Below are 181,524 nucleotides of genomic sequence, written 5' to 3'. Positions count from 1 at the left end.
AAGAGAGAAAAGGAGAGGGGAGAGCGACGGGACTCGAATCGAGAAAGGGGCTGGGGGAGGTGGGGCCGGGGGGGGGTGGGGTTTTTAAAAAGCCCCCGCCGGCAACGAACCAATCCCGCCCCCCCCGCCGCCGTCGTGTGTGCGGCCCGGGTCAGCCCGCCGCCGGCACCTGCGTGCCGAGCAGGGCGGGGAGGCGGGTCGTGCGCGGCTTCGCAGGGACCTCGGCGACGGCTCGGGGCAGGGCCTGCTCCACGCCGTGGACCACGGAGAGGTGACGGTCGGCTCGGCTGAAGGCCGTGTAGACCCAGGGGCGGCTCAGGGCCTGGGCCGCGTCGCCGGGGAGGACCACGACCACCGCGGGCCACCGGGCGCCCGCCGCCTGGTGTGCGGTCAGGGCCCAGCCGTGCCGCACGGACTGCTCCACCCGCTCCTTCGGTACGACGACGGCCTCGCCCTCGCAGGACATGTGCAGTCCCTCGGCGTCGGCCTTCACCACCCGACCCGGCACCGTACGGCCCGGCGCGGGGGAGTAGGCCACGTGGTCACCGGGGTCGAAGCCGCCGAAGCGGCCGGGGCCGGGATTGAGCCGCTCCTTGAGGGCGGCGTTGAGCGCGCGCGTGCCGGCCGCGCCGCCGTGGCCCGGCGTGATCACCCGGGTCTCCTCGGCGGGAACGCCGAACGCGCGGGGCACCGAGTCCGCGACGAGCTGCACGGTGCGGTGCACTGCCTCGCCCGCGTCCCGCACCGGCACGATCACGACCTCCTTGCCGGGCGCCTCGACCTGGTTGAGCTCGCCGATGCCGATACCGGACACCAACTCGCCCAGCGGGCCGGGATCAGGCTGCCGAGAGGCGATCTGCGGGCAGCCGCGCGCCGCCAGCAGGTCGGCGAACACCCGCCCGGGCCCCGCCGACCACAGCACCGCGGGATCTCCGGCCAGCACCAGCCGGGCCCCGTCCGGCAACGACTCCGTGAGCAGGGCGGCCGTCTCGACATCCACCTGCGGTGCGTCCAGCACGACGAGAAGATCGAGGTCGAACGCACCGTCCGCGTCACGGCCGGGCCCTTCGGCACCGGAGAGCAGACCGGCCACGGTGGCGACGCCGGGTGCGTCGGCTCCGCTCAGCCGTGCGGCGAAGCGACTCCGCCCGATCGGGCTGTGGGTGGCCGCCCAGGCCCGCAGCCCGAGGGCACGCGCCGCGTGCAGCAGCGCGGCCGGTTCGGCCAGGGAGGCCTCCCCGCCGGTGTGGAGGACCAGGCCATGGCTCGCCACCGCGCGGACCAGGTCGGCGGCGGAGCCCGCGTCGGCCGCGGCCCGCTCCCAGTCCTCGGCCGAACCGTCCTGCTTGGGCGCCGAGTTGATCAGACGGGCGAGCCCGTCGGCGAGGCTCTCCTCCGCGAGGGCGTACCGCTCCAGACCGACGAGGACACGGACCGGCCGCTCCTCGTCCCCCTCCTCGGCATCGTCGCCGGGCCGGGCCGGGGCGCCGGGCGCGTCCAGGGCGTCCTGGAAGGCCAGCGCCTCGCCCTCGGCCAGGGTGTTCTGCACGGCCGCATCGGCGTCCGGCACGCCCCGCTGGTTCAACGCGGCGGTGAGCGCCGCCAGTTCCAGGGCCGTGTGTCCGGCCAGTGCCGCCTGTTCCAGCAGCCAGACGGTGACCGCCCGGCCGCGCCGCTCGTCGTCGGGTCCGCACTCCGCGCCGAGCAGCGCCCGCGCGAACCCGTCGGCCTGCTCCGGCCGTACCCCGCCGATCCGCAGCAACTGCCAGGGGTCCGCCCGCAGTTGGTCGTCCGCGCCCTCGCCGAGGACCGCGGCGGCCTGCGGGGCGAGTGCCTCCGGTGCGCCGCCGTCGGCCAGCACGAGCCGCACGGATTCGACGGCCTCCGGCGCCGGAGCCGCGGCCCCGCCGGCCGCCACCGGCCGCGGCGGGCGCACCGGCTCCGGGGCGGGGCGGCGCGGTGGCTCCGGCTCGCTGAAGACGGTGGCTGCCGGCTTCGCGCCGGTCTCCACGGCCCGTACGGCGGCGAGCAGATCGGCCGCCTTCCCGCTGAGCTTGGCCCCGCTCTCCACGGGCCCCTGCCGCTCGGCCTTGCGCCGCTCGATCCGCTCCCGCTCGATCCGCTGAGCGGCGATCTCGGCCTCTGCCTCCGACAACTGCGCCCCGTCGCCGTCGTCGCCGTCCTTGGCCGCGGAGTCCTGGACGGCAGCTTCCCCCCCGCCGCCGTCAGCCTCGTCACCGTCCGCCTCGACGGCAGGGCTTGCGCCTTCGCCTTCCGCGCCCTGGTGATCCGACCGCGAATCCGCGGCCTCGACCCCGGCAGGCCGCTCCCCGGCACCTCCGGCGCCCGCCCCCGGCGCGGCCTGGGTCGGCCCCGGCTCGGTGTTCCCCGTGGTCTCGGGCGGCTCCGTGCTCACAGCGTGCTCCAGTCGTGATCGGGATAGCGGTGCACGGGCGCCGACACATCGTCGAGCGCCCGGCAGATCTCGTCAGGAAGACTAAGGGCCTCCACTGACAATGCCGCCGTGAGCTGCTGCGCGTTGCGCGGGCCGATGACGGGCGCGGCCACCCCGGGCCGGTCGCGGACCCAGGCGAGGGCGACCTGCAGCGGGGTCACGGCCAGCCCGTCGGCGGCCGTCTGCACGGCGTCCACGATGCGGCTCGCCGTGTCGTCGAGGTACGGCGCGACGAAGGGCGCCAGATGCTCCGAGGCGCCGCGTGAGTCGGGCGGTGTGGCGTTGCGGTACTTGCCGGTCAGGACGCCCCGGCCGAGCGGGGAGGAGGGGAGCATGCCGATGCCCAGGTCCAGCGCGGCCGGCAGCACCTCGCGCTCCACGCCCCGCTGCAGCAGGGAGTACTCCAGCTGTGTGCTCGCCAGCCGGGTGCGTATGCCCGGCGCCGCGAGCTGCCATGTCCCCGCCTTGGCGAGCTGCCAGCCGCAGAAGTTCGAGACGCCGGCATAGCGGGCGCGCCCGCTGCTGACGGCCAGGTCGAGGGCCTGGAGGGTCTCCTCCAGCGGGGTGTACGGATCGAAGGCGTGGATGTGCCAGACGTCGACGTACTCCGTGCCGAGCCGGGCCAGTGAGGCGTCCAGCGCGGCGAGCAGATGGCCGCGCGAGCCGTCGAAGCGGCGGTCCGGGTCGGGAACGCTGCCCGCCTTCGTCGAGATGACCAGGTCCTGGCGCGGGACGAGCCCCTCCATGAGCCGCCCGAGCAGGTACTCGGCCTCCCCGTCGCCGTACACGTCGGCCGTGTCGACGAGGGTGCCGCCCGCCTCCCAGAAGGTTTTCAAGAGGTCGGCCGCATCGTGCTCGTCGGTGTCCCTGCCCCAGGTGAGGGTGCCGAGTCCGATCCGGGACACGCGCAGGCCGGTGCGGCCGAGATGCCTCTGCTCCATGAACGCCGAGATTACTGGCCAGAACCTGCCATGTGGGGGCCTGTGGATAACCAGTTTTCCGGACGGTGACCGGGGATACCGACGGCCGTGCCACCGCCTGTGGGGCGACGCCCGCCACACTGGCCTCCCCGCGGGACGTCCCCCGCGCTAAGGTCGGGCCCACAAGGGACGTTACTGATCGGTAAGGGGATCGGCCATGCAGCTCGGGATCAACCTCGGCTACTGGGGTGCCGGAATGGACGCGGACAACCTCGCCGTCGCGCAGGAGGCAGACCGGCTGGGGTACGCCGTGTGCTGGGCCGCCGAGGCGTACGGCTCGGACGCGGCCACCGTGCTGAGCTGGGTCGCCGCCCAGACCGAGCGCATCGACGTCGGCTCCGCCATCTTCCAGATCCCGGCCCGTCAGCCGGCGATGACCGCGATGACGGCCGCGACCCTGGACTCGCTCTCCGGCGGCCGCTTCCGGCTCGGCCTCGGCGTCTCCGGGCCGCAGGTCTCCGAGGGCTGGTACGGCGTCAAGTTCGACAAGCCGCTGGCACGCACGCGTGAGTACGTCGAGATCGTCCGCAAGGCCATGACGCGCGAGCGCCTGTCGTACGAGGGTCAGCACTGGACGCTGCCGCTGCCCGGCGGCCCCGGCAAGCCGATCAAGCTGACCGTGCACCCCCAGCGCGAGCACATCCCGCTCTACATCGCCGCCATCGGCCCGAAGAACCTCGAGCAGACCGGTGAGATCGCCGACGGCGCCCTGCTGATCTTCCCCTCCGCCGAGCACCTGGAGGACACGACGATCAAGTACCTGCGCGCCGGGCGCGAGAAGGCCGGCAAGACCCTCGACGGGTTCGACGTCTGCCCGACCCTGCCGCTCGCCGTGGGCGACGACAAGGACGTGGCCACGCTGGCCGACACCTTCCGCCCCTACACCGCGCTGTACGTCGGCGGCATGGGCAGCCCCAAGCAGAACTTCTACAACCAGCTCGCCCAGCGCATGGGGTACGAGAAGGAAGCCGCCGAGATCCAGACCAAGTACCTCTCCGGCGACAAGCAGGGCGCCGCGGCCGCCGTACCGCACGACCTGATCGACAGGACCACGCTGCTCGGCTCCGTCGACCGCATCGCGGACCGGATGAAGGCCTACGCGGCGGCCGGGGTCACGACCCTGTCGCTGGCTCCCGCGGGCTTCACGCTCGACGAGCGGCTCGCCTCGCTCCGCGCCGGTACCGAGGCCCTGGAGCGCGCCGGGCTCGCGTGACGCCCGGCATCAGCGGCCGACCGTAGGGCCTGGCAAGTTCAGCGGCCGTGGTGGGGGCTCGGGGGTCTTCCCCGCCACGGCCGTCATGCAGAACAACGCGCGCGTGTCCACGCGGTTACGCCCGCGTCGTGACCCCGATCGTCATTCTTTTGGCGGAGTTGTCCGACACAGCTGTTGCAGCACCTCTCTTACCGCATTTGACTCGTTCTTTGCGGAATCCTGCGGCGTCCTGCAGAGAGGTGCCCCACGATGCTTTCGGCCAAGAGTCTGTTCCAGGAGATCATCGACAACGACGAGTCCTTCCGCCTGTTCTGCTCCATCGCGGCCAGCGGCGAGACCCAGGGCGGCTGGGAGAACGCGCGCATCGCCGCGCTCGTCCCGGAGAGCCAGCGCGCCCTCGCGCCCAAGATCACCCGGCACGGGGCGGACGAGGACAAGCACGGGCGGATCTTCAACGCCCTGATGAAGAAGCGCGGCCTCGAACCCGTCCCCGTCCCGCCCGAGACCGACTACACGATGCTGCTGGAGCAGCACGGCATCGGTCTCGCCCACGAGAAGCTCAAGTCCGAGCAACCGCTCACGGTCGAGGACATCGTCGTCTACCTGTCGCACAGCCGGGTCACCGAGCAGCGGGCCGCCGACCAGATGGTGATGCTCAGGAGGTACTTCGCCGACCACCCGGACGTCGGCAAGGCGGTGCGGATGATCTCCAACGACGAGGACAATCACCTCGCGTACACCCATGAGGAACTGCTGCGCTTCGCGGCAGCGGGGCGCGGCCGGCTGATTCAGCGGACGCTGCGCGAGTGCGCGCTCGCCGAGATCCGGGTCTACCGGGACGTCAGCCTCGCGGTCATGGACCACATGGGGCGCATCCTCGGCTGGCCCCGCCCCAAGGCGGCCGTGCTCGCCGCGGGCATCCACGCCATGTACGTCTGGGAGCGGATCGCGGGCTGGCGGCGCATGGTGTCCCTGAGGATGCCGGAACGACGTGACGCCCTCGGCGGACCCGCCACGTCCGCGCCCGAGTTCGCCTGACCGCATCCGGTCCCTACAGCCAGCCCCGGCGTTTGAACAGCCGGTACAGCAGCACCTCGAGGGCGGCCATGGCCGCGATCAGCGCCGGATACGACCACCGCCAGGTCAGCTCCGGCATGTGCTCGAAGTTCATGCCGTAGATCCCCGCGATCATCGTGGGGACCGCGGCCATGGCCGCCCACGCGGAGATCTTCCGCATGTCGTCGTTCTGCCGGACGCTCGTCTGCGCGAGGTGCGCCGACAGGACGTCGGAGACGAGGCGGTCGAGGCCCTCGACCGCCTCGTTCACGCGCGTGAGGTGGTCGCTGACGTCGCGGAAGAAGGGCTGCGCCTTGTCGTGCACGAAGGGCACACGCGAGCTGAGCAGACCCGTGTCGGCGAGCCGCTCCAGGGGCTGCGCGAGCGGGCCGGTGGCCCTGCGGAACTCCAGGACCTGCCGCTTGAAGGTGTAGATCCGGGACGCCGTGTGCCGTGAGCCCCCGCGGGCCGGCGAGAACACCTCCGCCTCCAGCTCGTCCAGGTCCGTGCCCAACTCGTCCGCCACGTCCACGTAGTGGTCGACCACGGCGTCGGCGATCGTGTACAGCACCGCCGTGGGACCGTGCCGGAGCATCTCCGGCTCGTGCTCCAGGCGGCTTCGTACCGCCGCCAGCGGGGCCTCCTCGCCGTGCCGGACGGTCACCACGAACGAGTCGCCGATGAAGACCATCACCTCGCCGGAGGTGACGACGTCGCTGTCCGGGTCGTAGCCGACCGGCTTGAGGACCACGAACAGCGAGTCGTCGTACACCTCCAGCTTGGGACGCTGATGAGCGTTCAGCGCGTCCTCCACGGCCAGCGGATGCAGCCCGAACTCCTCGGTGACCTTGTCGAACTCCTTCTCCGTGGGTTCGTACAGGCCGATCCAGACGAAGGCGTCGTCCTGGAGGCGGCACAGATCCAGGGCGTCGGAGATGTCACCCGGCCCCGGTATCCGGCGCCCGTCCCGGTAGATGGCGCAGTCGACGATCACGGAGCGTATTCTCCCGTCCTCCGGCCACGAACGCACCCCGTCGTGCGCCTACCCTGGGCGGCATGCCCACGCTGATCCTGGTCCGGCACGGACGTTCCACCGCCAACACCGAGGGACTGCTCGCCGGGTGGACGCCCGGCGTCGCCCTCGACGAGCGCGGGGCCGAGCAGGCCGCCGCACTGCCCGGACGGCTCGCCGCTCTGCCGCTGTCCGAGGTCGTCACGAGCCCTCTCCAGCGCTGTCAGGAGACGATGCGCCCGCTCCTCGAAGCCCGGCCCGGACTCACCGCGCACACCGACGAGCGGATCGGGGAGTGCCACTACGGCGACTGGTCCGGCCGCAAGCTCGCCGAGCTCAAGGACGAGCCGCTGATGGAGGTCGTCCAGGCACACCCGTCTGCGGCCGCGTTCCCCGGCGGGGAGTCGATGCGGGCCATGCAGACCCGGGCCGCCGAGGCCGTACGTGAGTGGAACGCGCGCGTGGAGCGCGATCACGGCGGTGACGCCGTGTACCTGATGTGCTCGCACGGCGACATCATCAAGTCCCTTGTCGCGGACGCACTGGGTCTTCATCTCGACCTCTTCCAGAGGATTTCCGTTGAACCGTGTTCCATCACCGCGATCCGCTACACACGCCTGAGGCCGTTTCTCGTACGCCTCGGGGACACCGGTGATTTCGCGTCCCTCGCCCCGCGCGAGGAGCCGCCGGCCGGTGACGCGACGGTCGGGGGCGGCGCGGGCGCACCGTGATCGTTCGGCGCAGTAGGGTGAAGCGGTCGAAGCAGCGTCGTACCCACGATTCCGTCGACCCACGATTCGCCGTACTCACGATTCCAATGGAGACAGGACGTGTCCCGTCAGGTGTTCCTCTACGACCCCCCGGACCGCTTCGTGGCCGGTACGGTCGGGCTGCCCGGGCGCCGTACGTTCTTCCTCCAGGCCACCGCAGGCTCCCGGGTGACCAGCGTGGCCCTGGAGAAGACCCAGGTCGCCGCCCTCGCCGAGCGCATGGACGAGCTGCTCGACGAGGTCGTACGGCGTAGCGGAGGCAGCGCCTCCGTCCCTGCCATGGCGCCCTCCGAGATCGCCGACACCGAGCCGCTGGGCACCCCCATCGACGAGGAGTTCCGCGTCGGCACCATGGCCCTTGCCTGGGACGGCGAGGAGCAGCGGATGATCGTCGAGGCGCAGGCCCTGGTGGAGCTCGACGCCGACTCCGAGGAGGACCTCGCCGAGGCCGAGGAGCGGCTGCTTCAGGACGAGGAGAACGGGCCCCCGATGCTGCGGGTCCGGCTCACCGGCGCGCAGGCGCGAGCCTTCGCCAAGCGTGCCCTGGACGTCGTCAACGCGGGGCGGCCGCCGTGTCCGTTGTGCAGCCTCCCGCTCGACCCGGAAGGACACGTATGTCCGCGCCAGAACGGATACCGCCGCGGAGCGTGACCTCGGTGGAGCTGCTCACCGAGGGTGAGCTGACCGTGCGCGGCCGGATCCGCGAGGCGTCCAACGCGGCGCTGTTCTGCACGGTCGCGTACGAGGGGCGGGAGGCGTCCTGCGTGTACAAGCCGGTCGCCGGTGAGCGGCCGCTGTGGGACTTCCCCGACGGGACGCTCGCGCAGCGCGAGGTCGCCGCGTACGAGATCTCCGAGGTGACCGGCTGGGGTCTCGTACCGCCCACCGTGCTGCGGGACGGGCCGTACGGCGAGGGCATGGTCCAGCTCTGGATCGAGGCCGCGCCCGAGGCCGAGCTGCTCGCCCTGGTCGACGGCGAGGAGCCCGAGCCCGGCTGGAAGGCCATCGGGTTCGCCGAGGTCGGCGAGGGAAGGACCGCGCTGCTGGTGCACGCCGACGACGAGCGGCTGCGGCGCATGGCCGTCCTGGACGCCGTGATCAACAACGCCGACCGCAAGGGCGGGCACCTGCTGCCCACCGAGGGCGGCCGGCTGTATGGCATCGACCACGGCGTCACGTTCAACGTCGAGAACAAGCTGCGGACCCTGCTGTGGGGCTGGGCGGGGGAGCCGCTGACCGGGGAGGCCGTCGAGGTGCTCGGCTCCCTGCGCAAGGGGCTGGCGGCGGGCGGCGAGCCGGCCGTACGCCTGGCCGGCCTGATCACGGCCGCCGAGGTGGAGGCCACGCGCGCCCGTGTCGAGGCGCTGCTGACGTCCGGGAAGCATCCGGAGCCGAGCGGGGAGTGGCCGGCCATTCCCTGGCCGCCCGTGTAGGAAGCCACTCCGGAGGTGTCGTGCGCAGCACAGCGGCCGGCATCGCGCAAGAACGCATCACCGGCCATCCGGCCTGGTCCGGTTCGTGTACGGAACATCCGTCCGGTTAGGCTCATGACATGTATGCCTGGCCCGCTTCTGAGGTCCCCGCCCTGCCCGGTGAGGGCCGCGACCTGAGGATCCACGACACCGCGACCGGGGGCCTGGTCAGCCTCGACCCCGGTCCCGTCGCCCGTATCTACGTCTGCGGCATCACGCCGTACGACGCCACCCACCTGGGACACGCGGCGACCTACAACGCGTTCGACCTCGTGCAGCGCGTGTGGCTCGACACCAAGCGCCAGGTTCACTACGTCCAGAACGTCACCGACATCGACGATCCGCTCCTGGAGCGCGCCGAGCGTGACGACATCGACTGGGCCGCCCTCGCCGAGAAGGAGACGGCCCTCTTCCGCGAGGACATGACCGCCCTGCGCATGCTGCCCCCGCAGCACTACATCGGCGCGGTCGAGGCGATACCCGGCATCGTGCCGCTCGTGGAGCGGCTGCGGGACGCGGGTGCCGCGTACGAACTCGACGGCGACATCTACTTCTCCGTCGAGTCCGACCCGAACTTCGGCAAGGTGTCCCGCCTCGACGCCGCCGCCATGCGGCTGCTGTCCGCCGAGCGCGGTGGCGACCCGGACCGTCCGGGCAAGAAGAACCCGCTCGACCCGATGCTGTGGATGGCCGCACGCCCGGGCGAGCCCCACTGGGACGGCGGTTCGCTCGGACGCGGCCGGCCCGGCTGGCACATCGAGTGCGTCGCCATCGCCCTCGACCACCTCGGCATGGGCTTCGACGTCCAGGGCGGTGGCTCCGACCTCGCCTTCCCGCACCACGAGATGGGCGCCTCGCACGCCCAGGTGCTCACCGGCGAGTTCCCCATGGCCAAGGCCTATGTCCACGCCGGCATGGTCGCGCTGCACGGCGAGAAGATGTCCAAGTCCAAGGGCAATCTCGTCTTCGTCTCCCGGCTGCGCCGCGACGGCGTCGACCCCGCCGCCATCCGGCTCGCCCTCCTCGCCCACCACTACCGGGCCGACTGGGAGTGGACCGACCGGGTGCTGGAGGACGCCGTGGCCCGCCTCGACCGCTGGCGCGCGGCGGTGTCCCGGCCCGACGGACCACCCGCCGAGGCGCTCGTCGAGGAGATCCGCGAGGCCCTGGCGAACGACCTGGACGCCCCGGCCGCGCTCGCCGCGGTCGACCGCTGGGCCGCCGCGCAGGAGGAGAGCGGCGGCACGGACGAGGGCGCCCCCGGCGTCGTATCGCGCGCTGTGGACGCGCTGTTGGGCGTGGCTCTCTAGGCGTACCCCGGGACAACCGCGGACACGAGAGGGGCGCTTCCTCCCCACGGGTGGAAGCGCCCCGACGCGTTTGTTCCAGGTGGCCGTCAGATGTTCAGGTGGCCGTCAGAGTCGCTGGATCCGGACGCTGCGCAGCACACTCGGCGACTGGGTGTCCCAGATGCCGATCACCTGGTGGCCGAACGCGAAGGCCTGCTGGATCTGCTGGTGGATCTGCGGGTTCGGGTTGTTCAGGACCCGGAACTGGTTGTTGATGCGCAGGAAGATCTGATGCGGCTGCCCCTGCAACGGGTGGACGATGTCGATGAAGCCGTTCGCCACACCGGAGGCCAGAGCCTGCGCCTGGACCTGCTGGACGACCTGCTGCACCGCCGCCAGCGCGACCTGCTGCAATTGCTGCTGCATCTGCTGCTCGGCCTGCTGTGCCTGCTGGTCCTGCTGCGGGTTCTGCTGCTGGCCCAACTGCTGGCCGCCGAACTGCTGCTGGCCCAGCTGGTGCTGCCCGAACTGCTGGCCGAGCTGCTGGAGCAGCTGCTGGTAGGGCTGTTGCTGGCCGAGCTGCTGGAGCTGCTCCAGCGAACCGCTCATGCCCATGCCGGACGGCTGCTGCTGGCCGTGGCCCTGCTGCTGTCCGTACGGCTGCTGCTGGTACGGCGACGTGCTCGGGAACTGCTGGCCCTGCTGTTGTCCCATGTGACTCATCTGCGGGGTGGTGCTCATACGGGTGTCACCTTCCCTTGATGTGATGGGCTGCGTCAGCCGGTGATCACCAGGCCGACGATCTCGTCGTCCGAGAACCACACTCGGACATCGGGCCGTCCCCCCGCGAAGGCGGTGTGGACCGCCTGGCGGATCTCCGGGGACGGGTGGTTGAGGTTCCGCCACTGGCCGGCCACGAACAGCCGGAGCCGGGGCGGGAGTTCACGCGGATACGGCAGCAGCTCGTCCCAGTACCGCTCGGCCCGGCCGGAGCCGACCGCCTGCGGCACCAGATGGGTGACGGCCGCCTTGATGTCGGGCCGGTTGCCGATCCGCTGGGAGGCGGGCCGGCCCGGCGCGTCCTGCTGCGGGGAACCCGTCGCCCGCAGCACGGCGCGCGCACGCTCGGGGGACATCGGCGGCTGGCCGGCCACCTTGAGCATGCCCTGCAGCGAGGCCAGCGCGCCGACCACGACCGGGGAGGCGGACGACGTCCCCGAGAACGTGTCGGTGTACCAGGCGATCTCCTCGGGCCCGCCCTGCAGATCGCCGGGCCGGTCCCAGGAGCCGCCGGTCGTCGTCACCTCGCGCCCCCAGCCCTGCGCGTCCACCCGGGCGCCGTAGTTGGAGAACGCCAGCCGTGAGCGGTCGGGGCCGTGGTCGCGGCCGTGCGTGCCGGGCGGCGGGGCGCCCGCACCGACCAGCACGGCGCCGGAGGACGGGTTGGAGGGGTTGAACGGGTTGCGCCACACCTCGGGGAATCCGTCCGGGCGGCGCTCGTAGACGGCGTCGTCGAGGGACTCGGCGCCGTTGCCCGCGGCGGCGACCACGAGGACGCCCTTGGCGGTGGCGTGGCGGACGGCGGCGAAGTCGTCCGGCCACCATTCGAGAGCGACGTAGCCGCGCTGGTCGTCGCGTTCGGCGTACTCGAACCGAGGACCCGGGCGGTGGAGTTCGATCAGCAGGATGTCGCCGGGGGCCAGCCGGTCGGCCGCCGCGTGGATCGCGCCCGCCGTGCCGATGCCCTGGAAGGAAGCGGCCGCGGTCACCGTGTCCGGCACGATGCCGGTCACGCCGCGTTCGCCCCGGTCACCGCCGATCACACCGAGCACGGCGGTGCCGTGGTTGCGCCAGGCGAGGTCGGTCAGCGGGGTGCCGACGACGACGCCGGCCAGTTTGGCGGCCAGGTCCTCGTGGCCGAGCTGCCAGGAGCCCTCCACGTCGATCACGGTGACGCCCTGACCCGTGCCGCCGGGCCGCTGCCAGGCCCAGTGCGCGTCGACGCCCTCGGGCGCGGGCCGCAGATACCCCTGCCGGCCGCTGAAGTCGGGCGTGACCGGCGCGCCCTCCTTCAGGCGCCCGCTCTCCTCCCCGATCCGGCCGAGGGAGGCGGGCACCGCGCCCGGCTTCACATACGCCGTGTCGATGCCCGGCAACGCGGCGATGCGGGCGCGCAGTTCCTCGGCTCGGCTTTCCCCGCCGCGTACCCGGTAGAACAGCGCGAGATCGGGCACGTCCTGCGCGCCGGTGTCCTGCTGCAGCCGTTCCTCGCTGCCGAACAGGGGCTGAAGTGCCAGCTGTTCGTCGGTGAGGAACATGTTGAGAGCCGAGACGTCGGCGCCCGCCACCGACCGCACGCCCTCGGCCCGGGCTCGCAGCCGGGCCTCGGGCCGGGCGACGACGATCAGTTCCTGCTCGGCTCCTCGATAGGTGAATCCCGCTCCGTCGGGCCCCGGCCCGGACGCCCCCGGGCCCTGCGCCGGCTGTGCCTGGTCGGTCATCGTCTGCCGCTCCCTTCGGTCCTGCGGGTGGCAAGTGCGGGTGGTGCGGCGCGCCTTCGGGGGACAACCAAGCACTCGCGGAGCGTTCCGTCCAGACCGCTTTCGCCAACTCGGTTTGGAAACAAGTTGAATTGGGCAACGTGTGCATTCCGGCTGGAAACAGCTGTCACGCGGCAATCGGGTCAGATGTGTCCAGTCGCTGTCGAGAGGCTGTCTACGGCTGCGGGGGCGGTCGGCGTGTGGTGGGGTGGAGGAGTCAGTTGACCGTTGGACCAGCCGACGGCCGGTCCTGTCCGCGGAAGGACGCATCGTGGCCCCCGAGCACCGCTCCTTCGCACCTCATCCCACCCGCCGCACCCTCCTCACGGCCGCCGCCGCCACCGCCGGTGCCGTACTCGTCGGGTCCGCCGGCACCCCCGCCACGGCGGCCGGAAAGACCCGGCCCACCGTGATCAACCTCCCGAACGGCTTCCGCCCGGAGGGCATCACCATCGGCGGGGGACCGTACGCCTACCTGGGCTCCCTCGGCGACGGCTCGATCCTCCGCGCCGACCTGCGCACCGGCGAGGGTTCCGTCATCGCGGCCGGGCCGGGCACGCCCTCGGTCGGCCTCAAACTCGATCACCGGGGACGCCTGTTCGTCGCCGGACGCGGCCAGGGCGCCCGCGTCGTGGACGCCCGCAGCGGCAGGATCCTCGCCTCGTACGTCCTCACAACGGCGACCCCGACCTTCGCCAACGACGTGTTCCTGACCTCGCGCACGGCCTGGTTCACCGACTCCTACCAGCCCGCGCTGTACGCCCTGCCGCTCGGCCGGCGCGGCGAACTGCCGGACGCGGACGAGGTCGTGACGCTTCCCCTCAGCGGTGCCTGGAGCCAGGTCCCCGGCGAGGTCGTCAACGCCAACGGCATCACCGGCACCCCCGACGGCTCCGCGCTCCTGGTGGTGCAGTCCGGGGTCGGCGGTCTGCACCACGTCAACCCGCGCACCGGCGTCACCGAACTGGTCGACCTCGGCGACGCGGCCCCGCTCACCAACGGCGACGGGCTGCTGCTGACCGGGCGGACGCTTTACGTCGTCCAGAACCGGCAGAACGCCATCGACGTGTTCAGGCTCGCCGCCGACGGCCGCAGCGGCGTCTTGCGGCGCCGGATCACCGACCCGCTCTTCGACGTGCCGACCACGGTGGCGGCGTACCAAGGCCGCCTCTACCTGCCCAACGCGCGCTTCACCACGACGCCGACACCGGAGACGACGTACGACGTGATCTCCGTGCCGGCATGATCTCCGTGCCGGTGTGATTTGCATGCCGGCATGATCTCCGTGCCGACACGACGAGCTCCGTCCCCGTGAGGCGAGCGAGGGCGGTGCGCCCGGCGCACCGCCCTCGTCCTCACTCCTCCGACGACTCGTCGTCGTCCGTGCCGCTCGGCCTGGGAGGCTTCGGCGGCTTCGTCCGGCCGCCGGGGTTGTCCTTCAGGAAGGGCCCGGTCTCCCCGCCGTCCGCCGTGGCGTGCCCGCCCGCCGACGGGCTGCCGCCGTCCCGTCTGCGCAGATACCGCTCGAACTCGCGGGCGATCGCCTCACCCGACGCCTCCGGCAGCTCCGCCGTGTCCCGGGCCTCCTCCAGTGACTGCACATACTCCGCGACCTCGCTGTCCTCGGCGGCCAGCTGGTCCACGCCGACCTGCCAGGCGCGCGCGTCCTCGGGCAGCTCGCCCAGCGGGATGCGAACGTCGATCAGGTCCTCGAGCCGGTTGAGCAGGGCCAGCGTCGCCTTCGGGTTGGGCGGCTGCGAGACGTAGTGCGGTACGGCGGCCCACAATGACACCGCGGGTACGCCGGCGTGCGTGCACGCCTCCTGGAGGACGCCGACGATGCCCGTCGGGCCCTCGTACTTGGTCTCCTCCAGGTCCATGCGGCGGGCCAGGTCCGGGTCGGACGTGGTCCCGCTGATCGGGACCGGACGCGTGTGCGGGGTGTCGCCGAGCAGGGCGCCCAGGATGACCACCAGCTCCACGCCCAGCTCGTGGGCGAAGCCGAGGAGCTCGTTGCAGAACGAGCGCCAGCGCATGGATGGCTCGATACCTCGGACGAGGACGAGATCACGCGGCTTCTCGCCGCTGATGCGGACCACCGACAACCTTGTCGTGGGCCACGTGATCTTGCGCACTCCGTCGTCCATCCACACCGTGGGGCGGTTGACCTGGAAGTCGTAGTAGTCCTCGGCGTCCAGCGCCGCGAACACTTCGCCCTTCCACTCCTTGTCCAGATGCGCGACCGCGGTGGAGGCGGCGTCGCCGGCATCGTTCCAGCCCTCGAACGCGGCCACCATGACCGGGTCGATCAGCTCGGGAACCCCCTCGAGCTCGATCACCCAGTGCCTCCTTCCGACGTGCCCTCGCCTGACGACCCAACCTTACGGCGTGCGACGGGGGCGCCCGCAGCCCCCTTGCATGGGGGAGTGAACGGATCACTGCCCCGTTCACCACCCCGGAACACCCCGCAGTCATCCGAGCTGTGTCCTGGCCGTCGGGTGCGGTTGACGGTCCCGTCACCCACTCGTGTGGCAGCGGCCGCAACCGGCTCCCGGCGTGGCCGACCTGCGGAACTCTTCGTCGGGTGAGCGGAGTTGCCCCCAGGTCGCGCGTACGGCGCGCCGGGATCGTCTACCTGGCCCTGTTCGCCGCGGGCACGCTGGGGGCACTGCTGATCGCTCCGCGTGTCGAGGACCCGGCGGCCGTGGTCGCGGCGCTGCTGCCGACGGGGGCCGGTGCCTATCTGGCGTGGAGCGCGTATCGGGCGGACCGCGCCGAGGCGGCGTCCGCGGCGACGGACCCCGCAGTGGTCGCCGACCGGCTCGCAGTCGCCGTACGGCGGCAGTGGGAGGCGGAGGCGCGGGCGCGGCGGCTGGCGGACCCGTATCCGCTGCCGGTGTCCTGGCGGGGCGCCGACGCCGACCTGGCCGAGGTGACGGCGGGGCCGGCGGGCCGCGACGGGGAGATCGGCGCGGTCTTCGCGGACCGCGTCCCCGGCCGGCGACTGCTGGTGCTGGGGGCGCCGGGGTCGGGGAAGACGCTGTTGCTGGTACGGCTGCTGCTCGCGCTGATCGAGGACCGGACGGCGGGCGATCCGGTCCCCGTGCTCTTCCCCCTGGCCTCCTGGGACCCGACGGCCGTGGATCTGCGGGCCTGGATGGAACGCAAGCTGGTGCAGGACCACGCCGAGCTGGGAGCGGCGGCGCCGGGGGAGTACGGGGAGACGACCCTCGCCGGGATGTTGCTGGAGCGGCGGCAGGTGCTTCCGGTGCTGGACGGGTTCGACGAACTGCCCCCCGAGATGGGCGGGTTGGCGCTGCACCTGATCGCCGAGGCATTGCCGTACGGCTGCGGTCTGGTGCTGTCCAGCCGTCCGGCCGAGTACCGGGCGGCGCTTCGGCCCCGGACGGGGGTGCCCGCGCGGCTGACGGGGATGGCGGGGATTCACCTCGAACCGCTGGTCGCCGACGACGTGGCCGACTATCTCCTGCGCGGCGCGGGTGGCCATGGTGCGCCGGCGGCGACGCGGTGGGCACCGGTGGTGGCGGTGCTGGGGACGGACGCGCCGGTGGCGCGGGCGCTCGGCAGTCCGCTGATGGTGTCGCTGGCCAGGACCGTGTACAACCCCCGGCCGGGGGAGGTCGAGGGCGAACTGCCGGATCCCGCCGAGCTGTTGCGGTGCCCTGCGCGCGGGGCGGTGGAGAGCCATCTGCTCGATGCCTTCGTCGATGCCGCGTACCGGCCGCGCCGGGAGCGCCCGTGTCCGTGGACCCCCGGCCAGGCCCGGCACGCGCTGCGGTTCCTGGCACGGCACATGGAGCGGGGCGCGGACGGGGCGGCCGAGGTGGCGTGGTGGAAGCTGGGCCAGGCCGTACCGGGCGCCCTGCCTCAGGTACTGGCCGGTGTGCTGCTGGGCGTCCTGGGCTGGCTGGTCGAAGGGGCGATCATGGAGGTGATCCAGCTGTTCGCACCGCAGGTGCCGTCGCCGACCCGGTGGGAGGAGCGGGGCGGACTCGGGGTGGTGGCGGCCGGGATCTGCGGCGGGCTCGCGGGCGGCCTCGCGGCGGGCATGGCCATCACGCTGCTGTGCGTGGCGGCGGTCGCCCCCGACGTACCCGCCGCGCTCGTCCTGCACCGCCTGGCCGACGGTGGTTCGCTGGCGCTCGTCGGAGTGATCATCTCCGGATTCGCCTTCGGCAGCAGGGCCGCCGTACGGCGGCCCGCCGACTGGGACTGGCGGCTCCCGGCGACGGGATGCGCGGCCGCGATCTGCTACGCACTCTGCTTCGGCAACGCCTGCGGAACCGTCAGCGCCCTGTTCTACGGCCTGATGGCGGCGGCCGTCGGCAGGGACGGCGTCGGTGCGGATCCCGCCTGCCCCGTGGCCCGGGTGCGCTGGCACTGGAGCCCGCGGGGCGTGAGCCGGGGGCTGCTGGGCGGGCTGCTGCTGGGCGGCAGCATCCTGATCGAGGGCCTCCTCGCGGACGTCCTCTCGGGCGGGGAGGCCCGGATGTACATCGCGCCCGCCGATCCCGTTGCGGCGGGCTGGGCGGCACTGCAGGTGGGCGCGGTGTTCGCGGTGGCCTGTCTGCTGGTGAACGGCCTGCGGACGGTGCCCGTCGACCTCGGCGTCTGCGTCGAGGGCCGCGCCCTCCTGGCCAACGACCGGCGCACGCTCGGCACCTGTGTGCTGACGTCGGCGGTGCTCGGCGCCGTGGTGATCGGCACCCAGGGCTGGTGCGCCACCGTCTGGGGCTCGACGGGCGTGTGGGGCGGGGCCGCCACGGAGGGCCGGCACTGGGCCTACGCCGTCGGGCTGGTCCCCTCGCTGCTGACCGGGCTGGCCATCGGCATCCGCCAGTCGGCCTGGAGCCGGTACGCGGTGGCCCGCGGCTACCTCGCCCTGCGCGCGAAGGTGCCCTTCGACCTCATGACCTTCCTGGCCGACGCCCACGAGCATCACGGCGTGCTCCGCCGCACCGGCGCCGTCTACCAGTTCCGCCATATCGAGTTGCAGCACCGCCTGGCCGGCCCGGACCTCAGCCCCGGACCTCAGCCCTGACCCCCGCACCGACTCACAGAGTGGAGCGCAGCCACTGCTCCACGCTCGCGATGTGCACCGTCGCCCACGACCGGGCCGCCTCCGCGTCGCGGTCCCGCAACGCCTCCAGGATCGCTCGGTGTTCGTGCAGGGTCCGGCTCACCGCGTCCTCCTGGGTGAGGCCGCGCCAGATGCGCGCTCGCGTGGTGGGCCCGGACAGGCCGTCCAGCAGCGAGCACAGGACCGAGTTGCCCGAGCTCTGCACGATGCCCCGGTGGAACTCCAGGTCGCAGGCGACCAGCTCCTCCACCGACGGGTCGTTGCCGAGCTTGTCCAACTGGTTCGTCAGCGCGCCCAGTTGCTGCTCGCTGATCCGCGACGCGGCCATCGCCGTGGCGGCCGGCTCCAGGATGCGGCGCACGGCGAGGAACTCCAGCACCGTGTCGTCGCGGTGGAAGTCGACGACGAAGCTCAGCGCCTCCAGCAGCAGTTGCGGATCCAGGCTCGTGACGTACGTGCCGTCGCCCTGCCGTACGTCCAGGATGCGGATCAGCGACAGGGCGCGCACGGCCTCCCGCAGCGAGTTGCGGGACAGCCCGAGTTCCGCGGCCAGTTCGCTCTCCTTGGGGAGCCGGTCGCCGGGGCGGAGCGCGCCGGAGACGATCATGCCCTTGATCTTCTCGATCGCCTCGTCGGTGACTGCCATGGCCGGCCTCCTGCCGTTCAGGATGTCGTGCAAGACATCCGATGTCTGACGCCATTATGCGGGGTCGGCCGAGAGGGCGACCTATACTCCGGATCCATGGCCGACGCAGCGACCTCACCGGACTCCGACCTGGTCAGCGCCCTGCGGGCGTTGTCGAATCCGGTGCGCCTGCAGTTGCTGCTGTGGCTGCGTGAGCCCGAGCGGCACTTCCCCATGGACAAGGCCATCGCCGATCCCGGCGAGGTCGGGGTGTGCGTGAGCCACATCCAGGCCAAGGCGGGGCTGGCCCAGTCGACGGTGTCGGCGTATCTGGCGGAGTTGCAGCGGGCCGGGCTGGTGCGGGCGACACGAGTGGGGAAGTGGACCCACTACCGGCGCGACGAGGGCCGCATCGCCGGGCTGGTCGCCCAACTCGGGGAGACCCTCTAGTCGTTGGCGCGTCTCGCGCCGGGCGTGGCGTGTCTGTTGCGTCTCATATCGAGAATCTGCGATATTTCGATCCATGATGAATCTGGGAACGTTCGGCATCTACACCTTCGACTTCGAGCACCAGCCGGCCACACAGGTACGCGACTCGGCCCAGGAGCTGCAGGAACGGGGATGGCGGACCCTGTGGGTCCCGGAAGTCGGCGGTCGCGAGGCACTCACCCACGCCGGCCTCCTGCTCGCCGCCACCGAGCGGTTGCACGTCGTCAACGGCATCGCCCAGATCTGGTCCCGCGAGGCCCGGGCGACGTACGGCGCGAGCGCGCTGCTGGCCGACGCCTACCCGGACCGCCATGTGCTGGGCCTGGGCTTCGGCGGGCTCAAGAGGCCGGGCGTCAAACCGCTGGGGGCGATGGCCGCCTACCTCGACGAGCTGGACGCCCTCGCCAAGGAGTCACCCGTCCCCGCCCCGCAGACCCCGGTACGGCGCGTCCTGGCCGCGTACGGCCCCAAGATGCTCGCCCTGGCCCGGGACCGTTCCCTCGGCGCGCACACCTACCACGTCAACACCGCCCACACCGCCGCCGCGAGGGAGATCCTCGGCCCGGACGCCTTTCTCGGCGTCGAGCACCCGGTCCTCCTCGAGCCGGACCCCGCCCGGGCGCGCGCGACGGCACGCGAGCATCTGGGGCCGTACCTCAACACCCCGTACAACCTGGCCAAGTTCCGCAGGCTGGGCTACTCGGACGAGGAGATCGAGCACGGCGGCAGCGACCGCCTCGTGGACGAGCTGGTGTTCTGGGGGGACGTGGACACGGTGACCGACAAGCTCCGGGCCCATGTGGCGGCGGGAGCCGATCATGTCGCCGTCCAGGTGATCGGCATCGAGACGGGCCGATCCGCGTCGGGCCACTGGAGGCGGCTCGGCGAGGCGCTGCTTGCCTGAGAGACGGAACCCGAACGATGGAACCCGAGAGACGGAACCCGAAAGACGAAAGGGGCGGCTCCGTCGGCATGGAGCCGCCCCTTCCGGTGGTGGCCGGCCCCGGTGCGGAAGGGGCCGCCCTCGTGCGATCCGGCCTGGTCAGGGGAGTGGCCGGACCTGGCGCCGTGGGAGGCTCATCCGGCGAAACCCTCCCTCGGCGCGTGCGAGGTCATTTCTTGTCGAGCAGGTCCTGCACCTTCGCCCGGACGTCGTCCGTCGCCAGACCCCGGATCGTCAGCGTCGTACGGCGGCGCAGCACGTCGTCCTGCGTCTCGGCCCACTCGTGGTCGCGGGCGTAGACGACCTGGGCCCAGATCTCCGGGGCGTCGGGGTGGACGCGCTCGCCGAGCTCCGGGTTCTCGTTGGCGATACGGGCGATGTCGAAGGCAAGCGAACCGTAGTGGGTGGCCAGGTGCTTGGCGGTGTCGGCCGCCATGCGCGGACCCGGCGCCGGGCGGTCGGTGAGCAGACGGTGGGCGACCGCGCGCGGGTTGGCGATGCCCGGCAGGGGCAGCTTCTTCGGCAGCGAGGCGATCGGCTCGAAGTCGTCGCCCAGCGGGTGGCCCGGCAGCGCCTCCAGCTTCTTCATGATCGTGCGGCCGATGTGCCGGAAGGTGGTCCACTTGCCGCCCGCGACGGACAGCATGCCGCCCGTGCCCTCGGTCACGACCGTCTCGCGCTTGGCCTTCGCCGTGTCACCGGGGCCGCCCGGCAGTACGCGCAGACCCGCGAAGGAGTAGGTGATGAGGTCGCGGTCCAGCTGCTGGTCCCGGATGGAGAACGCGGCCTCGTCCAGGATCTGGGCTATGTCCTTCTCGGTGACCGCGACGTCCGCCGGGTCGCCCTCGAACTCCTCGTCCGTGGTGCCCAGCAGGAGCATGTCCTCCCAGGGCAGGGCGAAGGTGATGCGGTACTTGTCGATCGGGGTCGCGAGCGCAGCCTTCCAGGGCGCGGTCCGCTTCAGGACCAGATGCGCGCCCTTCGACAGACGGATCGACGGCGCGGCATTGGGGTCCTCCATCTTGCGCAGGTGGTCGACCCACGGGCCGGTCGCGTTCAGCACGAGGCGGGCGTTGACGCCGAACTCGTCACCGGTCGTGCGGTCCTTCAGGTCCGCGCCGGTCACCCGGCCCTTGGTGAAGCGCAGGCCGGTGACCTCGGCGTGGTTGAGTACGACCGCGCCCGCCTCGACGGCACCGCGGACCGTCATCAGCGCCATGCGCGCGTCGTTCATCTGGTCGTCGCCGTACACGGCCACGGCCTTGAGGTTGTCGGTGCGCAGCTCGGGCACGTCCTGCGCCGCCTTCGCGGGGGAGAGGAGGTGTCCGACGCCGTCACCGAACGCGGAGAGCGCGGAGTAGGCGAAGACGCCCGCCCCGAGCTTCGCGGCGCCGTGCGGCCCGCCCTTGTACACGGGGAGGTAGAACGTGAGCGGGTTCGCCAGGTGGGGGGCCACCTGGCGGGAGACCGCACGGCGCTCGAAGTGGTTCTCCGCCACCAGCTTCACCGCGCCGGTCTGCAGGTAGCGCAGACCGCCGTGGAGCAGCTTGGAGGAGGCGGAGGAGGTGGCGCCGGCGAAGTCGCCGGCGTCGACCAGAGCCACCCTGAGGCCGGACTGCGCGGCGTGCCAGGCGGTGGAGATGCCGAGGATGCCGCCGCCGATCACGAGAAGGTCGTACGACGCCTTGGCGAGCTGCTCCCGGGTCTCGGCGCGGCTCGGGTTGGAGCCGGAGGCCGGGTGCGTACCGAGGGCAGGCACGGACTGCAGGGTGGTCTGACTGGTCATTTCGGGTTCTTACTCCTCATCAGAGTTCGAGAGCTGGCGAGTGCTGCTCTCAGCTCTCGTCGTCCTCGATCCAGCCCATGGTCCGCTCGACGGCCTTGAGCCAGTTCTTGTACTCACGGTCGCGGGTCTCCGCGTCCATGTGGGGGGTCCACTCGGCGGCCCGGCGCCAGTTGGCACGCAGTTCGTCGGTGCCGGACCAGAAGCCGACGGCGAGACCGGCGGCGTAGGCGGCGCCGAGGCAGGTGGTCTCGGCGACCATCGGGCGCACCACGGGTGCGTCCAGTACGTCCGAGAGGGTCTGCATCAGCAGGTTGTTGGAGGTCATGCCGCCGTCGACCTTCAGGGCCACCAGCTCGTCGCCGGAGTCCTTGACCATGGCGTCGGCGATCTCCCGCGTCTGCCACGCGGTCGCCTCCAGGACGGCACGCGCGAGGTGCGCCTTGGTGACGTACCGGGTCAGGCCGGCGATCACACCGCGGGCGTCGGAGCGCCAGTGCGGGGCGAACAGGCCGGAGAAGGCCGGTACGAAGTAGGCGCCGCCGTTGTCCTCGACCGAGAGCGCGAGCGTCTCGATCTCGGCGGCGGTGGAGATCAGGCCCATCTGGTCGCGCATCCACTGCACCAGCGACCCGGTGACGGCGATCGAGCCCTCCAGGGCATACACCGTCGGCTCGTCGCCGATCTTGTAGCCGACCGTGGTCAGCAGGCCCGCGTACGAGTTGATGATCTTGTCACCGGTGTTCATCACCATGAAGGTGCCGGTGCCGTACGTCGACTTGACCTCGCCCTCGGAGAAACAGGTCTGGCCGAACAGGGCCGCCTGCTGGTCGCCGAGCGCGGAGGCGACGGGGATACCGCCGAGCAGGTCGCCCAGCTTGCCGCCGGTGACCTCGCCGTAGACCTCGGCGGAGGACCGGATCTCCGGCAGGATCTGCAGCGGTACGCCGATGGACTCGGCGATCTTCTCGTCCCACTCCATGGTGTGCAGGTTCATCAGCATGGTGCGGGAGGCATTGGTGACGTCGGTGACGTGCTTGCCGCCGTCGGCACCACCGGTCAGGTTCCAGATGACCCAGGTGTCCATGGTGCCGAAGAGGATGTCGCCGGCCTCGGCGCGCTCCTTGAGGCCCTCGACGTTGTCCAGCAGCCAGCGGGCCTTGGGACCGGCGAAGTAGGAGGCGAGGGGCAGACCGGTCTCGCGGCGGAAGCGGTCCTGGCCGACGTTGCGGCCGAGCTCCTTGCAGAGCCCGTCGGTGCGGGTGTCCTGCCAGACGATGGCGTTGTGGACGGGCTCACCGGTGTTCTTGTCCCACAGCACGGTGGTCTCGCGCTGGTTGGTGATGCCGATGGCCTTGATGTCGTCGCGGGTGATGCCGGCCTTCTGGATGGCTCCGGCGACGACCTCCTGGACGTTGGTCCAGATCTCGTTGGCGTTGTGCTCGACCCAGCCCGGCTTCGGGAAGATCTGCTCGTGCTCCTTCTGGTCGACGGAGACGATCCGGCCGTCGCGGTCGAAGACGATGCAGCGGGACGAGGTGGTGCCCTGGTCGATGGCGGCGATGAAGGGCCCGGCGGTGTGGGCGTCGGTCACTGTGTGCTCCTGGAAGTTCCGTGGTTATGGGGCTTTACGTACGGCGCGTGCTGAGAGTTTCGGTGCTTCTCACTCAAATGGGTGAAGCTCGTACTCCTAAGCAAAAGCGACGTTGTATATGCCTGCCGCGATGGCGCCGCCGATCAGCGGACCGACCACCGGGATCCAGGCGTAGCCCCAGTCGGAACCGCCCTTGTTGGGCAGGGGCAGAAGGGCGTGGACGATACGCGGACCGAGGTCACGGGCCGGGTTGATCGCGTAGCCGGTCGGGCCGCCGAGCGACAGACCGATCGAGACGACCACGAGCGCGGTGATCAGGGCGCCCAGGGTGCCGAGGCCCTTGCCGCTGTCGTTCAGGCCCTGCGTGAGGACCGCGAGCACCAGCACGACGGTGCCGATGATCTCCGTGGCGAGGTTCTGCACCGCGTTCCGGATCTCGGGACCGGTGGAGAAGATGCCCAGGACCGGGCCGGCGCCCTTCTCCTGGGCCTCGACGGCCTTGGCCGACGTGGCCTGCGCACCCGGACCGCCGACGATCTCCTTGTCGGTGAGGTGGGCGTGGAACTGGCCGTAGTAGGCGACCCACACCAGCGCCGCACCGATCATGGCGCCGAGCAGCTGTCCGGCGAAGTACGTCGGAACGTTGCTCCAGTCGCTGTCCTTGATCGCGAGCGCGACGGTCACGGCCGGGTTCAGGTGGGCGCCGGACAGCGGCGCCGAGGTGTACACCGCCGTGAGTACTGCGAAGCCCCACCCGAAGGTGATGGCGAGCCAGCCGGCGTTGCGGGCCTTGGAGGCCTTCAGCGTCACAGCGGCGCAGACGCCGCCGCCGAGCAGGATGAGTATGGCGGTACCGATGGTCTCGCCGATGAAGATGTCGGAGCTGGACACCCGCGACTCCTTTGTCCTTCGTCCAGGGGAAGCCGAACCTCCGGGTCCCTCCGGTGGTTCGCGCCGCCCTCGGGTGAGAGCGGCGCCGGCCCTTGGCGTTGTCACACTCTAGCGCGTATTGCCGGTAGGTGTTCGACAATGCCGACCGATGGACGGGAGCTTGCCCCGGCGTCACACATGCGTCAAGGGTCGCGTCGTCGAATGTGCGATCGTTGTCGCTTGTGTTGATTTGTCGACACCAGTGACGGCAGTGCCGGGGAATGGCGAAGCACCGGAACGTCCTACGACGTCCCGGCGCCCACTCCTCGCCCCGTTCGGCTTCTCAGAACCGCCCTGCGCCCAGGTCCCGCGACACCGCGCGGGCGCAGTCCCGCACCGCCGCGACCAGCTCCGGGCGCAGCTCGCCGTCGCGGCACAGCCGCTCCACGGCGCCCGTGATGCCGACCGAGCCGACCGGCATGCGGCGCCGGTCGTGGATGCAGGCGGCGACGGAGGCGACGCCCTCCCAGGTCTCCTCGACGTCGGCCGCGTAGCCACGCGCGCGTGTCATGTCGAGGATGTGCTCGAAGGCGTCCAGCTCGCACACGGTGCGGTCCGTGAAGGCCTTGCGGTCGGCCTCGATGGCCTCGCTGTGCGCGACCGGGTCGTACGCCGACAGGACCTTGCCCAGGGCCGTGGAGTGCAGCGGCTGCATGGCGCCGATCTCCAGCACCTGCCGGCTGTCGTCGGGGCGGAAGACGTGGTGGACGATCAGCACGCCCTGCTGGTGCAGCACGCCCAGGTAGACGCTCTCCCCGCTGGAGCGGGCCAGGTCGTCCGTCCACACCAGGGCGCGGGCCCGCAGCTCGTGCACGTCCAGATAGGTGGTGCCCAGGCGCAGCAGCTCGGCGCCCAGCTGATAGCGCCCCGACGCGTCGTCCTGCTCGACGAAGCCCTCCTGCTGGAGGGTGCGCAGAATCCCGTGGGCGGTGCCCTTGGCGAGGCCCAGCGACGAGGCGATGTCGGACAGGCCGAGGCGCCGCTCACCGCCCGCGAGGAGCCGCAGCATCGCGGCCGCCCGTTCGAGCGACTGGATGTTCCGTGCCATCGCCGTGCTGCCTCCGTCCCCTTCGAGCGTCGACCGTGCGACGTCGCTGCCGCCGTTCGGCAATGTCGAACACTACCGGTCGATGCCGACCTCCCGCTAATGGTCGGCGGTTATCGGTCCACCGGTGTTGCCTCGCGCGTGGCCGAAGATCGACCCTGCCGTCATCCTCGTCCCGCCTCGTGGACCGCCTGACCGTTCGACGGCGGTCCCGGCTACGCTGGCGGCGTGCGCCCACTGCGGACGGATCCGTAAAGGGCGCAAAGCCGACAGCCGTCGCACTCCAGGGAGCCCTTACATGGCCTCGTTGCCACCGACCCCTTCCGCCGACAGCCGGACCCGTGTGTCCGCGCTCCGCGAGGCGCTCGCCACCCGAGTGGTGGTCGCCGACGGAGCGATGGGCACCATGTTGCAGGCCCAGGAGCCCACACTCGAGGACTTCGAGAATCTTGAGGGCTGCAACGAGATCCTCAACCTGACCCGCCCGGACATCGTCCGCTCCGTCCACGAGGAGTACTTCGGCGCGGGCGTGGACTGCGTCGAGACGAACACGTTCGGCGCCAACCACTCGGCCATGGCCGAATACGACATCGCCGACCGGGTGTACGAGCTGTCCGAGGCGGGCGCCCGTATCGCCCGCGAGACAGCCGACGAGTTCGGCGCCCGGGACGGCCGCCAGCGGTGGGTGCTCGGCTCGATCGGACCCGGCACGAAGCTGCCGACTCTCGGCCACATCGGCTACGGCACGCTGCGCGACGGCTTCCAGGCGAACGCCGAGGGCCTGCTCGCCGGCGGCGCGGACGCCCTGATCGTGGAGACCACGCAGGACCTCCTGCAGACGAAGTCGTCGATCCTGGGCGCCCGCCGCGCCATGGAGGCGACCGGCGCCGAGGTGCCGCTGCTGGTCTCCATGGCCTTCGAGACCACGGGCACCATGCTGCTCGGCTCCGAGATCGGCGCCGCGCTGACCGCGCTGGAGCCCCTCGGCATCGACATGATCGGCCTGAACTGTTCGACCGGCCCGGCCGAGATGAGCGAGCACCTGCGCTACCTCGCCCGGCACTCCCGCACGCCGCTGCTGTGCATGCCGAACGCCGGCCTGCCGATCCTCACCAAGGACGGCGCCCACTTCCCGCTCGACCCGGAGGGCCTGGCCGACGCCCAGGAGACCTTCGTACGGGACTACGGCCTGAACCTCATCGGCGGCTGCTGCGGCACGACCCCCGAGCACCTCAGGCAGCTCGTCGAGCGGGTCCGGGAGGCCACACCCGTGGAGCGCAGGCCGCAGCCCGAGCCCGGTGCGGCCTCTCTGTACCAGACGGTGCCGTTCCGGCAGGACACCTCCTACCTGGCCATCGGCGAGCGCACCAACGCCAACGGCTCGAAGAAGTTCCGCGAGGCCATGCTGGCCGCGCGCTGGGACGACTGTGTGGAGATGGCCCGCGATCAGATCCGCGAGGGCGCCCACATGCTCGACCTGTGCGTCGACTACGTGGGCCGGGACGGCGTGGCCGACATGGAGGAGCTGGCCGGCCGCTTCGCCACCGCCTCCACGCTGCCGATCGTCCTGGACTCGACCGAGGTCGACGTCATCCAGGCCGGTCTGGAGAAGCTCGGCGGGCGCGCGGTCATCAACTCCGTCAACTACGAGGACGGTGACGGCCCCGAGTCCCGCTTCGCGAAGGTCACCGAACTCGCCCGCGAGCACGGCGCCGCGCTGATCGCGCTGACCATCGACGAGGAGGGCCAGGCCCGCACCCCCGAGAAGAAGGTCGAGATCGCCGAGCGGCTGATCGAGGACCTGACGACGAACTGGGGCATCCTCGAGTCCGACATCCTCATCGACACCCTGACCTTCACCATCTGCACCGGTCAGGAGGAGTCCCGCAAGGACGGCATCGCCACCATCGAGGCGATCCGCGAGCTCAAGCGGCTCCACCCGGATGTCCAGACCACCCTCGGCCTGTCGAACATCTCCTTCGGCCTGAACCCGGCCGCCCGCATCCTGCTCAACTCGGTCTTCCTCGACGAGTGCGTCAAGGCGGGCCTGGACTCGGCGATCGTGCACGCGTCGAAGATCCTGCCGATCGCCCGCTTCTCCGAGGAAGAGGTCCAGACCGCCCTCGACCTCATCCACGACCGCCGCGCCGAGGGCTACGACCCGCTGCAGAAGCTCATGGCCCTGTTCGAGGGCGCCACCGCCAAGTCCCTGAAGGCCGGCAAGGCCGAGGAACTCGCCGCCCTCCCGCTGGAGGAGCGCCTCAAGCGCCGCATCATCGACGGCGAGAAGAACGGCCTGGAAGCCGACCTCGACGACGCCCTCCAGGCCCGCTCCGCCCTCGACATCGTCAACGAGACGCTCCTGGACGGCATGAAGGTCGTCGGCGAGCTGTTCGGCTCCGGCCAGATGCAGCTGCCGTTCGTGCTCCAGTCCGCCGAGGTGATGAAGTCCGCCGTCGCCTACCTCGAACCGCACATGGAGAAGACGGACGCCGACGGCAAGGGCACCATCGTGCTGGCCACTGTCCGCGGCGATGTCCACGACATCGGCAAGAACCTGGTGGACATCATCCTGTCCAACAACGGCTACAACGTGGTCAACCTGGGCATCAAGCAGCCCGTCTCCGCGATCCTGGAAGCCGCCGAGGAGCACCGGGCCGACGTCATCGGCATGTCCGGGCTGCTGGTGAAGTCAACAGTGATCATGAAGGAGAACCTGGAAGAGCTCAACCAGCGCGGTCTCGCGGCCGACTACCCGGTCATCCTCGGCGGCGCGGCCCTCACGCGCGCGTACGTCGAGCAGGACCTGCACGAGATCTACGAGGGCGAAGTCCGCTACGCCCGCGACGCCTTCGAGGGCCTGCGCCTGATGGACGCCCTCATCGGCGTCAAGCGGGGCGTGCCCGGCGTGCAGCTGCCCGAGCTCAAGCAGCGCCGGGTCAAGAGCGCCACCGCGACGGCCGTTCTGGACGAGCGCCCCGAGGAAGGGCACGTCCGCTCCGACGTCGCCGTCGACAACCCCCTGCCCGAGCCGCCGTTCTGGGGCACCCGCGTCATCAAGGGCATCCAGCTCAAGGAGTACGCGTCCTGGCTCGACGAGGGCGCCCTCTTCAAGGGCCAGTGGGGCCTTAAGGAGACCCGCAGCGGCGACGGACCGTCGTACCAGGAACTCGTCGAGACCGAGGGCCGCCCGCGGCTGCGCGGCCTGCTCGACAAGCTCCAGACGGAGAACCTCCTGGAAGCCGCCGTGGTCTACGGCTACTTCCCGTGCGTCTCCAAGGACGACGACCTGATCCTGCTGGACGAGCACGGCAACGAACGCACCCGGTTCACCTTCCCGCGCCAGCGCCGCGGCCGCCGGCTGTGCCTCGCGGACTTCTTCCGCCCGCAGGAGTCGGGCGAGACGGACGTCGTGGGCCTCCAGGTCGTCACCGTGGGCTCGCGGATCGGTGAGGAGACGGCCCGGATGTTCGAGGCCAACGCCTACCGGGACTACCTCGAACTGCACGGCCTGTCCGTGCAGTTGGCGGAGGCACTCGCCGAGTACTGGCACGCGCGCGTGCGTTCCGAGCTGGGCTTCGCCGGTGAGGACCCGGCCGAGATCGAGGACATGTTCGCGCTGAAGTACCGGGGCGCCCGCTTCTCCCTCGGCTACGGCGCCTGCCCCAACCTGGAGGACCGGGCCAAGATCGCCGACCTGCTCCAGCCGGAGCGCATCGGCGTCCACCTGTCCGAGGAGTTCCAGCTGCACCCCGAGCAGTCCACGGACGCGATCGTCATCCACCACCCCGAGGCGAAGTACTTCAACGCACGCTGAGGCGACGCCCGGCCCGATTCCGGGCGGGTAACAGGTGTGCCCCGAGGCACACAGGTCAAACCAGGCGCTTCGTCCGCGCAGGTCGTACACTGGACGGTCCACCGCAGGCCGGTTCCCTCCGTGGGAACCGGCCTGATCGTCCCTTCAAGGAGGTACGTGGATGACCAGCACGGTCCCCGCACCAGTAACCCGTACGGCCGACGGCTCGGCCCTGCAGGCAGTCCTCCTCGACATGGACGGAACCCTGGTGGACACCGAGGGCTTCTGGTGGGACGTCGAGGTCGAGGTCTTCGCGAGCCTGGGCCACACCCTCGACGACACCTGGCGCCATGTCGTGGTCGGCGGCCCGATGAGCCGCAGCGCCGGATTCCTGATCGAGGCCACCGGCGCCGACATCGCTCTCGCCGAGCTCACGCTGCTGCTGAACCAGGGCTTCGAGGACCGTATCGACCGCGCGCTGCCGCTGATGCCGGGCGCGGCCCGGCTGCTGGGCGAGCTGGCCGCGTACGAGATCCCGACGGCCCTGGTCTCCGCCTCGCACCGGCGCATCATCGACCGGGTGCTCACCTCGCTCGGCCCCCAGCACTTCGCGCTGACCGTCGCCGGCGACGAGGTGGAGCGCACCAAGCCGCACCCGGACCCGTACCTGTTCGCCGCGGCCGGACTGGGCGCCGATCCCGCCCGGTGCGCGGTCGTCGAGGACACCGCGACCGGCGTCGCAGCGGCGGAGGCCGCCGGCTGTCATGTCGTGGCCGTGCCGTCGGTTGCGCCGATCAGTCCGGCCGCCCGGCGCACCGTGGTGACCTCGCTGGAAGAGGTCGATCTGGCATTTCTGCGCGGCCTGATCACCGTCTGACGACGACTGACAACGTCCGACAACTGAATTAGGGCCGGTGTTCACCCAGCGTGCAACATCGATAGCGCCGGAATTCCGCAAGGGAATTCGAGTGGCGCCGGATGGCTGAATTCCGGTGCGCGCCAAGACCGTTCCGTTTGTGACGTTTGCCACTGCCCACGGGGTCGACAGGTGACTCGCCGTGTGCCGTGCCCCCTGCGTCGAGGGTTTGGGGCGCACCCTTGTGTCCCGATTGATGGACCGGTGCACGAATCCTTCCGGTCCAAGGTTTCCGGTGCGTCCGCGACCGGCTCCACAGCGTGATGGGGCCTCAACTCCGGTCGCGGCGAACCCTCCTGCGGGCGCGGACTAACCTCATCGCGAGAACATCGAACTCACCCCGTGATCCGCCGCGACACCCCTGCATGCCGGGTACACGGAGTCGACAGCTGGAGAAACCCGAGCATGAACCGCAAGACTTTGGTGCTGCCGGCCGTCATCGGCCTGCTTGTGCCGGTTCTCGCCGCCTGTGGTGGAACCGACAGCGGCAGCGACAGCGGCGACGCGATCGTCGTCGGCACCACGGACGCGTTCACTGCCTCGAAGGACGCTCCCGCACCGCTCGATCCGGCCTACGCCTACGACGTCGGCACCTGGAACATCCTGCGCCAGACCGTGCAGACCCTGATGATCCAGCCGCGCGGCGAGGGCGAACCGGTGCCGGAGGCCGCCCAGACCTGCGGCTTCACCGACAGCGGCAACGAGCGCTACGCGTGCACCCTGCGCAAGGACCTGAAGTTCTCGAACGGCGACCCGGTCACCGCGGACGACGTGAAGTACTCCATCGACCGCGCCCGCGCCCTCAAGGCCGACAGCGGCGTCTTCGCGCTGCTGTCCACCATCGACACCGTCGAGACCCAGGGCGACCGCGAGGTCATCTTCCACCTCAAGACCGCCGACGCCACCTTCCCGTTCAAGCTGTCCACCCCGGTCGCGGGCATCGTCGACCCGGACATCTACGCCAAGGACAAGCTGCGCGACGGCTTCGAGCTCGACGGCTCCGGCCCGTACACCCTCCAGGCCGAGGTCAAGAACGACGAGCTGGTCTCCGCCGTGTTCACCAAGAACCCCGACTACAAGGGGAGTCTGACGGTGAACAACGACAAGGTCGAGCTGCGCAACTTCGCGGACGCCGACGAGATGGGCACCGCCCTCGACAAGGGCGACATCGACCTGATGACCCGCACCATGTCGCCCGAGCAGATCCAGAAGCTGTCGGCCGACTCCGACGACACCGTCGACCTCGTCGACATGTCGGGCCTGGAAATCCGCTACCTGGCCTTCAACACCAACGACGCATCGGTCCGCACGAAGGCCGTCCGCCAGGCCATGGCACAGGTCATCGACCGCGGCGAACTCGTCTCCAAGGTCTACGGCTCCCAGGCCGAACCGCTCTACTCGCTGGTCCCCGCCAGCATCACGGGCCATTCCAACGCGTTCTTCAACAAGTACGGCGACCCGAGCACCGCCAAGGCCAAGTCCATGCTGGAGAAGGCCGGCGTCACCACCCCTGTGAAGCTCACGCTGCACTACACCACCGACCACTACGGCTCGGCCACGAAGAAGGAGTTCGAGCTGCTGAAGAAGCAGCTCAACGGCAGCGGCCTGTTCGACGTCGACATCAAGGGCGCCCCCTGGGCGACGTTCCGCCCGGCCGAGCAGAAGGGCGAGTACGAGGTCTACGGCATGGGCTGGTTCCCGGACTTCCCGGACGCCGACAACTACCTCGCGCCGTTCCTCGACAAGGACAACTTCCTCGGCTCGCCCTACGCCAACAGCACGATCCGCAACACTCTCATCCCGGAGTCCCGCCGCGTCGCCGACCGGCTGTCGGCCTCCGGCAGCCTGACGGACATTCAGGACATCGTCGCCGATGACGTGCCCGTGCTGCCGCTGTGGCAGGGCAAGCAGTTCGTCGCCGCCGGCGACGACGTCACGGGCACGGCGTACGTGCTCAACTCCTCCTCGACCCTTCAGCTGTGGGAGCTCGGCCGTGGCGTGAGCGGCTGACCTCACCCGTGCCCGGCGGCCACGACCAGGGCGCCGGCTCGGCCCGGGATCCAGGACGGGTGCCCGGGTACCTCACAACCGACGACAAGGCACTTGTAAGTGAACATGCGCAACCAGTGGCCGGTCCTGCCCGTCGTGGCAGGGCTGGCCTCCGGCCTGCTGACCGGCTGTGGAACCGAGACCGCGGGCACCGGGGGGACCGGTACCTCGGTGGTCATGGGAATGTCGGACGACGTTCTCGCCACCGACCCCGCCTCCGGCTACGACCCCGGCTCCTGGCTGTTGTTCAACAACGTCTTCCAGTCGCTGCTCAGCTTCCCCAAGGGCGCCACCGAACCGCAGCCCGAGGCCGCCGAGCAGTGCGCCTTCTCCGACACGCAGACGACGGTCTACAGGTGCACGCTCAAGGACGATCTGAAGTTCAGCAACGGTGACGCGCTCACTTCGGAGGACGTCAAGTTCTCCTTCGACCGCATGCTGAAGATCAACGACCCCGACGGCCCCGCCGTCATGTTCCCCACGCTCGACAAGGTCGAGACGCCGGACGACAAGACGGTCGTCTTCCAGCTCAACACCCCCGACGCCACGTTCCCGAGCAAGATAGCCTCCGGCGCCGGCTCCATCGTCGACCAGGAGCAGTACGACGCGAGCGGCCTGCGCAAGGACGACCAGGCGGTCGGCTCCGGCCCGTACAAGCTCGACAAGTTCGACGACGACGAGGCCGTCTTCTCCGTCAACGAGAGCTACAAGGGCACCGCCGAGGTCCAGAACGACGGCGTGACCCTGAAGTTCTTCCACGGCGACCAGGACGCCCTGAAGAAGGCCCTGAGCGCCAACGAGGTCGACATCGCCTACCGCGGCCTCACCGCGGGCGGCATCGCCGACGTCGAGAAGTCCGGCGGCGACTCCGGTGTGGAGGTCGTCGAGGGCAGCAGCGCCGAGGTCCAGCACCTGGTCTTCAACATGGACGACCCGGTCGCCGGCAAGCTCGGCGTCCGCAAGGCCATAGCCTCCCTCATCGACCGTGACGCCCTCATCAAGGACGTCTACCAGGGCACGGCCACCCCGCTGTACTCGATCATCCCGGCCGGTATCAGCGGCCACAACACGGCCTTCTTCGACACCTACGGCGCCCGCCCCTCCAAGGCTAAGGCCGCCGCGGCCCTGCAGGACGAGGGCATCGACGGCAAGGTCAAGCTGACTCTCTGGTCCACCCCGTCGCGCTACGGCCCGGCCACCGACCAGGAGTTGAAGACGATCGCTGAGCAGCTCAACGACAGCGGCCTGTTCGACGCCGATGTGCAGTCCGTCGCGTTCGACCAGTACGAGAGGGACATCGCCGACGGCAAGTACGGCGTGTACGTGAAGGGCTGGATCCCGGACTACCCGGACGCCGACAGCTTCACGGCTCCCTTCTTCGGCAAGGGCAACGTGCTGAGCAACAACTACAGCAACGACACCATCACCGGCACGCTCATCCCGCGCACCGCCGCCGAGAGCGACCGCGCCGCGACGGACGACGAGTTCAACCGGCTCCAGGACATCGTGGCCGAGGAAGTCCCCGTCCTTCCGGTCTGGCAGGCCAAGCAGTACGCGGTCGTCCGCGACAACGTCTACGGCCTGGAGTACTGCCTCGACGCCTCCACCGTGTTCCGCTTCTGGGAGCTGAGCAAGGGCTGACGGAGGACGAAGTACGCAGAGGGCGCCCCTTCTCAGGAAGGGGCGCCCTCTGCGTCGTCGGGCAGTCGTGCCGTGCAGGCTCCTACTGGGCGCCCGGACGCACCAGCCCGCTCTCGTACGCGTACACCGCGGCCTGCACCCGGTCCCGCAGCCCCAGCTTGGTCAGGACGTGACCCACGTGCGTCTTGACCGTGGTCTCGCTGACGAAGAGGTCGGCGGCGATCTCGGCGTTGGACAGGCCCCGCGCCACCAGCTTCAGCACCTCCACCTCGCGCTCGGTCAGCGTGTGCAGGGTGTCCGGAACCGGCTCGTCGCCCGACGGCAGATGCGTGGCGTACTTGTCGAGCAGCCGGCGCGTGATGCTCGGCGCGAGCATCGCCTCGCCGCCTGCGACCACCCGGATCGCCTGCACCAGCTCGTTGGCCGGGGCGTCCTTCAGCAGGAAGCCGCTGGCTCCCGCCTTGAGCGCCTCCACCACGTACTCGTCGAGATCGAACGTGGTCAGCACCAGCACCTTCGCCGGGCCGTCCCGCCCGGGACCGGTGATCTGCCGGGTCGCCTCGACCCCGTCCATGCGAGGCATGCGGATGTCCATCAGAACCACGTCGGGCTGCAGGGCCCGCACCTGATCGAGAGCTTGCAGGCCGTCACCGGCCTCGCCCACGACCGCGATGTCCTGCTCCGCCTCCAGAATCATCCGGAAGCCGGTACGCAGCAGGGGCTGGTCGTCGACCAGTAGGACGCGGATGGCCACGTGAGTCTCCTTCGCCTAGTCCGGCCCCATTCTGCCCTGCGCACCGCCGCCGGACTCGCCCGCCCTGACCGGCAGCGGATACGGCGGGGGAGTGCCGCCGAATTCCGGGCAGTGGGCCTGGTGATCGCACCACCCGCACAGCTTCGTCTGCCTCGGACGCCAGTCACCCGTCTCGGTCGCCGTCCGGATCGCCTCCCACAGCGCCAGCAGCTTGCGCTCCACCCGCTCCAGGTCGGCGAGGACGGGGTCGTACGTCAGCACGTCACCACTGCCGAGATAGACGAGCTGGAGCCGGCGAGGGATCACGTTCTTCAGCCGCCACACGACCAGGGCGTAGAACTTCATCTGGAACAGCGCGCCCTCGGCATACTCGGGCCGGGGTGCCTTGCCCGTCTTGTAGTCGACGATCCGCACCTCGCCCGTCGGCGCCACGTCGACGCGATCGATGATGCCGCGCAGCCGCAGCCCCGAGTCCAGCTCGGCCTCGATGAACAGCTCCCGCTCGGCGGGCTCCAGCCGGGTCGGATCCTCCAGACCGAACCACCGCTCCACGAGCCGCTCCGCCTCACCCAGCCAGGTCGCCAGCCGCTCGCCCTCGGGATCGTCCGCGAACAGCTCCAGGACCTCCGGCCTGCTCTCCCGCAGCCGGTCCCACTGGCCCGGGATGAGGGACTTGGCGCGCGGCGCGGTCCGCTCGGCGGCCGGGGCGTCGAAGAGGCGCTCCAGCACCGCGTGCACCAGCGTGCCCCTGGTCGCCGCCGCGCTCGGCTTCTCGGGCAGCCGGTCGATCACACGGAACCGGTAGAGCAGCGGGCACTGCATGAAGTCACTGGCACGGGAAGGGGAGAGCGAGGCCGGCGCTATCGCCGGGCGCACGGCCGTGCCGCCCGCTGCGGCCGCGCTCTCACCCGCGTCGACCGCCGTCGCCGTGCTGTCCGTCCCCACCGGGTACTCGTCCGTCACCGGTTCTGCCACCGGCGCGGTGTCACTGCCGCAGTCCGCCGCGGCACCCTCCGTGCTCGTCTCCATGACCACAGACCTTACGGCCCACCACTGACAGTGACCCAGCCCCGGCCGTTACGGCTGCGGCGGACGGGGAAACAGAGGGGGTGCCGGGGCGAAACGCGTTGCGACGGCCGCATACCATCGACCCGAGACCCATCCGCCCGGCAGGCGCGGACGACGCTTCGAACGAGGGGACACCGTGGACGAGAGCGGCGGGAGCGGGCAGCCGCGGTCCGGCACCGACGAGTCGACCGAGCGCCGACCGGACCGTGAGGCCCCGGCCACCGGACCCGCGCGCCCCGATCCGGCCCCGTCCGACGAGCAGCCCAAGGACGACGCGAGCGCCGCCGGCGACAACGGCGACACGACGCCCGGCCCCGCGACACCGACCTCGTCCGGGTCCCGGGAGGAAGCCGACCCCGCCCCCGGCGACGCCACCGACCCGCGCACGCCTGACCGTCGCGACGCCGAGAGCCCGTTCACGCAGGCCTCCCACGGCGACCGGCACCCCGACACCCACCCCGACCGCACCCTCGCCCACTCCGGCACCACCAAGGGCCGTCCGCCGCAGCGCCCCAAGGACCCCCGCGGTGGGCTGCTCATGGGCAGGCCGTTCGGCGTGCCCGTCTACGTCGCCCCCAGCTGGTTCCTGGTCGCCGCGCTGATCACCTGGGTGTTCGGCGGACAGCTCGACCGCGTGCTGCCCGAGCTTGGCGCCGCCCGCTACCTCGTCTCCCTCTTCTTCGCGGTCGCCTTCTACGCCTCCGTCCTCGTCCACGAGCTCGCCCACACCGTCGCCGCGCTCCGCTTCAAGCTGCCCGTGCGCCGTATCCAGCTGCAGTTCTTCGGCGGGGTCTCCGAGATCGAGAAGGAGGCCGAGACGCCAGGTCGGGAGTTCGTGCTGGCCTTCGTCGGACCGCTGCTCTCCCTCGTCCTCTCCGGCGTCTTCTACGGCGCCCTGCAGGCCGTCGAGCCCGGTACGGTCCCCGGCGTCCTGCTGGCCGGCCTGATGATCTCCAACCTCATCGTGGCCGCCTTCAACCTGCTCCCCGGCCTGCCCCTCGACGGTGGCCGCATGCTCCGCGCGGTCGTCTGGAAGATCACCGGCAGGCCGATGACCGGCACCGTCGCCGCCGCCTGGGTCGGCCGCGCCCTCGCCGTCTCCGTCCTGGTCGGGCTCCCGTGGCTCACCCAGTCCGGTGCGCTCGGCTCCGACGCCGTGGACAACGTCGGCATGGACACCGTCATGGACGCCCTGCTGGCCGCCATCCTCGCCGCGATCATCTGGACCGGCGCCGGCAACAGCCTGCGCATGGCCCGCCTGCGCGAGCACCTCCCCGACCTGCGCGCCCGCACCCTCACCCGCCGCGCCGTCCCCGTCGAGACGAACACACCCCTGTCCGAGGCGCTGCGCCGCGCCAACGACGCCGGAGCCCGCGCCCTGGTCGTCGTCGACGCCGACGGCAACCCGCTCTCCCTCGTACGCGAGGCCGCCATCGTCGGCGTCCCCGAACACCGTCGCCCCTGGGTCGCCGTCAGCGGCCTCGCCCAGGACCTGACCGACGGCATGCGTGTCTCCGCCGAACTCGCCGGAGAGGAACTCCTCGACGCCCTCCGGGCCACCCCCGCCACCGAGTACCTGGTCGTCGAGGAGACCGGCGAGATCTACGGCGTGCTGTCGGCGGCGGATGTCGAGCGCGCCTTCGTGAAGGCGATGGCCCGCCCGAGCTGAGCACCGCTCTCCTCAAGCGGCGCTTCCCAATTCCCGGTGGTCGGCGGCCCCCCGAAACGCCGGTAGGCTGTTCACATGTCCGAACCGACCGGTGCCGCCCGCAGGCGCGGGCCCTTCAAGGTCGGGGACCAGGTTCAGCTGACCGACCCCAAGGGCCGCCACTACACGTTCACGCTCGAGGCCGGGAAGAACTTCCACACCCACAAGGGTTCCTTCCCGCACGACGAACTGATCGGTGCTCCCGAGGGCAGCGTTGTCCGCACCACCGGGAACGTCGCCTACCTCGCGCTGCGCCCCCTGCTCCCCGACTACGTCCTGTCCATGCCCCGCGGCGCCGCCGTGGTCTACCCGAAGGACGCGGGGCAGATCCTCGCCTTCGCCGACATCTTCCCCGGCGCACGCGTCGTGGAGGCCGGCGTCGGCTCCGGCTCGCTCAGCAGCTTCCTGCTGCGCGCCATCGGCGACCAGGGCATGCTGCACTCCTACGAGCGCCGCGAGGACTTCGCCGAGATCGCGCAGGCGAACGTGGAGCGCTACTTCGGGGGCCCGCACCCCGCCTGGCAGCTCACCGTGGGCGACCTCCAGGACAACCTGTCGGACACGGACGTCGACCGCGTCATCCTCGACATGCTCGCCCCCTGGGAGTGCCTGGAGGCCGTCTCCAAGGCGCTCGTCCCTGGCGGCATCCTCTGCTGCTACGTCGCCACGACCACCCAGCTCGCCCGGACCGTCGAGTCCATCCGCGAGATCGGCTGCTTCAACGAGCCGACCTCGTGGGAGACGATGATCCGCAACTGGCACGTCGAGGGCCTGGCCGTCCGCCCGGACCACCGGATGATCGGCCACACCGGCTTCCTGCTCACCGCCCGCCGCCTCGCCGACGGAGTCGAGCCGCCCATGCGCCGCCGCCGTCCCGCCAAGGGCGCCTACGGCGAGGACTACGAGGGCCCCAACGCCGACGGAGGCAACCGCCGCTGAGGCGGCCCTGTGCCGCGATCAACGTACAAGCGCTGTGGTCGAGTTCCCGGAACGCCCCTGGAACTCGACCACAGCGCCTTTCTGTTGACGCAAAAGCCCACAAACCCACAAGCCGACAAATTCACGAGACGACAAACGGCTGGTCCGAACGCCGCACGACACCCGCACGCCCCCCACGCGCTCCCAACCATCACACCGGCACGGGAACTCCACACCCCGCCGTTCCCCCGTACTGTGACGTGTGGCACCATGCTGGCCACCCCCACCGGCACAGCCCTCACAGGAGACGCTCCTAGTGCAGCAATCCGCCGTCCCGGAACTGGCACACACTCATACCCGCCCGATCCACTGGCTCGCCACCGCCACAGCGCTCGCCGGTGTCGTCGCCCTGTCCTCGGTCCTGCAGCCCAACTCGGCGACAGCGGCCCAGACGGCCGGCCCGGATGCGAAGAACGCCCCAGCGGCCGTCGCGCCGCCGGATCCCGCGAGCGTGGAGTTCCCCCTGGAATGCGGACCGGTGAAGGCGGTCGTGGTCAAGAAGGCCGGCGGGGACCTGGACGGCGACGGCAGCCCCGAGACCGTGGCCGTCGTGCACTGCGACGCCCCCATGGGCACACCGCCCGACGGCGTCTACGTCCTCACCCGCGGCACCGAGGCGGCCACGCCCCGCGTCGTCGCCACCCTGGTGAAGCCGAAGGACAGCATCACCGTCACCGACCTCGCCGTCCGTGACGGAGCCGTCGTCGCCGACCTGCTCGGCTACTCGTCCGACGACGTGCCGCGCTGCTGCCCCGACGTGAAGGACAGCGCGAAGTGGCAGTGGAAGAACGGCTCGTTCGTCCGCTCGACACCCGCCGGTGCCCACAGCGTCTGACCCACTCCACCGGCCCGTGTGAGAAATCAGACAGTCGTAACAGCCCGTATACGCAAGGTCACTCGGCGTCCGGACCGAAGACTTCGACCTTGTCTGAAACGCGACGCACATGGATGCAGTCGCCCGGACATTCCTTCGCCGAGTCCACCACGTCCGTGAGAAGCGGCAGCGGCACGGGCGTTGTGGCCCCCTGGGCCTGCAACAGCTCGTCGTCCGAGCCCTTCACGTAGGCCAGACCGTCGATGTCCAGCTCGAAGACCTCGGGCGCATACTGGGCACAGATGCCGTCACCGGTACAGAGATCCTGGTCGATCCAGACCTCCAGCGCCTGATCCTCGACCCCGGCCGTCTGTTCCACGCTCATCTCTCCTACCGTTCCTTACGTCGAGCCGGACGGGAATCCGGCCAGCTCTGAAGGGTGTTGAACGCTTCGAGCCTACCTGCGGCGGCTTTCCAATCATGTTCGGTGGGTATTCCCCTGGCGTGAGGGAGAGCGCAAGGGTGAAGATCGGACACACCCCGACAGTCTTTGTGATCTAGGGGTTTCAATCGACACCCACCCAGGTAGGGTCTGGAAGCGTCCAGCTCCCCTTGGAGGAGGTGAGGACCGTGGCAGCCCACGACGACGACATGAACCGCGGCATCCGCCCGGGACGGGGGTCCGACGACCCGGCCGGGCAGATTGCCTACCTTGAGCAGGAGATCGCCGTCCTGCGACGCAAGCTCGCCGACTCTCCGCGGCACACGAGGATTCTCGAAGAGCGGATCGTCGAGCTGCAGACCAATCTGGCCGGCGTGTCCGCACAGAACGAGCGACTCGCCAACACGCTCCGTGAGGCCCGCGACCAGATCGTGGCCCTCAAGGAGGAAGTCGACCGGCTCGCACAGCCACCGGCCGGCTTCGGTGTCTTCCTGACGCAGAACGAGGACGGCACGGCCGACATCTTCACCGGCGGCCGCAAACTCCGCGTGAACGTCAGCCCGAGCGTCGAACTCGACGACCTCAGGCGCGGCCAGGAAGTAATGCTCAACGAAGCGCTCAACGTGGTCGAGGCCATGGAGTACGAGAGCGTCGGCGACATCGTCACCCTCAAGGAGATCCTCGAGGACGGCGAGCGCGCCCTCGTAGTGGGGCACACCGATGAGGAACGGGTGGTACGGCTCGCCGAGCCGCTGCTGGACGTCACCATCCGCCCCGGCGACGCCCTGCTGCTCGAACCCCGCTCCGGCTACGTCTACGAGGTCGTGCCCAAGAGCGAGGTCGAGGAACTCGTCCTCGAAGAAGTACCGGACATCGGCTACGAGCAGATCGGCGGCCTGGGCAACCAGATCGAAATGATCCGCGACGCGGTCGAGCTCCCGTACCTCTACCCCGACCTGTTCAGGGAGCACGAACTGCGGCCGCCCAAGGGCGTCCTCCTGTACGGGCCCCCCGGATGCGGCAAGACGCTCATCGCCAAGGCCGTCGCCAACTCGCTGGCCAAGAAGGTCGCCGAGGTGACCGGGCAGGCCACCGGCAAGAGCTTCTTCCTCAACATCAAGGGCCCCGAGCTGCTGAACAAGTACGTGGGTGAGACCGAGCGGCAGATCCGCCTCGTCTTCCAGCGTGCACGTGAGAAGGCCAGCGAGGGCACACCCGTCATCGTCTTCTTCGACGAGATGGAATCCCTCTTCCGCACCCGTGGCTCCGGTGTCAGCTCGGACGTGGAGAACACCATCGTCCCCCAGCTGCTCGCCGAGATCGACGGAGTCGAAGGCCTGCAGAACGTGGTCGTGATCGGCGCCTCCAACCGCGAGGACATGATCGACCCCGCCATCCTGCGCCCCGGCCGCCTGGACGTGAAGATCAAGATCGAGCGTCCGGACGCCGAGGCCGCCAAGGACATCTTCGGCAAGTACCTCACCCAGCGCCTGCCGCTCCACACCGAGGACGTCGGTGAGCACAGCGGCGACAAGGCCATGACGGTCCAGAGCATGATCCAGACCGCCGTCGAGCAGATGTACGCCGAATCCGAGGAAAACCGCTTCCTGGAAGTCACCTACGCCAACGGCGACAAGGAAGTCCTCTACTTCAAGGACTTCAATTCCGGCGCCATGATCGAGAACATCGTGGGCCGCGCCAAGAAGATGGCGATCAAGGACTTCCTGGAGCACAACCAGAAGGGGCTCCGCGTCTCCCACCTCCTCCAGGCCTGCGTGGACGAGTTCAAGGAGAACGAGGACCTGCCCAACACCACCAACCCGGACGACTGGGCCCGGATCTCCGGAAAGAAGGGCGAGCGGATCGTCTACATCCGCACCCTCATCACCGGAAAGCAGGGCGCAGACACCGGACGCTCCATCGACACGGTGGCAAACACCGGTCAGTACCTGTAAAAGACAGGGCGGCTGCGGGTGCCCCCACCGGGTACCCGCAGCCGACTGTTTTTCCGGCCACCGCCGGAACAAAGGCGAGCAACGCAATGACGCAAATGATCTCCCCACCAGCGCAAAGGCGTTCTAGGCTCTTCGGTACCGCCGAGTCGCGCAGTGCGGGGACGGGCACCGCACACGCACCGGAGCGCCAGCGGTACTTGAGCGGCGCCCCCGACCGAGGGCGCCGCCGGGCAAGGAGGGCCGCATGACCGTACGGCGAGTAATGGGCATCGAGACGGAGTACGGGATCTCCGTCCCCGGCCACCCCAACGCCAATGCCATGCTCACCTCATCCCAGATCGTCAACGCCTACGCGGCGGCGATGCACCGGGCCCGCCGGGCTCGCTGGGACTTCGAGGAGGAGAACCCGCTGCGGGACGCGCGAGGCTTCGACCTCGCCCGCGAGGCCGCCGACTCCAGCCAGCTCACCGACGAGGACATCGGCCTCGCCAACGTCATCCTCACCAACGGGGCACGGCTCTACGTCGACCACGCGCACCCCGAATACAGCTCCCCCGAGGTGACCAACCCCCGCGACGCCGTCCTGTGGGACAAGGCCGGCGAGCGGATCATGGCCGAGGCGGCCGAGCGGGCCGCCCAGCTGCCCGGCGCCCAGCCCATCCACCTCTACAAGAACAACACCGACAACAAGGGCGCCTCCTACGGCACGCACGAGAACTACCTGATGAAGCGGGAAACCCCCTTCTCCGACATCGTGCGCCACCTGACGCCCTTCTTCGTCTCCCGCCAGGTCTTCGCCGGCGCCGGCCGCGTCGGCATCGGCCAGGACGGCCACGAACACGGCTTCCAGCTCAGCCAGCGAGCGGACTACTTCGAGGTCGAGGTGGGCCTCGAGACGACCCTGAAGCGCCCGATCATCAACACGCGCGACGAACCGCACGCGGACGCGGAGAAATACCGCCGTCTGCACGTGATCATCGGCGACGCGAACCTGTCGGAGATCTCGACATACCTGAAGCTGGGCACCACGGCCCTGGTCCTGTCGATGATCGAGGACAGCTTCATCGCGGTCGACCTGGCCGTCGACCAGCCCGTTCGCACACTGCACCAGGTGTCGCACGACCCGTCCCTCAAACGTCTGATCACGCTCCGTAGCGGCCGCACGCTGACCGCGGTACAGCTCCAGATGGAGTACTACGAGCTCTCCCGCAAATACGTCGAGGAACGCTTCGGCGCCGACGCCGACGAACAGACCAAGGACGTCCTGACCCGCTGGGAGGACACCCTCAACCGCCTGGAGCGGGATCCGATGAGCCTGGCGGGCGAGCTGGACTGGGTCGCCAAGCGAGAGCTCATGGAGGGCTACCGGCGCCGCGACGACCTCGACTGGGACGCCGCGCGGCTCCACCTCGTCGACCTCCAGTACGCCGACGTACGCCCCGAGAAGGGCCTCTACAACCGCCTCGCGGCCCGCGGACGCATGAAGCGCCTCCTGGACGAGAACGAGGTCGAGAGGGCCCGCACGAAGCCGCCGGAGGACACGCGCGCGTACTTCCGCGGGCGCTGCCTGGAGCAGTACGCCGACGACGTCGCCGCGGCCTCCTGGGACTCGGTGATCTTCGACCTGCCCGGCCGCGACTCCCTCCAGCGCGTCCCAACCCTCGAACCGCTTCGCGGAACGCGAAATCACGTCAAGGAGCTCCTGGACCGCTGTCGCACGGCGGAAGACCTGGTCAAGGTCCTCTCGGGCGGCTGAGGGGTACTCGGGCGGTGTCAGCCGGACGTCGGCCGAGCAGGGTGGAAATCCCGGCGTCCGGGAATCATCGAGATGGCCCCCGTACGTTGGAGAAACTGCGGGGCCGATGTCAGACCCGGCTTGTAGGGTCTGATCATCACCGATCGGCAGGAAAGCCGACCTGTCGACCATGTCGGGCGAACTGAGCGGGGTGAGGGATATGGCAACCAAGGACACCGGCGGCGGACAGCAGAAGGCCACGCGTTCCACCGAGGAAGTCGAGGAGCAGACCGCGGAGACGCAGGCTTCGGAGGACCTCAAGGAGCGTCAGGAGAAGCTGAGCGACGACGTCGACTCGGTTCTGGACGAGATCGACGATGTCCTTGAGGAGAACGCGGAGGACTTTGTGCGGTCCTTCGTTCAAAAGGGCGGGCAGTAGACCGCCCTTTCCTTCGATCCGAAGGTAAACGGGGTGGAGTGGTGGACCGCGAGTCGGAGATGAAGCGCTGCGTGCGGTGCGGCGGGTCCAAGCCGCGCGCAGCGCTTCGCGTGACCGGCCGGTTGCCGCTCGGACGAGCTCCGCGCGATCTGTTTCACAGGGCTTGCCGTTCATGTGGATCACCGCCACAAGACGGGTAGGGTCCGTGGCGTACTGTGCTTCAACTGCTTTTCCGGCCTCGGCCTGTTGAGGGAACGGTCCCGAAGCGATGAACCGAGCTGCCGATTACCTGGAAGGAATCGCGTGGAAGCCAACACTCGTAGCACCGGGCGTCTACCAGCTGCCTTCCTGACGCCTGGGTCGTCCTCCTTCATGGACTTTCTCTCCGAGCACCAGCCCGAGATGCTGCCCGGCAACCGCCAACTGCCGCCCACGCAGGGCGTGATCGAGGCGCCGCACGGCACGACCATCGTGGCCGTGACGTTCCCGGGCGGCGTCGTGCTGGCGGGTGACCGGCGGGCGACCATGGGGAATGTGATCGCCCAGCGCGACATCGAGAAGGTGTTCCCGGCCGACGAGTACTCGGCCGTCGGTATCGCCGGCACCGCCGGTCTGGCCGTGGAGATGGTGAAGCTCTTCCAGCTGGAGCTGGAGCACTTCGAGAAGGTCGAGGGCGCCCAGCTGTCGCTGGAGGGCAAGGCGAACCGTCTGTCGACGATGATCCGGTCCAACCTGGGCATGGCCATGCAGGGGCTGGCAGTCGTACCACTCTTCGCGGGGTACGACGTCGACCGGGAGAGGGGGCGGATCTTCTCCTACGACGTGACCGGTGGTCGTTCCGAGGAGCACGGGTTCGCCGCGACCGGCTCCGGTTCGATCTTCGCGCGTGGCGCCATGAAGAAGCTCTTCCGTGATGACCTGAGCGAGGCCGAGGCCACGACCCTCGTGGTGCAGGCCCTGTACGACGCGGCTGACGACGACTCGGCGACCGGTGGTCCCGATGTCGCCCGCCGGATCTACCCGATCGTCACCGTGATCACCGATGACGGATTCCGCCGACTGGGCGATGACGAGTCCTCCGAGATCGCCCGTTCCATCCTGGCGCGGCGTCTGGAGCAGCCCGACGGCCCGCGGGCAGCGCTGCTGTAGCGGCGGCTCGGTCTTAGCAAGGTGATCCTGTGACTTCGACAGAAAGGGACGGATAACCGGTGTCGACGCCGTTCTATGTCTCACCCCAGCAGGCCATGGCCGACCGGGCGGAGTACGCCCGCAAGGGCATCGCCCGTGGCCGCAGCCTCGTCGTGCTGCAGTATGCCGACGGCATCGTGTTCGTCGGCGAGAACCCGTCCCGTGCGCTGCACAAGTTCAGCGAGATCTACGACCGGATCGGCTTCGCGGCCGCCGGCAAGTACAACGAGTACGAGAACCTGCGGATCGGCGGCGTGCGGTATGCCGATCTGCGTGGTTACACCTATGACCGTGATGACGTGACCGCGCGCGGTCTGGCCAACGTCTACGCCCAGACGCTGGGCACGATCTTCTCCTCCGCGGCGGAGAAGCCGTACGAGGTGGAGCTGGTCGTCGCCGAGGTCGGTGAGACGCCCGAGGGTGACCAGATCTACCGGCTGCCGCACGACGGCTCGATCGTGGACGAGCACGGCTCGGTCGCGGTCGGCGGCAATGCCGAGTTGATCAGCAATTACCTGGATCAGCGTCACCAGGACGGCGTGAGTCTCGCCGAGGCGCTGAAGCTGGCGGTCCAGGCCCTGTCCCGTGAGTCGAACGGCACGCAGCGGGAGATTCCCGCGGAGCGGCTCGAGGTCGCGGTGCTGGACCGTACGCGTCCGCAGTCGCGCAAGTTCAAGCGCATCGTCGGCCGTCAGCTGGCCCGGCTGCTGGCGGCCGAGGGTGCGGCCACCGAGGCCGAGAGCGCCGACAACGGGGATGACCCCGAGGAGTCCGAGGACTCCGGCAGTTCCGAGGAGTAGTCCGACCTCACCGAGGAGCAGTTCCGACCTCGATTCGCCCGTACCGTGCCCCGGCCGCCCGCTCGGCCGGGGCACAGGCGTTCACGCGGGCTTCAGAGGGCGCTGGGCGGCGCTGTGGAGCCCCGTACGACGAGCTCGACCGGGATGTCACCCGCCTTGGGCTCACGGCCTTCCAGGACCGCGAGAAGGGCCAGCATGCCGCGTTCCCCGAAGAGCTCGGCGTCCAGGCGGACCGTGGTCAGCTCGGGGTCGATGGCGGTGGCGATGGCGAGGTCGTCGAGCCCGGTCACGGAGATGTCGTCCGGGATGCGCAGGCCCAGGCGGCGCACGGCCTTGTAGGCGCCGGCGGCGAGTTTGTCGTCGTCGCAGACGATGGCCGTGGGGCGGGGGCCCTTGGCGGAGAGGGCGGTCTCGGCGGCGGTGCGGGCGCCCTCGATGGAGATGGGTGCGCGGACGGTGAGAAGCGAAGTGCCGGGCACCTCGCCGACGCGTGCGGCGAGCTCACGTGCCCGTACGTCGAAGGTCCAGGAGGGCACGTCGGCCGCGAGGTGCAGGAAGCGGCGGTGGCCGAGGCGGAGCAGGTGATCGGCGACCTGCCGGACGCCGTCCGTGATGTCGAGGTTCACCGTCGCCGCCCCGAGGCTGCCGTCCGGGTCGCTGTCCAGCATGACCAGGGGCAGCTGGTCGCCGCGGATGGCGGTGAGGGCGTCGGCGGCCATGGAGGAGGCGATGACGCCGTCGAGGGCGGCCTGGGCGGAGGCGAACGGGTCGCGGGCGGGGCCGATGCCTTCGGGGGAGGGGTAGAGGACGACGCCGAAGCCGTGGTGGGCTGCGACGCGGGCGGCGCCGGTGTAGACCCCGGCGAAGAACTCGGTGGTGAGGGCGGGGACGACGAGGAGGACGGTGCGGGTGTGGCCGAGGCGCAGGTTGCGGGCGGCGAGGTTGGGCCGGTATCCGAGTTCGCGGGCGGCCTCGCGGACGCGTTCGGCGGTGGCCTCGGAGACCCGGCCGCGCCACTTCTCGCCGAGGACGAGGGACACCGCGGCCTGCGAGACGCCCGCCGCCTGGGCGACGTCCCGGCTGGTGGGGCGGGTGCTGCCGTGTGCCACCTTCAGCCTGCTCCCTTGCTCCTGGTCGTTCGCCGCGGGGCGCTGCAGCCCTGCGGCTCACTCCGGTTGTCTGGACTCGTGAACAGCGCACATGGTACGTATGACGAAGGACGTTATACGTAAAACTTATCCGGAGGGGCGGCGCTGCTGATGACGGGCGCATACCTGGAGGTCCTCAGGGCGAGGCATGCCGCCCGGCTGCTCGTCGGCACGCTCATAGGCCGGCTGCCGAACGCCGTGGCCGCACTCGCCATCGTGCTGTTCGTGCGCGCGGAGGGCGGCTCGTACAGCATGGCCGGTGGTCTGGCGGCCGTGTACGGGGTCGCCAATGCCGTGGGCCAGCCGCTGCTGGGGCGGCTGGTGGACCTGTGCGGGCAGCCGCGGGTGCAGCTGCCCGCCGCCGTCGCGTCGGCGCTCGCGATGGGCGTGTTCGCCTTCGTGGGCATCAGCCCGCTGCCTCTCGCGTATGCGGCCGTGGCCGCCTCCGGACTGTTCACGCCGCCCTTGGAGGGCGGTCTGCGGGCGCTGTGGTCGTCCGTCCTCCACAAGGAGGGCCAGGTGCACACGGCGTACGCGATGGACGCGGTGGCGCAGGAAGTCATGTTCACCATCGGACCCTTGCTGCTCACGCTGTGCGCCTCGCTGTGGTCGGCGCAGGCGGCGCTGCTGATCCTCAACGTGATCGGGGTGCTGGGCGCCCTGTCGGTGGTCGTGTCGCAGCCCTCGCGCGCGTGGCGTTCGGCGCCGCGTGAGGCGCACTGGCTGGGTGCGCTGCGCTCGGCCGGGCTGCTGGCGCTCCTGGCCGCCTTTCTGTTCGTCGGCGTGGCGATGGGGTCCATCGCGGTCGCGGCCGTGTCGTACGCGGACGACCACGGCGGGGATGTGGTGTACGGCTGGCTGATGGCGGGCCTGGGCCTGGGTGCGCTCATCGGGGGCATGGTGTACGGGGCGCGGCAGTGGGCCGGTGAGCCGGCCCGGCGACTGCGTTGGCTGGTCGCGCTTCTGGCGGTGTGTTACCTGCCGCTCACGCTGATGCCGGGTGTCGCCCCGATGACCCTGCTGGCCGTGCTCGCGGGGGTGTTCCTCGCGCCGTGCATCGCCTGTGCGTTCGTGCTCGTGGACCGGCACGCCCCGCGCGGGACGGTCACCGAGGCGTTCTCCTGGCTTGTGACGACGTTCACCGTGGGTGCGTCGGTGGGAACGGGCCTGGCGGGGCCGGTCGTCGAGGCGGGCGGGGCGCTGTGGGGGTTTGCCGTGCCGGGGGCCGCGGGGGCCGTGTCCTGGCTGGTCCTGTTGGCCACGGGGCGGGTCCTCGCAGCTCCTGCCAGGGGTGCGGTCGTTGCGGCTTCATCGGAAAATGATCCAAACCGTGCTGTCGAACCCCGTTTCAGCTCAGGGGATCGGGCGTAATGTTCAGTCATGGACCGCCGCATTTTCGGGCTGGAGAACGAGTACGGCGTCACGTGCACGTTCAGGGGACAGCGCCGCCTGTCGCCTGACGAGGTGGCGCGGTACCTCTTCCGCCGTGTCGTGTCATGGGGCCGTAGCAGCAATGTCTTTCTGCGAAACGGCGCCCGCCTCTATCTCGACGTGGGCTCACATCCGGAATACGCGACACCCGAATGTGACAACGTGACCGAACTGGTCACCCACGACAAGGCCGGCGAACGCATTCTGGAAGGACTCCTGGTAGACGCGGAACGACGCCTGCACGAGGAGGGAATCGCGGGCGACGTCTACCTCTTCAAGAACAACACCGACTCGGCGGGCAACTCCTATGGCTGCCACGAGAACTATCTCGTCGCACGGCATGGGGAGTTCTCCCGGCTCGCGGACATTCTGATCCCGTTCCTGGTCACCAGGCAGCTTCTGTGCGGCGCCGGCAAGGTGCTGCAGACCCCGCGAGGCGCCGTGTACTGCGTCAGTCAGCGGGCCGAGCACATCTGGGAGGGCGTCTCCTCGGCGACGACCCGCTCCCGGCCCATCATCAACACCCGCGACGAGCCGCACGCGGACGCCGAGCGCTACCGGCGCCTGCATGTCATCGTGGGCGACTCGAACATGTCCGAGACGACCATGCTGCTCAAGGTCGGCGCGACCGACCTGGTGCTGCGCATGATCGAGGCGGGCACGGTGATGCGCGACCTGACCCTGGAGAACCCGATCCGGGCGATCCGCGAGGTCAGCCACGACATCACCGGGCGGCGCAAGGTGCGCCTGGCCAGCGGCCGGGAGGCATCGGCGCTCGAGGTGCAGCGCGAGTACTACGAGAAGGCCGTGGACTTCTGCGAGCGCCGCGGCATTCGTACGGGCACGGTCGAGCAGGTCCTGGAGCTGTGGGGCCGCACGCTGGACGCGATCGAGGCCGAGGACCTCGACCGGATCGGTACCGAGATCGACTGGGTCATGAAGTACAAGCTCATCGAGCGGTACCGGGCCAAGCACAACATGACCATGTCGCATCCGCGGGTCGCGCAGATAGACCTCGCCTACCACGACATCCACCGCCGTCGTGGCCTCTACTACCTCCTGGAGAAGAAGGGTCAAGCAGCCCGTATCTGCAACGACTTGAAGATCTTCGAAGGCAAGTCCGTGCCGCCGCAGACCACTCGGGCCCGGCTGCGCGGCGACTTCATCCGCAGGGCCCAGGAACAGCGCCGTGACTTCACGGTCGACTGGGTCCACCTCAAGCTCAACGACCAGGCGCAGCGCACGGTGCTGTGCAAGGACCCGTTCCGTTCGGTGGACGACCGGGTGGAGAAACTGATCGCCGGCATGTGAGCGGGCCGCGGCCGCCTCGGCTGCGTCCCGTACAGAACGCCCGGTGCCCGGAGGTGGTGACACCTCCGGGCACCGGGCGTTCTCCTCGTCGGCGTGTCGGGTGACGACCGGTGCCGAGCGCATGTTCGTCGTAGAGTGGCGGCCATTGCCCGCCACCCCCGAGCCCAGTGGGACTGATGAACTACAACACGAAACGCCGCGTCGCGGCGCTGCTGGCCGTTCCCGCCCTGTTGTTCACCGCCGCGTGCGGATCGGACGACGACAGCAACGGGGGAGAGACGGCAGGGGTCGCCCAGGTCGACGGCAAGGTCGGGGAGAAGCCCAAGATCTCCGTACCCAAGGAGGGCGACCCGTCCGGGAAGACCGTGGTCGAGACGGTTTCGGAGGGCAGCGGCACCGCGATCAAGGCGTCCGACTTCGTCCGCCTGGACTGGACCGTCGAGAAGTGGGGCGAGGACCAGGAACTGGGCGGCACCTGGGCGGCCACGTCGACGGGTGAGAGCACCCCGCGCAGGCAGTCCGTCGAACAGATCGGCAAGCCGAGCCAGCAGCTGCCCGCGAAGGTCCTCGACGCGGTCAAGGGGAAGAAGCCGGGCAGCCGGGTCCTCGTGCAGGGCACCGCGGGTGATCTGATCGGCGAGTCGCTGAACCCGTCCTCCGGCATCAAGCAGAAGGACGTACTGATCTGGGTGGTCGACGTGGCCGGTGCCGGCACCGTCGACGCCAAGGGCGAGGCCAAGGGCGAGCAGGCGGCCACCGAGGCGGGAATGCCGGAGGTGAAGGCCCCCTCGCAGAAGGCGGCGACCATCACCATCCCCAAGAACACCAAGGCCCCCAAGGACCTCAAGGAGCAGGTGCTGATCAAGGGCGACGGCAAGAAGGTCGAGGCCGGCCAGGGGCTCGTCGCCCAGTACACCGGGGTCAAGTGGGAGGACGGCAAGAAGTTCGACTCCTCCTGGGACCACGGCGGCGCGACCGCCTTCCAGATCGGCACCGGCTCCGTCGTGCCAGGCTGGGACAAGGGCCTCGTCGGCAAGAACGTGGGCGACCGGGTGCTGCTGGTGATCCCGCCCTCCCTCGGCTACGGCTCCAGCCCCAACAGCGAGCTGTCCAAGAACACACTGGTCTTCGTGGTGGATATCCTCGACGTCGTCTGACCGAGGTGTCCTTGAGGTCGTTTCGCGACCCAGGTCACGCAACAAGGAGTGATGAAGTGAGCATCGACAAGCCCGAGATCGACTTCCCGGGCGGCGAGCCCCCGGCGGACCTCGAGATCAAGGACATCTGGGAGGGCGACGGCCCCGTCGCGCAGGCGGGTCAGACCGTCACCGTGCACTACGTGGGTGTCGCCTTCAGCACGGGCGAGGAGTTCGACGCCAGCTGGAACCGCGGCGCGCCGTTCCGCTTCCCGCTGGGTGGCGGCCGCGTCATCAAGGGCTGGGACCAGGGCGTGCAGGGCATGAAGGTCGGCGGCCGTCGCCAGCTGACCATCCCGGCCCACCTCGCCTACGGCAACCAGAGCCCGACCCCGGCGATCCAGCCCGGCGAGACCCTGATCTTCGTCGTCGACCTGCTCGGCGTCTGATCGTCGCGTCCGACCGGCGTACGGCTCGTCGCGTCTGATCGGCGCGCGACCGGACCCGACTACCTGGGGCCCATGCCTGTCCGGGCATGGGCCCTCGGCTTTTGCCGGGCCACCGTGTGGCGGTAGGTTCATCGGTCGTAAGCACCATAGGGAGGCGAAGGGCGTCGATGGCCATTGCCAAGGCCGAGCGGCTCATGAACCTGGCGCTGTGTCTGCTCGGGACGCGGCGGCCGCTGAGCAAGCGCGAGCTGCGTGAGTCCATCGAGGCATACCTCGAAGCCGGCTCCGACGACTCCTTCAACCGAATGTTCGAGCGCGACAAGGACGATCTGCGCGAGCTCGGCCTGGTCATCGAGACCGTGGAGAACCTCGACGGCGAGGTCGGCTATCTCGCCCGCCGCGACAGCAACCGTCTGCCGCCCATCACCCTCGACGCCGAGGAGGCCGCCGCCCTGGGCCTGGCCGCCAAGGTGTGGCAGCAGGTCCGGCTCGCGGGTGCGGCCAGCGGCGCTCTGCAGAAGCTGCGCGCGGCCGGGCTGCCGGAGGATGTCGATCCCTACGAGGCGCACGGCGCCCTGGAGCCCCGTATTCCGGTGCACGAGGCCGCATTCGAGCCGCTGATGCTGGCGTGCCGCGACCGCCGCCCGGTCGTTTTCGACTACCGCAAGGCCACCGCCGCCCGCCCCGAACCCCGGCATGTCGAACCGTGGGCGCTGGAGTGCTGGCGCGGCCACTGGTACCTGGCCGGCTGGGACCGGGACCGTGGCGCCGAGCGCGTCTTCCGGCTGTCCCGCATCACGGGCAAGGTGCGCTCGCGCGGCTCGCGGTTCACCGCGCCGGTCCCCGACGTCGTCACCGTCCGGGAGACCGTCATGAGCTGGGCGGGGGAGACCGCCGACCGCTCCGCGCGGATCCGGCTGCGCACGGACGCCGGGTACCCCCTTCGGGCGAAGGCCACCTCGGTCAGGGAACTCGGGGACGGCTGGGACGAGTTGGAGATTCCGTACGGCCACGGACTGGATGCCTGGCTGGTGGAGTTCGGACCGGACGTGGTGGTCCTGGAGCCCGCGGAGCTGCGGGCCGACGTGGTGGACCGGCTGCGTGCCGTGGCCAAGGGCTGAGGGGGAGCGGAGCGACACAGTGGCAGGCAAACCGGTCAGGCCCGTCAACGCCATCGACCAGACCCGGCGGATGCTCTCGTTGGTGACCTATCTCAGGGAGCGCCCCGGCGCCCGCATCGAGGACGTCGCGCGCGCCTTCGGTATCTCCGAGGACGAGCTGGTCTCGGACCTCGACGTGCTGCCCATGTGCGGCACCAGCTTCCGTGGCGGTGACCTGCTCGACATCGACACCGACGGCGAGCGCATCTGGTGGCACAACCCCGCCGCCCTGGCGGCAGAAGCGGCCGAGCCGCTGCGGCTCGCCGCCGACGAGGCGACCGCGCTGCTGGTGGCGGCCCGTGCCGTGTCCACGCTGCCCGGCCTGCGGGAGAGCGACCGTCAGGCGCTGCTGCGGGCGACCGCCAAGGTGGAGGCCGCGGCCGGGGAGGCGGCCGGCGCCAGCTCGCGGCTGTCGGTGACCTTCGAGTCCGAGGGCGGCGTCTTCGCCGACGTGGACCGTGCGATCTCCGAGCGCCGCCGCCTGTGGATCCGCTACTACTCACCGGCCCGCGACGAGGTCACCGAGCGCGAGATCGACCCGATCCGCCTGGTCAGCGTCGGCCACACCTACGTCGAGGCCTGGTGCCGCCGCTCCGAGGCGCGCCGCACCTTCCGGCTCGACCGGGTCGCCGAGATCAGGATCCTGGACGAGCCGTCCGCGCCGCCCGAGATCGAGCTTCGGGACCTGTCCGAGGGCCTCGTGCAGCCCGCCGCCGAGGACCCGGAGGTCGTGATCGAGGTCGGCCCGGGCGGGCGCTGGGTCGCCGAGTACTACCCGCATGACAGCGCCGATGAGCTTGCCGACGGCGGGCTGCGTATCACTCTGCGCACCCCCGACCCCACGTCGCTGCGGCGCCTCGCACTGCGGCTCGGGCGCGACGGCCGGATCGTCTCACCGGCCGCGCTGGCCGACAGCGCCCGGCACGCGGCCCGCGAGGCGCTGGCGGTGTACGACGGGGTCGAGGTGCGGGGCGAGCACGGGGCGCACCGGGTTCACGACGGACAGTAGGACAGCGCCCCCGAAGACGAGCGACCACGGAGAAGGGGAGCAAGGGCTTTGAGTGACTCGGCGACGTCCGGTGCGGTGGGAATGACGGTGGCGTCCGCGTTCGCCGGGATGAGAAGCGTGACCCCGGTGAAGTTCAAGGCGGGCTGCCCGGACTGCCGGGGCCGCTTCGAGCTCGCCGCGAGCGCGCTGCGCCTCGCCATCGGCGCCAGCAGCCGTACGACGTTCTACTCGTTCACCTGCCCCGAGTGCGGCGCGTCCGTTCGCAAGCCCGCCGGGGAGCGGATCATCGAGCTGCTGACCGGCGGCGGGGTCAGCACCCTGCGGCTGCACTCCACGCTGTAGGACGGTCTAGGCTCGGCGTCATGTTCTGGCCGATGTTCGCGGTAGCTGTGGGTTTCCTGGGTCTCACCGTTCTCGGTGTGCTCGCCGTGCGGGTCTTTCTGGAGGCACAGCGCCTCGGCCGGCAGGTGACGGACTCCGCGCGGCGCATCAGCAGGGCGGCAGAGGACCTGGAGCGGGCGAGCATGAGCGCTGCCCGGGCTGTGGACACGCTCTAGCGCCGCCAAGGATTGGGTGTGAGTCCCTCCCCGCATGCGTTTTGGGCCACTTCGCCCTGTCAACTTGACGTCCCGGACAGGTACGCTGCTGGTCGCGGCCCGGAGAACGAGGCCCGGTCCGCGGACAGGGAGTACGCACGGGGATTGCCTGACGTTTACCCCTGAGCGTTACGATCGCTGTCAACGCGATCGTTCGGACACATGTCCGACCGATCGGACAGCACCCCACCCCAGTAGCCTCGGTGAGAAGGTAAAGACTTATGTTCGGAAGGCTCGGAGCCCCCGAGATCATTCTCATCCTCGTCGTCATCATCCTGCTGTTCGGCGCGAAGAAGCTTCCGGACATGGCGCGCTCGCTCGGCAAGTCCGCGCGCATCCTGAAGAGCGAGGCGAAGGCGATGAAGGACGACGGCAGCAAGTCCGCCGCCCCGGCCGACCCGCCGAACAACGCCGGCGACGACCAGCAGCCCCCGGCTCAGCGCGTGATCCAGGCATCTCCCGGCGACGTGACCAGCTCGCGCCCGGTCAACGAGCCCACGGACACGACCAAGCGCTGACGCAGGGCCGGTGACCTCCGGCCCGCCGCACGAGATGGGAACGTGGGTTGCTGAAGTCTGCCCGCAAAGAGGAGAAGGATCCCGAGGGGCGGATGCCCCTCGCGGAGCACCTCCGTGAGCTCCGCAACCGGCTCGCGAAAGCGCTGCTCGCGATCGTCGTCATCACGATCGTCGCTGCCTTCTTCTATCAGGACATCATCAACTTCTTCACCAAGCCGGTCCTCGAGTCGGTCGGCTGCCCGAAGTCGTTCGAGGAACTGGCCAAGACGTCGCGTGAACAGAACCCGTGCGCGCAGATCACGATCAACGGTCTGCTCGCGCCGTTCACGCTGGCCCTGAAGGTGTCCCTGATGGCCGGCGTCGTGCTGGCCGCACCGGTCTGGTTGTACCAGCTGTGGGGCTTCGTCGCCCCCGGCCTCCACAAGCACGAGCGGAAGTACGCCTACGCGTTCGTCGCCACGGGCTTCCCGCTCTTCCTCGCCGGCGCCTTCTTCGCCTACAAGGTGCTGCCCAAGACCGCCACCGTCCTGATCGAGTTCACGCCGTTCGGCGTCGACAACCTGCTGCCGCTGGACGATCTGCTCGACCTCGTCACGCGCATGGTGATCGTCTTCGGTCTCTCCTTCGAGCTGCCCCTGCTGCTGGTGATGCTCAACTTCACCGGCGCCATCACCGGCAAGCGCATGCTCGGCTGGTGGCGCGGCATGATCATGGGCATCACGGTGTTCGCGGCGATCGCGACCCCGAGCACCGACCCGTTGACGATGATGGCCCTCGCCGGACCGATCTGGATCCTGTACTTCGGCGCCGTCTTCGTCTCCCTGCTCAACGACCGCCGCAGGCGCCGCCGAGAGGCCATGGGCCCCGCCGACGACGAGGCGTCCGACCTCGATCTGACCCCCGAGAGCATCGGCGAGGTCGAGACCGTGTCCGCGAGCCGGGCCCTGCCCGAGCAGGCCACCACCGAGCGGGTCAACGGCTACGACGACGTGACCTGACCGAGGCGGAATTTCGGGAACAGTGCGGCCGGGCGCCTACAGGGCGTGCCCGGCCGCTTCCGCTTTGCAGCCGTGAGCTGCACGGATCGCGGGTTTGTCCGGGGGCGATCCGGATAATGATCGTCCTGTTGTCAGTGGCGCCCGGTACGCTCGAAAGCACGATGACAGAGGACCTCTCACCGGCCGAGCGGTACGCGGCAGCGCGTCAGCGTGCTGCCGAGCAGGCCACGGCGCTCGCCTCATTCCGCGAGATGTACGACTTCGGCCTCGACCCCTTCCAGATCGAGGCGTGCCAGGCGCTCGAAGCGGGGAAGGGCGTGCTGGTGGCCGCGCCCACCGGCTCGGGCAAGACGATCGTGGGCGAGTTCGCCGTCCACCTCGCCCTGTTGCAGGGCAGAAAGTGCTTCTACACCACGCCCATCAAGGCGCTGTCGAACCAGAAGTACGCCGACCTGTGCCGCCGCTATGGCGACGGCATGGTCGGTCTGCTCACCGGCGACAACAGCATCAACTCCGAGGCACCGGTGGTCGTGATGACGACCGAGGTGCTGCGGAACATGCTGTACGCCGGGTCGCAGACCCTCCTCGGCCTCGGCCATGTGGTCATGGACGAGGTGCACTACCTCTCCGACCGCTTCCGCGGTGCCGTATGGGAGGAAGTGATCATTCACCTCCCCGAGTCGGTCACGCTGGTCTCGCTGTCGGCGACCGTGTCCAACGCCGAGGAGTTCGGCGACTGGCTCGACACCGTCCGCGGCGACACCGAGGTGATCGTCTCCGAGCACCGGCCCGTGCCGCTGTTCCAACACGTGCTCGCCGGGCGGCGGATGTACGACCTGTTCGAGGAGGGCGAGGGCCACAAGAAGGCCGTCAACCCCGACCTCACGCGGCTGGCCCGCATGGAGGCGACCAGACCCTCGTACCAGGACCGCAGGCGCGGTCGCGCCATGCGCGAGGCCGACCGGGAGCGGGAGCGCCGACAACGGTCCCGGGTGTGGACGCCGGGCCGCCCGGAGGTCATCGAACGCCTCGACGCCGAGGGGCTGCTGCCCGCCATCACCTTCATCTTCAGCCGCGCCGCCTGCGAGGCCGCCGTCCAGCAGTGCCTGCACGCGGGACTGCGGCTGAACGACGAGGAGGCGCGGGACAGGGTGCGCGCCCTGGTCGAGGAGCGCACCGCCGCCATCCCGACCGAGGATCTGCACGTCCTCGGCTACTACGAATGGCTGGAAGGCCTGGAGCGCGGCATAGCCGCTCACCACGCCGGCATGCTGCCGACCTTCAAGGAGGTCGTCGAGGAACTGTTCGTGCGCGGGCTGGTGAAGGCCGTGTTCGCCACGGAGACCCTGGCGCTGGGCATCAACATGCCTGCCCGGTCGGTGGTGTTGGAGAAGCTCGTCAAGTGGAACGGCGAGCAGCACGCCGACATCACGCCCGGTGAGTACACGCAGCTCACCGGCCGTGCGGGCCGGCGCGGCATCGATGTCGAGGGTCACGCCGTCGTGCTGTGGCAGCGCGGCATGAGCCCCGACCACCTGGCGGGGCTGGCGGGCACCCGCACCTATCCGCTGCGGTCCAGCTTCAAGCCGTCGTACAACATGGCGGTCAACCTCGTCGAGCAGTTCGGGCGGCACCGCTCGCGCGAGCTGCTGGAGACGTCCTTCGCGCAGTTCCAGGCCGATAAGTCGGTCGTCGGGATCTCCCGGCAGGTGCAGCGCAACGAGGAGGGGCTGGAGGGCTACAAGGACTCCATGACCTGCCATCTCGGGGACTTCGAGGAGTACGCGCGCCTGCGCCGCGAACTGAAGGACCGCGAGAACGAGTTGGCCAAGCAGGGTGCGGCGGAGCGCCGCGCGGAGGCCGCCGTCGCCCTGGAGAAACTCAAGCCGGGCGACGTCATCCATGTGCCGACGGGCAAGTACGCCGGTCTCGCGCTGGTGCTGGACCCCGGGCTGCCGGCCGGGCGGTCCAACGGTCACCGCGGCTTCGAGCACCACGACGGCCCGCGCCCGCTGGTCCTGACCGCCGAACGGCAGGTCAAGCGGCTCGCCTCGATGGACTTCCCGGTGCCGGTCGAGGCGTTGGAGCGGATGCGGATCCCGAAGTCCTTCAACCCGCGTTCCCCGCAGTCCCGTCGGGACCTCGCCTCCGCGCTGCGCACCAAGGCCGGGCACATTGCGCCCGAGCGGCAGCGCAAGCGGCGTTCCCAGGCGGCCGACGACCGCGAGATCGAGCGGCTGCGCAAGGCCCTGCGCGCGCACCCCTGCCACGGTTGCAACGACCGTGAGGACCACGCCCGTTGGGCCGAGCGCTACCACCGGCTGCTGCGGGACACCTCGCAGCTGGAGCGCCGTATCGAAGGCCGTACGAACACCATCGCCCGGACCTTCGACCGTATCGTCGCGCTGCTGACCGAGATGGACTATCTGCGCGGCGACGAGGTCACCGAGCACGGCAAGCGGCTCGCGCGGCTGTACGGCGAACTGGACCTGCTGGCCAGCGAGTGCGTCCGCGAGCGGGTGTGGGAAGGGCTCAGTCCGGCCGAACTGGCCGCCTGCGTCTCGGCGTTGGTGTTCGAGTCGAGGGCCGCGGACGACGCCATGGCCCCGAAGCTGCCGTCGGGCAAGGCCAAGGCCGCGCTCGGTGAGATGGTCCGGATCTGGGGGCGGCTGGACGCCCTGGAGGAGGACTTCCGGATCACGCAGTCCGAGGGCGTCGGGCAGCGTGAGCCCGATCTCGGCTTTGCCTGGGCCGCCTACATGTGGGCCAGCGGTAAGGGACTGGACGAGGTGCTGCGTGAGGCGGAGATGCCGGCGGGGGACTTTGTGCGGTGGTGCAAGCAGGTGATCGACGTGCTGGGGCAGATCGCGGCGGCGTCTCCTGCGGAGGGCTCCACTGTGGCCAAGAGCGCGCGCAAGGCTGTGGATGGGCTGCTGCGGGGGGTTGTCGCCTACTCGTCGGTGGGGTGACACGTTCGTCGGGCGGGTGCGGGCGGGCTGTGGCCGGTCGCGCCCACGCGGCGGGGCCGCACAGATGCGGCCCCGAGCCCGTGGGGCATGCACTCAGCGCAGGATGACCAGTTGCTGGGTCGCCCGCGTCATCGCCACATAACGGTCCACCGCTCCCTCGATCCCCTCGCCGAAGCTCTCCGGGTCGACGAGGACGACCAAGTCGAACTCCAGTCCCTTCGACAACTCCGGGGGCAGTGAGCGGACACGGTCCGTCGGCTGGAATGCGGGGGCCCCGATGACACAGGCGGTGCCCTCGCTGTGGGCGGCGAGCCAGGTGTCGAGGATCGAGTCCAGGTCCGAAGCCGAGCCGTGCACGACCGGGGTACCGCCGCTGCGGATGGAGGTCGGCACGTTCGCGTCCGGGAGCGCGGCTCGGATGACGGGCTCGGCCTCCGTCATGATCTCTTCCGGTGTCCGGTAGTTGAGGCTCAGGGAGGCCAGGTCGATCCGGTCGAGGCCGATCCGCTTCAGACGTTCCTGCCACGACTCCGTGAAGCCGTGCCTGGCCTGGGCGCGGTCGCCCACGATGGTGAAGCTTCGGGACGGGCAGCGCAGCAGCAGCATCTGCCACTCCGCGTCGGTGAGTTCCTGGGCCTCGTCCACGACGACGTGTGCGAACGGGCCGGCGAGCAGGTCCGGGTCGGCAGTGGAGACCTCGGACTCGTCGACGAGGCTGACCTGGGCGTCCTCGCCGCGCAGCATCGTCACCAGGCCGATGCCGTCGTCGCCGTCGGCACCGGAGTTGGCCACGGCCTCGATCAGGTTGTCGACGACCTGGGTCATGCGCTCCCGCTGGGCGGCGATGACGGCGTCGTGCCGCCGCTTGCGCCGCGACGCCTCCGGGTCGCCGAGCCGCTGCCGTGCCGCGTCCAGGAAGGGCAGGTCGGACGCCGTCCAGGCCTGGGGGTCCGCGCGCTGCAGCTTCTGCACCTCGTCGCGGCTGAGCCAGGGAGCACACAACCGCAGGTAGGCGGGGACCGACCACAGGTCGGAGACGAGGTCGGCCGCTTCGAGCAGGGGCCAGGCGCGGTTGAAGGCCGTGTGCAGTTCCCTGTTCTGCCTCAGCGACCTGCGGACCAGGTCGGGCGAGACGTGTGCGTCGTCACCGGAGGCGTCGCCCTGGTGCTTGTCCACCAGGATGGTGAGCAGTTCCTCCCAGACCTGGTTGCGCGCGTCGTTGTGCGGAGTGCCGGGTTCAGCCGCCTCGAAGGCCACGGCCCAGTCGGTGGCACTCAGCCAGATGTCGGACCAGTGGGTCGTGACCGTCATGCCCTTCGTGGGCGGCTCCTCGTAGAACCTGACGGCCTTCTCGAGCGCCTTCACCAGCTCCGCGGACGACTTCAGACGGGCCACCTCCGGATCGGCCTCGACGGTTGCCTCGGCTCCCTCGGCGACGAGGTCGCGCAGGATGCAGGTCTGCACGCCCTCCTCTCCGAGGCTGGGGAGGACGTCGGCGACGTAGTCCAGGTACGGCCGGTGCGGACCGACGAACAGCACGCCGCCCCGGCGGTGACCGAGCCGGGGGTCCGAGTACAGGAGGTAGGCGGAGCGGTGCAGGGCGACGACGGTCTTCCCGGTGCCCGGGCCGCCGTCGACGACGAGGGCGCCGCGCGACCCCGCACGGATGATGGCGTCCTGGTCGGCCTGGATGGTGCCGAGCACGTCCCGCATCCGTGGCGATCGGTCGCTGCCGAGGCTGGCGATGAAGGCGGACTGGTCGTCGAGCGAGGCATGGTGACCGGCGAACCCGTCCGGGGTGAACACCTCGTCCCAGTAGTCGCTGATCCGGCCGCGGGTCCAGCGGTACCGGCGGCGGCTCGCCAGGCCCATCGGGTCGCCGTGGGTGGCTCCGAAGAACGGTTCGGCCGCGGGGGAGCGCCAGTCGAGCAGCAGCCGCCGGCCGGTGCTGTCGGTCAGGCCGAGCCGCCCCACGTACACGGGCTCGGAGTCGTCCGCGCCGACCATGTGCCCGAGGCACAGATCCAGGCCGAAGCGGTGCAGGGTGCGCAGGCGGGCGGTGAGCCGGTGGATCTCCGTGTCCCGGTCCATGGCATCCCGGCCCATGCCGCCGGGTGCCCTGCGGGCGGCGTCGAGGCGGCCGGTCAGCTCGGCGATCGTCTCTTCGAGGCATCGCGCGATGGCCGCGAAGTGCTGCTCGTCGGCCGCGATCAGCTTCGGGTCGGCCTTGAGGGAGAGACGGTCGGGAAGATCGAACGCGCTGGTGGTCAGATATGTCATGGCAGTTGCTCCGAATGTGCGGTCGATGGCGACCATCGCGCGGCGAAAGGCGGCGCCTGGGAAGAACACGCGTGCTTCACGCGGACGCGGGCGGCCAGTGTCAGCCGGCCATGTCGAGCAGCAGCTTCGCTGCCACGTCCGCCCCGTCGGTGCGGATCGTCGCCGCGACGGCGGCTGCGCGGGCGCGGGTCTCGGGGGCGAGGGCCGCTTCGAGCGCGGCCGACAGGGACTCCAAGGTCGGCGTCGGACCGTCGTGTGCGGTGCCGATGCCCAGGTCCGCCACGCGGCCGGCCCAGTACGGCTGGTCGGCCAGCTGGGGCACCACGACCTGGGGCGTGCCGGCCCGGGCGGCCGTGGCCGTCGTACCCGCGCCACCGTGGTGCATGACGGCGGCCACCCGGCCGAAGAGCGCCTGATGGTTGGCCTCGCCCACGGCGAAGCAGTCGTCCTGGTCGTCGATCAGGGCGAGGTCGGCCCAGCCACGGGAGACGAGGACGCGGCGGCCCTGCGCGCGAACCGCGTCGATGGCCACCTGGGCGGCGTCCGCCGCGGCATGCATGGGCATGCTGCCGAATCCCACGTACACCGGCGCGGTGCCGGCGTCCAGGAACGCCTCCAGCTCGGCCGGGAGCGGACGGACGTCGGGCAGGACCCACGCACCGGTCTGGACGACGTCGAGGCCCGGCATCTCGTGCAACGGATCCAGGACCGGGTCCGTCGCCACCCACGGGCTGTCGCCGAAGACGTGGTCGCGGACGTCGGCCACCGGCGGCAGACCGTTCGACGCCCGGTTCGTGTTGAGCGCCTCACCGAACAGCTCGTTGATGCTTTGGGCGTCCAGGTCCCACAGCGCCCGGTTGTCGGTCACCTCCGGCGGGAACGGGCGGCCCCGGTACGCCAGCGGCCGGCGGTGCGGCGACGGCAGGGTGAGCTGCTGGAAGATCACGGACACGGAGCGGATGCCCAGCTTCTCGGCCACCGACCGCGCGCCCGCCGCGGCCGGCATCATGCCGGTCGCCACCAGCAGATCGCAGCCCTCGGCCGCCTCGGCGACCGCCTCGAACTGGGCGGCGATCACCTGGGCCGCCCGCTCGGGCATCGACGGCGGCGGCACCGCTTGCGTCAGCTCCCGGGCCGACGGTCCGACCGGCACCATCGCCACCCCGACCTCGGCCAACCGCCGCGCGAAGTCCTCGTCCGGCGGCGCACACACCCGCACCTCGGCGCCGAGTTCCCGCAGGGGCACCGTGAGTGCCGCGAGCGGTTCGACATCTCCGCGCGACCCATAGGTCGACAACAACACACGCACTACGTGACTCCCCGTTTCCGCAGGTCTTGGCCTTAGGCCGGAGATTCTGCGGCAAGAGGGGGGCCTTGCCGCAAGCCCCCCAATGCGTTATAAGTTAATAGTGGCAAGGAGAGCGTGACCTCCTTGCCCTTCGTGTTTTCAGGCGTCGTTCGTGTTCTCAGGTGCGGTCTCCCCTGAGATAGGACCGCCAGCCGCCGTTCGACGTGATGTCCTCGGCGCCCGCCAAGGCACCAGGCTCGCACAGGAACCCCGGGACGTGGCTGCCGTCCGCCAGTTGCACGCGCCCCAGGGCCATCGGCCTGGGCAGGTCGGCGAGGAGCCGGCCGAGCCCCTCCGCCGGGAGCCGCCACACCTCCGCCTCGATCGCCGCCCCGCCCTCGCCGGGGCCGACGCCGTGACCGACATGAACCAGGCCCGGCTTGGGCGGGGACGTGGGCAGCGCGTGCAGCCGGTAGACGGGGGCCGTGGCGATCGTACGGTCGAAACGGGCGCCGAGGGCGAGCACCTGCGAGTTGAGGGGCTGGCCCGTGAGGTGCGCCCCGACCACCGCGAGGCGGACTTCCGGCCGGAGCAGGCCGGCGACCCGGGCCAGCCGGTCGTCCGTGAACGCGGGGCCGAGCAGCATCACGCCGAAGGGCAGGCCGTTCACCTCACCGGCCGGGACGGCGACCGCCGCCAGGTCGAACAGGTTCGTGGAGTTGGTGAAGCGGCCCAGCCGGGCGTTGGCGCCGAGCGGGTCGGCGGCCTCCTCGGCGAGGGTCGGGTGGCCCGGTGCGGTGGGGAGCAACAGGGTGTCGGCGTCGGCGAGTTCGGCCTCGGCGCCGGTGCGCAGGGCGGCGAGCCGGTCCTGGTCGGCGAAGAGCCGGTCGGCCGGGACGTCGCGGGCGCGGGTGATGATGCCGGCGACGGTGGGATCGAGGGCCGTGTCGCCTTCGGCAATCGCCTTGTCGACAAAGTTCCTCACCGCCGTGTAGCGCTCGGCGACGAAGGCGCCCTCGTAGAGCATCGCGGCGTGCACGGACGTCGGCTCGAATCCGTTGCAGGGGTTGTTGATCTGGGGGCAGTTGGAGACCAGGACCAGGACGTCGCGCTCGGCGCGCAGGGTCAGGTACAGCCCGGGTGCCGAGATGCCGTCGACGATGCCGAGGGTGCCGTCCTTCTCGACCGGCACGTTCATGTACCGGTTGATGTTGGAGACGAGGTCGCGCTTGCCGAGGCCGTGCTGGGCGCCCTCGGCGAGGAAGTTGTCCACACAGGCGCGCTGCGACCAGGTGTGGTGGCCGTACCGCAGCGTGTTCGACTCCTTGGAGCAGGCGCCGCCGACCGTGTCGTGGCGGCCGACGTAAACCGGTCGGTCGCCGGGTCGGCAGGCCGCGGGCGGCGCAGCGGCCGGACGGTGGCCTCCCGCCACGCGACGAACTGCTCGCAGCCGCCGCGGAGTTGTTCACCACCCGTGGCTACGCCGCCACCACCACCCGTGCCGTCGCCGAGCGGGCGGGCATGCGACAGGCGTCGATGTACCACTACGTCTCCGGCAAGGAGGAGCTCCTCGCCGAGCTCCTGGAATCCACGGTCACGCCCTCGCTCGCGTACGCCCGCGAGCTTCTCGCCGACGACTCGGCCCCGGCCGAGGACCGGCTGTGGGAGCTGTGCCGCACGGACGTGGAGCTGCTGTGCGGCGGACCGCACAACCTCGGCGGGCTCTACCTGCTGCCCGAGGCGCGCGCCGAGCGGTTCGCCGGCTTCCACGCCGTGCGCGCCGAACTCAAGGACGTCTACCGCCAGTTGCTCGCCGCCACGGCCGCCGGCGGCGCACTCGCCAAGAGCGAGCTGGAGCTGCGTACGGATCTGCTGTTCGGTCTGATCGAGGGCGTCATCCTCGTCCACCGGTCCGATCCGGAGCGCCCGGTATCGGTGTTCGCCGAGGCCACGGCCGATGCGGCGCTGTGCATCGCCGGGATCTGAACCAGCCGCCGACCGGCGACCGGAACCCGATCTTCACCCGTCACGGTGAGTATTCTTCGTACACCCGTACGCCGTGACGCACCGTGTACGAATGTAATCCGAGCGTATAAATGGGCTTGAGGGTACTACCGCCGCGCGCGCCGTTTCAGGTGCTTGCTGAATATGACACGGCGATGATCCGGTCGGACTAAGCTCGCCCGCAGCGCACCGAGTTGAGGTGTAATCGTGCGCTTGTTCCCAAACATGCAGAAGATTCCGACATACCCATGACGTACCCCACTGCAAGCTCCCCCTACACCCACCCGATTCGTTTCAGAGGGCCCACATGGTGAGCGTTCAATCCCCGTCCAGACGCCGTGAACTCCCGTACATGCGCGCACTGTTGCTCCCGGCGATAGTGATGGCCGCGGCGACCGGAGCAGCCGTCGCCGTGGTGGCTGAACCGGCACGGACGGCCGTCGGAGTGAGCGGCGCCGTGGCCATGCTGCTGGTGCTGGCAGCCGTGGCCGAAGCGGTGCGCCGCGGTCGCGCCCTGCGGGATGCGCGAGCCGAGCACGCCCGTCACGCTGCGTACCTGGAGCGGCGTATCGCCTCCCACGACGAGGAGATGAAGCGCCTCGCCACGGAGATCACGCCCGCCGCGATCTACCGTCTGCGTTGCGACCATTCACCCCATGAGGTGATTCGCGACCTCGCCCTGATCGACCCCTCCTACGCGCAACTCCCACCGGCGCAGGTGGAGTTGGTGAAGTCGATGCTCAACATCGTCGACCGCGAGGAAGCCCTGCGCGACTCCGCCCAGCGGTCCTTCGTCAACATCGCCCGCCGCGTCCAGTCGATCGTGCACCAGCAGTCCGAGGAACTCCGGGAGATGGAGGAGGACCACGGCCGCAACCCCGAGGTCTTCGACGACCTGCTGCGCATCGACCACGGCACCATGCTGATCGGCCGCCTCGCCGACTCCATCTCCGTGCTCGGCGGCGGCCGCCCCGGCCGGCAGTGGCCCAACCCCGTCCAGCTCTACAGCGTGCTGCGCGGCGCCATGTCCCGGATCCTGGAGTACCGCCGTATCAAGCTGGACTCCATCGTCGCGGTCAACGTCCGCGGCATCTCCGTCGAGCCGGTCATCCACGCCGCGGCCGAACTCCTCGACAACGCCACCCGCTACTCGCCGCCGCAGACCGAGGTGCACGTCACCGCGACCGAGGTGCAGACCGGCATCGCGATCGAGATCGAGGACGCGGGCGTCAGCCTCAGCGAGGAGGCCCGCGCCCGGGTCGAGAACATGCTGGAGCGCGCCAAGGAGGGCAGCGACCTCCAGGAACTCGGCGAGTCCCCGCGGCTGGGTCTCGCCGTCGTGGGCCGTCTGTGCACGGCGTTCAACATGCAGGTCTCCCTGCGCACTTCCGCGTACGGCGGGGTCCGCGCGGTCCTCATCATCCCGCGCGAGATGCTGACCACCGACCCCGCGCCCGGCTACGCCCACGGCATCGGCGCCGCCGCCGCGCCCGATCTCAGCCCCGGCGCCCTCGAAGGTCCCAAGCGCACCCCCAAGAAGCGGCGGCCCACCAGCCCGAAGATCCCGGCCACGGTCTCCTTGGAGGACGACGTCCCCGTGGTCACCGAGTGGACCGCCAACGGGCTGCCGCAGCGCCGCAGCCGGGTCAAGACCCCGCTCAGCAAGCGGATCGCCGAGCAGGCGGCCATCGAGCAGGCCGAACGGGAGGGCAGGCCGACGATCTGGTCGACGGCCAAGCCGGAACCCGAGCCGGAGCCGGCCGTGGACGAGCCCGCACCCGGTGCGTGGGTCGAGGCGTTCTGGAACGGACTCAAGGACAAGCCCGACCCCTACACACTCCAGCCGCGAACCCAACCGGGCCGACCGGCCCGTGCCGAGGCCGACGACGAGGGGGACCTCAAGTGATCCAGCAGCGCGCCAACTTCGACTGGATGCTCAAGGAGCTCCACGACGGCGTACCGGGCATCGAGATGATCGTGGTGCTCTCCGCCGACGGACTGCGCATCGCCCGCTACGGCGGCGACCCGGACACCGCCGACCGCGTCGCCGCGGCCTGTGCCGGTCTGCAGAGCCTGGCGACCGCCGTCGCCACGGAGATCCCCAACAGCGACGGCAAGATGAAGATGGTCCTCATCGAGATCAACGGCGGCTACTTCTACCTGATGGCCGCCGGTGCCAACGCGTATCTCGCCGTGCTCTCCGACACGTTCGCCGAGCCCGGTCTGATGAGCAACCGCATGTCGGACCTCGTCAGCCGCATCGGGGCCCATCTCACCAGTCCGTCGAGGCGCAACGGGCAGACCGTATGACGCCTCCGCAACGCCAGCGGCGATTTCCCATGGAGCCGTTGCCCCCGCCGCCACCGCCGCCGCGGCCGGGAGTGAAGAAGAACCCGGAACGGCTCTTCGTGGTGGCGGGGAAGGACGGTGCCGAGCGCGCCGAGCTCGACCTGGTCACCTTAATCGTGGCGAGCGCCGTCCCAACGCCCTCCTCCGCGCCCGAGCAGACGGCGCTGCTCCGGCTCTGCACGACCCCTCTGTCAGTGGCCGAACTGTCGGCCTACCTGAATCTGCCGTTCAGCGCGATGACGGTCCTGCTCACCGACATGCTGACGGCCGACCTGGTGACGGCGCGCGCCCCCCTCGTGCGCCAGTCCGTCGCCGACCGGTCCCTTCTCGAAGCGGTGATGCATGGACTTCAAAGGCTCTGACACCATCCCCGGTCCACGGACCGAGGACCAGCTGCCGCACACGGCCGAGGCCGCGGTCAAGATCGTGATCGTGGGCGGCTTCGGGGTCGGCAAGACGACGATGGTCGGCTCTGTCAGCGAGATCAGGCCGCTGACGACCGAGGAGACCATGACGCAGGCCGGTATCGGTGTCGACGACAACTTCGGCTCGGACACCAAGACGGCCACGACGGTGGCGATGGACTTCGGCCGCATCAGCATCACCGACGAACTCGTGCTGTACCTCTTCGGCACCCCCGGCCAGGAGCGCTTCTGGTTCCTGTGGAACGGGCTGTTCGAGGGCGCGCTGGGCGCGGTCGTGCTGATCGACACCCGTCGGCTGGAGGTCAGCTTCGACGTCATAGGGCGTCTCGAGGAGCGCGGCGTGCCGTTCGTCGTCGCCGTCAACTCCTTCCCCGACGGGCCCCGTTACCCGGTCGAGGATCTTCGCGCCGCCCTGGACCTGGACCCGGAGATCCCCATCGTCGAGTGCGACGTACGCCGCCGGGCCTCCAGCCGTGACGTCCTGATGACCCTGATGCGCTTCCTGCACTCGCTCGCCATGTCGGGCGCGCTCAGGTAGACCCGTCCGCCGGATCGATCCCACCCCCGTGCATCCGGCGACCCCTGCAACCCCCTGCATCCGCATCCGCCCTGACTCCCCTGACACCGGATCCACTTCGGAGCGACCCCTGTGATGCCTGAATCCCATTCCACGACCGGTACGCACGACCCCCTGTCCACCCCGCCGCCCGGCTGCCCCGCCCACGGCCTCGGACTCGGCCCCGGCGGACTGCACCGGCTCCACGAGGCGGAGGACCTGAGCGAGCTGTACGAGCAACTGCGCGAGCAGCACGGTGAGGTGGCGCCCGTGCTCCTCCACGACGACGTGCCGATGTGGGTGGTCCTCGGTCACACCGAGAACCTGCACATGGTGCGCACGCCCTCGCAGTTCTGCCGGGACAGCCGCATCTGGAGCCCGCTCCTGGAGGGCCGGGTCAAGCCCGACCACCCGCTGATGCCGCACATCGCCTGGCAGCCGATCTGCTCCCACGCGGAGGGCGACGAACACCTGCGGCTGCGCAGCGCGGTCACCGGCGCCATGTCCACCATCGACCACCGCGGCATGCGCCGGCACATCAACCGCTCCACGCAGCGCCTCGTCAACCGGTTCTGCGAGGAGGGCCGCGCCGACCTGGTCAGCCAGTTCGCCGAGCACCTGCCGATGGCCGTGATGTGCGAGATCCTCGGCATGCCCGACGAGTACAACGACCGAATCGTCGAGGCCGCCCGCGACATGCTCAAGGGCACCGAGACGGCGATCGCCAGCAACGCGTACATCATGGACGCGCTGATGCGGCTCACGGCAAAGCGCAGGGCCCAGCCGGAGGAGGACTTCGCCACCCACCTCATCAACCACCCGGCACGGCTCACCGACGACGAGATCGGCCAGCACCTGCGGGTCGTGCTCATCGCCGCCTACGAGGCCACCACCAACCTCCTCGCCAACGTGCTGCGCGTGGTCCTCACCGACCCGCGGTTCCGCGCCCAGCTCAGCGGCGGCCAGATGACGGTTCCCCAGGCGGTCGAGCAGTCCCTGTGGGACGAACCGCCGTTCAGCACCGTCTTCGCCTACTTCGCCAAGCAGGACACCGAGCTCGGCGGCCAGCGCATCCGCCAGGGCGACGGGCTCCTCTTCGCGCCCGCCCCGGGCAACGTCGACCCGCGGGTACGCCCCGACCTGGCCGCCAACATGATGGGCAACCGTTCCCACCTCGCCTTCGGTGGCGGACCGCACGAGTGCCCCGGCGCGGACATCGGCCGTGCGATCGCCGAAGTCGGCGTCGACGCGCTGCTGATGCGTCTGCCCGACGTCGAACTCGACTGCGACGAGGACGAGTTGGAGTGGCGGCAGTCGATCGCCTCGGCCCACCTGGTGTCGATGCCGGCCCGCTTCGCTCCGAAGCCGCCGCAGGACATCAAGCAGCGGCCCGGTCGCGCCCCGGCCCCGCCCCAGCGCCCGACCTGGCACGTGGGCACCCCGCAGGCGCAGCCGGCCGCCGCCCCGGCAGCCGCGACGATCGCGCCGCAACAGCCCGTACCGACCCCGGAACCGGTCCGCCCGGAGGGCGCCTGGCGGCGCTTCCTGATGTGGTGGCGAGGCTACTGAGCCGACCCGTTACGCGGCTCTTCTGCCGCCCAACCGCCGTACGAGACCCAGGCTTCGAGGGTTCTCGTGCTGCGGAACCGGTGTTCCGTCCCCGTGACCGGGTCGGTGAACTCCAGGGCTCGCGCCAGTAGTTGGAGCGGGCGCCGGAAGTCGTCGGCCGGGACGGGGGCGGTCACCTCCGGGTAGAGCGGGTCGCCGAGGATCGGTACGCCCAGGGCGTTCATATGGACCCGTAGCTGATGCGTCTGCCCGGTGGCGGGCGCCAGCCGGTAGCGGGCCAGCCCGTCGGCCCGGTGCTCGACGGCCTCGACCCGGGTGACGGCGTTCGGCTCGCCCTCGACCTCCTGGGCGGCGAGCACCCCGCGCTCCTTCAGGATGCGGCTGCGCACGGTCCGGGGCAGGGCGAGCGCGGGATCGTACGGCGCCACGGCCTCGTACTCCTTGCGCACCAGCTTGTCCCGGAACAGCGTCTGGTACGCGCCGCGCTCCTCGGGCCGCACCGTGAACAGCACCAGCCCGGCGGTGAGCCGGTCGAGCCGGTGCGCGGCGCCCAGCGCCGGGATGTCCAGCTCCCGGCGCAGCCGCGCCAGCGTGGTCTGGGTGACATGGCCGCCGCGCGGGGTGGTGGCGAGGAAGTGCGGCTTGTCCGCGACGACGATGTGCTCGTCGCGGTACACGACGTCCACCGCGAACGGCACCGGCACCTCTGCGCGCAGCTCCCGGTGGAACCACACGAACATCCCCGGCTCGTACGCCGCGTCCGGCGCCACCGCCCTACCGTCCGCCCCGACGACCTGCCCCGCCTCGAACATCCCCGCCACGACCTCGGGCCGGGCCCCCGCGAGCCGATCCGTCAGATGCTCCCGTACGGTCGCCCACGCCCCGTCGAAGGGCAGGCGCACCCGCACCGCGTCGATTCCGTCGCGCTGCGGCAGGGGAGAGGGCGGGAGCGGGTTACGGCGTCTCATCACGAGCAAGCGTACGGCGCCGGAAAACCCGTTGGACCTGCCCGCGCGGGTTGGCAGGATCCCGCACATGCCCTTCCTGACCAGCCCCGTCCTGCCCGCCGGAACCCTCTCCCGCATCTCGCAGCCCACACTCCGCACCGGTGACGGCCTGCTCCTGCGCCCATGGCGGGCCGACGACGCGCCCGCCGTGCACGCGGCCTTCCAGGACCCTGTGATGCACCAGTGGCACGCGCGGGCCGCCGACTCCGTGGCCGAAGTCAGCGGCTGGATAGCGGAGTGGCGGACGGCGTGGACCGAGGAGCGGGACCCTCAGTGGGCCGTCGTCGACGCGGAGAGCGACCGGCTGCTGGGGCGCGTGGCCCTGCGGGAGATCCACCTCGACGACGGCACGGCCGAGGTCGCGTACTGGACCACCGCCGAGGCGCGCGGCCGGGGCGTCGCGGCACGCGCCACGACCACCCTGGCCCGCTGGGCGCTCGACGACATCGGCTTCCATCGCCTCGAACTGCTGCACGCCGTCCGCAACGAGGCGTCCTGCCGTGTCGCCGGCAAGGCCGGCTTCCTCCTGGAGGGCACCAAGCGCAGCTCCGCCCTGCACAGGGACGGCTGGCACGACATGCATCTGCATGCCCGCGTGCAGGGCGACTGACCGGACGCTCCGCCGCGCCCGGCTATCCGGCCGTTTCTCCAACCGCCGCTTCCCCGACCGCCGCCTCCGGTACGGCCGTCGAGGCCGCGCCGCGCCGGCGGTACGCCCGGGATCCCACTCCGGCGACCACTGTCACGCCCAGGAACAGCACGGTGAAGTACTGGAAGTACCAGTGCCCGCCCGCCGGGTCGTACACCGCCGCCCGCGGCCAGGCCAGGTTGACGGTCATGAAAAGGCCGTACAGGAGCGCGAGGGCGTTGACCGGGACGCCCCAGCGGCCCAGGGGACGCGCTGTTCCGTCCGCATGACGAGGGCATGTCCGGGCCGGGCCCAAGTCCTCACGCCGCCGAGCGCCTCGCGATCCTTGGGGCAGGGCGCTCGCGATCGTCCGGGCACAGCGAAGGGGCGGCACCTTCGAAGGTGCCGCCCCTTGGAGGTACGCAGGCTACGCGGCCGGTGCCGACCCCTCCTGCTCCGCCTCGATCCGCGCGTTCCAGTCCCGCTTGGAGGCCTGCCAGCCGTCCTCGTCGTGGCCGAGCCGCCAGTAGCCGGAGATCGACAGGTCCTCGCGGGACATGCCGCGCTCGACCCGCAACAACTGACGCAGTTCCTTCACGAAGTGCGCCTCGCCGTGCACGAACGCGTGCACCCGGCCCTCGGGGAACTCCAGTGTGCGTACGGCCTCGACCAGCGCCTCGCCGACGGGACGCGAGCCGCGGTGCAGCCAGACGACCTCGACGTCGGAGTCGATCTTCTGCTCCTCCTCGGGCCCGGCGATCTCCACGAAGGCGTACGCCTTGGCGCCGTCGGGCAGCGATTCGAGGGAGCGGGCGATCGCGGGCAGCGCGCTCTCGTCCCCCACGAGCAGATGCCAGTCGGCGTCCGGATCGGGGGCGTAGGCGCCGCCGGGGCCCATGAAACGCACGGTCTCGCCCGGATGGGCGCGCATGGCCCACGGGCCGGCCAGGCCCTCGTCGCCGTGCAGCACGAAGTCCAGCGTCAGCTCACGGTGCTCGGGATCCCACGCCCGCACGGTGTACGTCCGCGTCACCGGCCACTGCTCGCGCGGCAACTCCTCGCGGATGCGCTCCAGATCGAAGGGCTCGGGGTAGTCCACGCCCGTGGGGGAGAACAGCATCTTCACGTAATGGTCGGTGCACGTGTCCGCCGCGAATTCGGCGAGCCCGTCGCCACCCAGCACCACACGCTGCATGTGCGGGGTCAGCCGTTCGGTGCGGATGACCTGCGCGCTGTGGGGCTTCCGCGGCTTGCGGGCAGGGCGTAGTGCCATCGCTGGCCTCCCTCATTCCAAGCTTAGGTTTACCTAAGTTAGCATCTCCCTCAGGCGAATGTCGCTCTGAACGTTCATGAAATGGTGCATGTCGCGCACGCAGGGACCGACTTCCCCGCGCAACGAGCCCCATGCGCACGATCGGGGCACCGTGCGCGCCCTGATGTCCTCACGCCCCCAGGGTCACCAGCAGCCGCTGCAGCGACCCGCCCAGCCCCCACCGCAGCGCCAGCTCGTCCAGCCCCGCCGGATCCCGGGGCGCACGCGGCAGCGTCGTGTCGACGTCGGGCAGCGGGACGTCGGCCGCGACCCGCACGACCGTCGGTGCGACGGCGACATAGGGCCGGGACTCGTGCAGACGCTTGCGCTGCGAGGGGGTGAGCTTCGCCTTCGGGTCGTCGACCGCCGCCATGATCCCGGCCAGGTCGCCGAACTCGGCGAGCAGCTTCGCCGCCGTCTTCTCGCCGATCCCGGGCACACCCGGCAGGCCGTCGCTCGGGTCACCGCGCAGCAGCGCAAGATCGGCATACTCGCGGCCGACCACGCCGTACTTCTCGCGCAGCCACGCCTCGTCGGTGAGCTGGAGGGTGCCCACACCCTTGAGCGGGTACAGCACCCGGATCCCACGGTCGTCGTCCACCAGCTGGTACAGGTCGCGATCGCCCGTGACGATGTCGACCGGGCCCTTCGCCCGCGCGGTGAACGTGCCGATCACGTCGTCCGCCTCGTACCCCTCGACCCCCACACGCGCGATGCCGAGGGCATCCAGGACCTCCTCGATGACCGGCACCTGCGGCGACAGCGTGTCGGGCACCACCTCCTCGTCCGGCCCCGCCTCGCGCTCCTCGGCGACGCGGTGCGCCTTGTAGGAGGGGATCAGATCGACCCGCCACTGGGGCCGCCAGTCGGCGTCCATACAGGCCACCAGCGCGTCCGGGCGGTGGTCCTTGACCAGGCGGTCGATGAAGTCGAGGAGCCCGCGCACGGCGTTCACCGGCGTGCCGTCCGGGGCCTTCACGGAGTCCGGGACGCCGAAGTAGGCGCGGAAGTAGAGCGAGGCGGTGTCGAGGAGCATCAGTCGTCCGGTCACGCCACGCATCATGCCGTACGGCACTGACAGCGGCCCTGATCGAAGCGGCTGTGGCCTGCACCACTTGTGCGTTTGTGTCCGGGGAGGCAGGGCAGGCGCGCTCCCGGAGTGACGTCGCTTGCGTATTCAACTGTTGCGGCCGTCACTCACTTCCTTTGCCGTCGAGACAAGAGGTACACGTGTCATCCAGGCTAGAGGCCGAACAGCTCTACAAGGTGTTCGGCAGACGACCGGACGAGGCCGTAGCGCGGCTCCGCCAGGGAGCCGACCGGGAGGAACTGCGCGCGGACGGCACCACCGCCGCCGTGATCGACGCCTCCTTCACCGTGGAGCCGGGCCAGATCTTCGTCGTCATGGGCCTGTCCGGGTCCGGCAAGTCCACGCTGCTGCGCATGCTCAACGGACTGCTGGAGCCGACCGCGGGGCACGTCCGCTTCGACGGCCAGGACCTGACCGCGATCAGCGACCGTGAGCTGCGCGAGGTCCGTGCGAGGAAGATCAGCATGGTCTTCCAGCACTTCGCGCTCTTCCCGCACCGCAGCGTGCTGGAGAACGCCGCCTACGGCCTGGCCGTGCAGGGCGTGCCCCGCGCCGAGCGCGAAAAGCGCGCCGGCGAGGCGCTGGCCCTGTGCGGTCTGGCCGGGTGGGAGAACTCCTGGCCCGACGAGCTGTCCGGCGGCATGCAGCAGCGCGTGGGCCTCGCCCGCGCGCTCGCCACCGACGCCGACCTGCTCCTGATGGACGAGTCCTTCAGTGCGCTCGACCCGCTGATCCGCCGCGACATGCAGGACCAGCTGCTGGAGCTGCAGCGCTCCCTGAAGAAGACGATCGTCTTCATCACCCACGACCTCAATGAGGCCATGCGCCTGGGCGACCGTATCGCCGTCATGCGCGACGGCCGCATCGTGCAGACCGGCACGGCCGAGGACATCCTGCTGCGCCCGGAGAACGACTACGTCGCCTCCTTCATCCAGGATGTCGACCGGTCCCGCGTGCTCACCGCGAGCGCCCTGATGGACACCACGGTCACCGCCGACACCCCTCTGTGCGCCTGCGAGACCGCGACCGGCGAGACGACCTTCGCGGAGCTGTGCGCCATCAGCGCCCGGCTGTCGCACCGCGTCTCGGTCGTGGACGAGGACAACAAGGTCATAGGCGTCGTGCCGCGGCAGCGGCTGGTCGGCTTCCTCGGCGACGAGAGTGCCGAACCAGCGCCCTGCGACACCCCGGACGGGAAGGTGGCCGCCCGTGCCTAGGCTGAATCTCGGGGACTGGGTCGACTCCGGCGTGGACTGGCTCGTCACCCACATGTCCTGGCTCTTCGACGCCATCAAGGCGGTCGTCGAGGGCATGTACGACGCCGTCAACGCCGTCCTGACCGCGCCCGAACCCCTGCTCCTCGCGGGCATCCTCGCCGTGCTGGCCTGGTGGCTGCGCGGCCTGGTCCCGGGCGTCCTGGCCTTCGCCGGCTTCGCACTGGTCGACTCGCTCGAACTGTGGGACCGGGCCATGTCGACGCTGGCCCTGGTGCTGGTCGCGACGGTGATCGCCCTGGTGATCTCGATCCCGCTGGGCATCTGGGCGGCCCGCTCCAAGGCGGTCAGCGCGGCCGTACGGCCCGTCCTGGACCTGCTCCAGACCATGCCGTCGATGGTGCTGCTGATCCCGGCCATCCTGTTCTTCGGCCTGGGCACCGCCGCCGGCGTCATCGCCACCCTGATCTTCGCGCTCGCGCCCGGCGTCCGCATGACCGAGCTCGGCATCCGCCAAGTCGACGCGGAACTGGTCGAGGCCGCCGAGGCGTTCGGTACGGCACCGCGCGACACCCTGCTGCGGGTCCAGCTGCCGCTCGCCCTGCCCACCATCATGGCGGGCATCAACCAGGTGATCATGCTGAGCCTGTCGATGGTCGTCATCGCCGGCATGGTCGGCACCGGCGGCCTCGGCGGCGCGGTCAACGAGGCCATCGGCCAGCTCGACATCGGCTTCGGCTTCGAGGCGGGCGTCGGCATCGTCGTCCTCGCCATCTACCTGGACCGCATCACCGGCGCGCTCGGTGCCCAGATCTCCCCGCTCGGCCGCCGTGCCGCCGCCAAGGCCCGCGCCACGGGCGGCGTCAAGGTCTGGAACCACCGGCCCCGCCCGGTCGTAGCCGTCGCCGGCGTGGCCGTCCTGGCTCTCGTCGCGGGCGGCCTGGGCGTCTTCGGCCCCTCCGCGGGCACCGCCGAGGCCTCCGCCACGAACGTCGGCAAGGGCAAGGAGCTCAAGCTCGGCTACATCCCCTGGGACGAGGGCATCGCCTCCACGTTCCTGTGGAAGGAACTGCTGGAGCGCCGCGGCTTCGAGGTCACCACCAGCCAGTACTCCGCCGGCCCCCTCTACACGGGCCTCGCCACCGGTCAGATCGACTTCGAGACGGACTCCTGGCTGCCCACCACGCACGCCGAGTACTGGAAGAAGTACGGCAAGCAGCTGGAGGACCTCGGCTCCTGGTACGGCCCCACCTCCCTGGAGCTCAGCGTCCCGTCGTACGTCAAGGGCGTCGACTCCCTGGAGGACCTCAAGAACAACGCCTCCAAGTTCAAGGGCAAGATCATCGGCATCGAGCCGAGCGCCGGAATGATGGGCCTGCTCAAGGACAAGGTCCTCAAGGAGTACGGCCTGGAGGACTCGTACGAGGTCGTCGACGGCTCCACGCCCGCGATGCTGGCCGAGCTCAAGCGCGCGTACGCCAAGAAGGAGCCGATCGCCGTCACGCTCTGGTCGCCGCACTGGGCGTACAGCGACTACGACCTGACGAAGCTCAAGGACCCCAAGGGCGCCTGGGGCAAGGGCGACGGCGTGCACACCCTCGCCCGCAAGGGCTTCGCCGACGACAACCCCGAGGTCGGCAAGTGGCTGAACAACTTCTCCATGACGGAGAAGCAGCTGACCAGCCTGGAGTCGCAGATCACCAAGGCCGGCAAGGGCAAGGAGCAGGACGCCGTCCGCTCCTGGCTGAAGCAGAACCCGGGCCTGGTGGACAAGTGGGCTCCGGTCGCCGGGTCGGAGATGAGCAAGGCGGCCGGGTGACCTGACAGCCCCGGACCGCCGCCCGAGGGGTGGGTCTCGCCGTACGTCTTCCCCTGCGTACGACGGACCCACCCCTCGCGGTATGCCGGGCCGCATAGGCGCATGGCATGCCTACGAAAAGGATCCGGCCAACCACGCAGCGCTACCCCACCACCCGAGCCCGGCCCCGCCAACTCCGCGCCCCCGGCACCGATTTCAAGGCCGGTCCTGTACCCCCGCACAACCCCGCTGACCAGGCACTCCACCCCGTACGAGGCGAGGGAACACGGGAGAGCCCCGACGCATTGAACTGAACAACGACTCTCGCGTACTGAGCGGGAGTCAGGGGCGGCACAGGGGTACCCGGCCTATCGGCGGAGCCGATCCGCTGGCGCGAACCGGTGGGTCGTACTCCCCCCGACGTGTCGTCGATGTGACAGGCGCATGAAACGGTTTGCCGAACATGCGTAGGGTGCAGAGAACCCAACAGAAGGTGTGCGCCGGGCGGCGGGCGCGAGGACCCTGGACCGACGAGCGAAGGAGGGAGCCGGAGCGATGGGCGACCACAAAGAACAGCCCCTTCGAGTGGGCGCGGCCGTGCGTCGGCGCCGTCGCGCCCTCGCGCTCACCCTCGCCGTCGTGGCCGAGCGCAGCGGCCTGTCGGTGCCCTTCCTGAGCCAGGTCGAGAACGACCGGGCACGCCCCAGCAGAAGCTCCCTCGAAAAGGTCGCCGACGCCCTGCGTACCACCGCGGTCGAACTCCTCGCCGCCGCCGACCCGGCGTGCAGCGTCGATGTCGTGCGCGCCGACGGCAGCGAGTGGGGGCCCGCCCCCCGGGCGCGTTCCCTGGTGCGGGGTCATCACCAGATGCACGCCTCGGAGTTCACCGGCGACCATGACGCGGGCCGTGAATTCCAGTTCCGCAACGACCAGTTGATGTACGTCGCCGACGGCGCCGTCGAGATCGAGGCCGAGGGCCGCGCGTACCGCCTCGGCCGCGGTGACACCCTGTACCTCACCGGCGGGGTGCGCCACCGCTGGCGGGCGACCGTGCCGGACACGCGCGTGGTCGTCGTCGCGGTGGCGGAACACATCGAGGCGGTCCGGGACCGGCCGGGACGCTGATGCGCGTCGTCTCCCTGGTGCCGTCCCTGACGGAGGCCGTCGCCGTCTCGGCCGTTCCCGGCGTCCTCGTCGGCGCCACGGACTGGTGCAGCCACCCCGCCGGCCTGGACGTCACCCGCGTCGGCGGCACCAAGAACCCCGAGGTCGACCGCATCGTCGCCCTCGCCCCCGACCTCGTGATCGCCAACGAGGAGGAGAACCGCGAGCCCGACCTCGCCGCCCTGCGCACGGCCGGCGTCGAGGTCCTGGTGACCGAGGTGCGGGACGTGCCGCAGGCCTTCGGTGAGCTGGCGCGGGTCCTGGCCGCCTGTGGAGTCGGGTCCCGCCCACGGTGGCTGGACGAGGCGGCGGACATGTGGTCGGCGCTCCCGCCCCCGGACCGCCGTACGACGGCCGTCGTCCCGATCTGGCGGCGTCCCTGGATGGTGCTGGGCCGCGACACCTTCGCCGGTGACGTCCTGGCCCGCCTGGGCGTGGATCACCTGTACGCGACGCACGAGGACCGCTACCCGCGCATCCCCCTGGACGAGCTGCGCGCAGCGGCCCCCGACGTCGTCGTCCTCCCCGACGAGCCGTACCGCTTCACGGCCGACGACGGCCCGGAGGCCTTTGCCGGCCTGCCCTGCGCGCTGGTCAGCGGACGGCACCTGACGTGGTACGGCCCGTCACTGGCCGACGCACCACGGATGCTGGCCGAGGCCCTGCGAGCAGCACGCCGCTGAGCAGACCGCGCGCTGTGCACACCGAAGCCACGAGCCAGGCGCCGACGAGTACGACGTACAGCCCGACGGCGAGCGCCTCGTAGACGACGAGCCCGGTGTGCCGCCCCAGTGCCTCGGCGCCGGTCACGCAGGTGCCGACCGGGAAGGTGAACGCCCACCAGGTCATCGCGAAGCCCATGCCGTGCCGCCGGGCGCGTACGACATGCGCGGTGGCGAGCCCGAACCACAGCAGCGCGAAGCCCATGACCGGGACGCCGTACAGGACGGCGAGAATGCCGAAGCCCTCGCTGTACGGTTCCGGGACCACGCCCGGGGCCACGTCCGCGAACGTGCCGACGGCGGTGGTGGACTGCCCGAGCGGACCCAGCACCAGGAACAGGGTCGGCGTGAGGACGAGGGGCAGGGGACCCCCCGTGATCAGCCGCGCGAAGACGATCGGCAGCATCAGCAGGGTGGCGAGCAGACTGAGCCCGAACATCGCGAAGCAGGCCAGCAGCAGCGTCTCGCGGGCCTGCCCGGCCGGCAGATGCGGCACGAGCAGCGGCCCGAGCGCGGCGGACACCATGGGCGCGACGAGCGGCAGCAGCCACACCGGCGTGGCCTGCGAGGGCTCGATGCGATGGCGTACGGCCATCAGATACGGCACGGCGACCGCGGCCGCCAGCCCGACGACCGTACCGGCGCTGAACAGCACGGCGTCGAGCGCGACGGCTGCTCCGGTCCCGATCCAGTCCCGTCCGACGGTGATCGCACCGCCGCCGACGGCCAGCAGGGCCATGGCGAGGCACCCGTAGAACGGCGCCGTGGCCGGGTCGAGGAGGTGGGCGCGGGCCTGGTCACGATGGTGGGTCCAGTGCAGGGCGCGGGCCGCGAGCAGAGTGGCGAGGAGGACGAGGGAGAGGGCCCAGACGGCCGTGCAGACGGTACGCAGACCGGCGACGTGGACCGGCAGCCCGGCTCCGGCGGTGGCAACGGCGGCGGTGCCCATGACGGCGGCGTACCAATGGGGTCCGAGATGACGGACGGCGGTGACCATATGCTCAGCCTCGCGCGCTGCGTGGACCACGACCAGGGAGTCTGCCTCTATGAGCACATAAACTGGGCTTATGACAGAGGCGGCGGAGGGGCAGTTTCGTACGGAAACCCTGGCGCATCGCGTTCCGGAGCTCGGTGCGCTGGAGCTGCTGCTGGCGGTGGCGCGGCTCGGGAGTCTCGGTGGGGCGGCGCGGGAGCTGGGGATCACCCAGCCTGCGGCCAGCAGTCGTATCCGGTCGATGGAACGCCAGCTGGGAGTGGCGCTCGTGGACCGGTCGCCGAGAGGGTCGCGGCTCACGGACGCCGGGGCGCTGGTGACGGACTGGGCGCGGCGCATCGTGGAGGCCGCGGAGGCGTTCGACGTGGGGGCGCAGGCGCTGCGGGACCGACGGGACTCGCGGCTGCGGGTGGCCGCCAGCATGACGATCGCGGAGTATCTGCTGCCGGGGTGGCTCCTCGCCCTGCGCGCGCAGCGCCCGGACACTGCGGTGTCCCTGCTCGCCGGGAACTCGGCTGCCGTCGCGGAACGGCTGCTGGCGGACGAGGCGGACCTGGGGTTCGTGGAGGGGCTCACCGTCCCCTCCGGGCTGGACTCCGTGGTCATCGCCCACGACAACCTGATCGTGGTGACGGCGCCGGGGCACGCCTGGGCCCGGCGGCGGAGCCCGCTGGAGGCGTCCGAGCTGGCGGTGACTCCGCTGATCCTGCGCGAGAAGGGCTCCGGTACGCGGCAGGTCCTCGACGTGGCGCTGGGCGGGTTGGCCCGGCCGCTGATCGAGCTGTCCTCGACCACTGCGGTCAAGGCCGCGGCGGTGAGTGGGGCGGGACCCGCGGTGCTGAGCGAGCTCGCGGTGGGTGAGGAGCTTTCGATGCGGCGGCTGGTGAGTGTGCCGCTGGCGGACGTGTCCCTGGCGCGGGACCTGCGGGCGGTGTGGCCGACGGGGCACCGGCCGGTGGGACCGGCGAGGGAGTTGCTGTCGCTGACCCGGGGGTAGCCGGCCTGAACGGCCTCGTCCTCAAGCGCCGGACCGGCCGGATTGCCTGGGCCGGCGTCGGATTCGAACCGTCTCCGCGTCACGCACCCGCGCCCGCAGCCGCCTTCACCAACCCTCCCATCACCCGCACATCCACCCCCATCTCCGGATGCCACTGCACCCCCAGCACCCACCCCGCCGCCGACGGCAGTTCCACCGCCTCCACCGTCCCGTCCTCCGCGTACGCCGATGCCACCAGCCCCTCACCCAGCCGGTCCACGGCCTGGTGGTGATACGCGGGCACCGACGTCTCCTCCGGCACGACCCCGTCGTACAGAGTCCCCGGCACCGGCTTGACGGTGTGGCTGCCGAAGACGCCCACGACGTCCGCATGCCCGTCGAGGTGCTGCACGAGCGTGCCCCCGAGGGCGACGTTCAGGAGCTGCATCCCCCGGCAGATCCCCAGCAGTGGTACCCCCGCCGAGAGCGCAGCGTCGATCAGGGCCAGCTCCCAGGCGTCCCGCTCCCGCGCGGGCGGCCCGGTGCGGGGGTGCGGTTCGGCGCCGTACCGCACCGGCTCGACGTCCGGCCCGCCCGCGATGACCAGCCCGTCAAGGCGGGCCACCGCTGCCGCGGCGTGCGCCGGGTCGTCCGGCGGCAGCATCGCGGCGAGTCCGCCCGCCCGTTGCACCAGCCGTGGATAGCCGACCGGCAGCAGCGCCGCCTCCAGCTCCCACACACCCCAGCGCGCACCCGACTCCAGATAGGTGCTGACCCCGATCAACGGCCTGCCCACGATGCTCGTACCCCTTCACAGCGAATTCACGGCGAAGCGTTCAGTCCCGTGCCAACTCTGCCTCGGCGGCCGCCAGCGCCGCGAACTCCTCCTCCGGCGCCTTCGCCACCAGTCGCTTACGGCTGTAGAGGCCGAAGTACCCGACGGCCACCACGTACACCGCCAGCGCGATCAGGGCCGCCGTCACGTCCACCAGGAAGGTCGCCACCAGCGCCGCGCACGCCAGGACCAGGGCGACCGACGAGGTCAGCACCCCGCCGGGCGTGCGGTACGGCCGTGCCAGCTCCGGCTCCCGGCGGCGCAGCACGATGTGCGACAGGGACATCAGCGCGTAGGAGATGGTCGCGCCGAACACCGCGATGTTCAGCATCCGCGCGCCGTCGCCCGAGATCGCAGCCAGCAGGAAGCCGATCGTGCCGGGGACCAGGAGACCCAGGTACGGCGCCTTGCGGCTGCTGGTCAGGGAGAGGAAGCGGGGGAGGTAGCCCGCTCGGGACAGGGCGAACAGCTGGCGCGAGCCCGCGTAGATGAGGGAGAAGAATGACGCCACCAGGCCTGCGAGGCCCGCGTAGTTTACGATCCTGCTCAGCGTCGTCGCCTCGCCGTCCGGCTGGAGCGCCTCGACCAGCGGGTTGCCCGCCTCCTGGATCGCCGCCGAGCCGCGTGCACCGGCCGCCGCGAAGAAGGTCACCACGGCCAGCACCACGAGAATGGCCATCGACCAGCGGATCGCCTTCGGCAGCGTACGGGCCGGCTCCTTGGTCTCCTCGGCGGCCAGCGGCACCCCCTCGACGCCCAGGAAGAACCACATCCCGAAGGGGAACGCCGCCCAGATCCCGAGCAGCCCGAAGGGCAGCCAGGAGCTGGACCCCGCGGCCGACGTGTCGACCGGGATGTCGTCCAGCGAGCCGAAGGAGAAGTCGGGCAGCGCCGCCAGCGCGAACACGATCAGGGCGACCACCGCGATGCCGGTGACGACGAAGCTGAAGCGCAGCGCCTCGCCGACGCCCCAGAGATGGATGCCGAGGAAGATCGCGAAGCAGACCAGGTACATCGGCCAGCCGGACTCCAGGCCGAACAGGCCCAGCGATTCGACGTAGTCGCCGATGAAGATGACGATGGCGGCGGGCGCGAGGACGTACTCGATGAGGATCGCCGTGCCGGTCAGGAAGCCGCCCCAGGGGCCCAGGGCGCGGCGGGCGAAGCCGTAGCCGCCGCCCGCCGTCGGCAGGATCGAGGACAGCTCGGCCAGGGCGAAGACCATGCACGCGTACATCGCGCCCATGAGCACCATGGCGATCGCCAGGCCGCCGAAGCCGCCTTCCGCCAGGCCGAAGTTCCAGCCGGAGTAGTCGCCGGAGACGACGTACGCGACGCCGAGACCGGTCAGCAGCACCCAGCCGGCGCTGCCGCGGCGCAGTGCTCTGCGCTTGAGATAGTCGTCCGCCTCAGCGGCGGCGGGTGTGCTTGTGGATTCGAGGGACATGGCCAACTCCCCACGTGCGATGGACACCGGGCTCTTCCGGGCACGGTGGGGTCGACCGGGCTCCGGCTCAATGGAATGGATGCATACCTTTGCGGTGTCGACCGCTCAAAGGCAAGACCCTTGCGTTAATCGCCTGTAAATCCACTCGTCGGCGGGCGCGGCCGCGGTCAGCCCAGGAAGCCTCGCAGCAGCGCCGCCGTCCCCCCGCAGTGCTCGCGCATGATCTCCCGCGCGCATTCGGCGTTCCCCTCGATCACGGCCTCCACCAGGGCGGTGTGCTGGCGCTGCGAGTGCTCCAGGTTGCGCACGAGCAGCGGGATGCAGTCGAGCAGGTCGTTCACCGTCGCGCGGACGGCCGCGTACTGGGCGGTGAGCGTGGGGGAGCCGGACAGCTCGGCGAGCGTCAGGTGCAGCAGCGTGTCCAGGCGGCGGTACTCGGAGAGCGGGGCGTCGTGCGTGCGGGTCAGGGCCGCACGGAGCCGGTCGGCCTGCTCCTCGTCGAGGCCGTGCGCCGCGCACAGCCCGGCCGCACCCACCTCGAGGACCTCGCGGAAGCGCAGCGCGTCCTCGACGTCGACGTCCTTGAGGCGGCGGCGCAGCTCCTCCTCGCCCGGCGTCACGGGCCGCGGCAGCACGAACGTTCCGCCGTAGCGCCCGCGCCGCGACTCGACCAGCCCCTGGTCCTGGAGCACCTTCAGCACCTCGCGCAGCGTCACCCGGCTGATCCCCAGCCGGTCCGCCAACTCGCGCTCCGCGGGCAGCCGTTCGCCGCCCGGCACCAGGCCGAGCCGGACCACCTGGAGGATCTGCTCCAGGGCCTCCTCGAAGCCGTTGCCGGCCCGCACCGGCCGCAGGACCGACGTCAGCCGGTCGTCGGCCCCGGGCGCCCCGTGCTCCGTGTCCGTCTGCGACATGTGGCCGTACCCCCTTCCCAAGCAATGGTCATCAGCAATACCTTATGGCTCCCGGCTGACCGAAGTAGCCGAATGGAGGCTCTCCCGTGGCAGACCGCACACCCCCGCTGAGCGTCGAGGAGCTGCACGCCCTCGTCGCGAGCGGTGAGATCGACACTGTCGTCCTGGCCTTCCCCGATATGCAAGGGCGGCTCCAGGGCAAGCGGTTCGCCGCCCGCTTCTTCCTCGACGATGTCCTCCACCACGGCACCGAGGGCTGCAACTACCTCCTCGCCGTCGACACCGAGATGAACACCGTCGACGGCTACGAGATGTCGTCCTGGGACCGCGGCTACGGCGACTTCGCCATGCACCCCGACCTGGCCACGCTCCGCCGCGTCCCCTGGAACGCCGGCACCGCCATGCTCGTGGCCGACCTCGCCTGGAGCGACGGCTCACCCGTGGTCGCCGCGCCCCGCCAGATACTGCGCCGCCAGCTGGAGCGCCTCGCCGAGCACGGGTACACCGCCAAGGTCGGCACCGAGCTGGAGTTCATCGTCTTCAAGGACACCTACGAGCAGGCCTGGGACGCGAACTACCAAGGGCTCACGCCGGCGAACCAGTACAACATCGACTACTCGGTGCTGGGGACCGGCCGGATCGAGCCCCTGCTGCGTCGCATCCGCAACGAGATGGCGGGCGCCGGCCTCGTCGTCGAGTCCGCCAAGGGCGAGTGCAACCCCGGCCAGCACGAGATCGCCTTCAAGTACGACGACGCCCTGGTCACCTGCGACCAGCACGCGATCTACAAGACCGGCACCAAGGAGATCGCCGCCCAGGAGGGCGTCTCGATCACCTTCATGGCCAAGTACAACGAGCGCGAGGGCAACTCCTGCCACATCCACCTCTCCCTCGCGGACACGGCCGGCGACAACGCCATGCCGGGCGACGGCGAAGGCGGCATGTCGGACGTCATGCGCCACTTCCTCGCCGGCCAGCTGGCCGCGCTGCGGGACTTCTCCCTGCTGTACGCGCCCAACATCAACTCCTACAAGCGGTTCCAGCCCGGCTCCTTCGCCCCGACCGCAGTCGCCTGGGGCTATGACAACCGCACCTGCGCCCTGCGCGTCGTCGGCCACGGCCGCTCGATGCGGTTCGAGAACCGGCTGCCCGGCGGGGACGTCAACCCGCACCTCGCCGTGGCCGGCCTGGTCGCGGCCGGCCTGTACGGCATCGAGCAGAAGCTGGAGCTGCCCGAGCCCTGCCCCGGCAACGCCTACACCGCCGGCTTCGAGCACGTCCCCACGACCCTGCGCGAGGCCGCCGAGCTCTGGGAGAACAGCCCGATCGCCAAGGCCGCATTCGGCGACGAGGTCGTCGCCCACTACCGCAACATGGCGCGCGTCGAGCTGGACGCCTTCGACGCCGCGGTCACCGACTGGGAGCTGCGCCGCTCCTTCGAACGCATGTGAGGCACCACTTGTCCGACCAGCTCCAGGTACTGAATCCGGCCACCGAAGAGGTCGTCGCCACGGTCCCGGCCGCCACCGCGGCCGACGTGGACGCGGCGGTCGTACGTGCCACGAAGGCGCAGGCCGTGTGGTCCGCGCTCGCCCCCGGCGAGCGTGCCCGACTGCTGCGCAGGTTCGCCGTCGCCGTCGACGAACACCTCGAAGAACTGGCCCAGTTGGAAGTCCGGGAAGCCGGGCACACCGTCGGCAACGCCCGCTGGGAGGCGGGCAACGTCCGCGATCTGCTCGACTACGCGGCCGGGGGAGTGGAGCGGCTGACCGGACAGCAGATCCCGGTTCCCGGCGGCCTGAACGTGACGATCCTCGAACCCCTCGGCGTCGTCGGCGTCATCGCGCCCTGGAACTTCCCGATGCCGATCGCGGCCTGGGGCACCGCCCCGGCGCTCGCGGCCGGCAACGCGGTCGTCCTCAAGCCCGCCGAGACGACCCCCCTGACCGCCCTGCGCCTGGCCGAAATCGCCCTGGAGGCAGGCCTTCCCGAGGGTCTCTTCCAGGTGCTGCCCGGCCGCGGGCCCGTCGCCGGCAACGCCCTCGTCGAACACCCGGGCGTCGCGAAGATCGTCTTCACCGGGTCGACGGCCGTGGGCAAGCAGGTGCTGGCAAAGGGGTCGGCCCTGCTCAAGCGCGTCACCCTCGAACTCGGCGGCAAGAGCCCCAACATCGTCTTCGCCGACGCGGATATCGAGGCCGCCGCCGCTGCGGCTCCCATGGCCTTCCTCGACAACTCCGGCCAGGACTGCTGTGCCCGTACCCGCATCCTCGTCCAGCGCTCCGCCCACGACCGCTTCCTGGAGCTGCTGAGCCCCGCGATCGAGGCGGTGACGGTCGGCGACCCGGCCGACGAGAAGACCGACATGGGCCCGCTGATCTCCAAGGTCCAGCGGGACCGGGTCCGTTCGTACGCCACCGACGACCTCGACGGCATCCGCGGCAAGGCCCCCGAGGGCCCCGGCTTCTGGTTCCCGCCCACCGTCCTCACCGGCGTCGACCCGCACGCGCGCGTGGCCGTCGAGGAGGTCTTCGGTCCCGTGGCCGTCGTGATCCCCTTCGAGGACGAGGCCGACGCCGTCCGCCTCGCCAACGCCACCGACTACGGCCTCTCCGGCTCCATCTGGACCCGTGACGTCGGCCGTGCCCTGCGCGTCTCCCAGGCGGTCCGGGCCGGCAACCTGTCCGTCAACTCCCACTCCAGCGTCCGCTACTGGACCCCCTTCGGCGGCTTCAAACAGTCCGGCATCGGCCGCGAGCTGGGCCCGGACGCCCTGACCGCCTTCACCGAGACCAAGAACGTCTTCATCAGCACGGAGGGCCCCGCACAGTGACCGAACAGATTGTCTGCCGACGCCTGGTCGGCCGTACCGCCGTCATCACCGGAGCCGGCAGCGGCATCGGCCTCGCCACCGCCCGCCGGCTCGCCTCCGAGGGCGCCCACGTCGTCTGCGGCGACGTCGACGAGCAGCGCGGCAAGGCCGCCGCGGAGGAGGTCGGCGGAACCTTCGTCAAGGTCGACGTCACCGATCCCGAGCAGGTCGAGGCGCTGTTCAGGACGGCGTACGACACCTACGGCAGCGTCGACATCGCCTTCAACAACGCGGGCATCTCGCCGCCCGACGACGACTCCATCCTGGAGACCGGCCTGGACGCCTGGAAGCGTGTCCAGGAGGTCAACCTCACCTCGGTCTATCTGTGCTGCAAGGCCGCGATCCCCTACATGCGGCAGCAGGGCAGGGGCTCCATCATCAACACGGCGTCCTTCGTGGCGAAGATGGGCGCCGCCACCTCCCAGATCTCGTACACGGCCTCCAAGGGCGGCGTCCTCGCCATGTCCCGCGAGCTGGGCGTGCAGTTCGCCCGCGACGGCATCCGGGTCAACGCCCTGTGCCCGGGACCGGTCAACACCCCGCTGCTCCAGGAACTGTTCGCCAAGGACCCCGAGCGCGCCGCGCGCCGGCTCGTCCACATCCCGGTGGGCCGTTTCGCCGACGCCGAGGAGATCGCCGCCGCCGTTGCCTTCCTGGCCAGCGACGACTCCTCGTTCGTGAACGCCACCGACTTCCTGGTCGACGGCGGAATCTCCGGGGCGTACGTCACACCGCTGTAGCCGCCCCACGGACAGCGCCGGCGATGCCCGCGGGCGGCGGCCCCGAGCCGTCGCCCGCACCGCCGCCGGAGCCGTCCCGGCTCACAGGAAGGTGTGGCCCTCACCCCGGTACGTCGGCACGGTCGCCGTGACCGTGTCGCCCTCGACGAGATGCAGCGTGTCGAACCGCTCGCACAGCTCACCGGCCTTGGCATGCCGGAACCACACCTTGTCGCCGAGCAGGAGATCGTCGGCGGGGGAGCCGAGCAGCGGCGTCTGCACCTCGCCGGGCCCCTCCTGAGGGTCGTACCTCAGGCCCTCCGGCAGATACGGCACCGGGAGCCGGTCGGGTCCGGCCGCACCCGAGGCCGGGTAGCCGCCGCCGAGGACGGTCACCACCCCGACCCCCGGCCGGCGCACGACGGGCTGGGCGAACAGCGCGGCCGGACGCCCGCTGAAGGACGTGTAGTTGTCGAACAGCCGCGGCACGTACAGTCCCGACCCGGCCCCGATCTCCGTGACACAGTCCTCGGCAGCGGTGAACTGCACACTGCCGGTCCCGCCGCCGTTGACGAACTCCAGCCCGGGCGCCACGGCCCGGACGGCCCGCACCACTTCGGCCCGCCGCTCGGCGAGTTCCCGGCGGGCGGCCGCCTGCATCAGCCGTACGGCACGCGACCGCAGCGGCCGCCCCGCCAAGGAGTCCCCGACCCCGGCGATGTGCCCCTCGTACGCCATGATCCCGACCACCTCGAACCCCGGCCGCCGGGCGACCGCACGGGCCATGTCGGCGACCTGGGCGGGGGAGTGCAGCGGCGAGCGCCGGGCGCCGACGCGCACCCGGCCGCCGAACAGCCTCAGCGAGGTGTCCAACTCCAGGCAGACCCGGACCACTTCCCGCCCGCCGGCCCGGGCCTCGTCGATGAGCCGCAGCTGAGCCGGGTCGTCGATCATCACGGTGACGGCGGAGGCGAGCTTGGGATCACCGGTCAGCTCGGCGAACCCGGCGCGGTCGGCGGACGGATAGGCGAGCAGGACGTCGTCGAACCCGGAGCGGGCCAGCCACAGGGACTCGGCGAGGGTGAAGGACATGAGGCCCGCGAAGCCGTCCCTCGCGAGGACGCGTTCGAGCAGGGCACGGCAGCGTACGGACTTGCTGGCGACCCGGATGGGCTTGCCGCCGGCCCGGCGGACCAGGTCGTCGGCGTTGGCGTCGAAGGCGTCCAGGTCCACGATCGCGAGTGGGGCGTCGAGATGGGCGGTGGCCCGGTCGTAACGGGCCCGGTCGGCGGCGCGCGCAGTCATGAACGAAGCCTGCCATGCAGGATTACCGCAGGGTAGGGGGATGTTCCGGGCAGATGCACACGGGGTCCCGGACTGGTTCCCGTTCGCCCAGGATCAACCCGTAGAGTGACGCGCACGCATGTGGGGAACATCCCCGGCCGCTCGGCGCGCCGGGATGACGATCCATCTGTGCGGGTATGCGTGCCTGGTCGGACGAGTCCGCGCCGGGCCGGGCCCAGGGAGAACGGCACAACGGCCCCGCGCACGAGGACGGGCCCGGACACGAGGAAACGGGGGGTGCATGAGCACGGAAGCGCGGCGCGCCCCCATCCCTCCACGCCCCTCGACGCCGCCACCGCCCGCCACCCCGCCCCGCCCGTCGACCCCGCCGAGACCCGCGGAGCCTCCGACGTCCGCCGACACACAGGGTGAGCAGCAGGACGGTGGCCCGGCCGCGGCCTCCGGTGCGCAGCCCCGCCAGACCCCGAGCGCCGCGGACACCGCTGCGACGGCCCCGCCGCCGCCCCGGGCCTCGGCACGCTTCCCGGACACCCCGCCGTCGGCCGGACGTCGGGACAGTGGCGGATCGTTGCACCGCGACAGCGCACCCGGCGATACGCAGCCCCGCCCGCCCGAGCGTCCCTCCCCGCCCCGGCGCCCGGCCGCTCCCGCGGAAACGGCAGCGGAGACCACGTTCCGACTCCGCCCGATCCGAACGACCCCGGCCCCGTCACCGGCGCAGGGCAACCGCCCGTACGCCGAACGCCCCCAGCCGACCGAGCGTCCGCAGGCGGGCTCCGGCAGGGCGCATGCGAGCTCCGGACCGGCGCCGGGCTCTGCCGGCGTGCCCCAGCGGCCGTCCACCGGACCGGCGCAGGGCTCCGGCCCCATGCCCCCGCACGCCGCCACCGCCGCCACGCAGGGCCCCGGCGCCATGCCCCCGCACGCGGCTCCCGGCCCCGCGCAGAGCTCGGCCGGCATGCCCCCCAAGCCCGCCACCCGCCCCGGCTCCGCCCCCGGCGAGCCCCCTCGCAGTCCCGCTTCCGTCCCGCTGCCCCCGCAGCGTCCCGCACCCCGGCCTTCGGCAGGGAAGGGGTCGGAGGCACGCGGATACGCGGCCTCGGCCCCCGCCGGCGCCTCGCCCGACACTCAGCACTCCACGCACGCCGGCCACTCCTCGAACGGCCACGGCTCCGCAGCGTTCTCCCCGGACCCGTCGCTCTCCTGGAGCGCCCCGATGGCGCCGGGCGGGAGCCCGGGGGCCGGGCGGCCGGTCGTCTCGTTCGGGCAGCCCGAGGGGTACGACGAGCAGGCGCGACCGCGGCCCCTCGGGCTGCGGATCAGGCCGCGGGTCGCCGCGGCAGCAGCCTGTGTCGTGCTCGGGCTGGGGCTCATCGGCGGGTCCGTGACCGGGAGTTGGCTGATCGGCGAGCCCGGCGACGGCGGCACGCAGGACACCTTCGCCGCGGCCGGAAGCCTGTGGCACAGCGTTCCCGTCGACCAGCTGTTCCCGCCCACCGTGATCGGCCGGGGCGCCGGCCCCGGTGGCGCCGACCGGACCTGGACGCGGATCGCCGTCGCCCCCGACACGGGCTGCGCGAACGCCTTCGACCCGCTCCTGCGCAAGGCTCTGTCCACCGTCGGCTGCGAGCGCCTGCTGCGCGCCACCTACATCGACGCCACCCAGAGCTACGTCACCACCGTCGGCCTGCTCTTCACCACGGCCGACGCCACCGCCATGCGCTCGCTCGACACCCGCTTCACCAAAGAGGGCCTGGACCGCCGTACGGACCTGATGCCCCGCCCCTACGCCGCGAAGGGCACCCCGGCCGCCGGATTCGGCGACGAACAGCGTGCCTCCTGGACCGTCTCCGTCCTCACCGACGCCCCGGTCGTCGTCTACGCCGTCTCCGGCTGGGCCGACGACCGCACCGTCGACGAGCCCGAGCCCGCCAGGCAGGCGATGGAGTCCGGCGACACCACGGCCGTCGCCCAGGCCGGCCTCGGCCACGAGGCACAGGGTCTCGCCGACCGCGTCGAGCGCTCCCTGCGCAAGAACGTCGGCACGTCCACGGAGCAGCCGTCATGAGCACCCGCACGAACACCGGCATGAACAGCGCGGCGGCCGGCGCCGTGACCAGGACTGTGAAGACCTTCCTGACCCGCCGGACCGGCTCCCTCGCCGTCCTCCTCGGCGCCTGCCTCGCTGTCCTGCCGCCCACCGCCGCGCACGCCGACTCCATACGGGCCCAGCAGTGGGCCCTGGACGCCATGCACACCGAGGAGGCCTGGCAGACCACCAAGGGCAAGGGCATGACCGTCGCTGTCCTCGACACCGGCGTCGAGGCCGACCACCCCGACCTGGCCGGCAACGTCCTCGAAGGCAAGGACATGGTCGGCTTCGGAGCCGAGCGCGGTGACCGCGCCTGGGCCCGGCACGGCACCGCGATGGCCGGCATCATCGCCGGGCACGGACACGGGGCGGGCAACGGCGACGGCGTCATGGGCATCGCCCCGGAGGCCAAGATCCTCCCCGTCCGCGTCATCCTGGAGGACGGCGACCCCGCCCGCGCCAAGGCCCGCAGCAGCCGCGGCAACGCCCTCGCCGAAGGCATCCGCTGGGCGGCCGACCACGGCGCGGACGTCATCAACCTCTCCCTCGGCGACGACTCCAAGTCCGCCCACCCCGAGGCCGGTGAGGACGAGGCCGTCCAGTACGCCCTGAAGAAGGGCTCCGTCGTCGTCGCCTCGGCCGGCAACGGCGGCGAGAAGGGCGACCACATCTCCTACCCGGCCGCCTACCCGGGCGTCATCGCCGCCACCGCTGTCGACAAGTTCGGCACCCGCGCTTCCTTCTCCACCCGCCGCTGGTATGCCACCGTCAGCGCCCCCGGCGTCAACGTCGTCATCGCCGACCCCGACCACAAGTACTACGAGGGCTGGGGGACGAGCGCCGCGGCCGCCTTCGTCTCCGGAGCGGTGGCCCTGGTCAAGTCCGCCCACCCGGGCCTGACCCCGGCCCAGATCAAGAAGCTCCTGGAGGACACGGCCCGCAACGCCCCCGCCGACGGCCGCGACGACTCCCGCGGCTACGGCTTCATCGACCCGGCCGCCGCCATCAAGGAGGCCTCCCGCATGGAACGGGAGAAGCTTCAGCCGGCGGCCTACGGCGAGGAGTACTTCGGCTCGGGTCCCGACGCCGCCGAGTCGGGGGACGACGCGTCGAGTTGGACGGCCCCCCTCGCGGGCGGCGCCGGCGGCCTGCTGCTGGTCTCGGCGGTCGTGGTGTGGCGGGGCCGACGCGGACGCCGCGAGTTCTAGCGGCCGGGTCCGGTGAACACCGACACCGCCGCCCCGGCCGCCGCCTCGACCAGCGAAATCCCCTTCGACTTCGTCGAGTTGCCGCCGGACAGCACCGCCACCAGATACGCGCGGCCGTCCACGGTCACCCGCCCGATGCTGTTGATGTCCCACAGCCCGGTGGCGGTACGCGGCAGCCAGCCGTTCTTCAACGCCCACGCGGAGTCGTCGGCCACGGCCGACACGCCCCACTGCTGGTCGACGGCGACCGCCCCCATCAGCCCCCGCAGATACGTCCGCGAGGCCTCGCTCAGCTCCGAGTCCTCCCCGAACACCTGCTGCAACAGCCGCAGTTGATCGTCGGCGGTGGTCTGCGTCAGCCCCCACAGCATCCCGTCACCGCCCTCGGTCGCGGTGAGCCCGAGCCGCTTGTTCGCGGCGTCCAGCCCCGCCGCCTCCCCGATGGCCCGCCACAGCTGAGATGCGGAGGCGTTGTCGCTGTTCTCGATCATCGCGCTCGCGTACGACTTCTCCGCCGCCGTCAGCTGTCGCCGCGCGTCCTGTGCCTGGAGCAGCAGTACCGCCAGAATGTTGACCTTGACGACGCTCGCCGTGTCGAAGCTGCCGCTGCCGTACGTGGCGCTCTCACCGGACGCCGGATCCAGCACCGCCACGGACACCTCGGCGCCGTCCTCGACGGTCACCGACGCCATGGCCTCGGCAAGGGCCGCGTCGTGGTCCACCGCCGGCTGCGCCACGGGTTCCACGGAAGCCTCCTCCCCTGCCTGAACCGACACCGACGCCGACGATACGGGGCTCTTGCCCGAGTGCGCCTGAGCCTTCACATACACGGTCCCCGCGGCCGCACCGCCGACGACGGTGAGGAGGGCGAGCGCTGTGAACAGCAGTGACCGGCGTCGCCGGCGGGCGCGAGCTCTGGGGGACTCCATCCCGCGATCGTCGGGGCGGCGACTGTGCGGGCCGTTAGACGGACGTTAGATCTGTGTCAGGGAGAACTGAGAATCCGGTGAGGGCGTCACAGCGACGTTTCCGGGGCCGCACAAGCGCAGCAGCATCCCCCCGATAGGGTCGGTGACCGTGGCGAACAAGAACATTCCCGACTCTCTCTTCTCCGACGACGACGGCTCCGCCGACCCCCGGCTGAGCGCCGCGCTCGCCGCCTGGGCCGAGGACCGCACCGCCGAGGGCCCGGTCCTGGAGGCGCTCAAGGCTGCCCGGCTGCTCGTCCCCGTCGTGGCCGTCCTCGGCGAGGTCGAGGAGGACGAGAACGGGCTGCGCCGTGAGAAGACCAGCGACATGGCCGTACCGACCCTGAAGGCCGGCGAGCGCACCGCCCTGCCCGCCTTCACATCCACCGAGTCGCTCGCCCGCTGGGACCCGGCGGCCCGCCCCGTCGCCGTACCCCTGCACCAGGCTCTGCAGGCCGCGGCGCACGAGAAGGCGGACACGATCGTGCTGGACATGGCCGGCCCGGTGCCGTTCGAGCTGTCGGGGCGCTCACTGCTCGCGCTCGCCGAGGGCCGTACGACGACCGACCCGCTCACCGACCCGGCCGTGCTGGCGGCAGTACGCGCCGCCGTCGCCGCCGAGCCCGCCGTCCTGCGCGCCCACCTCGGCCCGGGGCAGGCCGACGGCACCCTCGCCCTCGTACTGGACCCGTCCGAGCCCCCGGCCCGGGCCGCGCGTGCGGTGGCTGAGCGCCTCGCCGCCGACGCAACACTGAGGGCCCGCCTGGTGCACGGCCTCGACCTGGCACTGCTGCCGGCCGAGGCGACGCCACCGGGCGAGCCCCTGTTCGTACGCGGATGAGCGGACGGATCCGGCGGACGGACCCGCCGCCGGGCTAGCCGTAGATCGGGCCGGTGTACTTCTCGCCCGGGCCCTGGCCCGGCTCGTCCGGGACGATCGACGCCTCGCGGAAGGCCAGCTGCAGCGACTTCAGACCGTCGCGCAGGGGCGCCGCGTGGAAGGAGCTGATCTCGGTCGTGCTCGCGTCCAGCAGACCGGCGAGGGCGTGCACGAGCTTGCGTGCCTCGTCCAGGTCCTTGAACTTGTCGCCCTCCTCGGTCAGACCGAGCTTCACGGCGGCGGCGCTCATCAGGTTGACGGCGACCGTCACGATCACCTCGACTGCCGGGACCTCGGCGATGTCGCGGGTCATCTCGTTGAAGTCGGGCTGCTCGGCGGAGCCGGAGGGGGAGGTCTCACTCATGCCTGACACGATAGGTGCCGTGGCGGCCCGGCCCCCAGTTGGCCTCGGTTAGCCCTTCCCTTCCGGAGCTGCTAACCTTGTGTGACGACCGGCTGGAACACCCATGAGCAGTGAGGGTGTCCGGCCCACAAGTGGAGGCTCCGATCTCCCACCTGACCGTCCTCCGGGACGGCGGGTCACCCCGGTCAGGCGGCCACCATCGTTCCGTACGGACGATGGAGTCGCCCGAAAGTGCGCCCCGCGTCATCGCGGCGGTGCTCCGGTAGTGCTTAGGAGCCCCGCCTGTGATCGTCCGGGGCATTTTTTGTGCTTCGGAGCGGTTAGGTCTGTCTAGAAGAGACATACGCGGCTGTCCGCCAGACCGCCGTGTGGTGCTAACCGAGGAGGATCCATCAGCGCCGAGCCCCGCATCAACGACCGGATTCGCGTTCCCGAGGTGCGACTTGTCGGTCCCAGTGGCGAGCAGGTGGGCATTGTCCCGCTGGCCAAGGCACTGGAGCTTGCGCAGGAGTACGACCTGGACCTGGTCGAGGTCGCGGCGAACGCCCGTCCGCCCGTGTGCAAGCTCATGGACTACGGGAAGTTCAAGTACGAGTCGGCCATGAAGGCCCGTGAGGCGCGCAAGAACCAGGCGCACACGGTCATCAAGGAGATGAAGCTCCGGCCGAAGATCGACCCGCACGACTATGACACCAAGAAGGGTCACGTCGTCCGGTTCCTCAAGCAGGGCGACAAGGTCAAGATCACGATCATGTTCCGTGGTCGCGAGCAGTCCCGGCCCGAGCTGGGCTACCGACTGCTGCAGCGGCTCGCGACGGACGTCGAGGACCTCGGGTTCGTGGAGTCGAACCCGAAGCAGGACGGCCGAAACATGATCATGGTTCTCGGTCCGCACAAGAAGAAGACCGAGGCGATGGCCGAGGCCCGCCAGGCGCAGGAAGCCCGCAAGGCAGACGCGAAGGCCAACCCCGGCAAGTCGCAGAACGTTGCGGAGTCCGAGGACGCCGCGGAGTCCGAGGACGCCGTGGACACCGAGGCACCTGCCGAGGCTTCCGCCGAGGCGTGATCCCGGGGGACGCGAGTCCCCAGGACGTAACCGATACAACAGCGACGTTCCACCGTGCCCGGTTTCACGACCGGGCACCGGAACGCCACCGACGAGGAGAGAACGGCGCTATGCCGAAGAACAAGTCGCACAGCGGTGCCAGCAAGCGCTTCAAGATCACCGGCTCCGGCAAGGTGCTCCGTGAGCGCGCCGGCAAGCGCCACCTGCTCGAGCACAAGTCGTCCCGCGTGACGCGCCGCCTGACCGGCAACGCCGAGATGGCCCCGGGCGACGCCGCGAAGATCAAGAAGCTTCTCGGCAAGTGACATCGGGGCGCGGAACCACTTCGCGCCTGATCTCTGACCGGGACCCAATCGATACCGGGTCGTGTGAGTCCAACCGCGGCCCCGCTACAAGGAGTTAAAAAGTGGCACGCGTCAAGCGGGCAGTGAACGCCCACAAGAAGCGCCGGGCGATCCTCGAGCAGGCCTCCGGCTACCGCGGTCAGCGTTCGCGCCTGTACCGCAAGGCCAAGGAGCAGGTCACCCACTCGCTGGTCTACAACTACAACGACCGCAAGAAGCGCAAGGGTGACTTCCGCCAGCTGTGGATCCAGCGCATCAACGCCGCTGCCCGCGCCAACGGCATCACGTACAACCGCTTCATCCAGGGTCTGAAGGCCGCGAACGTCGAGGTCGACCGCAAGATCCTCGCCGAGCTGGCCGTCAACGACGCGAACGCGTTCGCCGCGCTCGTCGAGGTTGCCCAGAAGGCGCTGCCGGCTGACGTCAACGCCCCCAAGGCGGCCTGACGCCGACGCTCGGCCCAGCCGACGTGACTGAGGGACCCGCAGGCTGAGAAGGCCTGCGGGTCCCGCTGTGTCCGCGACCCTCAGAACTCCAAGGTGAACCCATGCCCCCCGCCACCCCCGAGCTGATCTCCCCCCGTTCCCCCCGGGTCTCCGCCGCCCGGCGGCTGGCCAAGCGGAACTTCCGGGGCAAGGAGCGGCTGTTCCTCGCGGAGGGGCCGCAGGCCGTGCGGGAGGCGGCCGCGCACGACGGCACGCTGGTCGAGCTGTTCGCCACGCTGGAGGCCGCCGAGCGGTACGCCGACATCGTGGGGGAGGCCCGGGACGCGGGCGCCCGTGTCCACCTCGCCGCCGAGCAGGTCATCGCCGACGTCTCGACCACCGTGACGCCTCAGGGGCTCGTCGGCGTCTGCCGGTTCATCGACACCCCCTTCGAGGAGATCCTCGCCGCCCGGCCCAAGCTCGTCGCCGTGCTCGCGAACGTACGGGACCCGGGGAACGCCGGGACCGTGCTGCGATGCGCCGACGCCGCGGGCGCCGAGGCGGTCGTCCTCACCGATGCGTCCGTCGATCTCTACAACCCCAAGGCCGTACGAGCCTCCGTCGGATCGCTGTTCCACCTTCCCGTCGCCGTCGGCGTGCCCGTCGAGCGGGCCGTGGCCGGGCTCAAGGACGCCGGGGTGCGGATTCTCGCCGCCGACGGGGCAGGCACGGACGATCTCGACGACGAACTCGACAAGGGCAGCATGGGCGGCCCGACCGCCTGGGTGTTCGGGAACGAGGCCTGGGGGCTTCCGGAGGAGACGCGGGCGCTGGCCGACGCCGTGGTGCGCGTCCCGATCCACGGGAAGGCCGAGAGCCTGAACCTCGCGACCGCCGCGGCCGTATGTCTCTATGCGTCGGCCCGTGCACAGCGCGCCTCCGGAGGGTGCCGCACCGTCACCGAGAGCTAGTAGGGTGACCAGCTCGGGGGCCCCTCAGCCGTCGTGAGAGGTGGGGTACGGGGATGAGTGTCGGCACGAGCAGCGCACCGGGTGCACGGGAGGTGCGGCGGCCGTCCGCGTCCCGGCCCGGTGATCTCGCCGAGCTCGGTATCGATCCCGACGACCTGCCCGACGGCCTCGTCGTCGCCGACGAGCACGGGAACGTCATCTGCTTCAACGCCGCCGCCGAGCGCGTCACAGCCGTCCGCGCCGCCGACGCCCTCGGGCAGCGGCTGGAGAAGGCGCTGCCGTTAGAGGACCTGGAGGGGCGGCGCTGGTGGCAGCTGACGGATCCGTACGGCGGCCTCGCCATCCGCCGTCGGCAGCCCGAGCGCAATCTCCTTCTGCCGGGCGGGCGGGAGGTGCTCGTCTCGGTGCGGTACGTCCGTGGCGAACCGACCGGGCCCGTCCGCCGCGTCGTCGTCTCCCTGCGTGACACCGAGGCCCGCCGCCGTACCGAGCGCTCTCATGCCGAGCTGATCGCCACCGTCGCGCACGAGCTGCGTTCGCCGCTCACCTCCGTCAAGGGCTTCACCGCCACGCTCCTCGCCAAGTGGGCACGGTTCACCGACGACCAGAAGCGGCTCATGCTGGAGACCGTCGACGCCGACGCCGACCGGGTCACCCGGCTCATCGCCGAGCTGCTCGACATCTCGCGCATCGACTCCGGGCGCCTCGAGGTGCGCCGCCAGCCCGTCGACATGGGCGCGGCCGTCGGGCGGCACATCCAGGCCTACGTCGCCGCCGGCCAGCCCGCCGACCGGTTCCTCCTGCGGGTCGAGCAGCCACTGCCCGACCTGTGGGCCGACCCCGACAAGATCGACCAGGTGCTCAGCAACCTCATCGAAAATGCCGTGCGGCACGGCGACGGAACGGTCACCATTGACGTCACGGCCACGGCGTCCCCCCGCGAGGGCGAGGACACCGGCACGTCGGTCACGGTGAGCGACGAGGGGCCGGGCATCCCGGAGGAGTCCATGAACCGCGTCTTCACCCGCTTCTGGCGGGGCAGCAAGCGCGGCGGCACGGGCCTCGGGCTCTACATCGTCAAGGGCATCGTCGAGGCTCACGGCGGCGCCATCGAGGTCGGCCGCGCCTCGGGCGGCGGCGCACAGTTCCGATTTACGTTGCCCGTGGCGGCACCGGCGTATCTCACCTGAGATCCGGCCCCGGCCCCACGGGCGCATTCGCATTCCTCAACCCCGTTAGACTCGGCCTTTGGCACCTTTGTGTCCCAAAAACCGTGACGATCTGTCCACGAGTCGGTACGGGGACCTTCAGCCAGCCAATCGGAAGCACGGGAAGAGATGTCGGCACCGAATAAGTCGTACGACCCTGTCGAGGTCGAGGCGTTGAAACCGGAAGAGATCGAGCGCATGCGGGACGAGGCGCTCGCCGCCTTCGCCGCCGCGGACTCCCTCGACGCGCTCCAGGAGGCCAAGGTCGCCCACACCGGCGGCACGTCCCCGCTGGCGCTCGCCAACCGCGAGATCGGCGCCCTGCCCCCGCAGGCCAAGGCGGAGGCCGGCAAGCGCGTCGGCCAGGCCCGCGGCGCCGTGAACAAGGCGCTCGCCGGCCGTCAGGCCGAGCTGGAGGCCGAGCGGGACCAGCGCGTGCTGGTCGAGGAGGCGGTGGACGTCACGCTGCCGTACGACCGCGTACCGGCCGGCGCCCGCCACCCGCTCACCACCCTCTCGGAGCGCATCGAGGACGTCTTCGTGGCCATGGGCTACGAGGTCGCCGAGGGCCCCCAGGTCGAGGCCGAGTGGTTCAACTTCGACGCCCTCAACATCGGCCCGGACCACCCGGCGCGCGGGGAGGCCGACACGTTCTTCGTGCAGGGCCCCGACGGCGGCACCGAGTCCGGCGTCGTGCTGCGCACCCACACCTCGCCCGTCCAGATCCGCTCGCTGCTGGACCGTGAGCTGCCGGTGTACGTGATCTGCCCCGGCGTGGTCTACCGCACCGACGAGCTGGACGCCACGCACACCCCGGTCTTCCGCCAGGTCGAACTGCTGGCCGTGGACGAGGGCCTGACCATGGCCGACCTCAAGGGCACCATGGACCACATGGTCCAGGCCCTGTTCGGCGAGGGCATGAAGACCCGGCTCAGGCCGAACTTCTTCCCCTTCACCGAGCCGTCCGCCGAGATGGACATGGTCTGCTACGTCTGCCGCGGCGAGTCCGTCGGCAATCCCGACCGGCCCTGCCGTACCTGCTCCTCCGAGGGCTGGATCGAGCTCGGCGGCTGCGGCATGGTCAACCCGCGGGTGCTCAAGGCCTGCGGCGTCGACCCGGAGAAGTACAGCGGCTTCGCCTTCGGGTTCGGCATCGAGCGGATGCTGATGTTCCGCCACAACGTCGAAGACATGCGAGACATGGTCGAGGGTGACGTCCGGTTCACCCGGCCGTTCGGGATGGAGATCTGATGCGGGTCCCGCTTTCTTGGCTGCGGGAGTACGTCGACCTGCCGGCGACGGAAACCGGCCGCGACGTCCAGGAGAAGCTCGTCTCGGCGGGCCTGGAGGTCGAGACCGTCGAGCACCTCGGAGCCGACCTCAAGGGCCCGCTCGTCGTCGGCCAGGTGCTGACCATCGAGGAGCTGACGGAGTTCAAGAAGCCGATCCGCTTCTGCACCGTCGACGTCGGCCAGGCCAACGGCACCGGTGAGCCGCAGGAGATCGTCTGCGGCGCGCGGAACTTCCAGGTCGGCGACAAGGTCGTGGTCGTTCTCCCCGGCGCCACACTGCCGGGTGGCTTCTCGATCTCCGCGCGCAAGACGTACGGCAAGACGTCCCACGGCATGATCTGCTCCAGCGACGAACTGGGCATGGGCGACGACGGCACCAAGGGCATCATCGTGCTGCCGCCGGAGACAGAGGTCGGCAAGGACGCCATCGAGCTGCTGGAACTGGTCGACGAGGTCCTGGACATCGCTGTCACCGCCAACCGCGGCGACTGCCTGTCCATCCGTGGTGTCGCCCGCGAGGCCGCCATCGCCTACGGCCTCCCGCTGCGCGACCCGGCCCTCATCGACGTGCCCGGCCCGAACGCCTACGGCTACCCCGTGCAGGTCTCCGACCCGATCGGCTGCGACCGCTTCACCGCCCGCACGGTGACGGGCCTGAGCCCCGAGGCGCGCTCCCCGATCTGGCTGCAGCGCCGCCTGCAGAAGGTCGGCATGCGCCCTATCTCGCTCGCCGTCGACATCACCAACTACGTGATGATGGAGCTCGGCCAGCCGCTGCACGCCTACGACCGCAACCTGGTCCAGGGCACCATCGGTGTGCGCCGGGCGCAGGAGGGCGAGAAGATCGTCACCCTCGACGGCACCGAGCGCAAGCTGCACGCCGAGGACCTGGTCATCACCGACGAGCGCGGCCCGATCGGCCTCGCCGGCGTCATGGGCGGCGCCAACACCGAGATCGCGGATCACGAGGACGTCGAGAACGCCTCCACCGCCGTAGTCATCGAGGCCGCCCACTTCGACCAGGTCGCCATCGCGCGCACCGCCCGCCGCCACAAGCTGTCCTCGGAGGCGTCCCGCCGCTTCGAGCGCGGTGTCGACCCGGCCGCCGCGGCGGCTGCCGCCCAGCGCACGGTCGACCTCCTGGTGCTGCTCGCGGGCGGCACCGCCGAGGGCGGCGTCACCGAGGTCATCGCGCCGTCCGCGCCGCACACCATCACCACCCCGGCCGACCACCCGGACAAGGTCGCGGGCGTGGAGTACGGCCGCGAGACCGTCGTACGGCGGCTGCAGGAGATCGGCTGCGACGTGTACGGGCAGGACGAGCTGATCGTCACCGTGCCGTCCTGGCGACCCGACCTGCTGGAGTCGAACGACCTGGCCGAAGAGGTCATCCGCCTGGAGGGCTACGAGACCCTGCCCTCCACGCTGCCCAGGCCGCCGTCCGGCCGCGGCCTGACGCACCGCCAGCGGCTGCACCGCCGGGTCGGCCGTGCGCTGGCCGGCGCGGGCTACGTCGAGGCGCCGAACTACCCCTTCGTCAGCGAGCAGGTCTTCGACCAGCTCGGCCTGGAGGCCGACGACCCGGCTCGCCGCGTCGTGAAGCTGGTCAACCCGCTCAACGACGAGGAGCCCGCGCTGCGTACGTCGCTGCTGCCGGGTCTGCTCGGTGCGCTGCGCCGCAACGACGGCCGGGGCTCGCACGATCTGGCCCTGTTCGAGACGGGCCTGGTCTTCCAGCCGCGTGCGGAGCAGCGCGTCGCCGGGCACCTGCCGGTCGACCGCCGCCCGACCGACGAGGAGATCGCCGCTCTCAACGCCGTGCTGCCCGAGCAGCCCCGGCACGTGGCCGTCGTCCTGGCCGGTGCGCGCGAGCAGGCCGGCTGGTGGGGCAAGGGTCGCCCGGCCGACTGGGCCGACGCAGTGGAGGCGGCGCGTGCCGTCGCCCTCGAAGCGGGCGCCGAACTGATCGTGCGGGCCGGGCAGTACGGGCCGTGGCACCCGGGCCGGTGCGCCGAGCTGGCGATCACCGTCGACGGGGCTCCGCGGGTCGTCGGTCACGCCGGTGAGCTGCACCCGAGGGTGCTCAAGGCGCTGGGCCTTCCCGGGCGTACCTGTGCGATGGAGCTGGACCTGGACGCGCTGGAGCAGGTCGGGGACGGTGTGCCGCAGGCGCCGGGCATCTCCACGTTCCCGGTCGCCACGCAGGATGTCGCCCTTGTCGTCGACAAGCCGGTGCCGGCCGCGGAGGTCGAGGCCGCGCTGCGTGAGGGGGCGGGCGGACTTCTCGAGGGGATCCGGCTGTTCGACGTGTACGTCAACGACGAGCAGCTCGGTGACGGGAAGAAGTCGCTGGCGTACGCGTTGCGCTTCCGCGCGGGCGATCGGACGCTGACCGTCGATGAGGCCTCGGCTGCTCGGGACGCTGCGGTGGCCCTCGCGGGCGAGCGGACGGGTGCGGTGCTTCGGGGTTAGTTGGCCCAAGGGGTGGGGGACTGCTGTTTGTTCGGCGGCTGCGGGTAGTTCGTGGCTGGTCGCGCAGTCCCCCGCGCCCTGGCGGGGCGCGTTGTGGTCACCTCACTCAAAAGGGTGACTTCTCTAGGTGATCCGGTACTTCCGGGTGCTCTGTCGACAGAATCGGACCGGCCTTTCGGGGTCGGTCCGTCTGCGTTGTCAGGGCCTATTGGGGGGCCATCGGCATGTTCCGCATCAAGGGTCGGGTTCCCCGCAAGGCGATCGCGTGGGGACTGCCCACCGCCTGGGGCGCGATGGCCATCACGTACAAGCTGACCTGCCCGCTCGCCCAGCAGGACGGCCTCGGCGCCCGGGTCGTCACCAGTGCCGTCTTCTTCGCCGTGGGCACGGGGCTGATCGTGCACGTCCGGCAGGCCCTGCTGCGTGAGCTCCGGCAGGTCCGCAGGGTCGCCGGTGCCGCGCAGAGCGCGCTGCTGCGGCCGTTGCCCGCGCGCATCGACGGGCTGGACGTCGCCGCCGCCCAGCTCTCCGCGGATCGCAGCGCCTGTGTCGGCGGTGACCTGTACGAGGTCATCGCCACCGAGTACGGCGTACGGGCGGTGATGGGCGACGTACGCGGCCATGGCATCACCGCCATCGGCACCGTGGCCGCGGTCCTCGGCAGCTTCCGCGAAGCCGTCCACGACGAACCCGACCTGGGCCGGGTGCTGCAGCGACTGGACCGGGCCCTGGCCCGTCACGTGCGCTCACGTGACGACCCCGTCTCCGAGGAGTTCGTCACCGTGCTGCTGCTGGAGATCGGCCGGGACGGTGAGATCGCCGCCCTCAACTGCGGCCACCCCTGGCCGTATCTCCTGAGCGGCACGAGCGTCGCGCCTCTGGCGCGTGCCGATCCCCTCCCACCGCTCGGCCTCTTCCCGCTTCCGCCCGAACTGACCCCTCTGACCTGCAGCTCCCTGCTCCCGGGCGACTCTCTGGTCCTGTACACGGACGGGGTCGAGGACGCGAGGGACGGGAGGGGCCGGTTCTTTTCCCTCCAAGCGGCGCTCGCCGGAGCCGCACGGCATGATCCGATCACTCCTCAGACGATCCTGCGCACGCTGTTCGCAGCCGTCCTCCGGCACACAAGGGGGAGGCGATCCGACGACATGGCGCTCCTGGTCCTACGGAACGACCGGACTCCGGTTCAGTGCATGTCCTTGGGGGCGCGGGGAACTGCGCGAGCAACCACCCACAACCCGCAGCCGACAAACCACTTCTGACGCAACGGCGATTGGTCGCCATCCGCCCAGCCACGGAGTGTCGGGCAGGTAGCTGGGCGGACGGCGCGGATGCGGGCCGCCGCACTGTACGAGGGGGAGCCGGCGGCCCGGCCGGCCTCTTGCGAGGCATTTCAGTCAACCGGTCGGAAACTCTCCGCAACAGCGCGCGCACGCTGCGGATTCGCATACTCCGTTCACACCCCGTGTGAACCGGTTCGCACTACTCTGACGACACCGAGGCACCCGGGGGGCATACATGCAGCCCAACACTCTGCTCGACGCGATCCTGGATGAGGCGGGGGTCTCGCACGCGGGGCTGGCCGCACACGTGAACCAGGCGGGGCGGGCGCGCGGGCTCGCGCTGAGATACGAACACACCGCCGTCGCACGGTGGTTGAAGGGGCAGCGGCCACGCGGCCAGGTGCCCGACCTGATCTGCGAGGTGCTCGCCGCCCGGCTGCACCGCACCGTCACGCTCGACGACATCGGCCTAGGCGTGCCCGGCGAGCAGTCCGCCCTGCACACCACCTCGCTGTCCGGCTTCGTGGAGCGGGCCACCGCCCTGTGGCGTTCCGACGAGCAGCAACGCCCCCACATCCTGGGCGCGCCGGCGGTCACCGGCACGCCCGCCGTGATGCCGGTGTGGGAGTGGGAGAACCCGCCCGAGGACGTGGATGTCTCGCGCGGTGGCCGGCACCGGGTCACCCCCGCCGACCTGGAGATGCTGCGCTCGGCCCGTACGCACTACGAGCAGATGTACCGCAAGGCGGGCGGCATGGCGACCCGCACCCGGATCGTCGGCTTCCTCAACGCCGAGGCCGCCCCGCTGCTGCGCGGCAGCTACACCGATGCGACGGGACGTCAACTGCACCGGGCGACGGGCGGGTTGGTGGCCATCGCGGGCATCTGTGCCTACGACTCCGACGCACACGGGCTCGCCCAGCGGTACTTCCATCAGGCGCTGCGGCTCGCCAAGGCCAGCGGGGACCGGGGGCTCGGCGCCTATGTGATCGCGCTGCTCGTCAACCAGGCCCTGTTCATGCGGGAGTTCCGCCAGGCCGTCGCCTTCGCCGAGGCCGCACTGCGGGCCGCGGGCAAGCACATCACCCCGGCGCTCGCCTCCGACCTGTACGCGATGCAGGCGAAGGCGTACGCACACCTCGGCGACGGCACGAGCGCCCTGTCCTGCATACGGCGTGCCGAGCAGGCCGCAGATCGCATCCGGCGCGGGTACGAACCCGATGAGACCGGCTATGTCCAGCCGGGGTTGGTCAACGTCCAGGTGGCGGAGGCGCTGCTCAGCCTCGGGGAACTGGCAGCCGCTGGAGAGCATGCCGCGGCCGCCGTCGACAATCCCGCGCACGACCGGGGCCGGGTGCACCGGCTGGCCATGCTCAGCACGATCGAGCTGCGTCAGGGCAACGCCGACAAGGCGGTGGCCATCGCGGTGCAGATGGCCGAGCAGGCCCGGGGAATGGAGTCCCAGCGCCTGCGCGACAGACTCCGGGCGGTACGCGAACACCTGGTGCGCAACGGCTGTGCGGGCACGGCCGAGGCGGCCGAACTCATCGACGGAGCACTGCGCGTACCGCTGTAGCCCGGCCGCGACGGGGCACCCGAGCACCGACACTTCATAGTCCCTGCTGCGATATTGCCACTTACTCGACGGAAGGTGGCAGAACCGTGCAGTGGACGAAACAGAGCGAACAAACTGTGTATGAAAACCGCTGGTTCACCGTCAACCTGGCAGACGTGGAACTGCCGGACGGGCGGCACCTGGACCACTTCCTGATACGGATGCGGCCGGTCGCCGTGGCCACGGTGGTCAATGAGGCGGGCGAGGTCCTCCTCCTGTGGCGCCACCGCTTCATCACCGACAGCTGGGGCTGGGAACTCGCGGCAGGCGTCGTCGAGGACGGCGAGGACATCGTCCGGGCGGCCGCCAGGGAGCTCGAGGAGGAGACCGGCTGGCGGCCGGGACCCCTGCACCACCTCATGAGCGTGGAGCCCTCCAACGGGCTCACCGATGCCCGGCACCACATCTACTGGGCCGACGAGGGCGAGTATGTCGGGCATCCCGTGGACGACTTCGAGTCGGACCGCCGGGAATGGGTTCCTCTCAAACTCGTCCCCGACATGGTCGCCCGGGGGGAGGTCCCGGCCGCCAACATGGCGGCCGCGTTACTGATGCTGCACCATCTCCGGGTCTAGCGTCCCACCGCCTGCCAGATCGCCACGACGAGAGCACCCACGGCGGTGATGGCGGCGATCGCGGGCAGTGGCCAGCGTGCGTGTTCCAGTGTGTTGATCCGGGTGTTCAGCTCGTCGAGCTCCTTGGCGCTCTCCTCGGTGCGGTGCGTGAGCAGAGCCAGCCCGCCCTCCACACGGGCGTAGGCGACGTCGAGGCGACGTCGTAACTCTGCGAGTTCCCCTTGTACGACGGGATGCTCGGGATCGGCGGTCACTTGTCCGCTCCTTTCCGTAGTCATCTCACATCCCTGGCATGCGCAGGGAAAGTGAACTCGCCTGGTGGGTGCGTGGGGAGCGTGTGCGAGGGGCATATGCGAGCCCGGAGCGCACACGGTGTGTGAATGACGCGGGCCCGGCACCTTCTCGGTGCCGGGCCCGTGCGGTTGGCCGGAATCTGACCGTCCGTAATCAGCCGTAGGTGTAGAAGCCGGAGTTCGTCTTGCGGCCCAGCCGACCCGCGTCGACCATGCGCAGCAGCAGCGGGGGAGCGGCGTACAGCGGCTCCTTGAACTCGTCGTACATGCTCTGCGCCACCGAGGCGACCGTGTCCAGACCGATCAGGTCGGACAGCTTCAGCGGGCCCATCGGGTGGGCGCAGCCGAGTTCCATGCCGTTGTCGATGTCCTCGCGGCTGGCGATGCCCGACTCGAACATCCGGATCGCGGAGAGGAGGTACGGGATCAGTAGCGCGTTCACGACGAAGCCGGACCGGTCCTGGGCGCGGATGGCGTGCTTGCCCAGCAGCTTCTCGGCGAACGACTGGGCACGGGCGATCGTGCCCTCGGAGGTGGTGAGCGCCGGGATCAGCTCGACGAGCTGCTGCACCGGGGCCGGGTTGAAGAAGTGGATGCCGATCACCTGGTCGGCGCGCGAGGTGGCGACCGCCAGCTTCACCAGCGGGATCGAGGAGGTGTTGGAAGCGAGGATCGCGTCCGGCCGGGTCACGACCTGGTCGAGCACCTGGAAGATCTCGGTCTTCACCTGCTCGCTCTCGACCACGGCCTCGATCACGAGGTCACGGTCGGCGAACTCGCCGAGGTCGGTGGTGAAGGACAGCCGCGCCTGCGTGGCGTCCCGCTCCTCCTCGGTGATCTTGCCGCGCTCGGCGGCCTTGGCCAGGGAACTGAACAGCCGGGTGCGGCCGAACTCCAGGGCCTCGCCGGTGGTCTCGGCGACCCTGACGTCCAGGCCGGCGCGGGCGCACACCTCGGCGATGCCCGCTCCCATCTGGCCGCAGCCCACCACACCGACGCGTGCAATATCTCCGGAGATGCCGGTCACATCGTCCCCTTCGCTGATCCACGACTGCGGCAGGTCCGCCGTTGTTCGACGCCTGCTCCAAACCTGCACGTTACCTTCGGCGCAGCTTGATCGATCGTTCGGGTGCCTCATGAAAGGCTGACGCGGGGCCGGTCCTCAGGTGCGGACCGGTCGCGGGGTGGGCCCTTGACCACGGCACACGGAGGTACGAAGAGATGCTGCACCGGAAGTCACGGATGTCACGACGGGCTTTTTCGGTGACCGCCCTGGCGGCACTCGTGGCGTCAGGAAGCGCGATGGCGGCCGGCTCCGCCACGGCGGGCGGAACGGACCGGGCACGGCGACGGGCGACCCGGGAGATGCGCGGCGTGTGGGTCGCCACCGTGGCGAACCGGGACTGGCCCTCCAAGCAGGGGCTGAGCGCCGACAAGCAGCGCGCCGAGCTGATCACCCACCTGGACACGGCGGTGGAACGCCACCTGAACACGGTGATCCTCCAGGTGCGGCCCACGGCCGACGCCCTGTGGCCGTCGCCGTACGAGCCCTGGTCGCAGGTCCTCACCGGCACCCAGGGCGAGGACCCCGGCTGGGACCCGCTCGGCACGGCCGTCGAGGAGGCCCACGCCCGCGGTCTTCAGCTGCACGCCTGGTTCAACCCGTACCGCATCGCCAACCACACGGACCTCGGCAGGCTGGCCGAGTCGCACCCCGCCCGTGAGCACGAGGACTGGGTGGTGACGTACGGCGGCAAGCTCTACTACAACCCGGGGCTGCCCGACGTCCGTGCGTTCGTGCAGCGGGCCATGCTCGACGCGGTGGAGCGGTACCCCCTCGACGGGGTCCACTTCGACGACTACTTCTACCCCTATCCGGTGGTCGGCCAGAGCTTCGACGACGACGAGGCCTACGACCGCTACGGCGGCGGTTTCACGGTCCGGGCCGACTGGCGGCGGGACAACATCGACAAGCTGGTCCTGGAGATGGCGGACGCCATCAGGCAGATCCGGCCCACCACCCAGTTCGGCATCAGCCCCTTCGGCGTATGGCGCAACGCCGGCACCGACCCCCTCGGCTCCGACACCCGGGGCGGTGTGGAGACGTACGACGATCTGTACGCGGACACCCGTAAATGGGTCCGCGAGGGCTGGATCGACTACATCTGCCCGCAGTTGTACTGGAACATCGGTTTCGCGGCCGCCGACTACGCCAAGCTCGTGCCCTGGTGGGCGGAAGTGGCGCGGGGCAGCCGGACGAAGCTCTATGTGGGGGAGGCGCTCTACAAGGCCGGTGACCCGGCGCAGCCCGCGGCCTGGCAGAACCCGGCCGAGCTGTCCCGGCATCTGACGCTGGCCAAGGAGCACGCGGAGGTGGGCGGGCACGTGTACTTCGCCGCGAAGGAGGTGGCGGCGGACGGGATCGGGGCCATGGCGAGGGTCGTCGCCGACCACTACGGGCAGCCGGCGATTTCCCCGCGCTGATCTGATCGCCGGGTTACTTCATCGTGTTCCTGTGACGGATCTCGGTGTCGGGGCCGGGGGAGCACAGACCCTCGTGCCCGTCCTCGAAGCGGACGCGGTACGGGGGATTCCCCTCATGGCCCAGGATCTCGACGATCTCGCCGACCTTGTCGTGTTGCCCGACCACCCTGCCGTGCTGGACAAGTTGGTCGCCCACGGTTGCACGCATCTGTTGGGCCTCCTCACCAGGTGCGGGAGCAGCGGTCCGTGGCCTTGAGTCTACGGCGTGGAGCGGTGGTTGGAGGTGGGTCGTGCGGCCCGCTCAGCCACGCGCCCGCTGGGTCACGGCGATGCACACGAGCACCGCCGCGGCCGTCAGCGGGGCGGCCACTGTCAGGTGCTCGCCCAGCAGCAGCACCGACCACACCAGTGTGAGCAGGGGTTGGGCCAACTGCAACTGGCTGGCCTTCGGGATGCCGATGGCGGCCATGCCCCGGTACCAGACGACCATGCCGAGGAACTGCGAGCCCGCCGCGACCCACAGCAGTCCGGTGATGCCGTGCCAGGTCAGGTGCACGGGTTCGTGCGACAGCGCCAACGCGGCGACCGGGGCGGTCAGCGGCAGACACAGCACCAGCGCCCAGCCGATCACCTGCCAGCCCGGCATGACCCCGGCCAGCCGGCCGCCCTCGGTGTAGCCGGCCGCGCACACCAGCAGCGCCGCGAAGAGATACAGGTCGGCCGTGGTCAGGGCGCCGCCGCTCTGCTGCACGGTGAAGGCGACCACCGCGGCGGCGCCCGCCAGCGCCGCCGTCCAGAAGGTGCGCGAGGGGCGGGTGCCGACGCGCAGGGCGGAGAAGAGGGCCGTGGTCAGCGGGAGCAGACCGACCACGACGGCGGCGTGCGCGGTGGTGGAGGTCTGCAGCGCCAGCGTGGTGAGCAGGGGGAAGCCGAGGACCACTCCGGCGGCGACCACAGCCAGGCCCGCCCAGTGTCGGCGGGCGGGGAGCGGCACGCGCAGCGCCATCAGACAGACCCCCGCGATCAGCGCGGCCAGCAGGCTGCGCACGGCGACCAGGGACCAGGGGCCGAAGCTCTCCAGGCCCCAGGCGGTGGCGGGGAAGGTGAGGGAGAAGGCCGCGACCCCCAGCGCGGCCTGGAGGGTGCCTCCGACGGCCGTGGCGGCTGGAGCGACCGGCATTGGGTTGCCGCCGGTCACTGCTATCGAGCTCGGAGCGGTAGCGCTATTCTTGGTCCTCATGCAAGAGCGTAGCAGTGTCGGTGAGCTGGCGGATCGGCTGAGACGGGAGCTGGACCGCTACTCGCCGGGTGGAAAGCTGCCGTCGAGCCGTGCCCTCGTCGAGCGGTACCGGGTGAGCCCGGTGACCGTCTCCCGCGCCCTCGCACAGCTGGCCGCCGAGGGGCTCGTGGTGACCCGGCCCGGCGCCGGAGCCTTCCGCGCCGAGGCGCACGCGCGGACTCCTGCCGCCGGGGACACCTCCTGGCAGGAGGTGACGCTCAGCGCGGACGCCGCCGCGGAACAGGTACCGCGCTCGGTGGACGCCTCCGGGGTACTGGCCTCGCTCACCGCGCCGCCGCCCGGTGTGATCGAGTTCAACGGCGGCTATCTGCACCAGTCGCTGCAGCCGGAGCGGGCCATGGCCGCCGCACTGTCCCGGGCCGGCCGACGGCCCGGGGCGTGGGGGAGGCCGCCCATGGAGGGGCTGCCGGAGCTGCGGGAGTGGTTCGCGCGCAGCATCGGCGGGCCGGGCGGCGCCGTCACCGCCGCCGAGGTGCTGATCACCTCTGGCGGCCAGTCGGCCCTGACGACCGCGCTGAGGGCACTCGCGCCGCCGGGCGCACCGGTGCTGGTGGAGTCGCCGACGTACCCGGGCATGCTGGCGATCGCCCGCGCGGCCGGACTGCGCCCGGTCCCCGTCCCGGTCGACGCCGACGGCGTACGGCCGTCCCTGCTCGCCGACGCCTTCAAGGCGACCGGCGCCCGGGTCTTCGTCTGCCAGCCGCTGTTCCAGAACCCGACCGGCGCGCTGCTCGCCCCCGAGCGGCGCGGCGAGGTGCTGCGCATCGCACGCGAGGCCGGTGCCTTCGTCGTGGAGGACGACTTCGTACGACGGCTGGTGCACGAGGACGCGGGGCCGCTGCCGCGTCCGCTGGCCGCCGAGGACCCCGACGGCGTCGTCGTCCACGTCTGCTCGCTGACCAAGGCCACCTCGCCCAGCTTCCGGGTCAGCGCGCTCGCCGCGCGCGGCCCGGTGCTGGAGCGGCTGCGCGCGATCCAGGTCGTGGACACCTTCTTCGTGCCGCGACCGTTGCAGGAGGCGGCGCTGGAACTGGTCGGCTCGCCCGCCTGGCCGCGCCATCTGCGGGCGATCTCCGCCGAGTTGAAGACCCGCCGCGACACGATGACGGCCGCCCTGCGCCTCGACCTCCCCGAACTCGCCCTCCCGCACATCCCGTCCGGCGGCTACCACCTCTGGCTCCGCCTGCCCGACGGCAACGGGGGCACCTCCCAGGCTTTCGGCTCCGGGGGAGAGTCCGCCCTGACCTCCGCCGCCCTGCGCTCGGGCGTCGCGATCACCCCCGGCCGCCCCTACTTCAGCGCGGAGCCTTCGGCCGGGCATCTGCGGTTGAGCTTCGCGGCGGTGGCGGGGGCGGGGGAGATCACGGAGGGGCTACGGCGGCTGCGGGCGGCTTGGGACGAGGTGCGCTAGGTGCGGGACGGCGGTGTGAGGCCCGCCCGCGAACTCCGCGGCAGTCGTCACCCCGGTCGTGCCCGCAGCATCGCACCCGCCACTGACAACGCCCTGCCCACCGGGGAAAACCGCTCGACGCCGGCGCCCTGGGCCTGCGAATCTCGCCGCATGACCGACACCCCGCCCCTCGCCGAGGGCTACGAGATCTCCACCGAGGCCGACCGCATCGACGCCGAGCGCGTGCACCGGTGGCTGTCCACCGACGCGTACTGGGCGATGGGGCGGGAGCGGGAGAAGCAGGACCGGGCGATCGAGGGTTCGCTGAACTTCGGGGTGTACGAGACGGTTTCGGGGGAACAGGTGGCGTATGCCCGGGTCGTCACCGACCGGGCGACCTTCGCGTGGCTCTGTGACGTGTACGTCGACCGGTCGGTGCGCGGCAAGGGGGTCGGGACGGCGCTCGTCGGGGCCGTACGCGAGCAGGTGCGGTCGTACGGGGTGAAGCGGATGCTGCTCGCCACGCACGACGCCCACGGGGTCTACGAGAAGCACGGGTTCGCGCCGCTGGAGAAGCCGGACCAGTGGATGGCGCTCTACTTCTGAGCTCGGGCCGTCTTCGAGGGTCGGGCGTCCGCTGCGGGGCGGACGTCGTGCTTGAACTTTCCAACTGATCGTTTTCCAGCCACATGTCCGTCTGATCCTGACCCCGCAGTAAAGCTTCGCCAACCCTCGGTGACAGCTGCACAACCTCTCTTGACCTGCGCACCTTCGCGACACACCATCGCCGCATGTCGCTTCGGGTCACGTTCGTCGCCGCCGCGCGCAGCTCCCCGCTGCTCGCCGAGCGCTTCGAGGACGACCGGCCGCTGGACCAGGCCGGCTGGGACGAGGTGCAGCTCGCCGCGCGCGACCTGCTGCCGTTGGCGGCGGCCGAGCTGCGCTACTGCTCGCCGACCCCGCGCAGCCGTGCCACCGGCGACGCCCTCGGCTATGCACCGCTGGTGCAACTCGCCCTGCGCGACTGTGACATGGGCCGCTGGCGCGGGCTCACGCTCGGCGAGGCGATGGCCCGTGAGCCGGAGGCTGTGGACGCCTGGCTGGCCGACCCGCGGGGCACACCGCACGGCGGCGAGTCGCTGCTCGCGTTCATCGCCCGGGTCGGCAACTGGCTCGACACCCGGCCCGTTGAGGACGGCGGTCGCATCGTCGCCGTGGCCGAGCCGTCGGTGATCCGTGCCGCGCTGGTGTACGCGCTGAAGGCGCCGCCGTCGACGTACTGGAACATCGACGTGCGTCCGCTGTCGACGACCACCGTGACCGGCCGGGCCGGGCGTTGGTACCTCCGCCTGGAGGGGGCGCCGGTTCAGCCCTCGCGGGCGTAGTCGGTGGTGAGGACCAGGTCCTTGGCGGGGCCGCGCACCCGCCACACCGTCCGCCAGTGGTCCTCGTCGACGACGGTGAACTCGCCCCGGTAGAGGTCGGCCGAGCAGGGGTGGTCCGCGATGTGGTGCCCGGAGGTCAGGTCGAGGCCGTGGAAGGGGCGGCCGTCGGAGAACCGGACGTCCGCGGTGCCCCGCGCGGTGCCGGGCAGGAAGCGCAGCGTCCGTTCGGCGGGCCTCGGGACGCCCCGCCAGACGAAGGTGCCGGACTCGTGATGCAGTAGCCCGCCGCCCTCCAACGGGCCGAAAACCGTCGTACCGGAGAACTCCCCCTCGTCTCCGCTCGCCAGATCCCGCACGGATCGGACGGTTCGCCAGCTCCCGGCGAGGTACGCCAGCGCATCCGGTACCGGCCAGAACTCGCCCATCCCGCCCTCACTTCCGACACTTTCGATACCGCGCGACCCGTTGACGCTCCGGATCCCCCTCCCTATCTTGCCGTTCGAAGTATTGATCAGTGTCTGATATTTCGAACATCGAGCCGCGGAGTATCCATGCCACGCACCCCCAGCCGCTGGAGATCCGGCGTCGCCGCCACCGCCTTCCTGGCGGCAGCCGCCCTGATCCCGGCCCCCGCCCACGCCGACGACGTCACCGACTACGCCATCACCGTCGACCCCACCGCTCAGGGCGCGAAGATCGACGACACGATGTACGGCGTCTTCTTCGAGGACATCAACCGGGCCGCGGACGGCGGTCTGTACGCCGAGCTCGTGCAGAACCGGTCCTTCGAGTACGGCACCGCCGACAACGGCTCCTACACCCCGCTCACCTCCTGGACGGCCGACGGCACCGCGCAGGTCGTGAACGACTCCGGCCGGCTCAACGAGCGCAACCGCAACTACCTCTCCCTCGGCGCCGGTTCGTCCCTCACGAACGCCGGATACAACACCGGCATCCGGGTCGAGCAGGGCAAGAGGTACGACTTCTCGGTGTGGGCGCGCGCCGAGAGCGGCAGCACCTTGAGCGTGGGCCTCAAGGACGCCGCCGGCGCGCTCGCGACCGCCCGCCAGGTGGCCGTGAAGGGCGGCTGGGCCCGGTACAGGGCCACGTTCACCGCGACCCGCACCAGCAGTCGCGGTCGTCTCGCCGTCGCCGCCACGGACGCGGCGGCCCTCGACATGGTGTCGCTGTTCCCGCGCGACACCTACAAGAACCAGGCGAACGGCCTGCGCAAGGACCTTGCGGAGAAGATCGCCGCCCTGCACCCGGGCTTCGTGCGCTTCCCCGGCGGCTGCCTGGTCAACACCGGCTCCATGGAGGACTACAGCGAAGCCTCCGGCTGGCAGCGCCAGCGCTCCTACCAGTGGAAGGACACCATCGGCCCGGTCGAGCAGCGCGCGACCAATTCCAACTTCTGGGGCTACAACCAGAGCTACGGCCTCGGCTACTACGAGTACTTCCGTTTCTCCGAGGACATCGGCGCCATGCCGCTGCCCGTCGTCCCGGCCCTGGTGACCGGCTGCGGCCAGAACAAGGCAGTCGACGACGAGGCGCTGCTCAAGCGGCACATCCAGGACACTCTCGACCTCATCGAGTTCGCCAACGGCCCGGCGACCTCCAAGTGGGGCAAGGTCCGGGCCCGGATGGGCCACCCGAGGCCCTTCCACCTCACCCACCTGGAGGTCGGCAACGAGGAGAACCTCCCGAACGAGTTCTTCGCGCGGTTCCAGCGGTTCCGCGCCGCGATCGAGGCCGAGTACCCGGACATCACGGTCGTCTCCAACTCCGGCCCTGACGACAGCGGCACGACCTTCGACACCGCCTGGAAGCTGAACCGCGAGGCGAACGTCGAGATGGTCGACGAGCACTACTACAACAGCCCCGACTGGTTCCTGCAGAACAACGACCGCTACGACTCCTACGACCGCAGCGGCCCCAAGGTCTTCCTCGGCGAGTACGCCTCCCAGGGCAACGCCTGGAAGAACGGCCTCTCCGAAGCCGCGTTCATGACCGGCCTGGAGCGCAACGCGGACATCGTCAAGCTCGCCTCGTACGCCCCGCTGCTCGCCAACGAGGACTACGTCCAGTGGCGGCCGGACCTGGTCTGGTTCAACAACCGCTCCTCCTGGAACTCGACGAACTACGAGGTCCAGAAGCTGTTCATGAACAACGTCGGCGACCGGGTCGTCCCCTCGAAGGCGACCACCACACCGGACGTCAGCGGCCCGATCGCCGGTGCCGTCGGCCTCTCGACGTGGGCGACCAGTGCCGCCTACGACGACGTGAAGGTCACGGCGGCGGACGGCTCGACGCTGCTCAGCGACGACTTCTCCGGCGACGCCTCGAAGTGGACGCACTCCGGCGGCGGCAGCTGGAGCGTCCAGGACGGGCAGTACGTGCAGAGCGACGTGGCCGCCGAGAACACCATGGTGTCGGCAGGCGACCCGACCTGGCACGACTACGACCTGCATGTGAAGGCCACCAAGAAGTCCGGCAAGGAGGGCTTCCTCGTCGCGTTCGGCGTCAAGGACACCGGCAACTACTACTGGTGGAACCTGGGCGGCTGGAACAACACCCAGTCCGCGATCGAGCAGGCCGTGGACGGCGGCAAGGGCACGCTGATGACGAAGGCCGGGTCGATCGAGACGGGCCGGGCCTACGAGATCGACATCAAGGTGCGCGGCCGCCAGGTCACCCTCTACCTCGACGGCAAGGAGTGGGGCAGCTTCACCGACGACAAGCCGGCCGAGCCGTTCCGCCAGGTCGTCACCAAGGACGCCCGCACCGGTGACCTGATCGTCAAGGTCGTCAACGCCCGGTCGGCCCCGGCCCGCACGGCGATCGACCTGGGTGGCGCCGAGGTCGCCGCCAAGGCCCGGGTCACCACCCTGGCCGCTGACCAGGACGCGGTGAACACCGAGACGGACGCCCCGGTCACGCCCGTGACGTCCACGTTCTCGGGGGTCGCCGACGAGTTCACGTACACCTTCCCGGCGAACTCCGTGACGTTCCTGAGGATCAAGCAGAGGTGAGCATCAAGCAGAGGTGACGGAGCGCGTCAGCTGCCGGCGGTCCACCCCGGGACCGTCGGCAGCACCTTCTCGGCGACCCGCAGCAGCACGGCGTCATCCGGCACCATGCCGTCCGAACGCCACAAAGTCACATCGAAGGATCCGCCGCCGTCCTTCGCGTCCTGGGCCACCATGAGGGCGCGGAGCGGGACGCCGGTACCGGCCTCGGCGTCGCCCCCGTCGAGGCGGAAGTTGATCCTGATGGTCCGGTCCGAGTACAGCACCGCCGGACGGTCCAGAACCGTACGCTGCTCCCCCTCCCCGAGCAGCTCGTGGGACCCGGCCACGGGGAGGTCGTCGTAGGTGGCCGACAGCGTCACGGTGTAGGTGTCGAACTCGACCTCCGCGGACGGCATCGGGATGTCCTTGCCGCCTTCGAGTCCGGCGGAGCCGTCGTTGCCGAAGGCGGTCTTCGCGGTCTCGGCCGGTGTGCCCAGCAACTTCGCGAGGTCGGGGCGCAGCAGGGCCTCGCACAGCTGCTTTCCGGTCACCCGCCCGGTCGACTTGCCGGGTTCCTCGTCGGAGCACGTGGCTGCGGGTGGACCGCTGTTCCCGGATGTCCCCTCGGACACCCACAGACCGGCGGCGATCGCGGCGAATAGCGCCACGGCCGCGACGGCCTGCCCCCACGCGTTGTGGCCTTTCTCCGGCGTGCCGATCTTTTCGGCCATGTGCCCCCACCTGCCGTGATCCCCTGATGTTCGCCGGGGGACAGTAGCTCATGGGCATGTCCTGAACAAAGCTGGTTTCCCCGCCCGCTTCGGGGGGCGGGCACCATGAATCGTGATTGCATAAAACTGCGGCGAAACGTATAGTCATGCCGTCTAGGAGGAGGAGTCCATGGCGGTACGTGCGGCAGTGGCCGGAGCGAGTGGGTACGCGGGCGGGGAACTGCTGCGTCTGCTCCTGGCGCACCCCGAGGTCGAGACAGGGGCCCTGACCGGGCACTCGAACGCGGGCCAGCGGCTCGGTGCGCTGCAACCGCACCTGCTGCCCCTCGCCGACCGTGTGCTCCAGGAGACCACCCCCGAGGTCCTCGCCGGGCATGACGTCGTCTTCCTCGCACTGCCGCACGGCCAGTCCGCCGCCGTCGCCGAGCAGCTCGGCCCGGATGTGCTGGTCGTCGACATGGGCGCCGACTTCCGGCTGAAGGACGCGGGCGACTGGGAGACGTTCTACGGCTCCCCGCACGCCGGGACGTGGCCGTACGGCCTTCCCGAGCTGCCGGGCGGCCGCGCCGCGCTCGCGGGGTCCAAGCGCATCGCGGTGCCCGGCTGCTACCCGACCGCCGCCTCGCTCGCCCTCTTCCCGGCCTACGCCGCCGGCCTCGCCGAGCCCGAGGCCGTGATCGTCGCCGCCTCCGGCACGTCCGGCGCGGGCAAGGCGCTCAAGCCCCATCTGCTGGGCAGCGAAGTCATGGGCTCCATGTCGCCGTACGGCGTCGGCGGCGGGCACCGGCACACGCCCGAGATGATCCAGAACCTCAGCGCGGCGGCGGGGGAGCGGGTCTCCGTCTCCTTCACGCCGACCCTCGCTCCCATGCCCCGCGGCATCCTCGCCACGTGCACGGCGAAGGCGAAGGACGGGGTCAGCGGCGAGTCCGTCCGCGCCGCCTACGAGAAGGCCCTCGCCGACGAGCCCTTCGTCCACCTCCTCCCCGAGGGGCAGTGGCCCGCCACGGCGTCCGTCTACGGTTCGAACGCCGTTCAGGTGCAGGTCGCATTCGACGCCGCCGCGAACCGCATCATCGCGATCAGCGCCATCGACAACCTGACCAAGGGCACGGCCGGCGGCGCCGTCCAGAGCATGAACATCGCCCTCGGGTTTCACGAGAACACCGGGCTTTCCACGATCGGAGTCGCACCGTGAGCGTCACGGCCGCAAAGGGATTCACGGCGGCGGGCATCGCCGCCGGGATCAAGGAGAACGGCAACCCGGACCTGGCCCTCGTGGTCAACAACGGGCCGCGCCGCGCCGCCGCCGGTGTCTTCACGTCCAACCGTGTGAAGGCCGCGCCGGTGCTGTGGTCCGAGCAGGTCCTCAAGAGCGGTGAGCTGACCGCCGTCGTCCTCAACTCGGGCGGCGCCAACGCCTGTACGGGGCACAAGGGCTTCCAGGACACGCACGCGACCGCCGAGAAGGTCGCAGAGTCGCTCAACACCGCGGGGTACGACGAGACCGGCGGCCACGCGCCGGGCTTGGTCGCCGTCTGCTCCACGGGCCTCATCGGCGTGCTGCTGCCGATGGACAAGCTGCTGCGCGGCGTCGACAAGGCCGTCGCCCAGCTCAGTCCTCACGGCGGCGAGAAGGCCGCCATCGCCATCAAGACCACCGACACCGTCCACAAGACCGCCGTGGTGACCAAGGACGGCTGGACCGTCGGCGGGATGGCGAAGGGCGCCGGCATGCTCGCCCCGGGCCTGGCCACCATGCTCGTCGTCCTCACCACAGACGCCGCCCTGGACAGCGACGCGCTGGACAAGGCACTCCGGGCGGCCACGCGCACGACCTTCGACCGCGTCGACTCCGACGGCTGCATGTCCACCAACGACACCGTGCTGCTGCTCGCCTCCGGTGCGGCCGACGTCACCCCGGAGTACGAGGAGTTCGCCGAGGCCGTACGGGCCGTCTGTGACGACCTCGGTCAGCAGCTGATCCGCGACGCCGAGGGCGCCAGCAAGGACATCAAGGTCGAGGTCATCAACGCCGCGACCGAGGACGACGCCGTCGAGGTGGGCCGCTCCATCGCCCGCAACAACCTCCTCAAGTGCGCCCTCCACGGTGAGGACCCCAACTGGGGCCGCGTCCTGTCCGCGATCGGCACGACCGCCGCCGCCTTCGAGCCCGACCGGCTCAACGTCGCCATCAACGGCGTCTGGGTGTGCAAGAACGGCGGCGTCGGCGAGGACCGCGAGAAGGTCGACATGCGCTACCGCGAGGTGCACATCGTCGCCGACCTCGCCGCCGGGTCCGAGACCGCCACCATCTGGACCAACGACCTCACCGCCGACTACGTCCACGAGAACAGCGCCTACTCCTCATGAGCAATCCACCCGCGCGCAAGCACACCGCGCTCCCCAAGGCCCAGATCCTCATCGAGGCCCTGCCCTGGCTGGTCCGGCACAACGGCAAGACCGTCGTCATCAAGTTCGGCGGCAACGCCATGGTCGACGAGGAGCTGAAGGCCGCGTTCGCCCAGGACGTCGTCTTCCTGCACCACGCCGGCCTCAAGCCGGTCGTCGTGCACGGCGGCGGCCCGCAGATCAGCGCCGCCCTCGACAAGCACGGCATCGTCAGCGAGTTCAAGGCGGGGCTCCGGGTCACCACCGAGGACGCCATGGACGTCGTACGGATGGTGCTGGCCGGGCACGTCCAGCGTGAACTCGTCGGCCTGCTCAACCAGCACGGCCCACTGGCCGTCGGCCTGACCGGCGAGGACGCTCACACCATCACCGCCACCCGGCACCAGCCCGAGATCGACGGCGAGCTCGTCGACATCGGCCGGGTCGGCGAGATCACCGCCATCGACACGGGCGCGATCGAGGCGCTGCTGGCCGACGGCCGGATCCCGGTCGTCTCGTCGATCGCCCGGAGCCAGGACGACGGACATGTCTACAACGTCAATGCTGATACGGCGGCTGCGGCACTCGCTGCTGCGCTGGGCGCCGAAACCCTCATGGTCCTCACCGACGTCGAGGGCCTCTACGAGGACTGGCCCCACTCCGACGAGGTGATCAGCCGCCTCACCGCTTCCCAACTGGAGAAGCTGCTGCCGGAGTTGTCCTCCGGCATGGTGCCGAAGATGGAGGGCTGCCTGCACGCGGTCCGGGGCGGCGTGACCACCGCCCGCGTCATCGACGGCCGGGTCCAGCACTCGATCCTGCTGGAGATCTTCACCGACGAGGGCATCGGCACGATGGTCGTGGCGGACGCCGAAGAGGGGGATGCCGAATGACCGGCAATCAGGAGCTCACCCAGCGCTGGCAGGGCTCGCTCATGAACAACTACGGCACCCCGCGGCTGCCCCTCGTCCGCGGTGCGGGCCTCAGGGTCTGGGACACCGACGGCCGGCAGTACCTCGACTTCGTCGGCGGCATCGCCACCAACGCGCTCGGCCACGCCCACCCCGCGATCGTGGAGGCCGTGAGCAAGCAGGTCGCCTCCCTCGGCCACATCTCCAACTTCTTCATGGCCGAGCCGACCGTCGCCCTCGCCGAGCGGCTGCTCCAGCTCTTCGGCCGGGACGGCAAGGTCTTCTTCTGCAGCTCCGGCGCCGAGGCCAACGAGGCCGCGTTCAAGATCGGCCGACTGACCGGGCGGACCCATATGGTCGCCACCGACGGCGGCTTCCACGGCCGGACCATGGGCGCCCTCGCGCTCACCGGCCAGCCCGCCAAGCAGGAGCCCTTCCTGCCGCTGCCCGGCGACGTCACGCACGTGCCGTACGGGGACGCGCAGGCGTTGGCCGCCGCGGTCACCGAGGAGACCGCCCTCGTGATCATCGAGCCGGTCCAGGGCGAGAACGGCGTGGTCGTGCCGCCCCCCGGCTACCTCAAGGCGGCCCGGGCCATCACGGCCGCGACCGGCTCGCTGCTCGTGCTCGACGAAGTGCAGACCGGTGTCGGCCGGTCGGGGCACTGGTTCGCGTACCAGGCCCACGAAGGCGTGCTGCCCGACGTGGTCACCCTCGCCAAGCAGCTCGGCGGCGGGCTGCCGCTGGGCGCGACCGTCGCCTTCGGGCGGGCCGCGGAGCTGCTGCAGCCCGGCCAGCACGGGACGACGTTCGGCGGGAACCCGGTCGCGTGTGCCGCCGGTCTTGCCGTGCTGGACACCATCGCGAACGACGGGTTGCTGGAGAACGTCAAGCGGCAGAGCGAGAAGTTGCGGGACGGGATCGAGGCGCTGGGCCACCCGTTGATCGGTCATGTCCGGGGCGCGGGACTGCTCCTGGGTATCGTGCTCACCGAGCCGCACGCCGCCAAGGTGCAGCAGGTGGCTCAGGACGCCGGTTTCCTGGTGAACGCGCCCGCCCCCGATGTCGTACGGCTCATGCCGCCGCTGAACCTCGGTGACGACGAAGTGGAGGCGCTTCTTCAGGCCCTTCCCGGCATCCTGGACCAGGCCAACGGGGACGGATCCGGAGAATGAGACGACGATGAGTCAGGCGCAGGACCACGGGCACAACGAGGCGAACGGGGCCGTCGGGCCCGCCGTGCCGCAGACCCGCACCGCACGCCACCGCCGGATCGTGGACATCCTCAACCGGCAGCCCGTGCGCTCGCAGAGTCAGCTGGCGAAGCTGCTGTCGGACGACGGGCTGAGCGTCACTCAGGCGACGCTCTCCCGGGATCTGGACGAGCTCAACGCGGTGAAGATCCGCAACAACGACGGTGACCTGATCTACGCGGTGCCGAGTGAGGGCGGCTTCCGTACTCCTCGGGCGCCGCTCGGGGAGTCGGCGAAGGAGGAGCGGATGCGGCGGTTGTCGCAGGAGCTGCTCATCTCCGCGGAGGCCTCTGCGAATCTCGTGGTCCTGCGCACCCCTCCGGGAGCCGCGCAATTTCTGGCCTCGGCCATCGATCAGGCCGAGCTGCAGGACATCCTGGGGACGATTGCCGGTGACGATACGTTGCTGCTGATCAGCCGGAACCCCACGGGGGGTCAGGCCCTGGCCGATCACTTGTTGAGGCTGGCTCAGAACGGCCACTGAGCGGGGCGGTGGGTTCCACACGCCCCCTGGCATCTCGACTTACCCGAGTCGAGATGCCAGGCCGCCTGTGCATCTCACCTCGTCGCCTGCCGTGATCAGCAGGGCCTCCACGTCGGGCAGCGACTCCAGCCAGCGCAGGCCCTGCCGCCAACCCATCGCGAAAGCCGCCGTCGCCCAACAGTCCGCCCAGGTCAGACTGGGTGCCACCACCGTCACCGCCACCAGGTCCGTCACCGCTGAGCGGCCCGTGCGGGGGTCGACGATGTGGTCGCCCCGTTCTGCCGTGCCGGAGGTGGCGACCGCCACTTCGGACGCGCCGGCGGCCGAGATGACTGCCGCGAGGCCGCCGGGGCGCAGGGGGTCGGAGACGCCCACGCGCCAGGGGCGCTGGGGGCCCGGCACGCCCAACAGCTGGACGTCGCCGCCGCCGTTGAGGCTGACGCCGGTCACACCGGGAACGTCCGCGAGACGGCGGGCCGCGCGCTCGGCGGACCAGCCCTTGACGATGCCGGTCGGGTCGAGGCGGCCCTCGTACCTCGTGCTGAACCAGCCCTCGCTGAGCCGCTCCGCCTCGGCGCCCAGCTCCAGCACCTCGGCGACCTCCGGATCGCACTCCTCGACGGTCAGCTCACCGCGCGCCAGCCGGGAGATCTGGCTGTCGTCGCGGTAGGTGCTGAACACCTCGTCGACCCGGTGCAGCCCCGCCACCGCCTCTCCCAGCGCCGCCTGCACAGCACCGGGGTCCCCGCCGCGGACGTCGAAGGAGAAGACCGTCCCCATGACCTCCTCCGCATGACGCACCGCGGCGGGAGCCTCTGCCGGTTCCGCCACCGTGTCAGCCACCGGCCTGGTCCAGTGCGGACTGGAGGGATTCCTTGTAGCCGTTGCTGGTGTAGGTGGCTCCGGAGACGGCGTCGATGTCGGCGGTTCCGGTGGCTACGGCGGCCTGGTTGAGTTTGGGTACGGCGTTGGCGGTGATCTTGTCGCTCTGGCCGCCCTTGGGTGCCTGGACGGCCTCGGCCTTGGTGATCTTTCCGCCGGCCACGGTGACACGGACCTGGACCGCGCCGTACTGGGTCTGGACGGCGTCGCCGGTGACGGTGGCGGCCTGGGCGGAGCCGCCCGAGCCCTGGGAGCCGGCGCTCGCGTTCGCCTTGTCGATCGCCGACTGGACGGACTTCTTGTAGCCGTTGCTGGTGTACGTCGCCCCGGACACGGCGTCGACGTTCGCGCTCTGGGCGGTGACCACCGCCTGGTTGAGTTTGGGTACGGCGTTCGCGGTGATCTTGTCGCTCTGGCCGCCCTTGGGTGCCTGGACCGCCTCGGCCTTGGTGATCTTTCCGTTGGCCACGGTCAGCCGCACCTGCACGGCGCCGTACTGGGTCTGCGACGCGTCACCGGTGACCGTGCCGGACGCCGCCTGGGCGCCGCCCTGGGCCGAGGCCGCCGGCGGTGCGCCGACACCCGCCGCCTGCGCGGAGCCCGGGTCGGTCGCCGGCTTCAGCGACAGCAGCAGCACGATCCCGGACACGGTGGCGGCACCTGCCAGCACAACGCGGCGGATCGGGTGACTCTTCCTCATGGCTTCTACAGCTCCTGAAGTCTTGAAGTCTCGAAGTCCCGTCGCTCACATCTCGAACGACTCGTGATGGATGCGGCGGGCGGGCACACCCGCGCCGCGAAGTGCCTCGTAGACGGACTGCGCGAAGCCGGCCGGCCCGCACATGAACACGTCGTGCTTGTCGATGTCGGGCAGCTTCTGCTGCAACCGCTCCGCCGAGATGTCGGGCCGCTCCCCGTCCGGGCTGTTGACCGCGTACATCAGCCGGGCACCGCGCTCGTCGGCGATCTTGGACAGCTCGTCCCACAGCGCCAGGTCCTGGGTGCTGTTGGCCCGGTAGAGCAGGGTGATGTCGCCGGACGCGCCCGGCAGCGTCTCGAACAGGGCTCGCATCGGCGTGATGCCGACCCCGCCGGCGACCAGCAGCACCTTGCCGCGGCTGCGCCGCTGGGCGGTCAGCGCGCCGTAGGGTCCCTCGGCCCACACCTTGGTGCCGGGCTTCAGGTCGCGCAGCCGCGAGGTGTGGTCGCCGATCGCCTTGACCGTGATCCGCAGCATGTCGGGGCGGGGCGCCGCGGACAGCGAGTACGGGTGGGAGCTGAAGCGCATGCCCGGCGCCTTGAACCGCCACCGGAAGAACTGTCCGGCCTCCGCCCCGATCCGGTGCAGCTTGCGCCCGCCGATCAGCACGGACACGATGCCCGGCGTCTCCTCGATGACCGCCTCGACATACATCCGGTGCCGCAGGTTGAGGCGGATCGGCGTGAGGATCCGGTACCAGACCACCAGCGCGGTGACGACGCCGTACAGCCCGTACCAGAAGGTCTTCGCGGCGGGCTCGACGGCGAACTCGTTGCCGGTGGAGATCTGGTGCCAGAACGTCAGGTACACGGCCGCGTACGTCAGCAGGTGCACGTGGTACCAGGTGTCGTACGGGATGCGGCGGCGGATGCCCCCGATCGAGATGAAGGCGATGAAGAACAGCAGCCCCGTGCCGATGGCGGCCTTGCCCATGTCCGGCAGCGTGTTGACCGAGTCGATCGTCTGCTGGACGACGTCGCCGAGCGTCTTGCCGGCCTGGAGCGCGTAACCCCACATGATGAGGAAGACATGCGCGATGACCAGGCAGATCGTGTACCGCCCGCTCATCGCGTGCCAGCGCGCGACCCGGTCCGAGCCCACCCGTCGCTCCAGCGCGGGCACCCGGGCCATCTGGAGCACCACGAGCGCCATCAGGTAGCCGGCGAGCAGGCCGGTGATCCGGCCCGCAGCGATGATCTTGGCCGTGTTGTCCGCGAGTGACGGCGTGTTGTCCCACCACAACCACAGCACCGCCGCCGCGCCCGCCCATAGGGCGATCACCAGCGGAACGGCCGGGGAGCGGCGCGGGCGGATGCGGCGCATCGTCTGGCGGCGAGCGGCACGGCCGCCTGCGAGCGTGGTGGTCACGGTTCCTCCGGGGACGGGAGCAAGGGGGTGGTGATGGGCGTGGTCCCTTGGCCCAGAGGTACGTGCGGGGAGGTCAGTGTGTTCAGTGGTGCTTTCTCAGTAACGGGTGATCGCCGTGGCCCCGCCCGTCGTTCCGATCGCGATGTGCGGCTTCCGTCCCGGATCGGCCCACTTGAGGATTCGCTTCATCGCCGCCTCGGACACCGACACACAACCGGCCGTCGCCGTACGCCCCTTCACATGGAGGAAGATGCCGGCGCCGCGGCCCTTCACGGGGCGCTCGTAGTTGAAGGCGATGACGAGCGCGTGGGCGTACAGCGCTCCGTAGGAGACCAGGTGCTCGGACTCGGCGGCACGGCAGTCCCGTGCCAGCGGCTCGCTCCAGCGGTTGTAGGCGCGGGAGTCGTTGTCCTGGCACCACCAGGAGTCCTGGTGCACACGCCGGTACTTGTAGGCAGTACCGAGCGGCGCCGCCTTGATGCCGAAGGCGTACGGCAGCCCGTACAGCCCGGTCGGTGTCGTGTTCGTGCCCTGCTTGCGCCGGGTTCCCTCGACGAGGCCTTTCGCCCCGAAACGGGCCGGCGCCGAACCGGCCTTCACCCATGTCCCGCCGACCCGGTCCCACCAGGTGACCGTGCCCGACGTCGAGCCCTTCCCCGGCGCCACAGCGGTGATCAGCTGGGTGCCGCCCCCGGTGTCGGCCATGCGTGCGGGCAGCGGCTTCGGCGTTCCGGCACCGGGTGCGGCGCCGAGCACGAGGAGGGACGCGGACGCGAGGGCCAGAACACCGGGGCGCATGGCTCAGACGCTAGAGGGCGGGAGCGGCAACGGCAGCCCGGGTAGGCCATCCAGGCTGGTCGCGATGTGCTCCTTCTTGCTGAAGTACGCGCTCAGCGAGTCGTCGTCCTCGCGCCCGAACCGCTTGCCGTGCAGGTCGCGGTCCTCGTCGTACGTCATCAGGGGCACCGCGTACCCGCAGGAGTCGCGGATGACGTCGGCCCGGACCACGATGATCGCGCGCAGCCCGTGCAGGGACGGGTCGATGTCGGGAAAGTGGCCGAGCAGCTCCTTGAACCGCGGGTCGTCGCGGAAGACGGCGTCACCGCGGCCGTGGACGCGGACGATGTTAGGCGGGCCCTGGAAGGCGCACCACATCAGGGTGATCCTGCCGTTCTCCCGCAGATGCGCGACGGTCTCGGCGTTGGAGCCGGCGAAGTCGAGGTAGGCGACGGTCAGTTCGTCGAGGATCGCGAAGGAACCCTTGAGGCCCTTGGGGGAGAGGTTGACCGTGCCGTCGCCGGACAGGGGAGCGGTCGCGGTGAAGAAGAGGGGCTGCTCCTCGATGAAGGTCCGCAGCCTGCCGTCTATGCGTGCGTAAGTTTTTCCCACGTCAACCGAGTATGGACGCGGATCGTTCGCCTGTCTAAGGAATGGCGTGGTCCATGTGGAGTCGCCATGGCCGCCCCGGCCGGCGTGCCAACGGGGCGGCCATGGCTGCCTGTCACGTCACTGGGTGAGCGTGCAGGCGGCGAATGCCTCCAGTCCTTCCGGCTTTGCGGCTGCGCGGCCGATGGAGGTTTCGATGCGGTTGAGGGCGGCGACGCGCTTGTCCTCCAGGGGGCCGAGGATGGCGTTCTGTACGAAGTTGGGGCCGCCTTGGCCGACGGTGTCGACGAGGCGTTGGTTGGCTTCCTGGATCTGGGTCTGGAGCTGGGCGAGGTTGCGGTCGACCTCGGCCTGCGCGGAGGCCGGGATCGCGGGCAGCTCGCCGGTCACGTCCGGGCAGCTGATCGCGTCGACGCCGGCGTTCCCCGCCTCGCCCGCGGCGTCCTCACCCGCCGCGCCGCCGGCCTCCTCGCCGGCCCCGTCGCCCGGGGTGGCCGCGGCCTCGTCACCGGCACCGGCACCGTCCTCCGCGCCCGCACCGGCTCCCGCTTCCGCACCGGCCTCTTCGCCCGCGCCCGCACCGCCCTCGGCGTTGAGCGTGCAGGCGGCGAACGCCTCCAGTCCTTCCGGCTTTGCGGCTGCGCGGCCGATGGAGGTTTCGATGCGGTTGAGGGCGGCGACGCGCTTGTCCTCCAGGGGGCCGAGGATGGCGTTCTGTACGAAGTTGGGGCCGCCTTGGCCGACGGTGTCGACGAGGCGTTGGTTGGCTTCCTGGATCTGGGTCTGGAGCTGGGCGAGGTTGCGGTCGACCTCGGCCTGCGCGGAGGCCGGGATCGCGGGCAGCTCGCCGGTCACGTCCGGGCACGAGATGGTGCCGGGGCCGGCCAGCGTCCGGGCGTTCGTGCCGGCGCTCTTCGAGGACGATGGCGTCTCCCCGGCCAGGGCGAAACCGGCGATCACCGTGCCGGACAGCGCCACCGCGGCGGCGCCGCCGACGAACGCGACGCGACGCTTGTTGTACTTCGGAAGAGCCCTGGACATGCGGATGCCTCACTCGGGTTCGGGGGTGTCTTCTTCTTTACAAACGCGGCGCCTGCGTTCGGCGAGAGGTACGGGTAAGCGGTTTCTCGCGTTCAAAGGGAGCTCAAAATTTCCGCCCATGCCGACCGGGATTGACGAATCATGCAGAGCTCTGCATACTCATGCAACAGCCTGTCGTCGAGCATTCCCGCTCAGCGTCCGTCGCGGGCATAGCCTGACGTCGACCGGCGCAACGCCGACCAACCCTCCCTAGGAGCAACGCAAGTGAGCAGCAACAGCGGTGACGTCCGGCTCTGGGGCGGCCGTTTCGCCGACGGTCCCGCCGAGGCACTGGCCAAGCTGTCCGCATCCGTCCACTTCGACTGGCGGCTTGCGCCGTACGACATCGCCGGCTCGCGTGCCCACGCGCGCGTGCTGCACAAGGCGGGGCTGCTCACGCAGGACGAGCTGACCCGGATGATCGCCGGGCTGGACCAGCTGGAGGCGGACGTCGCCGACGGCTCCTTCGTGGGCACGATCGCCGACGAGGACGTCCACACAGCCCTGGAGCGCGGGCTGCTGGAGCGCCTCGGCCCGGACCTCGGCGGCAAGCTGCGGGCCGGTCGGTCGAGGAACGACCAGGTGGCGACGTTGTTCCGGATGTACCTGCGCGACCACGCCCGCATCGTCGGCGGCCTGATCGCCGACCTCCAGGACGCCCTGATCGGCCTCGCCGAGGCCCACCCGGACGTGGCGATGCCCGGCCGCACCCACCTGCAGCACGCCCAGCCGGTGCTCTTCGCCCACCACGTGCTGGCCCACGTCCAGTCTCTGTCCCGGGACGCCGAGCGGCTGCGCCAGTGGGACGAGCGGACGGCCGTCTCGCCGTACGGCTCGGGCGCCCTTGCGGGATCATCCCTCGGCCTGGACCCGGAGGCGGTGGCGAAGGACCTCGGCTTCGAGCACGGGTCCGCCGCCAACTCCATCGACGGCACGGCCTCCCGTGACTTCGTCGCCGAGTTCGCCTTCATCACCGCGATGATCGGCGTGAACCTCTCCCGGATCGCCGAGGAGATCATCATCTGGAACACGAAGGAGTTCTCCTTCGTGACCCTGCACGACGCGTTCTCCACGGGCTCGTCGATCATGCCGCAGAAGAAGAACCCGGACATCGCGGAGCTGGCGCGCGGCAAGAGCGGCCGCCTGATCGGCAACCTGACGGGTCTGCTGGCCACGCTCAAGGCCCTGCCCCTCGCCTACAACCGCGACCTCCAGGAGGACAAGGAGCCCGTCTTCGACTCCTGCGACCAGCTGGAGGTCCTGCTCCCCGCCTTCACCGGCATGATGGCCACCCTCACCGTCAACCGTGAGCGCATGGAGGAACTGGCCCCGGCCGGCTTCTCCCTCGCCACCGACATCGCCGAGTGGCTGGTCAAGCAGGGCGTCCCCTTCCGCGTCGCCCACGAGGTCGCCGGCGAGTGCGTCAAGGTGGCCGAGGCCGAGAACAAGGAACTGGCCGACCTGACGGACGAACAGTTCGCGAAGATCTCCGCCCACCTCACGCCTGAGGTGCGCTCGGTGCTGAACGTACCCGGTGCTCTGGCTTCCAGGAACGGCCGTGGGGGTACCGCCCCGAGCGCGGTGGCGATCCAGCTGGCCGAAGTGAAGCAGGACGTGGCGGCCCAGCACGAGTGGGCGACCGCCAAAGACAAGCGGTAGGAACGCTCTGAGGGGGCGTGGGCTGCATCGATTTGCGGCTCCGCCGCGCGGGCGCGACAAGCCACGACGAGCCCGCAGCCGCAAAATCACCCCACGAACCGAGCTCTGAGGCAAAGGTCATCCCGGGTTACGTTGGTCGGAAGCCGTAGCGGACCCGACCAAACGGAGCCCGAGATGCCCTTTGCCCGACTGGCCACAGCGACGACCCCCACCTGCCACATCGGACTGGGCCTCGCCGCCGTCGGCCGCCCCGGCTACATCAACCTCGGCCGCGACGAAGACCTCGGAGAGCACCGCGGCCCCGAAGCGCTGCGCACCCGCACCCACGAACTCCTCGACGCCGCCTACGCCCAGGGCGTCCGCTACTTCGACGCGGCCCGCTCCTACGGCCGTTCCGAGGAGTTCCTGGCCGACTGGCTGAAGGCCCGTCCCGCATTCGACGACATCGTCGTGGGCAGCAAATGGGGCTACACCTACACCGCCGACTGGACCACCGACGCCGAGAAGCACGAGGTCAAGGACCACGGCCTTCAGACGTACGAACGTCAGCGCGCCGAGACCGACGACCTGCTCGGCGACCGGCTCGACCTCTACCAGATCCACTCGGTGACCCCGGACAGCCCCGCCCTCACCGACAAGGACCTCCACGCCAGGCTGGCCGAGGCCGCCGCCCAGGGCCTCACCATCGGCTTCTCCACCAGCGGCCCCGCCCAGGCCGACGCGATCCGCGCCGCCCTCGCCGTGACGGTCGACGGCGAGCCCCTCTTCCGTACCGTCCAGTCGACGTACAACGCCCTGGAGACCTCGGCCGAACCCGCCCTCGCCGAGGCCCACGACGCCGGGCTCACGGTGATCGTCAAGGAGGGCATGGCCAACGGGCGGCTCGCTGACCCGTTTGCGCCGGACGCTCTGAAGGCCGTGGCCGAGGAGACGTCCCTCGGGTGTGACGCCGTCGCCCTCGCGCTCATCCTGCGCCGACCCTGGGCCGGCGTGGTCCTCTCCGGTGCCGCGACGACCGTGCAGCTCGCGTCCAACCTGCATGCCGCCGCCGTCGATCTCGACGAGGGGCAGTTGGAGAAGCTCGCCGCGCTGGTGGAGGAGCCGGGCGCGTACTGGGAGCGGCGCGGGCAGCTGCCCTGGCACTGAGACCCCCTGCGAGCAGGCAGCCATGAGCTTCACATGCCTTGAATGAGACAATGATGTCTCACATGGGCTATGGTTGTCTCATGGCCGTCGATCGTGACCACGTACTCCGCAGTGCCGCCGCGCTACTGACCCACAAATCCACCGCGACCATGGACGAGGTCGCCAAGGCCGCCGGAATCAGCCGCGCCACACTGCACCGGCAGTTCGCCGGCCGGGACGCGCTCGTGCGGGCCCTGGAGTCGCTCGGCATCGCGGAGTGCGAGGCCGCGGTGGACTCTGCGCGGCTGGACGAGGGGGCGGCGAGTGACGCCGTACGACGTCTCGTCCGCGGGATCGAGCCCGTCGCGGGCCTCCTCGCCTTCCTCTACACCGAGAACCAGCTTTTCGAGGGCGAGGAGGTGGACGAGGGCTGGTCCCGGATCGACGCCCGGATCGCCGCGCTGTTCCGGCGCGGACAGGACAACGGCGAGTTCCGGATCGACCTCACACCCACCTGGCTCACCGAGGCTCTGTTCGGGCTGCTCGCCTCCGGCGCCTGGGTCGTGCAGAGCGGCAAGGTCGCGGCCAACGACTTCCACCACATGATCGTCGAGCTGTTGCTCGGCGGCGCGCTCAGAAGAGAGGAATCATGACCAGCACCCTGCAGTCGGCGACCACGACCGAGGCGGTGACCAAGCGCCCCGGCCGTTGGCTCGCGCTGTCCGTCCTCGTCCTCGCCGTGCTGCTGGTGGCCGTCGACGCGACCGTCCTCGGCCTCGCGACCCCCTACATCAGCGAGGACCTGAAGCCCTCCGGCACCCAGCTGCTGTGGATAGGCGACGTCTACTCCTTCGTCATCGCCGGTCTGCTGGTGTCGATGGGCAGCCTCGGCGACCGAATAGGCCGCAAGCGGATCCTGCTCGTCGGTGCCACCGCGTTCGGCGCGGTGTCCGTGCTCAACGCCTACGCGACGACCCCGGAGATGATGATCGTCGCCCGGGCCCTGCTGGGTGTCGCGGGCGCCACCCTGATGCCGGCCACGCTCGCCCTGATCCGCAACCTCTTCCACGACCCGCGCGAACGCAGCCTCGCCATCGGCATCTGGGGCGCGACCGCCTCCGCCGGTACGGCCGTCGGCCCGATCGTCGGTGGCTTCCTGCTCGAACACTTCTGGTGGGGCTCGGTCTTCCTGATCAACCTGCCCGTGATGGCGGTCCTCGTCGTCGTCGGCATCAAGCTGCTCCCCGAGTCCCGCAACCCGAACCCCGGTCCCTGGGACATGATCAGCGTCGTGCTGTCCCTCGTCGGCATGATCGGAGTCGTGTACGCCGTCAAGGAGGCGGCCGCGGTCGGCTTCACCTGGGTCATGGTCGCCGCGGGCCTGCTGGGTGCCGCCGCGCTGTACGGCTTCGTACGCCGCCAGCTCACCCTGCCGACCCCGCTGCTGGACATGCGGCTGTTCCGTCACCGCGGCTTCAGCGGCGCGGTGCTGGCCGACCTGCTGACCATCCTCGGCCTGTCCGGCCTGGTGTTCTTCCTCTCCCAGTTCCTGCAACTCGTGCAGGGCAGGGGCCCGTTCGAGGCGGGCCTCGCCGAGCTGCCCGCCGCGATCGGCGCGGTCGTGGCCGGCCTGATCGCCGGTCGCGTGGCCCGCCGCTACTCGGTACGGGCCGTCGTCTCCGGCGGCCTCGCGGCCATCGGCCTCGCCCTGGCCGTGCTCACGGTCATCGACCGCTCGACCGGCTACCCCCTGCTGGGCGCCGCCCTGCTGGTGGTCGGCATTGGCGCGGGCTTCTCCTTCACGGTGACGTCGGACGTGATCCTCTCCAGCGTGCCGAAGGAGCAGGCGGGAGCGGCGTCGGCGGTGTCGGAGACGGCGTACGAGCTGGGTGCCGCTCTGGGTATCGCGGTGCTGGGCTCGATCGTTACCGGCGTCTACCGGGACTTCACGGGCCCGGCGGGCACTCCGACAGAGGCGCATGAGTCACTGGGTGGTGCGGTGGAAGCCGCGGCGGGAATGCCGGCCCAGACCTCCGAGGCGATGCTGGACGCGGCTCGCAGTTCCTTCGTCGACGGTCTCGCCCTCGCGGCGGGCGTCGGAGCGGCCGTACTGCTCGCGGCGGCGGTGGCAGCGTGGTTCCTCCTGCGCGGCCAGCGGCTCGACAACGCGGCCTGAGGTCCTTGACCGGCCTGCCCTCCCCGCGCCCTCAGGGTGCGGGGTCGAGAAGGGGCGCGGGTCCGATGTGCGCCGCGCGGGCGCGCCTCACGCGGCTGAGGCGCTTGAGTGATCCGCTCCTCGCGCCCCTCAGGGGCGCGAGGTTGCGCCTGATTGGCGGCTCCGCCGCGCGGGCGCGACCAGCCAGATCGGTCCCGCAGCCGAGAACAGTCCGTGGCCACCTGGGCTTCGGGGCCGCTGGGCCGCGGGGGTGCCGGGTGTCGATGTGTCTTCGGGGGCGCGGGGAACTGCGCGGCCAGCCGCATGGGGCCGGCAGCCGAGGATGGTTCGTGGGCCTCTGGGCTTTGGGGCCGCTGGGCCGCGGGGGTGCCGGGTGTCGATGTGTCTTCGGGGGCGCGGGGAACTGCGCGGCCAGCCGCATGGGGCCGGCAGCCGAGGATGGTTCGTGGGCCTCTGGGCTTTGGGGCCGCTGGGCCGCGGGGGTGCCGGGTGTCGATGTGTCTTCGGGGGCGCGGGGAACTGCGCGGCCAGCCGTATCGGACCCGCACCCGCAGACAGTCCGCGGCCCCCCGACCTCCGGCCCGCCGAACCAGCGGAGCTACGCCGCCTCTTTGGCCTTGCTCGCGTACATGTCCACGTACTCCTGCCCGGACAGCCGCATGACCTCCGCCATCACGGAGTCGGTCACCGCCCGCAGCACGTACCGGTCCCGGTCCATCCCCTCGTACCGCGAGAACTCCATCGCCTCGCCGAAGCGAACCGTGACCTTCCGCGGCCGGGGCATCCCCGCCCCACCCGGCTGGATCTTGTCCGTGCCGATCATCGCGAACGGAACGACCGGCGCCCCGGTCATGAGCGTCAGGCGTGCGATGCCGGTGCGGCCCCGGTACAGCCGCCCGTCGGGAGACCGCGTGCCCTCGGGGTAGATCCCGAAGACGCTGCCCTCCTCCAGGATCCGGCGCCCGGTCATCAGCGCGGCCACACCACCACGGCCACCGTCACGGTCGACGGGGATCATGCCGACGCCGGTGAAGAACCACGCCATCAGCCGGCCCTTGAGGCCCTTGCCGGTGACGTACTCGTCCTTGCCGATGAAGAGGACCTGCCGGTCGCAGACGAGCGGCAGGATCATCGAGTCGATGAACGTGAGGTGGTTGCCGGCCAGGATGACCGGACCGTCGCCCGGGATGTGCTCCGCGCCCTCCACTTGTGGGCGGAACATCAGGCGCATGATCGGTCCGAGCACTGCCTTGATGAGCGCGAAGCGGGACAACGGGCCCTCCGGTGTCAAGGGATTCGGTATAAGTCTGTGCAGGTGAGGACGATACTCGCGGTTCCCCGGGTCCCGCACATCGGGTGGGCCGACTTCACCTACGCCTTACGCACTGTTGACGCACGTTTACCTGCGGTGGCGCGTCGAGAACGGCACGTAACCCGTTCGCCATGATGTGACGGACATCGCCCCGAGGGCCTGTCGGACGCGTTCCCCGGACGGCCCTGGGCATTCATTCCGACGGGCCGTCACCTCACCATTCCGGTACGACATTCAGCATCACCCGCGAGTTCCGCCGAAGGTCTCCCATCCGTCATGGACACGCACCTACGATCACCCCGCACTGAAATGGGCGGACGGTCAGGAGGGCCCACATGGGAACCCAGGAGAACGAGCAGACGGGCGTCACCGGACGGCGGATGCTTCTCGGCGCAGCTGTGCTCGGCGCGGGCGGAGCGGTCCTCGGGCTGTCCGGTACGGCGCGAGCGGCGGAGGCACGGCACGGCGGCTCGGGCGGCGGCCTGAAGAACCTGCCCAAGCCGACGATCATCGGACACCGCGGCGCCAGCGGCTACCGGCCCGAGCACACCCTCGGCTCCTACCAGCTGGCCCTGGACATGGGCGCCGACATCGTCGAGGCCGGCGACCTGGTGCCCACCAAGGACGGCCACCTCGTCTGCCGGCACGAGCCGGAGATCGGCGGCACGACCGATGTCGCGGACCATCCCGAGTTCGCCGACCGCAAGAAGACCAAATCCCTCGACGGCGTGGCCACCACCGGCTGGTTCACCGAGGACTTCACGCTCGCCGAGCTGAAGACGCTGCGTGCGACCGAGCGCATCCCGGCCAACCGCCCGCACAACACCCTGTACAACGGCCGCTGGGAGATCCCCACCTTCGAAGAGGTCCTGCGGTGGCAGGACGAGCAGAGCCGCAAGCGCGGCAAGCAGGTCTGGATCTACCCCGAGCTCAAGCACCCCACCTACTTCCGCAAGCAGGGCCTCGCCCTGGAGGAGCGGGTCGCCAAGGTGCTCCACAAGCACGGCAAGGACCGGCGGAACTCGCCCGTCATCCTCCAGTCCTTCGAGCCGACCAGCATCCAGCGGCTGAACAAGCTCGTCGACAACCCGCTGGTGGTCCTGCTCTCCGGCGCGACCACCCGGCCCTGGGACTTCGTCGAGACGGGCGACCCGCGCACGGTCGCCGACCTGGTCAAGCCGGCCGGCCTCAGGGAGATCGCCTCCTACGCCCAGGGCATCGGCCCCACCCTGGACCTGGTCATCCCGAAGGACGCGAACGGCAACCTCACCCAGCCCACGACGCTGGTCGCCGACGCACACAAGGTCGGGCTGCTCCTGCACCCCTACACGATGCGCAACGAGAACCCCTTCCTGCCGGCCGGCTTCCGCAGGGGCACCGAGGCGGACGCCTACGGTGATGTCTTCGGCGCCTACAAGACGTACTTCGCGACCGGCATCGACGGAGTGTTCACCGACAATCCCGACACGGGCCTGCTGGCCCGCGAGGACTTCGTCAACGACTGAGACCCGCACCCCGGTTGGGGTGACTGTCGGCCGCCCGGGCAACCCCATGCCCGGGCGGCCGCGTCGTGCCGCATATGACGGACGACCTGGTTGCCGCCCTGCGCCCGCTGCTCCTCGCGGAGGCCTCAGCCGAGGCGCCCGCCGCCGGAACGGAGCCGGGCGACCTGGAACAGGCGGTCTGGCTCCGCCTCCTGGAACGCCTCGACTCCGACGGCCCGCCCGCGGACCCACCGGCCTGGCTGCGCAGGGCGGTCCGCTCCGAGGCCCGCCGAAGCCGCCGCACGACCCGCCATGAACGGCCGTACGAGCGCGAGCCCGCCGCCGACACCGAGCGTCACGACCCCCAACACCTGGCCCTCGCCGCCGCCCGTCGCCGCGCCCTGCGCGAAGCGGTGCGCCGCCTCCCCGGCCGCTGCCCCCGCCTCGTCGAGGCCCTGCTCTCCCCGAAGGACCTGACATACCGGGAAATCGCGGGGGAGTTGGGTATCTCACAGGGCAGTCTCGGCCCGGAACGTTCCAGATGCCTGGGATGTCTGCGTCGAATGCTCACGCCGGAGGTTGCGGCCCGCGGAGCGCGGGGATAGGAGTGAGGGACGACAGGTGATCAGGTGAGCGGGAGGCGTGCGCACATGGGCATGAGCGTGACCATCTCGGCGGCGACCGAGCAGGACGCGGAGCAGATCTTCAGGCTGCAGTACCTGTGCTTCCAGAGCGAGGCGGCGCTGTACGGCAACTACCGCATCGACCCGCTCGTCCAAACACTGGACTCGGTCCGGGTGGAGGTCGCCGCGGACTGTGTCTTCGTGGCACGGCTCGGCGAGGAGGTGGTCGGCTCCGTCCGCGGCAGCGTCACCGAGGACGGCGCGGCGGCCATCGGCAAGCTCTGCGTCCACCCCCGCCTCCAGGGCCACGGCATCGGCGCCCGCCTCCTGCGCGCCGCGGAAGCCGCCCTGACCGAACAGCGCGGCGCCAAGCGGTTCCGCCTGGAGGCCGGCCACCGCAGCGAGGGCAACCTGCGCCTGTACCGCAAGGTGGGCTACGAGGCGGTGGGCACGTCGAAGGGCGCCGACGGCGTTCCGATGGTCGTCCTGGAGAAGCCGGCAGGCGCGTACGCGACCACGGCGTGACCAGTCACGACGGGCAGGCAGCCGCCTGACAACCTCAGGCGGCATCCTGGCGAGGCGCCCGCTTCCGCAGCCAATAGAGCGCGGACAGAGGCAGAAGCACGGGAATGAACAAGTACCCCATGCCGAAGTCGGACCACACGGTCGCATCGGGAAACGCCGACGGCTCGACGACGGTCCACGTGCCTACGACCAGCACGCCTACCAGTTCGGCCGCGCAGCAGATCCGCGCTGCCTTACGGGCCGTCTCGCCGCCGCGTACGAGCGTGTACGTGATGAAGCCGTACACCACGCCCGCCACCGCCGACAGCGAATACGCGAGCGGCGCCCGGTCGAACTCGGTCGCGATCTGGTACGCCGATCGCGACACGGCGCCGACCACCATCACGCCGTACAGCCACACCAGCACGATCCCGGGCCCGCTGATCAGCCGTGCCCTGCCGGGCTTCTCCTGTGTCACGGCCACCTCAGCCTCCCCAGATGTCATACAGTCGCACCTCGAGCACGGCCAGCACCACGCCGCCCGCGGCGACCGTCACCGAACCCCACTTGCTCCGCTCGGCCAGCGACATGAACCCGGCGGCCGGAATGCACGCGAGCGATCCCAGCAGATACGCCACGAAGATCGTCGTGCCCTGCTCCGGCTCCTCGCCCCGCGCCAGCAGCACGATCCCGATCACCAGCTGCACCAGGGCCAGCACCGTCACCACGGCCATGCCGATGAAGTGCCAGTCCTTGGTCGGCTGATCACGGTACGCCGCCCAACCGCACCACGCGGCGAGCGACAGCGCGGCGACCCCGGTCACCAGCGTCAGGGCATCAAACATGTGGCGAGCCTATTACGGGCCAAAAGGCCTGATGCGCCCGGCCCCGGCGCCCGCCCCCGACCTCGACGATCGCGTACTGAATCGAAGCCCGAGGCCGTGTCCGGCACGCTCCGGCGGACCCGTAGGGTCTAGACCATGACGATCCACGCACGCGCTCTCCTGTTCGACAACGACGGCACCCTGGTCTCCTCCCTCGACTCCGTGGACCGCTGCTGGGCGCGGTGGGCCGGTGAGTACGGGATCACGGCCGAGGCGTTCGGGCGGATCGAGTTGCACGGCCGGCCGGCCGTGGAGATAGCCGCCGACCTGCTGCCCGCCGACGTCGTGCCGGAGGCCCTCGCGCGGATCGAGACGCTGGAGGTGGAGGACGTGCCCAACGGCGGGGTGCACCTGCTGCCCGGCACCAAGGACTTCCTCGATTCGCTGCCCGCCGACCGCTGGGCCGTCGTCACCTCCGCCACCCGGCGCCTCGCCGAGGCCCGCCTCGACGCCGTCGGCATCCTGCCCAAGACCCTGATCGCCGCCGACGACATCACGCGCGGCAAGCCCGACCCCGAGCCCTACCTCCTCGCCGCCCGGCAGCTGGGCGTGGACCCCGCGCACTGCGTCGTCTTCGAGGACGCCCCCGCCGGTCTGGCGGCCGGTCGCGCCGCCGGAATGACCACCGTGGCGTTCACCACAACCCACCAGGCCCACGAGCTCGACGCCGACTACGTGGTGAAGAACCTGTCGGCCCTGTCCGCCCTGGTCACCGAAGCCGGCGTCGAGATCTCCGTACGCGCCTGAGAGGTGTCCGCCGCTGTCCAGTATGCGGACAGCGGCGGTTGGTAAGGACCGTACGTCTGGTTTACTGATCGCATGACCACGACGAGCTGCCGCACCCTTGCGACCGAGGCGACCCTTGCGCCCGGTGCTCGTTGTATGTGTCGAATGTGCGCCTTCTAGAGGGCCCCTGCACCATCTGAGCCTCGCGCCCCGAAGCGAGAGCCCGCTCATGTCCGCCCGTACGCCCCACGTACGTGACTGAGCCGCGCCCCACGCACACGTCTTCCCCCGGTTCCACCGCGTTCGCGGGAAACCGTGCTGCGCTCCGGCCGCCTTCGACCACGAATACCCGTGTTCGGTGCCCACGATGCGCCGTGCACTCGACAGTGACGGAAACCCAGTGATCACCACCTCGGGCCTGACCAAGGTCTATCGCTCGCGCGGCCGTGAGGTCACCGCCCTCGACGGCGTCGACCTGCACGTCCGCGAAGGCGAGGTCTACGGCGTCATCGGCCAGTCCGGCGCCGGCAAGTCCTCCCTCATCCGCTGCATCAACCTGCTGGAGCGCCCCACCGCCGGCACCGTGTCCGTCGCCGGGCAGGACCTCACGGCCCTGGCGGGACGCGGTCCCCGGGCCGGCCGGGAGCTGCGCCGGGCGCGCAGCCGCATCGGCATGGTCTTCCAGCACTTCAACCTGCTGTCCTCGCGGACGGTCCAGGACAACGTCGAGCTGCCCCTCGAAATCCTCGGCACGTCCGGCAAGGACCGCTCCCGCAAGGCACTCGAACTGCTCGACCTGGTGGGCCTCGCCGACAAGGCCAAGGCCTACCCCGCCCAGCTCTCCGGCGGCCAGAAGCAGCGCGTCGGCATCGCCCGCGCCCTGGCCGGCGACCCCAAGGTGCTGCTCTCCGACGAGGCCACCAGCGCCCTCGACCCGGAGACCACCCGCTCCATCCTCCAGCTGCTGCGCGACCTGAACCGGCAGCTGGGCCTGACCGTCCTGCTCATCACCCACGAGATGGACGTCGTGAAGTCGATCTGCGACTCGGCCGCGCTCATGGAGAACGGCCGCGTCGTGGAGTCCGGCACGGTCAGCGAGCTGCTCGCGACCCCCGGCTCCGAACTGGCCTCCGCGCTCTTCCCGGTGGGCGGCGAGGCCTCCGCCGACGACCGCACCGTCGTCGACGTGACCTTCCAGGGCGAGGCCGCCACCCAGCCGGTCATCTCGCAGCTCTCGCGCACCTACAACATCGACATCTCGATCCTCGGCGCCGCCATCGACACCGTCGGCGGCCTCCAGGTCGGCCGGATGCGCATCGAGCTGCCCGGCCGCTACGAGGACAACGTCGTGCCGATCGGCTTTCTGCGCGAACAGGGCCTGCAGATCGACGTCGTCGGCCAAGAGGCCCGGCAGCCCGTCTCCGCGCTGGTGAAGGAAGGTGCCAAGTGACCTGGTCCGAGATGCAGCCCCTGCTGGAGCAGGCGTGTTGGGACACCCTCTACATGGTCGGCTGGTCCACCCTCATCGCGGTCGTCGGCGGCCTCCCGCTCGGCATCCTCCTCGTCCTCACCGACAAGGGCGGCCTGCTGCAGAACGTCCTCGCCAACAAGGTCATCGGGCAGATCGTGAACGTCGCCCGCTCGATGCCGTTCATCATCCTGATGGTCGCGCTGATGGGCTTCACGCGCTCGATCACCGGCACGACCATCGGCCGCGAGGCCGCCATCGTGCCGCTCGCGATCGGAGCGATCCCCTTCTTCGCCCGCCTTGTCGAGACGGCTGTCCGCGAAGTGGACGGCGGGCTCGTCGAGGCCGTGCAGTCGATGGGCGGCAACACCTGGACCGTCGTCCGCAAGGTCCTCGTACCCGAGTCGCTGCCGTCCCTCATCGCCAGCACCACGACCACGATCGTCGCCCTCATCGGCTACTCGGCCATGGCCGGCACGGTCGGCGCCGGCGGCCTCGGCGACATCGCCATCCGCTACGGCTACCAGCGCTTCGAGACCGAACTGATGTGGCTGACCGTCGCGGTCCTCGCCGTCGTCATCTCGCTCATCCAGTTCGCCGGCGACTACGCCGCCCGCTCCCTGCACCGGCGAGGCGGCCACTCGGGCGCGGCGCCCAAACTCCGCCTGCTCAAGGCCTCCACGGCCACGAGCAAGACCGTCTGAACCTCCCGGACGGGCACCCAGAACTCCCCGAGAACCCAAGTCGGGGTCGCACCACCCATAAGGAAAGGCACTTTTCGTGCGTAACACCGCCAAGATCACCACTGCTGTCCTCGCCGCCGGAGCCCTCACCCTCGGGCTCTCCGCCTGCGGCTCGGACAAGGACTCCGGCTCCGACGCGAGCGCCCCGCTGAAGGTCGCGGCCACGCCGACCCCGCAGGGCGAGATCCTCACCTACATCAAGGACAACCTCGCGAAGAAGGCGGGCCTCGACCTCGAGGTCCGGGAGTTCACCGACTACGTGACGCCGAACACGGCCGTCCAGCAGGGTGAGGTCGACGCCAACTACTTCCAGCACCAGCCGTACCTGGACGACTTCAACAAGAAGAACGGCACCGACATCGTCGCCGTGCCGAACGCCACCGTGCACCTGGAGCCGCTCGGCGTGTACTCCCAGGGCGTCAAGAAGCTCACGGACCTCAAGAAGGGCGCCACGGTCGCCCTGCCGAACGACACCACCAACGAGGCCCGCGCGCTCAAGCTCCTGGAAGCCAACGGCGTCATCAAGCTGAAGTCGGGCGTCGGCTACGACGCGACCCCCAAGGACGTCGCCTCCAACCCCAGGAACCTGAACTTCAAGGAGTTGGAGGCGGCCCAGCTGCCGCGCTCCCTCGGCGACGTCGACGCCGCCGTCATCAACGGCAACTACGCGCTGGAGGCCGACCTCAGCCCGGCCGACGACGCCATCGCCGCCGAGTCGCCCAAGGACAACCCGTACGGCAACTTCCTCGCGGTGAAGAAGGGCAACGAGGACGACCCGCGTGTGCAGAAGCTCGCGAAGCTCCTCACCTCGCCCGAGGTGAAGAAGTTCATCGAGGACAAGTACGACGGCGCGGTCGTCGCGGCCTTCTGATGAGCATCGTGAAGCGCCGACGCCCCGTACTGCTCTCGGCCGCGCTCGCAGGTGCCCTCTCACTCGGCCTCACCGCCTGCGGCTCGGGCTCCGGCGGTGGCGCCGACGACACCCTGGTCGTCGGCGCCACCGCCGTACCGGCCGGCGAGGTCCTGACGTACGTCAGGGACGATCTCGCCGCGAAGGCCGGGCTGAAACTGGAGATCAGGGAGTTCACGGACTACGTCCTGCCGAACACCGCCCTCCAGGAAGGCTCGTTGGACGCGAACCTCTACCAGAACGAGCCCTATCTGGACGAGTTCAACAAGTCCAAGGGGACCGACCTGGTCCCGGTGATCAAGGCCTATCTGCCGCCCATGGGCGTCTACTCGAACAAGGTCACCGACGTCACGAAGCTCGCCGACGGAGCCACCGTCGCCGTGCCGAACGACACCACCAACGAGGGCCGCGCCCTGAAACTGCTCGCTTCCAAGGGCGTCATCACGCTCAAGAACGGTGCGGGCACGGACGCGTCCCCGGCGGACATCGCCGCCAACCCCCGGCACCTGAAGTTCCAGGAGCTGGAACCCGCCCAGCTGCCCCGCTCGCTCGACGACGTGGCCGTGGCGGTCATCAACAACAACTATGCGCAGGACGCCGGCCTCAGCCCCACCGAGGACGCCATCCTCCTGGAGTCGGCGAAGGACAACCCCTACGCCAACCTCCTGGCCGTGAAGAAGGGCAACGAGGAGGACCCGCGTGTGCAGAAGCTCGCGAAGCTCCTCGCCTCGTCCGACGTGAGGAAGTTCATCGAGGACAAGTACAAGGGCTCGGTCCTGCCGGTCACTTCGGGCTGACGGGGCGTAAACGGCGTATCGCCACGCACGGGGTCCACTCCTTCACCTGGTGTGGACCCCGTGGTGCAGTTCAGTGCTTTCATGCTGCATGCTGGGCAGTTCAGCAGGCCCTGCAGGTTTTCCGAAGGTTACGGAGTGGCGCATGACTAGCACCTTCCCCAACATCTCCATCAGCACGGAGCGGTTGGTGCTGCGGCCCTTCGAAGACCTGGACATCGAGTCGTTCACCGAGATGATGAACGACGAACTGGTCACCGCCTGGACCTCCGTGCCGCAGCCCTACACCGAGGCCGACGCCCGCGCCTGGATCACCGAACGCGCCCCCGCCGAACGCACCGAGGGGCGCGGCATCGTCCTCGCCGTCACCGAGTTCCTCACCCAGCGTCTCGTGGGCATCGTCCACCTGCAGCACACCGACTGGCGTGTCCGCTCCAGCGAGATCTCCTACGTCGTCGCGCCCTGGGCCCGCGGCGAGGGCTACGCCTCCGAGGCGGCCCTGGCCACCGCGCAGTGGCTCTTCCACGACCAGAAGTTCGAACGGCTGGAACTGCGCACCGCCGCCGACAACACCGCCTCCCAGCAGGTGGCGCAGAAGATCGGCTGTATCAGCGAGGGCGTGCTGCGCGGCGCCTGGATAGCGCGCGCCAGGACCGACAGCGGCGAGTGGATCGACGTCCGCACGGACCTCATCATCTGGAGCCTGCTGCCCGAGGACCTCGAAGGCGTCGGCGATCAGCCGGCCGACGGTTTCACCTTGTTCGGTGACTGGAACTGACGGGTAGCGAACCCACGGGCACCCGGGGTGCCCGCGCCGCGACCAGGTACCCTCACGGAGCCTGCCCCTCGGGCTGTCCGACGACGACCTGCGCAAACCCTGGAGAGAGACGACGATGGCCGACCGCGTCACGGTGATCGGCTGGGACGGCTCGCCGCTGACCGCCGCGGCACGCTCCGCTCTCGGCGCCGCCACGCTGGTGGCCGGTGCCGCCCACCACCTGGCGCTCCCCGCGGTGCCGCCCGCCGCGGAGCGCATCCGCCTCGGCAGCGTCGCCCTCGCCGCCCGCCGGATCGCAGGCCACCGCGGCACCGCGGTCGTGTTCGCCGACGGCGACCCCGGCTTCTTCGGAGTCGTACGGACCCTGCGCGCGCCCGAGTTCGGCCTGGAGGTCGAGGTCGTCCCCGCGGTCTCCTCCGTCGCCGCCGCCTTCGCCCGGGCGGGCATGCCATGGGACGACGCACAGGTGGTCGTCGCACATCCCCGCACCCTGCGCCGCGCGGTCAATGTGTGCCGCGCCCACACCAAGGTCGCCGTCCTCACCTCTCCCGGCGCGGGCCCCGCCGAACTCGGCCTCCTCCTCGAAGGCGTCCACCGCACCTTCGTCATCTGCGAGGAACTGGGCACCGAACGCGAACAGGTCACCGTCGTCACCTCCGACAAGGCCGCCGACCACACCTGGCGCGACCCGAACGTCGTGATCGTCATCGGCGGCAAGGTGGCCGCCACGGAGGGCGGCGGGTGGATCGCCGGCCGCGACTCCTATGCCGCGCCGCGCGGCTGGACGCTGCCCGCCGAGGCCTACGGCGGTCTCATGGGCGAGGGCGAGCTGGAACCGCTTCGCTCGGCCCAACTCGTCCGGCTCGGCCCCCGCGTCGGTGACCTGGTGTGGGACATCGGCTGCGGCAGCGGCGCCTTCGCCACCGAGGCGGCCAGGGCGGGCGCCGCCGTCATCGCCGTCGACAGCGACCCGCGGGCCTGCGAGCGCACCGAAGCCAACGCCCGCGGCTTCGGGGTCCAGCTCCAGATCGTCCACGGCAGGGCCCCGCACGTGCTGGAGAACCTCCCCGAACCGGACGTCGTCCGCGTCGGAGGCGGGGGAGCGGGCGTCGTCTCCGCCGTCGCCGACCGGCGCCCGCAGCGCATCGTCACCCACGCCGCGACCCGCGATGAAGCCGAACTCATCGGGCGCGACCTCACCCAGCACGGCTACGACGTGGAGTGCGCCCTCCTGCAGTCCGTGCAACTGGACACACGTGCCTGGACGGAGCGCGAGCGGACGGTCGCGTTCCTGCTCAGCGGGGTACTGAACGACCGCACAGTGTAATCGCGGAGGCCTCCCCGTGATCCGGTTGTCGTACCGCGCGCGGTAGGCTGGCCGATCGTTGTACCGCACTCGGTCGCCCGGCACTTCGTCGGTCAATGTCCGGAAAAACGCTCCCCATTTGGGGTGGGTGTGGTACGGCGAAACCGGAGGACGCGCAACGTGGCGCAGTCCACAGCGGCCTGTCGCGGATCAACCTGTCGCGACGGTCGAACGGCCACGACAATGCCACTCAGTGGCTTTGTCGCCTTTTTGGGCGGGTCGCTCGTGCCGCTGGGCACGCACGCTCGTTCTTCACTACGGGGGCGGTCGGTGCGCCGTCCCCGGTGAGCTGGTCGTGGAAGCACTAACCGATGGGCGAGGGGTACGCATGACCGACACCGGCCAGGTCCCGGGCGAGGGACTGCCGGAGAGCGCAGGCATGGTGGAGCAGCCGGGCGCCCCCGCGGCGCACGGTACGTACACCTACCTCTCCGAGACAACCGCCGAGGACGAAGACCTGCTGCTGCCCGGCTCGCAGGGTGCCTGGGGCACCGAGGTCGTCCCGCCCGCGCCGGAGCCGGTAGTCGAGGCCATGCACGAGCCGGGTGCGCACGAGATGTCCGGCCGCGACAGCGGTTCGGTCGACCTCAGCGCTGTCCGCCTGCCGTCCCCTTCGGCGCCGATTCCGCCGATCACCCCCCGGCGCCCCCTGCACCTCGGCCCGCCCATCCCCGACGCCTCCGCCAGCCCGGTCCGCTCCCTTGCCGACCGCGGCGCCGTCGCCGCCCCCGCCCGCCAGCCCGGCCCCGAGTACCTGGACGCCCCGCCGCACCGCGAGGCGTCGGCCCCGCAGCCGGCATCCGCCTGGGGCACGCCCGCCCAGGCCCCCGCACCGGTGAGCACCGAGGCACCGGCTGCCGAAACGGTTGTTCCGACCGGACAGCAGGCGACTGCGGTGCAGGTGGCCATGGAGGGCGGCGCCGAAGCGGGTGCCGTTCAAGAGTCCGAGGCCGGCGCGCCTGCTCCGCAGGAGGGCGTGTACGACACCCAGGAGCCGTCGGGCGGCGATGCCGCGCCGGCTGCGCAGCCGGGCTCAGCCGCGGGAGAGGGCGTCGTTCCGGCCGTCGATGAGGTGGCGGTGGCAGCGTTTGCTCCTGCCCCCGTCGAGGTCACGGCTGCTCCCGTTCCCGAGGCCGACCAGGTTGTGGCCGTGGGTTCGGACGCCGGCGACGCCGTGGTGGACGCGGCCGGTTCCGGCGCCGATGCCGATGAGGTCGCAGCTCCTGAGGCTGTGCTTGATACCGCTGCTGAGGACGTCCCGCTGAGCGAGGCCGACGCGGGTGCCGGGCAGGTGCCTGGGGACCTCGCTGCCGATCCGGCCGTGGACGGGGCCGCTCAGCTTGCCGAGGCGCCGGTTGCAGACGCCGGGCACGGTTTGGAGACGCCCGCGGCTGAAGTCGAGCAACTGCCTGAGCGGACGGCTCCTGAGGCCGTGCAGCTTCCTGAGCAGGCGGCCCCTGAAGCCGCGCCGCTGCCCGAGCAGACGGCTCCTGAGGCTGCGCTGCCTCCCGAGGCGCCGGCTCCTGAAGGTGCCTCCATCCCCGGCGTCCCTGCCCCTGAAGCTGTCCAGGTCCCGGACGCCCCGGCTCCGGAAGCGGCCCCGCTTCTCGACGCTCCCGCGCCCGAGGCCCCCGCGCAGGTCGCCGAGCCCGCAACATCCGAGGCGGCCCAGCTCCCGGAAGCCGCCCAGTTCCCGGATGCGCCCCAGACTCCCGAGGTCTCCGCCCCCGTGGACCCGCAACCGGCCCCGGACGCCGTCCCGGCCCCGGCCGCGCTCGGCACGGCGCAGGCAGCCCAGCCCGCGGAGGCCGAGCACCTCGCGCCGATCGTGCAGCCCACGGACGCCGTCACCGTGCCCACCGAGGACGCCTTCGCCGCCGTAACCCCCGACCCGGCCCCGCAACTCGCGGACGCCGAGCAGGCGTTCGAGCAGCAGCCGCCACAGGACGCCGCTCTGCCCGGCGTCGAAGCCGAAGCAGAGGCGGTCGACGTGACCGCGCCCGCCGCCGACGGGGAAGTCCCCGTGGCGGACCCGGTGGCCGCCGCGGCCCCCGTGGCACAGTTCCCGGACGCCCAGCAGGCCCCGGACGTCACCGCCGAGCCCGCCCTGGCCCCGCAGCCACTCGCCGCAGCCTCCGCCGAAGCCGCCCCGCAACCGGCCGCTGCCGCCCAGCCCGCCCCGGCCGAGGCGCCCGAGGCCTTCGTCGCCGAGCCCGCCGGACCGCAGCTGCGGGCCGTGGCCGCCCAGCCCGGGCAGGGCACCGAGGACCCGGCACAGTCACCCCTGGAGCCCACGGCGTCCGGTGAGGGGGAGGCCCCGGCCTTCGTCCCGGCCGGTAGCGCCCAGGAGCCCGCGCCCGACCAGCCGCTGGGCCAGTTCGTCCCGGTCGAGGGGTCGGTGCCCACCACCCCGCACCTCGCCCCGACCCCGCCGCAGCCGATCGTCCTGCCCACTCAGGAGGCACCGGCTCCCGTCGCCGCCGTTCCGACGCCCCGCGACGGAGACCCCGAGCTCGTACAGCACGCGGACGACCTGGACACCCGGGCCGCCGACCAGGAAGACCCCGGAGAAGAGAGCACGGCGTCCGTGGAAGAAGCACCGCAGCCCACCGGCCCGGCCGCGCCCGCCTACGACGACGCCGAACGCGAGGCCGTCCTCAAGGTCATGCGCGAGCGGCGCGACATCCGCAACGGCTTCCGCAGCGACCCCATCCCGCACGAGGTGCTGCTCCGCGTCCTGGAGGCCGCCCACACCGCGCCCTCCGTCGGTCACTCCCAGCCCTGGGACTTCGTCGTGATCCGCTCGGCCGACACCCGGCGGACCATGCACGAGCTCGCCATGCGCCAGCGCGAGGCGTACGCCAAGTCGCTGCCCAAGGGCCGGGCGAAGCAGTTCAAGGAACTGAAGATCGAGGCCATCCTCGACACCCCGGTGAACATCGTCGTCACTGCCGACCCGACCCGCGGCGGCCGCCACACCCTCGGCCGGCACACCCAGCCGCAGATGGCGCCGTACTCCGCCGCGCTCGCGGTCGAGAACCTCTGGCTCGCCGCGCGCGCCGAGGGCCTCGGCGTCGGCTGGGTCAGCTTCTTCGACGAGCGCGAGATGGTCCGCGCCCTCGGCCTGCCCGAGCACCTGGAGGTCATCGCCTACCTGTGCGTCGGGTACGTCGACGAGTTCCCGGACGAGCCCGAGCTGCTGCAGGCCGGCTGGTCCAAGCGCCGCCCGCTGTCCTGGGTCGTGCACGAGGAGACGTACGGCCGTCGCGCCCTGCCCGGCGAGGAACCGCACGATCTGCTCGCCGAGACCGTCGCCCAGATCCGCCCGCTGGACGCCAAGGCGCTCGGCGAGGCCTGGGAGCGGCAGAAGCGCATGACGAAGCCGGCCGGCGCGCTCGGCATGCTGGAGATCATCTCCGCCCAGCTGTCCGGGCTGTCGCGGCAGTGCCCGCCACCGATCCCGGAGCCCGCGGCCGTCGCGATCTTCGCCGGTGACCACGGCGTCCACGCCCAGGGCGTCACCCCCTGGCCGCAGGAGGTGACGGCCCAGATGGTCGCCAACTTCCTCGGCGGCGGCGCGGTCTGCAACGCGTTCGCGGGCCAGGTGGGCGCGGAGGTCTGCGTCGTGGACGTCGGCGTCGCGGCCGACCTCCCGGCCACCCCCGGCCTGCTGCCCCGCAAGGTCCGCGCGGGCACCTCCGACATGACGACCGGCCCCGCGATGTCCCGCGAGGAGGCCAAGCAGGCCATCGAGGTGGGCATCGAGACGGCCCGCGACCTGGTGGCGGCGGGCAACAAGGCGCTGCTGACGGGCGAGATGGGCATCGCCAACACGACCGCCTCGGCCGCCCTGATCTCCGTCTTCACCGGCGCCGACCCGGCCGAGGTCACCGGACGCGGCACCGGCATCAACGACGAGACCCTCGCCCGCAAGACCGAGGTCGTCCGCCGCGCCCTCGAAGTTCACCAGCCTGATCCGGCCGACCCCATCGGCGTCCTGGCGGCGATCGGCGGTTTCGAGCACGCCGCGCTGGTCGGCCTCCTGCTGGGCGGCGCGTCGCTCCGTACGCCGGTGATCCTGGACGGCGTCAGCGCCGGCGCCGCCGCCCTGGTCGCCCGCGCCATCGCCCCCGAGGTCCTCGCGGCCTGCATCGCCGGCCACCGCAGCGCGGAGCCCGGCCACGTGGCCGCCCTCAACAAACTGGGCCTGCGCCCCCTGGTCGACCTCGACCTCCGCCTGGGCGAGGGCACCGGCGCCCTGCTGGCCCTCCCGCTGGTCCAGAGCACGGCACGGGCCATGCACGAGGTGGCGACCTTCGACTCGGCGGGCGTCACCGAGAAGTGACTCCGGACCGGGGTGGGGCATGCGCTCCTGCGTGCACCCCACCCCGGCCGTACTCTGAACCAACCCCTTAAAATCCGCACGTCAGGGCTGCTCCAGTGCCGTAGCACCCATCGCATTGCCAGGACGAGGAGCCGCACCTCATGGCCGAACACCCCGCCTACCCCGTAGGCCTCCGCCTCACCGGCCGCCGGGTCGTCGTCCTCGGCGGCGGCCAGGTGGCCCAGCGCCGCCTCCCGGCACTCATCGCGGCGGGCGCGGACATCCACCTGGTGTCCCCGGACGCGACCCCCTCCGTCGAAGCCATGGCGGACGCAGGCGAGATCACCTGGCAGAAGCGCCCCTACGAGGACGGCGACCTCGCCGTCGCCTGGTACGCCCTGATCGCCACCAGCGACGACGACGCCAACACCCGCGCCTCCCTCGAAGCGGAGCGCCACCGCGTCTGGTGCGTCCGCTCCGACGACGCCGACGCCGCAACCGCCTGGACCCCGGCCACGGGAACCAGCGAGGGCGTCACCGTCGCGGTCCTCACCAGCGACGCGCGCGGCCGCGACCCCCGGCACACCGCCGCGATCCGCGACGCGGTCGTCGAGGGCCTGCGGGACGGCACTCTCGTCGCCCCGCACCACCGCACCCGTACCGCCGGAGTCGCCCTCGTCGGCGGCGGCCCCGGCGACCCGGACCTGATCACCGTGCGCGGCCGCCGCCTGCTCGCCGAGGCCGACGTGGTCATCACCGACCACCTGGGCCCGCGCGACCTGCTCGCGGAACTGCCGTCGAGCGTCGAGGTGATCGACGCGGCGAAGCTGCCGTACGGCAGGTTCATGGCCCAGGAGGCCATCAACAACGCGCTGATCGAGCACGCCAAGCAGGGCAAGTCGGTCGTACGTCTCAAGGGCGGGGACCCCTTCGTCTACGGCCGCGGCATGGAGGAGGTCCAGGCGCTGGCCGAGGCCGGTGTCCCGTACACGGTCGTGCCCGGCATCTCCAGTTCGATCTCGGTGCCGGGCGCCGCCGGCATCCCGGTCACCCACCGGGGCGTCGCCCACGAGTTCACCGTGGTCAGCGGCCACATCGCCCCCGACGACGAGCGCTCCCTGGTCGACTGGCCGTCCGTCGCCAAGCTGACCGGCACGCTGGTGATCCTGATGGGCGTCGCCACGATCGGGAAGGTCGCCGAGACCCTCATCGCCCATGGCAAGTCCCCCGACACGCCGGTCGCTCTGGTCCAGGAGGGCACGACGGCCGCCCAGCGCCGGGTGAACGCGACCCTCGCGACGGCCGCCGAGACCGTGCTCGCCCACGAGGTGAAGCCGCCGGCGGTCATCGTCATCGGGGACGTCGTGAACGTGGGGCCGAGCGGACCGAACCCTTCCGCGTAACCGCGGGTAACCCAACCCGTACCGAACCGTTGGCACCACACCCAGGACAAGGCAGTATCACCCTGTGGCCGATCTCATCACCGTCGATGACCCCGACGACCCGCGCCTGCGCGACTACACGGGCCTGACCGACGTCGAACTGCGCCGCAAGCGCGAGCCGGCCGAGGGCCTGTTCATCGCCGAGGGCGAGAAGGTCATCAGACGGGCCAAGGAAACCGGCTACGAGATGCGGTCGATGCTGCTCTCGGCCAAGTGGGTCGACGTCATGCGCGATGTCATCGACGAGCTCCCGGCCCCGGTCTACGCGGTCAGCCCGGAGCTCGCCGAGCAGGTCACCGGCTACCACGTGCACCGCGGCGCGCTCGCCTCCATGCAGCGCAAACCGCTCCCGACGGCCACCCAACTCCTCCAGTCCGCCCGCCGTGTGGTGGTGATGGAGTCGGTCAACGACCACACCAACATCGGCGCCATCTTCCGCTCCGCCGCCGCCCTCGGCATGGACGCGGTCCTGCTTTCCCCGGACTGCGCCGACCCCCTGTACCGCCGCAGCGTCAAGGTCTCCATGGGCGCGGTCTTCTCGGTGCCGTACGCCCGTCTCGACACCTGGCCCAAGGGCCTCGAAACGGTCCGCGAGGCGGGCTTCACCCTCCTCGCCCTCACCCCGGACGAGAAGGCCAAGACCCTCGACGAGGCCGCCCCGCACCGGATGGACCGGGTCGCCCTGATGCTCGGCGCCGAGGGCGACGGTCTCTCCACCCAGGCCCTGGTCGCCGCCGACGAATGGGTCCGCATCCCGATGTCCCACGGCGTCGACTCCCTCAACGTCGGCGCGGCGGCAGCGGTCGCCTTCTACGCGGTGGCCTCGGGCCGCCCGCAGATCTAGGCCGTACGGCGATGGCACAGCGGGAGGCGATCGTCGCGGTCCTCCTCCGAGCCGACCGAGTCCTCGCCATCCGCCGCGGCCCTGCAGTCGCACGCCCCGGCTACTGGCAACCCCTCAGCGGCAAGATCGAGCCGGGGGAGACCCAGCGGGAGGCCGTCGTCCGCGAGGTCGGCGAGGAGGTCGGCCTCACCGTCGTACCCCTGGCCAAGGTATGGGAGTCCGAGACGGACGACGGCCGCTTCAGCCTCCACTGGTGGACGGCGAACGCCGAGACCGGCGACGTCGTCCCCGACCCGGGCGAGGTGGCCGAGGCCCGCTGGGTCACACCGGAGGAGTTCCTGTCCCTGGACCCGGTCTTCGAGGGCGACCGGGAGTTCTTCGAACGGATCCTGCCGACCCTGTGAGGCCCCTTCCGCTCGGGGCCGTCGCCTAGTCGCGGATCTCGAACGTCGACTCGTACCGCTGGGACATCAGGTCGTCCTCATCCAGCGGCGTGTATCCGGGTGCCACCTGCTCCTGCTCCTGCTGCGGCCGTACGACGTCCCCGTCACCGCCGAGCCCGCGGTCCGGGCCCTGGCAGCCCTGTGCCGCCGCGATGCCGAGCGCCACGAGCAGCGTCACCACGACGAACACGAACAGCCGCTGCCGCAGCAGCTGCGGGTTGGCGGGCCGCCGACCGGTTCCCGTCCGCGGCGCCGGACGGCCTGCGCCGTTGCGTGGCACGGGCCGGCTGCCGCCGCCCGAGCGTGGGGCTTTGCGCGAGGCGGGGATCGGCCGGGGGCCCGGCCTGGACGACGCCGTACCGCCGGGCAAGGCGCCGCCGTTCCGCGGGGGAACCCCGTCGCGCGCGGGACCGGGACCTCGGGAAGCACCGTTGCCGCGGGGGGCGGCAACACCGCGCGGCGGGGGAGTGCCCTGCGGGCGGCGCTGGAGACGCTGCTGTTCCGGGTAGGTGTCGGCGAGGCGCCCGGTCGGCCGGTCCGCCTCTCCGGAACGCGGCGCGGGCGGGCGTACGTCCGCGAGCCCCTGCGCTTCCCGGGCCGCGATCTCTTTCAGACGCAGCGAGAGCTGCAGCGTGCTGGGCCGCTCCTCCGGGGCCTTCGCGAGACATGCCCGCACCAGCGGAGCGAGCGCGTCCGGCACGCCGTGCAGCTGGGGCTCCTCGTGGACGACGCGGTACAGCATCACCTCGGAGCTGCCGTGTCCGAAGGGCGAGTCGCCCATGGACGCGTAGGCGAGGGTGGCGCCGAGGGAGAAGACGTCCGTGGCAGGGGTGACGGCGGCGCCGCGCACCTGCTCCGGGGCGAGGAAGCCGGGGGAGCCGACCGCGGTGCCGACGTGGGTGAGGGTCGAGGCCCCCGTCGCCCAGGCGATGCCGAAGTCGATGATCCGCGGGCCCTTGGGGGACAGCAGGATGTTGGAGGGCTTGAGATCCCGGTGGACGACACCGGCCTCGTGGACGGCGACCAGGCCCTCGGACAGGGCGGCCCCGACGGCGGCGACATCGGCCGCGCCGAGCGCACCCTCGTCGACGACCTTGTCGTGCAGGGAGGGCCCGGGCACGTACTGGGTGGCGAACCACGGCCGATCCGCTTCGAGGTCCGCGGCCACGAGGCGTGCCGTACAGCCACCGCGGATCCGCCGTGCCGCCGACACCTCACGCGCGAACCGAGAGCGGAACTCCTGATCCTCCGCCAGATCGGGCCGGATCACCTTGAGCGCGACCCGTTGCCCCTTCTTGTCGGAGCCCAGGTAGACGACACCCATTCCGCCTGCGCCGAGCCGTCTGTGAAGCCTGAACGAGCCGACGACGCGCGGGTCCTCGCGCCTCAGGCGCATCATCGCCATGTTCATCCCCGCTACCCGGTCCGTCTGACGAGCCACAGCTTACGTTTCCACGGGCCGCCGTGCGCAGAGGCCGCGCCCTCTCGGGCCGATGGATTGTCAGTGGTGGGTGGGAGACTTGAAGGGTGGTCAGGGGGCCCGTGAGCAGGGCGACTTCGCCCCGCATTGTCCCCCAACCACCCATCACAGAAGGGGGATTGGGTCCATGAAGGGTGATCGCGTGGAGATAGTCGTGGATGCGGGGGACACGACCCGCACCTACGAGGTCGTGGCGAGCAGGGCGGGCCGCCGGGTCGAGACGGCGGTGCGCCGAGGTGTCGTGGAAGTGAGCGAAGTCACCCGAAGCGGGACTGTCGTGCGTACGGCGCGCTTCATGGCGAACCGGGTTCTCGCGCTGGTCGAGCAGCCTGTACCGCGCGAGGACAGCTCGGAGAAACCGGTGTAGACCGGGCGTCCCCTCGGGGAAGACCCCGAGACCTAGGACCTCGTCTCCACCCAGGGGAGTACTCCCCAGGTGATGGCTCATCCTCCGGGAGGCCCGCCAATCGGTACGAGGGCATGACGCCCGGTGTGGCCAGGCCGCCTAGATTTGAGGTCAAGCGGCGGGTGCAGCACTCGTCCCCCGAGGTCAGACACCCGCCGCTGCCAAGGACAACCGACACAGGTCAGGGAGAGGGACCATGGCCCAGACGGCACCGCGGACGCTGATCCGCACGCAGCAGCGCACGCTGCTGCGCCCGCGCCGCCAGGGCCGCCGCCACCCCTTGGTGGCGACGCTCATGGCCCTTCCGCTGGCGGTCCTGCTCCTCGTCGTCTTCGACGGCTGGGAGACAGTGGCCACACAGGCGTCGTCCGTGGGTGTGATGCTGGGGCGCTGAGCGGCGACCCCAGGCCCGGAAGAGCGGTCCGGGCGGGGACATCCATCCATGAAACCCCGTGGGGACGGGGGTGCGGCGGACGGCAAAAATGCCGGCGCAGCTGGGGAGCTGCGCCGGCATTGCTTTTCCCTAAGGGCTGCTGGGCGGAGGGCCTTCCCCTCCTGATGCCGGCCCAGGCACTTCAGCCCGTCCGGCGTTTGAGGACGAGGCCGCTCAGGCCGACGGGGGTCCAGGGGGCGGAGCCCCCTGGCGGGGTAGAAGGGGCGGAGCCCCTTCAAGGACAGGAAGGGTAGGGGCGGGGGCGAGACATTTCCGGGGCACCCCCCGGCGTCCGGCCCGGGCCACCGGCAAGCAGCCCCACCCAAGCCGACCCGTCACCCCACGTACCCTCGGCCCACACCCCCGCACACAAGGAACCCCAGTGACCCCGAACCCCCTCCTGCCCGCCCTCATCGCACACGCCGAGGCCACGGCACACACGCGCCCCCAGCCCTGTCCCTGCGGAGCAACCGTCACCCTCGCCGACCGCCTCGACGCCACCGTCGTCCGGCACGCCGACACCGTCGCCAAGGCCCACGCCCCGGACCTCACCCCCACCGAACTCACCCCCCGCCTCACCACCGCCGCCGGCCTCCCCGGCATACTCCTGGCCCCGCTCACTCCCATACCCGCCGACCTGCACGGCCGACTGGTCACCTTCTGGCCGTACGGCACCCCCGTGGACCCCGGCGATCCCGACGCGGCCCCCTGGGAGGCGGCAGCCACCCTCCTCGCCCGCCTCCACCGGACCCCGACCGACGCCTCGGCGACGCTGCCCCCCATGCGCGGCCCGGCCAAGGCCGCCCACGCCGTGGACCGCCTGCGCGCACACGAGGCCGACAGCCCAGCCGCCGGCACCGCTGCCGTCCTCCGTGCCTGGGACGCCCTCCCCGCCTGGGTCCGCGCCGAGGCCCCGCAGCCCGACACCAGCACCCTCTGCCACGGCGACCTCCACCTCGGCCAACTCGTCCGCCACCCGGCCCCGGACGGCCCTTGGCTGCTCATCGACGTCGACGACCTCGGCGTGGGCGTGCCGGCCTGGGACCTCGGCCGGCCGGCTGCCTGGTACGCCTGCGGGCTGCTGTCGCCCGAGGAGTGGGAGCGATTCCTGTCGGCGTACCGCGCCGCAGGCGGACCGGCCGTTCCCGCGGACGGCGACCCCTGGCCCGCCCTGGACATCCCGGCCCGCGCCCTCACCGTGCAGACCGCCGCTAGGGCGATCACCAAGGCCTCGGCCGAGGCGCGTCTCCTGGACGAGGTCGAGCAGTCGTTCGTGGACGCCTGTGACCGAATGGCTTCCGTCCCCCCTGAGTTGACCCGGGATCACGCAAAGTAGGGTGCAACCGACCGCAGCCGGACAGAGTCTGTTCTGGCGATACGCGAAGCAGGATCGACCGGCGAGGAGTTGAGCCGACATGCAGTGTCCGAAGTGCCGAGCCCCGATGCACACGTACAACCGCAACGGCGTCCAGATCGAGCAGTGCAGCGGTTGCCGCGGCATCTTTCTCGACTACGGCGAGCTGGAGTCGCTGACCCGCCTGGAGTCCCAGTGGGCCCAGCCGGCCCCGCCACCTCCGGCCGCCCCGCAGGCCTACCCGGCCGCCGCCCCGCAGGCCCCGGCGTGGGGCGCCCCGCACGGTGGCCACCACGGCGGTCACGGTGGTCACTACGGCCACAAGCGTCACAAGAGTTTCGGCCACATGCTGTTCTCCAGCTGAGCCGCAGCAGCACGAAGAAGCCCCCGGTCGTATGACCGGGGGCTTCGGTGTGTGGACGATACTGGGATTGAACCAGTGACCTCTTCCGTGTCAGGGAAGCGCTCTCCCGCTGAGCTAATCGTCCTCGGGACCGTGATCGAACAAACATGTCTGAAGATCACGAACTTGCTGCGTGCGCGATACTGGGATTGAACCAGTGACCTCTTCCGTGTCAGGGAAGCGCTCTCCCGCTGAGCTAATCGCGCGGGTCAGACCTTCGATGATCTGTCGAAGATCCAGTGGACGATACTGGGATTGAACCAGTGACCTCTTCCGTGTCAGGGAAGCGCTCTCCCGCTGAGCTAATCGTCCTTGGAGGTGGAGACGGGATTTGAACCCGTGTAGACGGCTTTGCAGGCCGTTGCCTCGCCTCTCGGCCACTCCACCAGGAGTGTAGGGGGTCGGGAAGATCCCCTGTTCCTTCGAGCGGACGACGAGGCTCGAACTCGCGACCTCAACCTTGGCAAGGTTGCGCTCTACCAACTGAGCTACGTCCGCTTGTCGTTTCGTTCCGCTCCCGCGGCCCGGCGACGAGTTGAACTCTAGCGGATTCCGGGGCCAGCACAAAAACGCGTTTGTGCAGCGTGCTGCGCTGCGCCTGCTCAGGGACCTGCCGACGGCTCCCGACGGGACATGGCCAGGTCACCCGCAGGACACCAGCCATAGACTCGACTGCGTGTCCGACCTCCCTCCCCTCGCCCGCTTCGGCGATCGCGTCGCCACCGGCCTCCTAGATGTGACCAACGACCCCTCGGTCCTGGACTCCAGCGGTTTCTGGGCAGTCTGTGCCGACTTCGAGGGCGGTCTGACCTGCGCCCGCTTCCGGGACGTACGAGAGGAGCCGGTGCCCGCGCCGGTGCCGGGGCGGTGGCTCGGTCCTGCTGCCGGTGACTGGACGTCCTCGCTCGACCGCGCCGCGTACACGGCGGGCGTACGGCGCATCCGCGAGCACATAGCGGCCGGCGAGGTCTATCAGGCGAATCTGTGCCGCGTCCTGAGCGCGCCGATCGGGCCGGAGGCCGATGTGGACGACCTCACGGCCCTGCTGGCCCGCGGCAACCCGGCGCCGTACGCAGGAACGATCCGGCTGCCGGGGTACGGGGTTGAGATAGCCACCGCCTCACCCGAGCTCTTCGTGCGCCGCGACGGGCGTGTTGTCGAGTCCGGGCCGATCAAGGGAACCGGGCGGACCGAGGCGGACCTGCTGGAGAAGGACTACGCCGAGAACGTGATGATCGTGGACCTGGTGCGCAACGACATCGGCCGCGTGTGCGCCACCGGGACGGTGACCGTGCCCGACCTGTGCGCCGTCGAGAAGCACCCGGGACTTGTCCATCTGGTGTCCACCGTCCGCGGCGAGCTGGGCGCCGGCGCCGGCTGGCCCGAGCTGCTCGGCGCCGCCTTCCCGCCCGGTTCGGTCACCGGTGCGCCCAAGTCGAGCGCCCTGCGGATCATCGACGCGTTGGAGACGGCGCCCCGGGGCCCGTACTGCGGTGGCATCGGGTGGGTCGACGCCGACCGGGGCGTCGGCGAGCTGGCCGTCGGGATCCGTACCTTCTGGATCGACCGCGCCGAGGGCGTGCTGCGTTTCGGCACCGGCGCGGGGATCACCTGGGGGTCGGACCCCGAGGGGGAGTGGCGGGAGACCGAGCTGAAGGCGTCGCGGCTGCTCGCGGTAGCGTCGGGGGCGTACGAGGTGAGTGGAGAGGGACTGCAATCGTGAAGATCTGGCTGGACGGCGGGCTGCAGGACATGGAGGCCGCCCGTGTCTCCGTCTTCGACCACGGGCTGACCGTGGGCGACGGCATCTTCGAGACGGTGAAGGCGGTGGACGGCCGTCCGTTCGCGCTGACCCGGCACCTCGACCGGCTGACGCGCTCGGCACGCGGTCTCGGTCTGCCCGACCCCGACCACGACGAGGTGCGCCGCGCCTGCGCCGCCGTCATGGCGGCCAACCCGATGCCGCTCGGCCGGCTGCGCATCACCTACACCGGCGGCCACGGTCCTCTCGGCTCCGACCGTGGCGAGCACGGACCGACCCTCGTCGTCGCTCTCGGCGAGACCGTCCGGCGCCCCGACTCCACGGCCGTCATCACCGTGCCCTGGACCCGCAACGAGCGCGGCGCGCTCACCGGACTGAAGACGACCTCCTACGCCGAGAACGTCGTCGCCCTCGCCCGCGCCCACCAACACGGCGCCTCCGAGGCCCTGTTCGCCAACACCGTCGGGCAGCTCTGCGAGGGCACCGGGTCGAATGTCTTCGTCGTCCTGGACGGCGAGATCCACACCCCGCCGATCGCCTCGGGCTGCCTCGCGGGCATCACGCGCGTGCTGGCGGCCGAGTGGACCGGCGCGAAGGAGACGGACCTGCCGCTGGACGTCCTCGAGCGTGCCGACGAGGTCTTCCTCACGTCCACTCTCCGGGACGTGCAGGCCGTGCACCGCGTCGACGGCCGCGAACTGCCGGGCGCACCGGGGCCGGTGACCGCCAAGGCCATGCGGATCTTCGCCGAGCGGTCGGGCGACGACCTCGACCCGTAAGAGCGACGAGCGCGCGGAAAAATGAGCTGCCGTGGGCCGGTGCGGTGGGTAGAACACCCCTGATGACCACGACCCTGCGGCCGACCGAGCCGCTTCAGCACAACGAGGACGGGACCCGTTCGCGCCGCTTCCAGGTGTGTGTGAACGGCCGCCCCGTGGGCGTACTCCACCTCGGCACTCATCCCGTCTTCGGTGACACGGTGGCCCGGATATCCGAGCTGCGGATCGAGGATGCGGACCGGCGCCGCGGCCGGGGCACGGTGGCCGCCCTCGCCGCGGAGGAGGTGGCGCGCGGCTGGGGCTGTCGGCGCATCGAGGCGACCGTCCCCGGTGACGCCGGACCGGGCCTGCGCCTCGCCACGGCGCTCGGCTACGTCGTACGCAATCGCGGCATGGAGAAGGCGCTCGGCGACACTCCGCCCGAGCTGCCCCGGGGCAGCCGGGCACGGCCCATGACGGACGCCGAGTACGGGCCTTGGCTGGACGAGAGCCAGGAGGGGTACGCCCGCAGCTGGGCCGAGCGTGGGGTCCCGGAGGCCGAGGCACGGGCCAAGTCCACGCGGGACCACGCGGCACTGCTGCCGGACGGTCTGCGCACGCCGGATGTGTTCCTGAGCGTCCTGGAGCACGAGGGAACTCCGGTGGGCACGCTGTGGGTGGCGGAGCGCGAAGGCCGCGCGTTCGTCTTCGACGTGGAGACCTACCCGGCCCACCGGGGCAAGGGACACGGACGCACGCTGATGCTGGCGGCCGAGACCCGGGCGATCGCCGCGGGGCATCGGGTCATCGGCCTCAATGTCTTCGCGGACAACGTCCCGGCCGAGCGGCTCTACGAGTCACTCGGCTACGAGACGACGCAGTACGCCCTGTACAAGACGCTGCTGTAGCCGTCGGCCGGCCGAGGGCCACGGCACAGTCAGGCACTCGGCTCGGCCAGCAGCCGGTCCGCGATCTCCTCGATGCGCTCGCGCAGCCCCTCCTGGCTCTTGCCGCCGTCGAGGCGCTCGCCATCGATCACATACGTGGGCGTGCCGGTCACGCCGATCGCCTTGCCCTCGGCCTGGTCGGCGTCGACGATCAGGATGTGCCGGCCGTCGACCAGCGCGGTGTCGAACTCCTCGGTGTCCAGGCCGAGTTCCCCGGCCACCTCGACCAGGAAGGGTTCACCCTTACGGTCCAGCTCCTCGACCCGGCCCAGCACGGCCTCCACGTACGGCCACCCCTGCCCCTGCTCGATCGCCTCCTCGGCGGCCTGCGCACCGGCGAATGCGTGCTTGTGCTTCTCCAGCGGGAAGTGCCGCAACCGCAGCTCCAGCCGGTCGCCGTAGCGGGCGCGCAGGGCACGGAGATCGTCCAGAGCGCTGCGGCAGTCGGGGCACTGCAGCTCGCACCAGACGTCGAGGACGGGGGCGGCGGGGCGGTCGGGGGAGGAGTCGCTCATGGCTCCAGTCTCCCAGCACCGGCTCGGGCCACCCAACCCGACCGGGTTCCCCGCCGGACGAGGCCCGGACGCCGGCGCCTTGTCGTACTGCCGCGACCGGGACCTGCGGAGGAGACGACCCGGATATGTCCCTGATGTGGGGCCCAGGCATGGCCGGGCGGGGTTGCCACGGTGCAGGATGGAAGGGACGAAGTGCCCTGACCGACTCAGCCTGCCCTGGAGGACCGGATGATTGCCGAGACCGTCTGTTCCGCCGCCGCCGCGGCCGGCCTGGGCATCGCGGCGGTCACGGCGTACCGCAAGCGTTTCCTCGCGGCCACGCGCATCGCCGCGTACTCGCTGGTGCCCCTGGGGCTGGTGATGACCGGTGTCGTCGACTGGCTGGCGGACACCGCGTTCAGCCCGACCGCGTGGGCGGGCTTCGGAGTGCTCGGCGTCGCGTGGCTGCTGTTCGCGAGCAGCCGTGCGGTGGAGCGCCGCCGTGGCGGCACGCGTAAGGAGCGCAAGGAAGCCAAGGCCGGCGCACAGAATGAGGCGGTGGCCCCGGCGGCTTCGGCGCCCTCGCTGGGTGCGGGCTCCCGTCAGTCGACCCGGCCCGCGGCCGCGCCCAGGGCCGAGGCCTCGGACGACTTCAGCGACATCGAGGCGATCCTCAAGAAGCACGGCATTTGACGCCCGCACGCAGGACTGAAACGACACAGTGGGTCGCCGTCCGGCCGTAAGTGATCATCACTCGAAGCGGACATCGCGGAATTCGACGAACTCCCGCTCATTCCGGGCGTGTTGATCGCGCGACGAGGGACAACTACGTCATCATCGCCGCGAGATGCTGGACACGACACAAAGCGAGGCCGCGCCACCTCAGGACGAGCCCCGCGGGTGCCTCTTCGCCCTTTCCCAGCCACCGCTGATGATCTTCCTTGCGGTGATCGGGTGTCTGCTGCTCATGGCTGCGCTGCACGATCTGCTGCTGCTCTGAGCCGTACCCGCGGCCCCCGGCGCCACCCGCCGGGGCCCGCGAAGACACCGACATCTCGGGGACCGCTCAGCCCGCCGCTTCCTTGCGGCGAGCGCGGTAGGCGGCCACATGCAGACGGTTTCCGCAGGTGCGGCTGTCGCAGTACCGTCGCGAACGGTTGCGGGAGAGGTCCACGAAGGCGTGCCGGCAGTCCGGCGCCTCGCAACGCCGCAGCCGCTCCTGCTCCCCGGCCACCACGAAGAACGCCAGCGCCATGCCGCAGTCGGCCGCCAGGTGGTCGGCGATGGAGGCGCCGGGGGCGAAGTAGTGCACATGCCAGTCGTAGCCGTCGTGGTCCGTGAGGCGGGGGGTGGTTCCGGCGGCGGCGATCAGATCGTTGATCAGCCCGGCAGCGGTCCGCGCGTCGGGCTCCGCGAAGATCTCGGCGAACCGCCCGCGTACCTTGCGCACCGCGGACAGATCGAACTCCGAGAGGACACCGACATCGCTGATTTCGTGCTTTTCTACGAAATCGGCGAGCGCCGCGAGGTCCGGCAGTGCGTCCGGCGTCTCGTCGCCTTCCGGTGCGGTGTTCACCAGATCCACCACGGCATCGAGCGCACACCGGGTGTCATGGGTGATCAGCACGTTTCGCTCCCTGGCCTGAGGTCGGGCGGGGCGCCCGCCGATGCTGGCCGATGGTAGTGGCTCGCAGCGCCCACGGACCGGCCACGACCGTACGTGGCTTCGAATACAACGCCACAGCGGCGCAGACGGTTCCCATCGGCGCCGCCGGCCTGGACGGGAACCGTCGGCGTGTACTCACGGTCACCGACATACCCGCCCACCCCGAGCGCGCCAGCGCCGCCCCCGCGGAGCGGAGGCGGCGCTGATGTGTGCCGTATGCGGTTGTCTTGGCCCGAGCCGTCTCCCCGAGTCGACGGCGCCGGGCGGCTTGCGGGGGCCTCGGCCTAGCTTTCCGCCAGGATGTGTGAGAGCTCCTGATCGAGATCGAAATGCCGATGCTCCGTACCGGGGGGCACCGCGGCATCCGTTCGCTTCAGGAAGGACTCCAGAGCCCGTGCCGGGGCCTCGAGCAGAGCCTCGCCCTCCGGAGAGCTCAGGGCGATGCAAACGACGCCCTGACCGTGACTGCGCGACGGCCAGACGCGGACGTCGCCGGTTCCGGTGGGCCGGTGGAGGCCCTCCGCGAGGAGGTCGCGGGCGAACACCCACTCGACGGTCTCCTCGGCTCCGGTGTGGAAGGTGGCGTGCACGGCGTAGGGGTCGGCCGTGTCGTACCGCAGGCCTGCGGGGACAGGCAGGGATGACTCGCTCGACACAACGAGGCGCAGGTGCAGCTCGCAGCTGACCGTGGTGTTCATAAGCGCCAGGGCCTTTCGCTCAGTGTGCGCTCGGGGATTCGCACGTCGGCGAAATCGACATGCCACCTACGGTGCCGTTGTAAACCCCTCTGAGTGTTTTGCGTGTGTTTACGTAACTCTTCCGGCCGAGAACCCGTTCGCGAGGTACGACCATTCCGGTGACTGGTTTCCGTCCGGTAGGGTTTGGCCGTATGAATACGGGGAGTGACGAGCCGGGCGAGGTTGCCGTGGCTGACTACGAGACCGAAGTGGACGGTGTGAAGGGCGACAGCGAGCAGGGGCTCGGCTCAAGAGCGCCGGAGTTCGTCAAGGCGCGTAGAGCGCTGCATCTCAGCTGGCAGGTGGGCGTCTTCGTCATCGGCCTGGCGATAGTCGTGACAGGCATCATCCTGCTGCCTCTCCCGGGTCCCGGCTGGGTGGTCATCTTCGGGGGCATGGCGGTCTGGGCGACCGAGTTCGTATGGGCCCAGCTCGTGCTGCGCTGGACCAAGCGCAAGGTCACCGAGGCGGCCCAGCGGGCCCTCGACCCGAAGGTGCGCCGTCGCAACATCATCCTGACGTCGATCGGCTTGGTGATCGTGGGTGTGATCCTCGGGATCTACCTGTGGAAGTTCGGCATAGTGATGCCCTGGAAGATCAAGGACCAGTGATCCGCGACGGGGGTGCGGACGTCGGCCGGTGCGGGTTCCCGCTGGTCACTCGCACCCCCTGACATGGGGTAATGTTCTTCCTGCGTCCGGGCGATTAGCTCAGTGGGAGAGCGCTTCGTTCACACCGAAGAGGTCACTGGTTCGAACCCAGTATCGCCCACCCGGATCCGGCGGCCCGCCTGCGACTGTGCAGGCGGGCCGCCGTCGTTTCCGGCCGGCATGCGCGGTGCGCGGCTCGGCAGGAGCGTGCCCTGCGCAGGTGGCATCCCGTCAGCTCACCCGTGATGAACGGACCTTCGACCGACCGGGACGGACGTACGCCGCACCCGCCGTTCGACGCCCCGACCTCACACCTCTGACCTGCGCCGACGCGAGAAACCCGGGCACGCGGCCCGGCCGACTCGCCGCCATGTGCCGTCGCGTCGCCCCGCCGGCCGACAAGAAATTCCTGTCCGAATCATTGACGCACCCCGAGGCCCTCCGTAACTTGTGCCAGCAAGCGCTTACTTGAAACGATTCATGCAGGCGGCAGCGACGCTGCGGGGAGGCTCGACCGTGAGAACCAGCAGGAATGTTGAGAGGCGTACGATCCTGAAGGCCGCCGGCGCCACGGCGGCCACACTCGGGCTGGCCGCGACGACCGGCTGCGGTGGGGACGGAGGGGCCTCCGCCGATGGGACGGTGACGATCCGTTACGCGTGGTGGGGTGCCGAGGACCGCGCCGAGCGCATCAACAAGACCATTGAGCTGTTCCACAAGAAGTACCCGAAGATCAAGGTCAAGACGGACTTTCAGCCGTACACCGACTTCTGGAAGAAGTTCAACACCCAGGCCTCCGGGGGGAATCCGCCGGACGTGTTCCAGAATGCCATCGGCTTCCTGCGCAAATACGACGCGAAGAATGTGCTGCTCGATCTCAATGAGCAGGTCGAGGCCGGCAATCTGTCGATGGACGGCTTCCGCGCGGGACTGGAGAAGTTCGGCGAGATCGACGGAAAGCTCCTCGGAGTTCCCGTCGGGTCCAACTCGATGGCCCTGGTCATCGACAAACCCGTCTACACCAAGGCGGGCGTGAAGCCGGAACAGGGCTGGACCTGGGACGACTTCGACGCGGCGATGAAGAGGATCCGCGACAGGGCGGGACGCGCCGGCGACAGCGGCATGTACGGGGTCATGTACCTCTACGACCTCTACCTCCGGCAGAACGGCAAGGCGTTCTTCACCGAGGACGGACTCGGCTTCACCGAGGCGGACCTGACGGACTGGTGGACCAAGGCCGAGAAGGGCGTGCGGGAGGGCGTCTACGCCGACGCCAAGAAGGTCGCCCAGATCAAGCCCAAGTCGGCCGTCTCCGCCGAGCTCGCCGGCGGCGAGTTCACCTGGGACAACTTCACGGTCCGCTACACGTCCGAGGGCAAGAGCGAATACGGCCTCGCCCCCATCCCGACCACGGACGGCAAGAAGACCGGCCAGTACCTGGGCTCCTTGATGCTCAGCGCTTCCAGGCGCACCGAGCACCCCAAGGAGGTCGCCCAGTTCATCGACTTCATGGTGCACGACCCCGAGGTCGCCAAGATCATGGGCTACGACCGGGGTGTGCCCGCGACCCAGGCCCAGTTCGACGCGTTCCAGCCGACGGACGAGGTCAACAAGGGGATCGCCGCCTACGAGACCTCCCTCGTCGAGGCGGGCGTCCTGGAGCCCATCACCCCGCACCCGAACGGAGCGGACATCTGCGAGGCCGCGTTCCTGCGCATCGCCGAGGAGCTCGCGCTGGGCAAGCGGTCGGTGGGCGAGGCCGTCAAGCAGTTCTTCTCCGAGTCGAAGACGGCTCTCGCCGGCTGATGGGAACCGCCGTGACACACGCCCCTGCGGTGGCGGGCCCGGCCGAGGGCTCCGAGCCGCGGCACGGCCCGGTGCGGCCCGAGCGTCCCGCCGCCCTCAAGCGGCGGCTCCGCCGGGAGAACCTGGCCGGCTATCTCTTCATGTCCCCCTGGATCGCCGGGTTCCTGCTGCTCACGGCAGGCCCGATGATCGCCTCGCTCTACTTCGCCTTCACCGACTACAACCTCTTCGACGCGCCCAAGTGGATCGGCCTCGACAACTTCTCCGAGATGTTCGGCGACCCACGCTGGCGCCACTCGGTGCAGGTGACGCTCTGGTACGTCGTCGTCGGCACGCCGCTCAAGCTGCTCGCGGCCCTTGGCGTGGCGCTCCTCCTGGCCCAGAAGCGGCGCGGGCAGGCCTTCTACCGGGCCGCCTTCTACGCTCCGTCGCTGATCGGCGCGAGCGTCTCCGTCGCCATCGTCTGGAAGGCGATCTTCTCGGACGACGCGATCGTCGACCGTACGCAGAAGATCTTCGGGATCGACGTCGGCGGCTGGACGGGCGATCCGGACCTGATCATCTACAGTCTGGTGGCGCTCACCGTCTGGCAGTTCGGCGCCCCCATGGTCATCTTCCTCGCCGGCCTCAAGCAGGTCCCGCGCGAGCTGTACGAGGCGGCCGAGGTCGACGGGGCGGGCAAGCTGCGGCGGTTCTGGAACATCACCCTGCCGATGATCTCCCCGGTCCTCTTCTTCAACGTCCTGCTGGAGACCATCCACTCCTTCCAGATCTTCAGCTCGGCCTACATCGTCGGCGGCGGCGCCGGAGGCAACGCCTGCGGTCCGGCCGACGGCTCGATGGTCTACACCTGCTATCTGTACGTCCAGGGCTTCGAGAACAGCCGGATGGGCCTGGCCTCCGCCATGGCCTGGATGCTGCTCGTCGCGGTGGCCCTGGTGACGGCGGTGCTGTTCTGGTCCCAGAATCGCTGGGTGCACTACGAGGAGGGCGCCTGATGAGCGCACCGGCAACCGACATCAAGCCGGCGCACATCAAGCCGGCGCCCTCCGCGCGGGCCGGGGCGCTGCGCCGCCGACTGCCCGGTTCCGTCGCCTGGCACATCGGATCCCTGCTGGTCCTCGCGGTGATCCTCTACCCGGTGATCTGGGTCGTCGGCGGCTCGTTCAAGAACAGCGAGGACATCATCGGCAGCCTGGACCTCTTCCCGGGCGACCCGAGCGTCTCCAACTACACCAGCCTCGCCGACGGCATCGCCGACATCTCGATCTCCACCTTCTTCCTCAACTCGCTCTTCCTCGCGGTCGGGTCGGTGATCGGGATCGTGGTGTCCTGCTCGCTGACGGCGTACGCCTTCGCGAGGATCCGGTTCGCGGGCCGGAATCTGCTGTTCACGCTGATGATCGGCACTCTCCTGCTGCCGTACCACGTGCTGCTGATCCCGCAGTACGTGCTGTTCCGCAACATGGAGATGATCAACACCTACACCCCGCTGCTGCTCGGGAAGTACCTCGCCACGGAGGCGTTCTTCGTCTTCCTGATGGTGCAGTTCATGCGGAACCTGCCCAAGGAACTCGACGAGGCGGCCCGCCTCGACGGCTGCGGCCACTTCCGGATCTACTGGTCGATCATGCTGCCGCTGTGCCGGCCGGCCCTGATCACCAGCGCGATCTTCACCTTCATCAACGCCTGGAACGACTTCATGGGCCCGCTGATCTACCTCAACGAGCCCGACAAGTACACCGTCTCCCTCGGCCTGAAGATGTTCGTCGACCAGGAGGGCATCGCGAACTACGGCGGCATGATCGCCATGTCGCTCGTCGCCCTGCTGCCGGTGCTGGCCTTCTTCCTGGCCTTCCAGCGGTATCTGATCGACGGTATGGCGACCTCCGGACTGAAGGGCTGAGGGGGCGGTCACGATGGCCCGAGCGCGGGTGAAGGCTCGTACGTCAGGCGGCGAGTCCGTCTCCGCCGAGAAGTTCGGTGTGTTCGCCGAGTGTCTGCTGACCGGTGTGTGGATCGTGGTGGCCTCCCTCGGCGTGGTCACCTATCCGGCCGCCTTCGCCGCCGGGGCCCGGCATCTGCGTCGCCGCATCGCCCACGAGGGCGGTGGCCTGCGGGAGTTCGTCGCCGACTTCCGGGTGGCCGTGCGGCGCGGGTGGCTCGTCGGGCTCGCCGGGTGGGCCATGGCGGGCGCGGTCCGGGTGGACGTCCAGGCCGCGCGGGCCGGGATTCCCGGCGGGCCGCTCGTCGGGGCCATCGGGGTGTTCGCGCTGATCGGTGCCGTCGTGGCCCTGCTGCGGGCCGCGGCGGTCTGGGCACCGGACGCCGGCTGGCGGGCGCTGCTCACGGACGCCGGGCGCCGTGCCGTGCTCGACCCCGCCGGGTCCTTCCTGATCATCGGCGGGCTGGCCGTCGTGGCCGCCTCCGCCTGGTTCGCCGCACCGCTGGCGGTCCCTGTCCTGGGGGCCGTCGTGGCGGCGGCCGTCGCCGTGGAGGAGCGGTACCGGCACCGCTGATCCGACGGTGCCTCGCACAAGGCCGGCGTTCCTGGGCGCCGCCTCTCTCTGTCATGCCCCTGACCACCTGTCCATGGAAAGGAAAGGCCATGTCCCCCATCCCCCGCAGGTCCCTCCTCAAGGCGGCCGCCGTCGCCGGAGCCGCCGCGCAGTTCAGCTGGGCGCTTGGAGCCAAGGGCGCGCAGGCCGCGCCGAGAGGCGCCGAAGCCGACGACGACCCGGTGACCCTGGACTGGCTGGAGGACGGCGGCCTCGGTGCCGCGCCCGGCTCCACCGTCGGCGTCCCCTGGCCGAGGGGCGCCTACCGGCAGGACCAGGATTTCGCGGTCAGGGACGCGGACGGCACGGAGGTGCCGGTCCAGTCCTGGCCGACCGCCTACTGGCCTGACGGCTCGCTCAAGTGGACGGCACACGCGGTCAGTTCGGGCAACGGCAAGCTGTCTCTGAGCGCCGGTGAGGCCGCCGTACCGGAGCAGAAGGTCACCGTCGACAAGAGCGGTGGCGCGATCACCGTCTCCACCGGCGTCATCACCGCGAAGATCGGCAAGTCGGGCGCCACGCTCATCAAGTCGGTCACCCGCGGCTCCACCGAGATCGCCAGGAACGGCCGCCTCGTGCTGATCCGCCAGCCCGAGATCGAGGACGAGGACCAGGGCGCTGTGAGGACCGAGCGCTTCGAGGGCGCCATCTCCGAGGTCACCGTCGAGCAGGAGGGCCCCGTCCGCGCCGTCGTCCGCATCGATGGCAAGCACCGCAAGGGCGGCCGGAGCTGGCTCCCATTCTCCATCCGCCTCTACTTCTACGCGGGCGCCGACTCCTTCCGCATGGTCCACACCATCACGTACGACGGCACGCAGGAGCCGGGCAAGGCGAGCGGCGACTTCATCCGCGGCCTCGGCGTGCGCTTCACCGTCCCGATGCGGGACGAGTCGTACGACCGCCACGTCCGCATCGGCGGCGAGGGCACCGGCATGCTTCGCGAAGCCGTCAAGGGCATCACGGGGCTGCGGCGCGATCCGGGAGCGGCCGTACAGGCGGCGCAGTTCGCGGGGGAGAAGCTGCCCGACCCGTCCACCTGGGACCAGCGCGTGACCACCCGGCTGCAGTACATCCCGGAGTGGGGCGACTACACCCTCTCCCAGCTCTCCGCCGACGGCTTCACCCTGCGCAAGCGCACGAAGAGGGGCTACGGCTGGATCGGCGCCGGCGGCGGCAGGCGTGCCTCCGGCTTCGGATACGTCGGGGGCGTCAGCGGCGGACTCTCCTTCGGGCTGCGGGACTTCTGGGAGAAATTCCCCGCCCAGCTCGACATCCGCGACGCCCACGCCGACGCGGCCGAGGTCACCATGTGGCTCTGGTCGCCCGAGGCACAGCCCATGGACCTGCGCTTCTACCACGACGGCATGGGCCAGGACACCTACCCCGAGCAGCTCGAAGGCCTCAACATCACCTACGAGGACTACGAGCCCGAGTTCGGCACCCCCTACGGCATCGCCCGCACCTCCGAACTCCTCTTCTGGGCCAACGAGTCGACGCCCTCACCCGAGACTCTGGCCCAACAGGTCGAGGCCGTACGGGTGCTGCCGCAGCTCGCAGCCCCGCCCGCTCAGCTCATCAAGGCGGGAGTCTTCGGGCCGGGCCTGTACTCCGAGCCGGACCGCTCCACGCAGGCCAAGGCGAAGATCGAGGACCACCTCGACTTCCTCTTCACCTACTACAAGGACCAGGTGGAGATGCGCCGTTGGTACGGCTTCTGGGACTACGGCGACATCATGCACACCTACGACACCGTCAGACACCAGTGGCGGTACGACATCGGCGGCTACGCCTGGGACAACTCCGAGCTCTCGCCCGATTTGTGGCTGTGGTTCGCGTACCTGAGGAGCGGACGCGCGGACATCTTCCGGTTCGCCGAGGCCATGACCCGGCACACCGGTGAGGTCGACGTCTACCACCTCGGCGAATGGGCCGGCCTCGGCACCCGGCACGGCGTGCAGCACTACGCCGACAGCGCCAAGCAGCAGCGCATCGCCAACACGACGTATCGCCGCTACTACTACTTCCTCACCGCCGACGAGCGCGTCGGCGACCTCATGCACGCCAACGTCGACTCCGACGAGACCTTCCTCGTCCTCGACCCGATCCGCAAGATCCGCACCGAGCCGTACACCCCCGACCGGCACGCCCTGTCGATCGGCTTCGGCACCGACTGGAGCGGACTGGTGTCGGCCTGGCTGACGGAGTGGGAGCGCAAGGGCCCCACGTGGGAGAAGGCCAAGGCGCGAGTCCTGTCCACCATGGAGACGATCGCCGCCCAGCCCAACGGCTTCGTGCAGGGCAGCGGCCTCTACGACCTCGACACCGGCAGGTTCGCCGTCGCCGACAAGCCCGTCGTCGGCGTCTCCCACCTCTCCGCGGTCTTCGGCCTGAACGAACTGTGCGCCGAGCTGATCGACCTGGTCGACATGCCGAAGTTCAACGAGGCGTACTACGACTACTGCCGCTACTTCAACGCGACGAAGACCGAGCAGGCGGCACGCTACGGCTCCAACTTCGGCTCCCTGCTGCTCTTCCAGGGGCACTCGCGCCTGGACGCGTACGCCGCCGTCCGGACCGGCGACGAGAAGCTCGCCACGCGTGCGTGGGAGAAGTTCTACAACTCCGACGGCTACAAGGAGTCGGCACCGTGGCGGACGGAGAAGCTGAGCGGCCCCGACGCGCTGGTCCCGGGCAGCGAGGCCGCCTGGGTGTCCACCAACGACACCGCGCTGTACGGGCTCGCCGCCATTGAGAACCTGGCGTTGTTGGGGGACAGGATGCCGTAACAGGTTGTGGGGAACTGCGCGGCCGTTGTGGCTGGTCGCGCGGTTCCCCGCGCCCCTGGGTGGGCTTCAGTGCATGTTGCCCAGGAAGTCCTGCATCTTTCGGGCGTCCCTGAGGCGTTGCTCGTACGTCGCTCCTATGGCCAGGAGCAGGAGGCCGGCCAGGGCGGGCGGTACCCAGCGGGGGAGTGCATCGGTCACCTGGGCGATGTACGGGGCGAGTTCGTGCAGGGCATCCAGGGCCAGCACCGCGCCGCCGAGGAGGAGTGGTGCCTGGAGGTGGTGGCGGGCGCCGAGCAGGGTGACCGCCAGGGCCGCCAGGCCGAGGAGCAGGGGGCGGGTCCACTGCGGGTCGCCCCAGGCCGCGAGGAGGCTCGGCACGAGGGTGGCGGCGAGACCGGGGCCGTACGCCGTCCAGGAGGAGGTCTGCGGATCGCGGCGCCTGCGCAGGGCGCCGACCAGCAGGGCAGGGACGGTGACCGGCAGCGTGTAGGCCTCGGGCGTCCCGACGTCCCAGGCCGCCAGGCGCACCCACGTGGCCAGCACGAACAGCGCGGCGGAGACGTAGCCCACGGACCGGCGTTCCGGGCGGATCGCCGTACCGGCGGTGATCACACCGCACAGCGCCAGCACCAGGGCCAGCATCGGCAGGTCGGCCGGGGCGGCCGCCAGCGCGACGGCGAGCAGCGCGGCGATCGCGCCCGTCACCTCGACCGGGACCGTCGCCCGCGCGTCACCGAGCCGTGCCGCGAGCAGAGCCGCCGCCACCGGGACCACCAGGACCAGCAGGGCGACGTACTGCGCCTGCCAGCCGGCCGCGGCCCCCGCCGCACAGGCCAGCCCGGCGGCGTAAGCGAGCCCGGCCGGGGCCGTGACCGGAGTGAGGTGCGCCTTCCAGGCGGTCACCGCGAAGAGCGCCGTCAGCGCGGCGAGCACGGTGAGGGTCGCGGCCTCCGTGGTCAGCGAGAGGAAGGCGAGCGGGAGTGAGGTGAGGAGGGCGAGGACCGTGGCGGTCGCGCGAGGGGTGGGGACGCCGATGGGAGTGGCCGTATCGGCTGCGGGCTCTGCCGCGGCGGTTGTGGCGGGTTCCTCCGGCGAGGTCGCCGACGGCTCCTGCGCCGTCTCCGGCTGGTCGGACGGTCGTATCCACGCGGCCGCCGCGAGGGCGCCGGCCGTGGTGATCGCCAGGGCCACCAGGCCCACGGCGTAGGGGACTTCGAGCACGGCGGGCAGGACCAGCGCCGTTGCCCATGCCAGGACCAGCACGCCGGTCACGGCCCGGGTCCGCCACGCGGTGTCGCGTGCCGCGAGGAGCAGTACGGCGGCGACCATGGCCAGGACGACCGGCACCGTCTCCGTGTACGGGGGCCAAGGAGCGTCGACCGCCGTCGCATGCCGCACATCGCCGGGCGCCCCGGACCACACCTGATCCACCCAGGCCACCGGACCCACGAGCGCGATCGCCACCAGCGGCAGCGTCCACAGCAGGGCGAGTCCCTGCACGGCGGCGGAGGCCCGGGTGAGCCCGTCGCGCAGCGCCTGCGGCAGCCGGTCCGCCCGGATCGCCGCGAGCAGGGCGATGCCGCATGCCAGATACACCGGAACCGTCCAAGCCTCCGGCAGCACGGGGCGGGCGGTGCCGCCGAGCGCGGCGACCGTGAGGAGACCGGCGGCGACGGAGAGGCCGAGCGCCTGCTTCGCGGCGGCCTGCTGCCACGCCGCCGCGACCGCGATGCCCGCGGCCAAGAGGAGGAGCGCCGCCGCACGGGCGGCGGCGCTCGGGCCGGTGGCCGTCCAGGACAGCCAGCCGGCGGCCCACACGCCCCAGGTGCCCATGCCGTACGCACCGATCACCGCGGTGATCCGCACGGACCCGGCAGGCACCCGGAGCGCCACACCCGCGTCGAACCCGGCCGTCACCAGCACGGCGGCCGTGATACCGAACAGGCTCGCGTCGGCCGCCACCGCCCACAGCGTGAGCGGGAGTTGGGCGACGATCAGAGCGGCGGGCAGGGGCAGACGCAGCTCGGAGGTGCGCGGCAGCAGGCCGTACGCCGTCCACAGGGCCGCCAGCACGGCCGAGGCGGCCGCGAGGTAGCCGGTGGCGTCCACGTCGGCCAACCCGACCTCGTGCAGCGCGTAGGCGTCGAGCACCGTCAGCACGAGCCCCAGGCCCGCCACCGACTCGGCCGTCGACCGCAGCCCGCGCTTCAGCAGCGGCAGCGGCGCGGCGAGCACCGCCACCGTGACCGCGCCGAGCACCAGGCCCCGCCCGGCGATCCCCATGTGCCCCCAGCTGACCAGCGTGAACGCCATCGCGGCGACCGTCAGCAGGACACCGCCCAGCACCAGCAGGACGTTCTGCACCCGGGGCGCCGAGGCCTCGGGGCGGGGCGGGGCAAGAGGCGCCGGAGCGGACCGGGAGGCCGCCGCTTGCAGCGCGGTGACCAGCCAGGCTCGGCGGTGCAGCAACTGGGCCCGACGGGCGTCCAGTTGGCGCAGCTCGAGGTCGAGGAGCCGCAACTCCTCGGCCGGGGGCGGAAAGTGCGTCATGGCAGGAGTGTGGTCCGCGTCACGCCGCAGGGCATGAGTGCTCATACTCAGTACGTACTCAGATGCGGCGGAAACCCCTTGGCGGGGGCAGACTCGGCCCATGGACTGGAGCCACTACCGCTTCCGCAGCCTGTGGGCCCTGCCCGCACCGCCCGACACCGTCTACGACCTGCTGGAACAGGCCGAGGACTATCCCCGCTGGTGGCCCCAGGTGCGCGAGGTGAACCGGATCGACGACACCAGCGGCGTGATCACGATCCGCTCCGTCCTCCCGTACGACATGACCTTCACCGCGCGCGAGGTGCGGCGGGAGCGCGGGGCGGGCGTGCTCGAGATCGCCATGTCCGGCGATCTCGACGGCTGGGTGCGCTGGACGGTCACCGCGGCTCCGGACGGCAGCGGGACCATGGCGCGCTACGAGCAGGTCGTCGATGTCAACAAGCCCCTGCTGAGGCGGCTCGCCGTACCCGGGCGGCCCGTCTTCCGCGCCAACCACTGGCTGATGATGCGCTCCGGTCAGCGGGGCCTTGCGGCCCACTTGGCCCGTGCGCGGCAAGGCGGCCATGAAGACGGCCATCAAGCGGTTTGAAGGAACCGTGAGGGGACCTGTATTGTTCAGTCCGTTCCCGGGCGATTAGCTCAGTGGGAGAGCGCTTCGTTCACACCGAAGAGGTCACTGGTTCGAACCCAGTATCGCCCACCGGGAAAGGCCGGTCCGCCACAGCGGACCGGCTTTTTTGTGCGCCTCACCTCCTATGCCGCCGCCGGCAGATCCGGGCGCAGCGGCCACGCCGGGTCCACCGCCTCGTCGCTGCCGCTGCGGGCGAACCACGCCTGCAGCCCGCGTGCCTGTGCCGCGTGCCACACCGCCTGAAGCGTGTGCAGTTCGGCGGGGGACAGGCGCTCCATGCGGGCGGCGAAACGGCGTCCCACCGCCCGTACGACCTCCAGTGAGGCCAGCGCGTCGGCCGCCGCGTCGTGCGCGCCGTCCAGCGTGACGCCGTAGTGCGCACACAGGTCGGTCAGGGTGCGGCGACCCTTGCGGTAACGGTCCAGATGCTTGTCCAGGACGCGCGGATCGAGCACCAGCAAGGGCGTCGTCTCGAACCAGTGGTCCAGCGAGGAGGCGCGATGACGGCGCAACTCGCGGTCCAGCAGCGTCAGATCGAAAGGCGCGTTCATCACCACGATCGGCCGGGCCGTCGCGGCCTGACCGGCCAACTCCTCGGCTATCTCCTGCATCACCGGCGCCGGCCAGCGGCCGTTGCGCTGGAGATACTCCTCCGTCAGTCCGTGTACCGCCGTTGCCGCTTCCGGCACCGGGACACCCGGGTTCACCAGCCACTGGGTCACCCGTGGCCGGGTACCCGGGGCGTCCTGGACGACGACGGCCGCCGAAACGATCCGGTCGGTCTCGACGTCCACGCCTGTCGTCTCCGTGTCGAATGCCACCAGCGGGCCCTCATACCAGCACGCCATACCTACACAACCCCTCGTTCACCCACGGCAGCTGACGTACCGTCTTCTGCCCGTTTGGTGATACCCGGGCTGTTTGCGGCGTACGCCGGGAGGACACAACAGGAGTGCGGGTCTTTGCAGTTCAGCGGCCCGGTACGGGGATTCACCTTGCGTGGAAGGCTGTTGGTCATGGCGATAGCGCAGCCCGAGCGGGGCGGGCTGCTGCCCGAACTCACGGGCCCCCATCGCGGTTCACTCGCCACCACCGCCTGCATGGAGACACTGCAGGTGGGGTATCTGCACGCGGTCGCGGCGGCGGCCGGGTGCTCCCTGTCGCAGCCATTCCCCGACAACGGCATCGACTGGCACGTCAGCCACAGCGCGCCCGGCCACACGGTCGACGACGAAGTCACCATAAAGGTGCAGCTCAAGGCCACCTACCAGATCGCGCCGAACCCGCGCGGCCGGTTCTTCTCCTTCACGCTCGACAACGACCACCTGGCGAAGCTCGCCCGCACCCCGGTCTCGGTGCACAAGATCCTCGTCGTGATGCTCGTTCCGCGCACCCAGGACGACTGGCTGCGTGCCAGTCATGACCGGCTCGACCTGCGGCACTGCTGCTACTGGGTCAACCTCGCCGGCCACGCGATCACCGGCCGGCGCCGCACCACCGTGCGGATACCGACCTCACGCATCTTCGACGACCGGGCGCTCTGCGAGATCATGACGCGGGTCGGTACGGGAGGCAGACCATGACACACCGCCCCCTGGAGGAGCCGGTACGGCCAGTCAGGCCGCACCCGGTCCACGCGTCCTGGGACCGTCCCCCCGAGCCCGGCGAGGTGGACCCCGCGGTGCTCAGCGCCCTGCTGCACCGGCACGGCTGGCAGCGGCGCGGGGGAGCGGCGGGACGCTACGGCCGCTGGACCCCGCCGGGACCGGGCGGCAACGGCACGAGCCTGCTCGTCCCCGAGTCCCGCGCCTTCCCCGACAGCGACGACCTGCTCGGCGAGGCGCTCGTCGCGCTCTCCCGCAGCGGCATGCCCTCCGCGCGCGAGGTGCTGGTCGGACTGGCCGTGCCCAGCGACGAGGTCCGCTGGTGGCGGGACGCGCCGAGCGGGCCCGCCGGGGCCGCGCCCTGGACCGTCGAGGAGGAACTGCGCACCGCCGCCCGCCAGATGCTCCTCGCCGCGGCGCTCGCCACACGCGCGCGTGCCGGCTACTACGGCGCCCGGCACCGCCGCTCGGCCGCCGCGATGCTGGAGAGCGTCTTCGTCGGCTCCGCGGCCGGCGGCGGCCACCTCGCCGCCTTCGTGCCCGTCGGCGCGGGCCGCCCGCTCGCCGTACGTCTCCACCAGGCCCTGTACGCCGCCCGTGAGGCCATCGACTACCAGCGCGCAACCGGCGGCATGGACGCCTTCGACGGTGCCGTCGAGGCCGGCGTCAGCCGCGAGCTCACCGAGGCTCTGATCGCCCTCGTCCGCGGTACGGAGGGGGCGCGCATCGCCGTCGAGTGGGCGCCCGCCGCCGGGGTGCCCGAGGACTGCGCGAGCGGGGTCGAGCCGGTCGAGTTCTCGCCGGGCGACCTGCCCGTGCTGCGCGAGGCCGGGGCCCGCTACCTGCGCGAGGAACCCTCCGTGCCGGTCAGGATCACCGGCGCGGTCGTACGGATGCGCCGCTCGGGAACGCGCGGCGAGGGCACCGTACGGCTGCGCGTCATCGCCGGCGCAGAGATCCCGTACGTCCGGCTGACCCTGGACGAGGAGTCGTACCGCATCGCCGGCCACGCCCACCTCGTCGGGCTGCCGGTGCGGGTGCACGGGCGCCTGGAGAGCCGAGGCGGCTTCCGCAAGGTCACCGGGGCCTGCGGCGTCGTACCGGTACAGGTGGACGAGGCCGAACGGGACCGGCTGATGAAGTCGCTCCAGGAGGATCTGGACTTCTTCGAGGAGGCCTGCGGCGGGGAGGACGCCGGGGACTGAGGGATGCCCGCCCGGGACTGAAGGTGACCGTTTCGCGGTCGGCCCTCCGAGGTCGGTACGATCGCGTAATGCGCGCGCTCCTGGTATGGCGCCGCATTCCACCTTCAGTCAGGAGAGACCGGTGTCAGACGTCCGTGTGATCATCCAACGCGATTCCGAGCGGGAAGAACGCGTGGTGACGACGGGCACTACGGCCGCCGACCTCTTCGCCGGCGAGCGCTCGATCATCGCCGCGCGCGTGGGCGGCGAGCTCAGGGATCTGTCGTACGTGCTCTCCGACGGCGAGGAGGTCGAGGGCGTCGAGATCTCCTCCGAGGACGGCCTGAACATCCTGCGCCACTCCACCGCGCACGTGATGGCGCAGGCCGTGCAGGAGCTCTTCCCCGAGGCCAAGCTGGGCATCGGCCCGCCCGTCAAGGACGGCTTCTACTACGACTTCGACGTCGAGAAGCCGTTCACGCCCGAGGATCTCAAGGCCATCGAGAAGAAGATGCAGGAGATCCAGAAGCGCGGGCAGAAGTTCGCCCGCCGTGTGGTGAGCGACGACGACGCCCGTGCGGAACTCGCCGCCGAGCCCTACAAGCTGGAGCTGATCGGCCTCAAGGGCTCCGCCTCGTCCGACGACGGCGCGGACGTCGAGGTCGGCGCCGGTGAGCTGACGATCTACGACAACCTGGACGCCAAGACCGGCGACCTGTGCTGGAAGGACCTCTGCCGCGGTCCGCACCTGCCGTCGACCCGCGCGATCCCGGCGTTCAAGCTGATGCGCAACGCGGCCGCCTACTGGCGCGGCAGCGAGAAGAACCCGATGCTCCAGCGCATCTACGGCACCGCCTGGCCGACCAAGGACGAGCTCAAGGGCTACCTCGACTTCCTCGCCGAGGCCGAGAAGCGCGACCACCGCAAGCTGGGCAACGAACTCGACCTGTTCTCGATCCCCGAGCAGATCGGCTCCGGCCTCGCCGTCTTCCACCCCAAGGGCGGCATCGTCCGCCGCGTGATGGAGGACTACTCGCGCCGCCGCCACGAGGAGGAGGGCTACGAGTTCGTCTACACCCCGCACGCGACGAAGGGGAAGCTCTTCGAGACGTCGGGCCACCTGGACTGGTACGCCGAGGGCATGTACCCGCCCATGCAGCTCGACGAGGGCGTGGACTACTACCTCAAGCCCATGAACTGCCCGATGCACAACCTGATCTTCGACGCCCGCGGGCGGTCCTACCGTGAACTGCCGCTGCGCCTCTTCGAGTTCGGGACCGTGTACCGGTACGAGAAGTCGGGCGTCGTGCACGGCCTCACCCGCGCGCGTGGCTTCACGCAGGACGACGCGCACATCTACTGCACCCGCGAGCAGATGTCGGAGGAGCTCGACAAGACGCTCACCTTCGTCCTCGGCCTGCTCCGCGACTACGGCCTGACCGACTTCTACCTGGAGCTGTCCACCAAGGACCCGGAGAAGTTCGTCGGCTCGGACGAGGTCTGGGAGGAGGCGACCGAGACGCTGCGCCAGGTCGCCGAGAAGCAGGGTCTGCCCCTGGTCCCGGACCCGGGCGGCGCCGCCTTCTACGGGCCGAAGATCTCCGTCCAGACCAAGGACGCGATCGGCCGCACCTGGCAGATGTCGACCATCCAGCTCGACTTCAACCTGCCGGAGCGCTTCGACCTGGAGTACACCGGCCCGGACGGCGCCAAGCAGCGCCCGGTCATGATCCACCGCGCGCTGTTCGGCTCGATCGAGCGGTTCTTCGCGGTGCTCCTGGAGCACTACGCGGGCGCCTTCCCGGCGTGGCTGGCCCCGGTCCAGGCCCTCGGCATCCCGATCGGCGACGGGCACGTCGACTACCTGGAGAAGTTCGCCGCGGCGGCCAAGAAGAAGGGCCTGCGGGTCGAGGTGGACTCCTCCTCGGACCGCATGCAGAAGAAGATCCGCAACGCCCAGAAGCAGAAGGTGCCCTTCATGGTCATCGCGGGCGACGAGGACATGGCCAACAACGCCGTCTCCTTCCGCTACCGCGACGGCTCGCAGGAGAACGGCATCCCGTTCGACGAGGCCATCGCGAAGATCGCGAAGGTGGTCGAGGAGCGGACGCAGATCTGATCCGGCCGTGATCGAGGGCCCCCGGGAGCGAGCATCAGCTTCCCGGGGGCCTCTTGTCGCTCTCGCTGGAGAAGATCTGCAGCAGCCAGGACGAGAACGATCCCGTCACCGCGCCGAGCAGGGCCAGCCCGCCGGCCATCATCACCGTCGCGATCGCCCGGCCGCCCCTGGTCACCGGCGTGATGTCGCCGTAGCCGACCGTGCTGAGGGTCGCTGCGGCCCACCACACGGCGTCCCCGAACGACAGCATCGTGGCCCCGGGCGCGCCACGTTCCTGCTGGTAGACCGCGAGCGCGCCGGTGAAGCCGAGCAGCAGGGTCGACAGGCTCGCGTAGGCGATCACGCGTGCGTGCAGGGACAGCCTCGGCTCCCCCTGCCGGTGCTGGATGGCGTCGTACAGCGGGACGATCCGCAGCGGTCGCAGCAGCGGCAGGATCACCACGACCGTGTGCAGGAAGTGCGTTCTGGCGAAGCGCCAGAAGCTCTGTCCGCTGAGGCGCCAGCGCCCCAGGTAGTCCGCGGCGAACAGCAGCCAGAGCGCGAGCATGGTGAACTCGCACAGGCGCTGCCAGACGGACGGCATGCCGTCGGCGAGGACGCGGGCGGCATAGGCGCCCATGAAGAGCAGCGATGCCAGAAACAGGGGGATCTCGGTGCGCTGCTCCCAGCGGGCGTAGGGGCTGTCGTCGTCCACCGGCCCAGCTTGGCCGGTGACCGTCATCCCGCCGCCCCGGCGACACGCCGCGAACGGGCGAAGCAATATGCTGCACGCATGACGAGTGAGCCGGAGCAGCAGTGGGGAGTGGGGATCCAGGACGCGTTCCAGCGCCTGTGGACGCCCCATCGGATGGCCTACATCCAGGGTGAGAACAAGCCGACCGGTCCCGGCGCGGACGACGGCTGCCCCTTCTGCTCGATCCCGGCCAAGTCCGACGAGGACGGGCTGGTCGTCAAGCGCGGCGAGCAGGTGTACGCGGTCCTCAACCTGTACCCGTACAACGGCGGCCACCTGATGGTCGTGCCCTACCGTCACGTCGCCGACTACACCGACCTCACCGAGCCGGAGACCGTCGAGCTGGCCGCCCTCACCAAGCAGGCGATGACGGCCCTGCGCAGCGCCTCCGGGGCCCACGGCTTCAACATCGGCATGAACCAGGGCACGGTCGCCGGCGCCGGCATCGCGGCCCACCTGCACCAGCACATCGTCCCGCGCTGGGGCGGCGACACGAACTTCATGCCGGTGGTGGGCCACACACGGGTACTGCCACAGTTGCTGGCCGACACCCGGAAGATGCTGGCAGAGGCCTGGCCGGCGGTTTGACGCTTGGGCCGACGGTGCCATGAACCAGCCCGTCCGGCGCTTGAGGACGAGGCCGTGCAGGCCGAAGGGGGTCTGGGAGGCGCAGCCCCCGGGGCCGGTCACCCAGACCCACCTTGCGGCTCAACCGCCGGAGGCCTACGCGTCGTAGACGTCGGCCTTCCTCGGCATCGGATCCTGCACCGCCGTGCTCAGGAACGCCGAGCGCGAACCGAACTTGTCGGTGTCCACGCCGTTCTCGTCCAGCACCTTGATCGCCGCGGCATGCACCACCCGCAGCACCGGCGTGGCCGCGCGCAGCGCGTCGTCGGCCATGAACCGGTGCCGCCACGGCTGGTCCGCCCACGCGTGCCGCAGTCCGAACGGCTCGGGCAGCCCCATCGTCCCGCCGAGCCAGTTCAGCAGCGGCGGATACCAGGAGATCGGGGCCCGTACCGCCAGCCGCACCACCTCGTCGGGGTTGACCAGCGGAAGCTTCACCTTGCGGGTCTCCCACGGCTTGAACGACTTGGTGACCTCCTTGGTCGGTGCCTCGGGCTTCTCCTGGAAGAGCCCGTTCACCGGACCGAGGGCATGACCGGTCACCTCGATGCGCAACGTCTCGTGCAGCACCGTCACCGTGATCAGCATGGTGATGATCAACTGGCCGTCCCAGAGCGTCCACTGGACGCCCAGGTAGTGCCGGTCACCGCTGCCGAACTGCTGCTTGTTGCAGATGTCCTGTATCGCGTGGTTCTTGACCTGGTACGCCTCGACGTCCGTGCCCTCCGGCCGGGACACCGCCTTCGCGCCCTCCGCGATCGGCGTGACGACCCAGTGCCGTATCGAAGGCTTGGGGAAACCACCGGTGTTCAGCGGACCGCGCTCCAGCATGCGCAGTTGGTCGTGGATCGAGCGGATGACGTCCCAGCTGCGGAAGGGGTGGATCTCCCGCGTGGAGTCCGCGGCCACCAGGTCCTCGGCGAGCTGCCAGCTGCCCCAGCGTGTGCCCATGCCGAGTATCCCCTTGGGGCCGGCGTAGAACACGGAGTTGGACTGCTGCTCGGCGCTGAGCTTGGCCAGGGACTGGCGCAGCTGCTCGGCCTGCGTCTCGGTGGGGCTGGTCGGCACCGCCTCCGGCACCTTCGCGCCGACGCTGCTGCCGGCCAGCAGGCTGTCCCAGCGCTCCCGCAGATCCCTCGCGGTGCGCTCGCAGACCTGCTTGGCCCAGAACCAGCCGACCACGGGCATCAGGACCGAGGCGCGCGCATACCAGCCCCAGAAGCCGGTGAACGGCATGCGGAGCAGGAAGAGTACGGCGAGCGCGCCCATCGCCACGAGCAGCACGGAGGCGAGGGCGCCGCCGCGCTTTTCGTCCCGCTTGACGATGGTGGTGCGCAGCGTGAAGACCAGCAGCCACACCAAGAGCCCGGGCAGGAACAGCACACCGCAGATCACGGTGATGGCGCTGAGCATCCGGTCGCGCGCCTTGCGGATGTTGTTCGCGGCCAGACAGTGCTCGACGACGACCTGCGGCTCGGTGCCGAAGGACTGGATCAGGGGCTTGCGGCCACTGCCGAGCATGCGGTCGACCACGGCCCGCGAGAAGGCCTCACCGAGGTTGGGACGGAAGATCCTAGCCCAGCCGCGGCCCGCCTTGATGTCGGTCTGGTGCCATTCGTTGTCGGCCTTCTTGATGTCCTCGTACGGATTGTCCCGATAGGCCGCCGAGGCCAGCGCGAACGTCGCCGTCTGGCCCTCACCTGCCGTGCGCGGCACCTGCGGACCGAAGATGTCCGCGTAACCGCTCTCAACGGTCATTCCCGCCCCCGATCGCCGCCCACTGTCGCTTCTGCGGCCTTCCCGACTTCCGTACTTCGCACACCTGTTGATCAATGATCAGCGTATCCTCCGCCACCGACAATCGTCGGCGGACGGCCGAAGCCGCCCGCCGACGCGGAGGCAAGCGATCCGCACAGGCCACTTGGTGGCGCCGGGCGCCAACTACGAGGCGGCGCGCGCCTCTTCCCGAATCCTTTCCGCGATCTGCGCCGGCATCGGTTCGTGCCGCGCGTACGCACGGTTGAAGCGTGCGGTGCCGTGCGACACCGAGCGGAGATCGACGGCGTACCGCCCGATCTCGATCTCCGGCACCTCGGCCCTGATGAGCGTGCGGCTGCCGTTGGTCTGCTCGGTGCCGAGGACCCGGCCGCGCCGCCCGGACAGGTCGCTCATCACGGCGCCGACGTAGTCGTCACCGACCAGGACGGACACCTCGGCCACCGGCTCCAGCAGATGGATCTTCGCGTCGGCAGCCGCCTCGCGCAGCGCCAGCGCACCGGCCGTCTGGAAGGCGGCGTCGGAGGAGTCCACCGAGTGCGCCTTGCCGTCGAGCAGCGTGATCCGGACGTCGACGAGCGGATGGCCGGCCGCAACTCCCTTGGCTGCCTGGGCCCTTACGCCCTTCTCCACCGAGGGGATGAACTGCCGTGGCACGGCGCCGCCGACGACCTTGTCCACGAACTCGATGCCCGAACCGCCCGGCAGGGGCTCCACCTCGATCTCGCAGATCGCGTACTGCCCGTGCCCGCCGGACTGCTTCACATGCCGGCCGCGGCCCGCCGACTTGCCCGCGAACGTCTCCCGCAGCGAGACCATGTGCGGTACGACGTCGACCTGGACGCCGTAGCGGCTGCGCAGCCGTTCCAGGGCGACGTCCGCGTGAGCCTCGCCCAGACACCACAGCACGACCTGGTGGGTGGCCTGGTTCTGTTCCAGTCGCATGGTCGGGTCCTCGGCGACCAGCCGGGACAGGCCCTGCGAGAGTTTGTCCTCGTCGGCCTTGCTGTGTGCCTGGATGGCGAGCGGCAGCAGCGGGTCCGGCATCTGCCAGGGCTCCATCAGGAGCGGGTCGTCCTTGGCCGACAGCGTGTCGCCGGTCTCCGCGCGGCTCAGCTTCGCCACGCACGCGAGGTCACCGGCGATGCAGTGGCTGAGCGTGCGCTGCTGCTTGCCGAAGGGCGCCGACAGGGCGCCGATCCGCTCGTCGACGTCGTGGTCCTCGTGGCCGCGGTCCTCCAGGCCGTGCCCCGAGACGTGCACGGTCTCGTCGGGGCGCAGGGTGCCGGAGAAGACCCGTACCAGCGAGACCCGGCCGACGTACGGGTCGGACGCGGTCTTCACCACCTCCGCGACGAGCGGCCCGTCCGGGTCGCACACCTTCAGTGCGCGCGGTTTGCCGTCGATCGTGGTGACCGCGGGCGCCTCGCGTTCCAGCGGGGTCGGGAACCCGCGCGTGATCAGCTCCAGCACCTCGATCGTGCCGAGCCCCTGCCGGGCGCCGTCGGCCGCGGGCGCCGCGGCCAGGACGGGATGGAAGGCACCGCGCGCGACGGCCCGTTCCAGGTCCTCGATCAGCGTCTTGACGTCGATCTGCTCGCCGCCGAGGTACCGGTCCATCAGGGTCTCGTCCTCCGACTCGGAGATGATCCCCTCGATCAGCCGGTTGCGGGCCTCCTCGATCTGCGGCAGCTGGTCGTCGCCGGGCTCGGACTCCTTGCGTTCCCCGGAGGAGTAGTCGAACAGCTGCTGCGACAGCAGCCCGATCAGTCCGGTCACGGGGGCGTGCCCGTCGGGGGCCTGCGGGCCGCGCAGCGGCAGATACAGCGGGAGCACGGCGTCGGGGTCCTCGCCGCCGAAGGCCTCCGCGCAGATCCGCGTCATCTCCTCGTAGTCGGCCCGCGCGGACTCCAGGTGCGTGACGACGATCGCGCGCGGCATGCCGACGGCCGCGCACTCCTCCCACACCATGCGGGTCGAGCCGTCCACACCGTCCGAGGCCGAGACGACGAAAAGGGCCGCGTCCGCCGCTCGCAGACCGGCCCTGAGTTCCCCGACGAAGTCGGCGTATCCGGGGGTGTCCAGAAGGTTGACCTTGATGCCGTCCCATTCGACCGGCACCAGGGAGAGCTGTACCGAGCGTTGCTGCCGGTGCTCGATCTCGTCGTAGTCCGAGACGGTGCCGCCGTCCTCGACTCGACCCGCCCGGTTCACCGCCCCCGCCGTCAGTGCGAGAGCTTCCACCAAGGTGGTCTTGCCCGATCCGGAGTGGCCGACCAGTACCACATTCCGTACGGACGCGGGGTGGTCGGCCGCTGTAGCCCTGCCGGCGGCTCCGGGGTGTGCGTTCGCCTTGTCGCCCATGATCTTGCCTCCCGTGCACGGTGAGGTCACTGTGGGCGCGGACATACCTTTCCGCGTGCGAGGCGGCTCCGGTGACGCCCGCGGTCCTTCGAGCTTTCCACTCCCGTCACGGTGCGTCCATACGGCGGACGCGATCGCGCCATCCGCCGCGGGTGGACCTGCCCGCCGGACCCGGGTACGAGTGCCCGGCGGTCGCACGAACGCGCGCGTGGCTACGATGGGCCAGCCGGTGGCCAGCAGGGGCCGCGGCGCCACACCGACCCTCGGGAAGGCCATGCTGAACAAGTACGCGCGTGCATTCTTCACGCGTGTTCTCACACCGTTCGCCGCGTTTTTGATCCGGCGGGGCGTCAGCCCGGACACGGTCACGCTCATCGGCACCGCCGGGGTGGTCGCGGGCGCGCTGGTCTTCTACCCCATGGGCGAGTTCTTCTGGGGCACGGTCG

162 protein-coding genes, 7 tRNA genes and 3 pseudogenes (1 of these 172 running past the window's edge) are annotated in these 181,524 nt (G+C 70.7%); 113 read left to right on the top strand and 59 right to left on the bottom strand.

Features of this window, described 5'->3' with window-relative positions; all coding sequences use genetic code 11:
• Positions 1-151 precede the first annotated feature (151 nt).
• Together ACZ7L5_RS24015 and ACZ7L5_RS24010 are read right to left on the bottom strand one after the other, a co-directional pair.
• Entirely contained in the window at positions 152-2,416 is a 2,265-nt protein-coding gene (locus tag ACZ7L5_RS24015; RefSeq protein ID WP_471518662.1) for a helix-hairpin-helix domain-containing protein, read from the bottom strand.
• The gene (locus tag ACZ7L5_RS24010) at positions 2,413-3,396 is read right to left on the bottom strand and encodes an aldo/keto reductase (protein ID WP_471518661.1); all 984 of its coding nucleotides are present in this window, start codon (positions 3,394-3,396) and stop codon (positions 2,413-2,415) included. Before ACZ7L5_RS24010 ends, ACZ7L5_RS24015 begins: the two co-directional genes overlap by 4 nt.
• 196 nt (positions 3,397-3,592) lie before the next feature.
• Here ACZ7L5_RS24010 and ACZ7L5_RS24005 point away from each other — a divergent pair, with 196 nt between their 5' ends.
• Both ACZ7L5_RS24005 and ACZ7L5_RS24000 read left to right on the top strand, forming a co-directional pair.
• Entirely contained in the window at positions 3,593-4,648 is a 1,056-nt protein-coding gene (locus tag ACZ7L5_RS24005) for an LLM class F420-dependent oxidoreductase (RefSeq protein ID WP_328428829.1), read from the top strand.
• 249 nt (positions 4,649-4,897) lie between these two features.
• Complete coding sequence (locus tag ACZ7L5_RS24000; protein ID WP_471518660.1) at positions 4,898-5,686, top strand: ferritin-like domain-containing protein; 789 nt, start codon at positions 4,898-4,900, stop codon at positions 5,684-5,686.
• 13 nt (positions 5,687-5,699) lie between these two features.
• On the opposite strand, the gene corA is transcribed toward ACZ7L5_RS24000, so the two are convergent.
• Positions 5,700-6,698, bottom strand: coding sequence for a magnesium/cobalt transporter CorA (corA, locus tag ACZ7L5_RS23995; RefSeq protein ID WP_471518659.1), 999 nt, complete (start codon positions 6,696-6,698; stop codon positions 5,700-5,702).
• Positions 6,699-6,760: 62 nt separating this feature from the next.
• Between corA and ACZ7L5_RS23990 the strand changes: the two genes are divergently transcribed.
• The 4 genes from ACZ7L5_RS23990 (at position 6,761) to mshC (ending at position 10,268) form a co-directional block, all read left to right on the top strand.
• Complete coding sequence (locus ACZ7L5_RS23990) at positions 6,761-7,447, top strand: histidine phosphatase family protein (protein WP_328882727.1); 687 nt, start codon at positions 6,761-6,763, stop codon at positions 7,445-7,447.
• A gap of 99 nt (positions 7,448-7,546) precedes the next feature.
• A complete protein-coding gene (locus ACZ7L5_RS23985; RefSeq protein WP_471518658.1) occupies positions 7,547-8,137 on the top strand; it encodes a DUF3090 domain-containing protein in 591 nt (196 codons plus the stop codon).
• Positions 8,101-8,919: an SCO1664 family protein gene (locus ACZ7L5_RS23980; RefSeq protein WP_471518657.1), complete on the top strand. Its 819-nt coding sequence runs from the start codon at positions 8,101-8,103 to the stop codon at positions 8,917-8,919. Before ACZ7L5_RS23985 ends, ACZ7L5_RS23980 begins: the two co-directional genes overlap by 37 nt.
• Before the next feature lie 119 nt (positions 8,920-9,038).
• Entirely contained in the window at positions 9,039-10,268 is a 1,230-nt protein-coding gene (mshC, locus tag ACZ7L5_RS23975) for a cysteine--1-D-myo-inosityl 2-amino-2-deoxy-alpha-D-glucopyranoside ligase (protein WP_471518656.1), read from the top strand.
• 105 nt (positions 10,269-10,373) lie between these two features.
• On the opposite strand, the gene ACZ7L5_RS23970 is transcribed toward mshC, so the two are convergent.
• Positions 10,374-10,673, bottom strand: coding sequence for a hypothetical protein (locus ACZ7L5_RS23970; protein WP_471518655.1), 300 nt, complete (start codon positions 10,671-10,673; stop codon positions 10,374-10,376).
• Here ACZ7L5_RS23970 and ACZ7L5_RS23965 point away from each other — a divergent pair.
• The gene (locus ACZ7L5_RS23965) at positions 10,662-11,009 is read left to right on the top strand and encodes a hypothetical protein (protein ID WP_471518654.1); all 348 of its coding nucleotides are present in this window, start codon (positions 10,662-10,664) and stop codon (positions 11,007-11,009) included. The genes ACZ7L5_RS23970 and ACZ7L5_RS23965 overlap by 12 nt on opposite strands.
• A 14-nt stretch (positions 11,010-11,023) precedes the next feature.
• Here the strand turns inward: ACZ7L5_RS23965 and ACZ7L5_RS23960 are convergent, their stop codons facing one another.
• Entirely contained in the window at positions 11,024-12,748 is a 1,725-nt protein-coding gene (locus tag ACZ7L5_RS23960; protein ID WP_471518653.1) for a S8 family peptidase, read from the bottom strand.
• Between the two features lie 310 nt (positions 12,749-13,058).
• On the opposite strand from ACZ7L5_RS23960, the gene ACZ7L5_RS23955 reads away from it, so the two are divergent.
• Positions 13,059-14,033 (top strand): SMP-30/gluconolactonase/LRE family protein, encoded by a 975-nt coding sequence (locus tag ACZ7L5_RS23955; RefSeq protein ID WP_471518652.1) that lies wholly within the window; start codon positions 13,059-13,061, stop codon positions 14,031-14,033.
• Positions 14,034-14,142: 109 nt separating this feature from the next.
• On the opposite strand, the gene ACZ7L5_RS23950 is transcribed toward ACZ7L5_RS23955, so the two are convergent.
• A complete protein-coding gene (locus ACZ7L5_RS23950; protein ID WP_328882734.1) occupies positions 14,143-15,126 on the bottom strand; it encodes a PAC2 family protein in 984 nt (327 codons plus the stop codon).
• Positions 15,127-15,371: 245 nt separating this feature from the next.
• Here ACZ7L5_RS23950 and ACZ7L5_RS23945 point away from each other — a divergent pair, with 245 nt between their 5' ends.
• On the top strand, positions 15,372-17,849 hold the full coding sequence (locus ACZ7L5_RS23945; protein WP_471518651.1) for an NACHT domain-containing protein: 2,478 nt from the start codon (positions 15,372-15,374) through the stop codon (positions 17,847-17,849).
• Positions 17,850-17,862: 13 nt separating this feature from the next.
• Here the strand turns inward: ACZ7L5_RS23945 and ACZ7L5_RS23940 are convergent, their stop codons facing one another.
• The gene (locus tag ACZ7L5_RS23940; protein ID WP_328882737.1) at positions 17,863-18,534 is read right to left on the bottom strand and encodes a FadR/GntR family transcriptional regulator; all 672 of its coding nucleotides are present in this window, start codon (positions 18,532-18,534) and stop codon (positions 17,863-17,865) included.
• Between the two features lie 96 nt (positions 18,535-18,630).
• Here ACZ7L5_RS23940 and ACZ7L5_RS23935 point away from each other — a divergent pair, with 96 nt between their 5' ends.
• Together ACZ7L5_RS23935 and ACZ7L5_RS23930 are read left to right on the top strand one after the other, a co-directional pair.
• A complete protein-coding gene (locus ACZ7L5_RS23935) occupies positions 18,631-18,963 on the top strand; it encodes an ArsR/SmtB family transcription factor (protein ID WP_471518650.1) in 333 nt (110 codons plus the stop codon).
• 73 nt (positions 18,964-19,036) lie between these two features.
• Entirely contained in the window at positions 19,037-19,906 is an 870-nt protein-coding gene (locus ACZ7L5_RS23930; RefSeq protein WP_471518649.1) for a TIGR03620 family F420-dependent LLM class oxidoreductase, read from the top strand.
• 208 nt (positions 19,907-20,114) lie between these two features.
• On the opposite strand, the gene ACZ7L5_RS23925 is transcribed toward ACZ7L5_RS23930, so the two are convergent.
• The 4 genes from ACZ7L5_RS23925 to ACZ7L5_RS23910 form a co-directional block, all read right to left on the bottom strand.
• Positions 20,115-21,731, bottom strand: a complete 1,617-nt coding sequence (locus tag ACZ7L5_RS23925; RefSeq protein WP_471518648.1) for a glycerol-3-phosphate dehydrogenase/oxidase — start codon at positions 21,729-21,731, stop codon at positions 20,115-20,117.
• Positions 21,732-21,780: 49 nt separating this feature from the next.
• Positions 21,781-23,322 (bottom strand): glycerol kinase GlpK, encoded by a 1,542-nt coding sequence (gene glpK / locus ACZ7L5_RS23920; protein WP_365062107.1) that lies wholly within the window; start codon positions 23,320-23,322, stop codon positions 21,781-21,783.
• Positions 23,323-23,418: 96 nt separating this feature from the next.
• Positions 23,419-24,213, bottom strand: coding sequence for an MIP/aquaporin family protein (locus ACZ7L5_RS23915; protein ID WP_328882742.1), 795 nt, complete (start codon positions 24,211-24,213; stop codon positions 23,419-23,421).
• A gap of 322 nt (positions 24,214-24,535) precedes the next feature.
• The gene (locus tag ACZ7L5_RS23910; protein WP_328882743.1) at positions 24,536-25,300 is read right to left on the bottom strand and encodes an IclR family transcriptional regulator; all 765 of its coding nucleotides are present in this window, start codon (positions 25,298-25,300) and stop codon (positions 24,536-24,538) included.
• Positions 25,301-25,595: 295 nt separating this feature from the next.
• On the opposite strand from ACZ7L5_RS23910, the gene metH reads away from it, so the two are divergent.
• The 4 genes from metH (at position 25,596) to ACZ7L5_RS23890 (ending at position 33,699) form a co-directional block, all read left to right on the top strand.
• On the top strand, positions 25,596-29,114 hold the full coding sequence (gene metH / locus ACZ7L5_RS23905) for a methionine synthase (protein WP_471518647.1): 3,519 nt from the start codon (positions 25,596-25,598) through the stop codon (positions 29,112-29,114).
• A 160-nt stretch (positions 29,115-29,274) separates the two neighbouring features.
• Entirely contained in the window at positions 29,275-29,970 is a 696-nt protein-coding gene (locus ACZ7L5_RS23900) for an HAD family hydrolase (protein WP_471518646.1), read from the top strand.
• Positions 29,971-30,414: 444 nt separating this feature from the next.
• Positions 30,415-32,019, top strand: a complete 1,605-nt coding sequence (locus ACZ7L5_RS23895; RefSeq protein ID WP_471518645.1) for an ABC transporter substrate-binding protein — start codon at positions 30,415-30,417, stop codon at positions 32,017-32,019.
• 99 nt (positions 32,020-32,118) lie between these two features.
• Positions 32,119-33,699 carry an ABC transporter substrate-binding protein gene (locus tag ACZ7L5_RS23890; RefSeq protein WP_471518644.1) on the top strand — a complete coding sequence of 527 codons (1,581 nt, stop codon included), beginning with the start codon at positions 32,119-32,121 and terminating at the stop codon, positions 33,697-33,699.
• An 82-nt stretch (positions 33,700-33,781) separates the two neighbouring features.
• Here ACZ7L5_RS23890 and ACZ7L5_RS23885 read toward each other — a convergent pair whose 3' ends face one another.
• A complete protein-coding gene (locus ACZ7L5_RS23885; protein ID WP_030053339.1) occupies positions 33,782-34,453 on the bottom strand; it encodes a response regulator in 672 nt (223 codons plus the stop codon).
• Positions 34,454-34,468: 15 nt separating this feature from the next.
• Positions 34,469-35,482 (bottom strand): RecB family exonuclease, encoded by a 1,014-nt coding sequence (locus ACZ7L5_RS23880; RefSeq protein ID WP_471518643.1) that lies wholly within the window; start codon positions 35,480-35,482, stop codon positions 34,469-34,471.
• A gap of 175 nt (positions 35,483-35,657) precedes the next feature.
• On the opposite strand from ACZ7L5_RS23880, the gene ACZ7L5_RS23875 reads away from it, so the two are divergent.
• From ACZ7L5_RS23875 to ACZ7L5_RS23865, 3 genes are all read left to right on the top strand, one after another.
• The gene (locus ACZ7L5_RS23875) at positions 35,658-37,190 is read left to right on the top strand and encodes a site-2 protease family protein (protein WP_471518642.1); all 1,533 of its coding nucleotides are present in this window, start codon (positions 35,658-35,660) and stop codon (positions 37,188-37,190) included.
• Between the two features lie 75 nt (positions 37,191-37,265).
• On the top strand, positions 37,266-38,168 hold the full coding sequence (locus tag ACZ7L5_RS23870) for a tRNA (adenine-N1)-methyltransferase (RefSeq protein WP_328882750.1): 903 nt from the start codon (positions 37,266-37,268) through the stop codon (positions 38,166-38,168).
• A 295-nt stretch (positions 38,169-38,463) separates the two neighbouring features.
• Positions 38,464-39,042 carry a hypothetical protein gene (locus ACZ7L5_RS23865; RefSeq protein WP_471518641.1) on the top strand — a complete coding sequence of 193 codons (579 nt, stop codon included), beginning with the start codon at positions 38,464-38,466 and terminating at the stop codon, positions 39,040-39,042.
• Positions 39,043-39,100: 58 nt separating this feature from the next.
• Here ACZ7L5_RS23865 and ACZ7L5_RS23860 read toward each other — a convergent pair whose 3' ends face one another.
• Entirely contained in the window at positions 39,101-39,406 is a 306-nt protein-coding gene (locus ACZ7L5_RS23860) for a ferredoxin (protein ID WP_471518640.1), read from the bottom strand.
• Positions 39,407-39,651: 245 nt separating this feature from the next.
• On the opposite strand from ACZ7L5_RS23860, the gene arc reads away from it, so the two are divergent.
• The 5 genes from arc to prcA all read left to right on the top strand — a co-directional run bounded on the left by arc (position 39,652) and on the right by prcA (position 45,580).
• Complete coding sequence (arc, locus tag ACZ7L5_RS23855; protein ID WP_328882753.1) at positions 39,652-41,418, top strand: proteasome ATPase; 1,767 nt, start codon at positions 39,652-39,654, stop codon at positions 41,416-41,418.
• Positions 41,419-41,662: 244 nt separating this feature from the next.
• On the top strand, positions 41,663-43,174 hold the full coding sequence (gene dop / locus ACZ7L5_RS23850; protein ID WP_362381023.1) for a depupylase/deamidase Dop: 1,512 nt from the start codon (positions 41,663-41,665) through the stop codon (positions 43,172-43,174).
• A gap of 199 nt (positions 43,175-43,373) precedes the next feature.
• Entirely contained in the window at positions 43,374-43,592 is a 219-nt protein-coding gene (locus tag ACZ7L5_RS23845; protein ID WP_328428856.1) for a ubiquitin-like protein Pup, read from the top strand.
• 303 nt (positions 43,593-43,895) lie between these two features.
• Complete coding sequence (gene prcB, locus ACZ7L5_RS23840; RefSeq protein ID WP_328884534.1) at positions 43,896-44,741, top strand: proteasome subunit beta; 846 nt, start codon at positions 43,896-43,898, stop codon at positions 44,739-44,741.
• Positions 44,742-44,800: 59 nt separating this feature from the next.
• Entirely contained in the window at positions 44,801-45,580 is a 780-nt protein-coding gene (prcA, locus tag ACZ7L5_RS23835) for a proteasome subunit alpha (protein ID WP_471518639.1), read from the top strand.
• 92 nt (positions 45,581-45,672) lie between these two features.
• Here prcA and ACZ7L5_RS23830 read toward each other — a convergent pair whose 3' ends face one another.
• Positions 45,673-46,689 (bottom strand): LacI family DNA-binding transcriptional regulator, encoded by a 1,017-nt coding sequence (locus ACZ7L5_RS23830; RefSeq protein ID WP_471518638.1) that lies wholly within the window; start codon positions 46,687-46,689, stop codon positions 45,673-45,675.
• A gap of 150 nt (positions 46,690-46,839) precedes the next feature.
• Between ACZ7L5_RS23830 and ACZ7L5_RS23825 the strand changes: the two genes are divergently transcribed.
• From ACZ7L5_RS23825 to ACZ7L5_RS23775, 11 genes are all read left to right on the top strand, one after another.
• Positions 46,840-48,099: an MFS transporter gene (locus ACZ7L5_RS23825; RefSeq protein WP_471518637.1), complete on the top strand. Its 1,260-nt coding sequence runs from the start codon at positions 46,840-46,842 to the stop codon at positions 48,097-48,099.
• A gap of 9 nt (positions 48,100-48,108) precedes the next feature.
• The gene (gene pafA / locus ACZ7L5_RS23820) at positions 48,109-49,470 is read left to right on the top strand and encodes a Pup--protein ligase (RefSeq protein WP_028801611.1); all 1,362 of its coding nucleotides are present in this window, start codon (positions 48,109-48,111) and stop codon (positions 49,468-49,470) included.
• A gap of 176 nt (positions 49,471-49,646) precedes the next feature.
• Entirely contained in the window at positions 49,647-50,627 is a 981-nt protein-coding gene (locus ACZ7L5_RS23815; protein ID WP_471518636.1) for an FKBP-type peptidyl-prolyl cis-trans isomerase, read from the top strand.
• A 56-nt stretch (positions 50,628-50,683) separates the two neighbouring features.
• On the top strand, positions 50,684-51,055 hold the full coding sequence (locus tag ACZ7L5_RS23810) for an FKBP-type peptidyl-prolyl cis-trans isomerase (protein WP_328428862.1): 372 nt from the start codon (positions 50,684-50,686) through the stop codon (positions 51,053-51,055).
• A gap of 167 nt (positions 51,056-51,222) precedes the next feature.
• Positions 51,223-52,176 (top strand): helix-turn-helix transcriptional regulator, encoded by a 954-nt coding sequence (locus ACZ7L5_RS23805; RefSeq protein WP_328882758.1) that lies wholly within the window; start codon positions 51,223-51,225, stop codon positions 52,174-52,176.
• A 19-nt stretch (positions 52,177-52,195) separates the two neighbouring features.
• On the top strand, positions 52,196-53,224 hold the full coding sequence (locus tag ACZ7L5_RS23800; RefSeq protein ID WP_471518635.1) for a helix-turn-helix transcriptional regulator: 1,029 nt from the start codon (positions 52,196-52,198) through the stop codon (positions 53,222-53,224).
• A gap of 48 nt (positions 53,225-53,272) precedes the next feature.
• A complete protein-coding gene (locus tag ACZ7L5_RS23795; RefSeq protein ID WP_365062120.1) occupies positions 53,273-53,566 on the top strand; it encodes a hypothetical protein in 294 nt (97 codons plus the stop codon).
• A gap of 20 nt (positions 53,567-53,586) precedes the next feature.
• Positions 53,587-53,781 (top strand): hypothetical protein, encoded by a 195-nt coding sequence (locus ACZ7L5_RS23790; RefSeq protein ID WP_362381039.1) that lies wholly within the window; start codon positions 53,587-53,589, stop codon positions 53,779-53,781.
• 260 nt (positions 53,782-54,041) lie between these two features.
• Positions 54,042-54,338: a Sec-independent protein translocase subunit TatA gene (gene tatA, locus ACZ7L5_RS23785; RefSeq protein ID WP_471518634.1), complete on the top strand. Its 297-nt coding sequence runs from the start codon at positions 54,042-54,044 to the stop codon at positions 54,336-54,338.
• A gap of 47 nt (positions 54,339-54,385) precedes the next feature.
• Positions 54,386-55,336 (top strand): twin-arginine translocase subunit TatC, encoded by a 951-nt coding sequence (gene tatC, locus ACZ7L5_RS23780; RefSeq protein WP_471518633.1) that lies wholly within the window; start codon positions 54,386-54,388, stop codon positions 55,334-55,336.
• Positions 55,337-55,452: 116 nt separating this feature from the next.
• Complete coding sequence (locus tag ACZ7L5_RS23775) at positions 55,453-58,305, top strand: DEAD/DEAH box helicase (protein WP_471518632.1); 2,853 nt, start codon at positions 55,453-55,455, stop codon at positions 58,303-58,305.
• 93 nt (positions 58,306-58,398) lie between these two features.
• Here ACZ7L5_RS23775 and helR read toward each other — a convergent pair whose 3' ends face one another.
• The 4 genes and pseudogenes from helR to ACZ7L5_RS23755 all read right to left on the bottom strand — a co-directional run.
• Positions 58,399-60,585 (bottom strand): RNA polymerase recycling motor ATPase HelR, encoded by a 2,187-nt coding sequence (gene helR / locus ACZ7L5_RS23770; RefSeq protein ID WP_471518631.1) that lies wholly within the window; start codon positions 60,583-60,585, stop codon positions 58,399-58,401.
• Positions 60,586-60,685: 100 nt separating this feature from the next.
• A complete protein-coding gene (locus ACZ7L5_RS23765; RefSeq protein WP_471518858.1) occupies positions 60,686-61,888 on the bottom strand; it encodes a glycosyltransferase in 1,203 nt (400 codons plus the stop codon).
• A gap of 163 nt (positions 61,889-62,051) precedes the next feature.
• The gene (locus ACZ7L5_RS23760) at positions 62,052-62,900 is read right to left on the bottom strand and encodes an allophanate hydrolase-related protein (RefSeq protein WP_471518857.1); all 849 of its coding nucleotides are present in this window, start codon (positions 62,898-62,900) and stop codon (positions 62,052-62,054) included.
• A pseudogene (locus ACZ7L5_RS23755) lies at positions 62,886-63,236 on the bottom strand (DUF1989 domain-containing protein); the annotation flags it as partial. The gene ACZ7L5_RS23760 and the pseudogene ACZ7L5_RS23755, both read right to left, overlap by 15 nt.
• 77 nt (positions 63,237-63,313) lie before the next feature.
• On the opposite strand from ACZ7L5_RS23755, the gene ACZ7L5_RS23750 reads away from it, so the two are divergent.
• From ACZ7L5_RS23750 to ACZ7L5_RS23725, 6 genes are all read left to right on the top strand, one after another.
• Positions 63,314-63,859 (top strand): TetR/AcrR family transcriptional regulator, encoded by a 546-nt coding sequence (locus ACZ7L5_RS23750; RefSeq protein WP_471518855.1) that lies wholly within the window; start codon positions 63,314-63,316, stop codon positions 63,857-63,859.
• 325 nt (positions 63,860-64,184) lie between these two features.
• Positions 64,185-65,783 carry a sensor histidine kinase gene (locus ACZ7L5_RS23745; protein WP_471518630.1) on the top strand — a complete coding sequence of 533 codons (1,599 nt, stop codon included), beginning with the start codon at positions 64,185-64,187 and terminating at the stop codon, positions 65,781-65,783.
• Positions 65,780-66,187, top strand: coding sequence for a roadblock/LC7 domain-containing protein (locus ACZ7L5_RS23740; protein ID WP_328428875.1), 408 nt, complete (start codon positions 65,780-65,782; stop codon positions 66,185-66,187). Before ACZ7L5_RS23745 ends, ACZ7L5_RS23740 begins: the two co-directional genes overlap by 4 nt.
• Positions 66,184-66,588 (top strand): DUF742 domain-containing protein, encoded by a 405-nt coding sequence (locus ACZ7L5_RS23735; RefSeq protein ID WP_384183963.1) that lies wholly within the window; start codon positions 66,184-66,186, stop codon positions 66,586-66,588. Before ACZ7L5_RS23740 ends, ACZ7L5_RS23735 begins: the two co-directional genes overlap by 4 nt.
• A complete protein-coding gene (locus ACZ7L5_RS23730) occupies positions 66,569-67,189 on the top strand; it encodes a GTP-binding protein (RefSeq protein WP_328882772.1) in 621 nt (206 codons plus the stop codon). Before ACZ7L5_RS23735 ends, ACZ7L5_RS23730 begins: the two co-directional genes overlap by 20 nt.
• Positions 67,190-67,300: 111 nt before the next feature.
• Positions 67,301-68,776, top strand: a complete 1,476-nt coding sequence (locus ACZ7L5_RS23725) for a cytochrome P450 (RefSeq protein ID WP_471518629.1) — start codon at positions 67,301-67,303, stop codon at positions 68,774-68,776.
• Here ACZ7L5_RS23725 and ACZ7L5_RS23720 read toward each other — a convergent pair.
• Positions 68,770-69,744 carry an RluA family pseudouridine synthase gene (locus tag ACZ7L5_RS23720; RefSeq protein WP_471518628.1) on the bottom strand — a complete coding sequence of 325 codons (975 nt, stop codon included), beginning with the start codon at positions 69,742-69,744 and terminating at the stop codon, positions 68,770-68,772. The two genes, ACZ7L5_RS23725 and ACZ7L5_RS23720, sit on opposite strands and share 7 nt — an antisense overlap.
• Before the next feature lie 67 nt (positions 69,745-69,811).
• Here ACZ7L5_RS23720 and ACZ7L5_RS23715 point away from each other — a divergent pair, with 67 nt between their 5' ends.
• Entirely contained in the window at positions 69,812-70,393 is a 582-nt protein-coding gene (locus ACZ7L5_RS23715) for a GNAT family N-acetyltransferase (protein WP_471518627.1), read from the top strand.
• A gap of 22 nt (positions 70,394-70,415) precedes the next feature.
• Here the strand turns inward: ACZ7L5_RS23715 and ACZ7L5_RS23710 are convergent.
• The 3 genes and pseudogenes from ACZ7L5_RS23710 to ACZ7L5_RS23700 form a co-directional block, all read right to left on the bottom strand.
• Positions 70,416-70,676: pseudogene (locus ACZ7L5_RS23710) on the bottom strand (amino acid permease); the annotation flags it as partial.
• Between the two features lie 162 nt (positions 70,677-70,838).
• On the bottom strand, positions 70,839-71,684 hold the full coding sequence (locus ACZ7L5_RS23705) for a siderophore-interacting protein (protein WP_328882777.1): 846 nt from the start codon (positions 71,682-71,684) through the stop codon (positions 70,839-70,841).
• Positions 71,685-71,853: 169 nt separating this feature from the next.
• Positions 71,854-72,783, bottom strand: coding sequence for a 5'-3' exonuclease (locus tag ACZ7L5_RS23700; protein WP_471518853.1), 930 nt, complete (start codon positions 72,781-72,783; stop codon positions 71,854-71,856).
• 170 nt (positions 72,784-72,953) lie between these two features.
• Here ACZ7L5_RS23700 and ACZ7L5_RS23695 point away from each other — a divergent pair, with 170 nt between their 5' ends.
• The 4 genes from ACZ7L5_RS23695 to ACZ7L5_RS23680 all read left to right on the top strand — a co-directional run bounded on the left by ACZ7L5_RS23695 (position 72,954) and on the right by ACZ7L5_RS23680 (position 77,672).
• Positions 72,954-74,030 (top strand): quaternary amine ABC transporter ATP-binding protein, encoded by a 1,077-nt coding sequence (locus ACZ7L5_RS23695; RefSeq protein WP_471518626.1) that lies wholly within the window; start codon positions 72,954-72,956, stop codon positions 74,028-74,030.
• Complete coding sequence (locus ACZ7L5_RS23690) at positions 74,023-75,846, top strand: ABC transporter permease/substrate binding protein (RefSeq protein ID WP_471518625.1); 1,824 nt, start codon at positions 74,023-74,025, stop codon at positions 75,844-75,846. The genes ACZ7L5_RS23695 and ACZ7L5_RS23690 overlap by 8 nt, the downstream gene beginning before the upstream one ends.
• Before the next feature lie 534 nt (positions 75,847-76,380).
• Complete coding sequence (locus tag ACZ7L5_RS23685) at positions 76,381-76,950, top strand: helix-turn-helix domain-containing protein (RefSeq protein ID WP_471518624.1); 570 nt, start codon at positions 76,381-76,383, stop codon at positions 76,948-76,950.
• The gene (locus tag ACZ7L5_RS23680; protein WP_471518623.1) at positions 76,950-77,672 is read left to right on the top strand and encodes a helical backbone metal receptor; all 723 of its coding nucleotides are present in this window, start codon (positions 76,950-76,952) and stop codon (positions 77,670-77,672) included. The genes ACZ7L5_RS23685 and ACZ7L5_RS23680 overlap by 1 nt, the downstream gene beginning before the upstream one ends.
• On the opposite strand, the gene ACZ7L5_RS23675 is transcribed toward ACZ7L5_RS23680, so the two are convergent.
• Entirely contained in the window at positions 77,584-78,708 is a 1,125-nt protein-coding gene (locus ACZ7L5_RS23675) for a TDT family transporter (protein WP_471518622.1), read from the bottom strand. The genes ACZ7L5_RS23680 and ACZ7L5_RS23675 overlap by 89 nt on opposite strands.
• Positions 78,709-78,778: 70 nt before the next feature.
• On the opposite strand from ACZ7L5_RS23675, the gene ACZ7L5_RS23670 reads away from it, so the two are divergent.
• Positions 78,779-79,702, top strand: a complete 924-nt coding sequence (locus tag ACZ7L5_RS23670; RefSeq protein WP_471518621.1) for a LysR family transcriptional regulator — start codon at positions 78,779-78,781, stop codon at positions 79,700-79,702.
• A gap of 79 nt (positions 79,703-79,781) precedes the next feature.
• Here ACZ7L5_RS23670 and ACZ7L5_RS23665 read toward each other — a convergent pair whose 3' ends face one another.
• The 3 genes from ACZ7L5_RS23665 to ACZ7L5_RS23655 all read right to left on the bottom strand — a co-directional run bounded on the left by ACZ7L5_RS23665 (position 79,782) and on the right by ACZ7L5_RS23655 (position 82,877).
• Positions 79,782-80,480, bottom strand: coding sequence for a gamma-glutamyl-gamma-aminobutyrate hydrolase family protein (locus ACZ7L5_RS23665; RefSeq protein WP_471518851.1), 699 nt, complete (start codon positions 80,478-80,480; stop codon positions 79,782-79,784).
• Positions 80,481-80,517: 37 nt separating this feature from the next.
• Complete coding sequence (gene eat / locus ACZ7L5_RS23660; protein WP_362381070.1) at positions 80,518-81,963, bottom strand: ethanolamine permease; 1,446 nt, start codon at positions 81,961-81,963, stop codon at positions 80,518-80,520.
• 167 nt (positions 81,964-82,130) lie between these two features.
• Positions 82,131-82,877 carry a FadR/GntR family transcriptional regulator gene (locus ACZ7L5_RS23655; protein WP_328882785.1) on the bottom strand — a complete coding sequence of 249 codons (747 nt, stop codon included), beginning with the start codon at positions 82,875-82,877 and terminating at the stop codon, positions 82,131-82,133.
• A gap of 86 nt (positions 82,878-82,963) precedes the next feature.
• On the opposite strand from ACZ7L5_RS23655, the gene ACZ7L5_RS23650 reads away from it, so the two are divergent.
• Genes ACZ7L5_RS23650 through ACZ7L5_RS23640 form a run of 3 tightly spaced genes read left to right on the top strand, consistent with a single transcriptional unit; the run spans position 82,964 to position 86,489 of the window.
• Positions 82,964-84,328 (top strand): glutamine synthetase family protein, encoded by a 1,365-nt coding sequence (locus tag ACZ7L5_RS23650; protein ID WP_471518620.1) that lies wholly within the window; start codon positions 82,964-82,966, stop codon positions 84,326-84,328.
• A gap of 8 nt (positions 84,329-84,336) precedes the next feature.
• The gene (locus ACZ7L5_RS23645; RefSeq protein ID WP_471518619.1) at positions 84,337-85,710 is read left to right on the top strand and encodes an aldehyde dehydrogenase family protein; all 1,374 of its coding nucleotides are present in this window, start codon (positions 84,337-84,339) and stop codon (positions 85,708-85,710) included.
• Positions 85,707-86,489 carry a 3-oxoacyl-ACP reductase gene (locus ACZ7L5_RS23640; protein WP_471518618.1) on the top strand — a complete coding sequence of 261 codons (783 nt, stop codon included), beginning with the start codon at positions 85,707-85,709 and terminating at the stop codon, positions 86,487-86,489. The genes ACZ7L5_RS23645 and ACZ7L5_RS23640 overlap by 4 nt, the downstream gene beginning before the upstream one ends.
• 81 nt (positions 86,490-86,570) lie before the next feature.
• On the opposite strand, the gene ACZ7L5_RS23635 is transcribed toward ACZ7L5_RS23640, so the two are convergent.
• Entirely contained in the window at positions 86,571-87,773 is a 1,203-nt protein-coding gene (locus ACZ7L5_RS23635) for an amino acid deaminase/aldolase (RefSeq protein ID WP_471518617.1), read from the bottom strand.
• Between the two features lie 280 nt (positions 87,774-88,053).
• Here ACZ7L5_RS23635 and ACZ7L5_RS23630 point away from each other — a divergent pair, with 280 nt between their 5' ends.
• Both ACZ7L5_RS23630 and mycP read left to right on the top strand, forming a co-directional pair.
• Complete coding sequence (locus ACZ7L5_RS23630) at positions 88,054-89,841, top strand: hypothetical protein (RefSeq protein WP_471518616.1); 1,788 nt, start codon at positions 88,054-88,056, stop codon at positions 89,839-89,841.
• Between the two features lie 20 nt (positions 89,842-89,861).
• On the top strand, positions 89,862-91,073 hold the full coding sequence (gene mycP, locus ACZ7L5_RS23625; RefSeq protein WP_471518850.1) for a type VII secretion-associated serine protease mycosin: 1,212 nt from the start codon (positions 89,862-89,864) through the stop codon (positions 91,071-91,073).
• On the opposite strand, the gene ACZ7L5_RS23620 is transcribed toward mycP, so the two are convergent.
• Positions 91,070-92,002 (bottom strand): serine hydrolase, encoded by a 933-nt coding sequence (locus tag ACZ7L5_RS23620; protein WP_471518615.1) that lies wholly within the window; start codon positions 92,000-92,002, stop codon positions 91,070-91,072. The two genes, mycP and ACZ7L5_RS23620, sit on opposite strands and share 4 nt — an antisense overlap.
• Positions 92,003-92,150: 148 nt before the next feature.
• On the opposite strand from ACZ7L5_RS23620, the gene ACZ7L5_RS23615 reads away from it, so the two are divergent.
• Entirely contained in the window at positions 92,151-92,882 is a 732-nt protein-coding gene (locus ACZ7L5_RS23615) for an SseB family protein (protein ID WP_471518614.1), read from the top strand.
• A 34-nt stretch (positions 92,883-92,916) separates the two neighbouring features.
• Here ACZ7L5_RS23615 and ACZ7L5_RS23610 read toward each other — a convergent pair whose 3' ends face one another.
• On the bottom strand, positions 92,917-93,285 hold the full coding sequence (locus tag ACZ7L5_RS23610; protein ID WP_365062143.1) for a DUF1844 domain-containing protein: 369 nt from the start codon (positions 93,283-93,285) through the stop codon (positions 92,917-92,919).
• Positions 93,286-93,651: 366 nt separating this feature from the next.
• Between ACZ7L5_RS23610 and infC the strand changes: the two are divergent.
• From infC to ACZ7L5_RS23560, 10 genes and pseudogenes are all read left to right on the top strand, one after another.
• Positions 93,652-94,351: pseudogene (gene infC / locus ACZ7L5_RS23605) on the top strand (translation initiation factor IF-3).
• Between the two features lie 110 nt (positions 94,352-94,461).
• On the top strand, positions 94,462-94,656 hold the full coding sequence (gene rpmI, locus ACZ7L5_RS23600; protein WP_003977225.1) for a 50S ribosomal protein L35: 195 nt from the start codon (positions 94,462-94,464) through the stop codon (positions 94,654-94,656).
• A 101-nt stretch (positions 94,657-94,757) separates the two neighbouring features.
• Positions 94,758-95,141 carry a 50S ribosomal protein L20 gene (rplT, locus tag ACZ7L5_RS23595; RefSeq protein ID WP_030744620.1) on the top strand — a complete coding sequence of 128 codons (384 nt, stop codon included), beginning with the start codon at positions 94,758-94,760 and terminating at the stop codon, positions 95,139-95,141.
• A gap of 101 nt (positions 95,142-95,242) precedes the next feature.
• Positions 95,243-96,091: a TrmH family RNA methyltransferase gene (locus ACZ7L5_RS23590; protein WP_365062144.1), complete on the top strand. Its 849-nt coding sequence runs from the start codon at positions 95,243-95,245 to the stop codon at positions 96,089-96,091.
• 53 nt (positions 96,092-96,144) lie between these two features.
• Positions 96,145-97,281: a sensor histidine kinase gene (locus tag ACZ7L5_RS23585; protein ID WP_471518613.1), complete on the top strand. Its 1,137-nt coding sequence runs from the start codon at positions 96,145-96,147 to the stop codon at positions 97,279-97,281.
• A 147-nt stretch (positions 97,282-97,428) separates the two neighbouring features.
• The gene (gene pheS / locus ACZ7L5_RS23580) at positions 97,429-98,550 is read left to right on the top strand and encodes a phenylalanine--tRNA ligase subunit alpha (RefSeq protein ID WP_363035999.1); all 1,122 of its coding nucleotides are present in this window, start codon (positions 97,429-97,431) and stop codon (positions 98,548-98,550) included.
• Complete coding sequence (gene pheT, locus ACZ7L5_RS23575) at positions 98,550-101,063, top strand: phenylalanine--tRNA ligase subunit beta (protein WP_471518612.1); 2,514 nt, start codon at positions 98,550-98,552, stop codon at positions 101,061-101,063. The genes pheS and pheT overlap by 1 nt, the downstream gene beginning before the upstream one ends.
• Before the next feature lie 224 nt (positions 101,064-101,287).
• Positions 101,288-102,325, top strand: a complete 1,038-nt coding sequence (locus ACZ7L5_RS23570) for a PP2C family protein-serine/threonine phosphatase (protein ID WP_471518611.1) — start codon at positions 101,288-101,290, stop codon at positions 102,323-102,325.
• Positions 102,326-102,581: 256 nt separating this feature from the next.
• Positions 102,582-103,922 (top strand): transcriptional regulator, encoded by a 1,341-nt coding sequence (locus tag ACZ7L5_RS23565; RefSeq protein ID WP_328882799.1) that lies wholly within the window; start codon positions 102,582-102,584, stop codon positions 103,920-103,922.
• 86 nt (positions 103,923-104,008) lie between these two features.
• Positions 104,009-104,536: an NUDIX hydrolase gene (locus ACZ7L5_RS23560; RefSeq protein ID WP_328882800.1), complete on the top strand. Its 528-nt coding sequence runs from the start codon at positions 104,009-104,011 to the stop codon at positions 104,534-104,536.
• Here the strand turns inward: ACZ7L5_RS23560 and ACZ7L5_RS23555 are convergent.
• Together ACZ7L5_RS23555 and ACZ7L5_RS23550 are read right to left on the bottom strand one after the other, a co-directional pair.
• Positions 104,533-104,790 (bottom strand): hypothetical protein, encoded by a 258-nt coding sequence (locus ACZ7L5_RS23555; protein WP_328882801.1) that lies wholly within the window; start codon positions 104,788-104,790, stop codon positions 104,533-104,535. The genes ACZ7L5_RS23560 and ACZ7L5_RS23555 overlap by 4 nt on opposite strands.
• Before the next feature lie 193 nt (positions 104,791-104,983).
• Positions 104,984-105,856 carry a 3-hydroxybutyryl-CoA dehydrogenase gene (locus ACZ7L5_RS23550; protein WP_328882802.1) on the bottom strand — a complete coding sequence of 291 codons (873 nt, stop codon included), beginning with the start codon at positions 105,854-105,856 and terminating at the stop codon, positions 104,984-104,986.
• Between the two features lie 215 nt (positions 105,857-106,071).
• On the opposite strand from ACZ7L5_RS23550, the gene ACZ7L5_RS23545 reads away from it, so the two are divergent.
• Positions 106,072-107,313, top strand: coding sequence for a glycoside hydrolase family 10-like protein (locus ACZ7L5_RS23545; protein WP_471518610.1), 1,242 nt, complete (start codon positions 106,072-106,074; stop codon positions 107,311-107,313).
• A gap of 13 nt (positions 107,314-107,326) precedes the next feature.
• On the opposite strand, the gene ACZ7L5_RS23540 is transcribed toward ACZ7L5_RS23545, so the two are convergent.
• Together ACZ7L5_RS23540 and ACZ7L5_RS23535 are read right to left on the bottom strand one after the other, a co-directional pair.
• A complete protein-coding gene (locus ACZ7L5_RS23540) occupies positions 107,327-107,521 on the bottom strand; it encodes a DUF1918 domain-containing protein (protein WP_328882804.1) in 195 nt (64 codons plus the stop codon).
• 93 nt (positions 107,522-107,614) lie between these two features.
• Entirely contained in the window at positions 107,615-108,553 is a 939-nt protein-coding gene (locus ACZ7L5_RS23535) for a DMT family transporter (protein WP_471518609.1), read from the bottom strand.
• Between ACZ7L5_RS23535 and ACZ7L5_RS23530 the strand changes: the two genes are divergently transcribed.
• The 3 genes from ACZ7L5_RS23530 to ACZ7L5_RS23520 all read left to right on the top strand — a co-directional run bounded on the left by ACZ7L5_RS23530 (position 108,552) and on the right by ACZ7L5_RS23520 (position 111,388).
• Positions 108,552-110,024, top strand: a complete 1,473-nt coding sequence (locus ACZ7L5_RS23530; RefSeq protein WP_471518608.1) for an aminotransferase-like domain-containing protein — start codon at positions 108,552-108,554, stop codon at positions 110,022-110,024. The genes ACZ7L5_RS23535 and ACZ7L5_RS23530 overlap by 2 nt on opposite strands.
• Before the next feature lie 150 nt (positions 110,025-110,174).
• A complete protein-coding gene (locus ACZ7L5_RS23525) occupies positions 110,175-110,609 on the top strand; it encodes a GNAT family N-acetyltransferase (RefSeq protein ID WP_471518607.1) in 435 nt (144 codons plus the stop codon).
• A gap of 185 nt (positions 110,610-110,794) precedes the next feature.
• Entirely contained in the window at positions 110,795-111,388 is a 594-nt protein-coding gene (locus ACZ7L5_RS23520; RefSeq protein WP_362381093.1) for a histidine phosphatase family protein, read from the top strand.
• On the opposite strand, the gene ACZ7L5_RS23515 is transcribed toward ACZ7L5_RS23520, so the two are convergent.
• Positions 111,370-111,813 carry a DUF6314 family protein gene (locus ACZ7L5_RS23515; RefSeq protein WP_471518606.1) on the bottom strand — a complete coding sequence of 148 codons (444 nt, stop codon included), beginning with the start codon at positions 111,811-111,813 and terminating at the stop codon, positions 111,370-111,372. The genes ACZ7L5_RS23520 and ACZ7L5_RS23515 overlap by 19 nt on opposite strands.
• 126 nt (positions 111,814-111,939) lie before the next feature.
• On the opposite strand from ACZ7L5_RS23515, the gene ACZ7L5_RS23510 reads away from it, so the two are divergent.
• Positions 111,940-114,420 (top strand): alpha-L-arabinofuranosidase C-terminal domain-containing protein, encoded by a 2,481-nt coding sequence (locus tag ACZ7L5_RS23510; RefSeq protein ID WP_471518605.1) that lies wholly within the window; start codon positions 111,940-111,942, stop codon positions 114,418-114,420.
• 26 nt (positions 114,421-114,446) lie between these two features.
• Here ACZ7L5_RS23510 and ACZ7L5_RS23505 read toward each other — a convergent pair whose 3' ends face one another.
• Complete coding sequence (locus tag ACZ7L5_RS23505) at positions 114,447-115,130, bottom strand: DUF6215 domain-containing protein (protein WP_471518604.1); 684 nt, start codon at positions 115,128-115,130, stop codon at positions 114,447-114,449.
• Between the two features lie 169 nt (positions 115,131-115,299).
• Between ACZ7L5_RS23505 and argC the strand changes: the two genes are divergently transcribed.
• From argC to ACZ7L5_RS23480, 5 genes are read left to right on the top strand one after another with little or no spacing between them, the layout of a single operon-like run.
• Positions 115,300-116,328 carry an N-acetyl-gamma-glutamyl-phosphate reductase gene (gene argC / locus ACZ7L5_RS23500; protein WP_328882812.1) on the top strand — a complete coding sequence of 343 codons (1,029 nt, stop codon included), beginning with the start codon at positions 115,300-115,302 and terminating at the stop codon, positions 116,326-116,328.
• Positions 116,325-117,503 (top strand): bifunctional glutamate N-acetyltransferase/amino-acid acetyltransferase ArgJ, encoded by a 1,179-nt coding sequence (gene argJ / locus ACZ7L5_RS23495; protein ID WP_471518603.1) that lies wholly within the window; start codon positions 116,325-116,327, stop codon positions 117,501-117,503. Before argC ends, argJ begins: the two co-directional genes overlap by 4 nt.
• Positions 117,500-118,414 carry an acetylglutamate kinase gene (gene argB, locus ACZ7L5_RS23490; protein WP_471518602.1) on the top strand — a complete coding sequence of 305 codons (915 nt, stop codon included), beginning with the start codon at positions 117,500-117,502 and terminating at the stop codon, positions 118,412-118,414. Before argJ ends, argB begins: the two co-directional genes overlap by 4 nt.
• Entirely contained in the window at positions 118,411-119,607 is a 1,197-nt protein-coding gene (locus tag ACZ7L5_RS23485; protein WP_471518601.1) for an acetylornithine transaminase, read from the top strand. Before argB ends, ACZ7L5_RS23485 begins: the two co-directional genes overlap by 4 nt.
• A gap of 7 nt (positions 119,608-119,614) precedes the next feature.
• Positions 119,615-120,169: an arginine repressor gene (locus ACZ7L5_RS23480; protein WP_328428916.1), complete on the top strand. Its 555-nt coding sequence runs from the start codon at positions 119,615-119,617 to the stop codon at positions 120,167-120,169.
• Between the two features lie 39 nt (positions 120,170-120,208).
• Here the strand turns inward: ACZ7L5_RS23480 and ACZ7L5_RS23475 are convergent, their stop codons facing one another.
• From ACZ7L5_RS23475 to ACZ7L5_RS23450, 6 genes are all read right to left on the bottom strand, one after another.
• Entirely contained in the window at positions 120,209-120,949 is a 741-nt protein-coding gene (locus ACZ7L5_RS23475) for an FAD:protein FMN transferase (protein ID WP_471518848.1), read from the bottom strand.
• 55 nt (positions 120,950-121,004) lie between these two features.
• Complete coding sequence (locus ACZ7L5_RS23470) at positions 121,005-121,751, bottom strand: FMN-binding protein (protein WP_471518600.1); 747 nt, start codon at positions 121,749-121,751, stop codon at positions 121,005-121,007.
• A gap of 45 nt (positions 121,752-121,796) precedes the next feature.
• A complete protein-coding gene (locus tag ACZ7L5_RS23465; RefSeq protein ID WP_328882818.1) occupies positions 121,797-123,179 on the bottom strand; it encodes a ferredoxin reductase family protein in 1,383 nt (460 codons plus the stop codon).
• Positions 123,180-123,275: 96 nt separating this feature from the next.
• The gene (locus ACZ7L5_RS23460) at positions 123,276-123,977 is read right to left on the bottom strand and encodes a L,D-transpeptidase family protein (protein WP_471518599.1); all 702 of its coding nucleotides are present in this window, start codon (positions 123,975-123,977) and stop codon (positions 123,276-123,278) included.
• Positions 123,978-123,980: 3 nt separating this feature from the next.
• Positions 123,981-124,568 (bottom strand): pyridoxamine 5'-phosphate oxidase family protein, encoded by a 588-nt coding sequence (locus tag ACZ7L5_RS23455; RefSeq protein WP_471518598.1) that lies wholly within the window; start codon positions 124,566-124,568, stop codon positions 123,981-123,983.
• Between the two features lie 117 nt (positions 124,569-124,685).
• The gene (locus tag ACZ7L5_RS23450; protein WP_471518597.1) at positions 124,686-125,606 is read right to left on the bottom strand and encodes a hypothetical protein; all 921 of its coding nucleotides are present in this window, start codon (positions 125,604-125,606) and stop codon (positions 124,686-124,688) included.
• 264 nt (positions 125,607-125,870) lie between these two features.
• On the opposite strand from ACZ7L5_RS23450, the gene argH reads away from it, so the two are divergent.
• The 4 genes from argH (at position 125,871) to ACZ7L5_RS23430 (ending at position 130,605) form a co-directional block, all read left to right on the top strand.
• Positions 125,871-127,304, top strand: a complete 1,434-nt coding sequence (gene argH / locus ACZ7L5_RS23445) for an argininosuccinate lyase (RefSeq protein WP_391407518.1) — start codon at positions 125,871-125,873, stop codon at positions 127,302-127,304.
• A gap of 174 nt (positions 127,305-127,478) precedes the next feature.
• Positions 127,479-128,450 (top strand): aldo/keto reductase, encoded by a 972-nt coding sequence (locus ACZ7L5_RS23440; protein ID WP_471518596.1) that lies wholly within the window; start codon positions 127,479-127,481, stop codon positions 128,448-128,450.
• Between the two features lie 80 nt (positions 128,451-128,530).
• The gene (locus ACZ7L5_RS23435) at positions 128,531-129,082 is read left to right on the top strand and encodes a TetR/AcrR family transcriptional regulator (protein WP_362381121.1); all 552 of its coding nucleotides are present in this window, start codon (positions 128,531-128,533) and stop codon (positions 129,080-129,082) included.
• Positions 129,079-130,605, top strand: a complete 1,527-nt coding sequence (locus tag ACZ7L5_RS23430; RefSeq protein ID WP_471518595.1) for an MFS transporter — start codon at positions 129,079-129,081, stop codon at positions 130,603-130,605. Before ACZ7L5_RS23435 ends, ACZ7L5_RS23430 begins: the two co-directional genes overlap by 4 nt.
• Before the next feature lie 598 nt (positions 130,606-131,203).
• Here the strand turns inward: ACZ7L5_RS23430 and ACZ7L5_RS23425 are convergent.
• Positions 131,204-131,878, bottom strand: coding sequence for a lysophospholipid acyltransferase family protein (locus ACZ7L5_RS23425; protein ID WP_471518846.1), 675 nt, complete (start codon positions 131,876-131,878; stop codon positions 131,204-131,206).
• Between the two features lie 374 nt (positions 131,879-132,252).
• On the opposite strand from ACZ7L5_RS23425, the gene ACZ7L5_RS23420 reads away from it, so the two are divergent.
• From ACZ7L5_RS23420 to ACZ7L5_RS23410, 3 genes are all read left to right on the top strand, one after another.
• A complete protein-coding gene (locus ACZ7L5_RS23420) occupies positions 132,253-133,422 on the top strand; it encodes a glycerophosphodiester phosphodiesterase (protein WP_471518594.1) in 1,170 nt (389 codons plus the stop codon).
• 74 nt (positions 133,423-133,496) lie between these two features.
• Entirely contained in the window at positions 133,497-134,006 is a 510-nt protein-coding gene (locus tag ACZ7L5_RS23415; protein WP_471518593.1) for an RNA polymerase sigma factor, read from the top strand.
• Positions 134,007-134,051: 45 nt separating this feature from the next.
• The gene (locus ACZ7L5_RS23410; protein ID WP_471518844.1) at positions 134,052-134,549 is read left to right on the top strand and encodes a GNAT family N-acetyltransferase; all 498 of its coding nucleotides are present in this window, start codon (positions 134,052-134,054) and stop codon (positions 134,547-134,549) included.
• A 34-nt stretch (positions 134,550-134,583) separates the two neighbouring features.
• On the opposite strand, the gene ACZ7L5_RS23405 is transcribed toward ACZ7L5_RS23410, so the two are convergent.
• Both ACZ7L5_RS23405 and ACZ7L5_RS23400 read right to left on the bottom strand, forming a co-directional pair.
• A complete protein-coding gene (locus ACZ7L5_RS23405) occupies positions 134,584-135,033 on the bottom strand; it encodes a hypothetical protein (RefSeq protein ID WP_471518592.1) in 450 nt (149 codons plus the stop codon).
• Entirely contained in the window at positions 135,014-135,373 is a 360-nt protein-coding gene (locus tag ACZ7L5_RS23400) for a hypothetical protein (protein ID WP_471518591.1), read from the bottom strand. The genes ACZ7L5_RS23405 and ACZ7L5_RS23400 overlap by 20 nt, the downstream gene beginning before the upstream one ends.
• A 135-nt stretch (positions 135,374-135,508) precedes the next feature.
• Here ACZ7L5_RS23400 and ACZ7L5_RS23395 point away from each other — a divergent pair, with 135 nt between their 5' ends.
• The 11 genes from ACZ7L5_RS23395 (at position 135,509) to ACZ7L5_RS23345 (ending at position 149,211) form a co-directional block, all read left to right on the top strand.
• Entirely contained in the window at positions 135,509-136,159 is a 651-nt protein-coding gene (locus ACZ7L5_RS23395) for an HAD-IA family hydrolase (RefSeq protein ID WP_471518590.1), read from the top strand.
• Positions 136,160-136,538: 379 nt separating this feature from the next.
• Entirely contained in the window at positions 136,539-137,588 is a 1,050-nt protein-coding gene (locus ACZ7L5_RS23390; protein WP_383607792.1) for a methionine ABC transporter ATP-binding protein, read from the top strand.
• Positions 137,585-138,310, top strand: a complete 726-nt coding sequence (locus tag ACZ7L5_RS23385; protein ID WP_328882834.1) for a methionine ABC transporter permease — start codon at positions 137,585-137,587, stop codon at positions 138,308-138,310. Before ACZ7L5_RS23390 ends, ACZ7L5_RS23385 begins: the two co-directional genes overlap by 4 nt.
• 76 nt (positions 138,311-138,386) lie before the next feature.
• The gene (locus ACZ7L5_RS23380) at positions 138,387-139,220 is read left to right on the top strand and encodes a MetQ/NlpA family ABC transporter substrate-binding protein (protein WP_328882835.1); all 834 of its coding nucleotides are present in this window, start codon (positions 138,387-138,389) and stop codon (positions 139,218-139,220) included.
• Positions 139,220-140,056, top strand: a complete 837-nt coding sequence (locus tag ACZ7L5_RS23375) for a MetQ/NlpA family ABC transporter substrate-binding protein (protein ID WP_471518589.1) — start codon at positions 139,220-139,222, stop codon at positions 140,054-140,056. Before ACZ7L5_RS23380 ends, ACZ7L5_RS23375 begins: the two co-directional genes overlap by 1 nt.
• Before the next feature lie 142 nt (positions 140,057-140,198).
• A complete protein-coding gene (locus tag ACZ7L5_RS23370) occupies positions 140,199-140,831 on the top strand; it encodes a GNAT family N-acetyltransferase (protein WP_471518588.1) in 633 nt (210 codons plus the stop codon).
• Between the two features lie 115 nt (positions 140,832-140,946).
• Positions 140,947-142,158, top strand: coding sequence for a precorrin-6y C5,15-methyltransferase (decarboxylating) subunit CbiE (gene cbiE / locus ACZ7L5_RS23365; protein ID WP_471518587.1), 1,212 nt, complete (start codon positions 140,947-140,949; stop codon positions 142,156-142,158).
• Positions 142,159-142,525: 367 nt separating this feature from the next.
• Positions 142,526-146,542 carry a nicotinate-nucleotide--dimethylbenzimidazole phosphoribosyltransferase gene (gene cobT / locus ACZ7L5_RS23360; protein WP_471518586.1) on the top strand — a complete coding sequence of 1,339 codons (4,017 nt, stop codon included), beginning with the start codon at positions 142,526-142,528 and terminating at the stop codon, positions 146,540-146,542.
• A gap of 140 nt (positions 146,543-146,682) precedes the next feature.
• Positions 146,683-147,924 carry a uroporphyrinogen-III C-methyltransferase gene (cobA, locus tag ACZ7L5_RS23355; RefSeq protein WP_471518585.1) on the top strand — a complete coding sequence of 414 codons (1,242 nt, stop codon included), beginning with the start codon at positions 146,683-146,685 and terminating at the stop codon, positions 147,922-147,924.
• Between the two features lie 64 nt (positions 147,925-147,988).
• Positions 147,989-148,807, top strand: coding sequence for a TrmH family RNA methyltransferase (locus ACZ7L5_RS23350; RefSeq protein ID WP_328882841.1), 819 nt, complete (start codon positions 147,989-147,991; stop codon positions 148,805-148,807).
• A gap of 11 nt (positions 148,808-148,818) precedes the next feature.
• Positions 148,819-149,211, top strand: a complete 393-nt coding sequence (locus ACZ7L5_RS23345; protein WP_471518584.1) for an NUDIX domain-containing protein — start codon at positions 148,819-148,821, stop codon at positions 149,209-149,211.
• 25 nt (positions 149,212-149,236) lie between these two features.
• Here the strand turns inward: ACZ7L5_RS23345 and ACZ7L5_RS23340 are convergent, their stop codons facing one another.
• Positions 149,237-150,661 (bottom strand): serine/threonine-protein kinase, encoded by a 1,425-nt coding sequence (locus tag ACZ7L5_RS23340; RefSeq protein WP_471518842.1) that lies wholly within the window; start codon positions 150,659-150,661, stop codon positions 149,237-149,239.
• Between the two features lie 196 nt (positions 150,662-150,857).
• Between ACZ7L5_RS23340 and ACZ7L5_RS23335 the strand changes: the two genes are divergently transcribed.
• From ACZ7L5_RS23335 to ACZ7L5_RS23320, 4 genes are all read left to right on the top strand, one after another.
• Positions 150,858-151,097, top strand: coding sequence for a hypothetical protein (locus ACZ7L5_RS23335; RefSeq protein ID WP_328428941.1), 240 nt, complete (start codon positions 150,858-150,860; stop codon positions 151,095-151,097).
• Positions 151,098-151,332: 235 nt separating this feature from the next.
• Entirely contained in the window at positions 151,333-151,530 is a 198-nt protein-coding gene (locus ACZ7L5_RS23330; protein ID WP_328882843.1) for a hypothetical protein, read from the top strand.
• Between the two features lie 421 nt (positions 151,531-151,951).
• Complete coding sequence (locus ACZ7L5_RS23325; RefSeq protein ID WP_471518583.1) at positions 151,952-152,905, top strand: phosphotransferase family protein; 954 nt, start codon at positions 151,952-151,954, stop codon at positions 152,903-152,905.
• A gap of 79 nt (positions 152,906-152,984) precedes the next feature.
• Positions 152,985-153,287 (top strand): TFIIB-type zinc ribbon-containing protein, encoded by a 303-nt coding sequence (locus ACZ7L5_RS23320; protein WP_328882845.1) that lies wholly within the window; start codon positions 152,985-152,987, stop codon positions 153,285-153,287.
• Positions 153,288-153,339: 52 nt separating this feature from the next.
• Here the strand turns inward: ACZ7L5_RS23320 and ACZ7L5_RS23315 are convergent.
• From ACZ7L5_RS23315 to ACZ7L5_RS23295, 5 genes are all read right to left on the bottom strand, one after another.
• Positions 153,340-153,411, bottom strand: a tRNA-Val gene (locus ACZ7L5_RS23315).
• 49 nt (positions 153,412-153,460) lie between these two features.
• Positions 153,461-153,532 (bottom strand) — tRNA-Val (locus ACZ7L5_RS23310).
• Positions 153,533-153,566: 34 nt separating this feature from the next.
• Positions 153,567-153,638 (bottom strand) — tRNA-Val (locus tag ACZ7L5_RS23305).
• 1 nt (position 153,639) lies between these two features.
• Positions 153,640-153,713, bottom strand: a tRNA-Cys gene (locus tag ACZ7L5_RS23300).
• A 38-nt stretch (positions 153,714-153,751) separates the two neighbouring features.
• Positions 153,752-153,824 (bottom strand) — tRNA-Gly (locus ACZ7L5_RS23295).
• Positions 153,825-154,002: 178 nt separating this feature from the next.
• Between ACZ7L5_RS23295 and ACZ7L5_RS23290 the strand changes: the two genes are divergently transcribed.
• The 3 genes from ACZ7L5_RS23290 to ACZ7L5_RS23280 all read left to right on the top strand — a co-directional run bounded on the left by ACZ7L5_RS23290 (position 154,003) and on the right by ACZ7L5_RS23280 (position 156,754).
• Positions 154,003-155,049 carry a chorismate-binding protein gene (locus ACZ7L5_RS23290; protein ID WP_471518582.1) on the top strand — a complete coding sequence of 349 codons (1,047 nt, stop codon included), beginning with the start codon at positions 154,003-154,005 and terminating at the stop codon, positions 155,047-155,049.
• Positions 155,046-155,867 (top strand): aminotransferase class IV, encoded by an 822-nt coding sequence (locus ACZ7L5_RS23285; protein WP_471518581.1) that lies wholly within the window; start codon positions 155,046-155,048, stop codon positions 155,865-155,867. The genes ACZ7L5_RS23290 and ACZ7L5_RS23285 overlap by 4 nt, the downstream gene beginning before the upstream one ends.
• 62 nt (positions 155,868-155,929) lie before the next feature.
• Positions 155,930-156,754, top strand: coding sequence for a GNAT family N-acetyltransferase (locus ACZ7L5_RS23280; protein ID WP_471518580.1), 825 nt, complete (start codon positions 155,930-155,932; stop codon positions 156,752-156,754).
• Positions 156,755-156,783: 29 nt separating this feature from the next.
• On the opposite strand, the gene ACZ7L5_RS23275 is transcribed toward ACZ7L5_RS23280, so the two are convergent.
• Positions 156,784-157,308, bottom strand: a complete 525-nt coding sequence (locus ACZ7L5_RS23275; protein ID WP_471518579.1) for a DsbA family protein — start codon at positions 157,306-157,308, stop codon at positions 156,784-156,786.
• A 228-nt stretch (positions 157,309-157,536) separates the two neighbouring features.
• On the opposite strand from ACZ7L5_RS23275, the gene ACZ7L5_RS23270 reads away from it, so the two are divergent.
• A complete protein-coding gene (locus ACZ7L5_RS23270; RefSeq protein WP_467483690.1) occupies positions 157,537-157,980 on the top strand; it encodes a hypothetical protein in 444 nt (147 codons plus the stop codon).
• Between the two features lie 154 nt (positions 157,981-158,134).
• Positions 158,135-158,287: a hypothetical protein gene (locus ACZ7L5_RS23265; RefSeq protein WP_004002639.1), complete on the top strand. Its 153-nt coding sequence runs from the start codon at positions 158,135-158,137 to the stop codon at positions 158,285-158,287.
• Positions 158,288-158,353: 66 nt separating this feature from the next.
• Here ACZ7L5_RS23265 and ACZ7L5_RS23260 read toward each other — a convergent pair whose 3' ends face one another.
• Entirely contained in the window at positions 158,354-158,914 is a 561-nt protein-coding gene (locus ACZ7L5_RS23260) for a CGNR zinc finger domain-containing protein (protein WP_328882851.1), read from the bottom strand.
• 323 nt (positions 158,915-159,237) lie between these two features.
• Positions 159,238-159,651, bottom strand: coding sequence for an SsgA family sporulation/cell division regulator (locus ACZ7L5_RS23255; RefSeq protein WP_004002642.1), 414 nt, complete (start codon positions 159,649-159,651; stop codon positions 159,238-159,240).
• Between the two features lie 191 nt (positions 159,652-159,842).
• Here ACZ7L5_RS23255 and ACZ7L5_RS23250 point away from each other — a divergent pair, with 191 nt between their 5' ends.
• The 7 genes from ACZ7L5_RS23250 (at position 159,843) to ACZ7L5_RS23220 (ending at position 167,490) form a co-directional block, all read left to right on the top strand.
• Positions 159,843-160,301, top strand: coding sequence for a TIGR02611 family protein (locus ACZ7L5_RS23250; protein WP_471518578.1), 459 nt, complete (start codon positions 159,843-159,845; stop codon positions 160,299-160,301).
• 88 nt (positions 160,302-160,389) lie between these two features.
• Positions 160,390-160,461: transfer RNA gene (locus tag ACZ7L5_RS23245), tRNA-Val, on the top strand.
• Positions 160,462-160,856: 395 nt separating this feature from the next.
• Positions 160,857-162,146 (top strand): ABC transporter substrate-binding protein, encoded by a 1,290-nt coding sequence (locus tag ACZ7L5_RS23240; protein ID WP_471518577.1) that lies wholly within the window; start codon positions 160,857-160,859, stop codon positions 162,144-162,146.
• Positions 162,146-163,144 carry a carbohydrate ABC transporter permease gene (locus ACZ7L5_RS23235; protein ID WP_471518576.1) on the top strand — a complete coding sequence of 333 codons (999 nt, stop codon included), beginning with the start codon at positions 162,146-162,148 and terminating at the stop codon, positions 163,142-163,144. The genes ACZ7L5_RS23240 and ACZ7L5_RS23235 overlap by 1 nt, the downstream gene beginning before the upstream one ends.
• A complete protein-coding gene (locus ACZ7L5_RS23230; RefSeq protein WP_363041065.1) occupies positions 163,144-164,052 on the top strand; it encodes a carbohydrate ABC transporter permease in 909 nt (302 codons plus the stop codon). The genes ACZ7L5_RS23235 and ACZ7L5_RS23230 overlap by 1 nt, the downstream gene beginning before the upstream one ends.
• A 13-nt stretch (positions 164,053-164,065) precedes the next feature.
• Entirely contained in the window at positions 164,066-164,665 is a 600-nt protein-coding gene (locus tag ACZ7L5_RS23225; protein WP_471518575.1) for a hypothetical protein, read from the top strand.
• A gap of 89 nt (positions 164,666-164,754) precedes the next feature.
• Entirely contained in the window at positions 164,755-167,490 is a 2,736-nt protein-coding gene (locus ACZ7L5_RS23220) for an exo-rhamnogalacturonan lyase family protein (protein WP_471518574.1), read from the top strand.
• A 66-nt stretch (positions 167,491-167,556) separates the two neighbouring features.
• Here ACZ7L5_RS23220 and ACZ7L5_RS23215 read toward each other — a convergent pair whose 3' ends face one another.
• Positions 167,557-170,040 (bottom strand): SCO7613 C-terminal domain-containing membrane protein, encoded by a 2,484-nt coding sequence (locus ACZ7L5_RS23215; RefSeq protein WP_471518573.1) that lies wholly within the window; start codon positions 170,038-170,040, stop codon positions 167,557-167,559.
• A gap of 100 nt (positions 170,041-170,140) precedes the next feature.
• On the opposite strand from ACZ7L5_RS23215, the gene ACZ7L5_RS23210 reads away from it, so the two are divergent.
• Together ACZ7L5_RS23210 and ACZ7L5_RS23205 are read left to right on the top strand one after the other, a co-directional pair.
• Entirely contained in the window at positions 170,141-170,629 is a 489-nt protein-coding gene (locus ACZ7L5_RS23210) for an SRPBCC family protein (protein ID WP_471518572.1), read from the top strand.
• 39 nt (positions 170,630-170,668) lie between these two features.
• Positions 170,669-170,740 (top strand) — tRNA-Val (locus tag ACZ7L5_RS23205).
• A gap of 53 nt (positions 170,741-170,793) precedes the next feature.
• On the opposite strand, the gene ACZ7L5_RS23200 is transcribed toward ACZ7L5_RS23205, so the two are convergent.
• Complete coding sequence (locus ACZ7L5_RS23200) at positions 170,794-171,519, bottom strand: exonuclease domain-containing protein (protein WP_471518571.1); 726 nt, start codon at positions 171,517-171,519, stop codon at positions 170,794-170,796.
• A 168-nt stretch (positions 171,520-171,687) separates the two neighbouring features.
• On the opposite strand from ACZ7L5_RS23200, the gene ACZ7L5_RS23195 reads away from it, so the two are divergent.
• The 3 genes from ACZ7L5_RS23195 (at position 171,688) to thrS (ending at position 175,578) form a co-directional block, all read left to right on the top strand.
• Positions 171,688-172,254: a DUF4365 domain-containing protein gene (locus ACZ7L5_RS23195; protein ID WP_328882861.1), complete on the top strand. Its 567-nt coding sequence runs from the start codon at positions 171,688-171,690 to the stop codon at positions 172,252-172,254.
• On the top strand, positions 172,251-173,480 hold the full coding sequence (locus ACZ7L5_RS23190; protein ID WP_365066720.1) for a hypothetical protein: 1,230 nt from the start codon (positions 172,251-172,253) through the stop codon (positions 173,478-173,480). Before ACZ7L5_RS23195 ends, ACZ7L5_RS23190 begins: the two co-directional genes overlap by 4 nt.
• Positions 173,481-173,601: 121 nt before the next feature.
• Positions 173,602-175,578 carry a threonine--tRNA ligase gene (thrS, locus tag ACZ7L5_RS23185; RefSeq protein WP_471518570.1) on the top strand — a complete coding sequence of 659 codons (1,977 nt, stop codon included), beginning with the start codon at positions 173,602-173,604 and terminating at the stop codon, positions 175,576-175,578.
• Between the two features lie 34 nt (positions 175,579-175,612).
• On the opposite strand, the gene ACZ7L5_RS23180 is transcribed toward thrS, so the two are convergent.
• A complete protein-coding gene (locus ACZ7L5_RS23180) occupies positions 175,613-176,272 on the bottom strand; it encodes a potassium channel family protein (RefSeq protein WP_471518569.1) in 660 nt (219 codons plus the stop codon).
• Positions 176,273-176,350: 78 nt separating this feature from the next.
• Here ACZ7L5_RS23180 and ACZ7L5_RS23175 point away from each other — a divergent pair, with 78 nt between their 5' ends.
• Positions 176,351-176,899, top strand: a complete 549-nt coding sequence (locus tag ACZ7L5_RS23175; protein WP_328882865.1) for an HIT family protein — start codon at positions 176,351-176,353, stop codon at positions 176,897-176,899.
• Positions 176,900-177,034: 135 nt separating this feature from the next.
• Here the strand turns inward: ACZ7L5_RS23175 and ACZ7L5_RS23170 are convergent, their stop codons facing one another.
• Both ACZ7L5_RS23170 and ACZ7L5_RS23165 read right to left on the bottom strand, forming a co-directional pair.
• Positions 177,035-178,696: a hypothetical protein gene (locus tag ACZ7L5_RS23170; RefSeq protein WP_471518568.1), complete on the bottom strand. Its 1,662-nt coding sequence runs from the start codon at positions 178,694-178,696 to the stop codon at positions 177,035-177,037.
• Positions 178,697-178,879: 183 nt separating this feature from the next.
• Positions 178,880-181,078, bottom strand: coding sequence for an elongation factor G-like protein EF-G2 (locus ACZ7L5_RS23165; RefSeq protein WP_328882867.1), 2,199 nt, complete (start codon positions 181,076-181,078; stop codon positions 178,880-178,882).
• 217 nt (positions 181,079-181,295) lie between these two features.
• On the opposite strand from ACZ7L5_RS23165, the gene pgsA reads away from it, so the two are divergent.
• On the top strand, positions 181,296-181,524 hold the beginning of the coding sequence (gene pgsA / locus ACZ7L5_RS23160) for a phosphatidylinositol phosphate synthase (RefSeq protein ID WP_363041135.1). 518 nt of this gene lie beyond the right edge of the window; only the first 229 of its 747 coding nucleotides appear in the window; its start codon is at positions 181,296-181,298; the stop codon falls past the right edge of the window.

The organism is Streptomyces sp. NPDC107528 (assembly GCF_055639295.1).
Note: the sequence above shows the minus strand (reverse complement) of the source record. Positions and strands in the feature narration are given on the sequence as shown.

Coding starts and splice junctions, on each gene's coding strand:
- ACZ7L5_RS23475 (WP_471518848.1), bottom strand. CDS start 120,949: ATGGGGACGGTCTTCTCCTTCGACGTCCGCGGCGGGGACCCCGGTGCT.
- ACZ7L5_RS23760 (WP_471518857.1), bottom strand. CDS start 62,900: ATGCTCTACGAGGGCGCCTTCGTCGCCGAGCGCTACACGGCGGTGAGG.
- ACZ7L5_RS24000 (WP_471518660.1), top strand. CDS start 4,898: ATGCTTTCGGCCAAGAGTCTGTTCCAGGAGATCATCGACAACGACGAG.
- ACZ7L5_RS23570 (WP_471518611.1), top strand. CDS start 101,288: ATGTTCCGCATCAAGGGTCGGGTTCCCCGCAAGGCGATCGCGTGGGGA.
- ACZ7L5_RS23970 (WP_471518655.1), bottom strand. CDS start 10,673: ATGCAGCAGCAATTGCAGCAGGTCGCGCTGGCGGCGGTGCAGCAGGTC.
- ACZ7L5_RS23255 (WP_004002642.1), bottom strand. CDS start 159,651: ATGAACACCACGGTCAGCTGCGAGCTGCACCTGCGCCTCGTTGTGTCG.
- ACZ7L5_RS23545 (WP_471518610.1), top strand. CDS start 106,072: ATGTCACGACGGGCTTTTTCGGTGACCGCCCTGGCGGCACTCGTGGCG.
- ACZ7L5_RS23370 (WP_471518588.1), top strand. CDS start 140,199: ATGACTAGCACCTTCCCCAACATCTCCATCAGCACGGAGCGGTTGGTG.
- ACZ7L5_RS23330 (WP_328882843.1), top strand. CDS start 151,333: ATGGCCCAGACGGCACCGCGGACGCTGATCCGCACGCAGCAGCGCACG.
- ACZ7L5_RS23565 (WP_328882799.1), top strand. CDS start 102,582: ATGCAGCCCAACACTCTGCTCGACGCGATCCTGGATGAGGCGGGGGTC.
- ACZ7L5_RS23405 (WP_471518592.1), bottom strand. CDS start 135,033: ATGACATCTGGGGAGGCTGAGGTGGCCGTGACACAGGAGAAGCCCGGC.
- ACZ7L5_RS23400 (WP_471518591.1), bottom strand. CDS start 135,373: ATGTTTGATGCCCTGACGCTGGTGACCGGGGTCGCCGCGCTGTCGCTC.
- ACZ7L5_RS23235 (WP_471518576.1), top strand. CDS start 162,146: ATGGGAACCGCCGTGACACACGCCCCTGCGGTGGCGGGCCCGGCCGAG.
- ACZ7L5_RS23790 (WP_362381039.1), top strand. CDS start 53,587: ATGTTCTGGCCGATGTTCGCGGTAGCTGTGGGTTTCCTGGGTCTCACC.
- ACZ7L5_RS23880 (WP_471518643.1), bottom strand. CDS start 35,482: ATGGAGACGAGCACGGAGGGTGCCGCGGCGGACTGCGGCAGTGACACC.
- ACZ7L5_RS23825 (WP_471518637.1), top strand. CDS start 46,840: ATGACGGGCGCATACCTGGAGGTCCTCAGGGCGAGGCATGCCGCCCGG.
- ACZ7L5_RS23980 (WP_471518657.1), top strand. CDS start 8,101: ATGTCCGCGCCAGAACGGATACCGCCGCGGAGCGTGACCTCGGTGGAG.
- ACZ7L5_RS23590 (WP_365062144.1), top strand. CDS start 95,243: ATGCCCCCCGCCACCCCCGAGCTGATCTCCCCCCGTTCCCCCCGGGTC.
- ACZ7L5_RS23530 (WP_471518608.1), top strand. CDS start 108,552: ATGCAAGAGCGTAGCAGTGTCGGTGAGCTGGCGGATCGGCTGAGACGG.
- ACZ7L5_RS23435 (WP_362381121.1), top strand. CDS start 128,531: ATGGCCGTCGATCGTGACCACGTACTCCGCAGTGCCGCCGCGCTACTG.
- ACZ7L5_RS23720 (WP_471518628.1), bottom strand. CDS start 69,744: ATGAGACGCCGTAACCCGCTCCCGCCCTCTCCCCTGCCGCAGCGCGAC.
- ACZ7L5_RS23520 (WP_362381093.1), top strand. CDS start 110,795: ATGTCGCTTCGGGTCACGTTCGTCGCCGCCGCGCGCAGCTCCCCGCTG.
- ACZ7L5_RS23420 (WP_471518594.1), top strand. CDS start 132,253: ATGGGAACCCAGGAGAACGAGCAGACGGGCGTCACCGGACGGCGGATG.
- ACZ7L5_RS23925 (WP_471518648.1), bottom strand. CDS start 21,731: ATGACCAGTCAGACCACCCTGCAGTCCGTGCCTGCCCTCGGTACGCAC.
- ACZ7L5_RS23210 (WP_471518572.1), top strand. CDS start 170,141: ATGGACTGGAGCCACTACCGCTTCCGCAGCCTGTGGGCCCTGCCCGCA.
- cobA (WP_471518585.1), top strand. CDS start 146,683: ATGGCCGAACACCCCGCCTACCCCGTAGGCCTCCGCCTCACCGGCCGC.
- ACZ7L5_RS23870 (WP_328882750.1), top strand. CDS start 37,266: ATGTCCGAACCGACCGGTGCCGCCCGCAGGCGCGGGCCCTTCAAGGTC.
- ACZ7L5_RS23620 (WP_471518615.1), bottom strand. CDS start 92,002: ATGGAGTCCCCCAGAGCTCGCGCCCGCCGGCGACGCCGGTCACTGCTG.
- ACZ7L5_RS23165 (WP_328882867.1), bottom strand. CDS start 181,078: ATGGGCGACAAGGCGAACGCACACCCCGGAGCCGCCGGCAGGGCTACA.
- rpmI (WP_003977225.1), top strand. CDS start 94,462: ATGCCGAAGAACAAGTCGCACAGCGGTGCCAGCAAGCGCTTCAAGATC.
- ACZ7L5_RS23510 (WP_471518605.1), top strand. CDS start 111,940: ATGCCACGCACCCCCAGCCGCTGGAGATCCGGCGTCGCCGCCACCGCC.
- ACZ7L5_RS23895 (WP_471518645.1), top strand. CDS start 30,415: ATGAACCGCAAGACTTTGGTGCTGCCGGCCGTCATCGGCCTGCTTGTG.
- eat (WP_362381070.1), bottom strand. CDS start 81,963: ATGTCCCTCGAATCCACAAGCACACCCGCCGCCGCTGAGGCGGACGAC.
- ACZ7L5_RS23430 (WP_471518595.1), top strand. CDS start 129,079: ATGACCAGCACCCTGCAGTCGGCGACCACGACCGAGGCGGTGACCAAG.
- pheT (WP_471518612.1), top strand. CDS start 98,550: ATGCGGGTCCCGCTTTCTTGGCTGCGGGAGTACGTCGACCTGCCGGCG.
- ACZ7L5_RS23930 (WP_471518649.1), top strand. CDS start 19,037: ATGATGAATCTGGGAACGTTCGGCATCTACACCTTCGACTTCGAGCAC.
- ACZ7L5_RS23200 (WP_471518571.1), bottom strand. CDS start 171,519: ATGGCGTGCTGGTATGAGGGCCCGCTGGTGGCATTCGACACGGAGACG.
- ACZ7L5_RS23340 (WP_471518842.1), bottom strand. CDS start 150,661: ATGAACATGGCGATGATGCGCCTGAGGCGCGAGGACCCGCGCGTCGTC.
- ACZ7L5_RS23485 (WP_471518601.1), top strand. CDS start 118,411: ATGACCGGCAATCAGGAGCTCACCCAGCGCTGGCAGGGCTCGCTCATG.
- ACZ7L5_RS24005 (WP_328428829.1), top strand. CDS start 3,593: ATGCAGCTCGGGATCAACCTCGGCTACTGGGGTGCCGGAATGGACGCG.
- ACZ7L5_RS23265 (WP_004002639.1), top strand. CDS start 158,135: ATGCTGGACACGACACAAAGCGAGGCCGCGCCACCTCAGGACGAGCCC.
- ACZ7L5_RS23220 (WP_471518574.1), top strand. CDS start 164,755: ATGTCCCCCATCCCCCGCAGGTCCCTCCTCAAGGCGGCCGCCGTCGCC.
- ACZ7L5_RS23540 (WP_328882804.1), bottom strand. CDS start 107,521: ATGCGTGCAACCGTGGGCGACCAACTTGTCCAGCACGGCAGGGTGGTC.
- dop (WP_362381023.1), top strand. CDS start 41,663: ATGACCGTACGGCGAGTAATGGGCATCGAGACGGAGTACGGGATCTCC.
- metH (WP_471518647.1), top strand. CDS start 25,596: ATGGCCTCGTTGCCACCGACCCCTTCCGCCGACAGCCGGACCCGTGTG.
- ACZ7L5_RS24010 (WP_471518661.1), bottom strand. CDS start 3,396: ATGGAGCAGAGGCATCTCGGCCGCACCGGCCTGCGCGTGTCCCGGATC.
- ACZ7L5_RS23460 (WP_471518599.1), bottom strand. CDS start 123,977: ATGCGCCCCGGTGTTCTGGCCCTCGCGTCCGCGTCCCTCCTCGTGCTC.
- ACZ7L5_RS23700 (WP_471518853.1), bottom strand. CDS start 72,783: ATGCGTGGCGTGACCGGACGACTGATGCTCCTCGACACCGCCTCGCTC.
- ACZ7L5_RS23715 (WP_471518627.1), top strand. CDS start 69,812: ATGCCCTTCCTGACCAGCCCCGTCCTGCCCGCCGGAACCCTCTCCCGC.
- ACZ7L5_RS23450 (WP_471518597.1), bottom strand. CDS start 125,606: ATGTCCAGGGCTCTTCCGAAGTACAACAAGCGTCGCGTCGCGTTCGTC.
- mycP (WP_471518850.1), top strand. CDS start 89,862: ATGAACAGCGCGGCGGCCGGCGCCGTGACCAGGACTGTGAAGACCTTC.
- tatA (WP_471518634.1), top strand. CDS start 54,042: ATGTTCGGAAGGCTCGGAGCCCCCGAGATCATTCTCATCCTCGTCGTC.
- ACZ7L5_RS23270 (WP_467483690.1), top strand. CDS start 157,537: ATGATTGCCGAGACCGTCTGTTCCGCCGCCGCCGCGGCCGGCCTGGGC.
- ACZ7L5_RS23230 (WP_363041065.1), top strand. CDS start 163,144: ATGAGCGCACCGGCAACCGACATCAAGCCGGCGCACATCAAGCCGGCG.
- ACZ7L5_RS23195 (WP_328882861.1), top strand. CDS start 171,688: ATGGCGATAGCGCAGCCCGAGCGGGGCGGGCTGCTGCCCGAACTCACG.
- ACZ7L5_RS23610 (WP_365062143.1), bottom strand. CDS start 93,285: ATGAGTGAGACCTCCCCCTCCGGCTCCGCCGAGCAGCCCGACTTCAAC.
- ACZ7L5_RS23275 (WP_471518579.1), bottom strand. CDS start 157,308: ATGAGCGACTCCTCCCCCGACCGCCCCGCCGCCCCCGTCCTCGACGTC.
- ACZ7L5_RS23680 (WP_471518623.1), top strand. CDS start 76,950: ATGCGCGTCGTCTCCCTGGTGCCGTCCCTGACGGAGGCCGTCGCCGTC.
- pafA (WP_028801611.1), top strand. CDS start 48,109: ATGGACCGCCGCATTTTCGGGCTGGAGAACGAGTACGGCGTCACGTGC.
- ACZ7L5_RS23675 (WP_471518622.1), bottom strand. CDS start 78,708: ATGGTCACCGCCGTCCGTCATCTCGGACCCCATTGGTACGCCGCCGTC.
- ACZ7L5_RS23170 (WP_471518568.1), bottom strand. CDS start 178,696: ATGACCGTTGAGAGCGGTTACGCGGACATCTTCGGTCCGCAGGTGCCG.
- ACZ7L5_RS23960 (WP_471518653.1), bottom strand. CDS start 12,748: ATGACCGACCAGGCACAGCCGGCGCAGGGCCCGGGGGCGTCCGGGCCG.
- ACZ7L5_RS23940 (WP_328882737.1), bottom strand. CDS start 18,534: ATGGCAGTCACCGACGAGGCGATCGAGAAGATCAAGGGCATGATCGTC.
- ACZ7L5_RS23320 (WP_328882845.1), top strand. CDS start 152,985: ATGCAGTGTCCGAAGTGCCGAGCCCCGATGCACACGTACAACCGCAAC.
- ACZ7L5_RS23935 (WP_471518650.1), top strand. CDS start 18,631: ATGGCCGACGCAGCGACCTCACCGGACTCCGACCTGGTCAGCGCCCTG.
- ACZ7L5_RS23745 (WP_471518630.1), top strand. CDS start 64,185: ATGGTGAGCGTTCAATCCCCGTCCAGACGCCGTGAACTCCCGTACATG.
- mshC (WP_471518656.1), top strand. CDS start 9,039: ATGTATGCCTGGCCCGCTTCTGAGGTCCCCGCCCTGCCCGGTGAGGGC.
- cobT (WP_471518586.1), top strand. CDS start 142,526: ATGACCGACACCGGCCAGGTCCCGGGCGAGGGACTGCCGGAGAGCGCA.
- ACZ7L5_RS23630 (WP_471518616.1), top strand. CDS start 88,054: ATGAGCACGGAAGCGCGGCGCGCCCCCATCCCTCCACGCCCCTCGACG.
- ACZ7L5_RS23440 (WP_471518596.1), top strand. CDS start 127,479: ATGCCCTTTGCCCGACTGGCCACAGCGACGACCCCCACCTGCCACATC.
- ACZ7L5_RS23175 (WP_328882865.1), top strand. CDS start 176,351: ATGACGAGTGAGCCGGAGCAGCAGTGGGGAGTGGGGATCCAGGACGCG.
- ACZ7L5_RS23990 (WP_328882727.1), top strand. CDS start 6,761: ATGCCCACGCTGATCCTGGTCCGGCACGGACGTTCCACCGCCAACACC.
- ACZ7L5_RS23215 (WP_471518573.1), bottom strand. CDS start 170,040: ATGACGCACTTTCCGCCCCCGGCCGAGGAGTTGCGGCTCCTCGACCTC.
- ACZ7L5_RS23345 (WP_471518584.1), top strand. CDS start 148,819: ATGGCACAGCGGGAGGCGATCGTCGCGGTCCTCCTCCGAGCCGACCGA.
- cbiE (WP_471518587.1), top strand. CDS start 140,947: ATGGCCGACCGCGTCACGGTGATCGGCTGGGACGGCTCGCCGCTGACC.
- ACZ7L5_RS23585 (WP_471518613.1), top strand. CDS start 96,145: ATGAGTGTCGGCACGAGCAGCGCACCGGGTGCACGGGAGGTGCGGCGG.
- ACZ7L5_RS23655 (WP_328882785.1), bottom strand. CDS start 82,877: ATGTCGCAGACGGACACGGAGCACGGGGCGCCCGGGGCCGACGACCGG.
- ACZ7L5_RS23845 (WP_328428856.1), top strand. CDS start 43,374: ATGGCAACCAAGGACACCGGCGGCGGACAGCAGAAGGCCACGCGTTCC.
- ACZ7L5_RS23910 (WP_328882743.1), bottom strand. CDS start 25,300: ATGGCACGGAACATCCAGTCGCTCGAACGGGCGGCCGCGATGCTGCGG.
- ACZ7L5_RS23280 (WP_471518580.1), top strand. CDS start 155,930: ATGACCACGACCCTGCGGCCGACCGAGCCGCTTCAGCACAACGAGGAC.
- ACZ7L5_RS23225 (WP_471518575.1), top strand. CDS start 164,066: ATGGCCCGAGCGCGGGTGAAGGCTCGTACGTCAGGCGGCGAGTCCGTC.
- ACZ7L5_RS23535 (WP_471518609.1), bottom strand. CDS start 108,553: ATGAGGACCAAGAATAGCGCTACCGCTCCGAGCTCGATAGCAGTGACC.
- ACZ7L5_RS23735 (WP_384183963.1), top strand. CDS start 66,184: ATGACGCCTCCGCAACGCCAGCGGCGATTTCCCATGGAGCCGTTGCCC.
- pheS (WP_363035999.1), top strand. CDS start 97,429: ATGTCGGCACCGAATAAGTCGTACGACCCTGTCGAGGTCGAGGCGTTG.
- ACZ7L5_RS23480 (WP_328428916.1), top strand. CDS start 119,615: ATGAGTCAGGCGCAGGACCACGGGCACAACGAGGCGAACGGGGCCGTC.
- ACZ7L5_RS23395 (WP_471518590.1), top strand. CDS start 135,509: ATGACGATCCACGCACGCGCTCTCCTGTTCGACAACGACGGCACCCTG.
- ACZ7L5_RS23505 (WP_471518604.1), bottom strand. CDS start 115,130: ATGGCCGAAAAGATCGGCACGCCGGAGAAAGGCCACAACGCGTGGGGG.
- ACZ7L5_RS23190 (WP_365066720.1), top strand. CDS start 172,251: ATGACACACCGCCCCCTGGAGGAGCCGGTACGGCCAGTCAGGCCGCAC.
- ACZ7L5_RS23415 (WP_471518593.1), top strand. CDS start 133,497: ATGACGGACGACCTGGTTGCCGCCCTGCGCCCGCTGCTCCTCGCGGAG.
- ACZ7L5_RS23670 (WP_471518621.1), top strand. CDS start 78,779: ATGACAGAGGCGGCGGAGGGGCAGTTTCGTACGGAAACCCTGGCGCAT.
- ACZ7L5_RS23525 (WP_471518607.1), top strand. CDS start 110,175: ATGACCGACACCCCGCCCCTCGCCGAGGGCTACGAGATCTCCACCGAG.
- argC (WP_328882812.1), top strand. CDS start 115,300: ATGGCGGTACGTGCGGCAGTGGCCGGAGCGAGTGGGTACGCGGGCGGG.
- ACZ7L5_RS23635 (WP_471518617.1), bottom strand. CDS start 87,773: ATGACTGCGCGCGCCGCCGACCGGGCCCGTTACGACCGGGCCACCGCC.
- ACZ7L5_RS23705 (WP_328882777.1), bottom strand. CDS start 71,684: ATGGCACTACGCCCTGCCCGCAAGCCGCGGAAGCCCCACAGCGCGCAG.
- ACZ7L5_RS23515 (WP_471518606.1), bottom strand. CDS start 111,813: ATGGGCGAGTTCTGGCCGGTACCGGATGCGCTGGCGTACCTCGCCGGG.
- ACZ7L5_RS23900 (WP_471518646.1), top strand. CDS start 29,275: ATGACCAGCACGGTCCCCGCACCAGTAACCCGTACGGCCGACGGCTCG.
- ACZ7L5_RS23805 (WP_328882758.1), top strand. CDS start 51,223: ATGGCCATTGCCAAGGCCGAGCGGCTCATGAACCTGGCGCTGTGTCTG.
- argB (WP_471518602.1), top strand. CDS start 117,500: ATGAGCAATCCACCCGCGCGCAAGCACACCGCGCTCCCCAAGGCCCAG.
- ACZ7L5_RS23375 (WP_471518589.1), top strand. CDS start 139,220: ATGAGCATCGTGAAGCGCCGACGCCCCGTACTGCTCTCGGCCGCGCTC.
- ACZ7L5_RS23815 (WP_471518636.1), top strand. CDS start 49,647: ATGAACTACAACACGAAACGCCGCGTCGCGGCGCTGCTGGCCGTTCCC.
- ACZ7L5_RS23335 (WP_328428941.1), top strand. CDS start 150,858: ATGAAGGGTGATCGCGTGGAGATAGTCGTGGATGCGGGGGACACGACC.
- ACZ7L5_RS23730 (WP_328882772.1), top strand. CDS start 66,569: ATGGACTTCAAAGGCTCTGACACCATCCCCGGTCCACGGACCGAGGAC.
- helR (WP_471518631.1), bottom strand. CDS start 60,585: ATGACATATCTGACCACCAGCGCGTTCGATCTTCCCGACCGTCTCTCC.
- ACZ7L5_RS23470 (WP_471518600.1), bottom strand. CDS start 121,751: ATGAGGAAGAGTCACCCGATCCGCCGCGTTGTGCTGGCAGGTGCCGCC.
- ACZ7L5_RS23410 (WP_471518844.1), top strand. CDS start 134,052: ATGGGCATGAGCGTGACCATCTCGGCGGCGACCGAGCAGGACGCGGAG.
- ACZ7L5_RS23860 (WP_471518640.1), bottom strand. CDS start 39,406: ATGAGCGTGGAACAGACGGCCGGGGTCGAGGATCAGGCGCTGGAGGTC.
- ACZ7L5_RS23685 (WP_471518624.1), top strand. CDS start 76,381: ATGGGCGACCACAAAGAACAGCCCCTTCGAGTGGGCGCGGCCGTGCGT.
- ACZ7L5_RS23250 (WP_471518578.1), top strand. CDS start 159,843: ATGAATACGGGGAGTGACGAGCCGGGCGAGGTTGCCGTGGCTGACTAC.
- ACZ7L5_RS23775 (WP_471518632.1), top strand. CDS start 55,453: ATGATCGTCCTGTTGTCAGTGGCGCCCGGTACGCTCGAAAGCACGATG.